Genomic DNA, 227222 nt, shown 5'->3' with positions numbered 1-227222 from the left:
GAGGAAGGTGATCCGGCCGTTGAGCGCGATCCGCGGACGGCCGCCGGCGTCGGGGACCAGGCCGATCGTTCGGAGGCCCGCGTAGCCGCCGACCTCGTCCAGGACCGCGCCGTGGCGGTCCAGCAGCCGGACTTCCAGGGTGTAGAGGTGTGGGTCGTCGGGCGTCCAGAGGTGTGGTTCGGGAACGTCCACGCGGACCGACGTCCCGGCTTCGCCCGAGCCGCGCGCCACCTCGCCGTCGGTGGTCGAAAGCACGACCACCACCGTGGAGCCACCTGTGACCTGCGGGAACACTGTGACGCCGGTGAGGTCCGGGGTCAGCTCCAGCCGTTCGACGCGGGCGGTGGGCACCGGCTCGAGCCAGACCGTCTGCCAGATGCCCGACGACGCCGTGTAGCAGATTCCGCCGGGGGCGTTGCGCTGCTTGCCGACCGGGAAGGGCTCGATGTCGGTGCGGTCCTCGGCGCGGACGGTCAGCTCTTGGGGACCCGTCGGCCGCAGGACGTCGGTGATGTCCGCGCTGAACGCCGTGTAGCCGCCCTCGTGCGTCGCGACGAGCTGGTTGTTGACCCAGACCTGGGCCTTCTGGTCGACCGCGCCGAAGTGCAGCAGGACGCGGTCGCCGCGCCAGCCGTCCGGGATCTCGACTAGGCGGCGGTACCAGAGGACCTCGTCGCGCCGTCCGATTCCGGACAACGCCGACTCCGGCGGGAACGGTACCAGGATCCGCTCGGCGTAGCCGGACGGTCTCGGCTCGTCCGTGGCCGCCGGCCAGCCCGCGTACTCCCAGACGCCGTTGAGGTTCAGCCAGCGAGGCCGCGTCAGCTGGGGCCGCGGGTACTCGGGCAGCGCGTTGTCCGGGCCGACTTCAGCGGACCAACGGGTCGGCAGGACGGGGTCGAGGCGGCGCCAGCCGGTGTCTTCGGGGGAAGTCATCCCGGCCGATGATGGCAGAGCCGCGGCCACGAGCCAGTGATCGACGTCACACGCGAAGGGGTCCGGTGGACCGCCGCCGGGCTCTTGCGACTCGCGAGTAACCTCTGCCCATGCGTGTGCTGATGCTGTCCTGGGAGTACCCGCCCGTGGCCATCGGCGGCCTGGCCAGGCACGTGCACGCGCTCGCCTGTCACCTGGCCGGACAGGGTCACGAGGTCGTCGTCCTGTGCCGGCACGCCGCCGGGACCGACGCCGGGACGCACCCGCGCAGCGACCGCGTCGTCGAGGGCGTGCGGATCATCCGGGTGGCCGAAGACCCGATGCACGTGACCTTCGAACGCGACCTCGTCGCCTGGACCCTCGCCATGGGGCACGCCATGGTCCGCGCCGCGCAGGACCTGCTGCGGAGCTGGCAGCCGGACGTCGTCCACGCGCACGACTGGCTGGTCGCGCACCCGGCCATCGCGATCGCCGAGGCCGCGCGGGTACCGCTGGTCGGCACGGTCCACGCCACCGAGGCCGGCCGGCACTCCGGCTGGCTGTCGCACCCGCTGAACCAGCAAGTTCACTCGGTCGAGTGGTGGCTGGCCAACCGCGCCGACGCTGTGATCACCTGCTCGCAGGCCATGCGCCGCGAGGTCGCGCACCTCTTCGAGATCGAGGCCGGCGACGTCACGGTGATCCACAACGGCATCGAGGAACGCGGCTGGCAGGTGCCGGCCGACGAGATCGCCCACGCCCGCGAGGTCTACAGCCCGGCCGGCGCGCCGCTGTTGCTCTACTTCGGCCGGCTCGAATGGGAGAAGGGCGTCCAGGATCTGCTGGCCGCGCTCCCCCGCATCCGGCGGCGCCACCCCGGCACGCGCGTGGTCGTCGCCGGGAAAGGACGACACTTCGACGAGCTCGTCGAACAGTCGCGGAAGCTGCGGGTGCGGCGCGCCGTTGACTTCGTCGGGCACCTGTCCGACCGGGATCTGCGCGCGGCGCTGGCCGCGGCCGACGCCGTGGTCCTGCCCAGCCGGTACGAGCCGTTCGGGATCGTCGCCCTGGAGGCCGCGGCCGCGAAGGCGCCGCTGGTGGCGTCGACCGCCGGCGGGCTCGGTGAGGTCGTCGTCCACGGCGAGACCGGGCTGGCGTTCAGTCCCGGCGACGTCGGCGCGCTGGCCGACGCCGTGACGGCGGTGCTGAACGACGCCGACGCGGCGGCGCGGCGGGCCCGGGCCGCGCAGGCCCGGTTGGCCGCCGACTTCGACTGGGGCCGGATCGCCGAGGCGACCGTCGCGGTCTACCGGCGGACGAAGGCAGGCGAGCCGGTGGAGCTGCCGCGGCCGAAGATCGCCACCGGCAACGCGTTCGAACCGGTCGCGGCCGGGATCCCGGAACTGTAGGTAGCGGCCGCGTCAGAAGTGGCGGATCTGGACGCGGTCCGTGTGGGCCGCGGGCACGGCCGTGGCCGCGGCGGCGACGGACGCGCAGGCGAAAAGGGCGACGAGCGCGACAAGGACAGCGCTCAACTTGCTGGTCATCGGGACTCCTCGGGGAGCAGTGGCGCGACAGGCACCACGCAGCGAGCATCCGCGCCCCCTCCCCGCGAAACAATAGGGAGAACACCACGGGCGGCTACGCATTCGCCTTCCGTGACCGGTTCGCCCGTCAGTGGACGCCGGTCAGGATCCGGACCCGGACGTGTTCGACCACCGGGCCGTGGGGCTCGACCGCGCGCCGGACGCGGTCGGCGAACCCGGGCCGGGACGCCGGGGGCGGGAGCTGCTCCGGGCTCATCGCCGAAAACACGCCACCGACGATCTCCTCGACGGTGAGCGTGGCCGAGTAGTCGACAACCCGCAGGTCGACGGCATATCCGGCGGCCGAGAGGGCCTCGCGGTAGCGCTCCTGGCTCGCCGTGTCCGTGCCGCACGTCCGGTGCAGCGGGACGCCGAGCTGGTCGGACAGGACCTGTCGCAGCGCCGCCGACCACGCGGCGTCCTGGAGCCACAGCGGCTCGCCGTTGGTCACCACCACGACACCGCCGCCGGCGCGCAGGAGCGGGCGCGCCGTCGCGAACAGCCGCTCGTGGTCCATCCAGTGCAACGCCTGCGCCACCGTCACCGCGCCCAGCCGGCCGGGGCCGAGGGCCGCCGTCAGGGCGCCGAGGTCGGTGTCCGCGCCGAGCAGCCAGCTGACGTTCGGCTCGGCCGTCGCCCGGCGGGCCTCGGCCAGCATGTCCGGTTCCGGGTCCATCCCCAGCACGGCGCCGGTGCGCGGCGCCAAGGCGCGGGTGAGCTGGCCGGTGCCGCAGCCGAGGTCGAGCACGACGTCGTCGCGCGTGAGACCACACGCGCTGACCAGGGCGTCCACGACTTCGGGCGGGTAGCCGCGGCGGAACCGCTGGTAGTACTCGCTCACTTCGCCGCCGAACGCCGGTGCCGTCATGACCCCGAGGATGCCGCCGGAAGCGGCCGGGCGGATGTGGTTCCGCTGCGGGCGGAAGCGGCTAGAAGACCGGCAGCAGAACGCCTTGCTCAGACTCCGGGCGCGGGCCGAAGATGCGGCGGTCGGTCTCGGCGATCGGGACGTCGTTGATGCTCGCCTCGCGGCGGCGCATCAGGCCTTCGTCGCTGAACTCCCACAGCTCGTTGCCGTAGCTGCGGAACCACTCGCCGGCCGCGGTGCGGGACTCGTACTGGAAGCGGACGCCGATGCGGTTGCCGCGAAAGCCCCACAGCTCCTTGCGCAGCGCGTAATCCAGTTCGCGCTCCCACTTCGCGGTCAGGAACTCGACGATCCGCGCGCGTCCGACGACGTGCTGGTCGCGATTGCGCCAGACCGAATCCTCGGTGTAGGCCAGCGAGACCCGCTCGGGGTCGCGGGTGTTCCAGGCGTCCTCGGCGGCCTGGACCTTCTGGCGGGCGGTGTCTTCATCGAACGGCGGGAACGGCGGGCGCGGGGTCATGGACGGCTCCTTCCGAAACCCGGAGAACGGCCGTTCTCCGAACTGCCGCTAGAGTAGAGAACGCTCATTCTCCGCACCAGAGGCAGGTGACATGGATCCCACGGAGGCGACCGGCCGGTTGCTGGAGGCCGCCGAGGAGCTCTTCTACGCCCACGGCGTGCAGGCGGTCGGGATGGACGCCGTCCGCGCGCGCTCCGGCGTCTCGCTCAAACGGCTCTACCAGTGCTTCCCGGCCAAGAACGACCTGGTCGAGGCCTATCTCCTGCGCCGCGACGAACGCTGGCGGCGGTCGTTGCGCGAATTCGTCGACGCCCGCGGCGACGACCCGCTCGCCGTGTTCGACTGGCTGCACGACTGGTTCCGCGAACCCGGCTTCCGCGGCTGCGCGTTCGTCAACTCCTTCGGCGAGTTCGGCGAACCGGCGCCCGGGATCGCCGCGGCGATCCGCAAGCACAAGGACGAGCTACGCGCCTATCTGCGTGGTCTCGTCGCCGACCACACCACCGCCGACCAGCTGTTCTCGCTCGTGGAGGGCGCGACCGTGCTCGCCGCGATCACCGGTGACCCGGGCGAGGCGAGCACGGCCCGTGCGGCCGCGAAGGTCCTCCTGGCCGCTCAGGGGTAGAGCGTCAGCCGGGCGGCGAGCTTCGGGCGACGACGTCCGACGACGACGGGAACACGCCGCGGCAGACCGGGCGTACGCGGTGATTTGACGTCGTGAACGGCACGACCGGGCCGTTCGCACCGCTCACTCGTGGCAGTAGCCGAGCTGCTCGTCCCAATCCGCGCCACGCCCGTGCGGGGTGAGGTCGAACAGGTTCCACACCGGCTCGATCGTCCCGACGTGGCGCGGGTCCTGGCCCGGTTCGGCCGGCTCGTACAGCAGCTCCGAACCCCAGAAGTGCCGGATCCCGTCGTCGTCGCGGCGGAAGACGTTGAGCATCGGGCGCGGGCTGCCATCGGCCGCTTCGCCGTGATAATCCCGGCTGAACGTGGTGCCCGCGCACGAGAACAACCGCAGCCGGCGCCAGCCGCGGTCGGCGGCGAACGTCCGCAGGTGCCCGATCGGCGCTCGCGCGACGACGGCGAAATCGGCGTGGGGCGCGAAATGCTCCACGGCGCCGTCGAGCTGGTCGAGCAACGCCGTGCAGGACGGGCACGGGCCCTGCTCCAGCGTCAGCTGCGCGCTCTCCCCCGACGCCGGACCGGGCCGGTCGTCGTCGGGGTCGCGCGGGAACATGTAGTGGTAGACGACCAGGGTGTCGTGGCCCGGCGAGAACAGGTCCGACAACCGCACTTCGCCGGTGTCGCCCTGGAGGACGTAGTCCTCGGGCACCAGGCCGCCGGGTGGCAGGTCGCGGCGTTGGCCAGCCACCGCCTCCAGTTCGCGACGCAGCGCGGCTTCCCGGTCGAGCAGGCGATCACGCGCGGCGCGGTACTCGGGCGACTCGCCCGGGAAGCTCAGGCTCATGTCCGGGAAACGTACGCGTGAAACTGGTCCGACGGCGGGGAGCCACCGCCGTCGGACCAGTTCCGGACCACACCATCCCGAGATGGGTGTGGTGCCGGCCGTCCCTCGTCAGGTAGGGACAGCCGGAGCTCGAAGCACTCTCGACCGCCGAGAGCGCATCAAGCACTGCCCTGCTACCGGGCGTCCGTGAGGTACCGCGCGTAGGCACCGGTGGTGAGGAAGCTCGGCAGTTTCTCGCCGAGCGCGGTCTCCGTGAAGATCTGGTACGCGTCGCCGAGGCGGTGGCCGTCGCCGAGTTCGGCGCGGATCGACGCCAGCTCGTCGTCCAGGAACTCGACCGCCAGCTCGCGGGTCAACGCGGTGCCGTCCTCGAGCTTCGTGCCGTTGCGGATCCACTGCCAGACCTGGCAACGCGCGATCTCCGCGGTGGCCGCGTCCTCCATCAGGTTGTGGATCGCCGCCGCGCCGGTGCCGCGCAGCCACGCGTCGACGTAGCGCAGCGCGACGTTGATGTTCGCGCGGACACCCGCCTCGGTGACCTCGCCGCCGGCGCTCGCGACGTCGAGCAGGTCTTCGGCGGTGACGTCGACGTCCTCGCGGAGCTTGCCGAGCTGGTTCGGCCAGCCGCCGAGCACACCGTCGAACACCTCGCGGCAGACCGGGACCAGGCCGGGGTGCGCGACCCAGGAGCCGTCGAAGCCGTCGCCGGCCTCGCGTTCCTTGTCGGCGCGGACCTTCTCCAGCGCGGTCGCGGTGATCTCGGGGTCCTTGCTCGGGATGAACGCGGCCATGCCGCCGATGGCGTGCGCGCCGCGCTTGTGGCAGGTCCGCACCAGCAGCTCGGTGTAGGCCCGCATGAACGGCACGGTCATGGTGACCTGCGCGCGGTCCGGCAGCACGAAGTCGGCGCCGTGCGCGGCGAAGTTCTTGATCATGCTGAAGATGTAGTCCCAGCGACCGGCGTTCAGGCCCGCCGCGTGCTCGCGCAGTTCGTAGAGGATCTCGTCCATCTCGAACGCGGCGGTGATCGTCTCGATCAGCACCGTGGCGCGGATCGTGCCACGTGGGATGCCGAGCTCGCGCTGCGCCAGCAGGAAGACGTCGTTCCACAGCCGCGCTTCGTGGTGGTTTTCGAGCTTCGGCAGGTAGAAGTACGGGCCGACACCGCGGGCCACCAGCTGGCGGGCGTTGTGGAAGAAGAACAGGCCGAAGTCGACCAGGCTCGCCGACACGGGACGGCCGTCGATGCGGATGTGCTTCTCCACCAGGTGCCAGCCGCGGGGCCGCGCCACGATCGTGGCCGGGTCGTCCCCGATCGTGTACTGCTTGCCGGCTTCGGTCGTGAAATCGATGTTGCGGCGGATAGCGTCGAAGAGGTTGAGCTGGCCGTCGATCACGTTGTGCCACGTCGGCGACGTCGCGTCCTCGAAGTCCGCCAGCCAGACCTTCGCGCCGGAGTTCAGCGCGTTGACCGTCATCTTGCGGTCGGTCGGGCCGGTGATCTCGACGCGGCGGTCTTCCAGGCCCGGCGCGGTCGGCGCGACGTTCCAGGACTCGTCGTCGCGGATCCGGCGGGTCTCGGGCAGGAAGCCGAGCGGCTTCTCCCCCGACTGCAGCTCCTCGCGGCGCACGCGGCGGGCGTCGAGCAGCTCGCGCCGTCGGCCGGCGAACGTGTTGTCGAGCTTGGCCAGGAAGTCGAGTGCCGCCGGGGTGAGGATCTCGGCGAACCGGCCCTCGACCGGACCGGTGACCTCGATGCGGTAGTTCAGTCGATCAACCATGGGGTGCCTCCGCGAGCAGAGCTGTGCAGGGAAGGGAAGTGGGGGTCGCGGGCCGGCGGCGCAGGGGTCGCCGCCGGCCCACGAAGAGCGTCAGAACTGGGCTTCCTCCGTGGAACCCTTCAGCGCCGTGGTGGAGCTGGTCGGGTTCAACGCGGTCGCGACCTGGTCGAAGAAACCGGTGCCGACCTCGCGCTGGTGCTTCGTGGCGGTGTAACCACGGGCCTCCGACGCGAACTCGCGCTCCTGCAGGTCGACGTAGGCGGTCATGCCCTCACGGGCGTAACCGTGCGCCAGGTCGAACATCGAGTAGTTCAGTGCGTGGAAGCCGGCCAGCGTGATGAACTGGAACTTGTAGCCCATGTGGCCGAGCTCGCGCTGGAACTTCGCGATCGTGGCGTCGTCCAGGTGCTTCTTCCAGTTGAACGACGGCGAGCAGTTGTAGGCCAGCATCTGGTCCGGGAACTTCGCCTTGATCGCCTCGGCGTACTTGCGCGCCACCTCGAGGTCCGGCTTCGAGGTCTCCATCCAGAGCAGGTCGGCGTACTGGGCGTAGGCCAGACCGCGCTCGATGCACGGGTCGATGCCGTTGGTGACCTCGTAGAAGCCCTCGGCGGTGCGGCCGCCGGTGAGGAACTGCTGGTCACGCTCGTCGACGTCGCTGGTCAGCAGCGTCGCGGCCTGCGCGTCGGTGCGGGCGACCACGAGGGTCGGCACGTCGAGGACGTCGGCCGCGAGGCGCGCGGCGTTCAGCGTGCGCTCGTGCTGCTTGGTCGGGATCAGCACCTTGCCGCCGAGGTGGCCGCACTTCTTCTCGGACGCGAGCTGGTCTTCCCAGTGCACGCCCGCGGCGCCGGCCGCGATCATGCCCTTCATCAGCTCGAACGCGTTGAGCGGGCCACCGAAGCCCGCTTCCGCGTCGGCGACGATCGGGGCGTACCAGTCGATGTCGGTGTTTCCCTCGGCCCAGTTGATCTGGTCGGCGCGGCCCAGCGCGTTGTTGATCCGGCGGACCACGGCCGGCACGGAGTTGGCCGGGTAGAGGCTCTGGTCGGGGTAGGTCTGGCCGGCCAGGTTGGCGTCGGCCGCGACCTGCCAGCCGGACAGGTAGATCGCCTGCAGGCCGGCGCGGACCTGCTGGACGGCCTGGTTGCCGGTGAGCGCGCCCAGCGCGTGGATGTAGTCCTCGGTGTGCAGGAGGTCCCACAGCTTCTCCGCACCGCGGCGGGCGAGGGTGTGCTCTTCGACGACGCTGCCGCGCAGCTTGACGACGTCCTCGGCCGAGTAGGAGCGCTGCACGCCCGCCCAGCGGGGGTCGTTCGCCCACTTCGCGGTCAGCTCCGCGGCCGCCTGCTTGGCCTGTTCGGTCATCGGACTCTCCCGGTGTTGCGAAGTTTGCGATTGCTCGCCTTGCTTGGCCTGACCCTCGCACGCCAGTAGAAATCCGATCCAGTCGTCCAATTTGCCAATTTGTGCGAAGGGTACGTACGCTCTTTGCAAAGGTTGCGAATCGCTGGTTCGCAACGGCCACGAAAATCCGCGTTCTTGACCGTTCACGTAACCGTTCAGGACCGGAAACCTTCCGGAAAGGCGGGCTCGGATGGAGAAGACTTTCGCCGGAGCGCGGCTGCGGCACCTCCGCGAAAGCCGGGCGATGAGCCAGGCCGACCTCGCCCGTGTGCTGGAGATCTCACCGAGCTACCTCAACCAGATCGAGCACAACTCGCGCCCGCTGACCGTGCCCGTCCTGATGCGGATCACGCAGGCGTTCGGCGTGGACACCGAGTTCTTCGCCAACAACGACACGTCCCGGCTGGTGGCCGACGTCAAGGAGGCGCTGCTCGACGAGTCCCTCGGCGTCGACGTCACGACGAGCGAGCTCAACGAGCTGGCGACGAACCTGCCGGCGATCGCGCAAGCCCTGGTCAAGCTGCACCGCAGCTACCGCAACGCCGTCGAGAACACCGCCGCGCTGACCACCGAAAACGGCCTGGGCCTGCACGGCAGCGCAGCGTCGGCGCTGCCGCACGAAGAGGTCCGCGACTTCTTCTACGAGCGCGAGAACTACGTCGCCGAGCTGGACGAACGCGCCGAGAAGATGGCGGCCGACATCCCGCTGCAGCGCGGCCAGGTGCTCAGCGCGTTGAAGGACTGCCTTTCCCAGCGCTACGGCGTCGAAGTGACCAGCGACGGCATCGACGAAGCCGCAGGTCAGCAGCACCGCTACGAGCCGCTGAGCCGGACGCTGCGGCTCGCGCCGAGCCTGCGCGTCGGGCAGCAGGCGTTCCGGATGGCTTCGCAGATCGCCCTGCTCGAATACGACGACCTGATCACCGAGCTGGCCGACTCGTGGGCGTTTTCCGGCCCCGCCGCGCGCTCCCTGGCCCGCGTCGGCCTGGCGAACTACTTCGCGGGGGCGCTGATCCTCCCCTACGGCCCGTTCCTGGCCGCGGCTGAGCGGTTCCGCTACGACATCGAGCGGCTGTGCGACCACTACGGCGTCGGCTTCGAGACCGTCTGCCACCGGCTGTCCACCCTGCAGCGGCCCAAGCACCGCGCGGTGCCGTTCTCCTTCGTGCGCGTCGACCGGGCCGGGAACATGTCGAAGCGGCAGTCCGCGGCCGGGTTCCACTTCTCCCGCGTCGGCGGCGCCTGTCCACTGTGGAACATCTACGAGGCGTTCACCCAGCCGGGCAAGATCCTCACCCAGATCGCGACGCTGCCCGACGGCAAGAGCTACTTCTGGATCGCGCGGACGATTTCGCGCAACATCGGCGGCTACGGCAGCCCCGGAAAGACGTTCACGGTCGGCCTGGGCTGCGAACTGCGGCACGCGGGACGGCTGATCTATTCGACGGGCCTGGACCTGGACGAACCGGCGGCCGCCACCCCGATCGGCATGGGCTGCAAAGTCTGCGAACGCCCGGCCTGCTCGCAACGCGCGTTCCCGACGATCGGCAAGCAGCTCACGGTCGACGAGAACACCAGTACGTTCGTCCCGTACCCGGCCGTGCCGAAGGGGTAGGGGCACCCGGTCGGGTTTCCCGCGCGAGTCGTACATTCAACCAGGTGCACGACATCGACACGGTGACCGCGGCGACCATCGAGAACGCCGCCGCGCGGCTGGCCGGGGTGGTGACCCGCACGCCGCTGGAGCCGAGCGCGCGGCTGTCGTCCCGGGTGGACGCCCAGGTCTGGGTGAAGCGCGAGGACCTGCAGACCGTCCGGTCGTACAAGATCCGCGGCGCCTACAACTTCATCGTCCAGCTGGACGACGTCACGCGCGCGCTCGGCGTCGTCTGCGCCAGCGCCGGCAACCACGCCCAAGGCGTCGCGTACGCGTGCCGCCGGCTCGGCGCGAACGGGCGCGTGTACGTCCCGGGGACCACGCCGCGGCAGAAGCGCGAACGCATCGCCACGCTCGGCGGCGCGCACATCGAGGTCATCGTCGTCGGCGAAACGTACGAAGACGCCTTCGCGGCCGCCACCGAGGACGCCGAGCGCACCGGCGCGACGCTGGTGCCGGCGTTCGACGACGTCCGGACCGTCGCCGGCCAGGGCACGGTGGCGCTGGAAGTGATCGAGCAGCTCGGCTTCGTCCCCGACGTCGTGGTCGTCCCGGTCGGCGGCGGCGGGCTGCTCGCCGGCGTCGGCAGCTTCCTGCGGGAACGGCACCCCGGCGTCCGGGTCGTCGGCGTCGAACCGGCGGGCGCGGCCTGCATGGCCGCGGCGCTCGACGCCGGGCACCCGGTGCGGCTGCCCGAGCTCGACACGTTCGTCGACGGCGCCGCGGTGCGCGTCGCCGGCAGCGTCACCTACCCGCTGATCCGCGAGAGCGGCGCCGAGCTGACGTCGGTCGCCGAGGGCGCGATCTGCACCGAGATGCTGGCGATGTACCAGTCGGACGGCATCATCGCGGAGCCGGCGGGCGCGCTCGCCGCGGCCTCGCTCGGTTCGGTCGTCGACGTCGAGCCCGGCCAGACGGTCGTGGTCGTGGTCTCCGGCGGCAACAACGACGTCAGCCGCTACAGCGAGATCCTCGAACGCTCGCTGATGCACGAACAGCTGAAGCACTACTTCCTGGTCGGGTTCCCGCAGGAGCCGGGCGCGCTGCGGCGGTTCCTGGAGCAGGTCCTCGGGCCCGAGGACGACATCACCCGCTTCGAGTACGTCAAGCGCACCAACCGCGAGCTGGGGCCGGCGCTGGTCGGCATCGAGATCCCCCGCTCGGCCGACCTGCCCGGACTGCTGGCCCGGATGGACGCGAGCCCGCTGCAGGTGGAGCGGATCGAGCCGGGGAGCCCCCTCTTCCACTTCCTGCTGTGAGCACTGTGGTCCACTAGACGGATGGTTGTGAAGGTCGACGGAGTCCGCAGTATCGAAGCGTTGCGCGAAAAGGTCCACGAGGGTGCGGAGCCCGAGTACCTGCTGTTCTACGGCCACGCGCCCTCCAAGACGGGGCGCGCGACGGCGAGCTGCCTGAGCCAGTGGTGGGTGGACCCGTTCGAGGCCGGCGGCGTGCGCTACCCGTCCGCCGAGCACTACATGATGGCGGGCAAGGCCGAGCTGTTCGGCGACCACGAGAAGGCCGAGCTGATCCGCCAGGCGCCCGACCCGAAGACGGCGAAGGTGCTCGGCCGCGAGGTCACCGGGTACGACAACGAGACGTGGGAGCGGCACCGCTACGACATCGTCGTCGACGGCAACCTGGCCAAGTTCGGCGCGCACCGCGACCTGCGCCGCTTCCTCCTCGGCACCGGTGAGGCCGTGCTCGTCGAGGCGTCGAAGAAGGACCTGGTCTGGGGCAGCGGGCTCGCCCGCGAAGAGAAGAACTCGGACAAGCCGGACTACTGGCGCGGGCTGAACCTGCTCGGCTTCGCGCTGATGGAGGTCCGCGAGCAGCTGCGCAACCGCTGACCTGCTCCTGGGGCGCCGGAGTTTCGCGGGTCGTGCTGCGGGGTGATCGGCCGATGATCACCGCCGAACGGCCAAGGGTTTCGAGGATGGGCTCGCGGGCTTCTGGCGTTGGTCGAAGACGGACCACGATCCGGCGGTCGAGGTGCGGGCGATTCACGACCACAGCTAAGTCTCGGCCGCGGCTGGTTCCGGCCGTCTAGCCCACACGCCCCTGGTCGATCCGCGACGACGGCGGCCTTCAGATGCGGTCGGTTTGCGTCCACGCCGGGCCGCTCGGCTGTCGTCGGATCCGGACCACGCTCGGGGCCGGGGTCGGTCCGGGCCGGTCCCGGTCGATCCGTGACCACCCACGCCCCGGAGCCGTGGTCGCGGGCTCGACCACGGGGTGAATCCGCAGGTCAGGCGAGGCCGACGAACATCGTCCGGTGCAGGTCTCCCACGTGGTCGCGGGTTATCCGGGTCGCCGCGTCCCTGTTGCCCGAGGACAGGGCCTTCACCAGCTTCGCGTGCTCGTGGTTCGACTCGCGCAGCTTCTGCAACGGGTACGGCAGGTAGAACCGGTACAACTCCGTGAGCACCGCCTCGTACTGGCGGACCGCTGCCGGAGGGCCCGGTGCGGCGACCGTCAGGTGGAACTCCGCGTCCAGTTCGTGGAACTCCGCCCAGCCCGTCGCCGTGTCCATCCGGGCGACCAACGCCCGGAGGCGCTCGATGTCCGGGCGGCGTCTGGCCACCAGCTGGACCAGACCGCTCTCCAGGACCAGGCGGTGGTCGATCAGCTCGCGGACCTCCGCGGCCGACTCGCGGTAGGCGCCGACCTCGCGGACCCGCTCCGCCGGTGGGTGCTCGGCGACCAGGGTGCCGCCGCCGCGGCCTCGGCGTCGCTCGATCAGGCCGTCTTCGGCCAGGCACTCCAGCGCCCGGCGCACGGTGATCTCGGCGACGCCCAGTGCCTGGGCGATGTCGCCGTTCGACGGCAGGCGCTCCCCTGGTTTCAGCAGGCCCAGCTCGATGGCGAGGGCGATCCGGGCGCGGACGGTGTCCAGCGCCGACAGCCGCCGGATGCCGGTCAGGGCGGGGGCGTCCAGGTCTGCCGTGGCCATGAACCCGACCGTACCGCACAAATTGCTCATCTTGAGCACTCTTGTTTAAGTGTTCAAGATGGACTATTTTCCGTCCATGCCGCGACCACTCCCGATCGCTCTGGTGCAAGCGCCGCCCCGGCCCGGCTCGGCCGGGTTCGCGGGCGAGGTCGAAGCCGTCCTGGGCCGGTTTCCGGACACGCGCCTGGCCGCCTTCCCCGAGCTGCACCTCTGCGGCGTCGAGGGCGAGGGCGACGAACGCACCGCGCAGCTGCGGGCCGCCGCCGAGCCGCTGCACGGGCCCCGGACGATGGAGCTGGCGGAACTGGCCGGTGACCTGGGGATCTGGCTCGCTCCGGGCACCGTTTGCGAAGAAGGCGACCACGGCGAGCTGTTCAACACCGCCCTGGTCTTCTCGCCGCAGGGCGAGCTGGCCGGCTGGTACCGGAAGGTCTTCCCGTGGCGGCCGCACGAGCCGTACGACCCCGGCACGGAGTTCGTCGTCGCCGATCTGGCCGACGCCGGGCGCGTGGGCTTCTCGATCTGCTACGACGCGTGGTTCCCCGAAGTGACCCGCCACCTCGCCTGGATGGGCGCCGAGGTGGTGCTCAACCCCGTCCAGACCACGACCCCCGACCGCGCGCAGGAACTGGTCCTGGCGCGGGCGAACGCGATCGTCAACCAGGTGTTCGTCGCCAGCGTGAACACGGCCGGGCCGTTCGGCATGGGCGACAGCCTGCTCGTCGGGCCGGAGGGTGACGTCCTCGGCGCGCTGCCCGGGCCCGGCGAGGGCGTCCTCGCGCACACGATCGACCTCGACGAGGTGGCACGTGTTCGCCGCGAGGGCACCGCGGGCACCAACCGGATGTGGGAGCAGTTCACCCCGGCCGACGCGCCGCTGCCCCTGCCGCTCTACCAGGGCCGGATCGACCCGGACCGCTGGCGTCCACGAGAAGGAGACGACCGATGACCTCCACGGCCGCGGCCCCGGCCGCCCTGCAGCGCCGGCTCGGCCTGCCCGGCGTCGTCCTGTTCGGGCTCGCCTACATGGCGCCGCTGATCGTGCTCGGCACGTTCGGCATCGTCGCGACGACGACCGAGGGCACCGTGCCCTCGGCGTACCTGCTCGCCCTGGTCGCGATGCTGTTCACCGCGGCCAGCTACGGGAAGATGGCCGCCACCCACCCCGTCGCCGGCTCGGCCTACACCTACGTCCGGAAAGCGGTCGACGCGCGCGCCGGGTTCCTCGTCGGCTGGGCGGTGCTGCTCGACTACTTCTTCCTGCCGATGGTGATCTGGCTGATCGGCGGCGCCTACCTCTCCGCCGAGTTCCCCAGCGTGCCCAATTGGATCTGGTTGATTACTTTTATCCTGCTGACGACGATCCTCAACGTGCTCGGCATCAAGATCGCCGAGAAGGCGAACTTCGTGCTGATGGCGTTCCAGATCCTGGTGATCGGCTTCTTCGTCGTGCTTTCGATCAAGCAGGTGCTGCACGTCGGGGACGCGCTGGCGAGCTCGCAGCCGTTCTTCCACTCCGGTGCCACGCTGGGCACGATCTCCGGTGGCGCCGCGCTCGCGACGTACTCGTTCCTGGGCTTCGACGCGGTGACGACGTTGACCGAGGAGACGATCGAGCCGCGCAAGACGATCCCCCGCGCCATCCTGCTCACCGCGCTGATCGGCGGCGGCATCTTCATCGTGCTCGCCTACTTCACCCAGCTCGCCCACCCGGGCAGCGCGTTCACCGACGAGTCGTCCGCCGCGTTCGAGATCGCGACGACGATCGGCGGCAACCTCTTCGCGTCGTTCTTCCTCGCCGGCCTGGTCGTCGCGCAGTTCGCGTCCGGGATCGCCGCGCAGGCGAGCGCGTCGCGGCTGATGTACGCGATGGGCCGCGACGGCGTGCTGCCGCGCGTGTTCGGCAAGCTCCAGCCGAAGTTCGCGACGCCGGTGTTCGGCATCGTCCTGACCGGGATCGTCGGGCTGGTCGCGCTGGCCCTGGACGTCAGCACGTCGACGTCGTTCATCAACTTCGGCGCGTTCACGGCGTTCACGTTCGTCAACGTCAGCGTGATCGCGACCTGGCTGCGCGACCGGTCCGGGAAACGGGTGCTGACCTGGGTGGTCTTCCCGGTGATCGGCGCCGTGGTCGATCTGTGGCTGCTGGTCAACCTGGACGGCATCGCGCTGATCTTCGGCGTGGTCTGGCTGGCGATCGGCATCGTGGTGCTGGCGGCGATCACCCGCGGCTTCCGCCGGCCGCCGCCGGAGATGACCTTCGAGGAGTAGTCAGCCGCCCGGGCATTCGGTGCCGCCGCCGCTGCGCTCGACGCAGTGGCGCAGCCCCACCGGCGCGGGCGGGGCGTGGCGAACGTGGCCGGCCCAGTTCATCCCGGCGACCGCGACGGCCACGAGAAGGCAGATCCCGAAGAACCACGTCCACCCTCGGCGCCGCGTGGCCGCCGCGACGACCACGCCCACCAGCGGCAGCCCGGCGCCGAGCCAGGCCGCCCAGGTCAGGTAGCCGTCGCCCTCGTGCGTGCTCGTGCCGAACACCGGGAAGCTCGCCAGGAACCCCTGCAGGACCAGGTATGGAACGACGAGCAGCAGGCCCACCGCGCACAGCGCCAGGACGACCGAGGCCCAGAGCGTACGGACTTCCCCCACCCGGTCAGTATGGCCGGATCGACGATGACGGGCCTGAGTGGTTCTACTGCTCGCCGAGGGTTTTCTGCAGGGCCTTGCTCGCCTTGCGGGCCATGTCCGCGACGGCTTCGCGGCGCGCGGTGTCGGCGGCGTAGTCGTCTTCGCGGTTGCGCACGACGCGGGCCGGCATGCCGACCGCGATCGAGTAGTCCGGGATGTCGCCGCGGACGACCGCGTGGGCGCCGAGCACGCAGCCGCGGCCGATGCGGGTGCCCTTCAGGACGCTGACCTTGGTGCCGAGCCAGGTGTCCGGGCCGATGCGGACCGGCGTCTTGACGATGCCCTGGTCCTTGATCGGGACATGGATGTCCGAAATGACGTGGTCGAAGTCACAGATGTACACCCAGTCGGCGACCAGGGTGGCCGCGCCGAGCTCGATGTCGAGGTAGCAGTTGATGACGTTCTGGCGGCCGAACACGGACTTGTCGCCGATCCGCAGCGAACCCTCGTGGCAGCGGATGGCGTTGCCGTCGCCGATGTGGACCCAGCGGCCGATCTCCAGCCTGCCGTAGCCGGGGCGGCAGTGGATCTCGACGTCCTTCCCGAGGAACAGCATCCCGCGCAGGATGATGTGCGGGTTGGCGAGCCGGAACTTGAGCAGCCGGTAGTACCGGACCAGGTACCAGGGTGTGTACGCGTGGTTGCGCAGGACCCAGCGCAGCGAGTCGGCGGTCAGGAACTTCGCCTGCCGCGGGTCGCGGCGCGCCTGCCGCCAGGCCCGCACCCGCGAAAGAGCGGGCGCACCCCACATCGACGTCATGCCGGTGACCGTAACCTGTGTGCGGGACGGGTTCACAGGCAAGGGGAGCTGGATGGGCACGAAGCTGATCATCGACACCGACCCGGGCGTCGACGACGCGCTGGCGATCGCGCTGGCCGCGGTCTCGCCGGACGTCGACCTCCTGGGCGTGACGACCGTGTTCGGCAACGTGCCCCTGGACAAGACCACGGCGAACGCGCGGCGGCTGCTGGAGCTGTTCGGCCGCACCGACGTGCCGGTCGCGGCCGGCGCCGCCCGCCCGCTGGTCTACTCGAAGCCGCGTGACGCGAAAGAGGTCCACGGCGGTGACGGCCTGTCCGGCCACGCGGACACCCTGCCCGAGGCGACCCGGCCGCTCGACGAGCGGGACGCCGTCAGCCTGATGCTCGCGCTGCTCGAGGCGGCCGACGAGCCGGTGACGATCGCGCCGATCGGGCCGTTGACGAACATCGCCGCGCTGCTGGCCGCCCACCCGGGCGCGCGGGAGAAGATCGCCCGGCTGGTGGTCATGGGCGGTGGGGTCACTTTCGGCAACAGCACCGCGGCGGCGGAGTTCAACATCTGGAGCGACCCCGAGGCGGCCCGGCGGGTGCTGGTCGAGGAGGACGTCCCGGTGGTGCTGGTGCCGCTGGACCTCACGCACCGGTGCGCCGTCGACGCCGAGTGGCTGGCGAAGCTCGCCGCGTCCGGGCCGATCGGCGCGACGCTCGAGGGGCTCACCTCGACCTACCGCCGGCACTACACGCGGATCTTCGGCGAGGACCGGATGGTCATGCACGACGCCGTCGCGGTCGCCGAGGCGATCTCGCCCGGGATCCTGCACACCGAGACCTACCGCGTCGACGTCGACTGCGGGCTGGGCCCGGCGCGCGGCCAGACCCTGGTCGACCGGCGCCGGCTCGGCGAAGAGGATCCGCAGTTCTCCCCCGGCCGGCTGATCGAGGTCGCGATGGACACCGACCTCGACGGCCTGCGCGGCTTCGTGCTGGACCGGCTGACCGGAGCCGCGCGGTGAGCGAAGAGCCCGTGGTCGTCCCGGAGAACACGCCGCCGCCGCGCCGACGCCGCGCCGGGATCGTGGTGGCCGCGGTCGTCGTGATCGCGGCCGCGCTCGTGGTCGCGATCCAGTTCGCGCCGAAGCAGGAGACGGCCGAGAACGCCGCCGCGACGGCCGCGCCGACGCCGTCGGTGGTCCCGACAGTGGTCCCGAAAGCGACCACGCCGCCGCCGACGCAGCCGAAGCTGCCGCAGGCGAGCGAGTTCGACGAGTGGGCGTCGAAGACCAGCCAGTGGCTCGACATCCCGCTGCGCGCGATGACCGGTTACGCGCAGGCCACGGTGACGCTGACCAAGGAGATCCCGGGCTGTCACCTGTCGTGGGTGACGCTGGCGGCGGTCGGGAAGGTCACCTCCGACCACGGCCGCGCGCAGGGCGGGCAGCTGGGTGCCGCCGGCGTGCTGAGCAAGCCGCTCGGCACGGTCGAGGTGCGCGACTTCTACAACAAGGTCGTCTCGACGGCGAACGCCGCCGGGCCGATGCAGCTGTCGCCGGCGATCTGGGGGAAGTACAAGACGAGCGCGTCGGGCGGCACCCCGGACGTGCAGAACATCGACGACGCGGCGCTGTCCACCGGCCGCGCGCTGTGCGCCGACGGCCACGACCTCTCCCAGGGGCAGACCTGGTGGGACTCGGTGAGCGCGCTGCAGTCGGCGCCGCTGTTCCTGCACCGGACGCTCGCGACGGTCAACGTCTACGGCACGGTCGGCCAGGGCTCGGCGGCGCCGAACGCGGCGGTGCTGAGCGCGGTCAACTTCGCCATCGACAAGATCGGCCTCCCCTACATCTGGGGCGGCAACGGCACCGGCGGCGGCGACCCGGGCTTCGACTGCTCGGGCCTGACGACGGCGGCGTACGCGAGCGCGGGCGTCAAGCTGATGCGCACGGCCGACACGCAGTACCGCAGCGTGGCGCACGTGACCGAGCCGCAGCTGGGCGACCTGATCTTCTACGGCGAGCCGACGACGAAGATCCACCACGTCGGTCTCTACATCGGCAACCAGCAGATGATCGACGCGCCGCAGACCGGGCAGGCCGTGCAGGTCCACACGTACCGCAAGGACGGCGACGACTACGCGGGAGCGGGCCGCCCGACCGCCTGAGCCGTGAGTGGGTAGTGCGCCCGACGCCCGGGTGCCGAACGAACCGGGCCGCGCGCCGCTGGATGCGGCACGCGGCGCGGCTCACGTAGTGCGGGAGCGGACGCCGACCGTCGTTCGCAGAACCGCGCCGGGCGCCGCCGGATGCGATGCGCGGGCCAGGCCACGCGGTCCCTGATCGACAACGAACCGGGCCCGCGCCGCCGGGTGCGGCACGCGGCGCGGCTCACGTAGTGCGGAAGCGGGCGCGATCGTCGAACCGCGCCGCCGCGCGCCCGTCGGATGCGGCGCGTGGGGCCGGAACGGGACGCCTCGACTACCTGAAGCCGCTCGAACCGCGCCGCGCGTCGATGGGTGTGACGCGCGGCGTGGCTCGCGCAGCTACCGGCGTCCCTGGCTCGCGACGTCGAGGAGCGTCTTCGCGGCTACCGTCGCCCCGTCGTCGCGGATTGTGCTCGCCACCGCTTGGGCCTGGGTCCGCATCTCGGGAGTCAGGGCCGTGGTGAACGCGGCTGACAGTGACTCGGCCGTCGGGGTCGGGCTCTCGTGCGCTACTCCGATGCCCAGTCCGGCCACCCGCTCCGCCCAGTACGGCTGGTCCGCGATCCGGGGCACCACCACCTGGGGCGCGCCCGCCCGGGCGGCTGTGGTCGTGGTGCCCGCGCCGCCGTGGTGGACGACCGCGGCCACCCTGCGGAACAGCGCCTGCTGGTTGACCTCCCCGATGACGAAGCAGTCCTCGGCGTCGTCGATCGCGGTCAGGCCGGCCCAGCCGCGGCCCAGGACCACCCGGCGGCCCTGGGCGCGGGCCGCTTCGGTGGCTTCGCGGGCGATGCCCTCCGGGGCGTACGCGGCCATGCTGCCGAAGCCCACGTAGACCGGCGGTTCGCCGGCGTCCAGGAACGCCTCCAGGTCCGCCGGCAGCGGCCGGTCATCGGGCAGGATCCACGCGCCGGACTGCACCAGGTCGAGGTTCGTCATGCCCTCGGACGGGCACAGCGCCGGGTCCGCCGCCAGCCACGGCCGGTCGGTGAACACGTGGTCGCGGACGTTGTCCACCGGCGGCAGGCCGATCGCCGCCCGCCGGCTGTTCAGCTCCGGGCCGTACAGCGCGTTCACCCGCTCGGCGTCCTGCGCCCACCGCACCTCGAGGTCGGTCTCCTCCTCGGGCGACGGCGTTCCCGGCCGCATCCCCGGCGCGAACTGCCGCGACGGCAGCCCGAAGATGTGGAAACACGCGTACACGTACGGAATTCCCCGCTTTTCGGCCACGTCCCGGGCGCCGGCCGGCAACAGGCCGGTCGCCAGCAGCACGTCACATTCCCCGGCCACCGCGCCGAGCGTTTCGAACCGCGCGGCGACCAGCGCGGGAGCGAGCTTGAACGCGTCCGCCCCGGTCGGTGGTTTCGGGTTGGCGACCACCGAATGCACCGTCGGGCCGAGCGGCACCAGCGGGACCCCGGCCCGCTCCAGCAGCGCCACGAAATCGTCGTCCGGCGGCGCCGCGACCAGCGCCTCCGCCCCCAGTTCCCGCAACGCCACCGCGAGTCCCACCAGCGGTTCGACGTCCCCGCGCGATCCCCACGTCGTCAGCAAAACACGCACTTAAGAATCCCCATTTCCCCTGTTCACGGCCTACGGCGGGCCATTCTGCGGCATCACCCCGGCCTTGCCGCAAGCCCCGGGGTCGGCTATAAATTGAAGGGGGCGAGGAAATACTTCTTTCGGGTGCGCGATTCCCGTTCAGCCGAGGTGGTCGTTCGCGCCACTCACCCAGCCGATGTAGCGCTCCGCAGACCGGCGCACCGCGCCCTTCGCGTCGCCGAGCACCGTCCCGCCCAGCAGGCCGTACAGCCGATCGAACTCGTACGGCTCGAGCCGGTCGACGATCCGCCGCACCAGCGCCGCGGAAAGCGGGATCTTGTTCGGGTAGCTGCGCATGAACGTCACCCAGCCCGCGTCCACGACGGGCACGATCGTGTCGCCGGTCAGCAGCACGCCGCCGGTGTCGGTGCCGACGTGGGCCACGGCGGCGCCGGGGAAGTGGCCGCCCGCCTCGACGAGCGTCACGCCGGGCAGGACCCGCTCGGTGCCGGACCACTCCCGCAGCACCGGGTCCTCGCGCCGCACCCACCGCCGGTCGGCGGCGTGCACCAGCACCGGGACGCGCCCGAGGCGGTGGCTCCAGCTGACCTGCGAGCCGTACATGTGCGGGTGGCTGGCCACGATCACCGCGGCCCCGCCCAGCTCCTCGATCTTCGCGACCAGGGCCGGGTCGAGGTGGTTCGGCGGGTCCCACAGCAGGTTGCCTCCGGACGTCCGCGCCAGGTGCGTCCACTGGCCGATGCCGAACGGCGGTTCGCGGTTGAACCGGTGCAGGCCCGGTACCAGTTCGTGGTGCACGATTTCGCGGCTGTCGGCCGCGAGTTTCTCCAGCGTGGTCCACACCTGCCCGGAGGCGGGCACCCATTGCCGTTCGTCCGCGCAGATCGCGCACGCGCCGGCCGGGGGTTGTTCGGTGTCGGGGTGCTCGACCCCGCAGGTTCCGCAGATCCAGATCGTCATGGCGCCAGTCTTGAAGCTCCAGCAAGGTCGAGGTCAAGGAAAGAAGTCAGCAACGGCACCAGGACGTCCGGGCGGTCCAGCGGAACGATGTGCCCGCAGTCCTCGACGAGGTGCGCCGTGAGGTCGTCGGCGATCGGCCGCAACTGGTTCGCGAGGGTGTCACCGACCGGGTGGGCGCCGATCGCCAGCGTCGGCATCGTGAGACGGCCGGCTTCCGCGATCTGCGCGGCACTCGCGGGCATGGCGCGGTAGTGCTCGAACGCGCACCGCAGTGACTCCCGCCCGGTGTACGCGGCGACGAAGTGCTCGCGGATCTCCGGTGGTACTCCACGGCCTCGCGTGCCGGCATCGAGGAACCAGCCGATGTAGTCCGCTTCGTGGCCGGCCAGGACCGTCTCGGCGAGGCCGGGCACGGCGTGGAAGCCGAACCACCACGGCGGGCCGCCGGCGAGGAAGGCTTCGGCGCCGGGCAGCCGGCCCAGCAGCGACTCCATCAGGACGAGCCGCCGGACGCGCTCGGGGCGTCGCAGCGCGAGCAGGAACGCGGGCGGGGTGCCCGCGTCGATGCCGACGACCGCCGCCGTCGGCTCGCCCAGCGCGTCGAGGAGGGCTTCGGCGTCCAGGGCGAGGTTTCCGGCGTCGTAGCCGCCGTCGGCGCGCGTGGTCGCGCCGAGACCACGCAGGTCCGGCGCGAGGACGCGGTGGTCGCGAGCCAGGTGCGGGATGACCTGTGACCAGAGCCGCCAGGTGTGCGGGAAGCCGTGCAGCAGCAGGACCGCGGGCCCTTCCCCGGCGTCGGCGACGTTGATCTCGATGCCGTTCGCTTCGACCCGGTACTCGCGCACGCTGTCTCCTCAGCAGTTACCATTGGTTACCACCAAACGGTAGGTAACAGCTTCCGAAGAGCCAAGAAGGCACTTTCACGACAGGTGGTGAGCTCCAGGTGACCCCCTCCGGCCGAGGCGACCTCTTCGACCCGAAGTGCCCGACGCGCCGGCTGCTGGACCGGATCGGCACGAAGTGGACGTCGATGGCGGTCAAGGTGCTGGCCGAGGCCGAGCCGGACGAAGTGCGGTTCGCCGAGCTGCAACGGCGGATGCCGGGCGTCTCGCAGAAGATGCTGTCGGTGACTCTGCAGAGCCTGACGCGCGACGGCCTGGTCGCGCGCCGGGTGGAGGCGACGGTGCCGCCGAAGGTGCACTACCGGCTGACGGACCTGGGCCGGTCGCTCGAAGTGCCGCTCGCCGCGCTGCGGGACTGGGCGGAGGAGAACATGGTGGCCGTCGACCGGGCGCGGGACCTCGATCCGGGATGACGCACGACATTCATCCTTGCCCCTGACATCGATGTCAGGTTTTACCGTAGCTCGCATGACCGACATCCACGGAACGCACGACGCCCGCTTCGACGACGTCCGCGCCGCGCTCGAGAAGAACGTCGACTCCGGTGACGAACTGGGCGCGTCCCTCGTCGTCGACCTCGACGGCGACGTCGTCGTCGACCTCTGGGGCGGCTTCCGCGACCAGGCGCGCACTCTGACCTGGGACGAGCACACCATCACCAACGTGTGGTCGACGACGAAGACCGTGACCAGCCTGGCCGCGCTGATGCTCGCCGACCGCGGCGACCTCGACGTCCACGCGCCGGTCGCGCGGTACTGGCCGGAGTTCGCGGCCAACGGCAAGGAGAACGTCGAGGTCCGGCACCTGCTGTCGCACACCTCCGGCGTCTCCGGCCTGGAGCAGCCCGCGACGGTCGAGGACCTCTACGACCTGGCGACGTCGACCGCCCGGATGGCCACGCAGGCGCCGTGGTGGACGCCCGGGACGGCTTCGGGCTACCACGCGGCGAACTTCGGGCACCTGGTCGGCGAGGTCGTCCGCCGGGTGAGCGGGAAGCCCCTGAAGGCGTTCGTCGCCGAGGAGATCGCCGGGCCGCTGGGGGCCGACTTCCAGATCGGGGCCGCCGAAGCGGACTGGGGCCGGATCGCGGACGTCGTCCCGCCGCCGCCCGCGGAGTTCGACCTCGTGGCGCTGGGCGCGGACAACGTGATCGTCAAGACGCTGACCGGGCCGGTCATCGACGCGAACGTCGCGAACACGCCGGCGTGGCGCCGCGCGGACCTGGGCGCGGTGAACGGGCACGGCAACGCGCGGTCGGTCGCGCGGATGCTGTCGGCGCTGGCCCGCGGCGGCACGGTCGACGGCGTCCGCCTGCTCGGCCCGGACACGATCGACGTGATCTTCGAGGAGCAGGCCAACGGCGTCGACCTCGGGCTCGGCGTCCCGTTGCGCTGGGGCATCGGCTACGGGCTGCCGCTGCGGGAGGCGGTGCCGTGGATCCCGGACGGCCGCATCTGCTTCTGGGGCGGCTGGGGCGGTTCGATGATCATCATGGACCTCGACCGGCGGCTGACGATCTCGTACATGATGAACCGGATGGGCCCGGGCATCATCGGTTCCGACCGCAGCGGCACGTACGTCCAGGCGGTTTACGACGTCCTGGGATGATCCCGGCATGGACTCGGGGACGACCACGCAGCTGATCACCGTGGGCGCGACGCTCGGCGGGGTGGTGCTGACCCTGCTGACCACGACGTTCGTGGAGGGTCGCAAGCTGAAGGCGACCCAGCGGACCGAAGCGCTGAAGCGCGCGGCGGACCGCGCCACCTGGCTGCGCGACGAGCGCGTCAAGGCGTACGCCGGCCTCTCGACGGCGAGCGAGGAAGCGTTCCAGCTGATCCGGGCGGAGTTCCCGGAGCTGCTGAAAAACCGGGACGTGATCGAGGACAGGTGGCGCGAACGCCGCGGCGAGCTTCGCAAGGCCTACAACCAGGTGGAACTCTTCGGCACCGACGAGCCACGCCGGCGCGGCAAGGAACTGTGGAAGGCCGCCCGCGGTGGCGTGAACGCCGTCCTCGCCGAACTGGATACCGAGGAACCGGTGGTGCGCAAGGAAAGCCTCGACCGGGTGCTGACCGGGATCAGCGAAGCGGGCGAACGGTTCCTGGAGGCGTGCCGCGCCGACGTCCAGGGCACGGCCGAGGAGCACTGAGCGCTCGTCAAGCCGGGCCGGCGAGGCCGATCAGGTTGCCTTCCGGGTCGGTGAAGTGGGCGACCACCAGGTCGCGGCCCGGCGCGCGGTCCGGGCCCATGCGGCGCGTGCCGCCCAGGCGTTCGGCCTGCTCCAGCGCCGCCGCGACGTCCGGGACACCCACGTAGAACACCGTCTGCCGCGCGAAGGACGCGCCGCCGCCGACGCCCCCGGGGATGCCGTCCGTTTCCACGAAGCCGTACTCGCCCGGCTCCGACACCTGGTCCGACACCGGGCCCGACGTGTCGAACTCCCAGCCGAACAGCTCGCCGTAGTACCCGCGCAGCCGGGCCGGGTCGGTGCCGATGATCTCGAAGTGCACGACCGGAGAGGCCATGACCGGTTCCTTCCGTTCGACGTCCAGAGCCTCACCGTAGGCCACGGTAGTTGTTAAAAACAACCTCAAGGTTGTAAATTAGCGTCATGCCGACCAGTCGCAGCTACGGAGACGCGTGCGCCACCGCCCGCGCGCTCGACGTCGTCGGAGAGCGGTGGGCGTTGCTCGTCGTGCGTGAGCTTCTCCTGGGGCCGCAACGGTTTTCCGACGTCCGCCGCGCGCTGCCGGGTGCCAGCTCCAACCTGGTCACCGACCGGCTTCGCGAGCTTGAAGGCCGGGGCGTCGTGACCCGCCGGACGCTGCCGCCGCCCGCCGGTTCGACCGTCTACGAGCTGACGGCGTGGGGCCGTGAGCTGGAGCCGATCGTGCTCGCGCTGGGCGCGTGGGCCGCGCAAGTCCCGCTCCCCCGGGATGCGACGCTCGGCGCGACGTCGGTGCTGCTGTTCCTCCGCGGCTCCGCGCGCCCGCGCGGGAAGGCCTGCTACCGCGTCGAACTGGACAGTCGCGTGTGGACGGTCCGCACCGAACCCGGGCGGCTGACCGTCGAGCCAGGCGAGCCGAACGGTCCAGACGCCGTCGTCCGGACCGACCCGCACACCCTCAACGCGCTGCTCGAAAAGCCCGGTGACCTCGACGCCGCGCTCGCCGACGGCCGCGTCACGATCGAGGGTGACCGGAAAGCCGTCCGCCGGCTGCTGCGCGAGCACGAAGCCTGAGCGGTCAGCCGAAATCGGCGGCGTGGTCCGCGGCCCATTCCGCGAAGCCACGCGCCGGGCGGCCGGTCACGTCCTGGACCGTCTCCGTCGTCGGCTGGGGCCGGTCCACCAGTGCCGCCAGCCGCCGGATCCGCGCTTCGACGACGTCCGCCGAACCGACCGCGCCCAGCCCCCGGGCCTCGAACGCCGTCGTCAGCTCACGGCGGTAGTCGTCGAGGTCCTGGACTTCGACGCGCACCGGACGGCCGGTGGCGAGACCGATCAGCTCGGCCTGGCGCCGCACCGTCAGCGACTCGGGTCCGGTCAGCGTGTGCTCGGCGCCGAGGTGCCCGGACGCCGTCAGCGCGCACGCGGCGACGGCGGCGATGTCCGCCTCGTGGATCAGCGCCGAGTGCGAGCCCGGGAACGGGTCGCGCACCACGCCGGCCGTCCGGATCGGCTCGGTCCACAGCAGCCGGTTGGCCGCGAACCCGCCCGGACGCAGGAACGTCCACGGGACTCCCGCGTCGCGCACCGCCTGCTCGGCTTCGCCGTGGGCGCGGGTGATGGCGTCGTCCGACGCCGGGTCGGCGCCCGCCGCGGACAGCAGGACCACCTGCGCCAGGCCACCCGCGTGGGAGAGGAACCCGCCGAGCCCGGCCGTCCCGGCGTAGAGGAACACCTTCGTGACGCCGTTCAGCGCCGCGTCCCAGCTCTCGGGCCGGGCCAGGTCGGCCGCAACCACCTCGACGCCGTCGGGCAGCCGGGCGCGGCTCGGATCGCGGCCGGCCGCGCGGACATCCTGCCCCGCGTCGAGCAGCTGTCCCACCAGCGCGCGGGCGACGTTCCCGCGGGCTCCGGTCACCAGAATCGTCATGCGTCCAGGCTCGTCCCGATCCGGGTGACCGGGGTAGGCCCGCCGGTACCACCCCGGGCCGGGGTGATGATGGCACGGTGGACAGCGTGGAACTGAGCGGTTTCCTGCGCAGCCGCCGCGCGCGGCTGCAGCCGGGCGACGTCGGGCTCGTGCCCGGCCCGCGACGCCAGACGCCCGGGTTGCGGCGCGCGGAAGTCGCGCTGCTGGCCGGGATCTCCGTCGACTACTACGTGCGGCTCGAGCAGGGCCGCGGGCCGCGGCCGTCGGAGCAGGTCCTCGCCGCGCTCGGGCGGGCGCTGCGGCTGACCGGCGACGAGCACGCCTACCTGCGGCGGCTGGCCCACCCGGTGCCGGTGACCCCGCCGCGCGCAGTGCCCGCCAACGTCCTGCGGCTGCTCGAGCGCCTCGACGACGTGCCCGCGATGGTGATCGACGCCGGTTTCGACATGGTCGCCTGGAACCGGATGCTCGTCGCGCTGATCGGCGACCCGGCCGGCTGGCCGGCGCGGCGTCGCAACCGGCTGCGCCGGCTGTTCGACACCGGCGACACGATCACCGGCAACCGGCTGGACCTGGCCCGGCTGTGCGTCGCGGACCTGCGCGCGGGCGGCCGGTACCCGGCCGATCCGGCGGTCCGGTCGCTCGTGGACGAACTGCGGGGAACGAGCCCGGAGTTCGCCCGGCTGTGGGCCGAGCGGGAGGTCGCGGTGCAGCGGACGCTGACCAAGCGGACCGTCCACCCGGTGGCCGGCGCGCTGGAGCTCGACTGCGAGATCCTCGCGGTGCCGGGCCACGAGCACCGGCTGCTCGTCTACACCGCGGCGCCCGGTACCCCGTCGGCCGAAGGGCTGCGGCGGCTGGCTTCCCGCAGTGACGGCGCCAGCGCGAAGATCCCGAGCGTCACCACGACCGCCGACGACAACGCCCAGTGCAACCCGACCCGCGTCGCCAGCGCGCCGACCAGCACCGGCTCGACCAGGAACCCCAGGTAACCGCAGGCGGCGACGGCGGCCACCGCCTGGCCCGGCTTGTCCGCCTGCTTGCGGCTCGCCACGCTCCACGCGATCGGCACGATCCCGGCCACGCCGAGCCCGACCACCGCGAATCCCAGGATCACCGCCACCGGCCACGGCGCGAGCAGGACCACGACGAACCCCAGCACCGCGACCACGGTCGCTGCACGCGCGAACCGCACCGCGCCCGTCCGGGCCACGACCCGGTCGGCGACGAGGCGGATCGCGATCATCGTCGTCGAGAAGGCGAAGTAGCCGAGCGACGCGAGTGCGGGCGTCGCGCCGGTGACGTCGGCCAGGTACACCGCGCTCCAGCTGTTGACCGCGCCCTCGGCGACGAACCCGCAGAACGCGATCACGCCGAGCGGCACCAGCGCGCGGCCCGGCCACGCGAACGCCGCCTCGCCCTGGCCGCGGTCGGCGCCGGTGAGGAAGCGCGTGCGGGCCGCCCACAGGGCGAGCGCGAGCAGCACCGCGCCGGCGATCGGGAAGTGCACCGACACCAGGACGTGGGTGGCCTCCATCAGCGCGTCGACGCCGGAGCCCGCGAGGCCGCCGATGTTCCAGAAGGCGTGGAAGCCGGCGAAGATCGGGCGGCCGTAACCGTCCTCGACGCAGGCCGCGTGCGCGTTCATCGCGACGTCGAGCAGGCTGTTGCCGACGCCGAGCACCACCAGCGCGGCGACGAACACGGGCGCGGACCAGGCGAACGAGACCAGCGGCAGACCGGCGCACAGCACGACGGCGCCGAGCACGACGGCCGCGCGGCTGCCGATCCGGGCGAGCAGCGCCCCGGCGCCGAGCAGCGCGAGCACCGACCCGGCGGCCAGCCCGAACAAGCCCGTCGCCAGCTGCCCGGTGCTCAGCCCCAGCTGCGCCTGCACCGCCGGCACCCGCGCCAGCCAGGTCGCGAACGCCGCGCCGCAGACCGCGAACACGACCGAAACCCCCAGCCGGGCGCGCTTCAGCTCCCCCGTCATGCGGCCACCCTAGCGATCCTCGCAATCTCGGAAACTTGGCTCAAAAACGGTTAAAGTGCGGTATTCGCTCCGCATTTGCGGCTTCTGGAGGTCGGATGCTGTTCCGTGTGCTCGCCCTGACGACCGTGCTGCTCGCCGGCACGACGACCGCCGCCGGGGCGTCGACCCGGACGCTCACCGTCGAAGGTGCGGTCACGACTCCGGCGTCCTACACCGCTTCGCAGCTGAAGGCCCTGGGCGAAACGACGTATCCGCGGGTCACCGGCGTCGACCTGACCAAGGTGGTCGCCGCCGCGACGCCGGTTCTGCCGCCGGGGAAGAACACCGCGCTGCGGGTGACGGTGACCGTCACCGGCGCCGCGCACCGCTCGGTCACCTTCGCGCTGGCCGAGCTGGACCCGGCGTTCGGCAACCACCCCGCCGTTCTCACCACCGGCCGCGAGACCGACCTGGTCGTGCCCGGCGACCGGGACCGCAGCCGCCGCGTCGACGACGTCCGGTCGGTGCGGATCGCCGTGTCGAACGCCGCGGCGGCCGAACGGGCAGTGCGGATCACGTCCGCGCACCGGTCCGTCACGCTGCCGCCGTCGCTGCTGAAGCTGCTGCCGTCCCGCACCGTGACGGCGACGTTCGCCTCGGGCGCCGGCCAGCAGACGCACACCGAGACCGGGCCGTCGCTGCGGCTGGTCCTGCTGGTCGCCGGCGTGCTGCCGCGGCCGGACACGGCCGTGATCGCGGTCGGCGACGACGGGTACGGCGCCGCGGTCACGCTCGCGGAAGAGTCCACGGGCGGCCGTCCGCTGCTGCTGTCCACTGCGGAGGACGGCGCCGCGCTCGCGCTGCCGCGGCTCGTCCCGCTCGGCGACGTCAAGGGCGGCCGCTACGTCTCCGGGGTGACGGCGCTCGACGTGCGCTGACGTCAGCCGCGGTGCACCGGCCTGCGCCGCCTTCATGCGTCCCTGGCACGCTGACTGGCTTGACCGCACCCGTATAGTCGGAACCGACTAATAGGGAGCGACTGAAGACCATGGCAGCTCGCAAGATCCGCAACACCCTGGCGCTCGCCCTGCTGGGCCTGCTGCTGGAACGCCCGATGCACCCGTACGAAATGGCGTCCACGCTGCGCGAACGGCACAAGGACTCCAGTTTCAAGATCAACCCCGGGTCGCTCTACGACACCGTGGAGTCCCTGGCCAAGCACCGCTGGATCGAGCCCGTCGAGACGGTCCGGGAGGGCAACCGGCCGGAGCGGACCGTCTACACGCACACCGAGCTCGGCCGGCAGGAGTTCGTCGCCTGGCTGGACGAGCTCGTGCGCGTGCCCGTCGACGAGTACCCGAAGTTCGTCGCGGCGGTCAGCTACCTCGGCGCGCTCGGGCCCGAGCGCGCCGCCGACGCGCTGGAAGAACGCGCCCGCCACCTCGCCGCCCGCGTCGAAGGCGCGGAGACGGCGTTGGCGGACACGGTCGGCCGGGGCGCGCCGCGGCTGTTCATGATCGAGGTCGAGTACGTCCGGCACGCGTGGCAGGCGGAGCTCGACTGGGCGCGCCGCACGGCCGCCGAAATCCGCAGTGGCTCCCTGCCCTGGCCCGAAACCTCCTGAGGGGAAGACCGTGCCCGATCTCGAAACCGACGTCCTCGTCGCCGGCGCCGGACCCGCCGGCCTGCTGCTCGCCGCGGAGCTCGCGCTGGCCGGCGTGCGCACCACCGTCGTCGAACGGCTGCCGGGAAAGCCGCCGTACTGCCGCGGCTTCAACCTGAACTCGCGGTCGCTGGACCTGCTGGCGCGGCGCGGGCTGGCCGAAGGCCTGGTCGCCGAGGGACACCAGGTGCCGCACGCGCCGGCGACCGGCATGCCCGAACCGCTCCTGCTCGACGGCGCCACCACCGACCACCCGTTCTCCCTCGGCATCCCGCAGACCCGCGTCGAGGAGGTCCTGGAAGCCCGCGCGCTCGACCTCGGCGCGGAACTGTTGCGCGGCCACGAACTGCGGAGCTTCACGCAGGACGCGGCCGGCGTCACCGCGGAGATCCACAATGGACTGACCGTCCGGGCGCGGTACCTCGCCGGCTGCGACGGCGGGCGCAGCACCGTGCGCAAGCGGGCCGGGATCGGCTTCCCCGGCGTCGACGCGCGGTGGTTCGCGCTGCTCGGCGACGTCGAATGCGAACTGCCGTACGGGGTTTCGGCCGGCCCGGACGGCCGGACGCTGTTCGTCATCCCGCGGCCGGGGTACGTCCGGATCATCGTCCGGGAGGACGACCCGCCCGCCGACAAGGACACGCCCGTCACGCTCGACCGGCTCCAGTCCCAAGTGGACGACGTGCTCGGCCGGCACGTCGAGCTGCGTGAACCACGCTGGCTGACGAGGTTCGGCGACGCGGCCCGGCTGGCCGAGCGCTACCGCGAAGGCCGGGTCCTGCTGGCCGGCGACGCCGCGCACATCCACCCGCCGGCCGGCGCGATCGGCGTCAACGTCGCGCTCGACGACGCGTTCAACCTCGGCTGGAAGCTCGCCGCGACGGTGCGCGGGACCGCGCCCGAGGGCCTGCTCGACACCTACCACGTCGAGCGGCACGCGGCGGGTGAACACATCCTGGCCAACACCCGCGCGCAGGTCGCGCTCTCGGAGGCCGCGGCGGCGGAACCCCTGGCCGACCTGATGCGCCGCGTCGCCACGCACCCCGCGGGCAAGCTCGCGCTGGCCGAGATCATCACCGGCCTCGACGCCCGCTACGAGCCGCCCGGGCACCCGTGGCTCGGCCGCCTCGCCCCGGACCTCCCCCTGCGGGGCGACGTGACCCACCTCGCCGCACTGCTGCACCCCGGCCGTCCGGTGCTCCTCGACCTGACTCCCGAGCGCGCCTTCGCCGCGTGGGCCCCGGGAATCGACGTGGCCGCCGCACGGTCCACTTCGGACGTCGGCGCGCTGCTGCTGCGCCCGGACGGCCACGTCGCCTGGCTGACGACCGGCTCGGACGACACCGGCCTGGCCGAAGCGATCCACCGCTGGGTGGGCGACATCCCGGTCCCGGCGACCGCGTAAGACGGGTCAGCGCGGGCGGTGCAGCACCGCCCGCTGCTGCCGTCGGCCGGCGACCAGGAACGTGCTGTGCGGCGCGAACCCGAGCTTCGCCACCACCCGGCCCGACGCCGCGTTCGCCGGTTCGTAGATCGCCAGCAGCCGGTCCGCGAAACCGGACACGAAGAGGTGGTCACGCACGGCCGTCGTCGCTTCGGTCGCGTAACCCCGGCCCCAGCAAGGCTGGGCGATCCACCAGCCCAGCTCCACCGCGGGGGGTGGCCGAGGCCCGACTCGATGTTGTCGCGGCACACCACCGACACCACGCCGTCGAACGAGCCCGGCGCCGCCGACACCGCGAACCAGCCGAAGCCGTGCTCGGCCCAGTGCTCGAGCGTCGCGCGGTGCTTGGCGAGGGTGTACTCGCGGGTCCACGGCTCGCCGGTACCGACGTACCGGACCGTCTCGGGCACCTGGGCCAGCGCGAACAGGTCGTCGCAGAAGGGTTCGGACCACGCGTGCAACGTGAGCCGTTCCGTGGTGAGCCGCACCACGACGAGTCTAGGACTCCTGCAGCAGCACGGCGATTCCGTCGAGCTGCACCCGCAGGCCGAACTCGAACGCCTCGTCGAGGTCGACGTCGGCCAGCCCGGTGATCGTGTCCGCGAGTGCCGGGAACCGGCCCGACTCGAGGTGCCCGGCCAGCGCCGCCATCTCGGCTTCCAGCCGCTGGGAGCCGGTGATGCCGGTGTCCTGCTCGGTTTCGACCTCGATGGCGTGGCTCACCGCGAGGCCGCCGACCCAGCCGTTGAGCGTCATGATCACCTGCAGCTTCGTCCGCCGGTGCAGCCCGGTGCCGGCCAGCGCCCGCAGCATCCAGTCGACCAGCCGCAGCCCGCTCGGCACCACCGGCGGCCGCACCAGCGAGTTCAGCATCACCGGCGCGAGCCACGGGTGCCGCCGGTAGGCCCGCCACTGCGTCCGCGCGGCCAGCTCCAGCCGCGGCCGCCACCGCGCCGGGCCCGGCTCGGGCAGCTCCTCGGCGCCGAGCGCGGTGTCGGCCATCAGCCGGACCAGCTCCTCCTTGTCCGGGACGTGCCGGTACAGCGCCATCGGGCCGACGCCGAGCTCGGCCGCGAGCCGGCGCATCGACAGCGCCCCGCGGCCCTCGGCGTCCGCCAGCGCGATGGCCGCCCGGACGAGCCGCGCCCGGCCCAGCGGCGGCTTCTGCGGGGTCCGGTCGCTCACCACCGTGCCGCTGCCCGGCACCGCGCGCACCCAGCCCTGCTCGCCCAGCACGGTCAGCGCCTTCGCCGCGGTCGCCATCGCCACGCCCCACTCGCGCACCAGCGACCGGGTCGACGGCACCCGCTCGCCGGGCCGCAGCTCACCGGCGGTGATCCGGCGCCGCAGGTCCGCCGCGATCCGCAGGTACGGCGCCTGCTCGGCCACGAACACCCCTCGATCCGTACTAGAACACTTCACCCTGGCGGCTAGAACACTTCCAGGGTACTCACCCATTCTCGGCAGCATGGATTGCCAGGTCTTCGCGCTGGTCCATACGGTGCCGATACAGCGTAAAAGACAGGGGGACGGCATGACCACGACAGAGAAACCGGCGAGCCCGAGCGGGACCCGGCGCGCCACGCCGTGGTGGCGCCGGCCGTGGGTGTTCCCGCTGGGCCTGATCGTCACGGTGTTCCTGGTGTACTCGCTGCCGCCCTACCTCGGGCTGGACCCGGCGGAGTCGCGGATCCCCGCCCCGGACGGCGTCGGCTGGTACTACCCCGTGCTGGTCACGCACATCGGCTTCGCGACCATCGCGATGGTGACCTGCTCGCTGCAGATCTGGCCGTGGCTGCGGCAGAAGCACCCGGCCGTGCACCGCCGCACCGGCCGCGTGTACGTCTTCGCGGGTGCCATCCCGGCGTCGATCGCCGGGCTCGCCATCGCGGTCGCCGCGCCGTTCGGGCCAGTCGGCGCGGTGTCGAACGTGCTGCTGGCGACGCTCTGGTTCGGCTGCACCGTGCAGGGCCACCGGATGGCGCGGGCCCGGCGCTTCGGCGACCACCGCCGCTGGATGATCCGCAGCTTCGTGCTGTGCATGTCGATCATCAGCAACCGGATCTGGGCGATCGTCTGGTCGGTTGTGCTCCCCGGGCAGCTGGACACGACGTTCGGCGGCAGCGAACTGGCGCTGGGCCAGGCGATCGCCGGGCTCACGACGTGGACCGGCTGGGTGATCCCGTTCCTGATCGCCCAGTGGTGGCTGGACCGGGGACGCCGGCGCGCGACGGCGTGAGAACGGGCGGAACCGGTCGTGGGGGCCGGTTCCGCTCGTCACCCGCCGTCATGCCCCCGAACGGCCTATGGTCCGGACCACATTAATGGTCTATACCAATTAGGTCCGGAATTCCCGCCGCCGCGCTGCTTGTCGTGGAGGTCTCCCCATGCGTCTCCCCCGTCTCCGTCCCCTCCTGGCCGCCTTGGGCGGTCTGGCCGTCCTGGCCACCGGGTTCGCGGCACCCGCCGGCGCCGCGGCCGGCTCGCCGATCCCGGTCGGCCCCTACGTCGACATGGGCGCGTGGCCGACGCCCAGCCTCTCGGCGATGTCGGCCGCGAGCGGCGTCAAGGGCTTCACGCTCGCCTTCGTCAACTCCTACGGCTGCAAGGCCAGCTGGTTCGGCGCGTACGACCCGCGCACGGCCTGGCAGAAGGACGAGATCACCAAGATCCGCAACGCCGGCGGCGACGTCAAGATCTCCTTCGGCGGCGCGTCCGGCATCGAGCTGGCCCAGGCGTGCACCACGTCCGCCCAGGTCGCGGCCGAGTACGACGCGGTCGTCAAGGCGTACGGCCTGAAGTACGTCGACATCGACGTCGAGGGCGCGGCCGTCGCCGACCCGGCGTCGATCACACGCCGCTCGCAGGCGCTGAAGACGTTGCAGACCAACAACCCGGGCCTGAAGATCTCGCTGACCCTGCCGGTGCTGCCCAGCGGCCTCGACGCGAACGGTCTCAACGTCGTCAAGGCCGCCAAGGACGCCGGGGTGAACCTGGACCTGGTCAACATCATGGCCATGGACTACTACCAGGGCGCGGGCGACCAGGGCGCGAAGGCGATCTCCGCGGCGAAGGCCACGCAGGCGCAGCTGAAGTCACTGTACGGCCTGAGCGACGCGGCGGCGTGGAAGAAGGTCGGCGTCACCCCGATGATCGGCGTCAACGACTCGCAGAACGAGATCTTCTACCAGAAGGACGCCAAGGCGCTGGTCGCCTTCGCCAAGACGGTCCACCTGGGCATGCTGTCGTTCTGGGAAGCCGGCCGCGACGCGAACGCGTGCACCGGCGCGCTGTACAAGTGCACGAACGTGCCGCAGGCGAAGTACGAGTTCGCGAAGATCTTCGCGGGCTACACGGGCTGAGTCACCACTGAGTCACCAGCTGAGTCACCACCGGGCGGCGTCCGCGAGCAGTGCGTCCCGCACCGCCGCGGGCCCCGCCCGGCAGCGTGAAGCTCATCAGCTCCATCCCTCCCGTCCGTATTCCGCCTTCCATTCCGGTTTCTCGGTCAGCCGTTCGACTTCCCGAAGTTCGCCCGCGGAGTGCATGCCGCCAGCCGGTTTCGTGGTCCTATACGTTCAAGATCCCCGACTGACGGAGAAGCCGTGCCCGAGCACACCGCGTCTCTGCCTGACGCGCTTCGCGCGGACGTGGAGACGCTCTGGGACTTCCACGACATGCACCACGAACGACACCCCACGGACGTCGGTATCGGACTCGGAAGCCACGACCTCGGCGTCGCCGACTGCGCGGCCGGGCTCTTCAAAGCCGAGTTGTTCCCCGTGATCGTCTTCACCGGCGCGAATGCCCCGACCACGATCGAAAATTTCCCCCGCGGTGAAGCCGTTCACTACCGGGAACGCGCCATCGAACTCGGAGTACCGGCGCAAGCCGTGCTCGTCGAGCCCAACGCGCGAAACACCGGAGAGAACATCACCTTCACGCGGCAGGTACTGGCGGACCACGGCACCGAAGTCAAGTCCGTCACCCTGATCTCCAGGCCCTATCAGCAACGACGCGCCTACGCGACTTGCCGGAAGCTCTGGCCGGAAGTCGCCGTCACCTGCGCATCCCTCGCCCTCCCGCTCGACGAATACATCGCCGGCATCGGAGATGTCGACCGCGTGATCGCCATGCTCGTCGGTGACACCCAGCGAATCACGGTTTACGCCGAAAAGGGATTCGCCATTCCTCAAGCAGTACCCAATCACGTGCGCGACGCCTACGCCCGGTTGGTCTCGGCAGGATTTACCCAACGGCTCGTTTGAAAGCGGCTACACCACTGAGTCACCACTGGGCGGCGTCCGCGAGCAGTGCGTCCCGCACCGCCGCGGGCCCCGCCCGGCACGGTTCGGTTCTGGTCACCACGAACAGCGTGTTGATCGGCGGTTCCGCCGGGTCCAGCAGGGCGACCAGCGCACCCGAGGCCAGCTCGGCCGCGCACAGGTACCGCGGCAGCACGCTGACGCCGAAGCCGGCGAGCACGCACGTCAGCACGCCGCGCAGGTCCGGGACCACCACCGCGGGCCCCGCCGGCGGCCGGACGCCCAGCACCGAGCGCCAGTAGCGGCGGATGATCGGGAGGTCCTCGGCGTACGCCACCAACGGCGCCGTCCGCGGGTCGCCGGTGAAGCCGCGTGGGCCGACCAGGACGAACTCCTCGTCCGTCAACGGTGTTGCCGCGAAACCGCGGCCGCGGGGGCGGATCGTCGAGACGACCAGGTCGAAACGGCGCTGCGCCAGCCCGGCCAGCAGGTCGTCGGCCAGGCCGAAGCTCACCCGCAGCTTGAGACCGTCGGAAACCAGGTCCGCGAGTGCGGGCAGGACGCGGGCCGTCGTCAGCTCGGCCGGTCCGGCCAGGTGTACCGGCACCGCGAAACGATCAACGGGGCCCAGGGCGACGTCGGTCAGCGCGTCGACGTGCGGGGCGATGCGGGCCGCGAGTTCGTCGGCCGCCGACGTCGGCGTGACGCCTCGCGCGCGGCGGACGAACAGCTGCCGGCCCAGCTCCGCCTCCAGGGCCCTGACCTGCGCGGTCACCGTCGGCTGGGACAAGCCCAGTGACGGTGCCGCGCCGGTCAGCGAGCCCGCGCGGTGGACCGCGAGGAACGTCCGCAGCAGGTCGAGGTCCAGGTCAGTCCTCGATCAGCTCGATCGAGTCCACGACGTTCGGGTAGAACGCGACGTGGTCCTTGATCGACGCGACCGCGTCGTACGGCTTCTCGTACGTCCAGATCGCGTTTTCCACCTTCACGTCACCAGCGTTCAGGCTGTAGTAGTTGCTGTCGCCCTTGTACGGGCAGTACGTCTCGTGGTCGGTCCGCTCCAGCAGGCTGAAGTCGACGTCCGCGCGCGGGATGTACTGCGCCGCCGGGTAGTTCGACTCCTGCAGTGTCAGCGCGTTGCGGCTGTCGGCCACCACGCGCCCGCCCGCCTTGACCACCACGCGGGCCTTGGTCGGCTCGACGGTGATCGGGTGGTCCGGTCCCGGGACCAGCACCTTCTTCTCCGGCATGTCAGCTCCTCGACGAAGTCGTGTACTGGGAGCAGCACCCGGGACCCGGCGGTTATTCCGGCTCAGGGCAGGTAGTACATCGGGTTCGGCAGCTTGATCGGCCGCAGGGCGTGGCCGCCTTCGAGGTCGCTGAACTGGTCACCGACGTTCAGCACGATCTTCGCGCCGGTCGCCTCGATGTGCGCCCGCGTGCCCGACTTGTACTGCACGGTGTTGCAGGTCAGGCCGCACGGCAGGTAGTCCGGCGCGGTCACCTTCGGCTTGAAGAACGCAGCCGTCGGCGCCGGGTAGCCCTCGTTGGCGAGGTTCTTGAGCGACTGCGGGCCCTGCAGCTCGTTGCGGCCGGTCAGGAAGAACACCTTCACGCCGTGCTGGGCGGCCCAGTTGGTCAGCTCCAGCACCGGCTTGTTCACCTCGAAGGTGCCGTTGTCGATGGCTTGCTGCTGCTTGACCGGGTCGAAGCCGAAGTCGTTGTCGGCCTCCCAGCCGTAGGTGACCTCGGAGGTGTCGTCGACGTCCAGCACGATCGCCGGGTTCTTCACCCGGCCCAGCTGCTGCTGCAGGTAGCGCTTCGCGTCGGAGACGACGTTCTTGGTGTCCTTCACGAACTTGCTCGTGTCGGAGTAGTGGTGCTTGCCCGCGGCGTCGAGGTAGTCGCCGTAGTACGCCTTGACGTCGTTCTTGACCTGGCCGATGTTGGCCGGTTCCTTGGCGCGGGCGGCGGTGGCGTCGTCCGAGCCGGCCAGCGCGGTGGCCCCCGAAGCGACGGTGGCACCGATCGCCGCGGCGGCGGCGAGCTTGACGAGACCTGACCATTTTCCGGACACGGCGACCCTCCAGTGAAGACTTGGCGACTCGGGGAACCTACGTCACGTTCACCCGGAGTTCCACCCTTCGTTGGTTCCTGTTCACCTAGACCCGCTCGGCGCGGCACACGAACGCCACCGGCGCGCGGCCGATCCGCGTCAAAACCACCGACGCTTCCGCCGAGCCGCGTGGTTTCAGCCTGCGGCGCAACGCGTCCGGGTCGACGTCGAGGCCGCGGATCAGGATCTCCAGCCGGCCGACGTCGTGTCGCTTGAGGACGGACTTCAGGGACTTTTCGCTGTACGGGCCCTGCTCCAGGACGCGGAACGCGCGCACGCCCGGCGGCGGTGTGTCACCGGTCAGGTACGCGATGCGTTCGTCCAGCTGCCACAGCCCGTGCCGCGCCGCGTAGTGCCGGACCAGCCCGGCCCGCACGACCGCGCCGTCCGGGTCGACGATCCACTCCCCCGGCTCGCGCGTGGGCAGCTCGTCCGGTTCGGCGTCGGTGACCGTCCACTGCGTCCCGTCCGAGCGCAGCACGCTCGCCCGCCGCGTGACGCCGGTGCCCAGGCCACGCCACAGGCAGGACTCGCGCACCTGGCCGTCGAGGGACACCAGCTCGACCTCGTCCGCCCACGGCGCGATCGCGAAGTCCAAGCCGGGCGCGCACTTCACCGACAGCGGACGCCCCGGGTACGCGTCGACCAGGCCGTCGAGCGGCGGCGTGAAGTCCGCGGGTTTCCAGGCCCGCCGCCCGGCCGCGTCACGTCGAGCCGGATCGGCGACGACCACGGTGTCCCGGCTGACCGGCTTCAGCGCGTCGGCTTGGACGAGCCCGAACGAGACGCCCGCGGTGACGCCGTTGTGCCGGGCCATGGCCAGCCGCACCGGGTCCACATCGGACCCGAGCGCGCGCCGCGCCACCCGGGCGATCTCGACCAGGTCCGCGCCGACCGAGCAGGTGACGTCGTGGACGTCGAGGCCCGCCAAGCGCCGGGCCCGGTGCCGCGCGACGAGGGACGCACTCGCCTGCTGGAGCGCGTCCGTGGTGAACAGCCAGTCCACTCCGGACAGTTTGCCGACGGCTTTCCGGCGCAACACGGCGGTTTCCAGCACGGCGGCGGCGTGCTCCTCGCCGACCAGGCGGCGCACGGCGGCGACGTCGGCGATGCGGTCGGTCAGCGGCCGTGCGGAAGTCTCGGCGAGCGCCGCCTCACCCGCGCCGGAGCGCAGGTAGGCGACGTCGTTGAGGCTGAACGCGTAGGGCACTTAGGACGGCCGCTTGGTCCCGGTGATCATCACGTTGTAGAACAGCTCGCGCGGCAGCACCTTCGACAGCAGCTTCTTGTCCACAGCGGACAGCCGCAGCCACAGCTTGTAGGCGAACAGCCGCCAGCGGACGGTCAGCTTCTCCTGCGGCACCGCGGCTTCGAACGTCCGGATCGGCCAGCCGGCGAGCGCCGCGGCGAACTCCTCGGTGACCGCGCGGACGTCCTGGGCGCCGGCGCCGCGGGCCCACGACTCCAGCTCCGACGGGTCGAAGGTGTGGATGTCGACCACGGCTTCCAGCGCGGCCGCGCGCGAGGACTCGTCGAGCTCCTCCTGCGGCCGGCGCCAGCCGCTCAGCGCGGGCAGCTTCGTCACGTTGGTCGTCAGGAACCAGGTGAGCTGGCCGAGCTTGCGGGCGTAGGTGTCGCCGATCTTGGTCGGCTCGCCGGCGAACACGAACCGCCCGCCCGGCTTGAGCACGCGCAGCACCTCGCGGAACGCCGCCTGGACGTCCGGGATGTGGTGCAGCACCGCGTGCCCGACCACCAGGTCGAACGTGTTGTCCTCGTACGGGATCCGCTCGGCGTCGGCGACCCGGCCGTCGACGTCGAGGCCGAGGCTCTCGGCGTTGCGCAGCGCGACCTGGACCATGCCGGGCGAAAGGTCGGTGACCGAGCCCTTCTTGGCGACGCCGCCCTGCATCAGGTTCAGCAGGAAGAAGCCGGTGCCGCTGCCCAGCTCCATCGCGTGCTGGTACGGCTGGCCGTCATCACCCGCGACGGCGTTGAACACGTCCGTCGCGTACGAGATGCAGCGCTCGTCGTAGGAGATGGACCACTTCTCGTCGTAGGTGCCGGCTTCCCAGTCGTGGTACAGCACGTTCGCGAGCTTGGGGTCGGCCCAGGCGGCCTGGACCTCTTCCGCGGTGGCGTGCGGGTGCGGTGCCGGGTCGTTCACGTCGGTCAAGGCGTCATTTCCCTTCGAAAGTGGCCTTGCCGGGGCCGTTCTCGATGAACGACTTCATGCCGTTCTGCTGGTCTTCGGTCGCCCAGAGCGCGGCGAACAGGTGCGACTCGAGCTTGAGCCCGTTCGCCAGGTCGGTGTCGAGCCCGCCGTCGATGGCCGCCTTCGCCGCGCGCAGCGCCACGGCCGGGCCGTTGGCGAACTGGGACGCCCACTTGTGCGCGGCCGCGTAGACGTCGTCCGGGGCGACGACCTCGTCGACGATCCCCAGCCGCAGCGCCTCTTCGGCCTTGACGAACCGTCCGGTGTAGACGATGTCCTTGGTCTTGCTCGGGCCGATCAGCCGGGCCAGGCGCTGGGTGCCGCCCGCGCCGGGGATGACGCCGAGCTGGATCTCCGGCTGGCCGACCTTGACGTTGTCGCCGGCGACGCGGCGGTCCGCGGTCAGCGCCAGTTCGAGGCCGCCGCCGAGGGCGTAGCCGGTGATGGCGGCGACGACCGGCTTCGGGATGTTCGCGATCGCGGCGAGCGTCCCGGTGAGGGTGGCGCCGAACTTCGCGATCTGCGGGTAGGTGCGGGTGGCCATCTCCTTGATGTCCGCGCCGCCGGCGAAGGTCTTCTCCCCGCCGTAGAGGATGACCGCGCGGACGTCGTCACGCTCGGACACCTCTTTGGCCAGCTCCGCGAGCTCGGCGGTGACCTGGGCGTTCAGGGCGTTGACCGGGGGCCGGTCGAGCCGGATCGTCCCGACGCCGTCCTTGACCTCCAGCGATACGAACTCTCCCACGCCCATCCTCCTCATTGACGAAGTGCCAGCAGGTTACTGCTCGGTAAGCACAGCCTAGCGACGGCGGGCGAAGAAGCGATCCCCGGAGCGTTCGAGCACCAGGTCCTGGTCGAACGTCTTCGAGAGGTTTTCGCTGGTGATGACGTCGTCGACGAGGCCGGACACGACCGCGTGACCGTCGCGGAGGAGCAACGCGTGGGTGAACCCCGGCGGGATCTCCTCCACGTGGTGGGTGACGAGCACCATCGCCGGCGCGTCCGGGTCGAGGGCCAGCGCGGACAGCCGCGCGACGAGGTCCTCGCGGCCGCCGAGGTCGAGGCCGGCGGCCGGCTCGTCGAGCAGCAGCATCTCCGGGTCGGTCATCAGGGACCGGGCGATCAGGGCCCGCTTGCGCTCGCCCTCCGACAGCGTGCCGAAGGTGCGGTCGGCCAGCTGCCCGATGCCCAGCGCGCCCAGCAGCTCGGTCGCGCGGGCGGTGTCGAGGGTGTCGTACTCCTCACGCCACCGGCCCACCACGGCGTACCCGGCGCTCACCACGACGTCCTTCACCAGCTCGTCGGCCGGGACGCGCTGGGCGATCGCGGCGGAGGTGAACCCGATGCGGGGGCGCAGCTCGAAGATGTTGACCTTGCCGATGCGCTCGCCGAGCAGGTCGAGCTCGCCGGTGCTCGGGTGCAGCTCGGCCGCGGCGAGGCGCAGCAGGGTGGTCTTGCCCGCGCCGTTCGGGCCGAGCACCACCCAGCGCTCGTCGAGTTCCACGGACCAGTCGAGGCCGGCGAGGAGGTCGTTTGTCCCGCGGCGGACGCCGACACCGGCCATCCGGACCACGAGGTCGTCAAGTTCGCTGGGCTGGATCGGCTCGCTCACGAAGCCCATTCTGTCTGCCGTCGCGCGCGCGTGCGCACCCGCCCGGGTGAGACGGCCGATCGGCAGGTCGGGGACGTCCACGAAGTGGAACTCCGCACTCCGGAAGTGCCCGGCGCGGCGCGGCTGTGGCAGGATCACGGACATGTCAGCCGACGCGCCCGTGACCCCGGTGACCCGGGGCTCGTTCTGGCGCCGTCGCACGATCGACCTGCTCCTCGTCGCCTCGGCCGGGTGTACCCCGGCACGGCTCCGCTGACCCCGCGCGTCCTTTTCCCGACGTGCGGCCGGCGCCGTGCACGCCCCCGCGTCCCGATCACCTTTCGCGTCCGAGGAGCCCCGCGTTGACCACTTCCATCACCCGTCCCGCCGTCGAGATCCACCCGCAGCTGACCGACCCGCTGCTGCCCGAGCTGCTGCACCCGTCGCGGCTGCTGTGGACCCCGCGTGAGCTGGCGGACCTGACCGCCACCGTGACCACCGAACTGACCGCGAACGTCAAGGACATCCTGCGGTTCGACGAGGACCGCCGCTGGTGGGCCCGGCTGGCGCTGACCGACGGCGTCGAGCTGTGGCTGCTGTCGTGGCTGCCCGGCCAGCACACGAAGCCGCACGACCACGGCGGCGCGTCCGGCTCGTTCACCGTGCTGCAGGGCGAGCTGAACGAGGAGTACCGCTACCCCGGCGGCCCGATCCGAAGCCGCACGCACACCGCGGGCGACGGCATCGGCTTCGGCGCCGGGCGCGCCCACCAGGTCACCGGCATCGGCGACCGGCCCGCGGCCAGCGTCCACGCGTACTCACCGCCGCTGGTGGCGACGCGCGAGTACACGACGCTCGCGGACGTTCCGGCCGAAATCCCGCCGCTGCCCGCTATCGTCCGCCGATGAGCGCCATCGACACCCTCCTGGCCGCCGCCCGGTCCGGCCTGGAGCGGGCGACCCCGGCCCGGGCCCACGAGCTGCAGGAGGCGGGCGCGCTGCTCGTCGACATCCGGCCGCTCGCCAACCGCGAGGCCGAGGGCGAGATCCCCGGCGCGGTGATCGTCGAGCGGATCCACCTGGAGTGGCGCCTCGCGCCCGACAGCGACTGGCGGCTGCCCTCGGTGACGCCGGACTCGACGGTGATCGTGCTGTGCAACGAGGGCTACTCGTCGAGCCTCGCGGCGGCCGACCTGCAACGGCTGGGCCTGCCGCGCGCGACGGACCTCGAAGGCGGCTTCCGGGCCTGGGCGTCCGCCGGCCTGCCCGTGCAGACCGGCGGAAGCCCGGCTGTTCCCTAGTCTTTCGTCAGCTCAGCGCGGGCGCGACCTGTGCGGCGAACAGGTCGATGCCGGCGCGGTCGTACGCGGCTTCCGGGAAGTTGAAGATCGCGTAGGACATGCCGAGCTCGCCCATCGCGGCGAGCTTTTCGGTGACCTGCTCGGGTGTGCCGGTGGTCGGGCTGTTCTCGAAGTTGGCGAACCACCGCTCGGCCGCGTCCGCCGGGGTGTACTTGTGCAGGTGGGACTTCAGCCACGCCAGCTTGTCCTGGACGTCCTTTTCGGTCTCCCCGATCACGACGTTGTGGTTGACCGAGCGGACGATCGCGTCGAAGTCGGTACCGACGTCCTTGCAGTGCTGCGCGAGGATCTCCGACTTCCGGGTGAACGTCTCGGCGTCGCCGCCGAAGTTCGTGTACTTCGCGTACTTCGCCGCGATCTTAAGCGTCTTCTTCTCACCGCCGCCGGCGATCCACAGCGGGATCCCGCCCTCCTGCGGCGGCAACGGACGCAGGATCGCGCCGTCCGTCTGGTAGTGCTTGCCGTCCAGAGTGGACGTCCCGGTGGTCCAGAGGTCCCGCATGATCTGCACGCCCTCGTCGAGCTGCCCGAGCCGCTCGCCGGCGCCCGGGAAGCCGTAGCCGTAGGCCCGCCACTCGTGCTCGTACCAGCCGGCCCCGATCCCCATCTCGACGCGCCCGCCGGCGATGGTGTCCGCGGTCGCGGCGACCTTCGCCAGGTAGGCGGGGTTGCGGTACCCCATGCAGGTGCACATCTGCCCGAGCCGGATGGTGTCGGTCGCGGCGGCGAACGCCGAGATCAGCGACCACGCCTCGTGCGTGGCCTCCTCCGTGGGTACCGGCACGGTGTGGAAGTGGTCGTAGACCCAGATCGATTCGAAGGGCCCGGCCTCCGCGTGCTTCGCGAGGCCGAGCATGGTCTTCCAGTGGTCCGCGGGCTCGATGCCGGCGAGGTCGATCCGCCAGCCCTGCGGGATGAAGAGTCCGAAGCGCATACCCCCAACTTAACGCGACCGACGCCGGGACGCGGTGTGGTTTTCGGCGCTGCCCGGCTGGAGTTACTCCAGGTCAGCGGCAGGCTTTCCCGGCGCGGGCGAGAAAGCCGTGAAGGACTCCTTACCGGCTCTTACGGCCGGGAAGGGGGCCTTCACGGCTTTACTCAGGCCAGGATGACGCGGGCCAGCTCCGCCGGTGTCGCCAGTAGGCCGTGCTTCGGCAGCACTCGGACCGTGTAGCCGATCGCTCCCGGCTGGGGGAGCTTCAGGCGGGCCGCGAAGGCGCCGATGCCGTCGCCCTCCATCGGGACCGTGACCGGGTCGCGCAGCTCGTCGTCGTCGGCCACCCGGCCGACCACCGCCTGGATGTCCACTTCGGACGGTTGCAGGCCGGCCAGGTCGATGCGCGCGCGGATCGTCACCTCGGTGCCCACCACCAGCGGCTCGGTCGCCTCGACCTGCAGCTCCGAGTCGAAGATCTTCACCCGCGGCCACGACACCTCGATCTTGGTGCGGTAGTCCGCCAGCGACAGCGCGCCGCGGTAGCCGTCGCCGGTGGCCGCCGCGACCGTACGGGACGCCGGGAGGTACCCGTGGTCGACGTACTCGCGGACCATCCGGGAGGCCTGCACCCGCGGGCCGAGCGTCTCCAGCGTGTGCCACACCATCGACAGCCAGCCGGTGGGCACGCCGTCGGCGGACCGGTCGTAGAACAGCGGCGAGATCTGCTGGCCGAGCAGGTCGTAGAGGGCCGCGGCCTCGAGGTCGTCGCGGCGCAGCGGGTCGGCGACGCCGTCCGCGGTCGGGATCGCCCAGCCGTTGCTGCCGTCGTAGCTCTCGTCCCACCAGCCGTCGCGGATGGACAGGTTGAGCCCGCCGTTGAGCGCCGACTTCATCCCCGACGTCCCGCACGCCTCCAGCGGCCGCACCGGGTTGTTCAGCCAGACGTCGCAGCCGCGGTAGAGGTAGCGCGCCATCGACATGCCGTAGTCCGGCAGGAAGACGATCCGGTGCCGGACGTCCGCGCCGTCGACGAACCGGACGATCTGCTGGATCAGCTGCTTGCCGTTCTCGTCGGCCGGGTGCGACTTCCCGGCGACGACGACCTGGATCGGCCGGCGCTCGTCGAGCAGCAGCGTGCGCAGCCGGTCCGGGTCGCGCAGCATCAGCGTGAGCCGCTTGTACGTCGGGACGCGGCGGGCGAAGCCGACCGTCAGCACGTCCGGGTCGAACACCGAGTCCACCCAGCCCAGCTCCAGCGGGGACGCGCCGCGCTGCAGCCACGCCGCGCGCACCCGGCGCCGCACCTCGAACACCAGCTTCTCGCGCAGCTCGCGCCGCAGCGCCCACAGCTGGGCGTCCGAGACGCCTTCGCGCAGCGGCTTGTCGCCGGAGTCGAGACCCCACTCGCGGCCGAGCAGCGTGCTCAGCTCGCGCGCCACCCACGTCGGGCCGTGGACGCCGTTGGTCACCGACGAGATCGGCACCTCGTCGTGGTCGAACCCGGGCCACAGCCGGGAGAACATCTTGCGGGTGACGCGGCCGTGCAGCTGCGAGACGCCGTTCGCGCGCTGCGCCAGCCGCAGGCCCATGTGCGCCATGTTGAAGAGGCCAGGGTTGTCCTCGGCGCCGAGCGCGAGCACACGCCGCGGGTCGATGTCGGGCACCAGCCGCCCGTCGGCGAAGTAGCGCTGCACCAGGTCCACCGGGAAGCGGTCGATGCCCGCGCTGACCGGGGTGTGCGTGGTGAACAGCGTCCCGGCGCGGACCGCGGGCATGGCCTCGTCGAACGCGAGGCCGTCGGCCTGCACGATCTCGCGGGCCCGCTCCAGCCCGAGGAACCCGGCGTGGCCTTCGTTGGTGTGGAACACCATCGGCTGCGGGTGGCCGGTGATCTCGCAGTACTTGCGGACGGCGCGGAAGCCGCCGATGCCGGCCAGGATCTCCTGCCGCAGCCGGTGGTCGGCGTCGCCGCCGTAGAGCCGGTCGGTGACGCCGCGCAGGTCGTCGTCGTTGGCCTCGGTGTCGGTGTCGAGCAGCAGCAGCGGCACCCGCCCGACGCGGGCCTGCCAGATCTGCGCGCACAGCTCGCGCCCGCCCGGCATCGCGACGCCGATCAGCACCGGCCGCCCACCCACCGTCAGCAGCTCGAGCGGGAACGCGTTGGGGTCGATGACCGGGTAGTGCTCGACCTGCCAGCCGTCGAGCGAGAGCGACTGCCGGAAGTAGCCGTTGCGGTAGAGCAGCCCGACGCCGACCATCGGCACGCCCAGGTCGGACGCGGCCTTGAGGTGGTCGCCGGCGAGCACGCCGAGGCCGCCGGAGTAGTTCGGCAGGGCCTCGGTGACGCCGAACTCCATCGAGAAGTAGGCGACGGCCGGCGGCAGGCCGGCGTCGTCACGCTGCTGGTACCAGCGCGGCTCGGACAGGTAGTTCTCCAGGTCCGCGGCGGCGACGCGGGCCCGGGAGAGGAAGTCTTCGTCGACGGCGAGCTCGTCGAGGCGGGCCGGCGGCAGCGCGGTGAGCATCCGGAGCGGGTCGCGGACGGCGTCGAACAGCTCGGCGTCCATCGACGCGAACAGGTCGCGCGTCGGCGGGTGCCACGTCCAGCGCAGGTTGGTGGCCAGCGCGCCGAGGCCGGAAAGGGACTCCGGGAGGCTGGCGCGAACGGTGAACCGGCGGACTGCACGCATGGACAGCGACGATATCGGGCCGCCCCGCGCGCTGCTCGGGGAGTACTTCGGGGATTACGCGCACACGCCCCGTAAGCCCTGGGTATGGTCCTGCCCGTCGGGTACGGGCAGGCTGGGAGTGGAGCGAGTGAAGATGACCTCAGGGGGAGGACGGCGCGCGCTGGTCGCGTTGCTCGCGATCGCGGCGGTCGCCGTGAGCGGGTGCAACAGCAAGAGCGGCTCCGGGAGCGGGCCGGTCAAGGACACCGGCGCGGGCTCGGTCGCCGGGCTGCCGGTGACGCACTTCGAGAGCGGCCTCAAGTCCGGCGCGCCGACCCCGAGCCTCGACGTCCGCAACGCCGACGGCGGCGAGGACGACAAGCTCGCCACCGCCGCGATCGACGACGTCCAGACGTACTGGGGCGAGATGCTCCCGTCGGACTTCGGCGTCCAGTTCGAGCCGGTGAAGTCGCTGCTGTCCTACGACGCGAACACCGACACCGAGGAAACCGGCTGCGGCAGCGTCAAGAAGCTCGTGAACGCGTTCTACTGCCCGACCGACGACTCGGTGGCGTGGGACCGTGGCGTGCTGCTGCCGATGCTGCGCAAGCGGTTCGGCCCGATGTCGGTCGTCGTCGTGCTCGCGCACGAGTTCGGCCACGCCGTCCAGTACCGGCTCGGCGACAAGGCCGGGATCACCAAGAGCACCCCGACCGTGGTGAAGGAGCAGCAGGCCGACTGCTTCGCCGGCGGCTACTTCCGCTGGGTCGCCGAGGACAAGAGCAAGTACTACCAGGTGTCGACGTCCGAAGGCCTGAACCAGGTGATGGCGTCGATGTTCCTGATCCGCGACCAGGCGGGCACCAGTGCCGCCGACCGCGGCGCGCACGGCACCGCGTTCGACCGCACGTTCGCGTTCCAGGCCGGGTTCGAGAAGGGCCCGAAGGAGTGCGCGGCGATGAACACCGACAACGTCAAGGCCCGGCTCACCGAGCGCCCGTTCGACAAGGGCGACACTGGCAAGGGCGACGCGAAGTTCAACGACCAGGCCGTCGAGCTGCTGAAGAAGAGCCTCGACGAGGCCTTCAAGGGCGCCGGCGTGGCCGCGCCGGAGATCAACGACGGCGGCAGCTGCAACACGACGGCCCCGGCGTCCTACTGCCCGGACGACAACTCCGTGAGCATCGACCTGGCGAAGCTGGCCGAGCTGGCCCAGCCGATCGACCGCGAGGCCGAGATGAAGGGCGAGGACCCGGGCGGCATGGGTGACTTCGCGGCGTTCTCCGAGGTCGCGTCCCGGTACGCGTTGGGCATCCAGAAGGGCGTGGGAGCGTCGATCGACAACCCGAACGCGGGCCTGCGCACATCGTGCCTGGTGGGAGCGTGGGCGGCGTTCACGAACCGCCCGGGCGACCTGCGGCTGTCGGCGGGTGACCTCGACGAGGCGATCGCGGACCTGCTGCAGCCGGAGAGCCTGGTCTCGGCGGACGTCAACGGCAAGCGCCCGGACAGCGGTTTCGACCGGGTCGAGTCGCTGCGTCGCGGGTATCTCGAAGGCTCTTCGGTCTGCTCGAAGCAGTACGGCTGAGGTTCCAAGCGGCAAAAGCCGTGAAGGCCTCCTTACCGGCTCTTATGGCCGGTAAGGAGGCCTTCACGGCTTTCCGGGCTCAGAAGAGGGCGCTCGCCAGGTCGCGGCGGGCCTTCATGACCCGGTCGTCGGCCGGGTCGAAGAGGTCGAACAGCGCCACCAGGTGCTCGCGCGCCTTGTTGCGGTCGTCGCCCGCGGTGCGGCGGACCACGTCGATCAGGCGCTTGAAGCTCGCCTCGACGTCGTTCTCCGCGATGTCCAGGTCGGCCGCCGCGAGCTGGGCGTCCAGGTCCGCCGGGTCGGCGTCGGCCTTCGTGCGGGCGTCCGGGTCCGCGGCCTCCGCTCGCGCCGTGAACTTGACCTGGGCCAGCGCGTTCTTCGCCAGCTCGTTGGCCGGTTCGACGTCGAGGATGCGCTCGTAGGCGGCCTGCGCGGCGGCGAAGTCGCCCCGCTCGAAGGCCTCCTCCGCCTCGGTGAAGCGCGGGTCCTCCGGCTCCTCGACCGGGCCGCCGCCGTTGGCCTCCGCCTCGCGGATCGCCGGCAGCTTGTCGCGCAGGGCGTCGAGCAGCGCGTTGATCCACTTGCGGATCTCGGGCTCGGGCAGCGCGCCGGAGAACGCGTCGACCGGCTGGCCGCCGCCGATGGCGACGATCGTCGGGATCGACTGCGCGCCGAACAGCTGCGCGATCCGCGGGTTGGCGTCGACGTCGACCTTCGCGACGATCCAGGCGCCGCCGGACTCGCCGGCCAGCCGCTCCAGCACCGGGGACAGCTGCTTGCACGGGCCGCACCACTCGGCCCACAGGTCGACGATCACCAGCTGGTGCAGGGACCGCTCCACGACCTCGGTCTGGAACGTCGCCTCGGTGACATCGATCACGGCCCCGGACGACGGGGCCGGCGGGGGTGCGTCACCCTCCGGGCCGGGGCCGCTCGCGGGCGGGGCCGGCGGCCGGCGCGCCGTTTCGGCACGGGCCTTGAGCGCGGACAGGTCGACCGCGCCGGACAGGGCGGCGGACAGGGCCGCTGACTTCGCTGCAGATCCGCGTGGTTGTGTCACGGTTCCATCCTGGCACGCGCGCCGGAGTGTTTCACCGGGTGCCCGGCACGTCCGCTTGGCAGGACGGCGTGGCTGGGGCAGGCTCGGCCGCGTGCACATCCGGCGGGACGTCAAAGTGGGGCTTTCGATCGCCGCCGCCGTCCTCTGGATCGGCGCGGTGACGCTGCTGATCGTGCACGAACCGGACCCGGGCGCGGCCACCCCCGCCGAGCTGCGCGACCGCCTGGCCACCGCACTCGCCGCCCACGATCCGGACGCCCTCGCCGGCCTGCTCGACTACCCCGGCTCCGGCGCGGACGACTTCGCCAAGGACTACGTCGAGGTGCTGGCCGGCAACGGCGTCCACAGCGTCACGGTCCGCCTGGCCCCCGACGAGCGGGCCCCGACCCGCGCCACGGTCGACGGCGTCCTCGCCGACGGCCGCCCGTTCAGCTACCCGCTGACGGTGACGACCGACGACGGCCGCTGGACGGTCGCCTTCACCCCGCCGCTCCCGTAAGCCCGTCGTGAGTGTTTAGGGCGGTTAGAACCGCCCTAAACACTCACGAGCTGTCGCGGAGGTGGGCTTCGATCCGGTCCACCTTGGCCTCGAGCTGGTCGGCGAAGCCGGGGCGGATGTCGGCCTTCAGGACGAGCCCGACGCGGGCCGAGCCCGCCCCCGCGGCCTCGACCGCGCGCTTGACGACGTCCATCACCTCGTCCCACTCGCCCTCGACGTTGGTGAACATGGCGTTGGTCGAGTTGGGCAGCCCGGACTCGCGGACCACCTTCACCGCGCGGGCGACGGCCTCGCTGACTCCGCCGTCCGGCTCCCCACCGGACGGGCTGACACTGAACGCGACGATCATGCTCGGAAGTCCCTTCTTCGGTGCTCTTTCCGCCGGTCGGGCGACACGCGCCGGTACCCGCTGGTAACTTCGCGTGTCATGAACCGTCCGCTGCCGTTCGACCCGATCGCCCGCGCGGCACAGCTTTGGGAGGCCCGGATCGGGCCCTCCGGCACCATGGCCGCGGTCACCGGCGTGATGCGGGTCCAGCAGATCATCCAGTCCGCGGTGGACGGCGCGCTCAAGCCGCACGGCCTGACCTTCGCCCGGTACGAAGCGCTGGTGCTGCTCACCTTCGCCCGCAGCGCCAGCCTGCCGATGCGGGTGATGGGCGAGCGGCTCCAGCTGCACCCCACCAGTGTCACCAACATAGTCGACCGGCTGGAGCGCGACGGGCTCGTGAAGCGCGTCGCGCACCCGACCGACCGCCGCACGACGCTGGTGGAGATCACCGCCGAGGGCCGCAAGCGCCGCGAGACCGCGACCGCGGCGGTCACCGAGATCGACTTCGGGCTCAACGGGCTGACCGAACGCCAGACCGAGCAGCTGACCGACCTGCTGACGAAGGTCCGCCGCGCCACCGGGGACTTCACCGAGTAGCCGCCCGCACACGAAGAAAGGCCCGCGTCCGAAGACGTGGGCCTTTCTCACGTACTGGGATCAAGCGGCGACGGGCTCGCGCACCTGGAACAGGCCGACACCGCCGTGGGTCAGCCGCTGCGGGCCGTCGAGCTTGCCGTTGCGCAGCGCCCACTTCTCGAACAGCCAGGTGAACAGCGGCGGGATGCTCGCGAGCAGCGCGAGGACCAGGGTTTTGGGGCGCCAGCCGAGCGGCTTCGCCACGGACAGGGAGACGACCACGTACAGGACGAAGATCACGCCGTGCACCATGCCGATGACGGGCACGCCGCCCTCGCCGGAGGAGTGCACGACGTACTTGAGGAACATCCCGACAAGCAGCGCGGCCCAGGAAAGGGCTTCGGCGACTGCGGCCACGCGGAACACTAGAGCGGCCTTGCTGGACACTGCTTCCTCCTGTGGGGTCTCACCACTTTGGTCCTGACACACGAAAAACGCCCGACACACCGTCCAAGGCGGACTGCCCCGGACGTCAACGGCGTTGTCGGACGTGCTGGTACCCAGTGTGAGGCGTGACGGCGCTCACCGGAACACCGGGGCCCGTGACCCTGCTCACGAACGTGGCCCGGACCCCTGTCCATTGTGGTCCGGACCACGTTCGCGAGCGGTGCTATCTAGTCAGAACACGGAGAAATCGGTGCTGAGGACGGCGAAGTCCCCCACGTCGCCTTCGCGGCGTCGGTGGTCAGGCCGAAGTCCAGCGTCGTGCCGCTCTTCAGCTGCTCGAGACCGACGTACACCTTGTCGGACCGCTTCGAGCCGACCTCGAGGCCCGAGACGTACTGCAGCTTCGAGCCGTCCGCGCCGGGTGCCTTGATCGTGACGTCGCGGCCACTCTGCAGGTGCAGCACGGACCGCTCGAACCGCGGCGCGTTGAGCACGAAGTTCCCAGTCCCTGGGACGGCGGGGTAGAGCCCGAGCGCGCTGAAGACGTACCAGGCCGACATGGTGCCGAGGTCGTCGTTGCCGGTGACGCCGTTGGGCGCGTTCGTGAACAGCGTGTGCGCGGCCCGCACGACCCCGGACGTCTTCGCCGGCTGCCCGGTGAGCGCGTACATCCACGGCGAGTGCAGGTCGGGCTCGTTGTTCGGGTTGTAGCGGAACTGGTCGTAGTAGTCGTACGGCCCGACGACCCAGTTCTCGCGCACGGCCGCCGCCGGGTCCTTCACCAGCTCGTCGTAGGCGAAGAAGTCGTCCAGCCGCTTCCCGGTCGCCGCCGGGCCGCCCATCCGCTGGACCAGGCCGGGGACGTCCTGCTGGACCAGCCACTGGTACTGCCAGGCCGTGCCCTCGTGGAAGCCGTCCTGGCTCTGCGGGCTGTACGGCCCGGTGGCGGGGGTGAACCAGTCGCCGCCCGCGACCTTCGGCCGGAAGAAGCCGGTGAAGCCGCGGTCGGTCTGCGACGCGTCCCAGAGCGTCCGGTAGGTCCGGGCCTGCTCCGACAGCGCCGCCGCGTCGGACTTCTTCCCGAGCGCCGCCGCCATGACCGACAGCGAGCAGTCGCCGAGCGCGTACTCGAGGGTGGCCGACGCGCCGTGGTTCGGGTCGGTGTCCTGCCCCTTCTTGGGGAAGTCCGGGTCGTACTGGACGAACCCGTCCTGCTGGTAGCTCGCGTTGCCCGAGCGGCCCTGGAACGGCGACGACGCGGGCGGGATCTGCGTCGAGTTCTGCAGCAACGCCTGGTAGGCGCGCATTTCGTTGCCCGACAGCGCGCCGAACCGCCAAAGGTCCACCAGGAACGGCGTGACCGGGTCACCGGTCATCGTGTTCGTCTCCTGGCTGGCGTACGCCCACCGCGGCAGCCAGCCGCCCTGGTCGTGGATGGCGAGGATGCTCTTGGCGATGTCCTTCGCGCGGTCCGGCCGCAGCAGCGCCAGTAGCTGGTTCTGCGTGCGGTAGGTGTCCCACAGCGAGAAGAAGTCGTAGTACGTCCAGCCGATCGCGCGGTGGACCTTCTTGTCGAAGCCGTAGTAGCGGCCGTCCGCGTCGTTGGCGGTCAGCGGCTGCAGGAGCGTGTGGTAGAGCGAGGTGTAGAACACCGTCCGGTCGTCGGGCGTGCCGCCCTTGATGTCCACACTGGACAGTTCCCGTCGCCAGGTGCGTTGCGCGTCGGCCTTCGCCGCGTCGAACGACGGGATGTGCTCGGCGGCCAGGTTGACCCGCGCGCCCTGCGCGTCCACCTGGGAGATCGCGGTCGTCGCGGTGACCTGGCCACCGCCGCCGAAGGTCAGCCACGCGCCGCGCAGGCCCGCGCCGCCACTCGACTCGCGCGAGCCGGGCGTGCCGCCGGTCGGCGACCACGTGCCGGACGCCTTGAACGGCTTGTCGAACTTCGTCGTGAAGTACGTCGTGTAGGACTTGCCGCCGCAGAACGCCTGCGACTCGACCGCGCCTTCGACGGTCCGGTCGTCCACGACCCGGACGCTGCTGCCGGTCACCGGCTCCTTGTCGTTGGCCTGCCCGACGTTGACGAAGACGTTGGCGTCACCCGGTTTCGTGAAGGTGTACCGCTCGACGCCGGCCCGGGTCGCCGCCGTCGTCTCGACGTCGACGCCGCCGTAGCCGGTCAGGTGGACCTTGTAGTAGCCGGGCTTGCCGACCTCGCCGTCGTGGGTGAACGGCGCCGCGTACTTCGTCTGGTCGAAGGTCGCGGCCTTCGTCGTGTCGAACGCCTTGCCCGGCCCGATCTCGCCGGTCGTGGGCAGCGTCGAGACGAGGCCGCCCTGCTCCCAGCAGCCCGCGCCGGACAGGAAGAAGTGGCCGAAGCCGCGGATCGCGGTGTCGGTGTAGCGGTAGCCGGCGTAGTGCGAGGTGATGGGGCTGACCTGCGTCATCCCGAACGGCGCCGACGCGCCGGGGAACGTGTTGCCCTCGTCCTGCGTGCCGATGAACGTGTTGACGGCGTCGAGGGCGTCCCCGCCGGAGGCCGAGGCGACCGCGGGACTCACCCCCGTCGCCACGACGGCGAGCGTCAACGCGCCCGCCAGGACCTTGCTCCTCATCGAGCTTCCTCCCTGAAACGACGAAAAGCCGTGAAGGCCTCCTTCCCGGCCATAAGAGCCGGTAAGGAGGCCTTCACGGACCACAACTGCTAACCGACGGCGATGGCGAAGACGTGCAGCACGCCGCCGCTGACGTTCGACGGCAGCGTCACGCTGGCCACCGTCTTGCCCGCGTCGAGGGTGATCGGGTTCGTGCCGAACACCATCGTGCGGATCTGCTGCGGGTCAGTGCCCGAAGCGTTGCGGTACGGCGTGGACAGCACGATCCGGTTGCCGAACGACGGCTGCGCGCCGCCACCGCCGAGCGTCCAGTCGGACGTCCCGATCGTGGCGGTCGACTTGCTGCCATCGGTGTAGGTGATGGTCAGCGTGCCCTGCGCGTTGCCGTTCGAGCCGGCGCCGAGCAGCGCGAGCCGGGTGCCCGTGCCGGTGACGTTGACCGTCTGACCGTTCGCGACCGCGTTGTCGGGGTCGCCGGCCGGGAACGACGGCCAGGTGAACTTGATGCCGTCACTGGTCACCGTGCCACCCGGGGTGGCGCCGGCCGCGGCCAGCGCGTCGGCCGAGTAGCTCCAGCCGCCGCCGTCGAAGTTGGCCGCCGACGAGTCGGAGTCCGGCGAGATGCCCGCGTTGTCGACCGTGGCCAGCCAGCTGTTCGGCTGCGCGACCAGCACCGTGAGCACCGCTTGCGTCGAAGCCACACCCGGCGCCGAGAACGTCACCGGGATGCGACGCGCACCGTCGGCCAGCCCCGCCGGCACCGAGACCGTCAGGTCGGCGTGCGCCTTGCCGCCCGCCGGGACGGCGATGCTGCCCGTCGCCGGCGTCAGCGTGATCCCGTCGACGCTGCCCGCGGTGTAGGTCCAGGTCCGGGCCGTGCCGGAGAGGTCCTGGACGCCGACCGACGCCTTCGACGTCGAGCCCGCCGGCGTCACCGCGCGCGACGGGTCCACAAAGGACAGGCTCGGCTTCTCCTGCTCGCGGAACGACGGCGGCGCGTCGGCCGCGGCGCTGCCCCACGAGGTGGCCGTGGCGGAGCGGGTGTAGTCGAGCGTGCCACCGCTGGAGATGAGCGCCTCCGGCAGCCACGCCTTCGACGACGCGCCGCCGTTGACCTTCAGGCTGCCCACGTAGTCGCCGGTGCCCGGCGCGTTGACGGTGATCTTCTTGCCCGCGCCGGTGGTGAGCACGGCGTGCTCGAAGCGCGGGGTGACGAGCAGCGTCTCGGCGCGGCCCGGGATCTCCGGGTAGATGCCGAGCGCGGACCAGACGTACCAGGCCGACATCTGGCCGAGGTCGTCGTTGCCGATCAGGCCCTCGGGACGCGGGTTGTACAGCTCGTCCATCGAGCGGTGCACGATCGCCTGGGTCTTGGCCGGGGCGCCGGTGTAGGAGTAGACGTACGGCGCGTTGGAGTTCGGCTCGTTGCCCATGAAGGCGTACGGCTCCTGCGTGCCCGCGTTCAGCTTCGTGAAGAAGGTGTCCAACCGGGACTGCGTCGCCGCCGGGCCGCCGAACGCCGTCACGACGCCGCCGAGGTCGTAGGGCACCATCCACTCGTACTGCGCGCCGTTGCCCTCGACCCAGCCCTGCGAGCTGGCGGGGTCGTAGGTGCCGGCGAACGAGCCGTCCGCGTTGCGCGGCTGCAGGTGACCGGTGCCCGGGTTGTAGAGGTTCTGCCAGTTCTGCGCGCGCTTCATGAACGTCGTGTACGTCGCGCTGTCCCCGAGCCGCTTCGCGAACTCGGCGATGGAGAAGTCGGCGCTGGTGTACTCGAGCGTGTCCGCGCCGGCGCCCGGCACGTAACCGAGCTTCTGGTAGTCGTCGAGGCCCGGCCGCTCGGTGTAACCCTGCGTCGGCTGGGTGGCGCCCTTGATCATGAGCAGCAACGCCTTCTGGGCGTCGAAGTCACGCGCGCCGAACGCGTACGCGCTGGACACGATGATGTGGTACGGGTCGCCGTTCATCACGCCGGTGTAGTCGTTGGCCACCGTCCAGCGGTCCCACGACCCGCCCTGCTCGGCGTAGGCCATCATCGACCGGACGATGTCCGAGGTCTCCTTCGGGTCGATCGTCGCCAGGAGGGGGGCCTCCGAGCGGTAGATGTCCCAGCCGGAGAAGTTCGTGTACATCGCGTGGCCCTTGTCGGCCTTGTGGATCCGCCCGTCGAAGCCCGGGTACTGGCCGTCCACGTCGGAGAAGACGTTCGGCTGGATCAGCGAGTGGTACAGCGAGGTGTAGAACGTCGTCAGGTCGGCGTCCGAGCCACCGGTGACGGCGATCTTGCCGAGCTGGTCGTTCCACGCCTTGCGCGCGGACGCGGCCACGGTGTCGAACGACTTCTTCGTGTTCTCGGCCTTGAGGTTGGCCTTCGCGCCGTCGACGGACACAAAGGACAGTCCGACCTGGACGTTCACCTGCGCGCCGTTGAGGTTGGCGAAGGTGACGTACCCGCCGCTGCCCGGGCCGGACACGGTGGTGTCCTGCTGCTTGGCCTTGGCCGGACGCGCGATCGAGGCGTCGACGCCGTTGGGCTGCGCGACCTTCGCCTTGGCGCCACCGGTTTCGGCGGACTTGCCCGGCGTCACGGCGCCGTTCTTCCAGGTGCCGATCGACTCGAACGGCGTGTCGAACTTGGCCGAGAAGTAGACGCGGTAGCTGTTCTGCGCACCGCAGAAGCGGCCGCTCGTCGCCCACCCGCTGATGGTGTCCTTGCCGAGGGTGATCGACGCGTCGTCGGTGCCGTTGACCGAGCCGGACGTGTTCACCAGCAGCGTCGAGGACGCGCCGGCCGGGTAGGTCAGCCGCGCCGAGCCGGTGCGCTGGGTCGCGCTCAGCTCGACCTTCGCGCCGCTGTCGAGGGTGACGTCGTAGGCGCCCGCCGTCGCGTGTTCGTTGGCGTGCGAGAACTTCGACGTGTAGTGCGCGGGGTCGGTCGCCGGGGACGTCGAGACCTCGCCGACGAACGGGATGAACGGGATGTCCTGGTAGGTCGAGCAGCCCGCGCCCGAAAGGTGCGTCAGGCTGAAGCCGTTCAGGGCGTTGTCGTCGTAGAAGTACCCGCCGGGCTGGGACTTCACCGTGTCCGGGCTCCACTGGACCATGCCGAACGGCGCGACCGCACCGGGGAACGTGTTGCCGGCACCGCCACCGGTGCCGTGGTCCTCGCCGCCGGGCCGGGTGCCGACGAACGGGTTGACCCACTTCGCGAAATCAGTCGCCTGAGCCGCGGCAACGGGCATCGCGGGGGCCACCGCGGCCACTACTGCCAAGCTCAGGAAGGTTAAACCGGCTCTCCAGCGCGCTCGCGCCATCGCCATCGCCTCTCCACCACATCAGCGCGACCAGAGGGTGAATGACAACCTTGTCGCGCGCTCGGTCGAACCGGGCCACCTTGGGCAGCGGCTCACGAGACAGTCAAGGGTGCTGTCAACACCTGTCCACTTCCGGACAAGCTGATCAGCCGTCTGACCTACAACTTCCGTAGTCGAATCGGCACAATCCGCGCCCAAGGCGTTGACAAGCACCGGGACCTTGGCGTTCAATCCCGTGCACTATGACAACGTTGTCTCCACCCGGCCGGGACCGGGACGGCAGCACGCGCACCGCGAGCCGCCGGGCCACGATGAGCGATGTGGCCAGGCTGGCGGGCGTGTCCATCAAGACCGTCTCGCGCGTGGTCAACGACGAACCGGCGGTGCACCCGGACACCGCCGAGCGGGTCATGGCGGCCATCGAGCAGCTGGGTTTCCGGCGCAACCTCGGCGCGCGCAACCTGCGCCGCGGGTCGACCACCGGGACCATCGGGCTGATCGTCGAGGACGTCGGCAACCCCTTCTACTCCGAGCTGAACCGCGCGGTGGAACGCATCGCGACGTCGTTCGGCCGGCAGGTGCTCACCGGCTCGTCCGAGGAGAACTCCGACCGCGAGCGCGAGCTCGTGCTGGAGTTCTGCGCGCGGCGGGTGGACGGCATCCTCGTCGTCCCGGCCGGCCTGCAGCACGGGTACCTGGTGCCGGAGATGCGCGCGGGCACGCCCGTGGTGTTCATCGACCGCCCGGCGGGCGACATCGTCGCCGACACCGTGCTCGTCGACAACCTCGGCGGCACCATCGAAGCCGTCACGCACCTGGCGAAGCACGGCCACCGGCGGATCGCGTTCCTCGGCGACAGCCCGGACATCTTCACCGCGGCCGAGCGCCTGCGCGGGTTCCGCGAAGGCTGCGTGCGCAACGGGATCTCCTACGACGAGTCGCTGGTCTCCATGCGCACGCCGACCCAGGAGGGCGTCGGCGACGCCGTCAAGCGGCTGCTGCACGGGCCCGACGCCGCCACCGCGGTGATCGCGGGCAACAACCGGGTCGCCGTCCACCTGCTGCGGGCCCTGGCCCACGCCGAGTACCGCCCGGCGATGGTCGGCTTCGACGACTTCGAGCTGGCGGACCTGCTCGACCCGCCCGTCACCGTGATCGCGCACGACGTCAGCGCACTGGGCCACGCCGCGGCCGAGCTGCTCTTCGCCCGTGTCCAAGGAGATCAGTCCCCGCCGAGAAAGGTCGTCCTGCCCGTGCATCTCGTCGCCCGTGGTTCCGGTGAGGTCGCCCCGTGACCCTCGAACCGATCCGGCTTCCGGCCAACCAGCCGCCGCAGTTCTACCGCGGGGGCGACGCCATCGCGGCGTTGCGCGGCGCCTCGCCCGACAAGAAGTTCGGCCCGGAGGACTGGGTCGCCTCGGTCAGCACCATGTTCGGCCAGGAGACCAACGGCCTGACCCGGCTCCCGAACGGCGCCTGGCTGCGCGACGCCGTCGAGGCCGACGCCCCGGCGTGGCTCGGCGCCAAGCACGTCGAGGTGCTCGGGACGTCGACCGGGCTGCTGGTCAAGCTGCTCGACGCGGGCCAGCGGCTGCCGGTGCACTTCCACCCGTCCGACGCGTTCGCGAAGCAGCACTTCGACTCGCACTTCGGCAAGACCGAGGCGTGGATCGTGGTCGGCACCTACGGCGACGACCCGCGCGTCTACCCCGGCTTCAAGGAGACGCTCACGAAGGACACCGTGTCCGAGTGGACGCGGGAGCAGGACGTGCCGTCGATGCTGGGGGCGCTGAACAGCGTCCCGGTGACCGCGGGCGACACCGTCTACATCCCCTCCGGCCTGCCGCACGCGATCGGCGAGGGCGTGTTCGTCGTCGAGCTGCAGCAGCCGACGGACTTCTCGCTGACCATCGAGTGGCGTGACTTCCTCGCTTCGCCGGAGAAGGGCCACCTCGGCCTCGGCTTCGACACCGCGATCCAGGCGCTGGACACGTCCGGCTGGGACGCCGAGCGCCTCGAGACCATCATCAAGCGGACCGCGGGCGACACCGCGGCCACCGTCGATCTGCTGGCCGCCGGATCGGAGCGGTTCTTCCAAGCGGAACAGCTTCGCACGACCGAAGTGACAACGTTGTCACTCGACCCGTCGTTCGCGGTGCTGGTCGTCCTCGACGGCGCGGGCACCCTGCGCACCGAGCACGGCGGCGAGCACGCGCTGGCGAAGGGCGACACCTACGTGGTCCCGTTCGACGCGGGCCAGACCGAGCTGGCCGGCACCGCGACGGTGATCCGCTGCCGCCCGCCGGCCCTCGAAGGGCGGACCGGATGAGCGAAATCCTGCTGGACGCGGTCGACCTGACCAAGCACTACGGGTCGGTCGAGGCGCTGCGCGGGGCGTCGTTCCAGGCCCGCGCGGGCGAGGTGACGGCGCTGATCGGCGACAACGGCGCCGGCAAGTCCACCCTGGTCAAGTGCCTCTCCGGCGCGGAGCAGCCGACGTCGGGGAAGATCCTCCTGGACGGCGCGGAGGCGCACTTCGACTCCCCCACGACGGCCCGGCGCCTCGGCATCGAGACCGTCTACCAGGACCTGGCCGTCGCTCCCGAGCTGGATCCGGCCGCGAACCTGTTCCTGGGCCGGGAAATCCACCGCAAGGGGATCCTCGGCAAGCTCGGCATGCTGGACAAGGCCGAGATGCGCCGCCGGGCGATCGAGGAGTTCCAGCGGCTCGGCGTGACGCTGCAGAGCACCGACGTCCCGATCGGCTCGCTGTCCGGCGGGCAGCGCCAGAGCGTCGCGGTGGCGCGGTCGGTCGTCTGGGCGTCGAAGGTCGTGTTCATGGACGAGCCGACGGCCGCGCTGGGTGTCGTGCAGCGCGAGCGCGTGCTCGACGTCATCAAGAAGGTGCGCGACAAGGGCATCGCCGTCGTGCTGATCAGCCACAACATGCCCGAGGTGCTGTCGGTCGCCGACCGCGTCGAGGTGCTCCGGCTCGGCAAGCGGGTGGCCCGGTTCACCGGGTCCGACACCAAGCTGGAAGACCTCGTCGCCGCGATGACCGGCGCCCTCGTGCAGGAGGAGGCGGCGTGAGCGCCCCGGCCCCGGAAATCCAGTCCACTGTGGAGGAAGGCTTCGGCAAGCGCCCCTTGGGGAAGCGCCTCGTCGGTGCCAACACCTTCTGGATCGCGCTGGTGCTGGTGGCGCTGATCATCGTGTTCAGCGTGCTCGCGCCGGACGCGTTCCCGACGGTGTACAACTTCCAGCTGCTGCTCATCGAGACGGCCGTGCTGCTGGTGCTCTCGGTCGGCATGACGTTCGTGATCATCACCTCGGGCATCGACCTGTCGGTGGGCTCGGTGCTCATCTTCGCGGGCATGGTCGGCGGCAAGACGATGGAAGCCATGTCCGGCGGTGACGCCGGCGGCGCGGGCTGGGGCGTGATCGTCGTCGGGCTGGTCGTCGCCATCCTGGCCGGGACGGTGTGGGGCCTGGTCAACGGCTTCCTCATCGCGGTCGCGGGCATCCCGCCGCTGATCGTCACCCTCGGCACGATGGGCGCGGCACTCGGCGCGTCCCTGCTCATCAACAACGGCAGCGACGTGCGCACGGTCCCGGTGGTGCTCAACAAGCAGCTCGGCTACGGCACGTCGTTCGGCGTCGTGCCGAACCTGGTGCTGATCGCCGTGGTGATCACGCTGATCGGCGCGTGGCTGCTGCACACCACGAAGTTCGGCCGCTACACCTTCGCCATCGGCTCCAACGCCGAAGGCGCGCGGCGCGCGGGCATCGGCGTCACCGCGCACCTGATGAAGGTCTACACGCTGACCGGCGTGCTGGCCGGGCTCGCCGGGTTCCTGTCGCTGGCCTACTACAACTCGACCACCATCACCGGGCACACCAGCGACAACCTCAACGCCATCGCGGCGACGGTGATGGGCGGGACGAGCCTCTTCGGCGGCGTCGGCTCGGTGCTCGGCACCGTGATCGGTGTGTTCATCCCGGCGGTCCTGAAGAAGGGCTTCAACATCACCGGCGTCCCGGACTTCTGGCAGATGATCGCGGTCGGCGCCGTGCTGATCGCGGCCGTCTGGTTCGACCAGCGGCGCCGCCGCCAGCGCAACTCCCGCTGACCCCGCTCCCGAGACTCCCGAGTTCCCCCGAGTACAAAGAGGTGCTTCCGATGAACTTGACCAAGACGCTCGTCGCGGCCGGGGCGCTGGCGTCCGCCGCCGCGCTGCTCACCGCGTGCGGTTCCGGCACGGTGGGCGACACCGGCGGGGGCAGCAGCCAGGCCAACTCGGCCAACGCCAAGAAGCTGGCGCTGATCCCGGGCGTGCAGGCCGAGCCGTTCTACATCTCGCTGCAGTGCGGCGCGCAGGCCGAAGCCAAGAAGCTCGGCTACGAGCTGACCACGCAGGCGCCCCAGAAGTTCGACGCGCCCCTGCAGACCCAGCTCGTCAACGCGCTCGGCGCCAACCCGCCGGCCGCGCTGCTCATCGCGCCGACCGACGACACGGCGATGCTCGCGCCGATCCAGCAGGTCAAGGCGCGCGGCACGAAGATCGTCGAGGTCGACACCTCGCTCAAGGACACCAGCGTGGCCGAGTCGTCCGTCTCATCGGACAACGCCGCGGGCGGCAAGCTCGCCGCGCAGACCATGGTCAAGCTGGCCGCCGGCAAGAGCGGTTCGGTGCTGGTGCTCGACACGATCGCCGGGACGTCGACGACGGCCGCCCGCGTCAAGGGCTTCGAAGAGGAGCTGAAGAACACGCCGGCCCTGAAGTCCATCGGCGTCCAGTTCACCCAGAACGAGCCCGACCAGGCCGCGTCCAAGGTGACGGCCGCGCTGGCCGCCAACCCGGACCTGATCGGCGTCTTCGCGACCAACCTCAACACCGGTGAAGGCGCGGCGACCGGCCTCCGCAACTCCGGCAAGGTCGGCGCGGTCAACCTGATCGGCTTCGACGCCAGCCCGTCCGAGGTCGAGGGCCTCAAGAGCGGCCAGTACCAGGCCCTGATCGCCCAGGACCCGGCGTCGATCGGCACGCAGGGGGTCGACCAGGCCGTCGCGGCGCTCGAGGGCAAGCCGGTGACGCGGAACCTGACCGCGCAGCTGCACTCGATCACCAAGGACGACATGGACGCCAACTCTCAGTACTTCTACAAGCAAAGCTGCTGATCCCTTCCGGTCCGTCAGAGGCCCCGTGAGAGGTGTGCGCACCACTCACAGGGCCTCTGAGCTGGGCTTTCCCTCCCTGCCGGTCACCGTGGTGGGGGAACCGTTCACCGCATGACCCATTCCCCCGGACGGCCGACTTCCGTCACACTGGCTGCACATGCATCAGCACATGCATGTGTCGCCGGGAGGGGTGCGATGAACTACGAACGGCCGGCTGTGCACCGGACGATCTTCGCGGTGGACGTGGAGGGGTACGGCGACCCGCGCCGGACCACGCCGCACCGCTTGGCCCTGCGCGAGGGCCTCTACCGGGCGCTGCGCCGGGCCTTCGACGACGCCGGTGTCCCGTGGGCGGGCTGCCGGACCGAGGACTGCGGCGACGGCGTCTTCGTTCTGGCCCCGCCGGAGATCCCCAAGGGGCCGTTCGTCGAGTACCTGCCCAACGCGCTCGCCGTGGCGCTGCACCGCCACAACCGGACCCACCACGCCGAGGCGCGGATCCGGCTCCGGATGGCGCTGCACGCAGGCGAGGTCGCCTACGACGACAACGGCGTCACGGCGCCGGCGATCAACCACTCGTTCCGGCTCCTGGAGGCGCCTCCGTTGAAGAAGGCCCTCCGGACGTCGCGGGGCGTGCTCGCGCTGATCACGTCGGCCTGGTTCTACGAGGAGGTCGTCCGGCACAGCGACGACCTCGACCCGACGACGTTCCGCCCGGTGCGGGTGGCGGTGAAGGAGACGCGCACGACGGGCTGGATCTCGCTGCCGGACCGGCCCTTCCCGAGCCGCCTGGCCGAGGTACCGGCCCCCGCGAGCGGCGAATACAGCACGTGGCGCCGCTTCCGGCGGCACGCCAAGGTGCTCGCCGACCAGGACGAGAGCCTCTAGCCGACGGACCGCACCGTAGGATCTACTGCCCTGGACACCGTCGCCGAGGGGAGCCCGATGACCGCGCTGCACCTGCGGGCGGCGTCCCGTGCCGATCCGCTGCCGGTGCTCGCCGCGGCCCGCCGGATCACCGACGACCTGCGCGACGGCCTCTCCGGCACCCGCGCCCGCCGCGCCGCGCACGGCCTGCGGCGGCTGTTCGGCTTCCCCGGCGTCGGCCTCACCGACCTGTCCGGCGTGCTGCTCTGGTCGGGCCGTCCCGGTCCGGACGACGTCGTCGCGACGGTGCTGGACGGCGTCCTGCACAGCGAGGAACCGGGCTCCGCCGACGACGTCCTCGTGCTGCCGCTGCACGCCCACGACGAGCTCGCCGGGGCGCTGCTGGTCGTCGGCGACGTCCGGGACTCCGTCGCCGGCCAGGCCGCGGACCTCGTCATCCGGGCGCTGGAACGCGGCCGGCTCGAAGCGTCCGCCGAACAGGCCGCGCAGGCCGAGCTGCGCGCACTGCGGGCCGAGATGTCGCCGCACTTCGTCTACAACGCGCTCACCGTCATCGCGTCGCTGGTGCGCTCGGATCCCGACCGCGCGCGCGATCTGATGCTCGACTTCGCCGACTACACGCGCTACAGCCTGGCCCGGCACGGCGAGTACACCGTGGTCGCCGAGGAGTTCCGCGCGATCGAGACGTACCTGGCGCTGCAGCGGGCGGTGCTGGGCGAGCGGCTGCGCGTCCAGGTGCGGGTCGCGCCGGAGATCCTCGCCGTCGCCGTCCCGTACCTCGTGCTGGAACCGTTGGTGGAGAACGCGATCCGGCACGGCATCGAGCCGCGCCCCGAGGCCGGGCTGGTCCAGGTGCACGGCCAGGCGGAAGGGAACGACTGCGTGATCTTCGTCGAGGACGACGGGGTCGGCATGGATCCGAAGCGGGCCGCGGACCTGCTCGCCGGGCGCGTCGGCGAGGACGACCCGGCCGGTCTTGGATTGGCCAATGTGGACAGACGGCTGCGGGACGTCTACGGCGCCTGGTACGGCCTCACCGTGGAAACCGAGGTCGGGGCGGGCACCCGGGTGATCGTCCGGGTGCCGCTGTTCCAGCCGGGGGTGCTGCCGTGACGAGCCTGCGCGTGCTCGCCGTCGACGACCTGCCGCCCGCGTTGGACGAACTCTGCCGGATGCTGCGCGAAGCGCCCGAAGTCGGCGAAGTCGTCGGCGCGAGTGACGCGCTGAAGGCGTTGAAGCTGCTTCAGGCCGACCGGTTCGACGCGGTGTTCCTCGACATCTCGATGCCCGGTCTCGACGGGCTCGAACTGGCGTCGCTGCTGGCGAAGCTGAGCGAGCCGCCGGTGATCGTGTTCGTCACGGCGCACGACGGCCACGCCGTCACCGCGTACGGCATCGGCGCGGTCGACTATCTGCTCAAGCCGGTCCGGGCCGAACGGCTGGCCGCCGCGCTGGCGAAGGTCGGCCGGATGGCGACGCCGTCTTCGCGCTCGACGCCGGACGCGATGGCCGCACTGCCGGTGGAGTCCGGCGGCCGCACCCGCTACGTCCGCCGCGACGACGTCCTGTTCGTGGAGGCGCACGGCGACTACGTCCGGCTGCACACGCGCGGCGGCGTGCACCTGGTGCGGATGCCGATCTCGCGGCTCGAGGAGTACTGGGAGGGCACCGGGTTCAGCCGGGTGCACCGCGGGTTCCTGCTCGCCGTCGGCGCGGTGCTGGAGCTGCGCAGCGACAGCGCGGGCGGGCTGCTCGCGCACACCGAGGCGGGCGACGTCCCGGTCAGCCGGCGGCACGCCCGCGACCTGCGGGACAGGCTGCTCGAAGCCGCCCAGCGCGGCCGGCTCGGGCCGGGCGCGCGATGAGCAGGATCCGGCGGGTGGCCGTGACCAGCCCGCAGACGCGCCTCGCCCACGCCCGCCGTCGCTCACGCGGCCGCTGGCGGGTCCCGCGCTTGCCACCGGCGGAGACCCAGCGCGCGACCGCGCTGTACCGCGCGCAACGCCGGCACGGCCTGCCCGCGCTGGTGCTGATGTTCGCGTTGCTGCTGGGCCTGCCGGGCGTGTTCGCGATCTTCCCCGGCCTGGATTCGGTGCGGCTGCTGGGGATCCCGCTGTCCTGGCTGATGATCGCGGTCCTGCCGTATCCGTCGATGGCGCTGCTGGCGCGCTGGCAGCTGCGTCGCGCCGAGCGCATCGAGGACGAGTAGTGGGCGTCGCGCTCGCCGTCGCACCGGTCGTGCTCATGACGCTGCTGATCGGCGTCCGCGGGGTCGCCGCGATGCGCACGACGTCGGACTTCCTGGTGGCGTCCCGGCGGATCTCACCGCTGGTCAACTCGGCCGCGGTGTCGGGTGAGTACCTGTCGGCGGCGTCGTTCCTCGGCGTCGCCGGGCTCGTCGTCAAGGACGGCATCGGCGCGCTCTGGTACCCGGTCGGCTTCACCGCCGGCTACATCGCGATGCTCGTGCTGGTCGCCGCGCCGATGCGGCGCTCGGGCGCGCTGACCGTGCCCGACTTCGCCGAGGCCCGGCTCAACTCCCCCGCCCTGCGCCGCCTCGCCGCGGTGGTGGTGCTGGTGATCGGCACGATCTACGTCGTCCCGCAGTTCCGCACCGCCGGTCTCGTGCTGACGGCGGTGGGCGGCACGCCGTACTGGGTCGGCGTCGTGCTGGCCGGCGCCGCGGTCAGCGTCACGCTCGCTTTGGGCGGGATGCGCGCGGCGACGTACGTCCAGGCGTTCCAGTTCGTGCTCAAGCTGCTGCTGTTCCTGATCCCGGCCATCTGGCTGGTGCTGCAGGCGGGCGCGGTGAACCGGGCCGACGCGCTGAACCCCGTCGAGTTCACCCACTTCACCCGCGAGACGCCGGTGAAGTTCGAGGTCGACGTCACCATGGTGATCCGCGAACCGACCGCCGCCGAGCGCAACGGCGTCGCGGAAACCTTGCCGCCGGGCGAGTTCACCGCGCACAGCCAGGACGTCGTCGTGTTCGGCGAAGGCACAGCGGTGCCCGCGGTCCGCGGCGGCGCGCCGCTGGGCGGCCCGGACTGGCGGCGCCCGCTGCTCGACCTCGGCGACCAGGGTTACCCGCTGCTGGGCACGTGGTCCGTGCTCATCGCGACCATGCTCGGCACGATGGGCCTGCCGCACGTGCTCATGCGCTTCCACACCAGCCCGGACGGCCGCGCCGCGCGCCGCACCGCCGCGATCACCGTGGCCCTGCTGGGGATCTTCTACCTCTTCCCCGGCATCTACGGCGTCCTCGGCCGCGTCCTGGTCCCCGGGCTGTACCTCTCCGGCGCGACCGACACCGTCGTCGTCGCCCTGCCGTACCAAGTGGACAGTGGCTGGGCCGGCGGGTTCTTCACGGCGTTGCTGACCGCGGGCGCGTTCGCCGCGTTCCTGGCGACGTCGCTCGGGCTGCTGCTGGTGATGTCCGGGGCGCTCGCCCACGACCTCGTGCCGGGCGGGCTGCGCCGGCTGCGGTTCGCCGTGTTCGGCGTCGCCGGCGTGATGGTGCTGCTGGCCCTGCGCTCGGCCGAGCTGGACGCCGGGGTGCTCGTCACGTGGGGCTTCACCGTCGCCGCGTCGACGTTCTGCCCGCTGCTCGTGCTCGGCATCTGGTGGCCGCGGCTGACCGCGGCGGGCGGCATCGCCGGCGTGCTGACCGGGCTGCTCGCGTCGTCCGGCTCGATCCTGTTCGCCCTCGCCGGCCCGCAGCTGCACGGCTGGGTGGCGATCCTGGTGCAGCAACCGGCACCCTGGTCGGTACCGCTGGCGTTCGGCGTAATGGCGTTGGTCTCCCTGCGCGGCCGGCCCCCGCTCTGGGCGACGTCCGCGATGCTCCGCCTGCACTTGGACGAACCCCGTTCGGCCAGGCCGCGCGACCGTTCGTCAACCGTTCGTCGTCTCGCGAGGCTGTTGAGCCGCTGATTCTTCACGCGGGCCTTACTCCTCCCTACGGTGACGCGGACCACATTTCGCAATGCCGCAAGGGAGCAGCATGAGCACGACGGAACCCGGCGGACCCCCGGAAACGGCCGACGCCATCTGGGAACGCGCGCACGAAAGCACCGAGTTCCGGGAGCTGCGCAGCCGCCTGCGCCGGTTCGTCTTCCCGATGGCGGCGTTGTTCCTGCTCTGGTACCTGCTCTACGTCCTGCTCGCCGACTACGCGCACGGCTTCATGAGCACGAAGGTCTTCGGCAACGTCAACATCGGCCTGATCTTCGGTCTCCTGCAGTTCGTCTCGACGTTCGTGATCACCGGGCTCTACGTCCGCTACGCGAACCGCCGTCTCGACCCGATCGCGGAGAAGATCCGCGAGGACATCGAAGCCGACAGCACGAAGGGGGAGCAGGCGTGATCACCACCATCGCCGCGGGAGTCGAAGGCAGCAACCCGCTCCTCAACATCAGCATCTTCGGTGTGTTCGTGATCATCACGCTGGTGATCGTGTTCCGGGCCAGCCGCAACAGCAAGACGGCGTCGGACTACTACGCCGCCGGGCGCGCGTTCACCGGCCCGCAGAACGGCATCGCGATCTCGGGCGACTACCTGTCCGCGGCGTCGTTCCTCGGCATCGCGGGCGCGATCGCCATCTACGGCTACGACGGCTTCCTCTACTCCATCGGCTTCCTCGTGGCCTGGCTGGTCGCGCTGCTGCTGGTGGCGGAACTGCTGCGCAACACCGGCAAGTTCACGATGGGCGACGTCCTGGCGTTCCGGATGAAGCAGCGGCCGGTCCGGGCGGCGGCCGCGACGTCGACGATGGTCGTGTCGTTCTTCTACCTGCTGGCCCAGATGGCCGGCGCGGGCGGCCTGGTCGCGCTGCTGCTGGGCATCGAGGGCAAGACCGGCCAGTCGCTGGTCATCGTCATCGTCGGCGTGATCATGATCGCCTACGTGCTCATCGGCGGCATGAAGGGCACCACCTGGGTCCAGATCATCAAGGCCGCGCTGCTGATCGTCGGCGCGCTCGTGATGACGCTGTGGGTGCTCGGGAAGTACGGCTTCAACTTCTCCTCGCTGCTGCAGGGTGCCGTCGACAAGGCGGGCAAGACGGGTGAAGCGCTGCTCGGCCCGGGCAAGCAGTACGGCGCCACCGGAACGTCCAAACTGGACTTCTTCTCCCTCGGCATCGCGCTGGTGCTGGGCACCGCGGGCCTGCCGCACGTGCTGATGCGCTTCTACACCGTGCCGACCGCCCGCGACGCGCGTCGCTCGGTGGTCTGGGCGATCGTGCTGATCGGCGTGTTCTACCTGTTCACGCTGGTGCTGGGCTACGGCGCGGGTGCGCTGGTCGGCCCGGACAAGATCAAGGCCGCCCCGGGCGGCGCGAACTCGGCCGCACCGCTGCTCGCGCTCGAACTGGGCGGGCCGGTCCTGCTGGGCCTGATCGCGGCGGTCGCGTTCGCCACGATCCTCGCCGTGGTGGCGGGCCTGACGATCACGGCGTCGGCGTCGTTCGCCCACGACGTCTACGCCAGCGTCATCAAGAAGGGCAAGGCCACGCCGGGTTCGGAGGTGAAGGTCGCCCGGATCACCGCGCTGGTGATCGGCGCGGTCGCGATCCTCGGCGGCATCCTGGCCAACGGGCAGAACGTGGCGTTCCTGGTCGCGCTGGCGTTCGCGGTGGCGGCGTCGGCGAACCTGCCGACGATCCTCTACTCGCTGTTCTGGAAGCGGTTCAACACCCAGGGCGCGCTGTGGTCGATCTACGGCGGCCTGGCCATCACGATCATCCTGATCGTGTTCTCCCCCGCCGTCTCCGGGAAGCCGATCGACGCCAAGACGGGCAAGAGCGCGTCGATGATCCAGGGCGTCGACTTCCACTGGTTCCCGCTCGACAACCCGGGTCTCGTCTCGATCCCGATCGCGTTCTTCCTCGGCTGGCTCGGCACGGTCCTGTCGAAGGAGCACAACGCGAAGAAGTACGCCGAGATGGAGGTCCGCTCCCTCACCGGCGCGGGCGCCGAGAAGGCCGTCTCCCACTGACGGCCCGCCCGACACCGAAGGCCGCCGCGAGGGTGTTCCCGATCCCCTCGCGGCGGCCTTCGGCCATTCCCGGTCAGTACGGCAGGGTGCCCTCGGCGACCTCGGCCAGCGTGTCGGCCAGGAACTTCCGGGTGCGGCCCCACAGGCCGCCGCCCAGCGAGATCCGCGCCACGCCCAGCTCGGCCAGGCCGGCGATGCCCGGGCTGCCCGGCCACGCGGGCGCGTTGACCGCGCCGCCGACGCCCTGCACGAACTCCGCGAGCACGTCCGGCGTCTGCAGGTGGATGGGGTAGACGCAGTCGGCGCCGGCCGCGAAGTAGGCCTTCGCCCGGGCGACGTTGCCGGCCAGCACGTCACGGGGGTCGCTCGCGCCGCGGAAGGCGTCGACGCGGGCGTTGATCACCAGGGCGTCACCGGCCGCTTCGCGCAGGGCGGCGATCCGGTCGGCCTGCACGGCCACCGGCCGGACCTGCCCGGTGGCGCTGTCGGTGTCCTCGAAGTTGAGGCCGACGGCGCCGATGTCCAGGAGCCGGCCGGCCAGTTCGGCGCCGGACAGGCCGTAGCCGGACTCGGCGTCCACCGTGACGGGCACGCCGACGGCCTTCACGATCCGCGCGGCGGCCGCGAACATCTCGTCGACCGGGGCCTGCTCTCCGTCCGGGAACCCGAGAGCGGCCGCGACGGCGACCGAGCTGGTCGCGATCACGGGGAACCCGGCGGCTTCGACGGCCTTTGCGGTGTCGGCGTCCCACGCGTTGGGCAGGACCAGCGGCGTGCCCGGGACGTGCAGGGCCTTGAGCGCGGCGGCGCTCACGCGTCACGCTTCGGCAGCGGCGTGTGGCTGGTGACGGCCACCCGGTTCCAGCTGTTGATCGCGATGACCTGCCACGCGACGGCGCGGTACTGGTCCTCGGTGAACACCCGCACGGCCTCGTCGTAGACGTCGTCGGGGACGCTCTGGGTCGCGGCCAGCTTGGTCATCGCCTCGGTGAGGGCGAGGGCGGCCTGCTCCTGCTCGGTGAACAGGGTCGTCTCGCGCCAGCCGTCGAGCACGAACAGCCGCCGCGGCGACTCACCCGTCTCGAGCGCGTCGCGGCTGTGCATGTCGAGGCAGAACGCGCAGCCGTTGAGCTGCGAGGCGCGCATCTTCACCAGGTCCATCAGCTTCTGCTCGACCCCCGCGTCGGCGGCGGCCTTGTCCACCTCGGCCTGCACGTTCGCCAGTGCCTTGTAGATCCCGGGCGCGTGCCCGAGTCCGATTCGCTTCGTCATGGTTTCACGCTAGCCCGAACTGGCCCACGAGTATGGTCCAGTCACATGGCAGATTCGTGGACCAGTTCCGGCCTCGACGTTCACCTCGACTGGCAGCCGGAAACCGGGCGCACCGGCCTGGCCGCGGCGATCCGGGCAGCGATCCGCGAAGGCCGCTGGCAGCCAGGCGCAACTGTGCCGTCGACCCGGGCCTTGGCCCAGGACCTGGGCATCGCCCGCGGCACGGTCACCCGCGTCTACGCCGACCTCGCCGCCGAGGGCTACCTGCACACGGCCCAGGGCGCCCCGACCCGCGTCGCGACGGCGGGCGCGCTCCCCCAGTCCGCGCCCCGGCCGGCACCCCGCGACCCGGCCCCGCGCTGGGACCTGCGGCCGGGCCGCCCGGACCTGACGGCGTTCCCCCGCCAGGCCTGGATCACCGCGACCCGCCGAGCCCTGCTGCGCACCCCGGCGGCGGCGTTCGGCTACGAGTCGGAACTGGGCGCCCCGGAGCTGCGCGACACGCTCGCCGCGTACCTGGCCCGCAGCCGCGGAGTGGTCGCGGACCCGGCCCGGATCGTCGTGTGCCACGGCTATTCCCACGCGATCGCCGTCCTGGCCCGGGCCCTCGCGGATCTCGGCATCACCGAGATGGCGTTCGAAAACCCGTCCCTGCGCATGTACCGGGACATCGCCGCAGCGCAAGGCCAGCGAATCGTCGGCATCGACGTCGACGAACACGGCATAGACGTGTCCGCAGTGGACAGTCCGGCGGTGGTCGTCACGGCGGCACACCAGTACCCCACCGGCGTGACATTGGCCCCCCACCGCCGCACCCAGCTGACCCGCTCGGGCGCCCTGATCCTGGAAGACGACTACGACGGCGAGTTCCGCTTCGACCACCAGCAGGTCGGCGCCCTGCAGGCCCTGGCACCGGAACGGGTCGTCTACGCAGGCACAGCAAGCAAAACCCTGGCCCCCGCACTCCGCCTGGCCTGGCTGGTCCTGCCACGTTCCCTGGTAGAGCCAGTCCGCGCGGCCCTATCGGACAGCGGCTCCCGCCCGGCCGTCCTGAACCAGCTGGCCCTAGCGGAGTTGATCGACTCGGGCGCCTACGACCAGCACATCCGCCGCAGCCGAGCGGAGTACCGAGCCCGCCGCACCCACCTCCTGGCGGCCCTACCGGACTCAGTACGCCCCCACGGCATAGCAGCGGGCCTCCACCTCCTGCTGATGCTCCCTTCCGACGGCCCCACAGAAACAGAAGCAATGGCAGCCTGCCGCCGCCGAGCAATCGGCATAGAAGGCCTGGGCACCTACTGGATGACCCCAAACCGCCCAGGGGGCCTGATAGTCGGCTACGCAGCACCCCCCAAACACGCCTTCAAAGGAGCAGTCCAGACGCTGACAGAGGCCCTATGGGAAATCAACACCTAACCCCACCCACCAGTCACGCCCCCGCGCCCCACCTCCCAGCCGCGGACCAACCCCTCCAGGCACGCGAACCGACCCTCTGGGCACGCGACCCGACTCCCCAAGCACGCGAGTCGACCCTCCAAACACACGTGATGCCTCTCCAATCACGCGTGATGCCCGTTCAATCACACGAGATGCCTTGCCGATCACGCGAATCCGCCGTCAATCACGCGAGTCCCGCCTCTGATCACACGAGTCCCGGCCCCAATCGCACGAGCCCCGGCCCAGCCATCCCCGGCTCCGGCCCGGCCACCCCGGTCCCGGCCTCAAAACACGAGTCCCGGCTGCAGCCACCCCCGACTCCGGCCCAGCCACCCCGGTCCCGGCCTCAGCAACACGAGTCCCGGCCCCAACCACGCCAGTCACGAGCCCAATCACACGAGTTTCGGGCCCAACCACGCCAACCCCACTCAGCCACCCGAGTTTCTGGCCCCCGCCAGCCGAAGCCCGACCCCAGTCGCGCCGGTTGCAGACCCGACCGCGCCAAACCGCCTCAGCCGCCCAAGTTCTGGCCCCAACCAAGTGAATCCGGCCCCAAATGACACCGGCGCGGGCCCGCCCACACTAGGTCCGCCTCAGCCTCGCGAGTTCCGGCCTCAACCACGCGAATCCGGCCCCAATCACGCCAGTGCGGGCCCGACCACGCCAGATCCGCCTAAGCCGCGCGAGTTCTGGCCCCAACTGCGCGAGTTCCGGCTTCAGTCACGCGAGTTCCGGGCCCAATCACGCGAGTTCCGGGCCCAACCACGCCAGACCCGAGTCAGCCACCCGGGTTTCTGGGCCCAGCCAACCGAAACCCGGCCCCAATCACGCCAGTCTGCTCCCAATCACATGAGTTCCGGCCCCAACCACACCAGACCGGCCCAACCAGAAGAGTTCCGGGCTCAACCGCGCCAGATCGCCCCAATCACAAGAGAGTTCCGAGCCCAACCCACGCCAGAACAACCCAACCGCGCCGAAACCGCCTCAACCACGCAAGCCCGCACCGAGCCCGCGGGCCACCCCCGTCGAGGTGGCCCGCGGTACCCGTCAGAACCAGCAGTCGGGCCGCACGCGCAGCAGTTCCGTCTTCAGCACCGGCGTCCCGTCGACCGGCGCCGGGTCGTCCGCGGTCGGCTGAATACCGCCGGCGGCGACCTTGTCCAGCGTCCGCAGCCCCGCGGCGCCGACCGTGCCGAACACCGTGTAGTCCGGCCGCAGCGCGGAATCGCCGTACACGACGAAGAACTGCGAGCCGTTCGTCGCCGGGCCCGCGTTGGCCATCGCCAGCAACCCACGCGCGTAAACCCGGCGCGCGCCGGTCGGGTCAGTCGGGGCCGGCGGCAGGTCCACCGGCAGCTCGTCCTTGTACTTGTAACCCGGCCCGCCCTCTCCGGTCGCGGTCGGGTCGCCGCACTGCAGGACCTTCAGCGTCGGGTACGACGTCAGCCGGTGGCACACCGTGCGGTCGTAGAACCGGTGCTGCGCCAGGTGCAGGAAGCTCTGCACCGTGCACGGCGCCTTCGCGCGGTCGAGCCGCAGCGGAAGCGCGCCCTGGCTGGTCGGAACTGCGACGTCGACCTTGCCGCGGTCCGGGGTGTGCCGCGGGTCGGGCGGCAGCGGCACCGGCCGGGAAGCCGGCTCGTCCGGCGTCTCGGTGTACTGGCAGGGGCCGTGCGTGGTCTTCGGCGGTGGCGCGGTGTCGTCCGCGGCGGCGACGCCGCTCCCGGCCGCGAACAACGCGCTGACCGCCAGCGCGGTGACCAGTGCTTTCTTCATCCTGCACGCCCTCCCAGTGATCGCCCGGTTCCGGAGCGTCCCGCAGTCTAGGGCCCGGCACCGACAAGAAGAACCGGCAAAAGTCGCCCATGTCATCCACTCGGGTGAACCGCGGCGCCGGACCCCGGAAATTGTCGGACCCCCGGAGCACGATCTCGATCACGCGGCAAAGCGCCGCCCGGCGAAGGGGGAAGTCATGACGGTCCATGTGGTCAACCGGCGAAGAACCACCGTGGCGGCAAGCCATCCCGGCGCGCTGATCGCGGACGTGACGTCGCGCGGGCCGGAGCCGTGGGTGCGGTTCAGCCCGTTCTACCCGCACGGCGGAATCCCGGTGCCGTACTCACCGGGCGTCGAGAGCGCGTCGGTCGAAGGGATCTGGCAGGCGCTGAAAGTCTTCCGCGGCACCGGAATCGACGTCGGGAAGCTGGGCGTGAAATCAATGAAGGGTCTGAAGCGCACGGTCCGCAAACACGGCGAGGTGGTGGGTCACCGCACCGGCGTCGAAGGCTCGGAGCTGCTGGCGTACGAACAGGCCCGGAGGCGGATCTACCTGCCGTCCTACCGCTGGGTCCTGGAGAACAAGCTGGCCGACCTGGTCGGCGAACTCCGCGAAGCGAGCGCGGAGCGGGACATCGTGCTGCTGGACTACACGACGAACGGCGAGGTCGAGAACCTGTCGAAACCGTTGTCCCACGCGGCACTGCTGAGAACGCACCTGACCGGGGAGTGGCCGTGGGCGCTCTGATCCTCCGGCTCATCAGCCGCGTCGTGCGCCGCTTGCGTCCGACCGCGAAACCCGCATTAGCTCCGCAGGTCCGCGATCAGCGCGTCCGCGGCGGCGAACGGATCCAGCTCCCGGGCGACGACCCGCTCGGCCACGCCGGCCAGCCGGCCGCCACCACGCAGGTCAGTCAGCTCGGCCCGCAACCGCCGGAGCGCGATGGCCTCCACCTCGTCGCGGGCCCGCGCCACCCGGCGGCGGCCCAGCTCGTCGTGGGCGACCAGCCAGTCGTGGTGCTCGGCCAGCGCGCGGACGACGTCGTCGACGCCCTCGCCCTTGGCCGCGACCGTCCGGACGATCGGCTGGCGCCAGCTCGGCCCGCGGATCTCCCGGCGCGCCAGCGAGATCATCTGTTTGAGGTCGTGCACCGTGGCTTCCGCGCCGTCGCGGTCGGCCTTGTTGACGACGAAGACGTCGGCGATCTCCAGCACCCCGGCCTTGGCGGCCTGGATCCCGTCGCCCATGCCCGGCGCGAGCAGCACCACGGTGGTGTCGGCGAGCTTCACGACGTCCACTTCGGACTGTCCGACCCCGACGGTCTCGATCAGCACCACGTCGAAGCCGGCGGCGTCGAGCACGCGCACGGCCTGCGGCGTGGCCCACGAGAGCCCGCCGAGGTGCCCGCGGGTGGCCATCGAGCGGATGAACACGCCGGGATCGGTGGCGTGCTCGGTCATCCGGATCCGGTCGCCGAGCAGCGCCCCGCCGGAAAACGGCGAAGACGGGTCGATCGCGAGCACCCCGACCCGCTTGCCCTCCGCGCGCAGCGCCGTCAGCAAGGCCGACGTCGAAGTCGACTTGCCGACGCCGGGCGGGCCGGTGAGCCCGACGATCCGGGCTCGCCCGGTGTGCGGCGTCAGCGCTCGCGCGATCTCCGCGACGCGCGGGTGGGCGTCCTCGACGAGCGAGAGCAGCCGCGCGACGGCACGGGGTTGCCCGTCCCGCGCGCGGCCAACCAGGTCGTCGAGGTCGAGTGCGCCGGCCACTTACGCGGACGGCACCCGCAGCAGCAGGGCGTCGCCCTGGCCACCGCCACCGCACAGCGCGGCGGCACCGAGGCCACCACCGCGGCGGCGCAGCTCGTGGATCAGGTGCACGGCCAGCCGCGCCCCGGACGCCCCGATCGGGTGGCCGAGCGCGATGGCACCACCGTTGACGTTGACCTTCTCCGGGTCGATGCCGAGCTTGTCGGTCGACACCAGGCCGACGGCGGCGAACGCCTCGTTGATCTCGATCAGGTCGAGCGCGTCGGCGGTGAGCTTCTCCTTCGCCAGCGCGGCGAGGATGGCGTTCGACGGCTGCTCGTGCAGGCTCGCGTCCGGACCGGCGACGACCCCGTGCGCACCGATTTCGGCGATCGCGGTGAGGCCCAGCTCCTCGGCCTTGGCCTTGCTGGCCACGACCACCGCGGCGGCACCGTCGGAGATCTGCGAGGCCGAGCCCGCGGTGATGGTTCCGTCGGCGGCGAAGGCGGGGCGCAGCTTCGCGAGACCTTCGGCGGTGGTGTCGGCGCGGACACCCTCGTCGGTGTCGAAGACGATCGGGTCACCCTTGCGCTGCGGGATGGAGACCGGCGCGATCTCGTCGGCGAAGTAGCCGTTCTTGATGGCTTCGGCGGCGCGCTGGTGGGAGCGCGCCGAGAACGCGTCCTGCTGCTCGCGGGTGACGCCGTAGCGGGAGTTGTACTTCTCCGTCGAGGCGCCCATGGCGACCTGGTCGAAGGCACAGAAGAGACCGTCGTAGGCCATGTGGTCGACGAGGGTGGTGTCGCCGTACTTGAAGCCGGAGCGGGACTTGGGCAGCAGGTGCGGTGCCTGGGTCATCGACTCCTGGCCACCGGCGACGACGATGTCGAACTCGCCGGCGCGGATCAGCTGGTCGGCGAGCGCGATGGCGTCGAGGCCGGAGAGGCAGACCTTGTTGATCGTCAGCGCGGGCACGCTCATCGGGATGCCCGCGGCGACCGCGGCCTGGCGGGCCGGGATCTGGCCGGCGCCGGCGGTCAGCACCTGGCCCATGATCGTGTACTGCACCGCGTCCGGGGCGACCCCGGCGCGTTCGAGGGCCGCTTTGATCGCGACCCCGCCCAGCTGCGCCCCCGTGAGGTCCTTGAGGGACCCCAGCAGGCGCCCGATCGGTGTACGGGCGGCACCCAGGATCACGGAACCGGACACGGCGTCCTCCAAGCTTCGGCGCATGGGCAGTTCGCTCGACCATACCCGGGGGGTGGGCTTCTTGATGGAGCCAGTGTGAGGCGGGGCACGCGACGATTCCGGCTCGACGCCGCGCCGCGGCCGCCTATCCTGCCTCCATGAATGACGCCCTGCGGCCGTTCGTGACGGCCATCGACCACGTCGGCATCGCGGTCCCGGACCTGGACGCGGCCATCGAGTTCCACCGCGCGCACTTCGGTCTCGAAGTGGCGCACGAGGAGGTGAACGAGGAGCAAGGAGTGCGTGAAGCGATGCTGCGCGCGCCCGGCACCGCGGGCACGGAGACACAGATCCAGCTGCTGGCCCCGCTACGCGACGACTCGGCGATCGGCAAGTTCCTGGCGAAGAGCGGGCCGGGGCTGCAGCAGCTGGCGTACCGCGTGTCCGATGTAGACGCAGCGGCGGCGGCACTGCGCGATCAGGGCCTGCGCATGCTGTACCAGGAGGCAAAGCGCGGCACGTCGAACAGCCGGGTGAACTTCGTCCACCCGAAGGACGCGGGCGGTGTCCTCGTGGAGCTGGTAGAGCCGGCCAAGGACGGCTCCGCACACTAGCGCGGACGCGGAACCCCGCCCGGCACAACAGTCCGGCGCGAAACCACGCACACGACACAACCGGGCGGGGCGGGGCGGGGCGGGGCGGGAAAAGCCTGACTCACATCGCCGGCCGTGCGCCACCCGGCAGCCAGCCGGTGCAGCACGCGGAGCCTGCGGTTCGATCGGCGCCGCAAGGCGCCAGCCGGCCGGCGCCCACAGGGCCCACGCGCGCCAAGCCCGCTGATTCCGGCGGCCCACTCCGCCCCGGTTATGTCGTGCGCTCGGTCTCGCGCCGGACTTGGTGTGCCGAGCGGCCCACTCCGGGCGCCCTGCTTGTCCGAGCGGTACGCCTCGAGTGCGTTCCGGGGGCGGCTCATGTCGGGCGGCTCAGGTCGGGCCTGCCCCGACTCCGCTAGGCGGTCGTGGCCTCGGCGGGCGCAGCCTCGGCGGATGTGACGCCACGCGATGCGGCCTTGGCGGCGAGCGACTCCGCGATGAAAGTGAGCTCGCCGTCGAACTCGGCGGGGAGGTCGTCGTCGGAGTGGCGGGCCGTCGCGTGCCGGTGGCTGACCGCGCGGGCAAGGAGGCCCGACGCGCGATCGACGTCGTCGTTCGTCAAGTGGCCGCCGGTGGCCGCCAGGATCACCGAACGGACCTGGCGCACCAGGACCTGGAAGCGCGCGTGGAGGGCGTCGCGGACGACGTGGTGGGTGTCGGCCTCGCGCCATAGCAGGTGCGAGAGCCCGAGTGACCGGCTGAAGCGGTGGTCCAGTTCACGGACGAGCCGGCGCAGGCTGCCCGCGAGGTCGCCGGGGACGACGACCGCGGCCGGTTCGATGCGCTCGTCGGGCAGCCGCTCGACAAGCGCGGTGAGCAGGTCGGCCTTGTGCCGGAAGTAGTAGTGCACCAGGCCCTTCGGCACCCCGGCCCGCTCCGCGATGCGGGAGGTCGGGGTGGCGTCGAAGCCGGACTCGGCGAAGAGCGCCTCGGCGGCGCAGAGGATGCGCTCTTTCGCCGAATCCTCGGTCATTCCGGTGCCTCCTGGTCGTTCGGTGCCGGTCGTTCGGGGCCGACCCCGCAAGTTGAGCGGTCTGCGCCGGGCGCCCTGTGCGGGACGGCCGGCGCAGACCGCTCAGTGTCGGCCACTCAGTGCGACCGCTCAACTGCCAGTCGGTCAGCGTCGGTCCCTCAGGCACCGGCCACTCACCTGCCGGCCGTTGAGGGCCGACGGCTCAAGCGCCGACTGCTCACCTGCCAGCCGCCGCCGGTACTGGCCGATCAGTGCCTACCACTCACGTGTCAGCACCCAAGCGCTAGCCACTCACCTGCTGGGTACCGACCAGTCAAGCACCGGCCGCTCAGGCACCGGTTACTCACGTGTCGACCGCTGAGTGCCGACCAATCACCTGCCGACCGCCGGGTGCCAGCCGCTCAAGCGCCAGTCAGTCAAGCGCCCGCCGCCCAAGCACCGGCCACTCACCCACCGGCCGCTGAGTACCGACGGCCACACGCCGACTGCTCACCTGTCGGCTGCCGGGTACCAGCCGCTCAAGTACTGGCCACGATCGCTGGGCGCCCCCCACCTATGCCAGCTGGTCAGTGTTGGCCCGCCGTGCGGTGCGCCGCGGTCGCTACCGGCATCGCCGCCGCGCCGGCGACGATCGTCAGCACTCCGGCGATCCAGGACGTCCAGGACGCGCCGTCGAATGACGTGTAGCCCAGCACCCACGGTGCGATGAAGAACAGCACGCCGAGGGCTATCTGGATGCCTTCGCCGTAGACCGCGCCCGGCACCGCCAGCGAGGCCAGGCCGTCCAGGGCGATCAGCGCTCCCAGGACGACCAGCGTCCACATCGCTGTCGTGTCCGTGCTCAGCCAAAGGGGTGAAAGAGCGGCTACGGCCCCGATGACGACCTCGGCCCAGTCGTGGGGCCGGGTCCATGCGTGCGTGGAGACTTCACTCATTCGTGCTCACCTCCGTCGGAGATCCTGCTGGTCGGGCGGGTGTTTCCTGCTTCGATCATGTGCTTTGACTGGCCAGCCGGTCAAGACTGCTCCGTCACAGTTCGAGGTGAATTCGTGCTGCTCGTCTCGTACAGTTGTGGACGCGAGTTACCGGCGAGTAATTTCTGCCGCCAACGCCGTTGACCCCGGAGGAATCAATGACGCAGCTCGGCGAGATCCAGCAGGCCATCCTGAACGGCGAGTCGGCCGCGGTCGGCTCGTTGCCCGTGCCGGAGAGCTATCGAGGGGTGACCGTCCACGCGGACGAGGTCGACATGTTCGACGGCCTCGAGAGCCGGGACAAGGATCCGCGCAAGTCGCTGCACGTCGATGACGTGCCCGTCCCGGAGCTCGGCCCCGGTGAGGCGCTGGTCGCGGTGATGGCGAGCGCGATCAACTACAACACCGTGTGGACGTCGATCTTCGAGCCGATCCCGACGTTCAAGTTCCTGAAGAAGTACGGGAAGCTCTCGCCGCTGGCGAAGCGGCATGACCTGCCGTATCACGTGGTCGGGTCGGACCTGTCCGGTGTCGTGCTGCGGACCGGGGTCGGGGTGCACACCTGGAAGCCGGGCGACGAGGTGGTCGCGCACTGCCTGAACGTCGAGCTGGAGAGCCCGGACGGGCACAACGACACGATGCTCGACACCGAGCAGCGGATCTGGGGTTTCGAGACGAACTTCGGCGGCCTGGCCGAGGTCGCGCTGGTCAAGGCGAACCAGCTGATGCCGAAGCCGGATCACCTCACCTGGGAGGAGGCCGCCTCCCCCGGGCTGGTCAACTCGACGGCCTATCGGCAGCTGGTCTCGCGCAACGGCGCGGACATGAAGCAGGGTGACGTCGTCCTGATCTGGGGTGCCTCGGGTGGGCTCGGCTCCTACGCGACGCAGTACGCGTTGAACGGCGGCGCCATCCCGGTTTGTGTGGTGTCGAGCCCGGAGAAGGCGGCGATCTGCCGGAAGCTGGGCGCGGAGCTGATCATCGACCGCAGTGCCGAGGCCTACAAGTTCTGGAAGAGCGACACCGAGCAGGACCCGAAGGAGTGGCAGCGTTTCGGGGCGAAGATCCGGGAGCTGACCGGTGGCGAGGACCCGGACATCGTGTTCGAGCACCCGGGCCGGGAGACGTTCGGCGCGTCGGTCTACGCCGCGCGCAAGGGCGGGACGATCGTGACCTGCGCGTCGACCTCGGGATACATGCACCAGTACGACAACCGGTACCTGTGGATGAACTTGAAGCGGATCGTCGGCTCCCACTTCGCGAACTACCGCGAGTCGTGGGAGGCGAACCGGCTGATCGCGAAGGGTCTGATCCACCCGACGTTGTCGAAGACGTATGCGTTGGAGGAGACCGGGCAGGCCGCGCTGGACGTGCACCGCAACGCGCACCAGGGCAAGGTCGGCGTGCTCGCGCTCGCGCCACAGGAAGGCCTCGGCGTCCGCAACGAGGAGAAGCGCGCGGAGCACCTCGAAGGGATCAACGCGTTTCGCGGCGCCTGAGCGGGAAAGGGGCCGGATCGCGGCGTCGGGATCCGCCTGGATCCGGCCCGATCCGGCAAGATCCTTTCGCCGCATCGGGCGGTACTTTCGGCGCAGGCCCCGGGTGCTCACCCTTCCGTGACCCGGCTGCGACTACGGTAGGCGCATGAGCCTTGGCGATGAACGGGAGCTTGTGCCGCTGGGAGCCGGCTTCGACGTGGCGAAGCGCGGGTACAGCCGAGCACAGGTCGACGAGCACCTCGAACGGCTGGACGCCGACCTGAAGATGCTCACCGCGGATCGGGACGCCGCCATCGCGCAGGCCGGCGACCTGGCCCGGCAGCTGGAGATCGCGCGCGGCGAGATCGCGGACCTGCGCGGCCAGGTCGACCGGCTGGCCCAGCCGCCCACCAGCGTCGAAGGCCTCTCGGAGCGGCTGCAGCGGATGCTGCGCCTGGCCCAGGACGAGTCCGCGGACACGCGGGCCCGCGCCGAAGCGGAGGCCGGCCACATCCGGGCCAAGGCCGAGACGGACGCGAGCGCCATGCGCGCCCGCTACGAGCAGCTGCTCACCGAGCTCGACCTGCGCCGCAAGGAGATGGAGGCGGAGCACCGCAAGGTGCTCGAGGACGCCCGCGCGCAGGCCGCGGAGATCACCGGCAAGGCCGAGGCCGAGCGCACGAAGCTCGACACCGAGTCGTCGGACCGGCGGACAAAGGTCGAAGAGGACTTCGAGATCGCGATGGCCGCGCGCCGCAGCGAGGCGATGCGGGTGCTGGCCGAGCAGGAAGCGGCGAGCAAGGCCGAGGCCGCGCGCCGCGTCCACGAGGCCACGCAGGACGCCGCCGACATCCGCACGAAGATCCTCGACGAGGAGAAGTCCGCGAAGGCCGAGATCGACCGCCGTCAGCGGGAGTCGGTCGCGGACGCGAACAAGCGCCGTCAGGACTCGCTCAACGAGGCCAACGCCCGCCTCGCCGAAGCCGCGGACGAGGCCCGGCGCCGCGTCTCGACGGCGACCGACGAGTCGAACCGGCGGATCACCCAGGCGAATGAACGCGTCGACTCGCTGCGCAAGGTCCGCGGCGGGCTGGCCGAGCAGGTGCGCGCGGCGCGGGCGGTGCTCGCCGAGGCGCACACCGTCCTCGGCGACGACGTCAAGGTGCCCGCGGAGGTCACGGCCGATCTGAAGGCGACGGACCTGAAACCGGACCAGCCGGCGGCGAAATCCGACACCGGGAAAACCAAGCCGGTGAACGACGTCGAGGAGACCATCCGGATCCGGGCCTCGGACGTTCCGAAGCCGAAGCCGGCAGCGAAGCCCACCCCCAAGCCCACGCCGAAGCCCAGTCCGCGGCCAAGCGGAGCGCAGAAAGCGACTGGCGAGTAACCTTCGACCCGACACGAGCTCGGACGAGCCCGCGCGGTCGACGCCGACCGTCATCGTCCCTGCTCACGCGGGATCACGTGGAGGTTTTGCGCATGGGTGCGGCATATCGGACCGTGGTGGTGGGCACGGACGGCTCGGAGTCGTCGTTCGCGGCGGTGGACCGCGCGGCGGCGGTGGCCGGCGACGCGGGGGCGACGCTCGTCATCACGTGCGCGTTCTACCCGGCCAGCAAGACCGACGTCGACAAGGCCCAGGACGTCCTGGGTGACGAGGCTTACCAGGTCGTCGGCTCGGCGCCGGCCGAGGACACCCTGCAGTCCGCGCGCGACCGGGCGGTCCGCGCCGGCGCGGAGAAGATCGACACGGTCGCGGTGAAGGGCGACCCGGTCGAATCGCTGCGCAAGGTCGTCCACGAGCGTGAGGCGGACCTGCTGGTCGTCGGCAACCGCGGGCTGAACACGATCGCGGGCCGGATCCTGGGCTCGGTGCCGTCGGAGGTGGCGCGCAAGTCCGGTGTGGACGTGCTGATCGTCCACACGACCTGACGTGACCGATTCGGGCGAAGGGCTTCAGCAGCGGCTCGAGCGGATCCTGCTCGGCGGCCGGCGGAAGTACACCCGGCTCGAAGTGGCCGAGAAGGCCGGCGTGCCCGACGATCGGTCGCGCCGGCTTTGGCGTGCGCTGGGGTTCGCGACCGTCCCCGACGACGAAGTGGTCTTCACCGACGCCGACGTCGAGGCCATGCGGACGGCGGATCAGCTGGTGCGGTCGGGCCTGATCGACCCGAGCATCGAGGTGGCGGTGACGCGCGCGCTCGGCCAGCACCTGTCGCGGCTGGCCGAGTGGCAGGTCGACATGCTGTTCGAGCTGATCAAGGAGCAGCCGGAGCTGGGGCGCAGCGAGCGCCAGGTGGCCCGGCTCGTCGACCGGCTGCTGCCGGAGCTCGAGCAGGTGCAGAACTTCGTCTGGCGCCGGCACCTGGCGGCGTACGCCGGCCGGGCGTTCGCCGCGCCGGACGAGAACCTCGAGACGCGCACCCAGGTGGTCGGGTTCGTCGACATGGTCGGCTACACACGCCTGACGCGCCAGATCGACGAGGACGAGCTGAGCCGCGTGCTCGACGTGTTCGAGCTGCTGGCGACGGAGACGATCGCCGAGCACCACGGCCGCGTGGTGAAGATGATCGGCGACGAGGTCCTGTTCGTCGCCGACTCGGCGGTGGCCGCGGCGGAGATCGCGCTGGCGTTGTCCGAGCGCACCTCGGCGGACGAGAGCATCCCGGCGGTCCGCGCGGGCATGGCGTCCGGCCGCGTCTTGAACCGCTTCGGCGACGTCTACGGCTCGGTGGTCAACCTGGCGGCCCGCCTGACGTCGGTGGCCCGCCCGGGCACGATCCTGATCGACCGCGAGCTGGCGACCGAGCTGGCGGAGGAACCGGCGTACGAGCTGCGCCAGCGCCGCCCGGTGACGGTCCGCGGCTACAACCGCCTCCGCCCCTCGGCACTGCGCCGCGCGCCCAAGGTCCCGACGGGCGCCTTCGCAAGCTCACAACAGCTGGCGGCGGAGATGCTGGGCCTCACGGAGCCGAAGACCGCGGAAGACGAGACCGCGCTTGTCGGCGAGGACACCGCCGAGACGCCCCGCTCACGCCGCCGTCGCCGCCGGCGCATGCTCTGACACACCTCACCACCAGCCGAAACTCCCCCACCGCTCCCAGGGGGGCGTCCCCAGGTCCAGTCTAGTGGCGACCACCGTCCGGACCCGCGGAAAAGGTGCTGGAGCCTCGGGTTGTCCACAACGCAGCACCCCTGTGGACAACCGCGAAGGTTCAGGCGTCGTAGTCCACCGTGACTGTCTCCGAGACCGGGTATGACTGGCATGTCAGGACGAAACCCGCCGCCACCTCGGCCTCCTCCAGGGCGAAGTTGCGGCGCAGGTCCACCTTGCCCTCCGTGACTCGCGCCCGGCAGGTGCCGCACACGCCGCCCTTGCAGGCGAACGGCAAGTCCGGGCGGTAGCGCTGGGCGCCGTCCAGGACCGAGGACGTCCTGGGCAGTGTCATCGTCGAAGCGCGGCTGTCCAGGACCACCCGGACTTCCGAGGATTCTCCGGCGACCTCGGGGTCTACGTGCGAGACCGGCTCCGGCGGCGTGTCCACGTAGAACAGTTCCTGGTGGATTCGTGCGCGCGGCACGTCAAGCGATGTCAGCAGCTCCTGCGCGCCCGTCACCATCTCGAACGGGCCGCACAGCCACCAGTGGTCCACTTCGGACACCGGGACCAACGAGGAGAACAGCTGCCGCAGCTTGGGGACGTCCAAGCGGCCGGTGAACAGCTCCGCCTCGCGGGGCTCGCGGGACAGGACGTGGATCAGCTCCAAACGGGACGGTGCGCGGTCCTTCAGGTCCGCCAGCTCGTCCGCGAACATCACCGTGTCCGTGCGGCGGTTGCCGTACAGCACCGTCACCGTCGCGTCCGGGGTGGCCAGCAGCGACGACACGATCGACAGCACCGGCGTGATGCCCGAGCCCGCCGCGATCAGGACGTGGTGGCCGCCCTGCGTCAGGTCCGGCGTGAACGAACCCGTGGGCGGGGCGACCTCGATCGTGTCGCCCGCGCGGACGTCGTTCAGCAGCCACGACGAGAACAAGCCGCCCGGGACCAGGCGGACGCCCACTCGCGGCGCGGTGCCCGCCGCCGCGCAGATCGAGTACGAACGGCGCTCGTCGCGGCCGTCCACCGAGCGGCGCAGCGTCAGCGACTGGCCCGGTTTGAAGTCGAAGTCCGAAGCCAGCGAAGGGGGCACGTCGAACGTCACGGCGACCGCGTCGTCGCACAGCCGCGCGATGCCCGCGACCTTCAAGGGGTGGAACGCCACTAGATCTCCTTGACGTGCTCGAAGGGCTCCTGGCACGACCGGCAGCGCCGCAGCGCCTTGCACGCCGTCGCGCCGAAGCGGGACTGCTCCTCCGTGTCCGCGGACCCGCACAGCGGGCACGGCACCGACGACACCGGCGCCGACAACGTCAGCGGGATCGGGCCCGACCGCCGCGGCGCCGCACCCGGCGGGGCGATCCCCGCCTCGGCCAGCTTGCGACGGCCTTCCGACGTGATCCAGTCCGACGTCCACGACGGCGCCAGCTGCGTCCGGATCTCGACGTCCGCGTAGCCCGCGCCGAGCAGCGCGTGCTCCAGGTCGTCGCGCATGGTGTCCATGGCCGGGCAGCCGGTGTACGTCGGCGTGATCGCGACGACGACCCGACCGTCCACTTCGGACACCGAGCGCAAGACGCCCAGGTCGGCCAGCGTCAGCATCGGCAGCTCGGGGTCGGTGACGGTCGATGCCACCGCGGTGGCGGTCACCATTTCGCGTCCGGCATCGCCCGGGCCACGCTCTGCAGCTCCGCCAGCAGGAGTCCCAGCTGCTCGGTGTGGACGCCGTCACGGCCCGTCCGGCCCGAGACGCCGGCGATGTCACCGGACGACGGCCGACTCAGTGTCGACGCCGAAAGCACCTGGTCCAGCACCGCATCGAACTCCGGGCGCAGCGAAGCCGCGTCCACCAGTTCCAGCGGGTGCGTCCGGAACAGCTCGCCGATGTACGGCCACACCGCGTCGAGCCCCTCCTGCATCCGCTCGTGCGACAGCGGCGTGCCGTCGCCGAGCCGGACCAGCCACTGCGCCGCGTAGTCGCGGTGGTAGGCGACTTCCTTGACGCCCTTGTCCGCGATGGCCGCGAGCACGGGGTCCACCGACGACACCAGGCGCTGCAGCAAAGCCAGCCGCCACGTCGAGAACACGAACAGCCGCGCGATCAGGTGGCCGAAGTGCCCGCCGCCCAGCTCCGCGAGCCGGACGTTGCGGAACTCGCGCTCGACGCGGTCGAACGCGAACGAGTCTTCCGAGCGCGAAGAACCATCCGCCTTGCCGGCGCGAGCCAGCAGCAGCCGTGCCTGGCCGAGCAGGTCGAGGCCGATGTTCGCGATCGCGACCTCGTCCTCCAGCTCGGGTGCGTTCGTGCACCACTCCTGCAGCCGGTGGGAGAAGATCAGCGCGTCGTCGCCCAGCATCAAGCAGTACGCCGCGAGCTGGGCACCGTCCACACCGGACGGCACCGAAGTGTCCACACCGGACAGCGGGTCCTCGAAGCCGGTGCCGAACGCCCAGCGGGCGTCGTTCTCCTCGGTCAGCGACTCGTAGACGTTGTCGAAGCTCATATGTGCGGCACCTCCTCGGGGATGTCGTAGAACGTCGGGTGCCGGTAGACCTTGTCGCCGCTCGGCGCGAAGAACGGGTCCTTCTCGTCCGGCGAGGACGCCGTGATGTCGGAGGCGCGCACGACCCAGATCGACACGCCTTCGTTGCGCCGCGTGTACAGGTCACGCGCGTGGTGCAGCGCCATCTCGTCGTCGGCCGCGTGCAGCGAGCCGACGTGCACGTGGTTCAGCCCGCGCTTGCCCCGGACGAACACCTCGTACAACGGCCAGTCGTGCTTGACCGGCCCGGGCGCGGCGGGAACGCCCTCAAGCGGGACGGCGCCGTGGCCGCCTTCGGCAGTCAGGTCGCTCACTTGCGCTCCTCTTTCTTCGCCGCGTGCGCCACGGCGGCTTCACGAACCCACGCGCCGTCGTCGTGCGCGCGTCGCCGGTGGGCGACCCGCGACGCGTTGCACGGGCCGTTGCCCTTCAGCACGTTCTTGAACTCGTCCCAGTCCACGGCGCCGAAGTCGTAGTGCTCGCGTTCCGGATTCCACTTCAACGCAGGGTCCGGGAACGTCACGCCCAGCGCCTCGGCCTGCGGCACCGACATGTCGACGAAGCGCTGCCGCAGCTCGTCGTTGGTGTGGCGCTTGACCTTCCACGCCATCGACTGCGCGGTGTTCGGCGAGTCGGCGTCCGGCGGCCCGAACATCATCAGCGACGGCCACCACCAGCGGTTCACGGCATCCTGGACCATGTCCCGCTGCTGCTGGGTGCCCTTCATCATCGTCATCAGCAGCTCGTACCCCTGCCGCTGGTGGAAGGACTCCTCCTTGCAGATGCGGATCATCGCCCGCGCGTACGGCCCGTACGAGCTGCGGCACAGCGGCACCTGGTTGCAGATCGCCGCGCCGTCGACCAGCCAGCCGATCACGCCGACGTCGGCGAAGGTCAGCGTCGGGTAGTTGAAGATCGACGAGTACTTCTGCTTGCCGGTGATCAGCTTGTCGGTCAGGTCCGCGCGGTCGGCGCCCAGCGTCGCCGCGGCCGAGTACAGGTAGAGCCCGTGGCCGGCCTCGTCCTGCACCTTGGCGAGCAGGATCGCCTTGCGCCGCAACGACGGCGCGCGCGTGATCCAGTTGCCTTCGGGCTGCATGCCGATGATCTCGGAGTGCGCGTGCTGCGCGATCTGCCGGATCATCGTCTTGCGGTAGCCCTCGGGCACCCAGTCGCGCGGCTCGATGCGCTGGTCGCGCTCGATGGTGTGCTCGAAAAGCTCTTCCAGGTTTTCGGCTACAGCGGTCACGGCTGCTCCTTCGACACGAGGGTCAGGACGTCGTACTTCGCGACCGAATCGCCGTCCTGGTTGGTCACGTCGGCGTCCCAGCGGACCTCGCCGTACTCCTGGTCGATGCGCGGCGTGATCTGCTTGGCGGTGAGCGTCACGGTCAGCGCGTCGTCCACCTTCACCGGCGTCAGGAACCGCAGGTTCTCCAGGCCGTAGTTGGCCAGGACCGGGCCCGGCTCGGGCGAGACGAACAACCCCGCCGCGAACGAGACGACCAGGTAGCCGTGCGCGACGATCCCGCCGAACAGCGGGTTCGCGGCCGCGGCCGCGGGATCGGTGTGCGCGTAGAACGTGTCGCCGGTGAACTCGGCGAAGTGGTCGACGTCGGACTGCAGGACCGTGCGCGGCCCGGCGACGACGGAGTCGCCGATGCGCAGCTCGGCCAGGGACTTGCGGAACGGGTGGACGTCGCTCTCGGTGCGCGGCGCGCCCGCGACCCAGCGGCCGGTCACCGCGGTGAGCACCGCCGGCGAGCCCTGCACGGCCGTGCGCTGCATGTGGTGCAGCACGCCGCGGATCCCGCCCATTTCCTCGCCGCCGCCCGCGCGGCCGGGGCCGCCGTGCACCAGCTGCGGCATCGGCGAGCCGTGGCCGGTCGACTCCTTGGCGTCGTCGGCGTCCAGGACCAGCAGGCGGCCGTGGTAGGCCGCCGCGCCGAGGACGACCTCGCGGACGAACTCCTTGTCGGCGCTGACGATCGAGCCCGCCAGGCTGCCGCCGCCGCGCGCCGCCAGCTCGATGACCTGCTCGGTCGAGGTGTAGGGCAGCAGCGTCGAGACCGGGCCAAATGCCTCGACCTCGTGCGGCTCGGAGCGCTCCGGGTCGGCCTTGAGCAGCACCGGCGAGAGGAACGCGCCGCGCTCGGCATCGGCGTCGACGACGTCGACCTTCTCCGGGTCGCCGAACACGATGCTGCCGGCGTCGAGCAGGGCCTTGAGCGAGCGCCGGACCTCTTCGCGCTGCTCCAGGCTGGCCAGCGCGCCCATCCGGACGCCCTCGGCGGTCGGGTTGCCGACCGTCACCTTCGCGAGCCGAGCGGACGCCGCCGCGGCGACGTCGTCGAGCAGCTCGGCCGGGACGAACGCGCGGCGGATGGCCGTGCACTTCTGGCCCGCCTTGACCGTCATCTCCGAGGTCAGCTGCTTGACGTAGAGGTCGAACTCCGTGGTCCCGGGGCGTGCGTCCGGGCCGAGGATCGAGCAGTTCAGCGAGTCGGCCTCGGCGTTGAAGCGGACGGCGTTGCGGATGATCGCCGGGTGCGCGCGCAGCTTCTGCGCGGTGGACGCCGAGCCGGTGAACGACACCAGGTCCTGCGCGGTCACGTGGTCGAGCAGGTCGCCGACGCTGCCGGCGACGAACTGCAGCGAGCCCTCCGGCAGGATCCCCGACTCGACGATCAGCTCGACCAGCCGGGCGGTCAGGTAGGCCGTCTGGCTCGCGGGCTTGACCAGGCTCGGGACGCCGGCGAGGAACGCCGGGGCGAACTTCTCCAGCGGACCCCAGACGGGGAAGTTGAACGCGTTGATCTGGACGGCGACGCCCCGCAGCGGGGTGGCGATGTGCTGGGCGACGAAGGTGCCGCCCTTGCTGAGCGGCTCAACGCTGCCCTCGACGTAGACGGTGGCGTTCGGCAGCTCACGCTTGCCCTTGGAGGCGTAGCTGAACAGGACGCCGATGCCGCCGTCGATGTCGAACTTGGAGTCACCCAGCGTGGAGCCGGTCTTCGCGGAGAGTGCGTACAGCTCCTCGCGGTGCTCGCGCAGGTGCGACGCCAGCGCCTTCAGCAGCGCGGCACGCTGGTGGAACGTCAGCTCGCGCAGCGCCGGGCCGCCGACCCGCCGGCCGTACTCGAGCGCGCCCGCGAAGTCGACGCCCGCCGAGGAGACCCGGGCGACCTCCTCGCCGGTCGTGGCGTCGTGCAGCGGAACACCGTCTTCCGCCGCCGTGTGCCACTCGCCCGAGACGTAGCTGCGCAGCAAACCCATCGAGTCCGACCTCTCCACCGAATTACCTACCGGACGTTCAGTAATTCCATCGTAGCCGCTGGCCGCCGAGATCGGAAGGCCCCGGCGCTTGACACCGGCCCGGACCTCTGCCTTTACTGAGGCGCACCACCGGATGACCGTCCATTCGGTCAGTCAACGGAGGGGTGCATTGACCAACGCCGCGCACACCATGTTCGCCGCCGACGAGGCGTCCCGCGCGCTGGGCATCGACCTCGTCGAAGCGGGTGACGGGCACGCGGTCGCGACCATGACGATCACCGCGTCGATGGTCAACGGCCACGACATCGCGCACGGCGGGTACGTCTTCCTGCTCGCCGACACCGCCTTCGCCTGCGCCTGCAACACCCACGGCCCGGTCACCGTCGCCGCGGGCGCGGAGATCTCCTTCGTCGCCGCCGGCCGGCTCGGCGACCACCTCGTCGCGACGGCCACCGAGCGCACCCGCTACGGCCGCAACGGCATCTACGACGTCACCGTGCACCGGGAGACCCCCGCGGGACCGGAAACCGTCGCCGAATTCCGCGGCCGCAGCCGCGTCATCTCCGGGAAACGGGAAGAAGCATGATCGAGGCGAACATCTCCGCCGACGAGCTGGCCGCGCTGCAGCTCGAGCGTCTGCAGTGGACACTCCGGCACGCCTACGCGAACGTGCCCGCGTACACGAAGAAGTTCGACGACGCGGGCGTGCACCCGGACGACTGCAAAGAGCTCGCCGACCTGGCGAAGTTCCCGTTCACCACCAAGCAGGACCTGCGCGAGAACTACCCGTTCGGGATGTTCGCCGTGCCGCAGGACCAGGTGCGCCGCATCCACGCCTCCAGCGGCACGACCGGCAAGGCGACCGTCGTCGGCTACACCGAGCAGGACATCGACACCTGGGCCACGGTGATGGCCCGGTCGATCCACGCGGCGGGCGGGCGGCCGGGCCACAAGCTGCACAACGCGTACGGCTACGGCCTGTTCACCGGCGGTCTCGGCGCGCACTACGGCGCGGAAAAGCTGGGCTGCACGGTGATCCCGGCGTCCGGCGGCATGACAGCGCGGCAGGTGCAGCTGATCACCGACTTCCGGCCCGAGATCATCATGGTGACGCCGTCGTACATGCTGACGCTGCTCGACGAGTTCGAGCGCCAGGGCGTCGACCCGCGGGAAAGTTCCCTGCAGGTCGGGATCTTCGGCGCCGAGCCGTGGACCGAGCAGATGCGCGCGGAGATCGAAGAGCGGTTCGCGATCGACGCCGTCGACATCTACGGGCTGTCCGAGGTGATGGGCCCCGGCGTCGCGCAGGAGTGCGTCGAGACGAAGGACGGCCTGCACATCTGGGAGGACCACTTCTTCCCCGAGGTGATCGACCCGTTCGACGAGCACGTGCTGGGCGGCGGCGAGACCGGCGAGCTGGTGTTCACGTCGCTGACCAAGCAGGCGCTGCCGATCATCCGCTACCGCACGCGCGACCTGACGGCGTTGAACCCGGGCACCGCGCGCCCGGCGTTCCGGCGGATGGACAAGGTCACCGGCCGCACCGACGACCTGATCATCCTGCGCGGCGTCAACGTCTTCCCGACGCAGATCGAGGAGATCGTGCTGCGCACGGCTTCCCTCAGCCCGCACTTCCAGCTCGTCCGGTCGACGCGCGGCCGGCTCGACCACCTGACCGTACTGGTCGAGGCCCGCCACGACGCCAGCGGCGAGGACCGGGTGAGCGCCGCCGCGTCGCTGGTCGCGGGCGTCAAGGACGGCGTCGGCGTGACGGTGTCGGTGGACGTCGTCGACCCGGACACCCTGGAACGCTCGATGGGCAAGATGCGGCGCATCGTGGACCAGCGGGAGAAGCCGTGACGGCGCCCCGGCGCGGACGTCCCGGCTACGACCTCGAATCGCTGCTGCAGGTGGCGGTGAAGCTGTTCAACGAGCGCGGTTACGACGGCACGAGCATGGAGGACCTCTCCCGCAAGCTCGGCATCACGAAGTCGGCCATTTACCACCACGTCCCCAGCAAGGAAGAGCTGCTGCGGCTGTCGGTCGACCGGGCCCTGGACGGGTTGTTCGCCGTCGCCGAGGAGACGGCCCGGCTCGACGGGCGGGCGGTCGACCGGCTGGAGCACCTGGTGCGCGGCAGCGTGCTGGTGCTGGCCGACCGGCTCCCGTTCGTCACGCTGCTGCTGCGCGTCCGCGGTAACACAAAGGTGGAACGCGCCGCGTTGGCTCGCCGGCGCGAATTCGACCTCCTGGTGACGGACCTGGTGAAGCAGGCCGAAGCCGAGGGCGACATCCGCCCGGACGTCGACCCGGCGGTCATCGCACGGCTGATCTTCGGCATGGTCAACTCGCTGATCGAGTGGTACCGGCCCCGCCGCGGCTCGGCGGCGGAAGTGGCCGACGCGGTGTGCAAGGTGGCGTTCGAAGGCCTGCGCACGCCCTCGTGAGTGGTAATGCGGGTTAGAACCCGCATTACCACTCACGAGGGCCGCGGCAGGTCATCGCCGGAGGCTTCCTGGGGCGGTCGCCCCGCTTGCCAGAGAAGGGCATCGCGCAGCTGCTCGATGAGTTCTTCGTCGTCCGATTCGGAAGGGTCGACGCCGAGCGGGATCCAGCGCTCGGCCACTTTCGACCCCTGGTCGAAACTGGTGATCACGATTCCGGAGTACGACAAGGACTCTTCGTCGGCGCAATCGCCGTCCGGGAGCGGTTCGTCCGGTTCGAAGGCGTCGTCGAAGCTGACGTGACGATGCTGCAGGCGGACGCTCACCCAGCGTCCCGCCGGCCGGATCGGCGCGTCGTCTTCGATCATCTGCTCCTCCCCCGGCACACGGACCCCCTGCCGTCTCGTCGTGTCCGGACGCCGGGAAGTTACCGGCGGGTTGTTCCGGTTCCGTAACGGCAGCGGCTGACGCGCGACTTCGGTTGCCCACCACCGGAGTCACTCTCTTGACGAGAAGTCAATTACTTGTTGACAGCGTGCCGCTCCCCGGCGAGGCTGAGCGGATGACCAGCGGAACGCGGCCCCGCCGGCGGCTCGAGCCGGCCGAGCGGCGCGCCGAGATCCTCGCGGCCGCGCGGCACCTGTTCGGCGCGGGCAGCTACGCGTCGGTGTCCACTTCGGACATCGCCGCCGCGGCCGGGGTGGCGCGCCCGCTGATCAATCACTACTTCGGCGGGAAGCGCGAGCTGTACCTGGAAGTGGTGCGGCAGCTGATGATCGTGCCCGCGCCGGTCACCGAGGCACTGCCGGACACCACGATGGAGCAGCGGCTGGCGATCGGCGTCGAGCGCTGGATCGACGTCGTGGACCGCAACCGGGACGCCTGGCTGACCGTGATCGGGCCGGAGTCGGCGGGCCGCGACCCGGAGATCGAGCGGATCATGCTGGAGGCGGACGAGATCGCCGCCGACCGCGTGCTCGAAGCCGCGCTGATGACGGACGTGACCGAAGGGCGCGAAGAGCTGCGCGCGATGATCCGGTCGTTCGGCGGGATGCTGCGGGCGGCGTCGCGGGAATGGCTCATCCGCGGCACCCTGGACCGGACGGCGCTGCGTACGTTCCTCACCGATTCGATCCTCAACCTGCTGAAAATCACCTACCCGGCGGTGCTTGCCGAGCAGCGCGGAAGCGACGGGCGAAAGCGGCGGGTGTCATCCCGGTCCAGCGCTTGAACGCGTAGATGAAGCTCGACGCCTCGGCGTACCCGAGCCGGTACGCGACGTCCTCGACGGACAGCACGCCGGTGTCGAGCAGCTCTTCGGCCAGCGCCTGGCGGACTTCGTCGACCAGCGCGCGGTAGTTGGTGCCGGCCTCAACCAGGCGCCGCCGCAGCGTGCGCGTGCTGAGCGTGAGCTGGCGGGCGATCTCGTCCATCCCGGCGTCGACGCCGCCGAGCCGCACCAGGCGTTCGCGCACCTGCTGGGAGATCCCGGACCGCTGCCGCCGGCGGGCGACGAGGGCCTCGCACTGCGCGGCGCAGAGCGCGACGGTCTGCTCGTTGGCCTGCGGCAACGGCAGCGTGAGGAACGCCGGGTCGAGGGTGGCGCGGCAGGCGTCGGCGCCGAACCGGGGCTCGACGCCGAACGCCGCCCGGTAGGCGTCCACTGTGGACGCTTCGTGGCGGAAGCTCAGGTCGTCCAGCGCGATCTCGGGCAGCAGGTCGCGCATCACGGCGAAGATCGCGGACAGGTCCCGCAGCACCAGGAACCGGGCGACGTCGGCGGGCACGCGGCTGTTGTCGAGCTCGATGGCGATGCGGTCGCCGTCGGCCACGACGTTCGGGATGCAGAACGCGAAGCTGAGGTCGAAGTAGCGCAGTGCCAGCAGCATCGCGTCCCGCAGCGTGGGGCTGCTGATGCAGGCGAACCCGAAGATGCCGAAGGTGGTGACGCGGTAGCGGCGCCCGAGGTCGAGGGCCGTCGCGTCCGAACCGTCCAACGCGGCCAGCGCGCGGACGACGGCCAGCTCCTGGCGCGCGTCGACCTGCGCCGCCGGGTCGGCGAGCAGGTCCGCGGACAACGAAGTCGCCGCGAGGAGCCGGCCGGCGGCCAGGCCGCGGTCGGCGGCGAAGCGGGTCATCAGCTCGATGCTCGCGGTGCCGCGCGGGAAGTCCCAGTCCCCGACGGCGGGGGCGGCGAACTCGGCCATGGCCGGAAGTATGGATCACGCCCGGCGAGGGAGCGAATCGAGGACCGGAACTGTCCGGGGTGATCGTTATGGTGGCGCTGTGACGACGTTGAGCCGACGGGCGCTGAACCGCGCGACGCTGGAGCGCCAGCTGCTGCTGCGCCGCGCGAAGCTGTCCGCCTTCGACGCGGTGGCGCACCTGGCCGGGCTGCAGGCGCAGGCGCCGTTCCCGCCGTACTACGCGTTGTGGGCGCGCCTGCACGGCTTCCAGCCGGCGGACCTCGCGGAGCTGCTGGAGAGCCGCCGGGTCGTCCGGATCGCGCTGATGCGCGGCACGGTCCACCTGGTGACCGCGGCGGACGCGCTGGCGTGGCGGCCGGCGGTGCAGGTGCTCTACGACCGCGACCTCAAGCAGAACACCCTGCACGCGCAGGCGCTGACCGGGCTGGACCACGACGTCGTCGCCGCGGCCGCGCGGGAGCTGCTGCTCGACGCGCCGCTGTCGAGCACCGCGCTGGGCGCCGAGCTGGCGCGGCGGTGGCCGGACGTCCCGACGGCGTCCCTCACCCACCTGGCCCGCGGCCGGCTGCCGCTGGTGCAGGTCCCGCCGCGGGCGATCTGGGGCAAGGCCGGCCAGACGACGTACGCCTGCCTGGACGAGTGGGTCGGCGCGCCGCTGCCCCCGCCGTCGCCCGCCGCGCTGATCGCGCGGTACCTGCGCGCGTTCGGCCCGGCGTCGGTGGCGGACGTCCAGACGTGGGCCGGCATCACCCGGCTGGGCGAGGTCGCGGCGGAGATGGACCTGCGCCGCTACCGCGACCCGGACGGCCGCGAGCTGCTGGACCTGCCGGAGCTGTCCGTGCCGGACGAGGACGTCCCGGCGCCGCCGCGGCTGCTGGGGCCGTTCGACCAGACGATCCTGTCGTACGCCGACCGCACCCGAGTGATCGGCGACGAGCACCGCAAACGCGTCATCACGCAGAACGGCCTGGTCAAGGGGACGCTCATGACGGGTGGGTACGTGCGCGGGTTCTGGGAACTCCGGAAGGACCGCAAGGCCGCGGCGGTGGAGCTGACGCCGTTCGAGAAGCTGCCGAAGCGGGACCTGGAGGCGCTGGAGAGCGCGGCGGCGCGGTTGCTGAGCTGGGCGGAGCCGGGCGCGGCGACCCACGACGTCCGGGTGCTGGCCTGAGCGGCGCCGTGGCCGGAAATCTCGATCGCGTGACCGCTCGTGTCCTGTTGTCACAGGCTCCGGGTGGGTAGCTTTCTTCAGCATGACTGGTTCGGCGAAGGGGCCGTCGGTGCTGATCGCAGGCACCGGGTTCGGCGGCATCGGCACGGCGATCGAGCTCAAGCGCGCCGGGTTCTCCGACTTCACGATCCTGGAGAGCGCGGCCGGGCCCGGAGGCGTCTGGCGGGACAACACCTACCCGGGCGCCGCCTGCGACATCCCGTCGCCGCTGTACTCCTACTCGTTCGAGCCGAACCCGCGCTGGCCGAAGCGGTTCTCGCACCAGCCGGACATCCTGGCCTACCTGCGCGGCGTCATCACGAAGTACGGCCTCGAGCCGCACATCCGGTACGGCGCCGAGGTCACCGAGGCCGTGTTCGGCGACGGCGTCTGGCGCGTCGCGACCAAGAGCGGCGAGACCTACACGGCCGACGTCTTCGTCCCGGCCGTCGGGCAGCTGTCGCGGCCGGTCCTGCCCACCATCCCCGGGCGGGACCGGTTCGCGGGAGCCGCCTTCCACTCGGCGCGCTGGGACCACGACGTCGACCTGCGCGGGAAGCGCGTCGCCGTCATCGGGACCGGGGCCAGCGCCGTCCAGTTCGTCCCCGAGGTGCGGAAGCACGCCGAGCGGGTGACGGTCTTCCAGCGGACGCCGCCGTACGTCATGGCGAAGTCCGACCCGACCTACCGCGGCTGGCAGCACTGGCTGTTCGAGCACCTGCCGCCGACGCAGCTGCTCGGCCGGCTGCGGATCTTCCTGCTCGCCGAGTACGCGACGTACGCGATGACGCGCCACCCCGTGCTGGCGAAGATGTTCGAGCTGCGGACCGCGCAGCTGCGCCGCCGGCACATCGAGGACCCGGAGCTGCGCGCGAAGCTGAAGCCGGGCTACCCGCTGGGCTGCAAGCGGATCCTCTTCACCAACGACTACCTGCCCGCGCTCGCGCAGCCGAACGTCGACGTCGAGACGGCGCGGATCAGCGAGATCACCGAGAAGGGCGTCCGGACCGAGGACGGCGTCGAGCACGAGGCGGACGTCATCGTCTACGGCACCGGCTTCGCCGCGACCGACTTCCTCGGCCGGATCGAGGTGCGTGGTCTCGGCGGCCGGACGCTCGAGGACGCGTGGTCCGGCGGCGCGCGGGCCTACCTCGGGATCTCCGTGCCCGGCTTCCCCAACCTGTTCTGCGTCTACGGGCCGAACACCAACCTCGGCGCCGGCTCCATCATCTACATGCTCGAACGCCAGGCGCGGTACATCCGTCAGGCTGTAGAACGGTTGGCCCGTCCCGAAGTGTCCACGCTGGACGTGCTGCCGGAGGTCGAACAGCGCTACGACGACGAGGTGCAGGCGCGGCTGGGCCGGAGCGTGTGGAGCGCGTGCACGAGCTGGTACCGCCAGGCCGACGGCCGGGTGACGACCAACTGGCCGGGCCTGGTCACCGAGTACGACCGCCGGACCAAGCGGTTCGACGTCGCCGACTACCGGGTGGCGTGATGGACTACGACGTCCTGGTGATCGGGTCGGGGTTCGGCGGCAGCGTCACGGCGTTGCGGCTGACCGAGAAGGGCTACCGCGTCGGCGTGCTGGAGACCGGCCGCCGGTTCGCCGACGACGAGTTCGCGAAGACGTCGTGGCGGCTGCGGAAGTACCTGTGGGCGCCGAAGCTCGGGTGTTTCGGCATCCAGCGGCTGACGCTGCTGAAGAACACCTTCGTGATGAGCGGCTCGGGCGTCGGCGGCGGTTCGCTGGTCTACGCGAACACGCTGTACGAGCCGCCGGACGAGTTCTACGCCGACCCGCAGTGGGCGCACATCACGGACTGGAAGGACGAGCTGGCGCCGTACTACGACCAGGCGAAGCGGATGCTCGGCGTGGTCGAGAACCCGGCGACGACGGCCGCGGACCGGGTGCTGCGCTCGGTGGCCGAGGACATGGGCATCGGCCACACCTACCGGCGCACACCCGTCGGCGTCTACTTCGGACAGTCCGGAGTGGACCCGTACTTCGGCGGCGCGGGCCCGGTCCGGCAGAAGTGCACGCTGTGCGGCGAGTGCATGACGGGCTGCCGCGTCGGCGCGAAGAACACGACCGTGAAGAACTACCTGTACCTGGCCGAAAAGGCGGGCGCGGTGGTGCATCCCCTGACCACAGCTGTTTCCGTCCGGCCGATCGAGGGCGGCTACGCGGTGGACACCGTGCGCACCGGGCGGTTGGCTCGCCGGACGTTCACGGCGTCGCAAGTGGTCTTCTCGGCGGCGTCCCTGGGTACGCAACGGCTGCTGCACCGCTTGCGGGACAACGGGACGCTGCCTCTTTTGTCACCGCGTCTCGGCTTGCTGGCGCGGACGAACTCGGAAGCGGTGCTGGCCGCGCGGTCGCTTCGGGACGACACGGACTACACGCGCGGCGTCGCGATCACGTCGTCGATCCACCCGGATGCGGTGACGCACGTGGAGCCGGTGCGGTACGGGCGCGGCAGCAACTTCATGGGCCTGATGACGACGGTGCTGGTGGACGCTCAGTCCGGGCGCCGGCGCTGGGTGCTGGGGGCGCGCGAGCTGTGGCGGCAGCGGCGGAACGTCGTCAAGCTGCACAACCCGCGGCGCTGGTCGGAGCGGATGATCGGGCTGCTGGTGATGCAAACGCTCGACAATTCCGTGACGACATACACGAAACGCGGCCTGTTCGGCCGCCGCATGACGACGAAGCAGGGCGCGGGCTCGCCTAGTCCCGAGTGGATCCCGGCGGGCCACGAGGTGACGCGCCGGGTGGCGGAGAAGATCGGCGGCCTCCCCCAGGGCGCGTGGACGGACCTGGCGAACATCCCGATCACGGGCCACTTCATCGGCGGCTGCGCGATCGGGGACTCGCCGGCCACCGGAGTGGTCGACCCGTACCAGCGGCTGTACGGCTACCCGGGCCTGCACGTAGTCGACGGCTCGGCGATCACGGCGAACCTGGGCGTGAACCCGTCTTTGACGATCACGGCCCAGGCGGAGCGGGCAATGGCCTTCTGGCCGAACGCCGACGAGGCTGACCCGCGCCCTTCGCTGGGCGCGGAGTATCGGAGGGTGACGGCGGTGGCGCCGCGGAAGCCGGTGGTGCCTGCGGAGGCACCCGGCGCACTGCGGCTGCCAGTGGTGCCGCGGTGAGCCGCGCGTTCGCCGTGTTGCGAGTGGAAGATTCCCCGCCCGGTAGAGGCGGTTCAGCAGCGCGCGTGGATGTGCGGCGACCCGGACCCACGCCCTTCACTGGGCGCGGAATATCGGAGGGCGGTGGCGCGGAAGCCTTTGGTATCCGCGAAAAAGCACCCGGCGCGCTGCGGCTGCCGATTGTGCCGCGATGAGCCGCGCGTTCGCCGGGTTGCGAGTGGCAGTTTCCCGCCCGGTGGGGACGGTTCAGCAGCGCGCCGAACGCCGGCGAGGCTGACCCACGCCCTTCGCTGGGCGCGGAGTACCAGCGGGTGACGGCCGTGGCGCCGCGGAAGCCGGTCGTACCTGCGGAAGCGCCCGGCGCGCTTCGGCTGCCACTGGTGCCCAAGTGAGCCGCGCGTTCGCAGTGCTGCGAGTGGCAGTTTCCCGCCCGGTGGGGGCGGTTCAGCAGCGCGCGTGGATGTGCGGCTCCCCGATGTCGCCAGTTTATCCGGGGTCACCGACAGTTTCGGCCGTCAGCTCGGTCGTCACCGCGACGTACGCGCGGATCGCTTCGTTCTCCTCCGCCGCTCGCCAGACCGGGACCGCGATCATCGGTGGGATGCCTGTCACCGGGACCACCTTCAGGCCCGGGAACGGGTAGCGCTCCAGTAGCGACAGCACCGTGATGTGCAGGCCGATGCCGCGCGCCACCAGGGAAAGCATGTCCTCGGCGCCGATGCGGGTGCGGCCGATCAGCTGGGGGACGTCGTCCTCCGTGCGGGGGATCGGGCGGCCCGACGGTGTTCGCGGCGGGGCCCATTGGTCTCGGGCCACCGGGTTCAGCGTTTTGCTCGGGTCCAGCAGGCGGTAGTCCGCGATGTCCTCCAGGGTCACCGAAGCCCGCGTCGCCAGCGGGTGGTCCTCGCGCATCAGGAGGCCTCGGGGCAGGGACAGCAGCGGCGGGCCCGTGCGCAGGTTCGGCAGGTCGAACGACCGCGTGTCGCCGCCCGGGGACCAGTGCAGGACCAGGTCCAGGTCGCCCTCGGCGAGCAGGTCGTGCTCGGTCCAGCGGGCGCCGATGCGGGTCGGGGTCAGGCTCACCCGGCACGCCGGGTGGCGGCGCTCGAACTCCTGCGTCAGCCTTGTCACCAGGTCGCCGCCGAGGCTCGCGACGTACCCGACGCGCAGCCGGCCGCTGATCCGCCGGCCGGACACCCGCGTCTCGGTGAAGATCGCCGCCAGCTCCGCCACGCCCGCGCGGGCGCCCGTGCGCAGCCGCTCCCCCAGCTCCGTCAGCCGGACGCCGGTGTCGTCGTGCACCACCAGCGGGCCGCCGATCTCGGCCTCCAGCTCGCCGATCTCCTTCTCCAGTGCGTCCGCCGTGCTGCGCACGCGCCAGGCCGCGGACTCGAAGTCGCCTTCGCGCGCCACGATCAGCAACGTCGCGACGGCGCGGATCGCGGCCAGCTCGATCAGCGACCCCGTCCGCACCTGCTCGCGCGCGGCCGGCGGCGGTTCCAGCCCCGGGTCGCCCGCCAGGATCCGCCGGTGCAGCCCGCGCAGCACCGGCCCCGGGTCGGCGCCCAGGTACTCGGCGAGGCGACGGCGGACGCCCTCGAAGTGCGCGAGTGCGTCGGCCTGCCGCCCGCTGCGGTAGTAGGCGAGGATCAGCTGCCCCGCGAGCCGCTCGTCGAACGGGTGCTCGGCGGCCAGCTGCGGCAGCGTCGCCAGCAGCGCCGCGTGCCGCCCGAGCCGCAGCGAGACGTCGTGGCGGTCCAGCCGGGCCGCGAACCGCTCCGCTTCCAGGCCTTCGCGGACGCCGGTCAGCCACGGCGAGTCCAGCCCGGCGAACGGCTCGCCGCGCCACAGCGCCAGCGCTTCGTCGAACAGCGTGGCTGCGGCGACGTCGTCGGACGCCGCTCGCGCGCGCGTCACCTTGTCCCGGAACCGGTGCAGGTCGACCGACGCCGGGTCGACGCGCAGCACATAACCGTGCGGGGTTCGCTCGATCGCGCACCCGGCGGCGCGCAGCCGCGAAAGGTAGCTCCGGAGCGTCGCCGTCGCGCGGTGCGGCGGGTTGCCGCTCCAGACGCGGGTGACGAGCTGGTCCGGCGTCACCGGCCGGTTCGGGTCCGCCAGCAGCGCCGCGAGCACGTAGCGCTGGCGCGTGTGCCCGACGTCGAGCGCGGCCCCCTCGGATTCGGCTTCGAGGGTGCCGAGGACGCCGAACCGCATCACCGAACTCCTCCCTGGACCTACTCAGACCCGCTCCGACCTGCGGATTCCACGTTTCCGCAACGATCACACACGGACCGTCCTGCAGTCTAGGTGGCGCGGGCGCGCGGCCGGGGGGTCTGCGCGCGCCGGCTGGGGGTGCCGTGAAGGGGCCCTTCCGGACGAGCGTCCGGAAGGGCCCCTTCATGACGTATGCGTCACGGCAGGCCGGCGAGCCCAGCGGACACGGTGTTCGCGAACGCGTACCCCGCGGTCGCGTCCCAGTTGATCGACCACGTCATCGCGCCGCGGATCGCCGGGTAGGTCGCCGACGGCTTGAACGAGCCGCACGACGTGCCCTTGGCCAGGCAGTTCAGCGCCGAAACCGTGTTCGCCGGCGCCTGGTAACCGCCCCCGGCCGCCTGCGACGACGCCGGCAGCCCGAGCCCGACCTGGTCGGCCCGCAGGCCGCCCTGCAGCTGGATGCAGGCCAGCGCGGTCAGGAAGTCGACCGTGCCCTGCGCGTAGACGCTGCCGTTGCAGCCGAGCATGGTGCCCGAGTTGTAGTACTGCATGTTGACGATCGTCAGGATGTCCTTGATGTTCAGCGCCAGCTGGAAGTAGCCGCCGCCGGTGGACTGCATGTCGATCGTCTGCGGCGCCATCGTGATGACCTTGCCGCCGCCGTTGTAGATGCTGCGCAGCGCCTGGCCCATGTAGGTGGCGTTGACGCCGTTCTCCAGGTCGATGTCGACGCCGTCGAAGCCGTACGACGAGATCAGCGACTTGATGCTGTTGGCGAAGTTGTTCGCCGACGACGAGTCGCCGACGCTGATCGTGCCGTTCTGGCCGCCGACGGAGATGATGACCTTCTGGCCGCGCGCCTGGACCGTCTTGATGTCGGCCTTGAACTGCGCGTCGGTGTAGCCGCCGAGCTGCGACGACAGGCCCGAGTCGAGCGTGAAGCTCACCGCGCCCGGCGTGCCGGTGGCGTCCGCGAAGGACACCGCGATGATGTTGTACTTCGTCGGGACGTCGGCCAGCTTCAGCGCCTTCGCGCCGTTGTAGAAGTTCTGCCAGTAGCCGGTGAGGACGTGCTTGGGCAGGTCACCCTGGGTCGGCGGCGGCGTGGTCGTCGTCGGCGGGGTGGTCGTGGTCGGCGGCGTCGTCGGGGTGGTGGGGGTCGTCGGCGTGGTCGGAGTGGTCGGCGTCGTCGGCGGCGGGGTGCCCGGGCCGTCGAGGCTGACGTCGTCGGCGAAGTAGGTCGGCTGGCCGTACCAGCCGTGCAGGTAGACCGTCAGCGAGGTGCTGGCGCCGGTCGTGAAGCTCAGCGAGAGCTGCGTGTAGCCGCTGGTGCCGGGCGTCCACGTGCTGGTGGTCGCGGATCCGGAAACACCCAGGTAGACGTAGCTGCCCTGCACCCAGGCGGACAGCTTGTAGGCGGTGTTCGCCGCGACGGTGAGCGTCTGCGAGCACTGCGCGGTGTCCGACGACGTCGGCGTCGCGCTCAGGGCGCGGCTGCCGCTGTGGACCGGGGTGCTCACCGCGGTCGGGGCGGCGGTGCAGGTCCACCCCGCGGTGCCGGATTCGAAGCCGGGGTTGGCGAGGATGTTGGCCGCCGAGGCGTTGCCGGCGAGCACGAACGTCACGCCGAGACACAGCGCGACCGCGGAAAGTAACGATAACAGGGCTAGACGGGCTTTGGGGACCACGGGGCGACCTCCACTGGTCGTGAGGCAGGTCACCACAAAATGGACTAGACCAATCTCGTTGTCAAGGAGCCCCATCCGAAAGTCGGGGTGGTCGGAACGGCAGAATGTACGGATCGGATCCACCCGAGGGCGAAGCAGGAGCGTGTTGCAGTGAGCGTGTCGGTCGAGCAGAGGATCGCCGAAGAACTGGGCGTGCGCGAAGGACAGGTCAAGGCCACCGTCGAGCTGCTCGACGGCGGTTCGACCGTCCCGTTCATCGCGCGGTACCGCAAGGAAGTCACCGGCATGCTCGACGACGCGCAGCTGCGCACGCTCGAAGAGCGGCTGCGCTACCTGCGGGAACTCGACGAGCGCCGGCTCGCCGTGCTCGATTCGATCCGCAGCCAGGGCAAGCTGGACGAGGCCCTCGAGGCCTCGATCCTCGCCGCGGACACGAAGTCGCGGCTCGAGGACATCTACCTCCCGTTCAAGCCGAAGCGCCGCACGAAGGCGATGATCGCGCGCGAGGCGGGCCTCGAGCCGCTGGCCGACGGCCTGCTGAACGACCCCACCACGGACCCGCACGCCGCGGCCGCGGTGTTCGTCGACGCGGACAAGGGCGTCGCGGACGCGCAGGCCGCCCTCGACGGCGCCCGCTCGATCCTCGTCGAGCGCTTCGCCGAGGACGCCGACCTCATCGGCGACCTGCGCGAGAAGATGTGGGGCCAGGGCCACCTCGTGGCCAAGGTCCGCGGCGGCAAGGAGGAGGACGGCGCCAAGTTCTCCGACTACTTCGACTTCTCCGAGCCCTACACCAAGCTCCCCTCGCACCGGATCCTCGCGATGCTGCGCGGCGAGAAGGAGGAGGTCCTCGACCTCACGATGCTGCCGGCCGAGCCGACCGACGAGCCGCAGGTCGGGCCGACCGACTACGAGACGCGCATCGCCGCGAAGTTCGGCGTCACCAACGAGGGCCGCCCCGGCGACAAGTGGCTGAACGACACCGTGCGCTGGGCGTGGCGCACCAAGATCCTGCTGCACCTGGGCATCGACCTGCGGATGCGGCTGCGCCAGGCGGCCGAGGACGACGCCGTGCGCGTGTTCGCGTCCAACCTGCGCGACCTGCTGCTCGCCGCCCCGGCCGGCACCCGCGCCACGATGGGCCTCGACCCGGGCTTCCGCACCGGCGTCAAGGTGGCCGTCGTGGACGCGACCGGCAAGGTCGTCGACACCCACGTCATCTACCCGCACCAGCCGGCCAACAAGTGGGACCAGTCGATCGCCGAGCTGGCCGCGCTGTGCGCGCGCCACCAGGTCGACCTGGTCTCGATCGGCAACGGCACGGCGTCGCGCGAGACGGACAAGCTCACCCAGGAGCTGATCAAGAAGCACCCGGAGCTGAAGCTGACCAAGGCGATCGTGTCCGAGGCGGGCGCGTCGGTGTACTCGGCGTCGGCGTTCGCCTCGGCCGAACTGCCGACCATGGACGTCTCGCTGCGCGGCGCGGTCTCGATCGCCCGGCGGCTGCAGGACCCGCTGGCCGAGCTGGTGAAGATCGACCCGAAGTCGATCGGCGTCGGCCAGTACCAGCACGACCTGTCCGAGGTCTCGCTGTCCCGCTCGCTCGACGCGGTGGTCGAGGACTGCGTGAACGCGGTCGGCGTCGACGTCAACACGGCGTCCGCGCCGCTGCTGACCCGCGTCTCGGGCATCACGACCGGGCTGGCGGAGAACATCGTCTCCCACCGCGACTCGAACGGCCCGTTCCGCTCCCGGACGGCGCTGAAGGAGGTCGCGCGGCTCGGCCCCAAGGCGTTCGAGCAGTGCGCGGGCTTCCTGCGCATCCCGGACGGCGACGACCCGCTCGACTCGTCGTCGGTGCACCCGGAGGCGTACCCGGTGGTCCGCCGGATCCTGACCACGACGGGCACGGACCTGCGCGCGCTGATCGGCAACACGCGCACGTTGTCGTCGCTCCGCCCGGCCGACTTCGTCGACGAGACGTTCGGCCTCCCGACGGTGACGGACATCCTGGCGGAGCTGGACAAGCCGGGCCGCGACCCCCGCCCGGCGTTCAAGACGGCGACCTTCGCGGAAGGCGTCGACAAGATCGGCGACCTGAAGCCGGGCATGCGCCTGGAGGGTGTCGTCACGAACGTGGCGGCGTTCGGCGCGTTCATCGACGTGGGCGTGCACCAGGACGGCTTGGCGCACGTTTCGGCGCTGTCGAAGAACTTCGTGAAGGACCCGCGCGAGGTCGTGAAGCCGGGCGACATCGTGAAGGTGAAGGTCCTCGAGGTCGACGTGCCGCGGAAGCGGATCTCACTGACGCTGCGGCTGGACGACGAGCCTGGCGCTCCGTCCGGCAACCGCGGCGGCGGTGGCGGCGGTGGTCGTGACCGGGGTCAGCAGGGCGGCGGTGGCGGCGGCGGTCAGCGCCGGGGCGGTTCCGGTGGCGGCGGCGGTCAGCGCGGCGGCAGTGGTGGCGGCAAGGGCGGCAACTCCGGCTCCTCGAGCAGCAGCGGCTCGATGGCGGACGCGCTTCGCCGGGCGGGGTTCGGCAAGTAGACACAAAGCCGTGAAGGCCTCCTTACCGGCTCTTATGGCCGGTAAGGAGGCCTTCACGGCTTTACGGGTCAGAAGGGGAAGCCGTGGGCCTGTTCTCGTAGGGTCACCCACTGCCACTGCGTGAACTCGTCCCAGCTGTGGCCCGAGCCGAAGCGGCTTCCGTTGCCCGATGCTCCCGTGCCGCCGAAGGGCGCGAACGCGTCGTTGTTCAGCGTCTGGTCGTTCACGTGGACGATGCCCGTGCGCAGGCGGTCCGCCACTGCTCGGCCGCGGTCCACCGAGCCCGTCTGGATCGCTGCCACCAAGCCGTATTCCGTGTCGTTCGCGACCGCTACCGCTTCGTCCTCGTCGCGGACCACGATCACCGGGGCCACCGGGCCGAAGATCTCCTCGCGGAACGCCGGCATCGACGTGGTCACGCCCGCCAGGACCGTCGGCTCGTAGAACAGGTCCGTGTACGAACCGCCGGCGCGGACCGTGGCGCCCGCGGCGACCGTTTCCGTGACAATACGGTCCACATTGGACAGTTGGCGAGCGTTGATCAGCGGGCCCAGCGCGACCTGGCCGGTGAACGGGTCGCCCACCGGGAGCTTCGCCGCCCTTGCCGCCAGGCGGTCCAGGTACTCGTCCGCCACCGACTCCATGACGATGTGGCGGCCCGCCGTCATGCAGACCTGGCCCTGGTGCAGGAACGCGCCCCACGCGCCCGCCGAGCTGGCGACGTCCAGGTCCGCGTCGTCCAGGATCACCAAGGCGTTGTTGCCGCCCAGTTCCAGGCTGACCCGCTTCAGCGTCCGCCCCGCCGCCTCGCCCACGCGCCGGCCCACCGCCGTCGAGCCGGTGAACGAGATCGCCGCGACGCCCGGGTGTTCCGTCAAGGCCGCGCCCGGTTCCGCGTCGCCGGCCAGGACGTGCAGCAGACCGGAAGGCAGGCCCGCCGCTTCGAAGAGACGTGCGATCAGCGTGCCGCCCGCGACCGCTGTGTTGACGTCCGGCTTCAGCACCACGGCGTTGCCCAGCGCCAGCGCCGGCGCGACCGCCCGCACCGACAGGATCTGCGGGAAGTTCCACGGGCTGATCACGCCGACGACGCCCAGCGGGATGCGACGCGCGATGCTCTCGCGGCCGGCCTCGCTGGTCGGCAGCAGGTGACCCCACGGCTGCGTCGGCAACGCGGCGGCCTCCCACAGCTCGGCCAGCACCAGGTCGACCTCGAACGCCGCCTTGGGCGGGATCGCGCCGCCCTCGCGGACCAGCCAGTGCTCGAACTCGGCGCGGTTGTCCTCCAGGACCCGCGCGGCCTTGCGCAGCAGCGCCGCGCGCTCCGGACCCGGCGTCGCCGCCCAGGCCGGTTGCGCCGCGGCCGCCCGCTTCACGGCGTTGTCGATGTCCTGCGCGTCGGCCAGCCCGACCTCGGTGAGCACCTCGCCGGTGGCCGGTTCGGTCACCGGGAGCGTCCCGCCGTGGGCCGGCACCCAGCCGCCCGAAAAGATCTTCCCGCGCCAGTCGACGTCGTCCAGCATGCGTTCCTCCCGCGTTCCGACAGAGCTTCCAGCCTGGTCGCGGGAGCGGCGAGCGCGTTGATTCTGCGGGTCACGGTGTTAGCCTGATCAGGTCAGCGACGACCCCGGGCGGCACCATGACCTTCCCCGTGTACCACCGCGGCGAGGCCTGGCGGGAGCGGCTCGGCGGCGCGTTCAGCGAGCTGTTCCCCGAGCGCCTCGACAGCTCCGAGCCCGCGGGTGACGTCGTTACGACCCCGCTCGGCGAGGTCCACGTCTACACCGTCGCGGGCACCCCGCAGATCGTCCGCCGCTCCCCCGGGACGATCCGGCAGAACCCTTCCGACCTGCTCAAGGTGTGCGTCCAGGTCCGCGGCCGCGCGACGGTCGTGCAGGGCGACCGCGAGATCGTCGTCGAACCCGGGCAGCTCGCGCTCTACGACACCGGCCGCCCGTACGCACTGCGGCTCGAAGGCGAGTGGATCTCCGCGGTGATGGCCTTCCCGCGCGACGTCCTGCACCTGCCCACCGCCCGCGCGATGGAGCACGCCTTCCCCGCCACGAACGGGCCTGGCGCGGTGTTCGCCGACTTCGTCTCGGCGTCGGTCGCCCAGGGCAGCCACCTCTACGCGGCCGCCGCCAGCCGCCTCGGCGACGCCGGGCTCAGCCTGCTGGCCGGCACGCTCACCGAGCACGTCAGCGTCGACGAGATCCCCGACGCGCTGCGCGCCCGCGTGCTCGACCACGTCCAGCGCCACCTCGACGACCCGCGGCTGTCCCGGGCGACGGTCGCCGCCGCGCACGGCATGTCGCCGCGGACGCTGAACCGCCTCTTCGAAGACGAGCCGCACACCGTCACCGACCACATCCGCCGGCTGCGCCTGGACGCCGTCCGCCGCGACCTGCGGGATCCGTTGCTGGCCAACAGAAGTGTCGCGGCGATCGCGTCGCGGTGGTGCTTCGTCGACGCCGCGCACTTCAGCCGGGTGTTCCGCGCCGAGTTCGGGGAGAGCCCGTCGGCGTTCCGGCTCACTTCAGCGCGACCAGGCCCACCACGAACAGCCCCGCCGGGACCACCGCCGCAGACAAGCTGATCAGCCACGTGCCGCCGCGCCAGCCGACCGGCGACGCGTCGAGCACCATGCCGCGCACGAGCGCCGCCTCGACGACCGCCGTCAGCAGGAAACCGAGGCCCACGCTGAAGATCGACGCCGCGCCGACGAAGAACAGGCCCGACGTCGACGCCGCGGCGAGCGGCGCCGCGACCTCCCAGCGCACCAGGCCCGCGCTCGCCGCGAGCAGGGCCAGCAGGAGCACGAACGCGACCAGGAACCCGACCCGCGCGCTGGTGTGGTGCTGGCCGCGGGTGAACAGCCAGAACCCCGCGTCGAGCGCCGCCACGACCACGGCGAGCACCACGAAACCGGCACGGAAAGTCAGCACGTGATCACTCTAGTGTCCGGACGCCGCTACCGGTCGTGAGTGGTAATGAGGGTTAGAACCCTCATTACCACTCACGACAACCGGCACCGACCGCTCAGAAGAAGTGGGCTTCGATGTGGCCCAGCGTGCCGAAGTCGGCCAGCACGTGGCCGCCCGCGTGGATCGGGCACGGCGGGGTCGCCGTGCCGGTCGTCACGACGTCGCCAGGGCGGAGGCGGTGGCCCGTGCGGGCCAGTTCCGTCGCGAGCCAGTGCAGCGCCAGGCGCGGGTCGCCCAGGACGAGGCCGCCGTGGCCGCGGGCGAACTCCGCGCCGTCGGCGTGCAGGACCACCGCCTGGCCCGGCAGGTCGAGGTCGCGCCAGCCCGGCACGGCCCGCCCTTCGACGAACCGGCCCGCGCACGCGACGTCCGCCAGCAGCTGCGGGCCGCCCGCGTGCCGGTGGTCGGTGTAGCGGCTGTCCGGCATCTCGAGCGCCAGGAACATCGTGTCGACCGCGTCGAGCACCCCGCCGAGCGACGGCGCCGGGCCCGGGTCGGCCTTCACGCGGAAGGCGAACTCCGGCTCGGCGACGCCCATCGTCATCGTGTCGGCCGGCACCGGCGGGCCTTCGAGCTGGTGGAAGCGCTCGAACAACGCGCCCGGCAGCGGCCCGGGGACACCGAGGTGCTGCTGGGCGTACGCCGTGGTCGCGGCGATCTTCCAGCCGCTCACCGGGCCGCCCAGCGCGGCCAGCGCGGTCTGGGCCGCCATGCCCTCGGCGGCGTCACGCGGGCGGACGTCGGCCGGGAGCCCGTCCAGCCGCTCGCCGGTGCGCCACGCGTCCCAGAGCAGCTCCGCCGCCCGCTCGTGCTTCACGCCCGTGATCTTGCCAACCGGAACACCGGGTGTCGATCGGCTTCCGCCGCGAACGCCTCGACGGGGCCGCTGCCCTTGGCGTCGAAGTACGACGCGGTGACCGGGATCTGCCGCACGTAGGCCCGCAGCACCGGCGCCGCGGTGGCGGCGTCGGCCTCCTCGACCTCCCACGTCTCGGTCTTGCGGCCACGGCTCAGCCGGGCGACGGCGTCGGCCCGCAGGTTGTGCACCCAGGCGACGGCGCCGTAGGGCGCGACGAGCCACCGGTCGCCACCGACCTCGACGACGTTCACCGGTGTCGTGCGCTCGAGCCCGCTCTTGCGGCCCTTCGTCGTCAGCAGCACGCCACCCTTGCCCGCGGCCGGGACGCCGCGCGCGAGCAGCGGCTTCACCAGCGCGTTGACGGTCTTCCGCAGCGTTCCCAGCCGGTACTCCCTGGCCATCATGGGTGCATAGCGTAGGCCCCGGAGAGGTCGCGGACGAGCGCCCAGACGGCGTCGAAGCGCTCGGCGTCGACCACCGGCTTGCGCAGCGCCGCCAGCGCGACGGCCTGCTGGGCCCCGGTCGAGCTCGGCTTCCCGTTCAGGTCCACCGCGGCGAGGCTGAAGTCCTGCACCAGCACCGCGAAGATCTGGTCGACGACCTGTTCGTCGAGCCCGGTGATGCCGGCCTGCTCCAGGATCAGCTGGCCGTAGACGACGAGGGTGAACAGCTCGGTGAGCGCGAGGCCGAAGTCGAGGTCGGCCTGCTGGGCCTCGTCCGGCGTCGCCTCGGTGAGCAGCTTCACCAGCGCGCCGGCCTGCTCGGTGAACAACGCGACGTTCGGGATGTGCGACGCCTGCGCGTACGCGGCCCGCCAGTCGTGGAAGCGGACCTTCGACAACCCGCGCGCCGGGCCCTGGCGGAAGAGGAACTCGTCGTCCGCGGCGTCGGTGCGGGTCGGCACCGGGGTGTACTCCTGCGGCGAGAACAGGTACGCGGGCATGAACTTCGCGATCAGCGCGAGGTTCACCGCGACCGTGCCTTCGAGCTTCGGCAGGCCGTCGATGTCGTTCTTGGCCATCGCGAGGTAGGTGCCGGCCTCGAAACCCTTGGCCGCCACGACGTCGGCGACCAGGCCGATGACCTTCTGCGCCTCGGTGGTCACCTTCATCTTGGTGATCGGGTTGTAGAGCAGGTAGCGGCGGTCGTCCGCGTGCGCGCTGCGGAAGTAGTCGACAGCGCGGTCGGAGAACAGCTTCATCGCCGTCAGCCGCGCGTAGGCCTCGACGAACTCGCGGCGCACGTGCGGGAAGTTCGTCACGGGCTTGCCGTAGAGGACGCGGTTGTGCGCGTGCGTGATGGCCTCGTACAGCGAGTGCGTCGCCATGCCGATGCCGCCGAAGCAGAGGTTGAACTTGCCGATGTTGACCGTGTTCAGCGCGGCGCTGAAGGCCTCGGCGCCGACGTGCAGGAGGTCCTCGGCGTGCACCGGGTAGTCCTCGAGCCGGAACTCGGCGACGTACATCTGCGACGGCACGACGTTCTTGACCACGTGGTAGTTCGGGTGCTCGGCGTCGGCGTAGAAGAAGACGTACTGGTCCGGGCCCTCGACGCCGTCGATCCGGCCGAAGACGGCGACCGTGCGGGCGACGTTGCCGTTGCCGATGTAGTACTTCGAGCCGGTGGCGCGGTAGCCGTCGCCGTCCTTCGTCAGCACCAGGTCGGAGGAGTAGATGTCGGCGCCGTGGTCCTTTTCGGACAGTCCGAACGCGCCGACGCCACCGGCGTCCAGTGCGTCCGCCGCGCGCTTGCGGGCGACGTCGTTGCCGCTCTGCCACACCGGTCCCAGGCCGAGGATCGTGACCTGCCAGGGATACCAGTAGTTCAGCCCGTAGAACCCCAGGATTTCCGACAGCGCGGCGACGCGGCTGGTGTCCCAGCGCTTGTCCGGGTTGCCGTCGGCGTTCGCGGCGGGCGTCAGGAAGGTCGAGAACAGGCCTTCCTTGCCGGCGAACTCGAGGAAGTCCGCGTAGAAGGTGCGCGCGTGGTAGTCCTCGGCCAGCTTCGCCTTGCCGCGCTGCTCGAACCAGTCGATGGTGGCCCGGAGCAGCCGGCGCGTTTCGGCGTCGAAGTGGGCCGGGTCGTACTCGTGCGGGTTCAGCAGCATGGGGTGAGCCTCCTTGATTACCGACCGGTAACTTAGCAAGGCGATCCTGGTGCGGGCAATCTCACTAGGAGTACGTCACTCGCGTTGGGTACACTGATCTTGCGGGCCGCTCAGTTCTGCCTCGGCCCGCTGCTGTTGTCGACTACCACGCGCCGCGGCCGTTGACCGGTCTGCGCCGGGCAGGACAACCCTTCTCAGGTTATGGAGACCAGGGCGCAGCCGCGCCCGCATGCACTTATGAGCACATTCGCTGAACTCGGCCTGCCCACCACGCTCGTGGACGCGCTGGCCGCTCAGGGCGTCACCGAGCCCTTCCCGATCCAGGCGGCGACCCTGCCGCACACCCTCGCCGGGCGTGACGTGCTCGGCCGCGGCCGGACCGGTTCCGGCAAGACCTACGGCTTCGTGCTGCCCGTGCTGGCCCGCCTCTCGGCGGGGCCGACGCGGCGCAAGCCCGGCCGTCCGCGCGCGCTGATCCTGGCGCCGACCCGTGAGCTCGCGACGCAGATCGAGGCGTCCATCCTGCCGCTGGCCAAGCCGCTGGGCCTGCGCACGACCACCATCTTCGGCGGCGTCTCGGCCAACCCGCAGATCACCAAGCTGCGCGACGGCGTCGACATCGTCGTCGCCTGCCCCGGCCGGCTCGCCGACCACATGCGCTCCGGGCACGTGAAGCTCGACGCCATCGAGATCACCGTGCTCGACGAGGCCGACCACATGGCCGACCTGGGCTTCCTGCCCGAGGTGCGGCGGATCATGGACGCGACGCCGTCCCGCGGCCAGCGGATGCTGTTCTCCGCGACCCTGGACAACGGCGTCGACGTGCTGGTCAAGCGCTTCATGAGCAACCCGATCACGCACAGCGTCGACTCGGCGCAGTCGCCGGTCTCGACGATGGAGCACCACGTCCTGCACCTCGAGGAGACCCACCGGCTGCCGGTGCTGGTCGACCTCACCGCGGCACCGGGCCGCACGCTCGTGTTCACCCGGACGAAGAGCCGCGCGAAGGCGCTGACCCGCAAGCTGGTGGCGTCGGGCGTCCCGGCCGTCGAGCTGCACGGCAACCTCGGCCAGAACGCGCGCACGCGCAACCTCGAGGCGTTCTCCTCGGGCGCGGCCAAGACCCTGGTCGCGACGGACATCGCGGCCCGCGGCATCCACGTCGACGACGTCCGGCTGGTCATCCACGCCGACCCGCCGGTCGAGCACAAGGCGTACCTGCACCGCTCGGGCCGCACCGCGCGCGCCGGCGCGTCCGGCACGGTCGTCACGCTGATGACCGACGAGCAGGTCCGCGACGTCCGCGACCTCACCCGCAAGGCCGGCATCAAGCCGACCACCACCCAGCTCGGCCCGGGCCACCCGCTGCTGGCGGAGCTGGCCCCGGGCGAGCGGTCGTTCACGGCGGCGCCGAAGCGGCCCCCGGTGGACAACCGCCCGAAGAAGGTCACGGCTTCGGGCGCGGCCCGCCCGGCCCGCGTGCGCGACGGCGACGAGCGCCCGGCCCGCGGCGGACGCCACGGTGGCGCGGGCGCGCCGAAGGAGAACCGCGGCGGCCAGCGGGCCCGGGCGAACTCCCAGTCCCGCCGCGACGACCAGCCGCGTTCGGACCGCCGCACCCAGTCTTCGGAGCCGGGCCGCGGTTCGGGTTCGGGCCGCAGGTCGGGCGCCCCGGCGGCGGCCGGCGCTTCGGGCTCAGCCGACCGCCGCGGTTCCGGCGGCGGCGGTCGCCGTGGCGGCGCTCCTGCTGCGGGCGCGGGCGCCGGCGCCGGCCGGTCTGGTGGCGCGGCGGCGTTCTCCTCGGGCACCCGCGCGGGCGCCCGCCGAGGCCGCTGACCTTCGCATCTAGCTGACATCGACCCCCGGGCTGCGGCCCGGGGGTCGATGTCATTTGCACGGGCCGGCGCCGGTGGGTGGCCGAGGCCGGGCATCTGACTCCGGATCAGAGTGACCCGCTCGTGGCGAGGCACCGGTCCGCGGCCGCGTTCGCCCCCTGGGCTCCGGCCCGGGTCGAGTCGTCTGCACGGGCCGGCGGACGGCCGACGCCGGGCATCTGACTACGGATCAGAAGGACCCCGCTCGTGGCGAGGCACCGGCCCACGGCCGCATTCGCCCCCTGGGCTCCGGCCTGAGGGTCGAGTCGTCTGCATGGTGACGGCGCCGGCGGATGGCCGACGCCGAGCATCTGACTACGACCAGAAGGGCCCCACTCGTGGGGAGGCACCGGCCCGCGGCCGCATTCGCCCCCGGGGATCCGGCCCGAGGGTCGAGTCGTCTGCATGGTGATGGAGCCCGGCACCGGGCATCTGACTACGGATCAGAAGGACCCCTCGCGCGCACTCCGCTCGCGTGAGGCACCGGCCCACGGCCGCACTCGACCACCGCGGGCAGCCCAGCCACCGCGCCAACGGCTGTTCAGGCCCACCCTCGCGATGGCAGCCCCCACCCGTCCCTGGGGGGCGGCCCCTGTCCAGTCTATCGGCTCTGACCTGCGAAAACCGTCGTCCGCGAAATCTGTGGACAACCGGACCCGATGTGGACAACTCCGCGGCGGGCCGGGTTGCGCGGCGATCACCGGGGTGCGGCCGCGGCCGTGGCATGCTCACGGCCATGGAGGACACGGAACTGGTGCAGACCGGGATCGGCCTGCTCGCGTCGGTCTACCGGCTTCGGCGGAACCTGCGCGACGGCAACGACGAGTCCGGCTCGAGCGGGTACCCCGAGCTGCTCGAAGGGGCGTTCGACTTCACCATGACCGCGGACATGAACGTCCCGGAGGAGCACGTCGCCGACGTTCAGCACATCGTCAACCAGGCCGTCGACCAGCTGGCGCACCGTCAGGAGGCCGTCATGCGCGGGCTGCTGATGGGGTTCGTCAAGGTCGTCGAGGCCTATGAGGAAGAGCAGCCCGAGCCAGACGTGCTGGAGGTCCTTCAGCAGCTTTCGCTCGAGGTGGCGACCGCCCCGCCGGAGGACTGATCGACCGGGTGGGTCAGGATCCGGCCCGTCCGGGGGCCGCCGACGCCGTCCAGGCCGTGCCACTCCTGGGCCACCAGGTACAGCGTGTCCTCGCTCAGCGCGCACGCGAAGCACCCGCGGTCCAGCTCCACCCGCTCCAGGACTTCGCCGCCTTCGCGCACCCGCGTGCACGACTTGCCCGGGACGTCCGCCACCCAGATCGCGCCCGACGCGTCCAGGGCGATGCCGTCCGGGACGCCGTCGCCGAGGTCCGCCCAGACCCGGCGCTCGCCCAATGCGCCGTCCGGTGACACGGTGAACGCCGTCAGCCGGTTCGCGTACGACTCCGCCACGACCAGCGTCGAGCCGTCCGGGGTCAGGGCCATGCCGTTGCCGAACGCGATGTCGTCCGCGACCTGGCGAGCCACGCCGGAAGGCGAGACGTGCCAGACGCCGCCGGGGCGGTACGGCTCCCCCGCCATCAGGTCGAAGCCGCCGCCGTTGACGTAGCAGCCGCCGTCCGAAGCCACGACGATCTCGTTGAAGCCGGTCGAGCCCAGGTCGGCGTGGGTGGACAAGGAGCCGTCCCGGGACAACCGCAGCAGCAGGCCCTGCGACGACGAGACGATCAGCGGGTCGCCGCCGAGGAAGCCGAAGCACATCGGCATCGTCGGGAAGTCCGCGCGGAACACCACCTCGCGCTCGCCCGCCGGCGTGACCGCGACGATCTCGTGGGCCAGCCAGTCGGCGAACCACAGCCGGCCGTCGTGCCAGCGCGGGGACTCGCCGAACGCGATCCCGTCGATCAGCACCCCGGTCATCGCCACACCCCCAGCACCAGCGCCACGACCACGATCTTCACGAGCCAGTCGCCCGCGTGCAAGGCGGCCAGCCGCACCGGCACGTTCTCGTGCAGCACCGACCCGGCCAGGATCAGCACCGGGAAGCCCACCCAGAGCACCAGCGCCAGGCCGAGCGCACCCGCGACGCCGCCGACGCCGACCGCGGTGCTCAGCCCGGCGAACACCGTGACCAGCGCCAGGGTCCGGACGAACTCCGCCGCCGGCTTCCACGGCGCGGGCCGCTCGGCGGCCGCCTCGCTCAGGCCGGCCCAGACCGTCCCGAACGCCGTGTACCAGGCGGAACTCACCACGAACCCCGCCACCGAGGCCACCAGCACAGCCACGACACCCATCGCCATCTCCTTCGCGCAGGACCTGCTTGCGAAGGGGACGTCGACGCCGTCGGCGGCGCTTCGACACGCCGCGCGGAAAAGTTTCTAGAGCGACGACGTGAGCCCGCGGGCCCGCAGCACCGAGCGTTCCAGCGGGCGGAACACGATCAGCTCGATCCCGACGCCGACCAGCAGGATCAGGAAGATCGCCGCGATCACCGTCTCGATGCTGTTGAGCGAGGAGCCCTGGTTCAGGTACGCGCCGAGGCCGACGCCCAGCTGCGGGGACAGCGCGATCAGCTCGGCCGCCATCAGCGAGCGCCACGAGAACGCCCAGCCCTGCTTGAGCCCGGCGAGGAAGCCCGGCAGCGCCGCGGGAAGCAGGATGTGCCGGGCCGACGACAGCCGGCCCGCGCCCATCACCTGGCCGACGCGCGGCAGGATCGGCGGGATCTGGTCGATACCCGAGACCAGGCCGTTCGCGATCGACGGCACCGAACCGAGCAGCACGACGAAGTAGATCGCGCCGTCGTTGATGCCGAACCACAGGATCGCGGCCGGCACCCACGCCACCGACGGCAGGCTCTGCAGCCCGGTCAGCAGCGGCCCGATCGCGGCCCGCACCACGCGGACCTTCGCGACGAGCAGCCCGAGCGGCGTGCCGAGGACGACCCCGGCGACGAAACCGAGCGCGGCGCGGTGCACCGACGTCCAGACGAACCCGAACACCTCACCGGTGACGACGTGGCTCCAGAACTCGTCCCAGACGGCGATCGGCGCGGGCAGCTGCGTCTCCGGCCAGAACGCCGCGGCCCACAGCAGCTGCCAGACGACGACCAGCACGACGAGCGCCAGCACCGGGGGCAGGAACCCCCAGGCGAACCGCTTCCAGAAGCTCGGCCGGCGGTCCCCGACCGGAGTGTCCAACGAGTCCAGTCCAGCACCTACAGCGTCGAGATCCTCGACATCTGCGGGCCGGTCAAGCTGCGGCATGGGTGCTGATCACCTCTCGCAGGTGCCCGGTGATCTCTTCGGTCAGCTCCTCGGCGTCGGCCAGCGGCACGTCCACCCACTCGCGCACGACCCGCCCGGGCCGCGACGACAGGAGCACCACGCGCTGCCCGAGCCGGACCGCCTCGCGCACGTCGTGGGTCACGAACAGCACCGACGTGCCGGTGCTGCGGTAGACGCGCAGCAGCTCACCCTGCAGGACGTCGCGGGTGATGGCGTCGAGCGCGGCGAACGGCTCGTCCATCAGCAGCAGCGCCTGCTCCGGGTCGCCGCCGACGCGCAGGGTCGCGGCCAGCGCGCGGGCCAGCGCGACGCGCTGGCGCATCCCGCCGGACAGCTCGTGCGGCCGCTTCGCCCCGGCGTCGGTCAGCCGGACCAGGTCCAGCAGCTCGGCGGCCTTCTCCCGGCGCTCGGCCCGGCCGAAGCCGGCCAGGCGCAGCGGCAGCTCGACGTTGCGCGCGGCGGTCAGCCACGGCATCAGCGCGGCCTCCTGGAACATCACCGCCGGCCGGGACGTCGTGAGCGTGATCTCCCCCGCCGACGGCGCGTCCAGGCCCGCGACCAGGTTCAGCAGCGTGCTCTTGCCGCAGCCGGACGCGCCGAGCAGGCAGACGAACTCGCCCGGCGCGACCGTCAGGTCGACGCCGTCCAGCGCGACCACCGCGCGCCCGCCCGTGCCGAACGTCTTGCGCACACCGTCCAGCCGGACCGCGGCCGTGCCGGTGTGCCCGGTCCGGCCACTCGGGAGGGTCGTGGTCATCGCAGGCTGCCTCTCCGGATCACTTGATGAGCTCGGGCGCGTTCACGGCGGGCTGGTTCTGGGTCTTGAGGACGTCGTTGAGCGGGCCGAAGTCGGCGAAGCCCTTCAGCGCGACGACGCTCTTCACGACGCCCGCGGTCACCGAGTCCTGCGCGAGCTGCGGGAACTCGGCGGGGATCGGGTCGGAAGTCAGCTCGATGTTCGAGAACGCGCGGTCGATGACCGCCGGGCTGAGGCTGCTGCCGGCCAGCTCCTTGAGCGCGCCGTTGACGACGGTCTTCGCGTCCGCCGGGTTGGCCTTCGCCCAGTCGATCGCGGCCAGCTGGCCCTTCAGCACGGCGCGGACGGTGTCCGGGTGCTCCTGCAGGAACTGGCTGCGCACGATGACGACGGTGGTCGGGAACCGGCCGCCGGGCCACAGGTCCTTCTCGTCGACCAGGACCTTCGCGCCGGCGTCGAGGACCAGCCGCGACGACCACGGCTCGGGCAGCCAGCCGCCGTCGACCTCGCCCTTCTTGAAGGCGTCGAGCGTCTTCGAGTTGTCCAGGTTGGTGATCTTGACCTGGCCGGTCAGGCTCTTGCCGGCGAGGAACTTCTTGAGCGCGACGTCCTGGGTGTTGGCCAGCTGCGGGGTGGCGATGTTCTTGCCCTTGAGCGCGTCGACGCTCGCGATGTCCGGCTTGACGACCAGCTGCGCGCCGCCCGAGACCGCGCCGGAGATCAGCTGGATGGTGCCCTTGGACTTGGTGAAGGCGTTGATCGCCGGGCCGGAGCCGATGTAGGCGATGTCGAGGGAGTTGCCCAGCAGCGCGTTGACCTCGTCGGGGCCCGCGTTGAACGTCTGGGTGGTGAGCTTGGTCGAGCCCAGTTCCTGCTTGAAGAAGTCCTTCTTGACGCCGATCAGCGCCGGGGCGTGCGTGACGTTCGGGAAGAACCCGAGCCGGACCTCGGTGGCGGCGCCCGCGTTGGCGGCGGGGGCGGTGTTCTCCGCGGCGCGGGAGCAGCCGGCGAGCACGCCCACGACGGTCAGGGCGGCGAACGCCGAGGCCAGGAAGCGGGTTCTGTGGTGGGAGCGCACGTCAGCGTCGCCTTTCACGGGGTCGATGTCGGGGGCGAGGTTCGCACGGTCACCCACTGGGGCGCATAGCCATCCGCATCCCGGGAAAACGAGTGAGATTCCTTGACATCGACGATTCAGGCGCCTAAGTGCAACCTCCTGGGCCGCTCGCGCGTGGTGCTCACGACGACTTCCGAGGGGGAGCTGTGGAACCTGACGCGCGAAACCGGCTGACGAGCCAGCTGGTGCTGCTGATGTGGGCGGCTCTCGGACTGGGGCCGATCGGCGCCGACTGGCTGGAGACGACGGGCCTGGGCGAATGGCCGGCCGTGGGGGCGGTCGCCGCGGCCCCGCTGCTGGGTCTGCTGGCCGGTCTGGCGGTCTGGGCGCTCTCCGGGAGGCCGCGCCCACGGGCCGCGTTCCTGCCGGACTGGGCGGCCGTGCCGTCCCTGGCCATCGGCCTGACGGGCCTGGTCACCGGCACGGCGTCGCGGGGTCACCTGTTCGTGTTGACCTTCCTGACGGGCCTGGCGTTGATCGTTCTGCTGGTCGTTGCCATCGAATTGCGGGTTGCGGGCAACCGGACGCGTCATCCGGACGTGGTACAGGTGACCACGGACTTGGGAGGGATGACATGACGAGCACCGCACACCGTGCCGGCCAGGGGGCCACCATCCGCGTGGCGCTGGTCGTTCTCTTCGTCGGGCTGGGCCAGGCGTCGTTCGAATGGCTCCGGTCGCTGGGGATGGACGCCGTGACGAGCATGGTCGTCTGGGCGATCCCGGTCGCCACCGCGGCGGCCGTTTCGCTCGTGCTGTGGCTGGCATCGGACCGCGCGTTCGCGCTGCGGACCTGGCTGCCGGTCAGCCTGTGCATTCCGGTTTACCTGGGCGGCCTCTTCGGCCTGGCGACCGGCACGGCGAGCCTGGTGGCCTCGATCGTCAGCGGCGTCGGACTGGGGATCACGGTCGTCGCCGTGGCCGGCCTGTACCGGGCCCGCCGCCAGGACGACGCCCGCGAACCGGCCCGCCAGTAGTCCGTGAATGCCACATTGAGGGACACTACGTCCCTCAATGTGGCATTCACGGCTTTTCAGCGACGCAGGAGCAGGGAGACGTCGCCGAACTCGTGCCAGAGGTAGCGGCGCTCCACCGCCGCGTCGTACGCGCGCTGGACCAGCTCCGGGCCGGCCACCGCCTCCAGGAGCAGCAGGTGGGACGCGTCCGGCGCGTGCAGGCCCGTGACGATGCCGTCCACCACCCGGGCCGGGCGGTCCGGGCCCAGGACCAGGTCCGTCCAGCCCTCGGCAGGACCGTCGAAGGCCGACTCCAGGGCGCGGGCCGCCGTCGTGCCCACCGCGATCACGCGGCCGCCGCGGGTGCGGACCCACGAAACCAGCGCGGCGGTCGTCACGGGGACCCGGAAGCGCTCGGCCTGGGGTGGCTCGCCGGTCTCCAGTGACGACACCCCCGTGTGCAGCAGCAGCGGCGCGACCAGCACGCCGTCGGTCACCAGGCGGGTGACCAGCGCGTCCGTGAACGGCCGGGCCGCCGACGGCATCTCGGCGCTGCCCGGCTCGCGGGCGAACACCGTCTGGTAGTCGCTCAGCGGCCACGCGCGCGGGACGTAGCCGTAGCGGATCGGACGTCCGCTCGCGGCCAGCAACCCGGGCACCGGGACCGACGCGGCCGCCCGCCACAGCCGTGCCTGACCCGGGACGTGCTCGGCGAGCAGCGTCAGCGACGCGCCCCCGGGCAGGTCCAGGCGCTCGCCCGGCCGGCCGTCGAGCAGCGGGCCGCCGGGGGCGCGCAGCTCGACCACCCACGCGCCGTCGGCCAGCTCGGTCGAGAAGTGGACGACGACCGGACGCCCGCCGCGACGGGCGTCGATCGCCGCGGGCAGTGTCCCGGACGTGTTGACGACCAGCAGGTCGCCCGGCCGCAGGTGATCGCCCAGCGCGCTGAACACCGTGTGGTGCACCGCGGACGGGCTCGCGACCAGCAGGCGGACCTCGTCGCGCGCCACCCCGCGGGCTTCCGGTGGCGCCGACGCCGACAGTTCGCCGGGCAGGTCGAACCGGACGCTCATGCGGGCACCAGCAGGTCGGCGGCGCGGTAACGGCCGCTGGCCGGACGCTCGTCGAGCAGCCGCAGGAACGCCGGGACCGCCGCCTCGGGCAGCGGCCGGTCGGAGATGTCCTCGCCGGGGAAGGCGAGCTGGTGCATCGCGGTGCGCAGGTCGCCGGGGTCGACCGCGTAGACGGCCAGGTCCGGGTGCTCCGCGCCGAGCACGGCGGTGAGCTGGTCGAGCGCGGCCTTCGCGGAGCCGTAGCCGCCCCAGCCTTCGTAGGCTTCGACGGCGGCGTCCGAGCTGACGTCGACGATCGTGCCGCCGGTCTTCGTCAGGGCGGGCAGCAGCAGCTGGGTCAGCGCGAGCGGCGCGAAGACGTTCACGCGGTAGACGTTTTCCAGCTCCGCCAAGGGATAACGGCCCAGCGGCGGCAGCGGGCTGACGCCGAGCGTACTGGCGTTGTTGACGAGCAGGTCGAGCCCGGAGCCGACGGTGGCGGCGAGTGCGGCGCGGTGGTCCGGGTCGGCGACGTCGCCGGGGACGGGCGTGAAGCCCGCCTCCCGGGCCGCGGCGGTCAGCGCGGCCGCGTCCCGGCCGTCGCCGACGACCGTCCACTTGCGACTCACCAGGGCCGCGGCGAGGGCCTTCCCCAGCCCCGCCGAGGCGCCGGTGATCAGTGCGACTGGCATGGTTCCTCCTTGCAGGGGTACCACACCATCGTTGAACCTCTACATTAGTCGAGGTCAACCGGACGGCGGCCGCGCAGCAGGAAATACGCTGCCAGCGAAACGACGAGCCCGACGTAGTAGGCGAGATCGGCGCCGTGCAGGGCCGCGGCGACCGGGCCGGTGTAGAGCGACGTGTTCATGAACGGCACCGCCGCGCCGAAACCCGCGACGAACGCCACGACGGCGGCCCAGGGACGCGTGGTCGTCGCGGCCCGGACGTCCACGGATCGGGCGCCGCGGGTGCGCCGCAGCCAGTCCGGGAGCACGACGCCGAGGAACGGCGGGATCCAGTAGCTGACGAACAGCAGCACGTTCTGGAACTTCGCCGCCAGCTCGCCGCTGTGCATCCAGAGGATCAGCGCGAACGCGAGCACCGTGACGAGAACCGCCGACACCGGGCGCCGCAGCCGGACGCCGACGGTCTGCAGCGCCAGGGATCCGCTGTAGTCGTTCATCGCGTTGGACGACACCGCCGCGAGCGCGATCACCGCGAGGGCCAGCGAACCGAGGAAACCGCCGCCGAGCAACGTCGCGACGCCGGTCGCCGTCTGGTCGCCCAGCGACGACCCGAGCGCGAGCCCGAGGCCTTCGCCGATCGCGTACGACGCCGTCAGACCGAGCAGGGTGAACCAGAAGACGCCGCGCGACGACGTGTCCGCGGGCAGGTAGCGGCTGAAGTCCGAGGCGTACGGCGCCCAGGAGATCGCCAGCGACAACGCGATCGTCGAGAACAGCACGACGGCGCCGGTGTGGTCGCCGCCGGTGGCCGTGTCGGCCGTCGCGATCGGGTGTCCGGAAAGGACCTTCACGGCGAGCGCGGCGAACGCGAGCACCAGCAGCACACTCATCACGGCCTGCACGCGGTGGATCAGCGCGTAGCCGAAGACGCCGAGCGCGCACTGCAGCACCAGCACGATCAGCACCGCGGCCCAGAACGGCAGCCCGGTCAGCTCGGCCAGCGCCTCACCGCCGAACAGGCCGACCAGGGCGTCCCAGGCGATGGAACCGAGCCACTGCACCAGGCCGGGCAGCACGACGCCGCCGCCGAACGGCAGCCGCGCGAGCGGGAGCTGGCCGGTGCCGGTGCGCGGGCCCCAGGTGGACAGGTAGGCCACCGGCAGCGACCCGAGGACCGTGCCGGCGAGCATCGCGACCAGGCCCGTCCAGAAGCCGAGGCCGAGCGACGCGGCGAGGGTGCCGGTGAAGACCGCCGTCATGGTCAGGTTCGGCGCGAACCACACGCTGAACAACCGCCACGGCCGCCCGAACCGGTTGCTCTCCGGCACCGGCGTGATGCCGTGGGTTTCGATCGCCAGGTCCGAGCCCCCGGCGGGCATCCGCCCGCCGAAGACCTCGGCGTCGAGACCGCGTCCGCTCATGTCCTGCCTCCACTCGGGTGATCGAGGCAACCCTAGGGGATGCGTGATCACCCACCGGCCCGGCGAGCCCGCGACGTGCTTCGACGGTCAGTGGTGGTTGGTGTGGAAGGCCCAGGCGTCGGCGACGATGTCGCGCAGGTCGGGCCGGCCGGGCTGCCACCCCAGGTCCTTCCGGGCCTTCTCGCTGCTCGCGACGGTGACGACCGCGTCGCCGTCGCGCCGAGGGGCGAGCACCACGGGGATGGGGTGCCCGGTGACCTCGCGAACCGCGGCCACGACCTGCATGTTGGTGTAGCCGTTGCCGTTGCCCAGGTTGTAGATCTCGTGCCGGCCGGGCTCGATCGCCTCCAGCGCGAGCACGTGCGCCGTGGCCAGGTCCGCGACGTGGATGTAGTCCCGCACGCACGTGCCGTCCGGGGTCGGGTAGTCGTCGCCGTACATCTGCAACCGCTCCCGCTTGCCCGCCGCGACCTGCACCACGATGGGGATGAGGTGGCTCTCCGGGTCGTGCCGCTCGCCGAGGTCGCCGACCGCGCCCGCCGCGTTGAAGTAGCGCAGGCTCGTCGCGCCGAGGCCGAACGCCGCGGCTTCCGCGGACAGCATCAGGTCGACCATGAGCTTGCTGGCCGCGTAGGGGTTGCGCGGTTCCACCCTGGCGGTCTCGTCGAGCTTCTCGTCGCCCTCGCCCCGGTACATCGAACCGGTCGACGAGAAGATCAGGCGCCGGACGCGCGCCGCGCGGGCCGCTTCCAGCAGCGCGAGGGAGCCGCGCACGTTGACGTCCCAGTAGCGGTCCGGCCGGGCAACGGACTCCGCGACCTCGATCCGCCCCGCGAAGTGGAGCACGCCGTCGAAGCCCGCTTCGGGCGTCAGCACCCGAGCCGCGTCGTGCACCGACAGCTGGTGGAAGGCCACGCTGTCCGGCACGCTCGCGCGGTGCCCGGTCGACAGGTCGTCGAGCACCTCGACCTCGTGCCCGGCCGCCAGTAGCGCTCGGGTCACCACACTCCCAATGTAGCCCGCACCGCCCGTGACCAGCAGTTTCACCGTGAGATCCTCTCTCGCCGAATGGTCAGGGGAGCTTAGCGACCCGGCCGGCCGCGAGTGCGCGGCGCCGCACCGTGCCCGGACGGCCGCGCGGTGTAACGCGGCGGGCCGAACGGGCGAATCACGGTTAGCCGTCCGGGAGGGGTTCGCGTGGTGCAGCACCCCCGGACCGTCGTGCTGACCGGGCTGCTGAGCCTCGGCTTCGGCCTCGGCGTCACCGCGCTGACGCTCAAGGCCGCCGACGGCAGCCACTCCGCGCTCGACACCGCGCTCAGCACCACCACCGGGTTCCTGTTCCTGCTCGCCGGCGCGGTCGCGCACGTGCAGCGGCCGGCCAACACGATCGGCGTGCTCATCGCGCTCGTCGGCGTCGCGTTGTTCCTCGAAGACCTGCAGTTCACCGCGAACCCGGTGCTGTACACGCTCGCCGTGCCGCTGCGGGCCGCGTCCAGCCCGGTGATCGCACACCTGGTGCTCGCCTTCCCGCACGGCGGGCTCCGGTCGCGGTGGGAACGGCTGCTCGTCGCCGCGTCGTACCTGGTCGTGCTCGGCCTGGGGGTGCTCGGGCTGCTGTTCAGCGACGACCCGCGCGACCTGCCGGCGATCTCCGCCGACCACGACGGGCACGGCCTCGCCGACCGCGTCCTGGGCCTGGCCGCCGCGGTGATCAGCGCCGGTGTCCTCGTGGTGCTGCTGTACCGGTGGCTGACCGGCCGGCTGCCCCAGCGGCGGCTGCTGTCGCCGGTGATCGCGATCGCCCTCGTCGGCGCCGCGACGTCGGCGGCGGGCACCGCGCTCGGAGACGCCAGCCCGCTGTCCGAGCCGCTGCTCGGGATCTACCGGATCGCGTTCTGCCTGTGGCCGCTGGCGTTCCTGGCCGGCGTGCTGCGCGCCCGCGTCGGCAACGCCGAGATGATCCGGCTGCTGCTGGAGCGCGACGGCACCGGGCTGGCGGCGCTGGTGCAGGACGACGAGGTGTGGAAGGACAGCCGTTCGATCGACGCGCTCAACGCGGCGGCCGGGCTGGTGCTGGACAACCAGCGGCTCACCGCCGAGCTCGAACAACGGCTGGCCGAGGTGCGCGCGTCGCGGGCCCGGCTCGTCGCGGCCGGTGACGAGGAGCGCCGCCGGCTGGAACGCGACCTCCACGACGGCGCGCAGCAGCGGCTGGTCAGCGTCGTCCTGCTGCTGCGGATGGCCAACCGCCGCGTGGAGCTGCCGCCGGCGGTCGGCGAGCTGCTGACGAGCACGGTCGACGAGCTGCAGACGGCGATCACCGAGCTGCGCGAGCTGGCCCGCGGCATCCGCCCGGCGATCCTCACCGAGGCGGGCCTGGTCGCGGCGGTGCGGTCGCTGGCGGACCGCGTCCCGATGGAGGTGGCGCTCTCGGTGGGCACGGTTCCCCGCCTCGACGCGGCGGTGGAGGCGACGGCCTACTACGTCACGTCGGAAGCGCTGACGAACACGTTGAAGCACGCGCGGACCGGCCACGCGGACGTCCGCATCGCGGTAGCCGGCGCGCAGCTGCGGGTCGAGGTGACGGACCGGGGCGTGGGCGGCGCGGACCCCGCCGGCGGCTCGGGACTGGCCGGGCTGAGCGACCGCGTCCAGGCCCTGGGCGGCGAGCTGTGCGTGGAGACCTCCGGGGAAGGCACGACGATCCGCGCGGTCATCCCCCTCGCAACGCGGCCCGAAACGCCGTGAAGGCCTCCTTACCGGCCGTAAGAGCCGGTAAGGAGGCTCGGAGTCATGGAGTCGTTGCAACACCGCCCAGCGAAGGGTGGAACTGCGATGACACGGGTACGAACCCATCGGTGGCTACCACGCTCGGCGCAGCTGCTGTTCTGGCAGCAGATCCGGGCAGGCCTGACCGCGAAACCGGCCGCGCAAGCGGCCGGTTTCGCCCCCGCCACAGGCGGGCGGCTGTTCCGCCAAGCTGGCGGGGTGATCAGCAACGCACCCCACCAGCCCGGGCCGGTCCGGCTGACCATCGCCGAGCGGGAAGAGATCGCCTGTCTGAAAGCCGCAGGTCACGGCCCACGCGCCATCGGCAGAACGATCGACCGGCCGGCCTCGACAGTGTCACGGGAGCTGGCCCGCAACACCGGCCTGACCGGCCACTACCGGGCCAGCAGTGCCCAGCACGCGGCCGAGGAACGCGCGAAACGACCCAAACCGGCGAAGCTGCGCGCCGATCCGGCGTTGCGGGCGGCGGTGCAGGACGGGCTGACCCGGAAGTGGTCGCCGCGGCAGATCTCCGAGAGACTGGTGCTGGACTTTCCCGACCGGCCGGAGATGCGGGTGTCGCACGAGACGATCTATCAGTCGCTGTATGTGCAGGGCCGGGGCGCGTTGCGCCGGGAACTGACCGCGGCACTGCGGACCGGGCGGGCGTTGCGGATGCCGCGGCGGCAGGCCCAAACCCGGCGGGAACGCCCGTCGGGCGGGATCCAAGACATGGTCAACATTTCCGAGCGGCCTGCCGAGGCCGCCGACCGGACGGTCCCGGGGCATTGGGAAGGCGACCTGATCCTGGGCAAGGACAATCGGTCCGCGATCGGGACGCTGGTGGAACGCTCGACCCGGTTCGTGATGCTGCTGCACCTGCCCCACGGGCGGGACGCAGCCACCGTCGCCGCGGCGATGACCGAGATGATCCAGACGTTGCCGCCGCTGCTGCTGGGCTCGCTGACCTGGGATCAGGGCAAAGAAATGGCCCATCACCGGAAGATCACCCTGGACACGGGGTTGCAGATCTACTTCTGCGATCCGCATTCGCCCTGGCAGCGCGGCAGCAACGAGAACACCAACGGTCTGCTCCGGCAGTACTTTCCCAAAGGCACCGACCTGTCCCAGCACAGCGCGGATGATCTGGTGCGGGTGGCGGAGGAGCTGAACGGGCGGCCTCGGGAGACCCTCGGCTGGCGGACACCAACCGAGGCCCTCACGAAGCTACTGTCAGATCAACAAACACCAGGTGTTGCAACCACTGCGTGAATCCGCCAGGCCTTCACGGACCTCGATGGAGCTGACTAGACGAGGAGCAGGAACAGCAGCCCGCTGGGCGAGCCGAGGCCGGTCACGTCGTCGTAGCCCTTGGTGGTGTGGATCGTCAGACCCTGGTAGTCGAACGTCCGCACCGAGCGGAGCAGACCGTCCGACGCGTCGACCGAGTTCGCGTAGTCGACCCGGGCCACCGCGGCGTCCACGTGCTGCACGTCGCTGATCGCCTTGGTGCGGGAGGTCAGCTTGTAGATCACGGGGTTGATGAAGCCGTGGTGGAAGTGGTCGAAGCTGTCGGCCACCGCCATGATGCCGGCGAACACCGGCGACGCGAGGCTCGTGCCGCCGATCCGGTACTGGTCGTAGTGCGCACCCTCCGGGAAGGTCTGCGTCTGGCCGACCAGGAAGCCGGTGTTCGGGTCACCGATCGCGGAGATGTCCGGAACCACGCGGCCCTTGTTGCCGGCCGTCTGGTTCTTCGTGGACAGCGAGTCCGGCACGACACCCTTCTGGTAGAAGGGCTGCGGGAACAGGCGGCTCGTGCCACCACCGGAACCGGAGGTGTAGGCGAACGGCCCGAAGGCGCCGTTGGTGATCGTGGACTTGCTGGTCTCCCAGCCGGTCTCGAACAGCCGCTGGCCGTTCTTGCCGACCGCCAGCGACGTGCCGCCGACCGCGGTGATCCACGGCTCGGAGGCGGAGAAGTCCGGCGACGGCGTGCCGAGGCGCGCCACCTCGTCACCGTTGTCGCCCGAGGAGAAGTAGACGCCGATGCCCTCGAGGACCGCCTGCAGCGAGATCTGGTTGAAGACCTTGACCTCGTCGGCCGGGATGTCCTCGCCGGTGTCGCCGTAGGAGTTCGACACGATGTCGGCCTTGTGGCCGGCGATCACGTAGTTCAGCGCCTCGTCGAGCGCGTTGTCCTCGCAGGACTCGCCGCCGACGTAGAGGATGTTCGCGCCCGGGGCGAGCCCGTGGGCGGCCTCGACGTCGAGGGTCTCCTCGCCGTACCAGCCCGCCGCGTCACACTGGTCCGGCGGCTCGAGAACCGGGTTCGCCGGGAAGACGTGCTGCGAGAACTGGCTCTGCTTCAGCGGGTGCTGCGGGTCGTTCTTCTTCGCGTACGTGCTCGCGTCGGCGTAGATCGTCGGCGAAGCGAAGGCGTCCACGATGGCGATCGTGGTGCCGTGGCCGTCCGCGCCGAACTTCGCGGCCTGGTCGACACCGTAGGCCGAGCGGAGCTGGGCCGGGGTGTAACCGCAGGGCGCGTAGGTCAGCTGCTTGCCGTTGTAGGCGGGGTCGGTGGTGTCGACCTTCTCGCCGTAGTAGGAGCTGCACGGCGGCGCGTTGCGGAAGCCGGGACCGGGGGCGACGTCCGACGGCTGGACCGACTTGGTCGCCTTGCCGGAGTCGATACCGTCGGTGTGGTCCGGCTTGAACAGGTTGGTCGCCTGGTCCACGCCGACGACGCCGAGCACGTCGCTCGCCAGGTTCGCGGGCACCGAAAGGTTCTTGTCGGCGGCGCGGAGGGTCTGGCCCTTGACGTTGTACTTGCCCAGCTTGACGCCGAACGCGTTCTGCGTCTGGCCGGCGGTGCCGGTGGCCTCGACGTAGGCGCGGTTCGACGGGATGTCGCCGATGCTGAAGCCGCTGCCGGTCAGCCACGCCTTGACGGCGTTGACCGTCGCGTCGCTGGCGGCGAAGCGGTCCCGCACCTGGTCGGTGCTCAGGAACTGGCGGTAGGTCTTGCTGTCCGGGTCGGACACGGCCTGGGCCAGCGCCTCGGCTCCGGCGTTGTCGCGCTGGTTCAGGTAGACGCGGAAGCTCAGCTTCGCGGCGGGCGCCGTGTCGGCGACCTTCGCCTGCGCGTTCGCCCACAACGGGTGCGACTGCGGAATGTCCTGACGCCCCTGTGCCGACGCCGCTGCCGGCATGGCCGCGGTGAGACCACCCACCACCGCGAGCGAAAGGAGCAGGGTGGAGCTTCTTCGCACAGAAATCTCCCTCTTCTGAATCGGCCCGGGTAACGGACCTAGAACACCGGACGAGACTAGATCGGGGTTCCGGCCCCGGGGAAGTACTTGCGGAACCGTTATCTGGTCGCGAATTCACCGGATCCGGAGCGCGGGACGGAAATCCGATTTGTCGTCCGAAATACGCGAGGATTGCTCCGCGATGCGCGGTAAGTCCGATTCGTGGCCGTATTACGGACCACGCGATCGGAGTACCCGCCACCTACGAAAGTCGGTTGCTCCGTCCACTCCGGACAGTCCCGCGATGACGGCACTTAAGCCGTCAGCCACCGGCTCGGCCGGGGATCCGGGACCGGCCGCGGCCCGACGTCAGACCTGCGCCGCCAGCCGGCGATCCACTTCCACCGGGGAAACACCATCTCCAGCGCGAGCCCAGGGCCACCGATCTCGACCCGCAATTCCGCCTCGCCCGCCAGCACGACACCTCGCGGACCCCGGCCACGAAATGCGGCTCGGCCAGGTCACCAAGACACCCGGGTTGACCACCGACACCGGCGCCGCAAACCCGCCGACCGCCCTATCGTCGCCACGCCGATCCGGGTCCGGCCGCGGCCCGGCGTCAGACCTGCGCCGCCAGCCGGCGATCCACTTCCACCGGGGAAAAGACCGACTCCACCACCATCGCCACCGCGCCGTCCACCGCGAGCCCGGTGCCGCCGATCTCCACCTGCAGGCTCTGCGTCGCCCGCGGTAACGCGCGCCGGTACAGCACCTCGCGGACACCCGCCACGAAATGCGGCTCGGCCAGGTCGCCCGCGATCACCAGGACGCCCGGGTTGACCACCGACACCAGCGTCGCGAGCACCTCGCCCACTTGGCGGCCCGCGAACTCGGCCAGCCGGACCGCCGCCGGTTCGCCGGCCAGGATGCGGTCGCGCACGCCCGAGCCCGACGTCGTCGGCAGGCCCTGCTCGGTCAGGCGCGCGGCCAGCGCGCCGCCGCTGGCGACCGCCGCTAGGCAGCCCTGGGAGCCGCACATGCAGCGGGCCTCCGGGAACGCCGGCAGCCGGATGTGCCCGATGTCGCCGGCGCCGCCGTCGACCCCGCGGTAGACGTCGCCGCCGATGACCAGGCCGGCGCCGATGCCGGTGGACACCTTGACGACCACCAGCGCGGGCGACTCCGGGTGGCGGGCGCGGTGCTCGCCCAGGGCCATCAGGTTCGCGTCGTTGTCGACCAGCACCGGGGCGCCGAACCGCTCCCCCAGGTACTCGTCGATCGGGTAGCGGTCCCAGCCCGGCATGATCGGCGGCTGCGTGACCCGCGCCTGCCCCGGCTCGACCGGCCCCGGCACGGAGATCCCCACCCCGCAGACTGGCAGGTCGACGTCGGCGAGCAGCTCCTCGAACCACTCCGCGATCCGGCCGAGCACGGGTTCCGGGCCGTCGGCGACGCGCACCGGGCCCTCGCGGCCCCCCAGCCGGCGTCCGGACAGGTCGGTCAGCGCGACCTCGGCGTGCATCGTGTCGACGCTCGCGGCGAGGACGACGGCGTGCCGGTCGTCGAACCGCAGCTGCCGCGCGGGGCGGCCACCGGTGGAGTCCTCCTGCCCGCCCTCGGCCAGCAGGCCCGCCGACTGGAGCAGGTCGAGCCGCGCGGTGAGCGTCGAGCGGGACAGCCCGCTGCGCGTGAGCAGGGCCTTGCGCGTGGTCGCCTGACCGGTCCGGACCAGTCTCAGCAGCTCACCGGCGCTGGTCGACGTGGTCATCCGGGCCCCCTTCGCTGTGGGTCACATCATCCCAGGGCCTACTTTTGTCCATTGACAAGACATAAGTAGGAGATAGATTGGACACATGGACGTAACATGGGGGTCCGCTGAGGCCGTGCTGGCCGAGAACTGGATCGGCGCGTCCACCGTGCCCTCGCGCGGGCTGTACCCGCACCAGTGGAGCTGGGACTCCGCCTTCATCGCCTTCGGCCTGCGCCACCTGGCCCCGGAGCGCGCCCGGCGCGAGCTGGTGACGCTGTTCTCCGCGCAGTGGCGCGACGGCCGCGTCCCGCACATCCTCTTCAACCCGGACACCCCGCCCGAGGCGTACTTCCCCGGCCCCGCGTTCTGGCGCGCCGGACGGACGTCCGGGCTGATCCAGCCGCCGGTGCACGCGCGCGCCGTGCTGGCCGTGCACCGCGCCGACCCGGCGGGTTCCGGCGCCGAGACGTTCCTCGCGACGCTCTACCCGAAGCTCAAGGCCTGGCACGGTTACCTGCGGACCTACCGCGACGCCGGCGGGCGCGGGCTCGCCTCGATCGTGCACCCTTGGGAGTCGGGGATGGACAACAGCCCGGCGTGGGACGGCCCGCTTTCGCGCGTCACGCCCGCCGACCCGGCCGGGTTCGTCCGCCGCGACCTGGAGCACGGCCACGCCGCCGACCGCCCGAGCGACGAGGACTACGGCCGCTACGTCCGGCTCGCGTCGGCCTACCGAGACAGCGGCTACCTCGACGCGCGCTGGGCCGACGTCGACGGCGGCTTCACCGTCGAGGACCCGGGCCTCAACGCGCTGCTGGCCGACGCCGAGCTCGCGCTGGCCGAGATCGCCGAGGTGCTCGGCCTGCCCGCGGCCGCCGCCACGCACCGCGACAGCGCGGCCCGCGTCGCCAAGGCGCTGCAGGAAACGTTGTGGGACAGCGCGTCCGGCTTCTTCTTCGCCCGCGACGTCCGCACCGGCGAGCGCACCCGCGAGTACACGTGCGCCGGGCTGCTGCCGCTCGTGCTGCCGGACCTCGCCGTCGCGCCCGCGCTGCTGGCCACCGCCACCGGCCCGCGCTTCCGGCTCGGCCAGGTGCACGGCGTCCCGAGCTACGACCTGACCGCGGCCGACTTCGACCCGGGCCGCTACTGGCGCGGCCCGTCGTGGTTCAACGTCGGCTGGCTGGTCCGCCAGGGGTTGCTGCACCACGGCGAGCACGCGCTGGCCTCGTGGCTGCGCGACGACCTCGTCGAAACGGCCACGCGCACGGGTTTCGCGGAGTACGCGGACCCGTTCACCGGCGCGGGCCACGGCGCCCGCTCGTTCGGCTGGACCGCGGCGCTCACCGTGGACCTGATGTCCACCACCGGCTGACGGCCGGCCCAGCCGCGTCGGGGGCGGGTGGGCCGGCCGCCGCTTCGCGTTGTGGTGTGCCGGACCGACGTGACCCACGACGACGCGTACCTGCTGTTCCTCGACGCCGCGGGGTATTCGAGCATCGTCGCGCGGGCCGAACTGTGAACCGGCGAGCTGCGGCCAGCCGTGGACAAGGGGCCGTGCGGTTGCCCGGCGACCGGTCCGCGTCGATCCATTCACCGCACGTCAACTTCGCGGAGCACCTGGAGGAAGTCGTCCCGCCGGACCGGCTGCACCGGACCCTGGACGAAGCCATCACCCAGGCCCGACGTGCTGCTGTGAACGGCAGAAAGCGTTTTCCCACGGCCGACCAGGGGACCCGCACCACCCCCAGCCGGGTGCGGGTCCCCCGTTGTGCGATGGTGCGGTGCTCCGGTTTTCGTGGCGGCGAACCGGTCCTGACACCGAAGACCTCTGCCGGCTTCGGCGTCCTATCAGGATTTTCGCAGTCTACCTTCGCGGAGCCCGCGGCGAACGTGCATTTTTCATGGTCCACACCGTGAATCCCGCATCAGCCGAAACCTACGCCGGACGACAGCAGGCCGAACGCCCGATCGGCGGCGGCGACCGCGTCCGGATGGCGCTGCTCAGCGGGAATTCCGTTCGCGACGGCGTCCATGTTGGCCGTCGACAGCAGCCGGCGGACCGCCGCGATCTGGGCCGCCGCCAGTTCGGCGTCCAGTGAAGGCACGTTCGCTTCCATCAACGCCAGTGCCAGTGCCGCCTCCCCCGCGGAGACGAACTCCGCCAGCCGCGCCACCAGTGCCGGGGTGCCGGTGACCAGCCGGAACACCGCGACGACCTCGAGGGCGTCGCACAGGCCGGTCACCGGCTCGCGCTCGGCGAGGCCGCGCAGGAACGCCTCCCGCAGCGCCGCCAGCGGTCCCTGGCCCGGGCGGCGGGCGCGGACGACGTCCGCCGCGTCCGTCTCGTGGTCGGCGAACCGGTGCAGCACCAGGTCCTCCTTGCTCGGGAAGTAGGCGAAGAGGGTCCGCTTGGACACCTCGGCCACCCGCGCCACCTCGGCGACCCCGACGGCGTCGAACCCGCGCTCCAGGAAGAGCGTGATCGCCGCCGTCGAGATCGCCGCCCGCGTGCGGAGCTTCTTGCGCTCCCGCAGGCCCAGTTCATCGGTCACGTCACTCAGCGTAGCGCCCGGGGGTCAGACCTTCTGCAGGCCAGGCGTCCCTGCTTGCACTACGTAGCTGGCGTCGTTCTTGATGACCACCTTCGCCGGGTCGTAGACGCTGGTGTCGGACGTCGTCATGAAGTCCGCCCGCGTCTGCGACGGCGTGGCCGTGACGCGGACGTAGCCGCGCTCGCCCTTGCAGTACTTGACGTGCGGGTTGTTCGCCAGCCAGGCCGCGCTCGGCGGGGTCGCGGTATCGCTGTTGCTCGTCACCGACGTCGTGACGAGCTCCGAGCCGATGAGCGGGTCGCTGTGGTCGAAGTAGTCCAGCCGCAGGTCGGCGGCCCAGTGCCGGTGGACGTCGCCGGTCAGCACGATCGGGTTGGCCACCTTCCGGTCGACCCAGCCCTTCGCGATCCGGTCGCGTGAGGCCTCGTAGCCCTGCCAGGAGTCGGGGCTCTCGCAGGTGGCCTTGTTGCCGTCGCCGTCCCGCGTGGCGAAGAAGACCTGCTGACCGAGGAAGTCCCACGTCGCCGGGTGCGACTCGAACTGCTTGAGCAGCCACGCCTCCTCCGTGGCCCCCAGGATGCTGCGCGAGGTGCTGCGCATGTCGGCGCAGGCCGGGCCGGCCGAGCCGGACGGGTCGGCGACCTGGGCGTTGCGGAACTGGCGGGTGTCGAGCATGTGGAACCGGGCGAGGTTGCCCCACATGAGCTGGCGGTACAGCTGGATCGACGAGCCGTTCGGCTTCGCGGTCGAGCGGATCGGGGTGTGCTCGTAGAACGCCTGGAACCCGGCGGCCTTGCGCGCGGCGGGCGCGGGCGAGGTGGTGCCGTTCCAGTTGTTCATCACCTCGTGGTCGTCGAAGACGACGATCCACGGCGCGATGGCGTGCGCGGCCTGCAGGTCGGCGTCGGTCTTGTGCTGCCCGTGGCGGGCGCGGTAGATCGCGAGCGTGGTCGCGTCGTCGGCGACGGCGAGGCTGCGCGGGTTGCGCTCCGCCGCGGCGCGGCCCGACTTCTTCTCGTAGATGTAGTCGCCGAGGAACAGCACCAGGTCCGGGTCGTCGGCCACGACGCCCTTGTACGCGTGGTAGTAGCCCTCCTCCCAGTGCTGGCAGGAGGTGAAGCAGTACTTGAGCTGGTTGACGGCGGCGCCCGCGGCGGGCGCGGTGCGCGTGCGGCCGACCGGCGAGATGTAGCCGGAAGTCTTGAAGCGGTAGAAGTATTCACGCGCGGGCTGCAACCCGACGGGTTCGATGTGGACACTGTGGGCGGACGCGCGGACCGCGCTCGCCGAGCCGCTCTGCACGATCGAGCTGAACGCCGCGTCGTTCGCGATCTCCCAGTCGACCGCGTACGTCGCGTCGGGCATGCCGCCGAAACCGTCCGCGTTCAGCGGCGCGGGCGCGAGTCTCGTCCACAGCACCACGCTGTCGGGAAGCGGATCGCCGGAGGCGACACCGAGCTGGAACGGATCGTGGATGGCGGGCGCGGCCGCCGTGGTACGGGCGTTCGCCCAGGACGGCAGGGCCGCCGAAGCCGCCGTGGCGGTGACCGCGGCGAGGCCGCCGAGCAGCACCTTGCGCCGGTTGACCTGACTCATGTCGGAAGTCCTTTCGGGGAGGGGGAAGACGCGGTCAGGCGGCGAAGTCGGTGATGCCGTCGCTGCAGGACTTCAGGTCCGGCTGGCCGGTGGTGTAGTTGGCGACGCAGACCTTGTAGAAGACCCAGCCGCCCTTCGCGACGGTCACGGCCTTGTCGACCTTCGTGCCCTCGCCGCCGGAGTTCCAGACGTAGAACGGGCCGGCGCCGCCCTTGAGCCAGTAGGTGACGACGGCGGAGTAGCCGTCGGCATCGGTGTCGTAGACCAGGAAGTGCGAGTCGGACGAGCGGTACTGGCCCTCGCCGACGCAGGCGTCGGCGCACTGGCCGCTGCCCGTGCCGACGCCGCAGTCGGGCGCGACCCGCGTGTCGGAGCCCGTGTTGACGTAGGTGTCGGAGACGTAGCCGCCGAGCGCGGGCACGTAGTCCCACAACGTGCTCGTGCCGAAGGTGCCGGTCACGGACGTGCCGGTGGTCTGGCAGTCGATGCTCACCGACGCGCCGTTCGCGACGGTCTTGACAGCCGTGGCGCTCGTGGTGGGCGCCCGGCGGACGTTCAGCGGGTCGCCCGCGGTCTTGATGGTGCCGGTCGCCGCGGCGGACGCCTCGAGCGCGCCGCCCACCGAGAGCGTGCCCACCGCCGTGAGAATGATCCCTAAGCCGGCGATACGCCGGAGGTTCAAACGCTTCATGGCGGGAGCGTGACGCACTCCGGTACACGTCCCATACAAAGCGCCGGACCCGCGCGCAGACACTCCGAATGGATCTATCGGGCCCGGTGGCCGGGAAATAGCATCCGGGCATGGGGGAACTCATCGGGCAGGTTGAGGCCACCTCGCTTACCATCCGCGTCCTCGGGCCGCTGGAGGTCACCGCCGCCGGGCGGGTGATCGCCCTCGGTGGCCCGAAGCCCCGGCTGCTGCTGGCCGCCCTGGCGCTGCAGCCGAACGTCGTCGTGTCCACCGAGGTGCTGGTGGAGGTGCTGTGGCCGGCTTCGGCGCCGCGCTCGGCCGCGGCGAACATCCGGACCTACGTCCATTCGCTGCGAAGGCGGTTCGCCGAGATCGACCCCGGCCTCGGCGAGCGGATCAGCAGCCGGGCCTCCGGCTACCTGCTGACCGCGTCGCCCGGCGAACTGGACCACCTCGCGTTCACCGCGGCGGCGGGCGACGCGCGGGAAGCGCTCGACCGCGGGGACGCCGAAAGCGCTCTCACGGTGCTCGACCGCGCCGAAGGCCTGTGGCGCGGCGAAGTTCTCGAAGGGCTCCCCCACGACCACAGCTGGGGCGCGACCGTCGCCCGGCTCGCCGAGCTGCGGCTTTCGGTGCAGGAACAGCGGCTGCGCGCGCGGATCGACTTGGGCCGCGGCGGCGAGGCCGTCGCCGAGCTGCGCGGCCTGGTCACCGAACACCCGCTGCGGGAAGAACTCTGGGCGCAGCTGATCGTCGCGCTGCGCGCCGCGGGCCGGACCACCGACGCGATCGATGCGTTCGACGCGGCCCGGCGGGTGCTGCGCGAGGAGCTCGGTGCCGAACCCGGCGCCCGGCTGCGGGAGCTGCGCGCGACGCTGGTGGTGTCCGAAAGCGTGCCTGCCACGCGCCCCGCCGACCTCACCCCGATCTGCCAGCTGCCGCTGGACCTGCCGGACTTCACCGGCCGCGACGACGTCATCCGCGAAGTCGTCGCGCTGATGAAGGAGCGCGCCGAGCGCAACGCGCCCGCGGTGATCGTGCTCTCGGGCGCGCCCGGCGTCGGCAAGTCCGCGGTCGCCGTCCGCGTCGCGCACGCCGTCCGCGATGACTTCCCCGACGGGCAGCTGCACGTCGACCTGGCCGGCACGTCGTCGTCACCGCGGGCGCCGATGGGCGTGCTCGCGGAACTGCTGCACGCGCTGGGCATCCCGGACGCCGGCCTGCCGCGCGAGCCGGCCGAACGGGCCGCGCTGCTGCGGTCCCGGCTGGCCGGGCGGCGGATGTGCGTCGTGCTCGACGACGCCGGCAGCGCCGCGCAGGTGCGGCCGCTGCTGCCCGGTGCCGGCGCGTGCGCGGTGCTGGTGACCAGCCGGCTGCGGCTGCCCGGGCTGGCCGGGGCGAAGCCGGTGGACGTCGACCTGCTGCCCGAGGCCGACGGCGCGCGGCTGCTGGAGGGCATCGTCGGCGCCGAGCGCGTGGCCGCGGAACCGGAGAGCGCCGCGGCGATCCTGCGCCAGTGCGGGCACCTGCCGCTGGCGATCCGGGTGGCCGGCGCGAAGCTCACCCACCGGCCGGGCTGGACGCTGCGGCTGCTGGCCGACCGGCTGCGCGACGAACGCCGGCGCCTCGACGAGCTGCGCGTCGGCGACCTCGCCGTCCGCGCGAGCGTGACGCTCTCCTACGACCTGCTGCCGCTGTCGGCGGCGACGGCGTTCCGCGGGCTCGGGCTGCTCGGGCCGGTGCAGTTCCCGGCGTGGGCGGTCGCCGCGGTGCTGGGCCGCCGCGAGGCCGACGACGTGCTCGACGTGCTCGTCGACGGCCACCTCGTCGAGCTGGTCGGCTCCGACGCCGCCGGGCAGCCGCGTTACCGGCTGCACGACCTGCTGCGTGTGTACGCCGTGGAGCTGGCCGAGCAGAGTGATCCCGCGAAGACGCGCGCGGGGCTGCGGCGCGTGCTGGAGGGCTACCTCGCGCTCGCGCTCGAAGCCGCGCGGCTCATGCCGATCCACTTCTTCGGCAGGTACCGCGACGACGAGCTGCCCCGGCCGCAGCTGCCCGCGGACGTGCTGCCGCCCGAGACCGCGGCGTGGTTCGCGGCCGAGCGGCCCACCAGCGTCGCGGCCGTCTCGCTGGCCGCCGGGCACGGGTTCGACGACCTGGCCTGGCAGCTCGCGTCCGCGTTGACGCCGTACTTCGACCTGCGCGGTCACCAGGACGACTGGCACAGCACGCACACCATCGCGCTCGCCTCGGCCCGGCTCACCGGCTCACTGCGCGCCGAGGCGATCGTGCAGCGCAACGTCGGCCAGTACCTGCTCTACCAGGACGAATACGCCCGGTCGCGGGTGGCGTTCGAGGAGTCGAAGGCGCTGTTCGAGCGGGTCGGCGACGCCCAGGGCGTCGGCATCGCGCTGACCGGGCTGGCCACCATCCTGCGCATCGAGGGCGAAGGCGACCGCGCGCTCGACCACTGCCACGAGGCCCTGAAGGTGTTCGCCGAGGCGGACGACCGGCACGGCGAGGCCGTCGCCCGGATCAGCGCGGGCGCGGTCTGGATGTCGCGCGGCTGCTACGCGGCGGCGAAGCGCTGGTTCACCGACGCGCTCGAGCTGTCGGCGGCGATCGGCGACCGGCACCGCGAGGCCCACGCGTTCAAGCGGCTCGGCCTGCTCCACCAGCACCAGGGCAACCTGGCCGCGGCCCGCGAGCACGTCGACCGGGCGATCGCGATCTTCACCGAGCTCGGCGACGACCACTGCGTCGGCTACGCGAACCAGAACCTCGGCGAGCTGTGCCTGCACAGCGGCGACTTCGCGCACGCCCAGCTGCTGCTGGTGAACTCGCTGTCGGTGCACCGCCGCAACGGCGACCGGCGCTCGGAGGCGGAGGTGTCGCAGCTGCTCGGCGAGCTGCACCAGGCCCTGGCGCAGCCGGACCGGTCCCGGGAGTACTCGGAGCGCGCGCTGGCGCTCTGGCACGAGCTGTCGACGCGGCCGCCGGACCCGGCGCCGCCCGCCGAACCCCCGCACACCGTCTCCGCCTGACCGCTCGCCACCTGCCGCTTGCCGTGAGGGGCACCTTCAGGGCGTTCAAAGCCATGAGGGGCACCCTCAGGGCATTCCAAGCCATGAGGGGCACCTTCAGGGCATTCCGCGCCGGCCGATTCGCCTGCGAGTGACTTTGTACGGATCATGTATGGGCCCCCGCCAGGCTTTGCCACGTTCGAGTGAACGAGGGCGAAGGGAGACCGGGGATGATCCGGATCAGGAAGACCGGCCGCGTGACCGCGGCGGTACTGGCCGCGGGAGCGGTGACGGCGCTGGCCGGAGCCCCCGCCCAGGCGGCGACCGCGGCGGCGAACGGCTGGACCGCCGACCTGTCCACTGTGGACGGCGACGACGTCAACGTCACCGGCGCGGGCGGAACGCTCACGCTGGCCGACCCGGCGTGGCACAGAACCGCGCGGGTCTTCGCGGGCAGCGAAGGCAGCCTGCTCCTGCCGGAGCACGCGCTGAGCGGGCCGGCCGACCGCGTCAGCGCGGCGGTCGGCGCCGACGTCCCGGCCGGCACGAGCGTCGAGGTCGACGTCCGCGGCCGCACCGGGCTGAACGACTGGACGGAGTGGACGCCCGCGGGCACGGCGCTGGGGGCGAGCGTCGGTTCCGTGCAGGTGCGGATCAGCCTGCACAGCACCACCGACGGCGTCGCCCCGGCCGTCCGGAGCGTCGCGCTCAGCGCGGACTCCGTCCCGCGGGTCGACGCGCTGGCCGCGACGACGCCGTTGACCTACAAGGTCTACGGCACCCGCGAAGGTCTGGTCGGCGGCACCACCGCCAACGGCCACAAGATCGTCAGCCACGACCACTTCGTCTCGTTCCCGTCGGTGAAGTCCGTGTCCCCCAAGGGCACCGGCAACTACACCGCGCGCGTCTGCCGCACCGACGGCAGCAAGTGCGAGTACGCGCCGGTGTGGGAGGTCGGCCCGTGGAACATCCACGACGACTACTGGAACCCGGCGTCGGTCCGCGCGGAGTTCAAGGACCTGCCGCAGGGCAAGCCCGAAGCGCAGGCCGCCTACCTCGACGGCTACAACGGCAAGAAGGACGACTCGGGCCGCACGGTCCTGAACCCGGCGGGCATCGACCTCGCCGACGGCGTGTTCTGGGACGGCCTCGGCATGTCCGACAACGGCTACGTGAACGTGACGTACCTGTGGACCGGCTCCGGCCCGACGGGCGTGGTCGGCACCGCGGGCGACCCGCTGAACGTCCGGGCGAGCGCCAGCACGTCGGCGGCGGTCAAGGGCCTCGCGGCGAACTACGCCAAGGTGACGATCGAGTGCTACACCACCGGCGACACGGTCACCGGCAAGTTCGGCACGAGCAACATCTGGGACCGCATCGGCGCCGGCCACTACGTGTCGGACACGTACCTGCAGACCGGCTCCGACAGCCCGGTCGCCCCGCACTGCTGAGCGGCCCGCGGCTCGAGTGAGCTTTGATCGTCGCGTGGTTGACTGCCCTCACCCCCGCGACAACAGCGAAGGCCCGGCATCCCCCGCCGGGCCTTCGCCCATTTCGCGCAGTGTGTATTCCGCTCTCCGGGACATCAATTCACAACCGTGAACGACTATCCGCCGGGTGTACAAGCACATGTCCGTTGTGTAAAACTTCCGGCACCTGGAGCATTTCCCCACACGGAATGGCGGGCACCTTGTGAGCGTTACCCGGAGAACCCTGCTGACCACCGCGGCCGGTGCCGCGGTGGCGGTGAGTGCCAGCACCTCCACCACGGCGTCGGCGAGTACCCCTGCTGCCGTCGACCAGGCAACCGTCACCCGGACGCTCCGCCAAGCGGCCGACTACGCGGTGGCCAAGCTCCGCGCCGTGGCCCCCGGGGTCACCGCGTTTCCGACCGGCACGAAGTTCGAGAAATGGGCATATTCGCAGAATGGCGACTGGGTCGGCGGATTCTGGCCCGGTCAGTTGTGGCTGGCGTACCTGCACAGCGGCGACGAACAATTCAAGACGCTCGCGCTGGCGTCCGCGGACAAACTCGCGCCGCGGCAGTTCGACACCGGAACGCACGATCTCGGCTTCCTCTTCTACCCGTCGTGGGTCACCGCGTGGCGGCTCACCGGCGACGAGAAGTGGCGGGCCGGCGCGGTGCAGGCCGCGGCGTCGCTGATCAAGCGCTTCAACCCGGCCGGGAAGTTCATCCGCGCTTGGGGCGCGCTGACCGACCCGAAGGACGCGGGCCGCGTCATCATGGACACGATGATGAACCTCGACCTGCTGGCTTTCGCGAGCAAGCAGACCGGGGACCCGCAGTACCTCGACGTCGCGATCGCGCACGCGAAGACGGCGCAGCGCAACTTCGTCCGCCCGGACGGCTCGACGCCGCACGTGTTCGACTTCGACCCCGTCACCGGGGCGCCGATCGGGCAGAACACCGTGCAGGGCTACAGCCCGACGTCGTGCTGGTCGCGCGGGCAGGCGTGGGGGATCTACGGGTTCACCACGATCTACCGGCGCACCGGCGACAAGGAGTTCCTGACGACGGCCCGGCGCCTGGCGGACTACGCACTGTCGCGGCTCACGCCCGACAACGTGCCAGTGTGGGACTACCTCGCCCCGCAGGCGCCGAACGACATCAAGGACGCCTCCGCCGGCGTGGTCATGGCGTGCGGGCTGCTCGACCTGGCCGAGCAGACGCACCGCCCGCAGTACCGGGACAGCGCGCTGCGGATCCTCGACGCGACGTCGAAGACGTGCCTGACGACGAAGTCGACGCGGGCCGAGGCGACGGTCGCGCGCTGCACCCGCAACCGCCCGGCCGAGGACGGCATCGAGATCTCGCTGCCGTACGCCGACTACTACCTGCTCGAAGGCATCCTGCGGGTGCTCGACCGCGCCAAGGTGGACCGCGCCGTCGACCTGTCGAGCCGGTAGGACCCGACCGGGGAGGCCGCCACCTCCCCGAGGCCGTCAGTGCTGGTGGTGGGCGTGCACCTTCGCGTGCCCGAGCCCGCGGCCGATCATCCACTTGTTCACCGGCACCGTCACCACGAACGCGATCGCGAGCGAGAGCACCAGCGAAAGCCAGAAGAGCACGCTGGCCAGGCCCGCGTCCATCGCCCCCGGGATCGCCACGACCACCGTGTTGTCGATGACCTCCATGACCGCGATCGACACCGTGTCCGCGGCCAGCGCGACCTTGAACGCCGCCGCCAGGTCCAGGCCCGACTTGAGCACGCCGCGCATCGTCAGGCCGTAGCCGAAGACGAAGGCCAGCACGATCGACAGGACCACCGTCGCCGCGTTGTGCAGGCCGAACGCCGTGCCCAGCACCATGCCGAGCACCTCACCGATGGCGCAGCCGGTCAGGCAGTGCACCGTCGCCTGAACCGCCGTCGCCCACGAAGCCCCGTGCTGTTCGCTCATGCCTGCGACTATACCCCCAAGGGGTATCGACGTGCTTGTCTCGCCGGCCACACCGCGGGCGAGCACGCACAGCGACGTCCGGCTCGCCGCCGTGCTACCCAGAGTGCTATCAAGTGTCGCTCAGCGTAGCGAACACCGCCGACCAGGCGTTCTCCCGCCGGAAAGCCGCCAGGTAGAACTCACTTTCGTAACCCTTTGCGCACATCCCGTTGACCACAGTTACCCGGGGCCCTACGTTCGCCGTGGGTCTCCACCGCGCGCAGACCGTCACCGAAGCAGTGAGGAATGGGTGGGGATGCGAGGGCCGACGAGGACGTCCCGGCTGATCGCGACGCTGCTGTTGAGCGTGGCGTTCGCGCTCGGCGGCTGCTCGGAACAGCTCGGCAGCACGCCGCCACCGGCACCGACGCGGATCGTGTTCGTGCCCAAGATCGCCAAGATCCCGTACTTCGAGGCGATGAACAGCGGCGGCATGGAGGCCGCGAAGCAGCTGGGTGCCGAGTGGACGATGACCGCCCCGGCGTCGGTCGACCCGGCCGCGCAGGTGACGATCCTGCGCACGCTGATCGCGCGGAAGGTCGACGTCATCGTCGTCGCGCCGAACGACCCCGCCGCGCTCGCGCCGGTGATCGCCGAGGCCCGGGCGAAGGGCATCCACGTGCTCACCTCGGACACCGACGCGCCGGGCACGCAGCGCGAGGTGTTCGTCAACCAGTCCAGCGCCGAGGGCATCGGCACCGCGGTCACCGACGCGCTGATGGCGAAGACCGGCGGCGCCGGCAAGTACGCGATCGTCTCGTGCGGCCCGGCCGCGGCGAACCTCAACAGCTGGATCTCGGTCCAGAAGGAGTACACGGCCGCGCACTACCCCAAGGCCCAGATCGTCGAGACCGTCTACGCCGGGGAGGACGAGGACGCCGCGACGGCGCTGGCCAAGCAGCTGATGGCCCGCTACCCCGACCTGACCGGCCTGGTCGGCGAGTGCACGACGTCCGCGCCGGGCGTCGCGAAGGCCGTGAAGGAACAGCAGAAGATCGGCCAGGTGTTCACCGTCGGCGTCGGCACGCCACAGTCGATCAAGCCGTACCTGCTCGACGGCTCGTGCTCGCAGTCGGTGCTGTGGAACGTCGAGTCGCTGGGCTGGCTGACCGCGTGGACGGCCAAGCAGGTCGCCGACGGCAAGCCGCTGAGCCCGGTCAACAGGGTGAGCCTGGAGTTGCCGGCGGTGAAGTACGACGCCCCGTCGAAGACCGTCCTGCTGGGCGATCCGCTGCTCATCACCGCCGACAACGTCGACCAGTTCAAGTACTGATCGCTACCGGACGTCGATGGTGACCGTCGCCGTGCTGGTGACCGCCGGGAGCCTGGTCGTGTCGACCGCGAGGTACTCGCCGTCGTCCTGACGGCCGTCCGGCAGCGTCTTCGGGTGCAGCGCGTACGGCGGGGCCGCGTTCGTCACGCCGTCGATGCCGAAGTCGTTGTCGTTGCTGATGACCAGCGTCCGGCCGCCGTCGGTGGTGGCGACACCCTCGACCTTGTCGTGCCCGAAGAAGCCGCCGGCCGGGTCGAGGCCGGTCACCAGCGCGCCGAGGTCGAGCGAGAGCTTCTTGCTCACCGGCGTGATCCCGGCCGCGGCGAGGTCCCTGATCGCGTCGGCGGTGGTGTCCTTGCCGACGTAGGCGTCGATGCTCTTGCCGCCGACCAGCACGCCACCCTTGACGGCGTCGTAGCCCGCCGCCCGCGGCCCGACGTCGGTGGCACCGGCCAGGTCGATCTCGAAGAGCTTCTTGTAGGCGCCCGGTTCGAGCTTGCCGTCCCGTTCGTCCACCAGGAAGCGGGTCGCCGACAGCGCGGTGATCTCGCTGACCGCGGTGCCCGTCGTGGCCGGGTCGTCGAGCAGGTAGAGGTACTCGTGCGTGGCGCGGGTGCGCAGGTCGACGGTGACGATCCGCAGCGTGGTGACGTTGCCCGGCTTCTTCGTCAGGTCCGGCTGCTGCAGCGCGGACTGCATGACGCCGACGAGCGCCCGGCCGTCGGGGGTCAGCGCGAGGCCTTCCATGCCCTTGTTCGGCACCCGGTACTTCAGCTCGGCCGGCAGCGAGCCGTCGAACGGCGAGAGCCGCTCGAGCGCCCGGCCGTCGCGGCCGAAGTGCGTGATGAACGGGCCGTACTCGTCGGACACCCAGAACGTGCCGTCGCGCTGGGCGACCAGGCCTTCGGAGTCGTAGCCGTCCGCCGACTTCGGCAGGACGTTGCCGTTCAGGTCGACGATCTTCTCGCCGGTGTCGGCCTGCGGGCTGACCTGGCCGTTGTACGGCGTGCCGTCCGCGGCGCGCAGCGGGATCGTCTTCTCCAGCACGGCTTTCCCGTCGTGGAGCCGGAACTTCCCGATGGCCGGGGTGAACGCGGGCAGCGGCTCGATCTTGCCGCCGTCGGGCGCGTCGACGTTCGGGCCGCGGTCGGTGAGGCCGTAGAACTCGTCGCGGTTCCCGGGGACGGGGGTCAGCGCGGAGCCGTACGCGCCGCCCTTGAGCTGGACGCCGCCGATCGTGGCCAGCGGCTTGAGCGCGGTCGGGTAGAGCTTCACCGCGTCGGAAACGGTGTAGGTGAAGGAATCACGGCCGTGGAAGCCAGGTGCCGGGGTGTAGTGGAACGCGCCGTCGGCACCGATCGTGACGCTGCCGTGCGCGGCCGCGGTGTGCCGGACGACGGCGGTGGCGCCGCGGTCGTTGCCGAGCACGTCGTCGTGCAGGGTCTGCCCCGCGCGGACGCGGTAATGGTCGTCCTTCGCCCGCGGCCCGTGCTCGTGCGCCGAGGCCGGCCCCGCGGCGGCCAGCGGCAGCGCCAGGACCGTGGCCACCAGGGCGATTCGTACCCGCTTCATCGGTTTTCTCCTCCTCCGGCGCGTGACTGCGCCGGAGGAGGAGTCTGAGTGGCCGAAGTGGACAACGCCCGTCTTCGAGGAGACCGTGGCGTTAACGGTGCCGGCGGGTGGTCTGTCGCAGCTCGTCGTGAGTGGTAATGAGGGTTCTAACCCGCATTACCACTCACGACCCCGGGCACAGCGCTAGCGGTGGCGGCGGGCCGCGGCGACCGCTCCGGCGCCCAGCACCAGGATCAGCGTCGTGAGGCCCCAGCGGCGCTTCTCCTTCGTCCGCACGGCGGTGTCCTGCGCCACGGGTTCGGCCTTCTTCGTCGGGACGGCGTGCGGTTTCTTCGTCGGCGGCGCCGGGATCGGCGGCGCCGTCGTGGGCTCTTCCCGCGGTGACGCGGTCGGTGGCGGCGGCGGCGCGACCGGTTCCTCCACCGGTGGCGGCTGCGACGGCGGAGGCTGCTCCGGCGGTGGCTTCGGCTTCGGTTTCGGCGTGGGGGTCGGCGTCGGCGGGTTCGGCGGCGGCGAGTTGGGCGGCGGGCTGTTGGGCGGGGGCGAGTTCGGCGGGGGCGTGTTCGGGGGCGGGGTGTTGGGCGGCGGCTCGGTGGGCGGCGGCGTGTTCGGCGGCGGCTCGGTCGGCGGCGGCGGCGGGGGCACCGCCGCCTCGGCGTAGCAGCCGGCCGCGTCGCCGCTGGCCAGCACCGGGCCGGTCGAGATCTCGACCGCCGGGCCCGAGCCGTCGCGGGGCAGGCGGTACGTCACGCTCCGGCGGCCCTCGTGGTTGGCCGTCGCGTAGATCGCGCCCGGGCCGAGGACGACCGAGCCGTACGCGCCGCCGCTGGGCAGCTGCAGGCCGGGCACCACCGCGACCTTGCCGGACGACGGGTCGACCGTCACCACCGAACTGTCGCCGCGCGACGACGTCGAGACGCCGTACAGCAGCCCGTCCGCCGGGTCGTAGGCGAAGTCGTCGACGCCGTCGGCCAGCGACACCGGCCGCAGCGACGTCCGGTGCACGACGCGCACGTAGTCGGCGCTCGCCGGGTCGACGTCCACTGTGTACAGATCGCTGTTCTGCCGGACGTACCAGCGGTTTCCGGCCACGACGCCGGCGGTGGCTCCGGTGACCTGGCTCCACACCGGGTGCGGCGTGCCCGCCTTGCCGACCACGCCGAGGTCGGTGACCGCGCCGGTCCGGCTGATGCGCACGGCGTGCGCGCCGTCGTGGTAGCGGCCGGCGCGGGTGCCGTCGGCGACGCCGTACACCACGTCCTGCGCGGGCGCGTAGCCCATCGCGTTGATCCAGTACCCGACCTCGGTCAGGCGTTTCGTGAGGCCGTCGGGCAGCGACAGCAGTCGCAACGTCGTCGGCGCGCCGCTGCGTTCGTTCTCGGCCTGCAGGATCGTGCAGCCGTTCGGGGCCGGGGCCGCCGGGCGCTTCGGCGACGAAGGAGCGAGCCACCCCGTCGCCGCCAGCAGTGCCGAAACCACCGCGGCGACGCCGAGCATCGCCGCCCAGCGGGCCCTCCCGCCGGTCAAGCCAGCCTTTCCAGCGCCGACTTGAACGCGTCCGGCGGGATGCTCGCGCCGCCGCTGAACGGGTTCTGCAGCTGGTAGATCGCGAACAACAGCAACGTGATCGTGCCGGCCAGCGTGGATACGATGATGATGTGCGCGGCGAGCCGGGTGCCGCCGAAGAGGTTGGGCAGCAGGATCGCCGTGATGATGCTGCCGAGGACGAGCGCGAACCAGACGACCGCGCCCACCCCGCCGCCACCGGCGTTGTTCAGCCGCTGCGTGCGGGACTGGTACACCGACCAGAGCTGGTTGCTCGCCTCGGTCTTGCGGTCGATCTGCCAGTCGCCGTCGACGTTCGCGGCCGCGACGGCCTGGCGCATCTGGTCCAGCTGCGTCCAGCCGGTGGCCGGGATCGCGCCGCCGTCGGCCAGGCGCGGCCACTCCTGCTGCTCGACCGTCTGCGAGTAGGCGGTGGCGAGCTGGCGCACGCGGTCCGCGGTGTCGGGCGGGAGCGCGTCGGCGGCCCAGGTGGCCGCCACGAGGCTGTCGGCCTCGGTCTGCGCGTCCTGGGTCGCGCCGCCCACCGAGTCGTAGAGCGAGATCAGCACGAACGCCATCAGCACCGCGTGCAGCCCGCCGACGATGGTGAACACCTGGCCGGCCGCGTCGTTGTTGTCGGCCCGCCCCTCGTCCCAGCCGAACCGCCGGACCAGGTACCCGATCACGGCGCCGACGAGCGCCGCGCCGACCACCCACAGAGTGCCGGCCAGGAAGATGTTCATCCGAGTCCTTTCACCCGCCGAACGCGGGACGCGCCGCCCGGTGAATTCCGCAACCGGACCCGCTCAAGTTAGTCAGCCATTTCCGGGCGGACAACTTGGTATTGTGGGAATCATCCGAGTGGCCGCACCCGCGCTCCGATTATCGCCGGTTCGGCCCAGTCGACCGGCACCGGGGTCCGTCTCGCCACCGCGTGGCGCTACTCCGAATTCCCCTTACGAGCAGGGAACTTTCCCGACCGAGTGACGCGCGGGCACCCGTCGTGACCAACTGTGGCCGACACCCCGCCGGCAGGTGTCCGGAATGGGCGGACCGGGGCCCGCTGAATATCCCGGTGACCCGATCGTGTCATTGTGCGGCTCCGCCCGGTTGATATGTTGATTTCGCGGCGCCGTCAACCGCGCATTATCGAAAATCGCAGGTCACAACTCCGCGCGCCGCAGGGCGGGCGCGCACCGACTCCGAACGAATGGGTGGTTCTCGCTGTGACTGTCACCGACCCGGTGGACTCCGCGACCGCGGAACAGGCACCTCTGAGCCTCGGCCGGGCCGCGGCCCGGACCCTGGCGACGACGACGAAGTCCGTCCCGCAGATGCAGGGCATCTCGTCGCGGTGGCTGCTGAAGCTGCTGCCGTGGGTCGAGGTCTCCGGCGGCGCCTACCGCGTCAACCGCCGGCTGAGCTACTCCGTGGGCGACGGGCGGGTCACGTTCACCACGACCGGCGCCGAGGTGCGCGTGATCCCGCCGGAGCTCGGCGAGCTCGCGCCGCTGCGCGGGTACGACGACGAAGAGGTCCTCAACGAGCTGGCGAGCCGCTTCGGCCAGCACGAGTACGAGCCGGGTGACGCGCTCGTCGAGTTCGGCAGCCAGGCCGACCACGTCTTCCTCATCGCGCACGGCAAGATCACCAAGGTCGGCACCGGCGCCTACGGCGACCAGACGGTGCTCGGCACGATGGCCGACGGCGACTACTTCGGCGAAGGCTCGCTGATCAGCAGCGACGGGATCTGGGAGTTCACGGCGAAGGCCGTCACCCGGTGCACCGTGCTGAGCCTGCCGCGCCAGGTGTTCCAGGAGGTGCGGGACCGGTCGGAGACCCTGCAGGCCCACCTGGACGCCTTCGTCGCCGGTGGCGCGTCGGCCCGCAACGACCACGGTGAAGCGGAGATCACGCTCTCCGCCGGCCACGACGGCGAACCGGCGCTGCCGGGCACGTTCGTCGACTACGACAGCTCGCCGCGCGAGTACGAGCTGAGCGTCGCCCAGACCGTGCTGCGGGTGCACTCCCGCGTCGCGGACCTCTACAACCAGCCGATGAACCAGATCGAGCAGCAGCTGCGGCTGACCGTGGAGGCGTTGCGGGAGCGCCAGGAACACGAGCTGATCAACAACACCGACTTCGGGCTGCTGCACAACGCCGACTTCGCCCAGCGCGTCCCGACCCGCACCGGGCCGCCGACGCCGGACGACCTCGACGACCTGCTTTCGCTGGTGTGGAAGGACCCCGGGTTCTTCCTGGCCCACCCGAAGACGATCGCCGCGTTCGGCCGCGAGTGCAGCAAGGCCGGGATCTACCCGGACGCCGTCGACATGGGCGGGCACCAGGTGCCGGCGTGGCGCGGGATCCCGATCCTGCCGTGCAACAAGATCCCCGTCACCGAGACCCGCACCAGCTCGATCCTGCTGATGCGCACCGGCGAGCAGTCCCAGGGCGTCGTCGGGCTGCACCAGACCGGGCTGCCCGACGAGTACCAGCCGGGCCTGAACGTCCGCTTCATGGGCGTCTCGGAGCAGGCGATCATCTCCTACCTGGTCAGCGCCTACTACTCCGCCGCGGTGCTCGTGCCGGACGCGCTCGCCGTCCTGGAGAGCGCCGAGATCGGCCGGGAGGGCTGATGCCCGAACCCGCCACGCCACCCCGGAAGCCGGACGCGGAGCCCCCGCGTCCGGGCTCCGGCCTCCCCCCGTCGGCCTTCGGGCCGACGGGCCTGGGCACGGCCGCCGCCCGGATCGTGCCGAAGCCCGCGGGCGCCCGTCCTCCTGAAGCCCCAGAACCCGATCGGCGCGTGAAACCTTGACAGTCACCGAAGAACCGGCGCCGCCGCAGCTGTCGCTCGGCACCCAGGCGGCCCGCACGCTCAGCACCACCACCAAGTCGCTCCCGCAGATGCGCGGCATCACCCCGCGGTGGCTGCTCTCGCAGCTGCCCTGGGTCGAGGTCCCGGCGGGCAGCTACCGGGTCAACCGGCGGCTGACCTACACCATCGGCGACGGCAAGCTCAGCTTCTTCAACACCGGCGCCCGCGTCCAGGTGGTGCCCGCCGAGCTGACCGAGCTCGAGCTGCTGCACGGGTTCGGCGACGAGCAGGCCCTCTCGGCGCTGGCCGACGCCTTCGAGCAGCGCGAGTACGAACCGGGCGCGACGATCACGACCGCCGGCGACCCGCTCGACACGCTGGTGCTGATCGCGCACGGCAAGGTGACCCAGCACGGCCGCGGCGAGTACGGCGACGAGACGCTGCTGGGCACCGCCACCGACGGCGACCACTTCGGCGCCGACCTGCTCGCCCGCGACGACGCGACGTGGAAGTTCACCGCCCGCGCCAAGACCCGGGTGATCGCGCTGATCCTCCCGGTGGCCGCGTACGCCCGGCTCAACGGCCGCTCCGAGTCGCTGCGCGCGCACGTCGCCGAGATGGCCGGTCGGGAGCGCAAACCCCAGAACGCCCGGGGCGAGGCGAGCATCGACCTGTCCGCCGGCCACGACGGCGAGCCGATCCTCGCCGGCACCTACGTCGACTACGACCCGTCGCCGCGGGAGTACGACCTCGCCGTCGCGCAGACGATCCTGCGCGTCAGCAACCGCGTCACCGACCTCTACAACCAGCCGATGAACCAGCTGGAGCAGCAGCTGCGGCTCACCGTGGAGGCGTTGCGGGAACGGCAGGAGCACGAGCTGGTCAACAGCACCGAGTTCGGGCTGCTGCACAGCGCGGACCTCAAGCAGCGGATCACCACCCGCAGCGGCCCGCCCACGCCGGACGACATGGACGAACTGCTCACCCGCCGCCGCAAGACCCGGTTCTTCCTGGCGCACCCGCGCGCGATCGCGGCACTCGGGCGCGAGTGCACCGCACGCGGGCTCTACCCGGCGACGACGGTCCTCGACGGCCGGCGCGTGAGCGCGTGGCGCGGCGTGCCGATCCTGCCGAGCGACAAGATCCCGGTCACCGACGCGGGCACGACGTCGATCATCGCGATGCGTACGGGCGAGGACGACGCCGGCGTGATCGGGCTGCGGCCGGCGTCGCTGCCGGACGAGTACCAGCCGGGCCTCAACGTGCGGTTCCTGGGCATCAACGAGCGCGCGGTGACGTCGTACCTGGTCAGCGCCTACCACTCGGCGGCCGTGCTGGTGCCGGACGCGCTCGGCGTGCTCGGCGACGTCGAGGTCGGGCGCTGATGACGACCTTGGACACGCGCACCGCGGCCCGGCCGCTCTCCGACGTCCTGACCTGGAGCAAGAGCCTGGTCGACGCGGCGACGCGGACGGCGGCCGAGCGGCTGCCGGAGTCGATGCGGCGGATCGCGGGTTACCACTTCGGCTGGTGGGACGCGAACGGCGAGCCGACGCGGGGTGACGGCGGCAAGGCCCTGCGCCCGGCGCTGGTGCTGCTGTGCGCGGAGGCGGTGGGCGGGGACGCGGCGGACGCCGTCCCCGCCGCCGTCGCGGTCGAGCTCGTGCACAACTTCTCGCTGCTGCACGACGACGTCATGGACGGCGACACGACCCGGCGGCACCGGGCCACGGCGTGGACGGTGTTCGGCACCGGGCCGGCGGTGCTCGCCGGGGACGCGTTGCTGTCGCTGGCGTTCGAGCTGCTCGCGCCGAGCGGCGTCGCGAGCACCCGGCTGCTGTCGGCCGGGGTGCTCGACCTGCTCGACGGCCAGGCCGCGGACCTCGGCTTCGAGCAACGCGACGACGTCACCCCGGGCGAGTGCGTCCGGATGGCGGAGGGCAAGACGGCGGCGCTGCTGGGCGCGGCGTGCACGCTCGGTGCGTTGGCGGGGCAGGGAAAGCCCGAGGACGCCGAGCGGCTGGGCGCGTTCGGCCGGTCGATCGGGCTGGCGTTCCAGCACATCGACGACCTGCTCGGCATCTGGGGCGACCCCGACGTCACCGGCAAGCCGGTGTACTCGGACCTGCAGAACCGCAAGAAGTCGCTGCCGGTCGTGACGGCGCTGTGCTCCGGCACGGCGGCGGGCGCCGAGCTGGCCGAGCTCTACGCGCAAGCGGATCCGCTCGACGACGCTTCGCTGGCTCGCGCGGCCACGCTCGTCGACGAGGCCGGCGGCCGCCAGTGGAGCCAGGCCCAGGCCGAGGCGTTGCTGGCCAAGGGCCTCCGCGACCTGGCCGCGGTGAACCCGAACCCCCGCGCCGGCGCCGAACTAGCCACCCTGGCCCGCCTGATCACCACCCGCACCCACTGAAACCCGTCACTCGCGTGACCAGACCCGTGATTCGCGTGATTGAAGCCGGAACTCGCGAGTTCCGGCTTCAATCACGCCAGTTCCGTCTCCGATCACGTGAGTGACGGGTTACTTGCCGGGGCGGGTGAGGCCGTCTTTGTCGGCTCCCAGCGACAGGATGTTCTTGTCCGTGTCGGACAGGGCCTTCGTGACCTGCGTTGACGCCGGGGATGTCGACAAGTCGAGAAGGCGGATGGGGGTGTCCAGCTTGATGAGGGTCGGGACGTACTCGGCCTTGTCGACCTTCCAGCGGTCGCCGTCGCGGACGAAGCGGAACCGGGCCGCCGCGCCCTCCTCGGTGTCGCCGCGCGGGTCGGAGTGGCGGGCGACGCTGTTGCCGAGGCCGTAGGCCACCCACTTGTCCCCCACCTTCTCGAACGGCTGCACCACGTGCGCGTGGTGGCCGACGATCAGGTCGATGTCGGCCGATCCCAGCAGCTTCTTGGCCTGGCTGCGCTGCTCGGCCGTCGGGTCGTGCTGGTACTCGACGCCCCAGTGCAGGCTCGCGATCACGACCTGCGCGCCCGCCTCGCGCGCCTTCTTCGCCGCCGCCAGGACGTCGTCGACGTCGATCTGGTTGGCCAGCCACGGCTTCCCGGCCGGCACCTTGATCCCGTTGAAGCCGAAGGCGTAGGACACCTGCGCGACCTTGACGCCGTGGACGTCCAGGATCAGCGGCGTCGCCGCTTCCTTCGCCGAGCGGGCCGAGCCGGTGTGCTTGAGGCCGTTCGCGTCGAGCGCGTCCAGGGTCCGCTCGACGCCGCCGGCGCCCTGGTCGATCGTGTGGTTGGACGCCGTCGAGCAGGTGTCGTACCCGGTGTCCTTGATCGCGGCCGCGATCTCCGGCGGCGCGCTGAACGACGGGTACCCGCTGTAGGGCCCACCTTCGGGCGCCAGCGGCGTCTCGAGGTGGCAGATGCCGAGGTCGGCGCCGGAGATCAGCGGCTTGATCCCGGCCAGCAGCGGCCGGTAGTCGAACTTGCCGTGCCCGTCGGCCTCGGCCTGGTCCGACAGCGCCGGGTGGATCAGGACGTCGCCGGTCGCGACGACGCTGAAGGACCCGTCGGGCGGCGGAGCCGAAGAAGCCTCCTCCGACGACGACTCCGGGAACGGCGTCGGCGCCGGGCCCTGCTGCGGCGGGCTGCTGCAGGCGACCAGCAGGACGGCGGTCCCGGCGAGCACGGCGACGCGGTAGCTCGGCATCGATCCCCCTTGTGACGTGGTCCGGCCATCCTCCCAGTCGGGCGAATCCGACATCTCGGGGGCGACGTCCTCCGTCAACCAGCGCAACAGTCGACAACACCGATCACAACACTCACACCGGACAGCTACCGGACAACGCGCAGGTCGAGCGGTAATTAATACGATTAATGGCCGGGCCCGAGCGACACGGCGATCACGCAGAGTAGATCTCGCTCCGCTAACTGCCAGGCCGGAGCGTCTTGACGTCACCCGAACGAGTGTCTTGTAATACGAGTCACACGGCGTTCACGCGCCCGCAACACTCACCCCCGGCCCCCATGGGAGCACTCGATGTCCACATACCCGCACAGGTCACGGACCTGGGGCGTTGTTGGTTGTTGTTTGATTGCCGGTGCCATGTTGGCCGCCTGCTCCTCCGGCAAGACGGAAGCACCGGCGTCGCAGCAGGCGCCCGCCAACGGCAAGATCACGCTGTACTACCTGCAGAAACAGGGCGACCAGCAGTACTTCGTCGAGCAGGCGCAGGGGGCGCAGGAGAAGGCGAAGGAGCTCGGCGTCGAGCTCAAGGTCGTCAACCTCGGCCAGGACGCCAACAAGGCGATCACCGAACTGGACGCCGCGGTCGCGCAGGGCGCCAACGGCGTCGCCATCGTCGTCCCCGACCAGGCCATCGGCCCGCAGGTGATCGACAAGGCGAAGAGCGCGGGCATCCCGATCATCGCCTCGGACGACGTCATCAAGGACGGCTCCGGCGCGAAGGCCCCGTTCGTCGGCTTCAACGGCAGCCAGATGGGCGACTCGGTCGGCACCGAGGCCGGGAAGCTGTTCAAGGCCGCAGGCTGGACCGCCGCCGACACCAAGATCATCAGCGCCTACAAGCAGGACCTCAGCGTCTGCACCGACCGCGTCAACGCCGCCAAGTCCGCGTTCGCGAAGGCCGGCGACCCGAGCATCCCGGTGATCGACGTCGGCACGGACAACTCGCCGGTCGACGCGCAGAACCGCTCCGGCGCGGTGATCGGCTCGAACCCGGGCGTCAAGCACTGGGTCGTCTGGGGCTGCAACGACGAGAACGAGACCGGTGTCGTGACGGCGCTGGCCAACTCGGGCGTGCAGGCGAACAACATCATCGGCGTCGGCCTCGGCGCGTACCTCACCTGCAAGGACTGGGCGGCCGGCAAGGATACCGGCAACAAGTCCGCGCTCTACATCTCCGGCGCCGAGGTCGGCCGCTCGGCGATCCAGGTGCTGGTGGACAAGGTGAAGAACGGCAAGGAGCTGCCCGCCGAGACGATCGCGAAGACCACGATCGTCAACAAGGACAACTACAAGCAGGCCGGCGTCAACTGCACCTGACCGAACTCCCGTGCCCGTCACTTTCACGTGAAAGTGACGGGCACGGGTTCCACCGCTCGAAGGGCGATCATGTCCAGCTCTGCTCCCGCGCTCGCCGTCGAGGGCATCGGCAAGCGTTTCTCCGGGGTCACCGCCCTCGACGACGTCTCGCTGGAGTTCCGCTCCGGCGAGGTGCTCGCGCTGATGGGCGAGAACGGCGCTGGCAAGTCGACGCTCCTGCGTGTGCTCTCCGGCGACCAGGGCCCCGACGACGGCCGGCTGCTGCTCGACGGCACCGAGGTCACCTTCGACACCCCGCGCGCCGCGATGGCCGCCGGGGTGCGCGTGATCTACCAGGAACCCGAGATCATCCCGCACGTTTCGGTGGCGGAGAACGTCTTCGTCGGCGAACTCCCCGCCAAGGCGCGGGTCTTCAACCGCCGCACGCTGCTGAAGGCGACGCAGGACGCGCTCGCCGAGTACGGCTTCGAAGGCGTGCTCAACCCGGCGACGCTCGGCGTCGCGCTCTCGGCCGCCCAGCGGCAGATCGTCGAGATCCTGCGCGTGCTCACCGCGGACACCCCGCCGAAGGTGATCGCCTTCGACGAGCCGACGTCGTCGCTGTCCGAACACGAGGTGGACGCGCTGTTCCGGCTGATCGGGCGGCTGCGCGACAACGGCGTCGCCGTCGTCTACGTCTCGCACCGGCTGAAGGAGATCTTCCGGCTCGCCGACCGCGTCGCGGTGCTGCGCGACGGGAAGCTCGTCGGCGTCCAGCAGGCCGCGGAGACCGACGAAGCCAGCCTGGTCCGGATGATGATCGGCCGCGACCTGTCCGCGCTCGAACGCCGTGTCACGCAGGACACCGGCGAAGTCGTGCTGAAGCTCGACGACGTGACCACCGACGACGTCACCGGCATCTCGCTGCAGGTCCGCGCGGGCGAGGTCGTCTGCCTGGCCGGGCTGGTCGGCGCGGGCCGCTCCGAGCTGGCCCGCGCGATCGTCGCCGACCTGCCGATCCGCTCGGGGACCATCGAGCTCGCCGGGAAACGGCTGCGCGCCCGCAACCCCGGCGACGCCGTCAAAGCGGGCATCGGCTTCGCGCCCGAAGAACGCAAGACGGACGCGCTACTGATGCAGCGGTCCGTGCGCGACAACATCTCCATCTCCGTGCTCGACCGCCTTCGCCGCTTCCGCGTGGTGAAGCGCGCGAAGGAACGCGCGCTCGTCGAGGAGTACATCCGCGAGCTGCGTGTGCGGACGCCGTCGATGGAGCAGGAAGTCCGGAAACTGTCCGGCGGCAACCAGCAGAAGGCCGTCCTGGCGCGGTGGCTCGCGCGGCGGCCGAAGCTGCTGATCCTCGACGAGCCGACCCGCGGCGTCGACGTCGGCGCCAAGGCCGAGATCTACCGGATCATCGACGGCCTCGCCGCGGAGGGCATCGCGCTGCTGGTCATCTCGTCCGACCTGCCCGAGGTCCTGACGCTGGCCGACCGCATCCTCGTGATGCGCGCCGGGCGGCTGGCCGGCGAGATCGCCAGTGCCGACGCGACCGAGGAAGCCGTGCTGACCCTCGCCATCCCCGAAACCGAACCCGCAGTAGAAGAGCAGCAGGAGATCGGCGCATGAGTACCCCGACGCAGGAGAAAGCCATGCCCTCGGAGCCGGCCGCGCCGCAGCAGCCCTCGGTGGTCCGCCGGGTGCTGACCGGCATCGGCGTGCAGAACTCGAGCCTGATCATCACGCTCGTCGCGCTGATCGTGCTGCTGAGCATCCTGAACGACAACTTCCTGCGCACCAACAACCTGCTGCTGATCGGCAGCGCGATCACCATCATGGGGCTGCTCGCCCTGGTGCAGACGCTGGTGATCATCCTGGGCGCGCTGGACATCTCGGTCGGCTCGATGGCGGGGCTCGCCTCGGTCGTCTCGGCGATGGTGTTCACCTCGTCCGGCAACGCCGAGGTCGGCATCCTCGCCGCGGTCGGCGTCGGCATCGTCTGCGGCCTGGTCAACGGCATGATCATCATCTTCGGCCGGGTCAACCCGGTGGTCGCGACGCTGGCCATGCTGGCCACCTACAAGGGCATCGCGCAGGTCATCTCCGACGGCAAGTCGCAGGGCTACACCGGCGGCGACGACCTGTTCATCTTCCTGGCCAAGGGCGCCATCCTCGGCCTGCCGTCGCTGGTGTGGGTGTTCCTGATCGTCGCGGCGGCGCTGCACTTCCTGCTGAAGTACACCGACATCGGCCGCAACGTCTACGCGATCGGCGGCAACGACACCGCCGCGCGGCTGGCCGGCATCAACATCAACCGGTACATCATCGGCGTCTACGCGCTGGCCGGCGTGGTCGCGGCGGTCGCGGGCGTCCTGATCACCGCGCGCACCGGCTCGGGCCAGCCGGTGTCCGGGTCCGAGGGCCTGGAGCTGCAGGCCGTCACCGGAGCCGCGCTCGGCGGCACGATGCTCAAGGGCGGGCGCGGGTCGATCATCTCCACCGTGCTCGCGGTGATCATCCTGGGTGTGCTCGACAACGGCATGTCCGGGCTCGGCATCAACCCGTTCTGGCAGAACGTCGCGCACGGCGCCCTGCTGGTGATCGCCGTCGTGCTGCAGCAGCTGCGCAGCGGAGAGCGCCGCGTCGGCCTGCCCGAGTAGCGGTGAACCTCCACGCTCGGATAGTGGACGAGCTGGGCAGGCTCATCGTCGAAGGCGTCCTCGGGGACGGGCAGCCGCTCGTCCCCGAGGAACTCGGACGCCGCTTCTCCGCATCCCGGACGGTGGTCCGCGAAGCGCTGCGCGTACTGGAGTCGAAGGGCATGGTGACCGCGCGGCCGCGCGTCGGCACGTGGACGCTGCCGCCGGAGTCGTGGGACGCAATCGATCCGGACGTCATCGCCTGGCGCGTCAACGGGCCCGACGGCCGCAAGCACCTGCACGAGCTGCTGGAGCTGCGGCTGACCATCGAGCCACAGGCGGCCCGGCTGGCCGCGCACCACCGGCGCCCGGGCGAGCTCTCGGCGATGGCCGCGGCCTACGAACTGATGGCGGACGCGGTGGAACGCCAGGACACGGCGGCCTTCCACGACGCCGACTCGGAGTTCCACGCAGCCTTGATCCGCGCTTCCGGCAACGCGCTCATCGCGCAGCTACAGGTGCCCGTCGTCGCGGCTCTGCGGGCGCACGGCGAGCCGCTGGAGCTCGTCGCGCACTCCCGCGTGCTCACGCTGGTGCTGGCGAAGAACGCCGACGGGGCCGAATCCGCGTCGCGCCGGCTGCTGGAAACCGTTGCGCCGTACCGCTCACCGGCACCTTGACACGTCCAGCGGGAAGCCTGAACACTCGCTGGCGAACGGCCGCCGGGTGGGTGGTCGCCGCCGCCACGACCTGCTCGAACATCAGGGGCTTCGCCCCTGGCCGGGGGCTCCGCCACCCGGACCCCCGAACCGATCTTTGAGGAGGACGCTCCCATGCGTTTCCCGGGAATTCGCGGCTTCGGCGTGCTCGCGGCCGTGACGCTGACCGGCGGGCTGCTGTCCGCGCCGGTGGCCACCGCGGCCGCCGCGGACTGCGCCGTCGCGGACCAGATGGTCGCCGCCGGCGACTACTGGGTGGCCGACGGCACGAACCTCGACGCGATCGACTGGCAGAACGCGACGTTCCACGTCGGCAACCTGGCGCTGGTCCGGACCACCGGCCAGTCCAACCACAAGACGCTCCCCTGGGCCGAGGCCGCGAACTACCAGCTGCCGCAGGACCCGAAGCGGCCGTTCTTCCCGGACGACCAAGCGGCCGGCGAGGCCTACCTGGACCTCTACACCTACTTCCACCCGGAGATCTCGCTCGACTCGATCCGCACCCGGATCAAGGACGAGGTCGCTTCGGTGCAGGCGGGCCACAAGGACTACTGGAACTACGTCGACGCGCTGAACATGGCGATGCCGTCGTTCGCGCGGATGAGCGTCATCGACCATGATCAGTCCTATGTGGACGCGATGGACAAGCTGTTCAAGTCGTCGGAACACAAGCTGTTCAACGAGCTGACCGGCCTGTGGTACCGCGACGCGCGGTTCACCGGCTCGGGTGTGTTCTGGTCGCGCGGCAACGGCTGGGCCCTGGCGGCGCTGGCGAAGGTGCTGCAGGCCCTGCCCGCCACCGACCCGCACCGCGCGGAATACTTGCGGGTGTACAAGAAGATGGCGTTTTCGCTGTCCCTGCTGCAGCGGCGTGACGGCTTCTGGAACTCGGACCTGCTGAACCCGTTCGACCACGGCGGCCCGGAGAGCAGCGGCACGGCGTTCTTCGCGTACGGCATCGGCTGGGGCGTCAACGCGGGCATCCTCCCCGCCGCGAAGTACCGCCCGGTCGTCGACAAGGCGTGGACGGCGCTGTCGACGAAGGCGTTGCAGCCCAACGGCCTGGTGGGCTACGTCCAGGGCGTCGGCGACCGCCCGGCCACCGCGAAGGCCACGGACACCGCGGCTTACGGCGTCGGCGCGTTCCTGCTGGCCGGCCAAGAGGTCGCCAAACTGCAAGGCTGCTCCGCCGAGTAGCCGAAGTCCGTGAATGCCACATTGAGGGACACTATGTCCCTCAATGTGGCATTCACGGACTTTCACCGCAGGCAGTCGCCGGGTTCGCCGCGGCGTAGGGCCGGGTCGTCCTGGAGGAACGTTTTCGCGCGGCCGGGGCCGCTTGTGCGGTGCTCGAAGCGGACCGTGACGCGGCCGTGGCCTGCCCCCTGGACCCAGCCCGTGCCGTGCTCTTCGTGGACCACGTCGTCGCCTTGGCGCCAGGTCGACGGCGGTGGCGCGGGAGTAGCCGGGGCGGCGGGGGTGACCACCGTCGAAGACGGAGTTTCCGGGACGGCCAGGGTGAACAGCGCGTCCTGGTGCGGCACCGAAAGACCGCTGTACGCGACGCCCGCCAGCCGGATGCCGCCGAACTCCGCGGGGTCCAGCAGGAGCCGTTCCGCCGTCGCGGCCAGCTCCGCCAGGTCGTCCGTCGGCGCGGAGATCGTCTCGGAGCGGGTCACCGTGTGCATGTCGGTGTGCCGCAGCTTGATCACCACCGTGCGGGCCACGCGCTCGGCCTTGACCAGCCGCTGGTGCGCGCCCACCGCGATCCGCCGCACCTGCTCGCGCAGCGTCGCCAGGTCCTTGATGTCGATGTCGAACGTCGTCTCGGCGCTGACCTGCTTGGTCTCGCCGCGGTCGGCGACCGGGCGGTCGTCGAAGCCGGTGGCCAGCAGACGCAGGTCGCGCCCGACCACGCCACCCAGCGTGCCGACGGCGTCCTTTTCGGACAGTGCCGCCAGCTGCCCCAGCGTCTGGACGCCGATGAACCGCAGCTTGCCCTCGGCGACCGGGCCGATCCCCCACAGCGCGCGCACCGGCAGCGGCGCCAGGAACTCGCGTTCGGTGCCCTGCGGCACGACCAGCAGCCCGTCCGGCTTGGCCTCGTCGGAGGCGATCTTCGCGATCTGCTTCCCGTTGCCCGCGCCGATCGACGCCACCAGGCCCGTCTCGGACTGGATCCGCGCCCGCAGCGACGCGCAGAACGACGTCACCGCTTCGAGCGAAGCACCCACGAGCGAAGGCGGCTCGGCGAACGCCTCGTCGAGGGAGATCTTCTCCAGCACCGGCGCCACCGACGTGACGACGGTGAAGACCTCCTGGCTGAGCCGCTCGTACACGCGGAACCGCGGCGGCACGATCACGCCGTTGGCCGGCAGCAGCCGCCGGGCCTGCGCCATCGGCATGGCCGAGTGGATGCCGAACGCGCGGGACTCGTAGCTCGCGCCCGCGACGACGCCGCGGGGCCCGGCGCCGCCGACGAGGACGGGACGCCCGGCCAGCGTCGGCCGGGTGAGCTGCTCGGCCGAGGCGTAGAAGGCGTCCAGGTCGAGGTGGATCACCCAGCGGGCCACGTCAGTCCCCGCCGGTCGCGTCCAGCAGCTGGTGCAGGGCCTTCGTGTAGCTCTCGAACGCGGCCCGCCCGGCGGCGGTCAGCCGGACCAGCGTGACGGGCGTGCGGTGTTCGTAGGCCTTCGTGATCTCGACGTACTCGGCGTCCTCGAGCTTGCGCAGGTGCGTCGAGAGGTTGCCGGCCGTCATGTCGAGCAGCTGCTGCAGCCGCGGGAAGGTGATCTGGTCACTCGAGTGCAGCCCGGCCAGCGCGACCGTGACCCGCAGCCGCGCCTGGGCGTGGATGACGGGGTCGAGCTGCGGCAGCGGATCGCTCATCGGCGACCGGACTTCTCACGCACGAAGTACACGATCGCGCCGAGCAGGAACCCACCGCCGCCGCAGACGGTGAGCACGAGGAAGTTCGCCGGGTAGCCGACGAGGACGCTCAACGCGGCCGAGACGAGCATCCACGCGCCGAGGCCGTACATCATCCGGTCCTGCCAGATCGTGCCGCCCGCCATGTACATGACGCCCGTCAGCAACAGCCACGTCCCGGTCCACATCAGGGAGATCTGGTCGGGGGTCAGCGTGCCGAAGCTCGTGATCCGGATGTCGACGACCGTCAGCCCGATCGACCCGAGGCACCAGCTCCAGCCGTACATCGCCCCGGTGATGCGGGACGGTCCCCGCAGCCCGCGCCCGGCGCGCGCGGTGACGTAGATCGTGTAGCCGACGGCGCCGAAGAACAGGACCGGGACGACGATGCCGCCGATCCAGACGGGCACGGCGTCACCGGATTGGGTGGCGTAGTAGGTGAAGCCCCAGCCGATCAGCCAGGCGAGGGCCCACGCCGCCAGGATGCGCGCCGGGCCCCCGCCCAGTTCCCGGCGCATCCGCCGGTTCTGCTGGGCGATCAGGTTCAGCGACTCTTCCGCCGACAACGGTTCGTCGTCCACCATGATCACCCTCCCGTGCAGACCCCGCGATACTGCACGGAAGTTAACACGCATTCACAGCCGCGCCGTGTCCAGCCGGAACCGGCGCACCACCACGAGGGCCGGGACGATCAGCCAGCCCGCCAGCACCAGCGCCGCCAGGCCCATCCCGCCCGCGTGGGCGAGCGGTTCCAGCCCGACCCGGCCGAGCCAGAACGTCGGGAAGAAGTGGGCGAGCGTGGCCATCCAGTCCGGGAGGACGTAGAGCGGGATCCACAGGCCGCCGAGCATGCCCAGCGGCATCATCAGCGCGCCGGTGACCGCGCCGACCGTGTCACCCTTGCCGAACAGGCCGATGGCCAGGCCGAGCACGGCGAACGGGAGCGTGCCGAGCCACAGCGACACCAGGACCAGGCCCCACTGCGCGGCGCTCATCTGCACCCCCATCGCCAGGCCCGCGGCGAACACCACCACGAGCACCGGCAGCGCGACGGCCATGGCCGAGATGACCTTGACGACCAGGTAGCCGGGGCCGCGCATCGGCGTCAGGCGCAGTTGCCGCTGCCAGCCGTCGGTGCGTTCCTGCGCCACTCTCGTGCCGGTGAACAGGGCGCCGCCGCTCGCGCCGTACGCGGCGAGGTTGATCATGGTCTGGACGTCCGCCGGGAGGCCGTTCGGCGCGACGAGCTTGCCGAAGATCGAGCCGAACAGCAGGAACATGGCCACCGGCATGCCGATGGTGAAGATGGTGAACTGCGGGCTGCGGACGATCCGCTTGATCTCCAGGCTCAGGTACGTCGTGTTCACGCGACGGCTCCTTCGGTCTCGTCGGCGGTGAGGGCGAGGAACGCCTCTTCCAGGCCGAGCGCGGTGATTTCGATGTCGGCGGCGAGCGGGTGCGCGGCGAGCAGGCCGCGGATCGCGGCGTCGGAGTCGGCGCAGGCCAGCTCGGCGCGGCCGGCGCGGATCTGCACGCTCGTGACGCCCGGGAGCGCGGCGAGGTCGCTCTCGCCGGCGCCGGGCACGACGGCCTTCAGCACGCGCCCGGACACCGCGGCCCGGACCTCGGCGACCGGGCCGTCGGCGACGACCTTGCCGTGGCGCATCAGCACGACGCGGTCGGCGTAGTCCTCGGCCTCGGCCAGGTAGTGCGTCGCGAACACCACGGTGCGGCCGGCGTCGGCGAAGGCGCGGATGGACGCCCAGAAGGACCGCCGCCCGTCGACGTCCATCGCGGCGGTGGGCTCGTCGAGCACGAGCAGCCGCGGGTCGCCCGCCAGGGCGAGCGCGAACCGCACACGCTGCCGCTCGCCGCCGGAAAGCTTGCCGCAACGGCGTTTCACGAGGTTCTGGAGGCCGGCCCGGGCGATCACCTCGGCCGCGGGCAGTGGCTTGGCGTGCGTCGAGACGACCAGCGCGACGATCTCGCCGACGGTGACGTCCGGCAGCAGCGCGCCGTTCTGCATCATCGCGCCGACCAGCCCCCGGTCGACCGCCTCGCGCGGGCTCCCGCCCCCGACGACGACCTCCCCCGCGTCCGGCTTGGTCAGCCCCAGCAGCATGTCGACGGTGGTCGACTTGCCCGCGCCGTTCGGCCCGAGCAGCGCGACGACCTCCCCGCGCGCCACCTCGACCGACACATCGGCGACGGCCGTGACCGCCCCGAACCGCTTGGTCAGGCCGTGGAGCGCGAACGCCGGTCCGGTGTCCATGGGTCCCCCTTCGTGAACTTTGAATCGCAAAGTCGCTGCGGACTTTGTAACACAAAGTCCGCTCAACTTCAAAGCCCCCGGTGCGGGAGAGCGCACAAAAGCGGGGTGCCGGGCCCTGGGCCCGACACCCCGCTTTCAGCGGTTACCGCAGGTCAGCCGGTGAACCGGCCCGAAACCAGGCCCTGCGTGTCGGCCTTGGCCGAAGCAGCCGGAGCCGGCGCCGGGGGCGTCGGCTGGGGCAGCGGGGCGCACTCGACGTCGGCCGTGCGGCCCGGCTTGCGGGCCGGGAGCGCGCCCGTCGCCAGGTAGTCGGCGATCTTGTTGTCGACGCACGCGTTGCCGCGCGGGGTGATCGCGTGGCTCGTGCCACCCGGCTCGGCGATCAGCGACGCGCCCGGGAAGCGGCTGCGGACCTCGAGGCTGCCCGGGAACGGCGTCGCCGCGTCCAGCGTCTCGTCGATCATCAGCACGCTCTGCACGCCGTGGCCGTCGACCTTCGTCGGCGTGCCCGGCTTCACCGGCCAGTTCAGGCACGGCGCGTTGTACCAGGCGTTCTGCCAGGTGAAGTACGGCGCCTTGGCGAACGTCTTCCAGTTGTCGGCCTTCCACTGGTTCCAGCTGGTCGGCCACTGGACGTCCGAGCACTGGACGGCGAGGTAGACCGCGTAGCCGTTGTCGTCGCCGAGGCCGCCGAACGCCTCGAACAGCGACTTCATCGTCGCCACGTCACCGTTGTTGACGAACTTCGACAGCGCGTCGCCGAGCAGCGTCCAGCGCAGCTGGTAGTAGGACGCCTGCTGGATGACGTCGATCAGCTCGTCCGAGCCGATGACCCCGCCCGCGGGGTGCAGCGCCAGCTTCAGCAGCTGCTCGTTCACGACGCGCTGCACGGCCGGCTGCGTCTTGCCCAGGTGGTAGACGTCGTCGTGCTGGGCGAGCCAGCCGAACCAGATCCGGATGTTGACGTCGAACGCGACGTCCTGGTTCAGGTTGTCGCCGTACCAGACGCCACGCGGGTCGACGGTCGAGTCGAGGATCATCCGGCGCACGTTCTGCGGGAACAGCGTGCCGTAGACCTGGCCGAGGTAGGTGCCGTAGGAGTAGCCGTAGAAGTTCAGCTGCTTCTGGCCCAGCGCCTTGCGGATGGAGTCCATGTCCTTGACCGTGTCGGTCGTCTTCATGTTCTGCAGCAGCGCGCGCGAGTTGTTCTTGGCGCACGCGTCGGCGTAACCCTTGGCCTTGGCCAGCCAGGTCCGCTCGAGCTGCGGCGTCACCGGCACGTACTCCGGCCGGTCGTAGGTCATGTAGTTCGGATCGCACGACAGCGCGGGCTTGCTCGCGCCGACCCCGCGCGGGTCGAAGCCGATCCAGTCGTAGGCGTCGCCCGCGTGGTTCGGCACCTTCGGGCCGCGGGTGGCCAGCAGCAGGCCGGAGCCGCCGGGGCCGCCCGGGTTGGTCAGCATGACGCCCTGGTACTGGGCGTCCGCGACCTTGTGCTTGACGCGGCTGACGGCGAGCTGGACCTGCTCGCCGTTCGGCTTCGAGTAGTCGAGCGGGACCGCCAGGTACCCGCATTCGGCGCCGGCGGTGACCAGCGTCGGGTCGGTACACGGCCCCCAGGCGATCGACGCGGCGGCCGGCGCGGGCGCGGCGACCGCGGCCGGCGCGGCCACGAGCGCGGACGCCAGCGCGGCGGCGGCCACCGCGGCGATTACAGCACGTCTCACTGTTTTCTCCCTTTTCGGCTCCGACGAAAGCGGGTGAACCCTAGACCCGCCTCCGGGCCGCAGGTACCGCAAACGGTTGCCCGTCGGCGAATGCCCTACGAAAGGAGGAAATCGGGTGGCGCGCCGAATCGGACATCCCGTACGGTGCCGGTCATGATCTACTTCATCCGCCTCCGCCGCGTCTGAGACGGCGTGACCGCAGGACCGCCCGCGTACCGGGCCGGTCCCCCTTCACCTGCGCGCCGTCTGCCCTTCTTCCTCTTGAAGGAGACTCATGCTGCGCAAGCACATCGTCATGGTCGGCTGCACCGCGCCGAGCCACGTCTACCCGTCGCTCGGCGTCATCACCGAGCTGGTCCGCCGCGGGCACCGCGTGTCCTACGTCGTCGGCGCGCCGCTGGCCGGGCTGGTGTCGCCGACCGGCGCGTCCGTGGTCGAGCACCCGACGATCTTCCCGCTCGGCGAGGCCGCCGTCTGGCCGGACGACCCGGCCGACGCGATGCGCGTCTTCCTCGACGAGGCGATCGCGATCCACCCGCGGTTGACGTCGGTGTTCGACGAAGACCGGCCCGACCTGCTGCTGTACGACATCGGCGGCCTGGGCGCGCCGGTCCTCGGCGAGCGGTACGGCGTCCCGGCCGTGCAGCTGTCGCCGACGCTGGTGGCCTGGGACGGCTACGACGAGGACATGGCCGAGGTGCTGGCCCCGATCAAGGCGTCACCGTCCGGTGTGGACTACGCCGCGACGTACACCGCGTGGCTGCGGGCGAACGGGATCGTCGCGGACGCCTGGGACTGGATCGGACACCCGCCGCAGGTCCTGTCGCTCATCCCGCGGGCGATGCAGCCGCACGCGGATCGCGTCGGGGACCACGTCCGGTTCGTGGGGCCGTGCCTGGACCCGTCCCGGCTGGCGGACCGGTCGTGGAAACCACCGGCTTCGGGACGTCGTGTGCTGCTGGTGTCGTTCGGCACGGCGTTCAACGACCAGCTCGACGTCTACCGGGCGTGCGTCGAGGCGTTCGCATCGGATTGGCACGTCGTGATGTCGATCGGCAAGCACGTCTCGCCGGACGCCTTGGGACCATTGCCATCCTCGGTGGAGCTGTTCGAGAGCGTGCCGCAGCTGGCCGTGCTGGAGGCGGCGTCGGCGTTCATCACGCACGCCGGCATGGGCGGCGCGACGGAGTCGCTGTGGTTCGGCGTCCCGACGGTCGCGATCCCGCAGGCCGCGGACCAGTTCGGCAACGCGGCCCAGCTGGAGGCCCTGGGTGTCGGGCGGCACCTGCCGGCTTCCTCGGTGACCGCGGAGTCGTTGCGGAAGGCGGTCGACGAGGTGTCGTCGTCACCTTCGGTCGGTTCCCGGCTCGCGAAGCTGAAGGCGGAGATCCGCGGCCACGGCGGAGTAGCCGCGGCGGCGGACGCGGTGGAGTCCTACTTGGACTGACGGCGGAGGAGATTGGCGACGCCGATCACGAGGAAGACCACGAAGATCATGGCGAGCAGGAGGATCAGCGCACCGCCGACACCGCCGAAGCCGAGCGCCGTGATCAAGACGAGGACGAGACAGGCGGTGCCCAGGTAGAACCGCGCGTCGCGGGCCGGGCCGCGACGACCGGGGATGGCGGGATCCGGCGGGATCGTGCCTCCGGCGGACGGTCCCGCCGGTTTCGACCGAGATGCTCGCGGTACCGGGGTCGTCGCCGGCGGCTTCGAAGCCGGAGTTGTCCGTGCCGGAGTCGCCCTTGCCGGAGTTGTCGTCGTCGGCGGTTTCGGAGCCGGAGTCGCCCTTGCCGGAGTTGTCGTCGTCGGCGGCTTCGGAACCGGAGTTGCCCTTGCCGGAGTCGTCCTTACCGGAGTTGCCGACTTCGGCGCCGATGGTGTCGTCTGCGGCACCACCGGTGCCGGCTTCGGGGCCGGTGGTGCGATCCCGGGCGCGGCTCCGGCTTCCAGCTCCGCTTCGGGCACTTCGGCAGCCGACGGCTGCTGAAGTGCCGAGGTCGCCGCGACCTGGGCCACCTCGTCGACCGAGCCGACCGGAACACCCGGCGAAACCGCCGCCTCGACCGGTGGCGGCGGCGTGCCCTCCGTGACCCGCGTCGCCTCCTCCGCCGCTCGCGCCCACGTCCGGGCCGTCGCCGAGACCATCCGGCTGTCGTCGTCCACCAGGCGGCGGATCTCCTTCTCCGTGCGGGCCTTCACCACGCTGTTGCCCACCCGGTTGAGCCGCACCAGACCCTCCAGCGCCGTCAGCCGGTCCGCCGCGATCGGGCTCGCCAGGCCGTGCCTCAGGTACTCCGGCAACGCCCAGTGCGGGTTGCGCGCCAGCACGATGCGACCCTCCACATCGGACTGGTGCTTCGGCCGCTGCCGGGGCATCTCCGCCACCACGTGCTCGTGGACGTAGCTGTACAGCTCGTCGACCGTGACGTCGCCGTCGCCGTCGAGGTCCGCGCTGCCGTCGCGCAAGCCCGCCACCAGGTGCCGGGTGAACACCGAACGGGCCGCCGAGCCGACCACTTCATCACCCTCGAACGAGTACTGCGTCGCGTCGGACGCCGTCAGCACCGCGCGACCGCGGCCCTGGAACCGCTCCAGCGTGTGCACGTCCGTGCCCGCCTTCGCGAGCTTCCCGGACGGGAACGCGCCGCTGTAACAACAGTCCAGCACCAGCACCTTCTGCCGCGACGCGCAGCCCGCCATCGCGCGGTCCACCTGCTCCGCCGCCAGCGCGGTGAACATCAGGCTGTCGCGGCGGGTGTTGGCCATCGCCAGGTAGAGACTGCCGTCGTCGTCCTTCACGCCGTGGCCGGTGAAGTACAGCAACGTCAGCTCGTCGCGGCGGCGGCCGCGGTAGAACTCGCCGATCGCCTCGCCGACGACGTGGTGCGGCTGGTCGACCAGCGTCGTGACCTCGAAGCCGGCGATCTCCGGGTCGCTGAGCACCTCCGCCAGCGCGCGGGCGTCGCCGCCGGGCGCGGTCAGCCGCCGCAGCGCCGGGTCGGTGTACGTCTCGGTCGCGATCAGCAGCGCGTGCCGGGCGGCCACGGCCCTAGCCGTGCCGTCGGACGAAGGCGTCGATCAGCTGCTGCCGCTCGGCCGCGGTGGCGCGTTCCAGCTCGACGGTGTCGCCGTCGACGGTCACCGTGATCCGGTGCTTGCCCGCCTGCCGCCCGAGCCACTCGCGCAGCGTCTCGACCAGCCCGGGGAACACCCCGCCGGCCGCGCTGAAGGCCACCACGAGCGAGCCGATCGTCACCGGGTCGGCGGCCTTCGCCCCGGGCGGCGGCTCCCCGGCCGGGACGGCGGCGAGCACGTCGAGGTCCAGCTCGGCCAGCTCGGCGCGCAACCGCCGGGCCAGCCGGTCCAGCTCCTCGGCGTCGGCCTCGTCGTCCGCCTCCAGCCGCAGCAGCGCCCGCCGCGTGTCCGGTTCGGTCATCGCCACATCGTCCGCCCCGCCGGGGGCGCGGACAAGGTCCGATCGGGCAGCCTCAGGCGCGGATTTCGTTGAGGTAGTTGTAGATCGTGTAGCGCGTCACGTCCAACCGCCCGGCGAGGTGGTCGACCGCGTCCTTGATCAAGAAGTACCCCGCCTCGTCGAGTTCGCGCACCACACCGGCTTTGTGGCGCTTCTTCATCAGGTCCACCGGGATCCCGGCCTTGCCGATCGCCCGGTCGACCAGGAACCGTTGCAGGCTGTCGACATCCGGTGGGAAAGTCTCCGGCTCGCCGTTGCCGCCCGCCGAAGCGGCCGCGTCGACGCTGTTGACGCACAGGCAGCCGACCGCGACACCGTCGGCGTCACGCAGGAAGAGCGTCGACGACCGGATCGCGCGGCCGTCCGGGCCGTGGGTGCGGTAGTTCGTCAGGTCCTGCGTCGTGCCGCGGCGGACCAGGCCGAGCAGCAGGTCGGTCATCGGGCCGCCCACGTTGCGGCCGGTCAGGTCACCCGCGATCGCGACGATGGAGTCCGGCAGCCGGCTCAGGTCGTGCAGCAGCACCTCGTTGCCCGGGCCCAGCATCGCCGCCAGCCCGGGGATCGCCGGCACCAGCGCGGTCAGCACCTCGTGCGTCGTCGCGCCGGCGGCCGGGATGGCCAAGGGCTCCCGGGGCTTGGTCAGCGTCTCCAACGCCTCGCGGAGCAGGTCCGCCGCGGCCGCCGGCGTGGACGCGTGCGGCGACAACCGGACGTGCTCGGGCCGGACAGTTGCGGCGATCCCGGCGGTGGCCAGCGCCGCGCCGACCTGCTCAGCCGGGTGGCCGGGCAGCGTGAACGCCAGGATCCCGGCCCGCCGTCCGGTCGCCGAGACGACTTCGGCGCCGCAGGAGGCCAGCACCTCCTCGAAGGACCCGATCCGCTCGGCGATGCGGGCGGCGATGGCGCCGACGCCGGCGTCTTCGACCAGCTCCAGGGCCTCGGCGAACGCGCCGGACGTGATCGGGCTGAGGTTGGAGATCGACCAGGCCTGGGCGGAGACGTCCGGCGGGTGGATCTCGTCGTCGAACAGGCCGGGGTCACGCGCGCCGGTCCAGCCCGACAGCACCGGGTCCATCCGGTCCAGCGCCCGGTCCGACAGCACCGCAAAGCCGGTGCCCCAGCCCGCTCGCAGCCACTTCTGGCCGCCGACGACCAGGACGTCCGCGACCTCCCACGGCGCCTCGATGACGCCGAAGCCCTGGATGCCGTCGACGACCAGCAGCCGGTCGCCGACGACGTCGCGCAGCGCGGCGAGGTCGGCGCGGAAGCCGGTGCGGAAGTCGACGGCGCTGACGCTGACGGTGGTGATCTCCGGCGTCAACGCCTCCGCGACGCGCTCGGGCGTCACGTATCCGCCGGTCAGGCGGCGCAGCTTGAGCCGTCCGGCCTGTTCGGCGCGGGCCCACGGGTAGGTGTTGGCCGGGAACTCCGCGGCCGACACCAGGACCTCGCCACTGCTGTGGAACGCGGCCTGGAACAGCCCGAGGCTCGTGTTCGGCAGCAGGACCGTGTGGTCGGTGTCCGAGCCGGACAGCCGCGCGGCGGCGGCCTTGGCCCGGATCTCCTGCCGCATCAGCTCGTCCACAGTGGACGGACCGGCGGTGGTGGCCTGGTCGAGCAGCGCGGCCGTCGTGTCGAGCACCGCGTGGGACGGCGGGCCGAACCGGGCGAAGTCGAGGTAGCCGGCGGGCTCGTCGAACTGGAGCAGGTACCGGGGCGAAATCCGCGTCACGCGAGGATCCTCGCCAGGAACTGCCGGGTGCGTTCGTGCTTCGGCGCGCTCAGTACCTCACTCGGCGGCCCGGTCTCGACGACGGCGCCGTCGGCCAGGAACACCACCTCGTCGGCGGCCTCCGCGGCGAAGCTCATCTCGTGCGTCACGACGACCATCGTCATCCCCTCCCCCGCCAACGTACTCATCACTTCGAGCACCTCGCCGACCAGCTCCGGGTCCAGCGCCGACGTCGGCTCGTCGAACAGCATCAGCTTCGGTTTCATCGCCAGCGACCGCGCGATCGCGACGCGCTGCTGCTGCCCGCCGGACAGCTGCGCCGGGTAGGCGTCGCCGCGGTGGGCGAGGCCGACGCGGTCGAGCAGCTCGAGGCCCTGCTTGCGCGCCTCGTCCGATTTGCGGCCCAGTACCCGGATCGGCCCCTCGACGACGTTCTCCAGCGCCGTCCGGTGCGCGAACAGGTTGAACCGCTGGAACACCATGCCGATGTCGCGGCGCTGGCGGGCGACGTCGCGTTCGCGCAGCTCGTACAGCTTGCCGCCGCGTTGCCGGTAGCCGATCGGCTCGCCGTCGACCCAGATCTGGCCGGCGTCGATCGTCTCCAGGTGGTTGATGCAGCGCAGGAAGGTGCTCTTCCCGGCGCCGGACGGCCCGAGCAGGCAGACGACCTGTCCCTTGTGGACCTCCAGGTCGATGCCGCCGAGGACTTCGGTGTGGCCGTAGGACTTCTTGACGCCGACGGCGCGAAGCAGTTGCTCAGACACGGGCACTCCTCACCAGCGGCACGCCGCGCAACGCCTTGCCGGCGCGGGAAAGCGGCCCGCGGTCGGCTTGGCCGAACGCGCGTTCCAGGTAGTGCTGGCCGACCCCGGCGACGGTCACCACGACCATGTACCAGACGGCCGCGGCCAGCAGCGTCTCCATGACCAGCAGGTTGTTCGACGAGATGTTGTTGGCCGCGTGGATCAGCTCGGTCACGCCGATCACCGACGCCATCGACGTCCCCTTGAGCATGTTGATGAAGTCGTTGCCGGTCGGTGGGATGATCACGCGCATCGCCTGCGGCAGCACGACCCGGCGCAGCGTCGCGGCCGGCGTCATGCCGATCGACTTCGCGGCTTCGGTCTGTCCGCTGTCGACGCTGTTCAGCCCGGCCCGCACGATCTCGGCCATGTAGGCGCTCTCGTTGAGCGCCAAGCCGAGGAACGCCGCGGTGAACGCGCTGATCAGCACGTTCGTCTGCGCGTCGACCAGGAACGGGATGTGGATGACCGGGAAGACGAGCGCCAGGTTGTACCAGAGCAGGATCTGCAGCAGCACCGGCAGGCCGCGGAAGATCCAGATGTAGCCGGCGGCGAACCACCGGGCGACCGGGTTGGCGCTGCGGCGCAGCAGGGCGATGACGATGCCGAGCACGATCGCGACGGCCTGCGACAGCACGGCGAGGACGACGGTGTTGAGCAGCCCGGTCGCCATCACCTTGAAGAAGACGAAGTCCGGGACCTGGCTCCACTCGATCTGCGCGTTGCCGAGGGCGACGCCCAGCAGCACGAGCAGCGCGAGGATCACGACGGCGGCGACCCACCGGCCCCAGTGCCGGAGCCGGACGATCGGCAGTGGTTCGATCCCGGCCGGTTCAGGAGCCGCCATTGATCGCGACCTCCTTGATCGCCCCCTGGTCGACCCCCCAGGCCTGCAGGATCTTGCCGTAGGTGCCGTCGGCGACGAGCGCCTGCAGCGCCTTCTGCACGGAGTCGGTCAGCGGCTTGTTCTGCTTGTTGACGCCGATGCCGTAGGGCCCGCCTTCGATCGGCTCACCCGGGACGACCTCGAAGAACTTGCCGTCCCCCGCCGTCTTCGAGATGTAGACGGCGCTGGGCAGGTCGTTGAGGATCGCCGCGACACGGCCGGTGCGCAGCTGGTTCTGGTTCTGGTTGTCGCTGTCGGTCGCCGTGACGTTGACGGCGGGCTTCCCGGCCTGAGTGCACTTCGTGCTCTGCGTCGCGGCGAACTTCTGGTGACTGGTCCCCTGCACGACGGCGACGTTCTTGCCGCACAAGGCGTCCGGCCCGGTGATGCCGTCCGGGTTGCCCTTGCGGGTCATGATCGTGATGCCGGAGGTGAAGTAGTCGACGAAGTCGATCTGGGCCTGGCGGGCCTTGGTGTCGTTCATCCCGGCCATGGTGAGGTCGATGCGGCCGGACTGGAGGCTGGTGATGAGCGAGCCGAAGGCCATGTCCTGGTGCGTCACGGTCACGCCGAGCTTGGCGGCGATCGCCTTGGCGAGATCAACCTCGTACCCGATCGGCGTCTTGCCGTCGGCGGCGTAGAAGTTGTTGGGCGCGGACTGCAGGTTCGAGGCCAGATGCAGCACCCCAGCCTGCTTGACGTTCGCCGGGAGAGCAGCGTTGAGCTGGGCATCCTTCTGCACACCTTGGACGATCGCGGCGGTATCGGGAATGCCGCCGGACGCGGGCGCCCCGGGAGCCTGCGACGTCCCGCCGGCACCGTCGGGGCCCCCACCACAGGCGGTCACCAGGACGGCCAGGCTCGCGAGCAACACCACCTGGACTGCACGGGAACGGGACATAGCGGACCTCCACTGTTCGGCTGGCGGGAACGGTACAACTCGTTGTTGAAGAGGTCAACTGTCTGTTGAAATCTGGCTTGGTCGGCCACTGGCTGTCACGAAGGGCGGTTCGCGGCCGGCGAGGTGAGCGAACGGCCCGCTGGTGACGGCCGGGGGCGAACGGCCCGTTGGCGACGGCCGGCAGGGCCCGAACGGCCCGATCGCGACCACCGCCGAGGCGCCCACGAGCCGTTCGCGCACTTGAACCGGCGAGCGGCAGCCAGCACCAATGGCCCGTTCGCGACCGAAACAGCACGAACGGGCCGTTCGCACAGCCGATAGGCGAGCGCGCGACCGGGCGACCAGGCGACCGATCGAGCCCAAACCCGCCGGTGCTAGCTTCGCGCCCATGAGTCTGCGGATCGGCATCCTGGGTGCGGCCCGGATCGCACCCACCGCCCTGATCAAGCCCGCCGCCCACCACTCCGATGTCGAGGTCGTGGCCGTCGCCGTCGCCGCGCGGTCGGCCGATCGAGCGCAGGCGTTTGCGGCCAAGCACGGCATCGGCCGGGTGCATTCGTCCTACGAAGCGTTGGTCGCCGACCCGGACGTCGATGCCGTCTACAACCCGCTGCCGAACGGGCTCCACGGCCGGTGGACGAAGTCGGCGATAGCAGCCGGCAAGCATGTTCTCTGCGAGAAGCCCTTCACCGCCAACGCCGCCGAAGCCCGCGAGATCGCCGACCTGGCCGCGGCGTCCGACCGTGTTGTGATGGAGGCCTTCCACTACCGCTACCACCCCCTCGCCCTGCGGGTGGAGGAGATCGTGGCGTCCGGCGAGCTGGGTGAACTCCAGCGCGTCGAGACCGCGTTGTGCTTCCCGCTGCCCAAGTTCTCCGACATCCGCTACGACTACGGTCTCGCGGGCGGCGCGACGATGGACGCGGGCTGCTACGCCGTCCACATGGCCCGCATCTTCGGCGGTGAAACCCCGGAAGTCGTTTCGGCGCAGGCGAAACTGCGCGACCCGCGGATCGATCGCGCGATGACGGCCGAGCTGCGTTACCCGTCGGGTCACACCGGGCGCGTCACCTGCTCGATGTGGTCGTCTTCGGTCCTCAAGATCAGCGCGAAGGTGACCGGCTCGCAGGGGTCGCTGAGCGTACTCAACCCCGCGTCCCCGCAGGTGTACCACCGTCTGACGGTCCGGGTCGGCGGCGCCCGCCGCGTGGAGCGGTTCCCGCGGCGGGCGTCGTACGCCTACCAGCTGGACGCCTTCGCGGCGGCGGTGCTGGAGGGCGCGCCGGTGAAGACGTCGGCGGAAGACGCGGTGCGGACGATGACCGTGATCGACGCGATCTACCGCGCGGCCGGGCTCCCCGTGCGCGAACCGAGCTGAGCCCGGACGTCGGCGAGGGCGAAGCCGAGCAGGTTCAGCCCCCGCCAGCCGCGCGGGTTCCCGGTCCGCGGGTCGTCGGCGGCCAAGTAGAGATCGGGATGCTGAGTGAACTTCGCGACGTTGCCGTCGACGACGATCTCGCGGCGGGCACCGACCCACGTCGCCTCGTCGAAACGCCGCACGCGACGGCCGAGGTCCTTCGCCCGCTTGGGGGGCACCGCGGCCACGACCTGGGCGGCCACCTCGTCGTCGCCGAAGAGTTTCGCCTTGCGCCACATCATGTAGTGCTCGGCGGTGGCGAACCGGACGTCGTCGACGACGAACGGCGACGGCCACCACTGGCTGAGGCACCCGGAACCGGCCGCAACCGGCCGTCCCGCACCCGAAATACCGGTGCGGGACGGCCGGTGCGACTAAGCGGCCACGTAGTTGCCGGTCAGGATGAGCAGCACCTGGACCGTGATGCCCGTTCCGTAGTAGTCCGTCGAGTCCGGGGCGAACGCCGCGATCGACGTCCACAGCTTGTCCAGCCACGCCTGGCTGCCCGGGTCCGTCATCGCCGCCACCGCGAACGGCGCCGTGAAGCACGGGTGCTGGCCGCTCTCGGTCTTCGTGCCCGACAGCGAGTAGCCGCTCTGGATCTTCGACGGGTCGCCGCCCGTCGCGGACTTGATCCACGTGTTCATCTTGCGGACCTGCGCGGCCGCCGCGCTGCCGGACGCCGAGATCGCGTCCGCGCCGAGGCGCCACGGGTCGCGGCAGGCGTTCCAGCTGTACTTGCCGTCGTACTCGCCCTCGAGGAAGTCCGCCGGCGCCGGCTTCGGCGTCGAGTTCGTGTTCACCACGAAGTCCGGCAGCAGCCCGGTGTTCGGCGCGTACTGCGACTGCAGCTGGCTCACCGCGGTCTCCGACCGGGTGCGCACGGAGTCCCAGAAGCTGTCCCCGGTGGCCTTCGCGAACGCCCGCAGGTGCCCGGGCATCCAGTCCGACGAGCGCGAGCTGTTCTTGTACTCCGCGTCGTTGCCCCAGTCACCCAGCAGCGTGAACTTGGTGCTGTTGTTGACCTCGCTCTTCTTGATCGCGTTGATGATCCGGACGGCTTCGGCCTTGTAGTTGACCGACCCCGTGCTGCCCCACTTCGTGTCCGCGATCAGCAGGCCGTACGCGATTTCGAGGTCGCCGTCGGTGGCCGAGTCGCTGCCGTTGACGCTCTTGCAGTTCGCGTCCTGCTCGGCCGCGTGCAGGTCCTTGTTGTTGACCGACGGGTGGGCCTTGACGAACTTCACGATCCCGTCGACGATCGCGCGGGCCTGCGGGTCCTTGTCGGCCATCATCGCCGAGATCGTGACGCCGTAACCCTCGCCCTCGGCCACGAACGAGTGGTCGGCGTCCTTCGACAGCACGGCGTAGGTGCCGCTGCCGCACTTGGTCGTCAAGAAGTTCTTCTTCCAGAAGTCGTAGTACTTCTGGAGCACCTGGTCCTGCGTGGCCTGCGAGACCGAGGGCCGCAGGGTTCCCGGCACGTACGGGGTGCCGGCCGCGGACGCGGTCGTCGGCACGCTCAGCAGCCCGGCGGCCAGCGCGGCCGTGGCCACCACCGCCCGGACGATCTTCTTCATCGCTCCTCCGTAAAGGACATCGTTTCGGCTGCGGCGACAGCGGTTCCGAGCGTGACAGAAAGTTCAAGAGCTGGTCAAGACTGTTAGGAAACTTTCCTTACAATTACCGTGAGTGGTTTCACGGCCCCCCGCTCGCCCGGACGGACTAGCGTGGGGACATGGAGATCGACCGCGGCGCGGACTTCCGCGCCTTCTGGACCGAACGACGCCTGGCGTCCCTGACGACCGTCCGCCCGGACGGCACCCCGCACGTCGTCGCGGTCGGCGTGACCGTCGACTTCGAAGCCGGCCTCGCCCGCGTGATCACGTTCGACACGTCCGTCAAGGCACGGCTGATCCGGGCCGCGGGCGCCGACGGGATCCCCGTCGCCGTCTGCCAGCTCGACGGCCCGAAGTGGTCCACTTTGGAGGGACGAGCGGTGCTGCGCGACGACCCGGAATCGGTGCGGGACGCGGAAAACCGCTACGCCGCACGCTACCGGCAGCCGAAGCCGAACCCGCAGCGGGTGGTCCTCGAAATCGCCGTGAACCGGATCCTCGGCAACGCCTGACCCCGGCTTGTCGTGAGTGGTTAGGGCGGTTCTAACCGCCCTGACCACTCACGAGCCGCGGGAGTGCACCAGCCGCGTGTACTCGGCCAGCAGCGCCGCCAGCTCGCTGTGCTCCCCCGCCGACGCGAGCTGCTGGTGGCCCACCAGCATCGCCATGCCCAGCGACGTCAGCGTCCGGGCCAGCTCGCGGTCGCCGACGATGCCCGTGACCGCCTTGCCGACCGTCCGGACGCGGGCCTCGTCGACGCGTTTCTGCACCGCGCGCACGCTCTCGTCGTTCATCCCCCACGCCCGGATGGCCGCCTCGGCCTCGTGGTGCAGGCCGAGCGTCAGGTCCATCAGCGCGGCGAAGTCCGCCGACGGGCCCCCGGTGCCGAAGTCCCGTTCGCGCAGGATCAGCACCTGCCGGTTCTCCCAGTGGTCCAGGAGCTGCTCCACGAACCCCGGCCAGCCGCCGAAGTGGTGGTAGAACGATCCGCTCGTGACGCCGAGGTCGCGGCAGAGCCGGCCGACGTTCAGCTCGGTGAACCCGTGCTCCGCCAGCGCTTTCAGCGCGGCCTCGAAGTAGGCCCGCCGCGTGACCGGCGGCATCAGACGTTCCGGCTCCGGTCCCGCCAGTACGGCTCGCGCAGCGAGCGCTTCAGGATCTTGCCGGTCGCGTTGCGCGGCAACGCTTCCACGACGTCGACGCTGCGCGGGCACTTGTAGTGGGCCAGGTGCTCGCGGCAGAACTCCATGAGCTTGCCGGCGTCGAGCTGGTCGCCGGCGACGATGGCCTTGACCTGCTCGCCCCACCGATCGTCCGGGACGCCGATCACGGCCACCTCGGCGACGCCGGGGAACTCCGCGACCACGCGCTCGACCTCCGGCGAGTAGACGTTCTCGCCGCCGGTGATGATCATGTCCTTGACGCGGTCTTCGAGGAACAGGAACCCGCCGTCGTCGAGGCGGCCGACGTCGCCGGTGCGCACCCAGCCGTCCACAATGGTCTCCGCGGTCGCCTCGGGATTGCCGAGGTAGCCCGCCATCCGCTGGTCGGTGCGGATCCAGACCTCACCGGCGGCGGCGTCTTCGAGCGTGACGGGGTCGACGATCCGGATGTCCACTCCGGACAGTGCGGTGCCCGCGGAGGCCAGCCGGTCCGGGCGGGAGTCGTCGCGGTGTGCCTCGGGGTCGAGCGCGGTGACCGCGCCGGACAGCTCGGTCATGCCGTAGACCTGCGCGAACCTGACGTCCGGCCAGGCGGCCAACGCCTTGCGCAGCAACGGGAGCGGCATCGGCGACGCGCCGTAGCAGAGGTAGCGCAGCTTCGAGAACGCCTGCATCGCCTGGTCGCCGGCCTGCGCGATGCCGGCGACGACGGCGGGCACCAGGAAAGCGTGCGTGATCCCGGCCGCCAGCGCGGCGAACAGCGAGGCCGCGTCCGGCTCGCGCGTCAGGTAGGACGGTTCGCCGTACAGGAAGCCGGAAACCGCGTAGCAGCTGCCCCCGACGTGGAACAGCGGCATCGCGACGAGGTTGACGTCGCCCGGCCCGATCGGGAACGCGGTGCCCGCGGCGAGGCCGTGCGAGAGGATGCTGCGGTGGGTCAGCACGGCGCCCTTGGGGAAGCCGGTGGTGCCGCTGGTGTACATGACCAGGACGCCGTCGTGCTCGTCGAGTTCGTGCGGCGCAGCGGGTTCCGCCGACAGGAGCGGCTCGTACTGGTCGTCTTCCCCGCCGACGACGACCACCCGCTCGACGGCGGGCAACCGGTCCCGGACCGCTTCGACGGCGGGCAGCAGCTCGGCGCCGACGAAGACCACCTTAGCGCCGGCGTCGGCCAGGACGTAGGCGAGTTCGTCGCCGGAGAGCCGCCAGTTGACCACGGCGTTCGCGGCGCCGATCCCGGCCGCCGCGAAGGTCGTCTCCAGGCAGGCGGGGTGGTTCTTGTCGACGAACGCGACGCGATCACCGTGCCCGATCCCGGCCGCCGTCAGCGCACCCGACAGCCGCCGGACGCGGTCGTCGAGCTCCGCCCAGGTCCACGCGCGGTCGCCGTAGACGAGCGCGGTGTCCGTGGCGCGTTCCCGCGCCCAGTGCGCGAGAAGCTCGCCGAGCAGCCGGACCCGGGGGCGGTGGTCATCGGGCATGGCGGGTTCCCTTCGGGCCGGCGCTGGACCGTAGACCGCTCTATGGTGCGTCGCGCCCGGACACGCGTCAAGGCCGGACAGGGATCGCCGGGTCAGGTGAGCGGTCGGTGTTTTCCTTGCCGCGTCAGCCGAACAGGGCCAGCAGCCCCTCGGTCGACCGGACCACGACGTGCGCCGCGGTGCGTTCCGCGTGGGGGCGGTCCGGGCGCTCGGCCTCGTGGCGCCAGCGGCGCAGCGCGTCCAGGCTCGAGTCGTAGATCTCGCCGGGGTCCGCGTCCGCTTCCAGGCCGAGGCGGTCGGCCGGGGCGGTGCCCTGGGCTCCCAGCAACCGCACCGCTTCCTCGGCCGGCTCGCCCGACAACGCCGTGCGGCCGCCGCGGATGTCGGCGATCAGGCGCAGCTCGCGGAAGTCGTGGGCGGCCGCCGCGAAGCGCTCCACTCGCGACACCAGGCGGTCGCCGCCCGCGCGGGGTTGCGCCGCCAGCAACGCTTCCAGGCGGATCACCGCCGTGCGCGCCTTCAACGCTTCGGCCCGTGCGACGAAACAGCCGGCCAGGGTGTCGCGCAGTTCGCCGAGACCGCTGCGGCGGACCAGTTCCGCCGAGAGCTTGACGCGGTCGTCGCAGCCGGTGCGGATCAGCGTCAACGCCAGCCGGACGCCGAACATGCCGAACCGCACGATCAGCGACCGGCGCGTCTCCACCGGGATCGGGCCGGGGAACGCCGGGTCGGTGAACGAGTCCACCGAGAGCACGTGCCGTTCCAGTTCCTCGCGCGGCACCGCGGCGAACGCGGCCAGGAGGTCGAACTCGTCGTCACGCAGGGAACGTCCGCCGTAGGCCAGCTGCCCGGCGACGGCGATCACGCCCAGGAACCCGGTGCACAGCGGGTCTTCGCGCCACGCCCGCCGCGCGAGCTGCTTCGCCGTGAGCAGCGCGTCGATGCGGCCCGCGCCGACCTCGTCGGCCCGCGAGAGCACCAGCACCGAGTTGACCGCGCTCTGCCGCGCGAACGCCGAGCCGCCCGGCGGGTGCGCGGCGGCGAGCTCGTCCGGCTCGAGGTGGCGCACCAGGCGGACCGTCGCGTCGGGGAAGTCGTCGGCCGGGCCCGGGTCGTCGAGCAGCACGAGGTCGCGCAGCGCCCGCGTCGGCCACTCCCCCAGCGCGGCGGACAGGGTCGTCTTCCCGGACGACGGCGCCCCGGCGAACGCGACGCGCAGCGGTTGCTCCAGCCGGTGCTGGCAGTCGAGCAGCAACGCCGACGCGCGCGGGTCGTCGCGGTAGAGCCCGGCCGCGGCGGCCAGCAGGTCGCGGACGTCCTGGGTCACGCCGAAAGCTCCCGCCGCGTCGTCCGGCCGGCGATCGTGCCGAGCTCCCCCGCCCGCTGGTGCAGGCCGGCGAGCCGGTCGATCTCGCGGCGGATGTGCACCGTCCGCCGCTCGCGCTCGGCCGTGCCGGCCAGGATCGTCTCGCGCTCGTGCGTCAGCTCGTCCGCGAGCTCTTCGGCCAGGCCGGTGAAGTGGTCGCGCAGGCGTCGCTGCACGACGCGGATCGCGTCGCGGCATTCCTTGCCGAAGCGCAGGAAGACGTCGTCGACGTGCCGTTGCGCGGCCTGCTTGGCGACGGCCTGGCGGCGCTGCAGCCGCATCCCGCCCTCGTCCTTGATCGTCTTCGCGGCGAACGCCGCGCCGGCGCCGAGCGAGACCGGGTTGATCAGCGGCAGCCCGGCGAGGCTGGTCACCAGGCCGAACATCAGCACGCCGCCGTACGACCCGCGCAGGCCGGTGAAGGCCTGCTGGCCGACCTTGAACTTGTCGATCTTCGGGCGGCGGACGTCGTCGAGGGCGTCGATGCCCGGGCCGTCGAGCCGCAGGTCGGGCAGCGCGCCCTCGTACTGGGCGCCGAAGCAGGCCGCGGTCGCCTGCGCGATCCACTCGGCCCGGTCGGCGAGCCACGTGTAGTTGGTGTCGACGGCTTCGGCGAGCGCGCCGTCCAGCCACGGCGCGAACTCGTCCCACACCTTCGCCGGGTCGCCGTCGTCGAAGGTCTGGTCGATGGTGTTCACGATCTTGCGGGTCCGCTCGCGCAGGTCGTACTCGGCGTCGGACAGCAGGTCGGTGATCTCGTCGGACAGCAGGTTCTGCCAGCGGGTGTTCTGCCGGCGCAGGTCGTCGGCCCGGCGTTGCGCCCGCTGCAGCAGCGCCGCCTGGCCCAGCCCGGCGTCCTGCCCCGCGGCGTCCGCGCGGTCGCGCAGGGATTCGACGAGTTCCGCGGCGGCGGCGCGCACGCCCACGGCGGCGAGCAGCGCGCGGGACTGCTCCGGCGGCCGCGCGGCCTGCTCGGCGATCCAGGAGAGCAGCTCGGGGAAACCCGAGCGGGCGTTGAGGTCGGCGTCGCCCGCCTTCGCCGCGGCCTGGCGCACGACGGCGGACACCGGCAGCACCGGCGCGTCGATCCCCGCCTCGGCGAGCATCGCGCGGTCGCGTTCGGCGACGGCGCGCCAGCCCGGGGAGGCGTCGATCTTGGTCAGCGCCAGCACGACGTGCGGGCACCACGTGCGCACGTGCCGGGCCAGCGCGAGCTCGGCGGGGCTCAGCGGCGCGGTCGCGTCGGAGACGAGGATCACCGCGTCCGCTTCGGCGAGCAGGTCGAGCGCGGCGGCGGTGCGCGGCGAGCGCGGGTCACCGACCGGCGGGGTGTCGACCAGGACGAGCCCGGCCGAGAGGAGTTCGCGGGGCACACCGACTTCGACGCGGCTGAGCGTGCCGGCGGGCCGGGCGCCGAGCTCGCCGGTGAGCCGTTCGACCGCGACGGGGATGCGTTCGAGGGACCGGCCGACCAGGGTGGCGGCGGGCTCGTCGGCGTACCCGATCTCGGTCGGCACGGCGGGGGTGGCGGCGTCGCCGACCGCGCACACCGGCGCGTTCAGGACGGCGTTGAGCAGGTAGCCCTTGCCCTGTTTGGGAAAGCCGAGCACGCCCAGCCGGATCTGCTCGGCGGGGGCGTCACGGCGTCTGCGCAGGAGCTCGGCGAGATCGGCGCGGCCGTGGGTGCGGCACGCGTCCAAGGTCTCGTTGAGCACTTCGAGCCAAGCTGGGGCGGTCACGACGAAGGAGTCTCCCCCGTACGAGTGATGGGCGCGAGCCGGGTGCCCGTTCCGCGGTCGCACCCTGACCGCGGAACGGGCACCGGAGGGGATCAGTGACCCAGGTGGATGTCGTTGTGACCGAGGTCGCCGACGTGGATGTTGCCCAGCGCGTTGTGGCTGAGGTTGTCGGTGACGCCCGACACCACGTCGTGCACCGCGTCGACACCGTTGTTGCTCGCGATGTCGCCGACCGCGTTGTGGTCGACGCCGCCGACGGCACCGGTCACCGTGGTGACGGTGTTGTGGGTGATGTCGCCGAGGCTGTTCTGCACCGCGCTGGTCAGGTCGCCGCCGACGTGCTTGACGTCGAGGTCGCCCACGTTCTTCAGCGTGCCGGTGAAGTCGCCGATGTGGTTGGTGACCTCGCCGACGGGGCTCACGGCGCCGGTGACGGCGCCGGCCAGGTCGCCGCCGTGGACCGGGGCCGCGACGGTGCCCGTGACGCCGGTGACGACCTGCTCGACCTGGCCGACGCCGTTGTGGCCGTCGACGGCGCCGGTGACGGCACTGCCCAGGCCGAGCGAACCGGCGTCGATGCCGTGGGCGAGGTCGCCGCCCAGGCCGAGGGAGTTGGTGACACTGCCCGCGAGGGCCGTCACGTTCGCGGCGTTGGTGACGTCGGTCACGCTCGACAGCTGCTGGCCGCCGAAGACCGCGCTGGCCGGCAGGCCGAGGTCGCCGACGACGGGCAGCTCGCCGACGCCGCCGACACCGAGGTCGCCGACACCCGGCAGCACCGAGGTGGCCGGCAGGCCGAGGCCCGCGGTCAGGGCGGTGAGCTGGTCGATCGCGCCCTGGATGCCCGTGGTGTCGGTGCCCAGCGAGGTCAGGTCGCCGACCACCGGGAGACCGCCGACGGCGGGGAGGCTGTCGACCGGGACGTAGTCGAGCACCAGCGGGATGACCTCGTGCACGTCGGCGGCACTGACGTCGCCGAGGCCGGCGAGGGCGAGCGCCTGCTGCGGGTCCGTCCCGAAGGCCGCGAGGGCGGTCGGGTCGTTGAGCAGGTTGAGGGCGAAATCGTGCAACGTCTGCACGGAGTCCATGGAGGTTCTCCTGATCCGGTGGTTCGGGGGACGGCATCGGCCGCTGGGACCGGTGTCCATCGCCAAGTTAGGGAGCCGGTCCCCCACGCACATCGGGGATCACTCCGAGTCGCATCCGGCTCAGCCGATAGGGGATCGATATGTCATCGTTAGGGAGTTAGGGGCTCATCCGAGATGCTCGCAGTTGGGTTAAATCCCCCCAGACCCTTGCCTGACTAACCCGTTTGGGTGAGGATGCCCCGAGCCCTAGGGGGCTTTGCCGCCCCCGATCGGCCCCGCGAGGTGAGGAGGAAGCGCCGTTGCCCTACGTCCTCGGGATCGATGTGGCCCAGGGGCGGACCCACGCCGCGATCAGCCACCGCCACGGCCCCGGCTGGGGTGCCCCCGAACCCCTGTGGCTGGGTGAACGGTCCCCGGCCGCGGCGTCCGCGCTGTTCCTGGACGACGAGGGGTACCTGCTCACCGGCGACGCGGCGGCGCAGGCGGGCACCCGGGTCCCGTCCCGGCTGCTCACCGGCTTCCACCGGCGCATCGGCGACGACGTGCCGATGGTCGTCGAAGGCGAGTCCTTCCCGCCGGAGACGCTGACCACCGTGCTCGTCGAAGGCATCGCCGAGCACGCCGAGAACCAGTTCGGCGGGCCCCCGCAGCACCTGGTGATGACGCACCCCGGTGACTGGGGCGGCTACCGCCGTGACGTGCTGCGGCGAGCACTGGCCGACGCCGGGTTCACCGCGGTCACGCTGGTCCCCGGCTCGATCGCGGCGCTCGGCGCGCACCTGCCCGTGCCCGGCCCGGGGGTGACCGGCGCCGGGGTCTGCGAGTTCGGCGCCGACGGCGTGAGCGTCACGCTGGCCACCCCGAGCGGCGCGAACGGCTGGCAGATCGGGGCGAGCGCCGAGGGCGTGTCCCCGGCGGCCGCGTTGAGCACGCTGTTCGCGCTCGCCGGCTCCGCGTCGACGTCCCCGCGGGGCCTCGCCGGCGTGGTCTTCTGCGGTGACGTCCCGCCGCACGCGCTGCCCGCCCGGCCGCCGTGCCCGATGTTCGCGGGACCGGTTCCGCCGGCCACCACCGCGCTCGGCGCGGCCGCCCTCGCCGGGCTGCGCGCCGAGGGCCGGGGCACCGCCCAGGAACCCCCCGCCGTCGAGACCACCCTGCTCCCCAAGATGGACACGCTCGGTGAACTCGGCGAACGGCCACCCCGCCCGCCGGTCGAGATCACGCCGTTCGAGCTCCCCGAACGCACCGGCCCGATGGACCTGTTCCGGCGACGGCGTCCCCTCGCCGCCGCGGTCCTCGTGCTCGCCGCGGCCGTCTCGGCCGTCCTGATCACCATCACCGCCCGCGAAGCCACCGCCGGCCCCGACCAGCCCCCGGCTCCGAGCCAGTCCACCCCGAGCCACTGCGCCGCTCCCGGCGCCCCCTCCGGTGAAGGTCACTGTTGAACACTCTGCTCACGCAGGCCGCCTCGCTCCACCCCGTCCCCGTGCACCCGGCGGCCCGGCAGCTGCTCCGCCAGGTCGCCGCCGACCCGGCCGCGCCGCTGCGGATCGCCGTCGTCGCCCCCGGCGGCTACGGCAAGAGCGTGCTGCTCGCCGCGCTCGCCCGCGCCTACCGGGACGCCGGCGCCGACGCGCTGCTCGTCGACGACGCCGACCGGATCGACGCCGACCAGCTCGAAGAGCTGCTGGCGGGCGCCGACGGCCCGATCGTCGTCGCGCACCGCCCGGCCGCGGTCGCGGCCGGCTGGACGTTGCTGCAGCTCGCCCCGCTCGGCGTCAACGATGTCGCGCGGCTGGTCGAGGCGCTGACGGGCACCCCGGCCGAGCCGGCCGCGGCCGCCGAGCTGCACCGGGTGAGCGGTGGCGTGCCCCGGCTGGCCGAGCGCGCGCTGCTCGGGCGGCTGGAAGAGTTCCGGCCCGAGCTCGACGAGCTCGACGACGACGTCCTGCGGTACCTGATCGCGGCGGAAGCCGGCGCGGGGCGCAACCTCGACCTGCTGTGCGTGCTGCTGGACCGCACGCCCGACCAGCTGCCGGGCATCGTCGACGGCGCCCGCGCGACGGGCCTGCTCGCCCCGGACGACACGCTGCTGCCGCTGGCCTCGGCCGCCGTCCGCGACTTCGGCCCGCCGGCGCGCCGGCTGACCACGGTGCAGCGGCTGGTCGAGCTGCAGCTGGCGAACGGCCTCCCGGTGCTCGACCTGGCGCGTTCGCTGCTGGGCACGGGCAGCACGGGCACGTCGGCGGCGGCCGCCTTCGCCGCGGCGGCCGCCGAAGCCCTGCCGACGGACGCCCGCCTGGCAACCAGGCTCTTCGAAGCCGCGGCCGAAGCGGGCGACCGTTCGGCGTCGGTCACCGCGGGCTGGGCCCGCGCGGCGGCGCTGTCGGGCGACCTGGACACGGCATTGCGCCTCGGCGACGGCATGCTCGGCGCCCCGGACGCCGAAACCCGCGCGGCGGGCGCGGAGATCGCGGCCACGGTGCTGGCCCACCGAGGCGAACTGGCCCGCGGCGCGGAGCTGTACCAGTGGGCCGCCCTGGGCGGGCAGACCCCGGGCCAGCACGCGGCCGACCCGTACTCGACGAGCCACAGCACCGGCTCCCCGGCGGGGTGGACCGACCCACGGCACTCGACGGGCCGCGGCACCGGCCCCGGCTCCCCAGCGGGGCGGGGTGGCACCGATGCCTTCGCGGTGATGGCCCTGGTCGGCACCGGTGACCTCGATGGTGCCCGCCGGCTGCTCGACTCCCCCGCTCCCGGCGTTGCGCCGACCTTGTTCGCCGGTGCGGCCACCCGGATGGCCCGCGGTATCGCCGACTCGGTGTCCGGCTGTGCGACCGAGACCTTGTCCACCCTGCTCGGCGCGGCGGCGATGCTGGAACCGGCGCTGGGCGGCACCTTGCTGCCCGACAGCCCCGCGGCGCTGGCCGCGCTCGCCGCGTTGCACACCGGCGAGCTGGCCCTGGCGGAGTCCGTGCTGACTCGCGCCCTGGACGGCCGGATCGGCGGTGACCTCCTCGCGGTGCGCCACCGCCTGCTGCTGGGCTGGGTGGCGATGACCGCGGGCGACCTCGCGACGGCGGCCGGACACCGCGACGCCGTCGCCGGCCGGCCGCTGGAAGCCCGCGACGAGATGTTCTTCACGACATTGGAGCTCGGGCTGGCCCGGCGCTCCAGCGACCTGGTCGGCCTGCAGCGGTCGTGGGACCGCGCGTACCAGGCGTCGATGCGCCAGCAGACGGACCTGTTCACGCTGCTGCCGCTGGGCGAGCTGGTGATCGCGGCGGCCCGCACCGGCGCCCACGCGAAGCTCGCCGGCCAGCTCGAACGCGCCCACACCCTGCTGGCCCGCCTCGGCGAGCCTCCACTGTGGACGGTTTCGCTGGTCTGGCACGAACTCCACGCGGCGATCACGCTGGAAGACGCGGAAGCGGCGAAGGCGCACCTGGCGACGTTGACGTCCCACGCCCACTGCGGCCGCCACCCGAGCGCACTGGCCACCGCGGCCCGCGGCTGGCTCGCGGTCCTGAGCGGCACGTTCGCCCCGGACGAGATCTCGGCGGCCGCGGCGGAGCTGCACGATCTCGGGCTGCGCTGGGACGCGTCGCGCCTGGCCGGCCAGGCGGCGATCCGCACGTCCGACCGCAAGGCGATGGTCCAGCTGCTGGAGGCGGCCCGCCAGTTCCAGGGCACCGGCGTCCGCCGCGAGGCGGGTGCGGCGGAACCGGCGTCCTCGGGCACCGGGCTCGCGGCGTTGAGCGAGCGCGAACTCGAAGTCGCGCGGCTGGTGGTCGAAGGCCTGACGTACAAGCAGGCGGGCAGCAAGCTGTTCATCTCGAGCAAGACGGTGGAGCACCACATGGCCCGGATCCGCGGGAAGCTGGGTGCGTCGGACCGCCGGGAGCTGCTGGCGACGTTGCGCGAGCTGCTGTCCCGCCCCGACGCCCCCTAGGCGGTGTCCTGCAAGTCTGCTCGATGGGCTTCGTGATCCAGGTGGTTCCTGACGGTGCGGGCGGGTCACCCTCGTACTGGGCCGTACTCGGGTGATCCCGCCCGTGCCGTCAGGGGCCGCCTGGGCGCGAAGACCGCGAGCTTGACTCGCAGAACACCGCCTAGGCCCGGCGTCCGCGCGGGGCGGTCAGTCGCGGCTGGGGCCGAAGCGTTCGGTACGGATGCGGTGGGGGTCGTGGCCCAGCGCGACCAGGATGTCCGCGACCGTCTCGACGAAGCCCGTGGGGCCGCAGACGAAGGACGTCGCGCCGAACTCGGCGGGCCAGCCCGCGGTGTTGAGCGTCGCGACGTCGATGCGGCGCGGGATCCCCTCGCGGCCGTCGGGCAGCTCGCGCGTGTAGACATACGTGACATCGAGGCCCGCGACCGGCTTGCGCAGTTCGTCGGCGTAGTACAGCTCAGCCGGGGTGCGCAGCGAGTAGATCAGTTTGAACGGCGTGCGGACGCCTGCCGCGCGCTGGGCGCGGACCATGGCCATCAGCGGCACGATGCCGGAGCCGCCGGCGACCAGCAGGACCGGTTCGGGGTCGGCGGACCGCCAGACGAACCAGCCGCCCACCGGGCCGCGGATCTCGACCGGGTCGCCGATCGCGTACGGGCCGGTGAGGTGTTCGGACACCTCCCCGTCGGGGACGCGCTGCACCGTCAGTTCGATCCGGTCACCGTCGGCGGGGGCGGCGAGCGAGTAGCTGCGCTGCGCGCGATAGCCGTCGGCGGCGGTCAACCGGACGTCGACGTGCTGTCCCGCGAGGTGCCCCGGCCAGCCCGGCAGGTCGAAGACGAGCGTGCGGGCTGTGGGGGTTTCGTCGCGGAACCCGGCCAGGCGGGCGACCCGCCAGGCTAGTCGCCCTGATACCGCTGTTCGCGCCATGGATCCCCGTAGTCGTGGTAGCCGACGTTCTCCCAGAAGCCCGGCTCGTCGCGGGTCTTGAGCTCCAGCCCGCGCACCCACTTCGCGGACTTCCAGAAGTAAAGGTGCGGCACGAGCAGCCGCGCCGGGCCGCCGTGCTCGGGAGTCAGGGGCTTGCCGCCGTACTCGTAAACGATCCAGGCCTGGCCGTCGAGCAGGTCGGCCAGCGGCAGGTTCGTGGTGTAGCCGCCGTAGGAGTGCACCAGCACGTAGTCGGCCGCGGTGTCGAGCCCGCCGACCAGCGTGTCCACCGGGACGCCCCGCCACCGGGTGTCCAGTTTGGACCACTGGGTGACGCAGTGGATGTCCACAGTGAACTTCTCGCTGGGCAGAGCCGTCAGCTCGGCCCAGTTCCAGGCGTGTTTCTCACCGGTCTCGGTGGTGACCGTGAACTCCCACGCCTCGGTGCGCACGCGCGGGGTCGGGCCCGCCGACAGCACCGGGAAGTCCTCGGCCAGGTACTGCCCGGGCGGCAGGCGCGGGTCGCCGCTGCGGGCACGGCCCCGGAACCCCGGTGTCACGACGCCCATCCGGCTCTCCCTCCTGCTGCCGATGAGTCTAAGCCCGCACCTGAAGCCCGAGCGACGTGACGAGCACCGCAGCCTGTTCGGGTGAAACGATCGCCGCGTGTAGCTCGGCGTTCAGCGGGTCGAGCGCCGAGAGGTCGCTGCCCCGCAGGTCGGCGCGCGGCAGCTTGACGGCGTGCAGCGTCGCCCCGGACAGGTCGACGTTGGCGAACACCGCGTCGCCGCAGTTCGCCCCGGTGAGGTCGGCCTCCCGCATCCGCACGCCGTGGAAGGCGACCGACCGCAGGTCGGCGCCCACCAGCCCGGCGAACGACCAGTCGCCGCCGGTCACCCGCAGCGGCCGCAGCTCGCACTCGGTGAACGTCGTCCCGACGAGCTTGCAGCCGGTGAACTCGGCGTCGAAGAAGTTGCACCTCTTGAAGGCGCACCCGGTGAAGGCCGAGTCGGTGTGCCGCGACGAGTTGAAGCGCACGTTGCCGAACACGCAATCGGTGAACGTCGAGTTCCGGACGACCGCCTCGGAGAGGTCGACCTCGTGGAACTCGCACCGCGCGTAATGCCGCCCGACGAGCTCTTCGCCGTACCAGTCGTCACGGGAGAAGCGCTGGTCCTCGACGGGTGGATCTTGCGTGGCATCGGACACTCGGCCAGGCTAGCGGCCACCGACGACGAGGAGGTGCCGAAGCATGCTGGACGCGGACGACGTCCGAGCGGCCGTGCCGATGCGAGCGGCGGTCGACGCGGTGCGGGAGGCGTTCCTCGACCTCGCCGCGGGCCACTTCGAGGTGCCGCAACGCCTGTCCTTCGACGGCGGAACGACGCTCGTCATGAGTGCCTGCCACACCCCCACCGGCCGGACGGCGGTGAAGACGCTCAGCCTCGTCGCCGGCCGCGACCCGATGATCCTCGGGACCCTGGTGTGGAACACCACCGAGGGACAGCTGGTCGCCGACGCGATCGCGGTGACGACGTTGCGCACCGGCGCGGTGTCCGGCGTCGCCACCGACCTGCTGGCCCCGCCCGAGGCGAGCCGCCTGGCCGTGATCGGCACCGGCGCCCAGGCCGCGGATCAGGTCCGCGCAGTGGCGGCGGTCCGCCCCATCCGGCAGGTGACGGTCTTCGGACGTTCGCCGGCACGGGCCGCGGAGTTCGCCGACCGGTTGCGAGGCGAGTTCCCCGGCGTGCGCGTGGCACCGAGCGTCGAGGACGCGGTGTCCGACGCGGAGATCGTTTGCTGTGCTACTTCGTCCGCCACTCCTCTCTTCGACGTCGACGCCTTGCCGGAGCGCGTCCACGTCAACGCGATCGGGTCGTACCTGCCGTCGATGCGGGAACTGCCCGCCGAGCTGCTCGCGACGGCTGATTGTGTTGTGGTGGACCAGGTCGACGCCGTCCTGGAGGAGGCAGGCGAGGTGATCCACGCGGTGGACAGCGGGCTGGTTTCGCGGGATTCGCTGGTGGAGCTGGGGAACGCGCTTCGGGAACCTCCGGTGGTCGATGGGCGGACCGTGTTCAAGTCCGTGGGGGTCGCGGTGCAGGACTGGGCCATCGCGCGGTTGCTCGGTGAAGCGGGTCGTTGAGCGCCGCCACGCGGATGGATCTGTCGGGCAGGAGTAGGCGGTCACGCGGGCGTGAATGAGGACGGCGCGCGGGTGGGGCCTTTCGGGGGTTGGGTAGGCGGCCACGCGGGCGTGAGCGACGACTGCCTCGTTGACCGGCGTTCAAGTCGCCAGAACCAGGCGGACCGGTCGTGCTCCATTCTTCGAGGGCGATGTCAGGACTAGACCACTCCACGGCCGCTCGGCGAAGGGGTTCGTCGAGCGCGCGAAGGTGACGAGCCGCGTGAGCGAGGATGGGGCCTTTCGGGGTATCGGGGGGCGGTCGCGAGGAACTGGCGGTGGATGGGCGTCTTGAGTCGCCGGTGAGGGTCGCCGGCCCGTGGCGGAGGGCGTGCCTTGGCGGATTGAGGGTGCTAAAGGCGGATTCTGGCTCACTGAGCGTGCCAGTGGCCCAGCAGAGAGCAATAACAGCGGCCAAACGGCGCAATCTGGGGCTTGAAGCGTTTGACAGGTCACCCAATCCGGGAATTTCGGCGGCATGTCTCCTTGGCGAACCACCACTCGACGGAACACGGCCGTGCGGGTCATCACGGCGATCGGCGCGATCTTCGCGGGGATCGAAGTTCTTTACATGATCATGGTGCTCGCCGGCGCGAATGCCGGTAACTCCTTCTTCGTCTTCATCAAGTCGTTGGCCGTTCCTCTCGCGTTGTTCTGGCCGGGCCTGTTCCCGGTGAGCAACCCGAGCCTGGCCGTGATCCTCGACTTCGGTCTGGCCGCCGTGTTCTGGCTGGTCGTCACGGGCATCATCGCCCGCTTCGCCGGTCGGTGACGGGCGCTCGCAGCCCGCGCCTTCCACTGGACTGCCGCCTGCCGTCGCCGACCCCTCCGGTGACGGCAGGTGGCTCACCACACTGACAGCGCTCACCACACTGACAGCGAAACGCGCACGACTGCCTGGCGCATGTGACGAAGCAGGCGCCAGGCACCGGGCGAAACCGTCCGGGCTGGTCACGAAGGCCCTTGTCGACCCGCAACCGACGGCAGCCACACTCTCACCCCTTCGGGCGGCCACCCGCCATCCCCGCCGACAGCGTTCTTCGGCGACACTGGACGGATGACTGACGGCAGATGGTTCGACGGCTGGGCACCTTGGCCTGAGCTGGCCGGGCTGGCCGCGGTCGGGCGTTCACTGCTTCCGAACGTCCCGGTCACGCCGGCCGCCGTCGTGCGGACCGTCACCGAGCAGCTCGTCGGGCGCCGGTTGACCACCAAGGTCGACGGCCGCGAAGTCGGCCTCACCCTCACCGAACTCCACTACCCGGCCGACAGCCTGCGCCTGGCCACCGGACGCGTCGGCGACGTGCGCATCGTCGCCGAGGACGTCGACTGGCCCGAGCCCGCGGACGAGACCGGCAAGCAGCGCAGCATCCTCCTCAAACGGGTCATCGTGCTCGCCGAGGACGTCCGCCTCCGCTCGCTGCCCACGCCGGCCGCCATTCCCGCGCGGGTCGAGCTGCGGATCGCCGTGGCCGCGGACGTGCTGCGCGAACGGGTGGCGGCAGTCCGCCCCGGGATCGTCGCCGCGCCCGCCGAAAGCGGGCTGCTCCAGATCCACTGGGCCAAGCGGCCGCAGTGGGGCCACCTGACCCTGGAGGCCCAGGTGGCGGACGACGCCGTGGTGCTCGTGCCGCGGACCCTCCACATCGGACGCCGGCAGCTGAAACCACCGGCGCGCTTCCGCCCCATCGTGCTTCCCCTGCCGGAACTCCCGCCCGGGATAAAGCTGACGAAGGTGGAGCCCCGGCAGGACGAACTCGTGCTCCACACCGTGGCGGAGGAATGGCCGGAACGGCTTTCCCGCATTCCGCTGACCGACCTGCTGAGCTGGCTGACCACCGCGGCCATGACCCTGACTCTGCCGAAACTCGGTACGCGTTCATAACTCTCCTTCATCGACGTGGGCCCTACGCCAATGAAGCTACTCGAACGCCCGTTCGAACACATCACTCACACGGGTACAACCGGGAAACCCTTGCACAGCAAGGAATCAGGCGTCCCGGTCGCGCAGATAGCGCGTGTGATCCGCCTGCCGGTCGACGTCCGCCGCGTAGAACCGCTCGGCGATCCGACGCGCCTCCGCTTCGAGCAAATCGAGCTGTGCCACCAGTTCCGCAGCCGCACCTGCCCGCCGGGACGCGAACCAGCGCGGCAGGTTCAGGAAGGATTCCACCGAAAGCGGCAGATCCGTCCGCACCAGCCGGACCACGGAGTGCCGCAGATCCGGATCAGCCGACAGCCGCCCCGGTTGCGCGAGCAGGTCGGCCAGCACTTCGGCGATCCGCCGCACGGTATCCACAGTGGACTCGGGCATCCGCGACGCCTGGGAGGACACCGAAGAAAGCAGCGTCTCCAAAGACACGCGCAGCTCCCCCGAAGCGTCGGGCAGCAGCCGGACCTTCTCCGGCGGCGCGAGCAGCGCGCCTGCCGCGTACAGCGCGACCACGACCACCGGCCACAGCCAGCCGATCACCCCGGTCAGGTACAGGCCCAGGCCGGCGAGCCCGCCGACGCAGCCGGCGAGGTTCTTGGTCGAGCCCAGGTAGCGCAGCATCATTGGTACCCGCGAATCTCCTGGAAGACGCCCGCAAGCTGGACCTTCCGCGCGTCGAACACCTTGCCGCCGGTCATCGTCGCGACCTGCGTCAGCTCGTCGCTCGACCCCTCGCCGAACAGCACCGTGAACACCGGCACCCCCTTCATCGCGGCCGGCAGCGAGCCGAACGACGCCTGGAAATCGGACAGGGACGAGCCGTTCGCGTTCTCCCCGTCGGTCATCAGGACGATCGAGGTGAACCGATCGGGATCGCGCGCCGCCAAGGGTTCCAGCACCCGGTAAGCCTCGGAGAGACTGTCGTAGATCGCCGTCCCGCCGCGAGCGGAGAGCCCTTCGGCGAACGCCTTGATCCGCGCCAGCTCGGCCGCCGGATCCTGCTCCGGCACGACGAACGTCGAAGCCGGTGAAGGCCCCGAGTTGAACGGCAGCATCGTCACCTCCTCCCGGCTCCGGAACCGCCGGTACCGGCCGGTGAGCGAGTTGTCGGCGCCCGTCAGCCCGGCCAGCGCGGTGCGCAGCGAGTCGATCCGGTCGCCCTCCATCGAGCCGGACGTGTCGAGCACGTACAGCGTCCGCGACGGCCTGCGGATCTTGTCGAAGTACGCCTGGAGCAGGGCGTCCACCGCCTGCTGCGTCGCCGGGAACGGCAGCTCGACGAGGTCCCGCTGCGCGAACTGCGACCCCAGCGCGACCCCGGGCACGACCGGACGTCGCTGGGTCGTGTCCATGATCCGCTTCTGGACGTCCGGCGTGCGCAGGTAGTCGGAAAGCCGCTGGTGCGACGAGCGCGCGTCGGAACCGGCGTCCGCCAGCAGGGTCAAGGGATAGTCCGCGGTGACGACGCCGTCGCTCGGGTAGATCAGCTTCAGCGGTTCCGGCAGCTTCCCGGACACGTTCGCCGAGAGCAGCACGGACTCGTAGTTGATCAGCCCGTCGACCTTCTGCCCGGGGTCCTGGCCGGTCGCGCGCCGCGTGTACGCGTCCGACAACCAGCCCGACGACCCGGCCGAAAGCGCCTGTGCGCTGAAGAACTGCGTCAGCTGCGGGGTCACCGCGGCGATCTGCCGGGCGTCGATCGCGGTGCCCGCGCCCGCGAGCGCCGACGCGACGCCGACCAGCGCCGAGAACCCGGAGTTCGACGCCGACGGGTCGGTCATCCCGTACGTGAACGCCTTCTTCCCGGCCTGCGCGGCGATCTCGCCCCAGCCGACCGGCTTGCCCGTCCAGCCGAGCCGGTTCGCGGACGACGCCGACAGCCCCAGCACCACCGGCGAGCTCATGATCTTGACCTGGTTGCCGAGCCGCTTCGCCGCGTCGGGAATCCCGGCCGGGTAACGGTTCGACGAGAACCACACGGCGTCGTACTTGCCGTCGGCACTGCCGTTCGCGAGCGACTCGGCGCCTTCCAGGGTGCCGGCGAAGGTGAACTTGACCTTGACGCCGGTGGCCTTCGCGGCCTCGTCGAGCACCGGCTGCATGTCCGCCAGCTCGCTGCCCGCGAGGATCCTGAGCGTCCCCGGCTCAGGGCCGTCCGACGCCGCGGAGGAGCAGCCGGCCAGCAACACCGCGCTCAGCGCCAGCAAAACGAGCTTCCTCATACTTCCCCCTCGTGCGAACGCCGCAGGTGGTCCTCGGCGCGGCGCAGCTCGCCGGTCAGGGACTCGACCGTGGTCGCCATGGTGCGGACGGCGTCCGCGCGGAAGCCGTCGATCGCGTCGATCGAGGCGTAGATCCGGTCGAACGACGCGCGGATGGTCTCGGTCGCGACGGCCGGGTCGCTGCTAGCCTTGCGGATCTCCGCGGACTGCGTTTCCAGCAGCTCGGAGTTGGCGCGGATCAGCCCGTCGGTGGTCGACTGCAGCGCCGCCACCTCGTCCAGGACGTCCCGCTGGCCCGCCAAGGCAGCCGAGACGAGCAGCGCGACGCGCAGGGCGGACACGGTCGTCGAGACCGCCCGCTCGACGCCGCGGATCAGCTCGTCGTTGGTGCGCCGCACCAGGTCCAGCGCGAGGTACCCCTGCGCGCTCACCGCGAGCTGGGTGAGCAGGTCCTGGTGCCGCTGCCGGATCGGGTACAGGATGTCGCCGCGCAACGCCTGGGCCCGCGACGGGTCGGCGAACTCGAACACCGACGCCTGACGCTCGATGGCCGCGTCGACGGCTTCGGCGAACACCGACGCTTCGGCGAGCTTCCCCAGCACCTTCCACAGCCGTTCGCGCTCGCCCTTGATCGCGGCGTTGTCCCGCCGCAACCGGTCCTGTCGCGTCCGCAGGTCGACGACCAGCGCGTTCACCGGCTCGTTCGCCGCGTGGTAGCGATCCAGGGCCCGCTTCGCGGCACCAGCCATCGGGAACATCCCGAGCAGCTTCCGCCCGGTGATCGGCAGTTTCGCCGGGTCCAGCTCGGCAACGGTCCGGCGCAGCCCGGCGAGGCTCGTCGTGACGCCGTCCTGTGGGGAAGCGGAACCACGCAACGAGCGGTCCAGCATCGCGCCCGCGACGCCGGCCGCGGCCCGCATGTCGGCCTCGCCGACGGCCAGCAGCTCGTCGAGGACGTCGGTGAACTCCGGCGACTGGACGTCCAAAGCCTCCAGGCGCGTCGCGAAGACGTCGGCGCGCGCGGTGATCTCGGCGCGGGTGTCGGCCCCGAGCGTGACGAGCCCGGCGGCGCGCTCGGGGGAAACCGCGGTGACGGGGGTGAGTTCGTCCATGTCAGTACTGCTTGCCGACGGCGTCGAGCAGGCGCTCGAGGGTCTCGAACGACGGCGGCTCGACGGCGTCCACCAGGTCGGCGGGCGCGTGCGCCGGCGCGGCGACGTCCGCGAAGAGCTTCGGATCGGTGGTGCGGAAGCCGAACGTCGCGGCCAGCTTGCCCAGCTCGGGGTCGGTCGCGAGCAGCTGACCGACCTTGTCGCCGTCGGCGGACAGCGGCACCAGCGTGTGCTTCGAGTACACCGTCGGTGCCGTGTAGATCATGCGCATGTCCGGGCGGATCGAGCCGTCGCCGCGGACGACGCGGTCCACGAACTGCGACTCGTAGATCAACGCCAGCGGCGTCTTGCCCATGCCCGCGGACAGGTAGTCCTCGAACGGTCCTTCGGTGCTGTTCTGCGTGTATCCCTGGTCCAGGAACAGTTTCGACACCGACGGCAGCACCTTCGCCTCCTGCTCGGGCGAGCTGACGACGGTGTTGCCGTTGGCCACGAAGGAAACGATCGAGAGGTACATCGCCGCGGAGTTCGACTCGCGCGGGTCGGTGGTCGTGACCAGGACGTTCTTGCGGGCCGGGTACGCGGTGTTGCCGGGCAGCTGGTCCCAGCGCGTGCCGGCCTTCGCGACGTCCAGGTACTTCGCGACGTCGAGGACGTCGTAGTCGCCGGCGCCCTTGCGCACCACGCCGTTCGCCTTCAGCAGCGCGACGATCGGCTCGAAGGTGGCGATCGCCATCGGCGACTGGAACGGCGTGTAGACGGTCGTGACCTTGCGGTCGCGCTGGATCTTCTGCGCCGCGGGCGAGGACGACGGGAACGCGAACGCGTACTTCCCGAGGTCGACGGTCGTCGCGAGCTGCCGCGACCCCGCCGTGTCGACCTCGACCTTCAGCCCGTGGTGCGCGAAGGCGTCGACGACGCGCTGGTCGGTGAAGAAGGCCTGCTTCTCCGACCCGATGACCCCGCGCACCGTCGCAAGACCCGGCCCGGAGTCCCCGCGCCCCCAGACGATCACCGCCACGACCGCGAGCAGCAGCACCACGGCCAGTCCGATCGATACCCGGCGTTTCACGAGCCACTCCCCTCGACGACCCGATGATTCAGGGCCTTCGACTCGTTTGACGCGCGAACGAGCCGGTTCGAAGTGAATAGCGGGTGAAGGAACGGTGTCAGGTCACCGGGAACCAGGTTCCGGACGCCCATTCCGTGTCGCCCCAGGCTTTTCGCTCTTCGGCGCGTGGGTCGAGCACCAGATCCGTGTCTTCCCGGAAAACCAGCACCGGCCGCAGCTCCGGGCCGTACGGTGGCCATTCGGGGCCGTCCGCGTCCGCCACACCGTCGTGCACGAACCGCACCCAGCAGCGGTGGATCAGGAACGCCGCGCGCTCGCGGGCCGGGTTCACTTCGGTCGCCTCCGCGAACAACGGCAGCGGCGTCTTCCACGCCATCGTCGTCTCGGTGCCGTGTCCGCCGTCGAGCTGCTCGGGCACGCCGGGGGCCGCGATGTCGATGCGGTAGCGGTAGACGGGCGCGTGCGCGGACTGCGCGTCGGCGAGGCGCTGGGTCGGGACGCCGTAGCGTTCGTCGCCCATTGCGGCGATCTTCGCGGCGTTGAGGTCGGGGACGCGACGGAGGTACGTCTCGAGGAGCTGCGAAGCGCCTTCGTCGCCGAGGATCGTGGAGAGGACGTCGTCCGCCGGCGCTGTCGCGGCGTCGTCACCCAGCATCATCGCGTACGTGCTGCCTTCGTTGCTGTTGCAGCCGACGAGCAGCGGGACGCCGGCCGCGCTGCCGCGGCGGATCGGCTCGATCGGGACCTCGGGCAGCACACGGGGGTGCAGCGTCGGGCGCCACAGCCACAACGCCTGGAAGCCGCTGAGGATCCGTTCCTGCGCCTCGACGAACTCCTTGGCCGGCAACGCCCGCAGGGCTTCGACGTCGTGGCAGCCGACCTCGTCGAGCAGCCGCCGGGCCAGCGCGGTGCCGGTTTCCGGCGTCGCCACGTGGTCCGCGCCGCCGCTGCTGCTGATCGCCTGCGCGAACAACCCCGCGCCGAGCGGGCTGCCCATCAGGTTCCCGACGCTCTTCGCGCCCGCCGAGACGCCGTAGACGGTGATCCGCGACGGGTCCCCGCCGAACGCGGAGATGTTGCGGCGCACCCACTTCAGGGCGGCGATCTGGTCGAGCAGGCCACCCACCCCGGCGTCCGCCTCGGCCTCGCCGAAGACGCCGGCGAGGTGCAGGAACCCGAGCGAGCCGAGCCGGTAGTTGATCGTGACGACGACGATCCCGGCGCGCGCGAATTCCTCGCCGTCGCCGAGCTGTTCGCCGTGGCCGACGCGGTAACCGCCGCCGTGCAGCCAGAACAGCACCGGGTACCCGCCCTCGGGCGCGGGCTCCTCCGGCGTGCAGACGTTGAGGTACAGGCAGTCCTCGTCGCAGACCGCCCGCGGGTTCATCGGGTCGGGCGACTGCATCGCGTGCGGCCCGTACTCCGCCGCGACGTGCACGCCACCTGAGAGCGAGGGCGGCTGCGGCGCCTTCCACCGCAGCTCGCCCACCGGCGGCCGGGCGTACGGGATCCCGCGCCACCGGCGGACGCCGTCACCCGCCAGCCCCACCAGCGCCCCGAGCTCGGTCGTGACCGTCGGGACCGAGGCCATCAGAGGGAGGCCTGCTCTTCGGTCGGGAGGCACACCTCGAACCGGGTGCTCCCTGGCTCGGACTCGACGCGCAGGTCGCCCTGGTGCCGCTCGACGACGATCTTCCACGAGATGTCCAGGCCCAGCCCGGTGCCCTCGCCGACCGCCTTGGTCGTGAAGAACGGCTCGAAGATCCGGCCCTTGATGTCTTCCGGGATGCCCGGACCGGTGTCGCCGATCTCCACGCGGACCTGGTCGTTGACGCCCCAGGTGCGCAGCGTGAGCGTGCCTTCGCCGCCCATCGCACCCAGCGCGTTGTCGATGATGTTCGTCCACACCTGGTTGAGCTCGCCCGCGTACGCCGGGATCTTCGGCAGGTCGCGGTCGTACTCCTTGACGACGCGGACGCCGTCGCCGATCTTGCCGGCGAGCATCACGAGCGTGGAGTCGAGGCCGTCGTGGACGTCGACCCACTGGTGCGGCGACCGGTCCATCTGCGAGTACTGCTTGGCCTTGCCGACCAGCGCGGAGATCCGGGTGGTCGAGTCCTCGATCTCGCCCATCAGCATCTCGGTCTCGAGCGCGTAGGCGAGCCAGCGGACGGCGCCGTCCATGAAGGTGTCGCCGACCTGCTCCAGGACGTTGTCGAGGTCGGTCGTGGTGAGCCCGGCCCGGACGTAGATGTCGGCGAGGTCCCAGCCGCCGTCGATGTCGTGGTCCTCGAACCAGTCGCTGATCTGGTCCTCGCGGTCGGACTGCTGCATCGCGCTCAGCTTCGGGGCCTGCGCGACCTGCTTGACGAGCTTTTCCTGGACGTCGATCAGCTGGTAGAGCAGCTCGGGATCGATGGTCTTCTTCGCCAGGAACGCCAGCTTGTGCCGCATCCCGGCGACGCGCTCGCGCAGCGCGGACGTCGCCCGGACGGCGGCCGCGGCCGGGTTGTTCAGCTCGTGCGTCAGGCCGGCCGACAGCTCGCCCAGCGCCAGCAGACGGCGGCGCGAGCCGATCACGGTGTCGCTGTTGCGCCAGCCGAGGTACATGCCTTCGAGCAGGTGCGTCGCCATCGGGAACCACCGGCGGAACTCGACGGAGAACTCCCGCGAGGGCAGCGCCAGGAACGTGACGTCGGACAGCGCGCGCACCGAGGCGCCGTAGCGGTGGTCGGTGTCCTGGTGCACGAAGAACTGCGTCGCGCCGAAGTAGACGCCACGCTGGTCGGACCGGTTGGTCTCGACCTCGGTGCCGCTGACGAGCCGCGTCATCCGGATCGCGCCGCTCAGCAGGACGTAGAAGCAGGTCGCTTCGTCGCCTTCGCGGATGACGACGGTGTCGCCCTCGTACTCCTCGAGCACGGCGTTGCCGGCGATCCAGTCGAGCTGGTCTTCGGAAAGGTGTTCGAACAGGAAGAGGCCGCGAAGCTCTTCCCGCGGCAATGCGCTCATTCCTTCACCCCTGTTTTGTCGGTGGCCGGGGCTACGTTTCCCGCATGTCCCGCTTTCGCTTGACGCCCACAGCCGAACAGGAGGCTCGGCTGCTGGTCCATTGCGCCCACGCGCGGTTCGTCTGGAACCTCGCCGTGGAGCAGCACTCTCATTGGCGGCCCGGGCGGCCGCTCCCTCCAGGCTACGTCGAGCAGGCCCGGCAGCTGACCGAGATCCGGGACGAACACGCGTGGTTGCGCGAGGGCTCGGTCACCGTCCAGCAGCAGGCGCTGCGCGACTTCGCCCAGGCTCTGCGCAGCTTCTTCGGAGGCACCCACGGCAAGCCGACTTGGCGCCGAGCGGCGGTCCACCAGGGATTCCGGCAGGTCGCCGTCCGGCCTGAGCACGTACAAAGGCTCAACCGGCGGCGCGCCGCCGTGTGGGTGCCCAAGGTGGGCTGGGTCCGGTTCCGCTGGTCGCGGCGCCCGTCCGGCGAACTCAAGTCCTACCGGATCACCCGCGACCGCGCCGGGCGGTGGCACCTCGCGTTCGCCGCTGTCCCCGCGCCCGTTCCGGCGCCGGGCGACGGCAGCGCGGTCGGGATCGATCGAGGCGTCGCCGTGTCGGCGGCACTGTCGACCGGAGAGCTCCTGCACTGCCCCGGGCTGTCCCGCGCCGAGCGGGCCAGAGCGTTGCGGCTGCGACGGCGGCTCGCCCGGGCCGCCCGCGGATCGAACCGGCGCGCCCGGCTGCTCCGGGCGATCGCGCGGCTGACCGCCAAGGAGTCCGCACGCCGGAAGGACTGGGCGGAAAAGCTGACGACGCGTGTCGCCCGCGAGTTCGACGTGATCCGGGTCGAAGACCTGCGCATCACGCACATGACCCGATCGGCGAAGGGCACCGCCGCGGCGCCGGGACGGCGAGTGCGGCAGAAGTCGGGCCTGAACCGGGCGATCCTCGCCCAGGGGTGGGGTCTGGTGGTCTCGCGCCTGGAGAACAAAGCTCCGGGCCGGGTCGAAAAGGTCCCCGCCGCCTTCACGTCGCAACGTTGTTCCGCCTGCGGGCACGTGGCGTCCGAATCCCGCGAGAGCCAAGCGGTGTTCCGGTGCGTCGCCTGTGGGTGCAGCGGCAACGCGGACGTGAACGCGGCCAGGAACATCGCCGCCGGACGGGCGGTGACCGCGCGGGGAGGCGGGACAGTGGTCCGGCCGGTGAACCGTGAACCTCGGCGACCCGACCCGGCCGTGCCGGGCTCGCGCCGCCGGAATCCCCTGGTCGGATGACTGCGGGGAGGACGTCAATGTTCCTCCAGGTACCGGTGTACCAGCGTCACGGCCATCGCGCCTTCGCCGACCGCGGAGGCCACCCGCTTGACCGACTGGGACCGCACGTCGCCCGCTACGAAGACGCCCGGGATCGACGACTCGAGGTAATGCGGGTCACGGTCCAGGGTCCAGCCCCGGGGGCGCTGGCCGGCGGCCAGCAGGTCCGGGCCGGTGCGGACGAAGCCGTGGTCGTCGCGGTGGAGGTCGTCGCCCAGCCACTCCGTGCGGGGGGCCGCGCCGATGAAGATGAACAGGTGGCCGGTGTCGACCTCCTCGGTGACGCCGTTTTCGCAGAGCGTGAGCCGCTCCAGGTGGTCGTCGCCGTGGGCCTGCTTGACCGTGGTGCGGGTGCGGACGTGGATGTTCTCGATGCCGGCGATCTGCTCGATCAGGTAGTGCGACATCGACGACTCGAGCGACTCCCCGCGCACCAGGATGCTGACGTCGCTGGCGTGCTTGGAGAAGAACACCGCGGCCTGGCCGGCGGAGTTCGCGCCGCCGACGATGTAGACGTGCTCGCCCTTGCACTCGGGCGCCTCGGTGGGCGCCGAGCCGTAGTAGACGCCGCGGCCGCTCAGCTCCTCGATGCCCTCGGCGTCGAGCGCCCGGTAGGTGACGCCGCTGGCGAGGATCACCGAGTGCGCGGCGATCTCGCTGCCGTCGCCGAAGGTGATGACCCGGGACGAGCCGCGGGCCTCCAGGCCGACGACGTCGCGGGCGGTGAGCACCTCGGCGCCGAACTTCTGAGCCTGGCGCCGCGCCCGGTCGGTCAGCTGCGCGCCGGAGACGCCGTCGGGGAAGCCGAGGTAGTTCTCGATGCGCGAGCTGGTGCCGGCCTGGCCGCCGGTGGCCTTCTTCTCGACGAGCACCGTGCGCAGGCCCTCGGACGCGCCGTACACCGCGGCGCCGAGCCCGGCCGGGCCGCCGCCGATGACGACGAGGTCGTAGAACTCCTGCGCGGGACGGGTCGACAAGCCGACCGCGTCCGCGATCTCGCCGCTGGAGGGGTGCTTGAGCACGGTGCCGTCGGGGGTGACGATCACCGGGATGTCGGCTTCGACGGCGTCGGCGGCCTTGAGCAAGCGCTTGCCCTCGTCGTCCTCGACCGAGTACCAGCGGTAGGGCACGGCGTTGCGCGCGAGGAAGTCGCGCATGTGGAACGACGGCGACGAGTACCGGTGGCCGAGGAGCTTGACCTCGTCGACCGGCTTGTCGCCGACGGCCTTCCAGGTCTCGACGAGCGCGTCGATCACCGGGTAGAGCTTCTCCTCCGGCGGGTCCCACGGCTTGAGCAGGTAGTGGTCGACGTCGACGACGTTGATCGCCTGGATCGCGGCGTCGGTGTCGGCGTAGGCGGTCAGCAGGGCCCGGCGGGCGTGCGGGAACAGGTCCATCGCCTTCTCGAGGAAGGCGATGCCGTCCATCTGCGGCATCCGGTAGTCGGCGAGGATCGCCGCGACGGCGTCGCCGCGCAGCTTGATCTCGCGCAGCGCGTCGAGGGCGTCGGCGCCCGAGTCGGCGCGGATGATGCGGTAGTCCTTGCCGTAGCGCCGGCGCAGGTCACGGGCGACCGAGCGGGACACGGCGGGATCGTCGTCGACGGTCATCAGGATCGGCTGGCTCACGCTTGCAGCCTACGGCGCGAGGGGCTCCGCTGGGGAGGACCGGCGTTTCGGCACCTGGACCCGCTCCAGGTCCGTGGCCACCACGATCTCGCCGTCGAACTCGGCCCGGGCTTCGTCGAAGAACCGCTGAGGCTCGGTGTAGCGCTGCGAAAAGTGGGTCAGCACGAGCAGCCGGACGCCGGACTCGGCGGCGACGCGGGCGGCCTGCTGGGCGGTCAGGTGGCCGAAGTCACGGGCCAGGGCGGTGTCCTCGGCGAGGAAGGTCGACTCGATCACGAGCATGTCCGCGTCCTCGGCGAGGGCGTAGACGCCGTCGCAGAGGCGGGTGTCCATGACGAACGCGAACCGCTGGCCGCGCCGGGGCACGCTGACGTCGTCGAGGCTCACCGTCCCCAGCCGGCCGTCGCGCTGGAGCTTGCCGACGTCCGGGCCCTGGATGCCGAACGAGCGCAGCCGCTCGGGGAGCATCGTCCGGCCGTCCGGCTCGACCAGCCGGTAGCCGAACGCCTCGACCGGGTGACTCAGCAGCCGGGTCTCCAGGACGCCGAACTTGCCCGACGCGATCTGGCCGCTCGAAGAGATGGGCTGTTCCCGCAGGTCGGCGGTCTCGTAGAACGACGTCGCGTGCCGCAGCCGCTCGAAGTAGTGCGCGCCGGACGCCGGGAAGTGCGCGTGCACCGGGTGCCGCACCTTGTCGAGCGACAGCCGCTGGATGACGCCGGACAGCCCGAGGCTGTGGTCGCCGTGGAAGTGCGTGACGCAGATCCGGGTGACGTCCGTGACCGCGACGCCGGCGTGCACCATCTGCCGCTGGGTGCCCTCGCCGGGGTCGAAGAGGAGGCCTTCGCCGTCCCAGCGCAGGAGGTAGCCGTTCTGGTTGCGGTGGCGCGTGGGCACCTGGCTCGCGGTGCCCAGCACCACCAGTTCGCGGGTCACATCCCCGCACGGTACTCAGACCGCGGCGGGCGTGTTCGCGATCTTCCGCAGCCGGAACGCCAGCACGAGCAGCACGATCCCGTAGACCAGCGCGTAGATCCCGGCCAGCAGCGCGACGCCGTACGCGCCCGCGATCGGGTTGATCACGATGAGGATGCCGGCGAGCACGGAGATCGCGCCGGCCAGGATGAGGAACGCCTCGCCCTGGATCTGCTTGCGCAGGCGGATCGCCGCGGTGATCTCGGCGATGCCGGTGACGATCGCCCACAGCCCGACCAGCAGCGCCAGCAGCAGCACCGTGATGCCCGGCCACACCAGCACCACGATCCCGGCGACGATGCCGAGCACGCCCAGCACGCCGTACGCGGCGCGGTGGGCGCCGTCACCCGGGCGGAACGCCTGCATCAGCCCGCCGATGCCGTCCACGATCGCGTAGACGCCGTAGAGGATCGCGAGCACCAGCACGGTCTCGCCCGGCCAGACGAGCGCGAAGATCCCGAACAGCACGGCGAACACCCCGCGCGCGGCGGTGAGGGGCCAGGCTTGCCGGGGTTCGACGACGATTCCGAAGGCGGTCATGTCCCGCTCCTTTGCACTCCGGGAGCCCCAGTATCGCGACACCCGGGGCCCTCGGCGCGGTTCACCACCCGTTCGGGCGTGGATCCCGGAGCAGGAGCTCGACGTTGCGGTCGGCGGCGGTCCCGGCGCCCCGCTCGGGGCCGTCGCGGTGCTGCCAGTAGTTCGCCGACAGCTCGCGGGACAGCCCCGCCAACCCGATCGGGTCTTCACCGCCGCCCGTCACCGGTCCACTGTGGTCGACGATGGTGACCACAATGGACAGCGTGCCGTCGGCGTTGTCGCGGACCTCGACGAGCCGGGCCTGCTGCGGCCAGTCGATGTGCGACGCCGTCGTCACCTCCCAGAACGTCGCCTGCGGGGTCACCTTGTTCTCGTGGGTGTGGCCGTTCACCCACAAGACGACGTTCGGTGACGCGTGCAGCAGCGCGGCCAGCTCGTCGGCCAGCACCCGCCGGTCCGGGCCGTGGTCGTTGACCAGCGTGTCGAGGGGGTGGTGGCTGAACAGCACGACGAGCCGGTCCGCCGACGCCGCCAGCTCCGCGCGCAGCCACTCGAACTGGGGAACGTCGAGCGAGCCCTGCCAGAAGCCGTGCGGGTTGACCGTGTCGAGCACCAGGCAGCGCAAGACGCCGTGGTCGAACGCGTAGTAGGCGGTGTCGGACTCGGCGTTCGCCCGGACGTACCCGTGGCCGTGGCAGTCGACGTGCGCGCCGATCCACTCGGCGCGCGAGACGTGCCGCCGCTCGGCGTCGGGCGTCACGGGCACCGTGGCGCCGTCCAGCAGCCGCGCGACGACGTCCCGCTCGGCCTGGTCGAAGCCGTGCAGCAGCTCGACGACGTCACCCTCGGGCAGCGCCGTCAGCTTGGCCCCGCCGACCGTGATCTCGCCCAGTTCCGGCCACGGCGGGACGACGCCCTGCAGCATGTTGTCGTGGTTGCCGTAGACGGCGTACCACGGCACGTGCAGCCCGGTCGCCTCGAACGGGCGCGCGGCCGCGTCGAGGGCGCCCGGCGCTTCCGGGAAGCCGTAGCGGGCCCGCGCGTGGTCGTCTTCGCAGCCCTCCGGCGTGCCGTCGGGGTGCCAGTAGCGGACGTCGTAGGTCGCCGGGTCGCTCGCGTGGACACCCTCCCAGTGCCCGCGCTCGCCGGAATCCGGGTCGACCGGGCCGCCGTCGAGCGTGCCCAGGTAGGCGCGCAGTTCGTTGGCCTGGCAGGCGTCGGTCGCGTCGCCGGTGGACACCGCGAAGTCGACGTCGAACTCGTTGACCGCGCGGACCATCGCCTCGACGACGTGCGTCGTGAACACGTCCTGCGGCCGGTAGGTGCCGATCAACGGGAGGTATGGCCGCAGCGGCGAGTCCGGGTCGGCGTGTCGTTCCAGGTACTCGACCCGGCTCGGCGACTGCGCGTCCATCACGTGCAGGTCCGACAGGTGCGCGAACCGCGCCAGCGGCGTCCCGGGCCGGGAGGCCGACGCCGGCGCGAGGTCCTCCCGGACGGCGTGCGGCTCGCCCGGCGCCTCGGCGAGCCGCCGGTAACCCAGCTCGCCCGCCTCGGCCCGGACGATCCGCCGGCGCGTCGTGTCCACTACGCGTCCGCCGCCAGCAGGACCGGGCGGCTGCCGAAGCCGACGGCCGCCGTGCTGCCCGGGAGCAGCTCCGCGGCCGTCACGCTCGGCAGGTCCACGAGCACCGTCGTGCCGTCCGGCAGCACCGCCGTGAGGCGGGTGACCGCGCCGCGGAAGCTGTGGTCGGTGACGCGGGCCGGGCCGCCGGGTTCGAGCGTCACCGACTCGGGGCGGACCAGCACGCGCACGGCCGCGCCGTCCGCCCGCTCCCCCGGCTCGGCCAGCTTCAGCCGCTGCCCGGCGACGTCGACCTCGGTGCCGCCGCCGGTGACCGTGCCCGCGAGGTGGTTCATCGTGCCGACGAACTCCGCCACGAACGCCGTCGCCGGGCGCGCGTACAACGCGGCCGGGGTGTCGCACTGCTCGAGCCGGCCGTCCTTCATCACGCCGACGCGGTCGGCGATCGACAGCGCCTCCTCCTGGTCGTGCGTGACGAACAGCGTGGTGATGCCGACCCGCAGCTGCAGCCGGCGGATCTCGTCCCGCAGCTGCGTGCGCACCTGGGCGTCCAAAGCGGACAGTGGCTCGTCGAGCAGCAGCACGCGCGGCTCGATGGCCAGCGCCCTGGCGAGCGCGACGCGCTGCTGCTGGCCGCCGGAGAGCTGGTGCGGGTAGCGCTTGGCGTGGCTGTCCAGCCCGACCAGCTCCAGCAGCTCCTGCGCCCGCTGGTGCCGGGGCGCCGTGCCCTGGCCGCGCAGCCGCAGCCCGAACGCGACGTTGTCCCGCACGGTCAAGTTCGGGAACAGGCTGTAGGCCTGGAAGACCATGCCCATGTCGCGCTTGTTGGCCGGCACGCCGACGACGTCGGAGCCGTCGACGAGCACCTCGCCCGAGTCGACCTGCTCGAGGCCGGCCAGCACGCGCAACGCCGTCGTCTTGCCGCAGCCGGACGGCCCGAGCAGCGCGACCAGCTCGCCGGGCTCGATCAGCAGGTTCAGCCCGTCGAGGGCCTTGACGTCGCCGAATTCGCGGTGCAGCCCGCGGAACTCCACGGAGGCGCCCGTCTTGGTTTCGATCACGGTCATCAGGCGGTTCCTTGCGGTGCGGGGGCGATGGGCGCGGCCGGGTTGTGCTCACGACGGCGGCGGCCCGCGACGAGGGACAGGACGAACAGCAGCAGGAAGGCGACGAACAGGCTGAACAGCGACACCGCGACCGACACGCCGGCCTCGGACTGTCCGGTTTGGACGGTCCACACCGGGAAGGTGTCCATCAGCAGGATGCTGGCCAGGGTGTATTCGCCGAGCACCAGCGCCAGGTTGAGGAACGCGGCGCCGAACACCGCGCTGCGGATGTTGGGCACGATCACCCGCAGCAGCACGGTGCCCCAGCCGGCGCCGAGGCTGCGCGCGGCCTCGACCAGCGTCGGCAGCGCGATCGCCTGCAGGCCCGCGTCGAGCGTGCGGTAGGTGAACGGCAGCGCGAGGACGACGTACTCCAGCACGAGGATCACGGGCGTCCCGTTGATCACCTCCGGCGCGTCCGCGAACACCACGAGCACGCCGTTGACCAGCACGATCGGCGGGATGACCAGCGGCAGCAGGCTGATCCCCTCCATCACCCGGCGCAGCTTCGGCTTGCGCAGGTGCACCCAGCTGACCGTCGGGACCATGATCAGCAGGGTCAGCACGACCGTGCCCGCGGCGACCCACAGTGACGTCCCCAGCGTCTCGAACAGGCCCGGCTCGTCGAGCAGCTTGCTCCACGAGACGAAGCTGTGCGTGTCGTTGACGTCGCGCAGGCTGAACTCGACCGACGCCGCCATCGGCACCAGGAAGTACAGGCCGAACAGGGTGAGAATGGTCCAGCGACCCCATTTGTTGGTCATCCGAGCCACCTCGACGCGCGCCGCTGCATCCACGAGTAGAACGCCATCACGATGGCGACCACGACGATCATGCCGAGGCCGAGCGCCTTCCCGAGGTTCTGCTGGTCCGCCACGACGTTGCCGGAGACCAGCGAGCCGATCTGGATCGGCACCAGCGGGATGATGCCGGTGGTCAGCGCGTACGCGGTGGCGTAGGCGCTGAACGCGTTGGCGAACAACAGGAGCGTCGAAGCCAGGAACGGCGGCAGCAGCACCGGGACGGCGATGAGCCGGAAGTACTGCGTGCGCGTCGCGCCCAGGTTCTCCGCCGCCTCGCGCCACTGCGCGCGCATGCCCTCCAGCGCCGGGGTGAACACGATGACCATCAGCGGGATCTGGAAGTAGATGTAGACGATCGCGATGCCGGAGAAGCTGAACAGGCTGAACCCGGACGCGTAGAGGTCGAGGCCGAGGCCGGTCAGCGCCTTGGTGACGATGCCGATGCTGCCGAGCGTGGCGATGAACGCGAACGCCAGCGGCACGCCGCCGAAGTTGGCCAGCACGCCGGCCGCGCTGGAGACGACCTTGCGCAGCAGGCCGTCCGGCTTGGACCCGAGGACGGCGTGGGCGAGCAGCGCGCCGAGCACGGCGCCGACCACGGCGGTCAGCGCGGACAGCTCGATGGACGTCACGAACGACCGGCCGAACTGGTCCTTGAAGGCCGCGCCGAGGTTGTCGGTGGTGAACGCGCCGTCGTTGTCCTGGAAGGCACCGACCGCGACCATCACCACCGGCGCGCCGAGGAAGACGCCGGTGTAGGCGAGGAAGGGCAGCAGGCCGAGGTGGCCGGTCACCCACTTGAGCAAGCGCCGCGCGAACCCGGGGCGCACGGGCACGGCGGCAGGCGATGTCGCGCCTGCCGCCGTGGTGAGGGTCTCGGCCGTCACGTCAGCCGACGGCCTTCGCCCACTCGTCCGCGACGACCTTCTTGGCCGCGTCGATCTGGTCGTTGGTCGGGAACTTCGTCTCGCCGGGGATCTGCGGCAGGGCCGCGAGCGAGGTCTTGTCCGCGGTGCCCGCCGTCTCCATCTTCGGCAGCCGCGCCGGGCGCGAAAGGCCCTTCAGGAAGAGGTTCTGGCCCTCGTCGGAGAACAGGAACTCCTGCCACAGCCGCGCGGCGGCCGGGTGCGGGGCGGTCTTGCTGACCGCCTGGCAGTAGAAGTTCGAGTAGACGCCGTCGGCCGGGACCGCGACCTTCCAGTCGACCTTGCCCTCGAGCTTCTTGGCGTAGCCGGCCTGCAGGTAGTCCCAGTCGAGCGTGATCGGCGTCTGGCCGCTCTCCACGGTCGCCGCGCTCGACTGCACCGGGATGAAGTTGCCGGACTTCTTGAGGTCACCGAAGTAGCTGATGCCGGGCTTGATGTCGGCGAACGAACCGCCGTTGGCCAGCGCCGCGGCGTACACGCCGGCGAAGGCCGCGCCCGCCTTCGTCGGGTCGCCGTTGAGCGCGATCTTGCCCGCGTACTCCGGCTTCTTCAGGTCGGCGAAGGACGTCGGCGGGTTCGGCACCTTCTTGGCGTCGTAGCCGATGGAGATGTAGCCGCCGTAGTCGTTGACCCACTGGCCGTCGGCGTCCTTCTGGTTGTCCGGGACGTCGGCGAAGGTCGCGACCTTGTAGGGCGCGAGCAGGCCGTCCTTGGCCGCCGTCAGCGCGAAGGCGCCGCCGAGGTCGAGCACGTCGGGCGCGCGGTCCTGGCCCTTGAGCTGCTTGACGGCGTTGACCTCGTCCTGGCTCGAGCCCTCGGGGTTGGCCTCGGTGACCTTGAGGCCGTACTTCTTCTTGAAGGCGTCGAGGACCTCGCCGTAGTTCGCCCAGTCGTGCGGGAGGGCGATGACGTTGAGGGTGCCTTCCTTCTTCGCCGCCTCGACGAGCTTGTCGAGCCCGCCGAGGTCGGCGGCCGACTTGGCGGTGCCGGCGGCACCGGAGTCCTTGTTGTCGCTGGAAGATCCGCCACAGGCGGTGAGTACCAGGGCACCTGCGGCGACCGCCGCGGTGAGCGCCGCGAAACGTCTGTTCACTTGCTACGTCCTCCGATACCCGGGGTGGCTGTGCGAGCGAACGCTCCCCGAGCAAGGTGAACAATCCATAACTTCCCGGTAAATATGTACTACCGTACGCATGCACGCTCTGTAATCACACTTTTCGCCCGTTCGGCGGTTGCCCAATAACCCGGCCGACGGGTTTCACGTGAGGACGTCCATTACGGAGAATGAGGACCGGCGTGCGCCGCGGCCGCCACCACGGCGCACGCCGGTTGATCAGGGGTAACTCACCAGGTTGACGGGCTTGGTCCCCGTCGGCGTCGTGTCACCGGTGGTGTTGATGACGTGCGTGATCGTCCCCTGGTAGTTCAGCGAGACGGTCACCATGTCGTGGAACTTGACACCCGGGGTGTTCGGCGCCTCGAAGGCGTGCGCGCTGGCGACCGAGGGGTTGGTGCTGAAGAAGCAGTAGCTGCCCAGCCCCCACGCCTCGTGACTCGTCACGTTCGGGCCCACCTTGTACGCGGAGTAGCCCTTCGTGGAGCCGTTCATCCAGCCCGCCTGGTTCGGCACGTCGTACGGCATCTCGTTCTGGAAGAAGTACGTCCGGCCGCCGTTGCCGTTCCAGACGACCTGCGTCTTCTGGTAGTGCTCGACGAACAGGCCGTACATCGTCACGTTGTTGCCGTTGACCGTGAGCCCGTTGTCGGCGGTGTTGGTGGTCCAGCCGACGTTGTTGCCGTTGTCGGCGTGATCGGCGCGCCAGATCCACATGTGGTCGCCGATCACGTTGTTGCTGTTCACCACCAGGCTGTTGGTCGCCTTGCCGACGGCCGGGCCGCCGATCCGGAAGAACACGTCGTGCAGCGACGTCGGGTCGGCCGAGTGGTCGGCGGTCGAACCGGCCGCACCGACCTGCATCAGCGTGTTCGAGTTGGTCGTGCCGGCGTCGATCAGCAGGCCGGCCACCTTCACGCCGTTGACGTCGTCGACGTTCATCGCGGTGACGCCGCCGTCCGGCACCAGGGTCGCGATGCCGAGGCCGAGCACGACGGTGTCGGGCCGGGTCACGTGCAGCGCCTGGTTGAGGTGGTAGACACCGGGCGTCACCAGCAGGTTCTTCCCGGCGGCCAGCGCGGCGTTCATGTCCGCGGCGGTCGCGCCGGGCTTGGCGATGTAGAACTGGTCGATCGGCAGCGAGGTGCCCGGCGCGGTGCCGTTCGCCCAGCTCGTGCCGGAGGCATTGGTCTTCACGCCGGGGACGAACACCTGGTAGTTACCGGCGTTGTCGATGTAGAGGAACGGCTTCTCGCGCACGACCGGCGTCGAGGCGACGGTCGTGTAAGGCGGGCTCGGGAAGGTGTTCGAGGGAGCGCCCTGGACGCCGGCGAAGACCATGTTCCAGTTCGAGCCGTTCCAGCTGCCGAACTGCGAGTTGCGCGAGATCCACTGCTGCTGCGAACCGGAGCGGACCTGGCCGTCGATCTTCGAGTCGGAGATCCAGCCGCCGCTGGCCCAGCCGCCGTCGTCGAGCTGCAGGTCACCGCGGACGTGCATGCGGCGGTACGGCGCGGCCTGGCTGACCGCCCAGCGGTCGGCGCCGCCGGTCGGGTTGACGGACAGGTTCTCGGCGCCGCGCCAGAAGTTCTGCGTCGCGTTCTGCGGCGGGAACCAGTCGGCTTCGACGTGCACGGCGCCGTTGATCGTCACGGCGTCCGGGCTCAGCCCGAGGCCCAGCACCTGCGTGTAGAAGCCGACGTTCACGTCGTTGGAGTACGTGCCCGGCTTGAACATCACGGCGTAGCGCTGGCTGCCGAACTGGTTGCGTTCCTGCTGGCTGAAGATGCTGTTGAGCCGGCTCTGGATGCTGGAGCTCGACATCGACGGGTCGAAGATCACCACGTTCGGGCCGAGGTCCGGCTGGCCGGAGGTCGGAGGAGTAGTGCCACCCACGGGGGTAAGTGTGAACGACTGCGCACTGGTGTTGTTACAGGAGTACTGCTGAAGCTGGACGGAGTCGGCGGTGGAGGCGCTCGGCACGTCGAGGCACTTCCCGCTGTTCCGGTTCACGAAGTGGTACCGCCCGCTGCCCTCGTCGACGGCCTGCCACTGCTGGTTGAGGCCGTTCGAGTAGCTCCACAGCTGCACGAGCCCGCCATCGGCGGTCGAGACGCCGGTGACATCCCAGGCCGCGGCGGCGTTGTTGCGCGTGTTGACGCGGAAGTAGCCGTCCCCGGTCGACTGGAACTGCCACTCCTGGGAAGCGCTTTGATTGCAGCTGTACTGCTGCACGACGGTGCCGTTGGCACTGGCGGCAGCCCGAGCATCGACACACTTACCACTGTTCACGGCGGCGACCGTGTACCACCCGTCAGGGGTGATCGCGGCCTGAGCCGCCGGCGCCGCCGCGACGACGGTGATCAAGCCCGCGACCAGGGTGGACGCTGCCGAGAGCACCGTCATCACCCGCCGTCGCACCGGACTCTTCATCGAAACCTCCTCTGCCGCACAGGCGGCGTTCTTCGAGCAGGAAACGGCAGAGGCATGCCCGGTGAAGACGCGGCGTAACGGGCGGGGACCTCGGCGTCACAACCGCCGAAAATGTAACGGCGGACACACCGGGAGTCAATACACGCCTAAAAATAAGTCCTAAAACTGCAGGTCACAAGGTTGTGCCCGAGTTGGTGACCATGCAGGCACCCCCGCGTCGAGGGCCTCGGGACGGCGTGTAGGGTATGGCCATACGAGATGCGGAGTACACCTTCGCCTCGGGGCTATGGCGCAGCTGGTAGCGCACCTCACTGGCAGTGAGGGGGTCAGGGGTTCGAGTCCCCTTAGCTCCACGTAACGAGCCTTATCACAAACTTGACCCTTCGAGGTCAATGCGGATGAGGTTGCCTCACCGGGAGCGTCACGCTGGTTCGCCAGGGTGGCGCTCTTCTTGGTTTTGCGCTCGATCAGGTAGGCATCTTGGATGGACTGGAACGGCTCCTTGAGCACTTGGTCCGTGACCTTCTCGGCGTCGAGGTAGAGCCGGGCGAAGAACACCCGGTTGAGCATGCCGCGTACTACTTCGTCACCAGCCTTGTACACCTGGTACGGCTCAGCCAGCAACTCGAACGCCTGGTGGAAGATCGTCCGACTGGTGTCAAGGTTCGTAGTTGACCGTTCCAGCGTCGCCGTGATCTCGGCTTGCTCGGCCCGGATGCCGTCGAACCTGCTGCGCAGCTTGGCTTTGGGCCACTCCTCCTCGGCGGCCAGGTCGAGGAAGTAGCTCTCTTTCTTGTCGAGCTTGACAAGTTGGGCAGCGTAGCGTTCGCGCAGCTCGTCAGTCAGCTGACGGTCAGCGCTCACTGCCTCGTCAATGCCCGCCCGAGCCGTCGCCAGCCATTCGGCCGGCATGGTGACCGTGGCGGCGTAGTGAGCTTCCACGGCGGCCTCAGCGACTTCTACGGGGATACCAGGCAGGTCGCACACACCGTCTTGGCGACCCCGGCAATAGAAGTAGTAGTAATCGCCACCCCGACGGCCTTGGGCGTAGGTGATCACCAACCGGTGTTTGCAACGCTCGCAAAACAAAAGGCCCTTGAGGAAGTGGTGATGAGTCCGATGACGGACGTGGGCATCGGTGTGCTTAGCGAGCAGCCGCTGCACCTGCTCGAACAGTTCCGGCTTCACCAAAGCCGTATGTCGCCCCCGATACTCCACGCCGTCATGTTCGACATACCCGACGTAGTAGCGATCTCGCAGTACGAGCCCGAGCTTCTTGGCGCCGATCGGTCCGCCTGGAGAGTTAACTCGGGCGGGCATCCGCAGCCCGGCCTGCGCCAGCTTGACGGCCAGCGTCCGGAAGTTCTCCTCACCGGTCGCGTACAGCTCGAAGGCCATCCGCACCAACGGCGCCCGTTCCGGGTCGAGCACCACGCCGTTGACCGGGCGACCGTCGACCGTGATGCGTTGGTTCAGGTAGCCCACCGGAGCGCGGTGCACCGTTCCGCCATTCCGGGCGCTGTTCGCCATCTTGGCCTTGATGTCTTCACCGCTCAAGCGGACTTGCAGCCAGTTGAAGACATCGGTCATGGCCTTCATGCCTTCGGCCATGACGCCGTCGCCGAAGTCCTCGCGGGCGGAGACCAGTTCGACGCCGAGTTGCTTTAGCGCCAGCTCGGTCGTTCCAGCCTCGATGTAGTTCTGGAAGGCCCGCGACCGCTGGTAGATGATCACGGCATCGACGTCACGGTCTTGCTGGATGCGCGTGATCATCTCGCGGAACGTTGGGCGCTTCTCGATGGTCTGCGCCGAGTAGCCGGGTTCGACGTACTCGCCGACGACTACCGCACCAAGAGTCTTGGCCTTCTGTCGCCCATACTTCCGCTGCGTGTCGATGCTGTTGCCGTCGCGGTCGAAGTCGGCGCCGGTGTCCATCTGACGCTTGCTGGACACCCGCAGGTACAGAACAACGCGCAGGGCGGGCTTGGTTGCTTCACCGCGTACGTGCCGGTTGAGGGTGGTACTGGACACCCGTTCATCACCTCCTAAATGTTAAGGAACAAGGCCAATTACGCTACGCACAAGCTGACAAGTTGGCGACGAAAGTACATCTTCGGCGCGGGTGCGGGTACGCCGATCAACCCCAACCGAGAAAGTCGCGTACTCATAGCCTCTGGTGACACATTGAACATGCCGGCCGCAAGCTCGATATTTTGTGTTCGCAGCCAAACGCGCTTTACGAGGTTGGCGGGCATGAGCGCACACGCGGCAAACTCATTGCAGATCAGCTCAATTTGCCGGGCTCGCCGGTTCAGGTCACCACTGCCAAGGCTCTCGTGCAACGTGTCTACAAAATCAAAATCAAGTACGTGCTTAAATTCATGAAGCAATGAGAATCTTTGGCGCACGGGCGGCTCGTTAGCATTGATGAATACCTTTATCTGTGCGTCCCCGGCGTTCGTGGTGATCCCGCTCGTCCCGTTCATTTGTACTCTGGCGCGAACGACACGGGAACCGTCTGCTGTTCAATGAGCCAAATCAGATTGAAGTCAGGTTCTGACGCCTCAAGCTGTTTTCGAAGTTCTGCCGCCTGTAACCGTGCAGCGTGCAGCGATTCGCCGTAGCTGAGCGGACGGCGGGGCAGCAGTGCGCGCAGATCGTCAATCAGCCTTGTTATGTCCTTTGTTGTTTTCGTCATGTTCTCCCTCCTTTCGTTGTTGATAATCCTCGATAAGCTGAGCGAGTACGTCCGCACCCTCTTCGCTGACCCCGTACGCCCGTCTGAAATACGTCCGCACCGGGGGCAGTGGTTGTGGTGTCACGCCGATAAAGCTCAGCAGTTCGCTCGGATCGAGCTTCAGAACGTTCGCAATGCGTTCAAGTACCTCGGGTGCCGCCTTGTGGCGTTCTCCAGATTCAAGCCGAGATATGAAGCTCTTGTGCACGCCCGCAAGCCGGGAAAGCTCCCCGAGCGTTATGCCTGCCTGTGTTCTTTTTGTCTTTGTATATTCTCCAATAGTCTGCGCATCTTTCATGCCTGCCTCCTCTTCATACAGGCATTATCCCGCATCAGTTGCCAACTGGCAACTGTAGTAATTACAACGAGTGACACTAGGTGTCTAGCGTACTCAAGACAAACGCCATTGCATCAGCTTCTGCACTGACTGAAAACACCCCTTGCACGTCTCGTGAAAAACGTTCAATGACATCCTGTACAACGCTCCGACGCGCTTCATCGGGACATGTGATGAGCACGCGTGGCATAACCCCATTTGGGGCGAGTTGTCCACGCCGCATAAAGCTTATATACGTCTCAAATTTGCGCCTAAGCGCAGGTCGATGTTCCGTAGCTTTATCTACCTCAACGGCCCAACTGTCCACGTTGTCACCCTTAGCAACAATCATAAACGCGTCGGGTTTTAGCAGTCCGCCGTTCCCGTCCGGCATCCACGCACGAGACTCAGCTTCGAACTGCACCAATTCCAAAGCTCCACATTGATGCGATTCGATCGCCTGAACATATAGCTCCGAAGTAGCAACAGCATGACTTATGAATCGTTCACCGGGGATAGTCGGCCGGCGAAGGTGACCTCCTTGTCCAATATGATTCTCAAAGATATCTGACAACATGATGCCGCAAGAATCGAGCGTAAACACTGTTTCCGTCGAGCCGTGAGCCGTACCACCAATTCGTCTGGAAAACGGCTTTAACACGCGCCAGTCAACGAGCCGATGCAATGCGCGTGCCCGAGAAACAATTCTACTGCGACCAGATAACCTCCTGGGGAGGGTAAGAGTGTCCCCGGCGTTAATGCGGCCGGCATGGCTCTGACCAGTGTGAACACTGGCACGCTGTTCAAGTGGCTATCAACGCCGATGACAACACCGAAGACAACGCGGCTCATGCTGAGCCTTCTCGTTTTTGACGGCCAACTGGCGCTATGTTGCGCTGGTCTTGCGTAATGCGTCGGGTCATCGCTTCCTCAACGATATGCCGCGCGACACCGAACTGTTCACGGCTGAGCGACGCGATAGCAGCAGCGTCCGAGATTGGTGGTTCAGGCGGCAAGCTGACGCCCGTCACGGACGGGAGGGTCTGACCATGGACGCAAGGCCGCATAGCGAGTTCGTATGGCGCTAGTCCGGTGAGGTCGTCCGCCGTTAAGGGACCGAAACGACGTTCGAGCAGCTTGGCATCATCATGTTCGACGGCAAAGGCGATCCGTGTAGGCACCGTGCCGAGGACAGCCGCGCGAACGACTTCCGGCAGTTGCGAGAGGTACTGATTGGCGAGCGTGATGCCCAGGCCAAAGCCGCGTGCTTGCGCCAACATGTCCGCGATCGGCAGCGGTAGCCGTACGATATCCTGTGCTTCGTCGATATATGCGAAGCATGGCTTGCGTCGCTCTGGAGCAATCTTCACACGGTTCAATGTTGCTCGCCACAACTCGGAGATAAGCAGAGCCCCCAGAAGATTTCCTGTCTCCGTGCCGATGTCACCTTTTGCCAAGTTGACGAGCACTACGGAACCACGACGAAAAATATCTTCAAAGTCAATGCCGGCCGATTGTCCCAGCATAAGGCGAATCGGTATGCGTTGCGTGAAAGCTTCGACCTTATTGAGCACACTGCCGATCTGTTGCAAGACGTCGTTCTCGGATAACTGATCGAAGCGTTCCCAGTAGGCGCGGTAGTGCTCAGGCAGGCGCGGATGACTGGTGACATATCGACGAAACGACGGATTGGTGAGGAGTGGCACGACTTCGCAAATTGTCATGGCGGAACCGTCACGAGCAGGCACATGGATGAGCGCATTGAGTGCAGCTCGCAAGATCTGGTCAGTACGCGGGCCCCAGTACGAAGCCCAAATCTCGCGGAAGATGTGCAAAATATTGTCAACAGCAAGCTCCCGAGCTTGCTCGGTGTGCGCATTGCCAAGGATGTTCAGCCCGATTGGCTGCTCACGCTTACTCGCGTCCAACACGATGATGCGCTTTGCGGTTTGACTGTCGATTCTTTCAAGTACGCTTCCGATGAGGTCGCCCTTTGGGTCGCAGGCAAAAACACCGTAGCCAGCCCGGATGTCGTTCAGGATCATACGACTGAGGAGCACTGACTTACCCGTACCGGTCTGCCCAACGAGGTAGGTATGCTGTGTCCTATCTTTGGCCGTCAAGGCAAGCGGCCGTGTTAGCGAAGTGGGATAGTTCGACATCGCGATAACTTGGCCATGAGTGGGCATGCTGTAGGCCGCCGGTAGCTGCCTCGCGGTACCGAAGGCCATCCCCGGCAGCGACAGGCCGCCGATGGGAAAGCCGAGCAGGCCGACACCTTCGGTGGCATTAAAGGTGACTGGCCAGGAGGCAATAGGGTACTTCCGCTGTGTGAGGCGCGCAGCAACATCCGCCGATGCGATGAACCGCCGCCGCAAGCGCACTCCTGGAGCGTTCAAGCCGTGAAGGGTGCTCCAGACACGTCCGAACAGCGCCTGAGCTCGAGCTTTTGTTGGGGCGGCCACGCCGACACGGGCGACTCCAAGCAAGATCGGTTCGCGGTGTTTGATGCGAGCGGCCTGGACCGCCTCCGCATCACCAATGCCACTCTGCTCGACGATGGCTAACGCCCCTTGGCCGTTGGCATCAAATGATGAGCGTACCGGCTCCGGTGTGCCTCCACTGACAAATATCCACTGAAGCCGTATCTCCGTATTAGGTCCGGCGATCGGCTGAAGTGACGCTAAGAGGGCGGCACTGGCCGGTTCGACGCGGGTAACCGCTAGGGGGCGATGGTCAGCTGTCGTTGTCGCTTCGGCGGCAACACGAAACGTGGGCGCGTCTGTGAGGTAGTCCGGTGCGGCGGTGATGCGCGCGCCAGCGAGCGAGCCGCGAAGGCTGGCGAGCAAGTTGGCCTCAGCGGACTTACTGGTCATGACGTAGAAGAAGATGCCTCGCACGTTGCTCACAACTTCCCAGCAGACGGGCCGCAGTGGATACAGGCTGAGCTTACTTGGATGCGTACGAGCCTGAATGTTACTTAACCAAGCTTGCCCATCCGTGGCCGATAAGTTGGCCGGCATCTGCATTTCGTACGCAACAAGCTCGTTACGCCATTTTACCGCGATAGCGTTGCGCAGCCACAGGACAAACCCCAATGGTGCAGCTGCAATACAAAGTAGTCCGACGAGCATTATGAGCATTTGGCGTCTCCTTCGCTCGACGCAGCAGGCGTACGCTGGTTAGCCTCGTCTTCTGCCAGTTGACGCGCCAGTGCTACGGCGATCTGCGCAAGCAGATCTATGTCTACGTTTTTGCGTCGCTTCTCGATGACGCGGATATACCACTCTCCCATCCATTCCCTCCGTTATTACTTGACCAGGCGTTCCAGAAGGCAACAAGCCCTACGCATTGTTATGCGTTGCCAAGTGGCAACTGTCAAGTCGTAGAATTCACAACGGGCACTCGTCGGGGGTACCCACGGGTACCCCCGACATCTTGTGTCCCTAAGCGATGTCTCGTAACTGATCTTGTGTTTGGTGGTGCTGGTGTTGCGGATCAGTCCGTGAGGAGGATGTTGTGCAGGTGTGCGATTCCGGACACCGTGTCGTTCAGGGTGCGGGCGGCGCGGCGATAGTCGCGCAGGATCTTCCAGCACTTCATCCGAGCGAGCGCGTGTTCGACGCGGGCGCGGATCTTGCGGTGGCCGGCGTTGAGGTCTTCTTTCCAGTCCGGCAGATCGCTACCGTCACGAGGTTTGCGGTAGGGCATGATCACCTCGGGATTGCCTTGGTAGCCGCCATCAGCCATCACCGGGCGCCCTGCCAGTTCGCGTTCGATTCCGGAGTCGCGGTAGACGGTGCAGTCGTTGCGGTTGCCCGGGTGGGCGTCGCCGGTGGCGATCACCAGGCGGGTGTCGGCGTCGATCGCGACCTGCACGTTCGCCGAGTACCGGTAGTTCTTCGACGGTGCCGCCAACCGGTGGTCCCGTGTCGGCACCAAGGTGCCGTCGACGATCGCGATCGCGTCGATCCGGCGTTTGCGGACTGGTGCGAGCGCCAGCAGCGGTCCGATGGTGTCGATCACTCGATGCGCCGCGGAGTGCGACACTCCGAACAGCGGCCCGATCTGGCGCATTGTCAGGTTTGTCCGCCAGTACGTCGCGACCAGCAGCACACGATCGGCCAGGTCGAGGCGCCACTGGCGGCCAGGTCGGCCATCGGCGATCTCGTCTCCGCCACGTCTCGCCACGATCCGCACCAGCTTCCGGAACTGACCTGGTTCCAGCCCCGTGAACGGGGTAATCCACTCCGGTCGCGATGCCGAGATCACCTGCACCACACCATGATCGACTACATGCACGACCAGACCCACGCCGGGTTACGAGACATCCCTTAGGAGGGCGACGGCGGCCAGCTCGTGTTCGGAGTCGTCGAACGGGAAACCGACGACAGCGGCAGGCTCCGGCTGGTGGGCGGCATTCGCCGCTCCACCACCTGCCGGAGCCGTTCCGTCTGACGCTCCAGCTCCTCAACCACGCGGGCCTGCTCGTCGACGGTGACGGCCTGGAGGCTCTCCACGGCTTCCAGTCGTTCGACGGTCGAGGCCAGCAGCTTGGAGAGCCGCCTGACCTGCACGGCGAGGTCACCGGCCTGCGGGGTAGGTATCGTGTTACTCATTTCCGAAGTCCCTTCTTCTTGGTGGCGCCCATCAGACGACGGGCGATGCGAAACCATGCGTGACTTCGGCCGATGGCGTAGCCGGCCAGGCCAGCGGCGGCCATGAGCAGAAAAGTGCTCACCGCTTGGACGACTCCGCGGCCTTCACGATCGCTCGTCCCGCCCAGACGGCCAGCAGGACCACGACGAGCCAGAACAGGAACGGCGGCAGCACGGCATACAAGATCATCCCGAAGACCCAGCAAACGAACGGCAGACACAGCAGTGCCAAGGCAACTTTTGTCATTGCATAACTCCAGACAGGAAGAAGAACTGAGAAAACAGAGAAACGGCCTACCGACGACGGCCGACGAACACCCAAACCAAGCCACCGAGGATGACAGCGGCCGCAATGGGGATGAGCGCGGGGCCTACCAGCGACAACAGCAGGTCAAAGCCGCCGGACACTGCTTGCCACAGGCTCGGCGGCAAGACCGGCTGTAGCAGTGCGGCCAAGAGCTTCAGGAACAGCCCAGCAGCGACCAACCCCGCCACGATGGCCACCAGGCGGCCGACGACTGAACCAGAGCCGTGCTTCACGAAGGGTGCACCTCCTCCCGCTATGTCGCGGTGTCACAGCGGGTCATCGCTGCTGGCATCGACTGTGGCGCAGCGGGCAGCCCGTTCGGAAGCTACGCGAACGACAAAGACGAGGTCAGAGTGGTAGCGAATGACAGCGAACGGCAAAGCGAACGAAACAGAACGGCAGCAACTCTTGCGTGTGCCGGTCACTGGCTGTTGACTTGTGCGGTACGCGAGGAGGACATACCTGTGAACGAACTGCCGGCCGCCGCTGCCGCGATCGACCCATCCACGGCAACGACGCTCGCGGAGTACGGCGTCTTGGTCGGTCGACTCATCGCCGCATGCGGGCTTACGCGCAATGACGTGGCGCGGCGCGCAGATCACATGTCGTCCAGCACACTGCACAATCTCATCAACGGCAAGGCAGTTTCACGCTCGGGAACTGTTCCTAAAGTGCTGAAGGCTTGCCATCTTCCCGCACTACTGGAGGCGCGATGGCAAAATAAGTGGCTTGACCTGACAACGCAAAAAAGTCAGGCCGGCAGTCAGATTGTCCAAGAACAGCTAGACAAGACAGAACGTGAACTTGCTGACGCCACGGGGCAGATTACCGCACTGCGAGACGAGGAGGTTCGTTTACGGGAAAAACTGGCGGCCGAGCAGCAACAGACGAGCGCACTCGCAAGCGAACGCGCTGAACGTGACCACTACATTGCGGAGCTGACCATTCAGCTCAAGTACGCCCAAGAAGAAATTATCCGTACGGAAAACCAGGTTCGACTACTCCAAGAGGAACGGGAAGCCTTGGAGGCGGCTAATGAGGCACTGCAAGCGCAGCTAGAAATAATCAAGTACGAACAGGATCTACGGCGAGTTGCTGAGGTGCAGATGGCTCACGCGGTCGAGCAACGTGATGAGGTTGGACGTGCGCTCAGCCGCATGCAAGCCGAGCAGGTCGCAGAGCCGAGTACAACGACATCGGGCGCGGTAGCGGAGCAGGGAGGACGTAAAGAGCCGCCACTCGAAACGACTATCACAGTCAGCGAGCGTGAGTTCGGCTTGCCTTACTACCTAGCCGTCAATTTTACCTGGTACTGCATCACTTGCGAGACTGGCGGCACTAAGCCGACGGTTCTATGTCCACATTGCAGGTGCTCAATCGAAGAGAATTATACAAAAACAATACCACTTAAGGAGCTGACTCGGCCGAAGGATGAGCCGAAGCTTTGGTTGCGCGGCAAAGGTAACCACGATGACCCACAAATGATCCGTGGTGACGTACTCATACATGTCACACGACGGCGACGATCGCAATGGGTACGATAGTTTCTTTAGGATTGCCTGCGCGATGTATACACCGTTGGTCCAATCGGTATCGATTGACTTGCCTGAAGATAGAGGCTCTCGACTGCTTCAGCACCTAACGGTACCTCGCTTAGGTATGGCAAGACTTGGACTTCACCGGGTTCTCGCCAAGTGCTCAAGTCGAAGCTAAGAGTCTCTTGCGCGATAGGCGTGCCCTCCCTCTCCTTGGTTCCCAATGACAACCAGAGTAGTCCCATCCGGCGCGCGCATGTTGCGATAGCAGTGGTCTGCGCTCGGAGCATACGGCATCATAGGTGAGGCAAGCGCTGTACTGACGGCCCACTGCCACAGGCGCAGCCCGTTTGGCAGACCTCTCCGCTTCACGGCGCTGTTCCTGAGCTTCGGCGAGCGCTACTTGCAGTTCTGCAATGCGCGCCCCAGAAGGGAGGGCTTCTTCGTGATTTTGACCGGAATACTGCTCTGACATGTGAATTGACCATATTTAGTTATGTATCTACTTATAACACGAACAGCGTGATAAGTCAATCGCGCGACCTCGTATTAAAGAGTTGTGCAATGCCGACTAATGCGCACACGAGGCTTGCAACATAGAACAACAAGCCAACAATCCCGGCGCCCAGCGGGGCAATGACCTCGCCCTTATTGCTCGCCTCCCGGAAAGGTCTTGTTACAACGTCAGGCATATAGAAACATCCGACTGCTAAGCCAAACCAGAACAGACACCAAAAGCCCTGCGTCAGAGCATGCTTTGTCAGCGATGGCGGCTTACTGTCCGATAAGTTATCGGTATAAGTCGGCTCGTCGTAGACGTCTTCATCTTCAAACACCTCGGAATACTGCTCTTCAGTAGATCCATGGCGTCGTTCCTCATGGTGAGACTCTGATGGACTCTCTCTGTATGTGCTTGGTGGCGCGGTTGGCCATTCCGTCCGCGATGACGTGCGGCGCGACTCGTCACTCGACAGATCGTCAGAGTCGTTGTCAAATAAGGCTCGTCTGCCTGCATCTCGCAGCACATAGTAGGCCTCTTTTATGCAGACAAATTCTGCGCGCACATGCTTGGATGGACTTAGATCGGGCCGATTGACTTTAACCCACTGCCGGTAAGCGCTCCTGATTTCACTAAACGTCGCATCCTGCGCAACCCCCAGCACCTCATAGTGATTTTGCTTCACTGGCCTAACTCCTCGTGTTCGCAAACTGTCACATTGTAAAGCGAACACAGAATCAGTGTCGCTAGTTCACTCTTTCGATACCGCGCAGCAAAACGCCAGATCACTACGACGTAGGTGACCTGGCGTTTCGCCTTCACATCGGCTACGCCACAGCCGGAATGCTTCGCGACGTGTCATGTAGCCGTCGGAAGTACGGCGAACGGGATGGGCTGCTGGTTGAGGGCGTGACTAGCTCAGCTGAGTCGACCGATTGCCCTCTCGGCGTGCTCGTCACGTTCTCGTATGGCGAGCCCTAATACTTCCTCGTTCCACATTTCGTCTCGGACACAAGTGGTGCATCAGGTAGCGGGTGGAGCATGAAGCCGCCGGGCTCAAGGCTGCTTCGGATCGCCTGCCATCCGACCTGAGTCACGCTGACGGCGTAGATGCAGTTCTTGTCTCCAACCTTGTCCTTGCTGAGATCGACGGTGTACTTGGCGAACTGTCCGGGTTGCGTGGGAAGCAGGTACTTCGGGTACCACTCCTGGTGCTTGTTGGTGCCAACGTCTTCGGCCTCGACCACGTAGGCATACTCGCGGCCAGCTTCCGGAGGGCACTTGATCGTGAAGACGGCGTACGCCGCCGGGCCGAGGTCGTCGCCGCCGAAAACCAGATCGACAGGGTTCCCGTTGCATATCGTGATGTCTGGGCCGCTCGGAGGCGACGTGACCGGCCCCGTTGGCGATGGCGCACTATTGGACGGCTTGCTCCCCGAGCTGGTGATAATCGCGACGGTAATGGCAGTCGCCGCCGCAATGAGGGCCGCGCCGATGGCGGCCGGCATCTTCCACTTCCAGCGACGCGGCGGAGGGGCATCCGATTCTGCGGGCGCAGCTTTTGGATCTTCTGGTTCGTCCGCCATCTTCGCTCCAGTCTGTGCGCCTGTCGATGCCGGTAGATCGGTGGCGCTTTCCAGGCCGTTACGAGGTGCCCTCGCACGTGCAAACGCCAGGCCATCCGCACCGGATGGCCTGGCGTTTGGTGAAAGATCAGCTACGCGGCCGGAATCCCGCGCGCCGTGCTGTACAGCCACTGCCGGAAGTCCGGCGAGCTGGTGTAGATGGTCGGGCCTTCACCGGGGTACTGCTTGGCTCCCCGGCTACCGGTGCCGACGAGCTGCGGCACGCCGTTGACCACCTTGACGGCCGGGCTGCCGGAGTCACCCGGGCCGGGGCCGTCCGTGCCGTGCGGGTTGCTGGTGCAGATCTCGCCGCTGCTCTGGCCGGCATCGGCACACTTGGCGGCCGGGAGCACCCGCGTGCTGAGCTGCTGGAGCTGCGTCGGGAGGTCCGACGAACAGTCCGGCTGGTCCACGCCCCAGCCATAGAGCATGGTCCGGTCGCCGGGCTGAGCAGTGCGGCCCGCGAGCTGGATGGGCTGCTGGTTGACCGGGTGGTCCAGCTTGAGCATGGCGATGTCGTCGGTCGGCGAGGTCATGCCCCAGTGCCATCCCGGGTGGACGACGATGCCCACCACGTCGGCCAGCTCACCGCCGGTCGTCCGGTCCTTGGAGCCGACGCGCACCCGGAACTGCTTGGCCTTCGTGGGAATGGGCTGGCCACCCTCGCCCGTGTTGGCGGAGAAGTTCCGAGCGTTCGCGAGTTCCTGCGGCATGTCGGTCACGCAGTGGGCGTTGGTGACCACCCAGGAGCGGAACAGGAGTGCGCCGCCGCAGGTGTGGTAGTTGGTGCGTCCGTAGTCCGGCGTGTCGGGCACCAGAGGGGATTAGGGAGCACGGATTACAGTTCTCGCCCATGCTCGGTGCGGTACGCCACCAGCTCGGCATCGCCGGGCGGGTCGTTGCCGTCGTTGTAGCAAAGCGTCAGGTGGTGCGCCTCGGGCGTGCCGTCCGGCTCGTCTTCTATCTGCACTTCGACCGCTACGGCGTGGATATTCACGCTGCGCTGGGCGGACTGGCGGAGCCAAAGCGCTGCTTGCAGGAAGCAGTCAGCAATCTGTTCGTTGGAAAACATAATCACGTAGGCCACGGGTTTTGTCCGTTCGGTGGGGACTATTAGAGGCGTTTCAACCCGTCAAGGATGCGGCGCATGAGTTCGTCTTCGGGAGGTGGCGCTGGCATGCGCGGGTAGGGCGTGGGCTTGCGGCCGTAGCCTCGCACTCGTTTCGGAAGCGGCAGATAGCCGGAAATGTGCCCGTCTTGCAAGGGATCGGGCGCCAGCGGTTCGCGCGGAATCTTGGGCATGACCTGCGTGTCCTCGGTGGCAAGCTCCTGCTCAACCCGCGAGCGGATACCGGCCACAGACCGTTGCTTGTAGCGCTGGAGGAACTTGCGTCGTTGCCGACTACTGCGCTGTTCGCCGTAGACCCAGACGGCGACCGCCACCAAAGGCACAGCAACGACCACCAACGAGAAGATCCCCCAGCCGATCACTAGGGCGGCGGTTCTTTGAGGGCATGCCGGCCGCTTGATTCCGAACCGGGCGTCTTGTCGGCGTGGAGGTTGAGAGCGTCAGCGAGCGCCGTCAACATGCCGCTGCACTCCTTGAGTTCGTCGGCCGACACCACACCAACCTTGAAGCGCGCGGCCACGATCTTCAGGTTGGCGCTGGTGTGCCCTATAAGGTCGGAGAGGCTCGTTCGGGATTCAGGCATCGCGAACCTCAGCGGTATCGTCACCGGCGTGCGTTTCAAGAAGCGCCGCCAGTTTGCGGAGCATTCCGGCATACTCACGTTGCTTCTCCGGCGTCATTGTGTCGAGCATCAGAGCGTTGGCGACCGGCTCGGCATGCCGACTAACCGCTTGGAGCGATTCAATGAGTGCTTTGGTTTCGTCGTTCATGTGTGCGGCGTCTCTCTAGGCAGTGATCGGTGGCGGGTCGTGGGGCGGTTCTGGCTCCGGCGGGCGGCTATGTGCTTCGACGAAGCGTTCGCTGAAACGGTGCACCAGCGTGCCCAGTTCACCAAGTAAGTCGCCAAACAGGGCGAAATCAGGAGATGATGTCGCCGGGGCGGTCGGCCGATGCTCTGACAGGTCAAGAACCCGCGCACTCGGGTTTTGTTGTTCGTCGTACATCCAAGCACTCACTTCGAGGATGCCGGCCAGCTCCCGCAAGAAATCGGCATACCGCTTTTCGCCTTCTACTGACCGGCGGTTCGCCCGGATATCACCAGCCAGCGCAGACGTGCCCCGGCTGGCAGCTTCGAGGGCGTCAACGACAATGTGCGTTTCAGGGGACAAGCTCATGCGGCGCACCGTTTCGGAGTCGTCAATATGCGGTAGCGAGGACAAGGCCAGAGATAGCCGCATAGTTCACACAGCCGGCCGGTTTCCTCCGGCTCGTGCAGCCACCACGACAGGTGCGCCAGGGGCGCCCACAGGTTCGGCGTACTGACCAGGTGCCGGGCGACCGGGGCCGACGGTTCGTCACTCAATGGCTGTCCGTTCCCGCATGGCGAACACTTCGGCCCCGACGTCAATCCGTAACTGTTCGAGCATGGCGCTTTGCAAGAGTTCGTTCTGTGCCAGGTGTCGCAGACTCGGTACGACGACATAGCGTGTGCGGGTACGCAGCAGTTCGGCAACCAGCTCGTCAAAGCCTTCCCGCGAGCCACAATGGAACTCAAAGAAGAAGGTCGCAAATGGAAGCCCTGGCGCACGGCGTAGCGGCGGACAGCGGCCTCCAGGTCACGCACCTTGTAATCGGGCACGTTCTCCGGCACGCGCATGTAGCCGTAGGCCGTGGCCTGCGGTATCGCTGGTGCTGGCGTTGCCGTCTCGAGTGCTGCCGTCATCTGGTACCCCTGGTCGCGGGAAGTCAGTTGTAGGGGTGTCCGGGGCGACCAGCGGGCTAGGGTTTGCTGACACGGCCGGGGGGCTAGCCGTGCTGCCTACGCTGCGAGGTTTCAACGAGGGGCAGTTGCCCCGAACACCGCTGTTGACCTTGGTCGTGGGCTACCGCTTACACCAGGTAGTCAATCGGGCACTCACCGGAAGAGCACCGGCACTTGCTAGGCTTGACCTGCGGTAATGACCAGGGAGCGGTTCGCACGGAAGGGTGAGCACGTGGCAGGTACGCGGCACCGTCTCATCCGGGCACGGAAGGCGGCCGGGTACACCCAAGAATCGCTCGCCGAAGCCCTACACACCGACCCTCGGACAGTGCGCAACTGGGAGAGTGGCAAGTCTGAACCCATCCCGTACAAGCGGCCGAAGCTCGCGAAACTCCTCGACGTCACCCGCGCGCAGCTCGACGAGCTGCTGACGGACGAACGCCCTGCCGCCGAGCTCCTACCCGCTGCATCGGCGCTCCGTCCGGCTGATGCCACCGCCGAGGACGACGAGGCCGCCGCCTGGGATCTTGCACGCCGGATTACCGCCAGCGATGTCGGTAACGAGACGCTCTCCCAGCTTGAGCACATCGTGGACGACGTGGCGATTGCCTACGCCACGACCGCGCCGGCCGATCTCGCAGTGCAGCTCCGGGGGTACTTGCAGTACGTCGGCCAGCTCCTTGAAGGGCGGATGACGCTCGCCGAACACCGCCGTCTCCTGGTGGTCGGCGGCTGGCTGTCTCTGCTGGCGGGCACGGTGCACATCGACCTCAAGCAACCAGCTGCCGCCCGGGCGCGACTGCGTACCGCGGATAGCCTCGCCAAGCACGCCGAACACGACGAGATCCGGGCTTGGGGCTTGGAAACCGAAGCCTGGTGGCTCCTGACAGACGGCGACTACCACGGGGCGCTGGAACTCTCCCGCCGTTCGCAGAGCTTCGCTCCGGCCGGCAGTTCCATCGCTATCCAGTCCACCGCGCAGGAGGGCCGAGCACTGGCGCGGCTGGGCGAGACAACCGACATGTATCGCGCCATTGAGCGCGTCAACCACTTGGTCTCGCCGCTCAAGGTGCCCGACCGCCCCGAACACCACTACCACTATGACCCCAACAAGTCGGTCGCTTACATGGCGACGACGTTGGCATGGGCGGGAGACCCGGCGGCCGAAAGCTTTGCCCGCGAAATCCTCGACCGCCTGAACCGGCAGGAGCACAACGGCAAGTGGCCGCGTCGGGTGGCGTCCGCCAACCTTGACCTCGCACTCACGCTGATAGTCGGTGACCGGCTGGACGAGGCAGTGGGGGCCACACAGATAGCGCTGGCGTCTGGCCGGGTGGTGCCGTCGAATCACTGGCGGGCAGCAGAAGTGGTGCGAGCTGTTGAGGCGCGGAAGATGCCCGAGGCACTGGAGTTGCGCGAGGCTTATGAGGAGATGCGACGGGGGTAGTCGTGCATGTCGGCTAACTTCTTGACCACTGGGCTTGCTAGCCTGAGGCATGGAACTGCTGGCCGTCGAGATCGACAACTGGAAGAGCTTTGACCACACTGGTCGGGTCAACCTTGATCGGATAAACCTTTTGGTTGGTCGAATAACAGCGGCAAGTCAGCATTTATTCGTGCTGTGCACCAGCTCCAAGATGGGCTACTGTCAACGTTGAGTGATCTACGTCTTCGGGCTAGTAGCGCAGTGGTGGGGTGCCATGTTGGCAGTAACAATCTCCGGTCGGATATTGCGAAATATTTTCTAAGCACGTACGAGATTGCTAGCAATCATACGCAGATAGTCTTTCGGTTTACGCCGGCCGACAATGGCTTGACTCCGGAGACGCCCGCAATGAAGATTAGCGGGAACCAGTACGCCCTTAGCGGTAAGATACCCGCAGGTGAGCCCAACAATTTCTTGTACACTTATTTTTCTAAGCGAAAAGTGACACGGTTTTCGCATGTCGTCGACAGTAACCGTGCTCGACGGGTCAGCGGCGACTTGAGCAACCTCGTTGCGAAGGTCGATCGCCTGGCGAACCCGGGATATACCCGATCCCAAACCTACTTTGACTTGTGTGATGCGGTGCTGGGGTTTCGCGTCACGGCATATCAGTCCGAGGAGGGTAAACAAGCGGGTTTGCAAATTGGTGACTATGACACCATTTCCCTTGACGCCATGGGGGAAGGCGTCAGCAGTCTGCTCGGATTGATCGTCAATCTCTGTATGGCCGAGGGCAAAGTCTTCCTCATTGAAGAGCCCGAGAATGACATCCACCCGGAGGGCCTCAAGAAGCTGCTCAAGGTCATCGTTGAGAAGTCCGAGACGAATCAGTTCATCATCTCCACACACTCTAATGTCGTGGTCAAGCACTTGGGCGCAGCGCCGAACAGTCAATCCTGTCAGTTCGACTTAACGATTACAAGCAGGACGCGATACCTACCTCGACGATCACGCCGATCGAGAACACGCCGGAGGCGCGCATTGCCGTGCTTCGCGAGTTGGGCTACGAGCTGTTTGACTTTGATCTAGCCGACGGCTGGCTG

213 protein-coding genes, 1 tRNA gene and 3 pseudogenes (2 of these 217 running past the window's edge) are annotated in these 227222 nt (G+C 70.4%); 89 read left to right on the top strand and 128 right to left on the bottom strand.

Annotated elements, in window-relative coordinates; genetic code table 11:
- Window positions 1-936, bottom strand: partial view of a glycoside hydrolase family 2 protein gene (locus OG439_RS47305; protein WP_326946848.1) — the 5' portion only. 828 nt of this gene lie to the left of the window's left edge; the window shows 936 of its 1764 coding nt (coding positions 1-936); the start codon lies at window positions 934-936; its stop codon lies off the left edge, out of view.
- Between the two features lie 110 nt (window positions 937-1046).
- On the opposite strand from OG439_RS47305, the gene OG439_RS47300 reads away from it, so the two are divergent.
- Window positions 1047-2324, top strand: a complete 1278-nt coding sequence (locus OG439_RS47300) for a glycosyltransferase family 4 protein (protein ID WP_326946847.1) — start codon at window positions 1047-1049, stop codon at window positions 2322-2324.
- 12 nt (window positions 2325-2336) lie between these two features.
- Here the strand turns inward: OG439_RS47300 and OG439_RS47295 are convergent, their stop codons facing one another.
- The 3 genes from OG439_RS47295 to OG439_RS47285 all read right to left on the bottom strand — a co-directional run bounded on the left by OG439_RS47295 (window position 2337) and on the right by OG439_RS47285 (window position 3889).
- Entirely contained in the window at window positions 2337-2462 is a 126-nt protein-coding gene (locus OG439_RS47295; protein ID WP_326946846.1) for a hypothetical protein, read from the bottom strand.
- 127 nt (window positions 2463-2589) lie between these two features.
- Window positions 2590-3369, bottom strand: coding sequence for a class I SAM-dependent methyltransferase (locus OG439_RS47290; RefSeq protein ID WP_326946845.1), 780 nt, complete (start codon window positions 3367-3369; stop codon window positions 2590-2592).
- Between the two features lie 61 nt (window positions 3370-3430).
- Window positions 3431-3889, bottom strand: coding sequence for a nuclear transport factor 2 family protein (locus OG439_RS47285; RefSeq protein WP_326946844.1), 459 nt, complete (start codon window positions 3887-3889; stop codon window positions 3431-3433).
- 91 nt (window positions 3890-3980) lie between these two features.
- Between OG439_RS47285 and OG439_RS47280 the strand changes: the two genes are divergently transcribed.
- On the top strand, window positions 3981-4514 hold the full coding sequence (locus OG439_RS47280) for a TetR/AcrR family transcriptional regulator (protein WP_326946843.1): 534 nt from the start codon (window positions 3981-3983) through the stop codon (window positions 4512-4514).
- A 123-nt stretch (window positions 4515-4637) separates the two neighbouring features.
- On the opposite strand, the gene OG439_RS47275 is transcribed toward OG439_RS47280, so the two are convergent.
- The 3 genes from OG439_RS47275 to aceA form a co-directional block, all read right to left on the bottom strand.
- A complete protein-coding gene (locus tag OG439_RS47275; protein WP_326946842.1) occupies window positions 4638-5360 on the bottom strand; it encodes a DUF899 family protein in 723 nt (240 codons plus the stop codon).
- A gap of 173 nt (window positions 5361-5533) precedes the next feature.
- On the bottom strand, window positions 5534-7141 hold the full coding sequence (gene aceB / locus OG439_RS47270) for a malate synthase A (protein WP_326946841.1): 1608 nt from the start codon (window positions 7139-7141) through the stop codon (window positions 5534-5536).
- A gap of 90 nt (window positions 7142-7231) precedes the next feature.
- A complete protein-coding gene (aceA, locus tag OG439_RS47265) occupies window positions 7232-8509 on the bottom strand; it encodes an isocitrate lyase (protein ID WP_247061830.1) in 1278 nt (425 codons plus the stop codon).
- A gap of 229 nt (window positions 8510-8738) precedes the next feature.
- Here aceA and OG439_RS47260 point away from each other — a divergent pair, with 229 nt between their 5' ends.
- Genes OG439_RS47260 through OG439_RS47250 form a run of 3 tightly spaced genes read left to right on the top strand, consistent with a single transcriptional unit; the run spans window position 8739 to window position 12055 of the window.
- The gene (locus tag OG439_RS47260) at window positions 8739-10163 is read left to right on the top strand and encodes a short-chain fatty acyl-CoA regulator family protein (protein ID WP_247061829.1); all 1425 of its coding nucleotides are present in this window, start codon (window positions 8739-8741) and stop codon (window positions 10161-10163) included.
- Between the two features lie 44 nt (window positions 10164-10207).
- Window positions 10208-11464: a threonine ammonia-lyase IlvA gene (gene ilvA / locus OG439_RS47255; RefSeq protein WP_247061828.1), complete on the top strand. Its 1257-nt coding sequence runs from the start codon at window positions 10208-10210 to the stop codon at window positions 11462-11464.
- A 21-nt stretch (window positions 11465-11485) separates the two neighbouring features.
- Window positions 11486-12055, top strand: a complete 570-nt coding sequence (locus OG439_RS47250) for an NADAR family protein (protein ID WP_326946840.1) — start codon at window positions 11486-11488, stop codon at window positions 12053-12055.
- A 398-nt stretch (window positions 12056-12453) separates the two neighbouring features.
- Here OG439_RS47250 and OG439_RS47245 read toward each other — a convergent pair whose 3' ends face one another.
- Window positions 12454-13158, bottom strand: coding sequence for a FadR/GntR family transcriptional regulator (locus tag OG439_RS47245; RefSeq protein WP_326946839.1), 705 nt, complete (start codon window positions 13156-13158; stop codon window positions 12454-12456).
- Window positions 13159-13234: 76 nt separating this feature from the next.
- On the opposite strand from OG439_RS47245, the gene OG439_RS47240 reads away from it, so the two are divergent.
- Window positions 13235-14107 (top strand): carbon-nitrogen hydrolase family protein, encoded by an 873-nt coding sequence (locus OG439_RS47240; RefSeq protein ID WP_326946838.1) that lies wholly within the window; start codon window positions 13235-13237, stop codon window positions 14105-14107.
- On the top strand, window positions 14104-15429 hold the full coding sequence (locus OG439_RS47235; RefSeq protein WP_326946837.1) for an APC family permease: 1326 nt from the start codon (window positions 14104-14106) through the stop codon (window positions 15427-15429). The genes OG439_RS47240 and OG439_RS47235 overlap by 4 nt, the downstream gene beginning before the upstream one ends.
- Here OG439_RS47235 and OG439_RS47230 read toward each other — a convergent pair whose 3' ends face one another.
- The gene (locus OG439_RS47230; protein WP_326946836.1) at window positions 15430-15807 is read right to left on the bottom strand and encodes a hypothetical protein; all 378 of its coding nucleotides are present in this window, start codon (window positions 15805-15807) and stop codon (window positions 15430-15432) included.
- 43 nt (window positions 15808-15850) lie between these two features.
- Window positions 15851-16606, bottom strand: a complete 756-nt coding sequence (locus OG439_RS47225) for an acyltransferase (protein WP_326946835.1) — start codon at window positions 16604-16606, stop codon at window positions 15851-15853.
- 52 nt (window positions 16607-16658) lie between these two features.
- On the opposite strand from OG439_RS47225, the gene OG439_RS47220 reads away from it, so the two are divergent.
- Both OG439_RS47220 and OG439_RS47215 read left to right on the top strand, forming a co-directional pair.
- On the top strand, window positions 16659-17621 hold the full coding sequence (locus OG439_RS47220; RefSeq protein ID WP_326946834.1) for a nucleoside hydrolase: 963 nt from the start codon (window positions 16659-16661) through the stop codon (window positions 17619-17621).
- Between the two features lie 11 nt (window positions 17622-17632).
- The gene (locus tag OG439_RS47215) at window positions 17633-18766 is read left to right on the top strand and encodes a C40 family peptidase (RefSeq protein WP_326951803.1); all 1134 of its coding nucleotides are present in this window, start codon (window positions 17633-17635) and stop codon (window positions 18764-18766) included.
- A 378-nt stretch (window positions 18767-19144) separates the two neighbouring features.
- On the opposite strand, the gene OG439_RS47210 is transcribed toward OG439_RS47215, so the two are convergent.
- The 3 genes from OG439_RS47210 to OG439_RS47200 form a co-directional block, all read right to left on the bottom strand.
- Window positions 19145-20368: a glycosyltransferase gene (locus OG439_RS47210; RefSeq protein ID WP_326946833.1), complete on the bottom strand. Its 1224-nt coding sequence runs from the start codon at window positions 20366-20368 to the stop codon at window positions 19145-19147.
- A 138-nt stretch (window positions 20369-20506) separates the two neighbouring features.
- Window positions 20507-21328, bottom strand: a complete 822-nt coding sequence (locus tag OG439_RS47205) for a hydrolase (protein WP_326946832.1) — start codon at window positions 21326-21328, stop codon at window positions 20507-20509.
- A complete protein-coding gene (locus tag OG439_RS47200; protein WP_326946831.1) occupies window positions 21325-22173 on the bottom strand; it encodes an alpha/beta fold hydrolase in 849 nt (282 codons plus the stop codon). The genes OG439_RS47205 and OG439_RS47200 overlap by 4 nt, the downstream gene beginning before the upstream one ends.
- Before the next feature lie 98 nt (window positions 22174-22271).
- Here OG439_RS47200 and OG439_RS47195 point away from each other — a divergent pair, with 98 nt between their 5' ends.
- Genes OG439_RS47195 through OG439_RS47185 form a run of 3 tightly spaced genes read left to right on the top strand, consistent with a single transcriptional unit; the run spans window position 22272 to window position 24382 of the window.
- Entirely contained in the window at window positions 22272-22643 is a 372-nt protein-coding gene (locus OG439_RS47195; protein WP_326946830.1) for a winged helix-turn-helix transcriptional regulator, read from the top strand.
- A gap of 55 nt (window positions 22644-22698) precedes the next feature.
- Window positions 22699-23838 carry a serine hydrolase domain-containing protein gene (locus tag OG439_RS47190; RefSeq protein WP_326946829.1) on the top strand — a complete coding sequence of 380 codons (1140 nt, stop codon included), beginning with the start codon at window positions 22699-22701 and terminating at the stop codon, window positions 23836-23838.
- A 7-nt stretch (window positions 23839-23845) separates the two neighbouring features.
- Entirely contained in the window at window positions 23846-24382 is a 537-nt protein-coding gene (locus OG439_RS47185; RefSeq protein ID WP_326946828.1) for a hypothetical protein, read from the top strand.
- 7 nt (window positions 24383-24389) lie between these two features.
- On the opposite strand, the gene OG439_RS47180 is transcribed toward OG439_RS47185, so the two are convergent.
- Window positions 24390-24758: a VOC family protein gene (locus tag OG439_RS47180; RefSeq protein ID WP_326946827.1), complete on the bottom strand. Its 369-nt coding sequence runs from the start codon at window positions 24756-24758 to the stop codon at window positions 24390-24392.
- Window positions 24759-24844: 86 nt separating this feature from the next.
- On the opposite strand from OG439_RS47180, the gene OG439_RS47175 reads away from it, so the two are divergent.
- Window positions 24845-25474, top strand: a complete 630-nt coding sequence (locus tag OG439_RS47175; protein ID WP_326946826.1) for a winged helix-turn-helix transcriptional regulator — start codon at window positions 24845-24847, stop codon at window positions 25472-25474.
- A 4-nt stretch (window positions 25475-25478) separates the two neighbouring features.
- Here the strand turns inward: OG439_RS47175 and OG439_RS47170 are convergent, their stop codons facing one another.
- Window positions 25479-26330, bottom strand: a complete 852-nt coding sequence (locus OG439_RS47170; protein ID WP_326946825.1) for an SDR family oxidoreductase — start codon at window positions 26328-26330, stop codon at window positions 25479-25481.
- A gap of 77 nt (window positions 26331-26407) precedes the next feature.
- On the opposite strand from OG439_RS47170, the pseudogene OG439_RS47165 reads away from it, so the two are divergent.
- A pseudogene (locus tag OG439_RS47165) lies at window positions 26408-27130 on the top strand (helix-turn-helix transcriptional regulator); the annotation flags it as partial.
- Between the two features lie 11 nt (window positions 27131-27141).
- Here OG439_RS47165 and OG439_RS47160 read toward each other — a convergent pair.
- A complete protein-coding gene (locus OG439_RS47160) occupies window positions 27142-28323 on the bottom strand; it encodes an MFS transporter (RefSeq protein WP_326946824.1) in 1182 nt (393 codons plus the stop codon).
- A 95-nt stretch (window positions 28324-28418) separates the two neighbouring features.
- Here OG439_RS47160 and OG439_RS47155 point away from each other — a divergent pair, with 95 nt between their 5' ends.
- The 3 genes from OG439_RS47155 to OG439_RS47145 all read left to right on the top strand — a co-directional run bounded on the left by OG439_RS47155 (window position 28419) and on the right by OG439_RS47145 (window position 31370).
- Complete coding sequence (locus OG439_RS47155; protein WP_326946822.1) at window positions 28419-29240, top strand: hypothetical protein; 822 nt, start codon at window positions 28419-28421, stop codon at window positions 29238-29240.
- Between the two features lie 110 nt (window positions 29241-29350).
- Window positions 29351-29926 (top strand): PadR family transcriptional regulator, encoded by a 576-nt coding sequence (locus tag OG439_RS47150; protein WP_326946821.1) that lies wholly within the window; start codon window positions 29351-29353, stop codon window positions 29924-29926.
- Window positions 29927-29936: 10 nt separating this feature from the next.
- Window positions 29937-31370: an FAD-dependent monooxygenase gene (locus OG439_RS47145; RefSeq protein WP_326946820.1), complete on the top strand. Its 1434-nt coding sequence runs from the start codon at window positions 29937-29939 to the stop codon at window positions 31368-31370.
- Window positions 31371-31376: 6 nt separating this feature from the next.
- Here OG439_RS47145 and OG439_RS47140 read toward each other — a convergent pair whose 3' ends face one another.
- Both OG439_RS47140 and OG439_RS47135 read right to left on the bottom strand, forming a co-directional pair.
- A complete protein-coding gene (locus tag OG439_RS47140; protein ID WP_326946819.1) occupies window positions 31377-31616 on the bottom strand; it encodes a GNAT family N-acetyltransferase in 240 nt (79 codons plus the stop codon).
- Window positions 31617-31907: 291 nt separating this feature from the next.
- Entirely contained in the window at window positions 31908-32804 is an 897-nt protein-coding gene (locus tag OG439_RS47135) for a TetR/AcrR family transcriptional regulator C-terminal domain-containing protein (protein ID WP_326946818.1), read from the bottom strand.
- 139 nt (window positions 32805-32943) lie between these two features.
- On the opposite strand from OG439_RS47135, the gene OG439_RS47130 reads away from it, so the two are divergent.
- From OG439_RS47130 to OG439_RS47120, 3 genes are all read left to right on the top strand, one after another.
- Window positions 32944-33648: a DUF2306 domain-containing protein gene (locus OG439_RS47130; RefSeq protein ID WP_326946817.1), complete on the top strand. Its 705-nt coding sequence runs from the start codon at window positions 32944-32946 to the stop codon at window positions 33646-33648.
- A gap of 148 nt (window positions 33649-33796) precedes the next feature.
- Window positions 33797-34771 carry a chitinase gene (locus OG439_RS47125; RefSeq protein ID WP_326946816.1) on the top strand — a complete coding sequence of 325 codons (975 nt, stop codon included), beginning with the start codon at window positions 33797-33799 and terminating at the stop codon, window positions 34769-34771.
- Between the two features lie 315 nt (window positions 34772-35086).
- Complete coding sequence (locus OG439_RS47120) at window positions 35087-35677, top strand: YdcF family protein (RefSeq protein ID WP_442792364.1); 591 nt, start codon at window positions 35087-35089, stop codon at window positions 35675-35677.
- A 19-nt stretch (window positions 35678-35696) separates the two neighbouring features.
- On the opposite strand, the gene OG439_RS47115 is transcribed toward OG439_RS47120, so the two are convergent.
- From OG439_RS47115 to OG439_RS47085, 7 genes are all read right to left on the bottom strand, one after another.
- Window positions 35697-36527, bottom strand: coding sequence for a LysR family transcriptional regulator (locus OG439_RS47115; RefSeq protein ID WP_326951802.1), 831 nt, complete (start codon window positions 36525-36527; stop codon window positions 35697-35699).
- A gap of 16 nt (window positions 36528-36543) precedes the next feature.
- Entirely contained in the window at window positions 36544-36924 is a 381-nt protein-coding gene (locus tag OG439_RS47110; protein WP_326946814.1) for a DUF427 domain-containing protein, read from the bottom strand.
- Between the two features lie 62 nt (window positions 36925-36986).
- Entirely contained in the window at window positions 36987-37751 is a 765-nt protein-coding gene (locus tag OG439_RS47105; RefSeq protein ID WP_326946813.1) for an HAD family acid phosphatase, read from the bottom strand.
- 85 nt (window positions 37752-37836) lie between these two features.
- Window positions 37837-39000, bottom strand: coding sequence for a class I SAM-dependent methyltransferase (locus OG439_RS47100; RefSeq protein ID WP_326946812.1), 1164 nt, complete (start codon window positions 38998-39000; stop codon window positions 37837-37839).
- Window positions 39001-39966: a class I SAM-dependent methyltransferase gene (locus OG439_RS47095; protein WP_247061787.1), complete on the bottom strand. Its 966-nt coding sequence runs from the start codon at window positions 39964-39966 to the stop codon at window positions 39001-39003.
- Between the two features lie 4 nt (window positions 39967-39970).
- Window positions 39971-40750 (bottom strand): enoyl-CoA hydratase/isomerase family protein, encoded by a 780-nt coding sequence (locus tag OG439_RS47090; RefSeq protein WP_247061786.1) that lies wholly within the window; start codon window positions 40748-40750, stop codon window positions 39971-39973.
- Between the two features lie 54 nt (window positions 40751-40804).
- Entirely contained in the window at window positions 40805-41626 is an 822-nt protein-coding gene (locus OG439_RS47085) for an ABC transporter ATP-binding protein (protein ID WP_326951801.1), read from the bottom strand.
- Between the two features lie 332 nt (window positions 41627-41958).
- Here OG439_RS47085 and OG439_RS47080 point away from each other — a divergent pair, with 332 nt between their 5' ends.
- Window positions 41959-42504 carry a cysteine dioxygenase gene (locus OG439_RS47080; protein ID WP_326946811.1) on the top strand — a complete coding sequence of 182 codons (546 nt, stop codon included), beginning with the start codon at window positions 41959-41961 and terminating at the stop codon, window positions 42502-42504.
- Complete coding sequence (locus tag OG439_RS47075; protein ID WP_326946810.1) at window positions 42501-42896, top strand: rhodanese-like domain-containing protein; 396 nt, start codon at window positions 42501-42503, stop codon at window positions 42894-42896. Before OG439_RS47080 ends, OG439_RS47075 begins: the two co-directional genes overlap by 4 nt.
- 7 nt (window positions 42897-42903) lie before the next feature.
- Here OG439_RS47075 and OG439_RS47070 read toward each other — a convergent pair whose 3' ends face one another.
- The gene (locus OG439_RS47070) at window positions 42904-43890 is read right to left on the bottom strand and encodes an LLM class F420-dependent oxidoreductase (RefSeq protein ID WP_326946809.1); all 987 of its coding nucleotides are present in this window, start codon (window positions 43888-43890) and stop codon (window positions 42904-42906) included.
- 164 nt (window positions 43891-44054) lie between these two features.
- Window positions 44055-46583, bottom strand: a complete 2529-nt coding sequence (gene glgP, locus OG439_RS47065) for an alpha-glucan family phosphorylase (protein ID WP_326946808.1) — start codon at window positions 46581-46583, stop codon at window positions 44055-44057.
- A 133-nt stretch (window positions 46584-46716) separates the two neighbouring features.
- On the opposite strand from glgP, the gene OG439_RS47060 reads away from it, so the two are divergent.
- The gene (locus tag OG439_RS47060; RefSeq protein WP_326946807.1) at window positions 46717-48150 is read left to right on the top strand and encodes a neutral zinc metallopeptidase; all 1434 of its coding nucleotides are present in this window, start codon (window positions 46717-46719) and stop codon (window positions 48148-48150) included.
- Between the two features lie 79 nt (window positions 48151-48229).
- On the opposite strand, the gene OG439_RS47055 is transcribed toward OG439_RS47060, so the two are convergent.
- Window positions 48230-49210, bottom strand: coding sequence for a tetratricopeptide repeat protein (locus OG439_RS47055; RefSeq protein WP_326946806.1), 981 nt, complete (start codon window positions 49208-49210; stop codon window positions 48230-48232).
- 91 nt (window positions 49211-49301) lie between these two features.
- On the opposite strand from OG439_RS47055, the gene OG439_RS47050 reads away from it, so the two are divergent.
- Entirely contained in the window at window positions 49302-49709 is a 408-nt protein-coding gene (locus tag OG439_RS47050) for a hypothetical protein (RefSeq protein WP_326946805.1), read from the top strand.
- 43 nt (window positions 49710-49752) lie between these two features.
- Here OG439_RS47050 and OG439_RS47045 read toward each other — a convergent pair whose 3' ends face one another.
- Window positions 49753-50058, bottom strand: coding sequence for a thiamine-binding protein (locus OG439_RS47045; RefSeq protein ID WP_326946804.1), 306 nt, complete (start codon window positions 50056-50058; stop codon window positions 49753-49755).
- 78 nt (window positions 50059-50136) lie between these two features.
- On the opposite strand from OG439_RS47045, the gene OG439_RS47040 reads away from it, so the two are divergent.
- On the top strand, window positions 50137-50637 hold the full coding sequence (locus tag OG439_RS47040; protein WP_247061729.1) for a MarR family winged helix-turn-helix transcriptional regulator: 501 nt from the start codon (window positions 50137-50139) through the stop codon (window positions 50635-50637).
- A gap of 60 nt (window positions 50638-50697) precedes the next feature.
- Here OG439_RS47040 and OG439_RS47035 read toward each other — a convergent pair whose 3' ends face one another.
- From OG439_RS47035 to OG439_RS47025, 3 genes are all read right to left on the bottom strand, one after another.
- Entirely contained in the window at window positions 50698-51063 is a 366-nt protein-coding gene (locus OG439_RS47035) for a DUF3817 domain-containing protein (protein WP_247061728.1), read from the bottom strand.
- A gap of 227 nt (window positions 51064-51290) precedes the next feature.
- Window positions 51291-53678, bottom strand: a complete 2388-nt coding sequence (locus OG439_RS47030) for a GH92 family glycosyl hydrolase (RefSeq protein WP_326946803.1) — start codon at window positions 53676-53678, stop codon at window positions 51291-51293.
- A gap of 89 nt (window positions 53679-53767) precedes the next feature.
- Window positions 53768-56998 carry a GH92 family glycosyl hydrolase gene (locus OG439_RS47025; RefSeq protein ID WP_326946802.1) on the bottom strand — a complete coding sequence of 1077 codons (3231 nt, stop codon included), beginning with the start codon at window positions 56996-56998 and terminating at the stop codon, window positions 53768-53770.
- Window positions 56999-57303: 305 nt separating this feature from the next.
- Here OG439_RS47025 and OG439_RS47020 point away from each other — a divergent pair, with 305 nt between their 5' ends.
- The 12 genes from OG439_RS47020 to OG439_RS46965 all read left to right on the top strand — a co-directional run bounded on the left by OG439_RS47020 (window position 57304) and on the right by OG439_RS46965 (window position 69056).
- Complete coding sequence (locus OG439_RS47020) at window positions 57304-58287, top strand: LacI family DNA-binding transcriptional regulator (protein WP_247064021.1); 984 nt, start codon at window positions 57304-57306, stop codon at window positions 58285-58287.
- Window positions 58284-59321, top strand: coding sequence for a class I mannose-6-phosphate isomerase (locus OG439_RS47015; protein ID WP_326946800.1), 1038 nt, complete (start codon window positions 58284-58286; stop codon window positions 59319-59321). The genes OG439_RS47020 and OG439_RS47015 overlap by 4 nt, the downstream gene beginning before the upstream one ends.
- Complete coding sequence (locus tag OG439_RS47010) at window positions 59318-60082, top strand: ATP-binding cassette domain-containing protein (protein ID WP_326946799.1); 765 nt, start codon at window positions 59318-59320, stop codon at window positions 60080-60082. The genes OG439_RS47015 and OG439_RS47010 overlap by 4 nt, the downstream gene beginning before the upstream one ends.
- Window positions 60079-61122 (top strand): ABC transporter permease, encoded by a 1044-nt coding sequence (locus OG439_RS47005; RefSeq protein WP_247061721.1) that lies wholly within the window; start codon window positions 60079-60081, stop codon window positions 61120-61122. Before OG439_RS47010 ends, OG439_RS47005 begins: the two co-directional genes overlap by 4 nt.
- Before the next feature lie 50 nt (window positions 61123-61172).
- Window positions 61173-62171, top strand: coding sequence for an ABC transporter substrate-binding protein (locus OG439_RS47000; RefSeq protein WP_326946798.1), 999 nt, complete (start codon window positions 61173-61175; stop codon window positions 62169-62171).
- A 195-nt stretch (window positions 62172-62366) separates the two neighbouring features.
- A complete protein-coding gene (locus OG439_RS46995; protein ID WP_326946797.1) occupies window positions 62367-63059 on the top strand; it encodes a hypothetical protein in 693 nt (230 codons plus the stop codon).
- Between the two features lie 57 nt (window positions 63060-63116).
- Window positions 63117-64172 (top strand): sensor histidine kinase, encoded by a 1056-nt coding sequence (locus OG439_RS46990; protein ID WP_326946796.1) that lies wholly within the window; start codon window positions 63117-63119, stop codon window positions 64170-64172.
- Complete coding sequence (locus OG439_RS46985) at window positions 64169-64924, top strand: LytR/AlgR family response regulator transcription factor (RefSeq protein ID WP_326946795.1); 756 nt, start codon at window positions 64169-64171, stop codon at window positions 64922-64924. The genes OG439_RS46990 and OG439_RS46985 overlap by 4 nt, the downstream gene beginning before the upstream one ends.
- Window positions 64921-65268 (top strand): hypothetical protein, encoded by a 348-nt coding sequence (locus tag OG439_RS46980; RefSeq protein ID WP_247061711.1) that lies wholly within the window; start codon window positions 64921-64923, stop codon window positions 65266-65268. Before OG439_RS46985 ends, OG439_RS46980 begins: the two co-directional genes overlap by 4 nt.
- The gene (locus OG439_RS46975; RefSeq protein ID WP_326946794.1) at window positions 65268-66992 is read left to right on the top strand and encodes a sodium/solute symporter; all 1725 of its coding nucleotides are present in this window, start codon (window positions 65268-65270) and stop codon (window positions 66990-66992) included. Before OG439_RS46980 ends, OG439_RS46975 begins: the two co-directional genes overlap by 1 nt.
- A gap of 70 nt (window positions 66993-67062) precedes the next feature.
- Complete coding sequence (locus tag OG439_RS46970) at window positions 67063-67425, top strand: DUF485 domain-containing protein (RefSeq protein ID WP_326946793.1); 363 nt, start codon at window positions 67063-67065, stop codon at window positions 67423-67425.
- The gene (locus tag OG439_RS46965; RefSeq protein WP_326951800.1) at window positions 67425-69056 is read left to right on the top strand and encodes a solute symporter family protein; all 1632 of its coding nucleotides are present in this window, start codon (window positions 67425-67427) and stop codon (window positions 69054-69056) included. Before OG439_RS46970 ends, OG439_RS46965 begins: the two co-directional genes overlap by 1 nt.
- Window positions 69057-69129: 73 nt before the next feature.
- On the opposite strand, the gene OG439_RS46960 is transcribed toward OG439_RS46965, so the two are convergent.
- Together OG439_RS46960 and OG439_RS46955 are read right to left on the bottom strand one after the other, a co-directional pair.
- The gene (locus OG439_RS46960) at window positions 69130-69870 is read right to left on the bottom strand and encodes an isocitrate lyase/PEP mutase family protein (protein WP_326946792.1); all 741 of its coding nucleotides are present in this window, start codon (window positions 69868-69870) and stop codon (window positions 69130-69132) included.
- The gene (locus OG439_RS46955) at window positions 69867-70328 is read right to left on the bottom strand and encodes a carboxymuconolactone decarboxylase family protein (protein ID WP_326946791.1); all 462 of its coding nucleotides are present in this window, start codon (window positions 70326-70328) and stop codon (window positions 69867-69869) included. Before OG439_RS46955 ends, OG439_RS46960 begins: the two co-directional genes overlap by 4 nt.
- 45 nt (window positions 70329-70373) lie before the next feature.
- Between OG439_RS46955 and pdxR the strand changes: the two genes are divergently transcribed.
- Window positions 70374-71744: a MocR-like pyridoxine biosynthesis transcription factor PdxR gene (gene pdxR / locus OG439_RS46950; protein ID WP_326946790.1), complete on the top strand. Its 1371-nt coding sequence runs from the start codon at window positions 70374-70376 to the stop codon at window positions 71742-71744.
- Window positions 71745-72812: 1068 nt separating this feature from the next.
- Here pdxR and OG439_RS46945 read toward each other — a convergent pair.
- Window positions 72813-73541 carry a peptidylprolyl isomerase gene (locus tag OG439_RS46945; RefSeq protein ID WP_326946789.1) on the bottom strand — a complete coding sequence of 243 codons (729 nt, stop codon included), beginning with the start codon at window positions 73539-73541 and terminating at the stop codon, window positions 72813-72815.
- A 196-nt stretch (window positions 73542-73737) separates the two neighbouring features.
- On the opposite strand from OG439_RS46945, the gene OG439_RS46940 reads away from it, so the two are divergent.
- Entirely contained in the window at window positions 73738-74289 is a 552-nt protein-coding gene (locus OG439_RS46940; RefSeq protein WP_326946788.1) for a DUF6939 family protein, read from the top strand.
- 56 nt (window positions 74290-74345) lie between these two features.
- On the opposite strand, the gene meaB is transcribed toward OG439_RS46940, so the two are convergent.
- Together meaB and OG439_RS46930 are read right to left on the bottom strand one after the other, a co-directional pair.
- On the bottom strand, window positions 74346-75311 hold the full coding sequence (meaB, locus tag OG439_RS46935) for a methylmalonyl Co-A mutase-associated GTPase MeaB (RefSeq protein WP_326946787.1): 966 nt from the start codon (window positions 75309-75311) through the stop codon (window positions 74346-74348).
- Complete coding sequence (locus OG439_RS46930) at window positions 75312-76499, bottom strand: acetyl-CoA C-acetyltransferase (protein WP_326951799.1); 1188 nt, start codon at window positions 76497-76499, stop codon at window positions 75312-75314.
- Between the two features lie 137 nt (window positions 76500-76636).
- On the opposite strand from OG439_RS46930, the gene mce reads away from it, so the two are divergent.
- Complete coding sequence (mce, locus tag OG439_RS46925) at window positions 76637-77092, top strand: methylmalonyl-CoA epimerase (protein WP_326946786.1); 456 nt, start codon at window positions 76637-76639, stop codon at window positions 77090-77092.
- 394 nt (window positions 77093-77486) lie between these two features.
- Here mce and OG439_RS46920 read toward each other — a convergent pair whose 3' ends face one another.
- Both OG439_RS46920 and OG439_RS46915 read right to left on the bottom strand, forming a co-directional pair.
- Window positions 77487-78104 (bottom strand): TetR/AcrR family transcriptional regulator, encoded by a 618-nt coding sequence (locus OG439_RS46920; protein ID WP_326946785.1) that lies wholly within the window; start codon window positions 78102-78104, stop codon window positions 77487-77489.
- A 566-nt stretch (window positions 78105-78670) separates the two neighbouring features.
- Window positions 78671-79039 (bottom strand): SPW repeat protein, encoded by a 369-nt coding sequence (locus OG439_RS46915; RefSeq protein WP_326946784.1) that lies wholly within the window; start codon window positions 79037-79039, stop codon window positions 78671-78673.
- Window positions 79040-79236: 197 nt separating this feature from the next.
- On the opposite strand from OG439_RS46915, the gene ccrA reads away from it, so the two are divergent.
- From ccrA to OG439_RS46895, 4 genes are all read left to right on the top strand, one after another.
- A complete protein-coding gene (gene ccrA / locus OG439_RS46910; protein ID WP_326946783.1) occupies window positions 79237-80577 on the top strand; it encodes a crotonyl-CoA carboxylase/reductase in 1341 nt (446 codons plus the stop codon).
- 172 nt (window positions 80578-80749) lie between these two features.
- The gene (locus OG439_RS46905) at window positions 80750-81946 is read left to right on the top strand and encodes a chromosome segregation protein (RefSeq protein ID WP_442792363.1); all 1197 of its coding nucleotides are present in this window, start codon (window positions 80750-80752) and stop codon (window positions 81944-81946) included.
- Window positions 81947-82038: 92 nt separating this feature from the next.
- Window positions 82039-82491 (top strand): universal stress protein, encoded by a 453-nt coding sequence (locus OG439_RS46900; protein ID WP_247061691.1) that lies wholly within the window; start codon window positions 82039-82041, stop codon window positions 82489-82491.
- Window position 82492: 1 nt separating this feature from the next.
- Window positions 82493-83623, top strand: a complete 1131-nt coding sequence (locus OG439_RS46895; protein ID WP_326946781.1) for an adenylate/guanylate cyclase domain-containing protein — start codon at window positions 82493-82495, stop codon at window positions 83621-83623.
- 151 nt (window positions 83624-83774) lie between these two features.
- Here the strand turns inward: OG439_RS46895 and paaE are convergent, their stop codons facing one another.
- From paaE to paaZ, 6 genes are all read right to left on the bottom strand, one after another.
- Window positions 83775-84824 (bottom strand): 1,2-phenylacetyl-CoA epoxidase subunit PaaE, encoded by a 1050-nt coding sequence (gene paaE / locus OG439_RS46890; RefSeq protein WP_326946780.1) that lies wholly within the window; start codon window positions 84822-84824, stop codon window positions 83775-83777.
- The gene (paaD, locus tag OG439_RS46885) at window positions 84824-85312 is read right to left on the bottom strand and encodes a 1,2-phenylacetyl-CoA epoxidase subunit PaaD (RefSeq protein ID WP_326946779.1); all 489 of its coding nucleotides are present in this window, start codon (window positions 85310-85312) and stop codon (window positions 84824-84826) included. The genes paaE and paaD overlap by 1 nt, the downstream gene beginning before the upstream one ends.
- The gene (gene paaC / locus OG439_RS46880) at window positions 85306-86163 is read right to left on the bottom strand and encodes a 1,2-phenylacetyl-CoA epoxidase subunit PaaC (protein ID WP_326946778.1); all 858 of its coding nucleotides are present in this window, start codon (window positions 86161-86163) and stop codon (window positions 85306-85308) included. The genes paaD and paaC overlap by 7 nt, the downstream gene beginning before the upstream one ends.
- A complete protein-coding gene (gene paaB / locus OG439_RS46875; protein ID WP_247064017.1) occupies window positions 86160-86426 on the bottom strand; it encodes a 1,2-phenylacetyl-CoA epoxidase subunit PaaB in 267 nt (88 codons plus the stop codon). The genes paaC and paaB overlap by 4 nt, the downstream gene beginning before the upstream one ends.
- An 86-nt stretch (window positions 86427-86512) precedes the next feature.
- A complete protein-coding gene (gene paaA / locus OG439_RS46870; protein WP_326946777.1) occupies window positions 86513-87451 on the bottom strand; it encodes a 1,2-phenylacetyl-CoA epoxidase subunit PaaA in 939 nt (312 codons plus the stop codon).
- On the bottom strand, window positions 87448-89478 hold the full coding sequence (gene paaZ, locus OG439_RS46865; protein WP_326946775.1) for a phenylacetic acid degradation bifunctional protein PaaZ: 2031 nt from the start codon (window positions 89476-89478) through the stop codon (window positions 87448-87450). Before paaZ ends, paaA begins: the two co-directional genes overlap by 4 nt.
- Window positions 89479-89668: 190 nt before the next feature.
- On the opposite strand from paaZ, the gene paaI reads away from it, so the two are divergent.
- From paaI to OG439_RS46850, 3 genes are read left to right on the top strand one after another with little or no spacing between them, the layout of a single operon-like run.
- Complete coding sequence (gene paaI, locus OG439_RS46860; RefSeq protein ID WP_326951798.1) at window positions 89669-90064, top strand: hydroxyphenylacetyl-CoA thioesterase PaaI; 396 nt, start codon at window positions 89669-89671, stop codon at window positions 90062-90064.
- Complete coding sequence (paaK, locus tag OG439_RS46855; RefSeq protein WP_326946774.1) at window positions 90061-91338, top strand: phenylacetate--CoA ligase PaaK; 1278 nt, start codon at window positions 90061-90063, stop codon at window positions 91336-91338. Before paaI ends, paaK begins: the two co-directional genes overlap by 4 nt.
- The gene (locus OG439_RS46850) at window positions 91335-91925 is read left to right on the top strand and encodes a TetR/AcrR family transcriptional regulator (protein WP_247061674.1); all 591 of its coding nucleotides are present in this window, start codon (window positions 91335-91337) and stop codon (window positions 91923-91925) included. Before paaK ends, OG439_RS46850 begins: the two co-directional genes overlap by 4 nt.
- A gap of 32 nt (window positions 91926-91957) precedes the next feature.
- Here OG439_RS46850 and OG439_RS46845 read toward each other — a convergent pair whose 3' ends face one another.
- Complete coding sequence (locus tag OG439_RS46845; RefSeq protein ID WP_326946773.1) at window positions 91958-92290, bottom strand: hypothetical protein; 333 nt, start codon at window positions 92288-92290, stop codon at window positions 91958-91960.
- Window positions 92291-92484: 194 nt separating this feature from the next.
- On the opposite strand from OG439_RS46845, the gene OG439_RS46840 reads away from it, so the two are divergent.
- The gene (locus OG439_RS46840) at window positions 92485-93153 is read left to right on the top strand and encodes a TetR/AcrR family transcriptional regulator (protein ID WP_326946772.1); all 669 of its coding nucleotides are present in this window, start codon (window positions 92485-92487) and stop codon (window positions 93151-93153) included.
- Here OG439_RS46840 and OG439_RS46835 read toward each other — a convergent pair.
- Complete coding sequence (locus tag OG439_RS46835) at window positions 93074-94129, bottom strand: AraC family transcriptional regulator (RefSeq protein ID WP_326946771.1); 1056 nt, start codon at window positions 94127-94129, stop codon at window positions 93074-93076. The genes OG439_RS46840 and OG439_RS46835 overlap by 80 nt on opposite strands.
- A gap of 79 nt (window positions 94130-94208) precedes the next feature.
- On the opposite strand from OG439_RS46835, the gene OG439_RS46830 reads away from it, so the two are divergent.
- The 3 genes from OG439_RS46830 to OG439_RS46820 all read left to right on the top strand — a co-directional run bounded on the left by OG439_RS46830 (window position 94209) and on the right by OG439_RS46820 (window position 98495).
- Window positions 94209-95300, top strand: coding sequence for a winged helix DNA-binding domain-containing protein (locus OG439_RS46830; protein WP_326946770.1), 1092 nt, complete (start codon window positions 94209-94211; stop codon window positions 95298-95300).
- An 82-nt stretch (window positions 95301-95382) separates the two neighbouring features.
- Window positions 95383-96837, top strand: a complete 1455-nt coding sequence (locus OG439_RS46825; RefSeq protein ID WP_326946769.1) for a flavin-containing monooxygenase — start codon at window positions 95383-95385, stop codon at window positions 96835-96837.
- Complete coding sequence (locus OG439_RS46820) at window positions 96837-98495, top strand: GMC family oxidoreductase (RefSeq protein ID WP_326946768.1); 1659 nt, start codon at window positions 96837-96839, stop codon at window positions 98493-98495. The genes OG439_RS46825 and OG439_RS46820 overlap by 1 nt, the downstream gene beginning before the upstream one ends.
- Window positions 98496-98981: 486 nt before the next feature.
- On the opposite strand, the gene OG439_RS46815 is transcribed toward OG439_RS46820, so the two are convergent.
- Both OG439_RS46815 and OG439_RS46810 read right to left on the bottom strand, forming a co-directional pair.
- Window positions 98982-100712, bottom strand: a complete 1731-nt coding sequence (locus tag OG439_RS46815; RefSeq protein WP_326946767.1) for a BTAD domain-containing putative transcriptional regulator — start codon at window positions 100710-100712, stop codon at window positions 98982-98984.
- A gap of 197 nt (window positions 100713-100909) precedes the next feature.
- Window positions 100910-102403 carry a chitinase gene (locus OG439_RS46810; RefSeq protein ID WP_326946766.1) on the bottom strand — a complete coding sequence of 498 codons (1494 nt, stop codon included), beginning with the start codon at window positions 102401-102403 and terminating at the stop codon, window positions 100910-100912.
- 150 nt (window positions 102404-102553) lie between these two features.
- Between OG439_RS46810 and OG439_RS46805 the strand changes: the two genes are divergently transcribed.
- Complete coding sequence (locus tag OG439_RS46805) at window positions 102554-104950, top strand: Tex family protein (protein ID WP_326946764.1); 2397 nt, start codon at window positions 102554-102556, stop codon at window positions 104948-104950.
- 68 nt (window positions 104951-105018) lie between these two features.
- Here the strand turns inward: OG439_RS46805 and OG439_RS46800 are convergent, their stop codons facing one another.
- A complete protein-coding gene (locus tag OG439_RS46800) occupies window positions 105019-106473 on the bottom strand; it encodes a benzaldehyde dehydrogenase (RefSeq protein ID WP_326946763.1) in 1455 nt (484 codons plus the stop codon).
- 116 nt (window positions 106474-106589) lie between these two features.
- On the opposite strand from OG439_RS46800, the gene OG439_RS46795 reads away from it, so the two are divergent.
- A complete protein-coding gene (locus OG439_RS46795; RefSeq protein WP_326946762.1) occupies window positions 106590-107546 on the top strand; it encodes a helix-turn-helix domain-containing protein in 957 nt (318 codons plus the stop codon).
- Here the strand turns inward: OG439_RS46795 and OG439_RS46790 are convergent.
- The 4 genes from OG439_RS46790 to OG439_RS46775 form a co-directional block, all read right to left on the bottom strand.
- Window positions 107482-107895 carry a hypothetical protein gene (locus OG439_RS46790; protein ID WP_326946761.1) on the bottom strand — a complete coding sequence of 138 codons (414 nt, stop codon included), beginning with the start codon at window positions 107893-107895 and terminating at the stop codon, window positions 107482-107484. The genes OG439_RS46795 and OG439_RS46790 overlap by 65 nt on opposite strands.
- A 94-nt stretch (window positions 107896-107989) precedes the next feature.
- Window positions 107990-108751, bottom strand: coding sequence for a 2-keto-4-pentenoate hydratase (locus OG439_RS46785; RefSeq protein ID WP_326946760.1), 762 nt, complete (start codon window positions 108749-108751; stop codon window positions 107990-107992).
- Window positions 108748-109197, bottom strand: coding sequence for a nitroreductase family deazaflavin-dependent oxidoreductase (locus tag OG439_RS46780; RefSeq protein ID WP_326946759.1), 450 nt, complete (start codon window positions 109195-109197; stop codon window positions 108748-108750). The genes OG439_RS46785 and OG439_RS46780 overlap by 4 nt, the downstream gene beginning before the upstream one ends.
- The gene (locus tag OG439_RS46775; protein WP_326946758.1) at window positions 109194-110900 is read right to left on the bottom strand and encodes an acyl-CoA dehydrogenase; all 1707 of its coding nucleotides are present in this window, start codon (window positions 110898-110900) and stop codon (window positions 109194-109196) included. The genes OG439_RS46780 and OG439_RS46775 overlap by 4 nt, the downstream gene beginning before the upstream one ends.
- 237 nt (window positions 110901-111137) lie before the next feature.
- On the opposite strand from OG439_RS46775, the gene OG439_RS46770 reads away from it, so the two are divergent.
- Complete coding sequence (locus OG439_RS46770) at window positions 111138-112736, top strand: DEAD/DEAH box helicase (protein ID WP_326946757.1); 1599 nt, start codon at window positions 111138-111140, stop codon at window positions 112734-112736.
- Between the two features lie 774 nt (window positions 112737-113510).
- Window positions 113511-113879 carry a hypothetical protein gene (locus OG439_RS46765; RefSeq protein ID WP_326946756.1) on the top strand — a complete coding sequence of 123 codons (369 nt, stop codon included), beginning with the start codon at window positions 113511-113513 and terminating at the stop codon, window positions 113877-113879.
- Here OG439_RS46765 and OG439_RS46760 read toward each other — a convergent pair.
- From OG439_RS46760 to OG439_RS46740, 5 genes are all read right to left on the bottom strand, one after another.
- The gene (locus tag OG439_RS46760; RefSeq protein ID WP_326946755.1) at window positions 113834-114679 is read right to left on the bottom strand and encodes an SMP-30/gluconolactonase/LRE family protein; all 846 of its coding nucleotides are present in this window, start codon (window positions 114677-114679) and stop codon (window positions 113834-113836) included. The genes OG439_RS46765 and OG439_RS46760 overlap by 46 nt on opposite strands.
- A complete protein-coding gene (locus tag OG439_RS46755) occupies window positions 114676-115053 on the bottom strand; it encodes a DUF1761 domain-containing protein (protein WP_326946754.1) in 378 nt (125 codons plus the stop codon). Before OG439_RS46755 ends, OG439_RS46760 begins: the two co-directional genes overlap by 4 nt.
- An 84-nt stretch (window positions 115054-115137) precedes the next feature.
- Window positions 115138-116025 carry an ABC transporter permease gene (locus OG439_RS46750; protein WP_326946753.1) on the bottom strand — a complete coding sequence of 296 codons (888 nt, stop codon included), beginning with the start codon at window positions 116023-116025 and terminating at the stop codon, window positions 115138-115140.
- On the bottom strand, window positions 116012-116803 hold the full coding sequence (locus OG439_RS46745; RefSeq protein WP_247061646.1) for an ABC transporter ATP-binding protein: 792 nt from the start codon (window positions 116801-116803) through the stop codon (window positions 116012-116014). Before OG439_RS46745 ends, OG439_RS46750 begins: the two co-directional genes overlap by 14 nt.
- Window positions 116804-116822: 19 nt before the next feature.
- A complete protein-coding gene (locus OG439_RS46740) occupies window positions 116823-117881 on the bottom strand; it encodes an ABC transporter substrate-binding protein (RefSeq protein ID WP_326951797.1) in 1059 nt (352 codons plus the stop codon).
- Between the two features lie 185 nt (window positions 117882-118066).
- Here OG439_RS46740 and OG439_RS46735 point away from each other — a divergent pair, with 185 nt between their 5' ends.
- On the top strand, window positions 118067-118498 hold the full coding sequence (locus tag OG439_RS46735; RefSeq protein ID WP_326946752.1) for a hypothetical protein: 432 nt from the start codon (window positions 118067-118069) through the stop codon (window positions 118496-118498).
- On the top strand, window positions 118495-118896 hold the full coding sequence (locus OG439_RS46730; protein ID WP_247061644.1) for a hypothetical protein: 402 nt from the start codon (window positions 118495-118497) through the stop codon (window positions 118894-118896). The genes OG439_RS46735 and OG439_RS46730 overlap by 4 nt, the downstream gene beginning before the upstream one ends.
- A 56-nt stretch (window positions 118897-118952) precedes the next feature.
- Here the strand turns inward: OG439_RS46730 and OG439_RS46725 are convergent, their stop codons facing one another.
- The 4 genes from OG439_RS46725 to galE all read right to left on the bottom strand — a co-directional run bounded on the left by OG439_RS46725 (window position 118953) and on the right by galE (window position 123084).
- Window positions 118953-119948, bottom strand: coding sequence for an S-adenosylmethionine:tRNA ribosyltransferase-isomerase (locus OG439_RS46725; RefSeq protein WP_326946751.1), 996 nt, complete (start codon window positions 119946-119948; stop codon window positions 118953-118955).
- Window positions 119945-120619, bottom strand: coding sequence for an SDR family NAD(P)-dependent oxidoreductase (locus OG439_RS46720; protein ID WP_326946750.1), 675 nt, complete (start codon window positions 120617-120619; stop codon window positions 119945-119947). The genes OG439_RS46725 and OG439_RS46720 overlap by 4 nt, the downstream gene beginning before the upstream one ends.
- A 44-nt stretch (window positions 120620-120663) precedes the next feature.
- Window positions 120664-122037 carry a purine-cytosine permease family protein gene (locus OG439_RS46715; protein WP_326946749.1) on the bottom strand — a complete coding sequence of 458 codons (1374 nt, stop codon included), beginning with the start codon at window positions 122035-122037 and terminating at the stop codon, window positions 120664-120666.
- 87 nt (window positions 122038-122124) lie between these two features.
- On the bottom strand, window positions 122125-123084 hold the full coding sequence (galE, locus tag OG439_RS46710; RefSeq protein ID WP_326946748.1) for a UDP-glucose 4-epimerase GalE: 960 nt from the start codon (window positions 123082-123084) through the stop codon (window positions 122125-122127).
- A gap of 153 nt (window positions 123085-123237) precedes the next feature.
- Between galE and OG439_RS46705 the strand changes: the two genes are divergently transcribed.
- A complete protein-coding gene (locus tag OG439_RS46705) occupies window positions 123238-124788 on the top strand; it encodes a sensor histidine kinase (protein WP_326951796.1) in 1551 nt (516 codons plus the stop codon).
- 87 nt (window positions 124789-124875) lie between these two features.
- Complete coding sequence (locus tag OG439_RS46700; RefSeq protein WP_326943343.1) at window positions 124876-126081, top strand: IS30 family transposase; 1206 nt, start codon at window positions 124876-124878, stop codon at window positions 126079-126081.
- Window positions 126082-126116: 35 nt separating this feature from the next.
- Here the strand turns inward: OG439_RS46700 and OG439_RS46695 are convergent, their stop codons facing one another.
- Window positions 126117-128081 carry a S53 family peptidase gene (locus tag OG439_RS46695; protein ID WP_326946747.1) on the bottom strand — a complete coding sequence of 655 codons (1965 nt, stop codon included), beginning with the start codon at window positions 128079-128081 and terminating at the stop codon, window positions 126117-126119.
- Window positions 128082-128679: 598 nt separating this feature from the next.
- Complete coding sequence (locus tag OG439_RS46690) at window positions 128680-129828, bottom strand: ROK family transcriptional regulator (protein WP_326946746.1); 1149 nt, start codon at window positions 129826-129828, stop codon at window positions 128680-128682.
- An 85-nt stretch (window positions 129829-129913) separates the two neighbouring features.
- Between OG439_RS46690 and OG439_RS46685 the strand changes: the two genes are divergently transcribed.
- On the top strand, window positions 129914-131185 hold the full coding sequence (locus OG439_RS46685) for an MGH1-like glycoside hydrolase domain-containing protein (protein WP_326946744.1): 1272 nt from the start codon (window positions 129914-129916) through the stop codon (window positions 131183-131185).
- 553 nt (window positions 131186-131738) lie between these two features.
- On the opposite strand, the gene OG439_RS46680 is transcribed toward OG439_RS46685, so the two are convergent.
- From OG439_RS46680 to OG439_RS46670, 3 genes are read right to left on the bottom strand one after another with little or no spacing between them, the layout of a single operon-like run.
- Complete coding sequence (locus tag OG439_RS46680; protein WP_326946743.1) at window positions 131739-132365, bottom strand: TetR family transcriptional regulator; 627 nt, start codon at window positions 132363-132365, stop codon at window positions 131739-131741.
- A 24-nt stretch (window positions 132366-132389) separates the two neighbouring features.
- Window positions 132390-133961 (bottom strand): alkaline phosphatase D family protein, encoded by a 1572-nt coding sequence (locus tag OG439_RS46675; RefSeq protein ID WP_326946742.1) that lies wholly within the window; start codon window positions 133959-133961, stop codon window positions 132390-132392.
- Between the two features lie 34 nt (window positions 133962-133995).
- Window positions 133996-134652, bottom strand: a complete 657-nt coding sequence (locus tag OG439_RS46670) for a hypothetical protein (RefSeq protein ID WP_326946741.1) — start codon at window positions 134650-134652, stop codon at window positions 133996-133998.
- 110 nt (window positions 134653-134762) lie between these two features.
- On the opposite strand from OG439_RS46670, the gene OG439_RS46665 reads away from it, so the two are divergent.
- From OG439_RS46665 to OG439_RS46655, 3 genes are all read left to right on the top strand, one after another.
- Entirely contained in the window at window positions 134763-137696 is a 2934-nt protein-coding gene (locus OG439_RS46665; RefSeq protein WP_326946740.1) for an AfsR/SARP family transcriptional regulator, read from the top strand.
- A gap of 209 nt (window positions 137697-137905) precedes the next feature.
- On the top strand, window positions 137906-139126 hold the full coding sequence (locus tag OG439_RS46660) for a hypothetical protein (RefSeq protein WP_326946739.1): 1221 nt from the start codon (window positions 137906-137908) through the stop codon (window positions 139124-139126).
- A 241-nt stretch (window positions 139127-139367) separates the two neighbouring features.
- Window positions 139368-140603: a glucuronyl hydrolase gene (locus OG439_RS46655; RefSeq protein WP_326946738.1), complete on the top strand. Its 1236-nt coding sequence runs from the start codon at window positions 139368-139370 to the stop codon at window positions 140601-140603.
- 36 nt (window positions 140604-140639) lie between these two features.
- Here OG439_RS46655 and OG439_RS46650 read toward each other — a convergent pair whose 3' ends face one another.
- Window positions 140640-141095 (bottom strand): DUF4396 domain-containing protein, encoded by a 456-nt coding sequence (locus tag OG439_RS46650; RefSeq protein ID WP_323332394.1) that lies wholly within the window; start codon window positions 141093-141095, stop codon window positions 140640-140642.
- Between the two features lie 295 nt (window positions 141096-141390).
- Here OG439_RS46650 and OG439_RS46645 point away from each other — a divergent pair, with 295 nt between their 5' ends.
- Window positions 141391-142407: an autoinducer 2 ABC transporter substrate-binding protein gene (locus OG439_RS46645; RefSeq protein WP_326946737.1), complete on the top strand. Its 1017-nt coding sequence runs from the start codon at window positions 141391-141393 to the stop codon at window positions 142405-142407.
- Between the two features lie 3 nt (window positions 142408-142410).
- On the opposite strand, the gene OG439_RS46640 is transcribed toward OG439_RS46645, so the two are convergent.
- The 3 genes from OG439_RS46640 to OG439_RS46630 form a co-directional block, all read right to left on the bottom strand.
- Window positions 142411-143979 (bottom strand): esterase-like activity of phytase family protein, encoded by a 1569-nt coding sequence (locus tag OG439_RS46640; protein ID WP_326946736.1) that lies wholly within the window; start codon window positions 143977-143979, stop codon window positions 142411-142413.
- A gap of 183 nt (window positions 143980-144162) precedes the next feature.
- A complete protein-coding gene (locus OG439_RS46635) occupies window positions 144163-145506 on the bottom strand; it encodes a DUF6923 family protein (protein ID WP_326946735.1) in 1344 nt (447 codons plus the stop codon).
- On the bottom strand, window positions 145503-146267 hold the full coding sequence (locus tag OG439_RS46630; protein ID WP_326946734.1) for a bestrophin-like domain: 765 nt from the start codon (window positions 146265-146267) through the stop codon (window positions 145503-145505). The genes OG439_RS46635 and OG439_RS46630 overlap by 4 nt, the downstream gene beginning before the upstream one ends.
- A 483-nt stretch (window positions 146268-146750) precedes the next feature.
- Between OG439_RS46630 and OG439_RS46625 the strand changes: the two genes are divergently transcribed.
- From OG439_RS46625 to OG439_RS46615, 3 genes are all read left to right on the top strand, one after another.
- Entirely contained in the window at window positions 146751-148163 is a 1413-nt protein-coding gene (locus OG439_RS46625; RefSeq protein WP_326946733.1) for a family 2B encapsulin nanocompartment shell protein, read from the top strand.
- A 178-nt stretch (window positions 148164-148341) separates the two neighbouring features.
- Complete coding sequence (locus tag OG439_RS46620) at window positions 148342-149730, top strand: family 2B encapsulin nanocompartment shell protein (protein WP_326946732.1); 1389 nt, start codon at window positions 148342-148344, stop codon at window positions 149728-149730.
- Window positions 149730-150758 carry a family 2 encapsulin nanocompartment cargo protein polyprenyl transferase gene (locus tag OG439_RS46615; RefSeq protein WP_326946731.1) on the top strand — a complete coding sequence of 343 codons (1029 nt, stop codon included), beginning with the start codon at window positions 149730-149732 and terminating at the stop codon, window positions 150756-150758. The genes OG439_RS46620 and OG439_RS46615 overlap by 1 nt, the downstream gene beginning before the upstream one ends.
- 108 nt (window positions 150759-150866) lie before the next feature.
- Here OG439_RS46615 and OG439_RS46610 read toward each other — a convergent pair whose 3' ends face one another.
- Window positions 150867-152000, bottom strand: a complete 1134-nt coding sequence (locus OG439_RS46610; protein ID WP_326946730.1) for a CapA family protein — start codon at window positions 151998-152000, stop codon at window positions 150867-150869.
- A 381-nt stretch (window positions 152001-152381) separates the two neighbouring features.
- Here OG439_RS46610 and OG439_RS46605 point away from each other — a divergent pair, with 381 nt between their 5' ends.
- The 6 genes and pseudogenes from OG439_RS46605 to OG439_RS46585 all read left to right on the top strand — a co-directional run bounded on the left by OG439_RS46605 (window position 152382) and on the right by OG439_RS46585 (window position 157890).
- Window positions 152382-153356, top strand: a complete 975-nt coding sequence (locus OG439_RS46605) for a substrate-binding domain-containing protein (RefSeq protein ID WP_326946729.1) — start codon at window positions 152382-152384, stop codon at window positions 153354-153356.
- A 114-nt stretch (window positions 153357-153470) separates the two neighbouring features.
- Window positions 153471-153941, top strand: a pseudogene (locus tag OG439_RS50530) (ATP-binding cassette domain-containing protein); the annotation flags it as partial.
- 207 nt (window positions 153942-154148) lie between these two features.
- Entirely contained in the window at window positions 154149-154964 is an 816-nt protein-coding gene (locus OG439_RS50525) for an ATP-binding cassette domain-containing protein (protein ID WP_442792362.1), read from the top strand.
- Complete coding sequence (locus OG439_RS46595) at window positions 154961-155995, top strand: ABC transporter permease (protein WP_326946728.1); 1035 nt, start codon at window positions 154961-154963, stop codon at window positions 155993-155995. Before OG439_RS50525 ends, OG439_RS46595 begins: the two co-directional genes overlap by 4 nt.
- Before the next feature lie 2 nt (window positions 155996-155997).
- On the top strand, window positions 155998-156654 hold the full coding sequence (locus OG439_RS46590; protein WP_326946727.1) for a FadR/GntR family transcriptional regulator: 657 nt from the start codon (window positions 155998-156000) through the stop codon (window positions 156652-156654).
- 153 nt (window positions 156655-156807) lie between these two features.
- Window positions 156808-157890 carry a glycoside hydrolase family 88 protein gene (locus OG439_RS46585; protein WP_326946726.1) on the top strand — a complete coding sequence of 361 codons (1083 nt, stop codon included), beginning with the start codon at window positions 156808-156810 and terminating at the stop codon, window positions 157888-157890.
- Between the two features lie 62 nt (window positions 157891-157952).
- On the opposite strand, the gene OG439_RS46580 is transcribed toward OG439_RS46585, so the two are convergent.
- From OG439_RS46580 to OG439_RS46555, 6 genes are all read right to left on the bottom strand, one after another.
- Entirely contained in the window at window positions 157953-159266 is a 1314-nt protein-coding gene (locus OG439_RS46580; protein ID WP_326946725.1) for a DNA polymerase IV, read from the bottom strand.
- 1 nt (window position 159267) lies between these two features.
- A complete protein-coding gene (locus OG439_RS46575; protein WP_326946724.1) occupies window positions 159268-159582 on the bottom strand; it encodes a winged helix-turn-helix domain-containing protein in 315 nt (104 codons plus the stop codon).
- A complete protein-coding gene (locus OG439_RS46570) occupies window positions 159579-160205 on the bottom strand; it encodes a hypothetical protein (RefSeq protein ID WP_247061607.1) in 627 nt (208 codons plus the stop codon). Before OG439_RS46570 ends, OG439_RS46575 begins: the two co-directional genes overlap by 4 nt.
- A 51-nt stretch (window positions 160206-160256) precedes the next feature.
- Window positions 160257-160988 (bottom strand): ABC transporter permease, encoded by a 732-nt coding sequence (locus OG439_RS46565; RefSeq protein WP_326946723.1) that lies wholly within the window; start codon window positions 160986-160988, stop codon window positions 160257-160259.
- A complete protein-coding gene (locus OG439_RS46560) occupies window positions 160985-161893 on the bottom strand; it encodes an ABC transporter ATP-binding protein (RefSeq protein ID WP_326946722.1) in 909 nt (302 codons plus the stop codon). Before OG439_RS46560 ends, OG439_RS46565 begins: the two co-directional genes overlap by 4 nt.
- A gap of 152 nt (window positions 161894-162045) precedes the next feature.
- Entirely contained in the window at window positions 162046-163620 is a 1575-nt protein-coding gene (locus OG439_RS46555) for an alpha/beta hydrolase (RefSeq protein ID WP_326946721.1), read from the bottom strand.
- A gap of 274 nt (window positions 163621-163894) precedes the next feature.
- Here OG439_RS46555 and OG439_RS46550 point away from each other — a divergent pair, with 274 nt between their 5' ends.
- Window positions 163895-165067 (top strand): macrolide family glycosyltransferase, encoded by a 1173-nt coding sequence (locus OG439_RS46550; protein WP_326946720.1) that lies wholly within the window; start codon window positions 163895-163897, stop codon window positions 165065-165067.
- Here the strand turns inward: OG439_RS46550 and OG439_RS46545 are convergent.
- Genes OG439_RS46545 through OG439_RS46520 form a run of 6 tightly spaced genes read right to left on the bottom strand, consistent with a single transcriptional unit; the run spans window position 165055 to window position 171420 of the window.
- Window positions 165055-166668, bottom strand: coding sequence for a caspase, EACC1-associated type (locus OG439_RS46545; protein WP_326946719.1), 1614 nt, complete (start codon window positions 166666-166668; stop codon window positions 165055-165057). The genes OG439_RS46550 and OG439_RS46545 overlap by 13 nt on opposite strands.
- A 4-nt stretch (window positions 166669-166672) precedes the next feature.
- Entirely contained in the window at window positions 166673-167059 is a 387-nt protein-coding gene (locus OG439_RS46540; RefSeq protein ID WP_326946718.1) for an effector-associated constant component EACC1, read from the bottom strand.
- Between the two features lie 52 nt (window positions 167060-167111).
- Window positions 167112-168830 (bottom strand): aminotransferase class V-fold PLP-dependent enzyme, encoded by a 1719-nt coding sequence (locus tag OG439_RS46535; protein ID WP_326946716.1) that lies wholly within the window; start codon window positions 168828-168830, stop codon window positions 167112-167114.
- The gene (locus OG439_RS46530) at window positions 168827-169594 is read right to left on the bottom strand and encodes an amino acid ABC transporter ATP-binding protein (protein WP_326946715.1); all 768 of its coding nucleotides are present in this window, start codon (window positions 169592-169594) and stop codon (window positions 168827-168829) included. Before OG439_RS46530 ends, OG439_RS46535 begins: the two co-directional genes overlap by 4 nt.
- Complete coding sequence (locus OG439_RS46525) at window positions 169587-170480, bottom strand: amino acid ABC transporter permease (protein WP_326946714.1); 894 nt, start codon at window positions 170478-170480, stop codon at window positions 169587-169589. The genes OG439_RS46530 and OG439_RS46525 overlap by 8 nt, the downstream gene beginning before the upstream one ends.
- Window positions 170467-171420 (bottom strand): ABC transporter substrate-binding protein, encoded by a 954-nt coding sequence (locus tag OG439_RS46520; RefSeq protein ID WP_326946713.1) that lies wholly within the window; start codon window positions 171418-171420, stop codon window positions 170467-170469. Before OG439_RS46520 ends, OG439_RS46525 begins: the two co-directional genes overlap by 14 nt.
- Window positions 171421-171808: 388 nt before the next feature.
- Between OG439_RS46520 and OG439_RS46515 the strand changes: the two genes are divergently transcribed.
- Window positions 171809-172798 carry a Gfo/Idh/MocA family protein gene (locus OG439_RS46515; RefSeq protein WP_326946712.1) on the top strand — a complete coding sequence of 330 codons (990 nt, stop codon included), beginning with the start codon at window positions 171809-171811 and terminating at the stop codon, window positions 172796-172798.
- On the opposite strand, the gene OG439_RS46510 is transcribed toward OG439_RS46515, so the two are convergent.
- Together OG439_RS46510 and OG439_RS46505 are read right to left on the bottom strand one after the other, a co-directional pair.
- The gene (locus OG439_RS46510; RefSeq protein WP_326951795.1) at window positions 172759-173187 is read right to left on the bottom strand and encodes an NADAR family protein; all 429 of its coding nucleotides are present in this window, start codon (window positions 173185-173187) and stop codon (window positions 172759-172761) included. The two genes, OG439_RS46515 and OG439_RS46510, sit on opposite strands and share 40 nt — an antisense overlap.
- A 24-nt stretch (window positions 173188-173211) precedes the next feature.
- Window positions 173212-174417, bottom strand: coding sequence for a glycosyl hydrolase family 8 (locus OG439_RS46505; protein WP_326946711.1), 1206 nt, complete (start codon window positions 174415-174417; stop codon window positions 173212-173214).
- Window positions 174418-174575: 158 nt separating this feature from the next.
- On the opposite strand from OG439_RS46505, the gene OG439_RS46500 reads away from it, so the two are divergent.
- Window positions 174576-174968, top strand: coding sequence for a TIGR03618 family F420-dependent PPOX class oxidoreductase (locus OG439_RS46500; RefSeq protein WP_326946710.1), 393 nt, complete (start codon window positions 174576-174578; stop codon window positions 174966-174968).
- Between the two features lie 48 nt (window positions 174969-175016).
- Here the strand turns inward: OG439_RS46500 and OG439_RS46495 are convergent, their stop codons facing one another.
- The 5 genes from OG439_RS46495 to OG439_RS46475 all read right to left on the bottom strand — a co-directional run bounded on the left by OG439_RS46495 (window position 175017) and on the right by OG439_RS46475 (window position 181293).
- Window positions 175017-175559: a TetR/AcrR family transcriptional regulator gene (locus OG439_RS46495; RefSeq protein ID WP_326946709.1), complete on the bottom strand. Its 543-nt coding sequence runs from the start codon at window positions 175557-175559 to the stop codon at window positions 175017-175019.
- Window positions 175559-177100 carry an acyl-CoA synthetase gene (locus OG439_RS46490; protein ID WP_326946708.1) on the bottom strand — a complete coding sequence of 514 codons (1542 nt, stop codon included), beginning with the start codon at window positions 177098-177100 and terminating at the stop codon, window positions 175559-175561. The genes OG439_RS46495 and OG439_RS46490 overlap by 1 nt, the downstream gene beginning before the upstream one ends.
- Window positions 177101-177224: 124 nt before the next feature.
- Window positions 177225-178427 (bottom strand): GTPase, encoded by a 1203-nt coding sequence (locus tag OG439_RS46485; protein ID WP_326946707.1) that lies wholly within the window; start codon window positions 178425-178427, stop codon window positions 177225-177227.
- On the bottom strand, window positions 178424-180205 hold the full coding sequence (locus OG439_RS46480) for an isoniazid inducible protein IniA (RefSeq protein WP_326946706.1): 1782 nt from the start codon (window positions 180203-180205) through the stop codon (window positions 178424-178426). The genes OG439_RS46485 and OG439_RS46480 overlap by 4 nt, the downstream gene beginning before the upstream one ends.
- A 92-nt stretch (window positions 180206-180297) precedes the next feature.
- A complete protein-coding gene (locus OG439_RS46475; protein WP_326946705.1) occupies window positions 180298-181293 on the bottom strand; it encodes an IniB N-terminal domain-containing protein in 996 nt (331 codons plus the stop codon).
- A 299-nt stretch (window positions 181294-181592) separates the two neighbouring features.
- On the opposite strand from OG439_RS46475, the gene OG439_RS46470 reads away from it, so the two are divergent.
- Both OG439_RS46470 and OG439_RS46465 read left to right on the top strand, forming a co-directional pair.
- Window positions 181593-182738 (top strand): molecular chaperone DnaK, encoded by a 1146-nt coding sequence (locus OG439_RS46470; protein WP_326946704.1) that lies wholly within the window; start codon window positions 181593-181595, stop codon window positions 182736-182738.
- A complete protein-coding gene (locus OG439_RS46465) occupies window positions 182735-185248 on the top strand; it encodes a helix-turn-helix transcriptional regulator (protein WP_326946703.1) in 2514 nt (837 codons plus the stop codon). Before OG439_RS46470 ends, OG439_RS46465 begins: the two co-directional genes overlap by 4 nt.
- Before the next feature lie 186 nt (window positions 185249-185434).
- On the opposite strand, the gene OG439_RS46460 is transcribed toward OG439_RS46465, so the two are convergent.
- From OG439_RS46460 to OG439_RS46450, 3 genes are read right to left on the bottom strand one after another with little or no spacing between them, the layout of a single operon-like run.
- Window positions 185435-186178, bottom strand: coding sequence for a ferredoxin reductase (locus OG439_RS46460; RefSeq protein WP_326946702.1), 744 nt, complete (start codon window positions 186176-186178; stop codon window positions 185435-185437).
- Window positions 186148-186747 carry a sulfite oxidase-like oxidoreductase gene (locus tag OG439_RS46455; RefSeq protein ID WP_326946701.1) on the bottom strand — a complete coding sequence of 200 codons (600 nt, stop codon included), beginning with the start codon at window positions 186745-186747 and terminating at the stop codon, window positions 186148-186150. Before OG439_RS46455 ends, OG439_RS46460 begins: the two co-directional genes overlap by 31 nt.
- A 28-nt stretch (window positions 186748-186775) precedes the next feature.
- On the bottom strand, window positions 186776-187387 hold the full coding sequence (locus OG439_RS46450; protein WP_326946700.1) for a pentapeptide repeat-containing protein: 612 nt from the start codon (window positions 187385-187387) through the stop codon (window positions 186776-186778).
- Window positions 187388-187430: 43 nt separating this feature from the next.
- Here OG439_RS46450 and OG439_RS46445 point away from each other — a divergent pair, with 43 nt between their 5' ends.
- The 3 genes from OG439_RS46445 (at window position 187431) to OG439_RS46435 (ending at window position 190248) form a co-directional block, all read left to right on the top strand.
- The gene (locus tag OG439_RS46445; protein ID WP_326946699.1) at window positions 187431-188324 is read left to right on the top strand and encodes an ornithine cyclodeaminase family protein; all 894 of its coding nucleotides are present in this window, start codon (window positions 187431-187433) and stop codon (window positions 188322-188324) included.
- 556 nt (window positions 188325-188880) lie between these two features.
- Complete coding sequence (locus tag OG439_RS46440; protein WP_247061574.1) at window positions 188881-189135, top strand: hypothetical protein; 255 nt, start codon at window positions 188881-188883, stop codon at window positions 189133-189135.
- 285 nt (window positions 189136-189420) lie between these two features.
- Window positions 189421-190248, top strand: a complete 828-nt coding sequence (locus OG439_RS46435) for a hypothetical protein (RefSeq protein ID WP_326946698.1) — start codon at window positions 189421-189423, stop codon at window positions 190246-190248.
- A 105-nt stretch (window positions 190249-190353) separates the two neighbouring features.
- Here OG439_RS46435 and OG439_RS46430 read toward each other — a convergent pair whose 3' ends face one another.
- The 6 genes from OG439_RS46430 to OG439_RS46405 all read right to left on the bottom strand — a co-directional run bounded on the left by OG439_RS46430 (window position 190354) and on the right by OG439_RS46405 (window position 197714).
- Window positions 190354-190920, bottom strand: a complete 567-nt coding sequence (locus tag OG439_RS46430; protein ID WP_326946697.1) for a hypothetical protein — start codon at window positions 190918-190920, stop codon at window positions 190354-190356.
- On the bottom strand, window positions 190917-192518 hold the full coding sequence (locus tag OG439_RS46425) for a substrate-binding domain-containing protein (protein ID WP_326946696.1): 1602 nt from the start codon (window positions 192516-192518) through the stop codon (window positions 190917-190919). Before OG439_RS46425 ends, OG439_RS46430 begins: the two co-directional genes overlap by 4 nt.
- Window positions 192515-193630, bottom strand: a complete 1116-nt coding sequence (locus tag OG439_RS46420; protein ID WP_326946695.1) for a toxic anion resistance protein — start codon at window positions 193628-193630, stop codon at window positions 192515-192517. Before OG439_RS46420 ends, OG439_RS46425 begins: the two co-directional genes overlap by 4 nt.
- Before the next feature lies 1 nt (window position 193631).
- Window positions 193632-194702: a hypothetical protein gene (locus tag OG439_RS46415; RefSeq protein ID WP_326946694.1), complete on the bottom strand. Its 1071-nt coding sequence runs from the start codon at window positions 194700-194702 to the stop codon at window positions 193632-193634.
- A 97-nt stretch (window positions 194703-194799) separates the two neighbouring features.
- On the bottom strand, window positions 194800-196293 hold the full coding sequence (locus OG439_RS46410; RefSeq protein WP_326946693.1) for a carboxylesterase/lipase family protein: 1494 nt from the start codon (window positions 196291-196293) through the stop codon (window positions 194800-194802).
- Window positions 196293-197714 (bottom strand): ATP-binding protein, encoded by a 1422-nt coding sequence (locus tag OG439_RS46405; RefSeq protein ID WP_326946692.1) that lies wholly within the window; start codon window positions 197712-197714, stop codon window positions 196293-196295. The genes OG439_RS46410 and OG439_RS46405 overlap by 1 nt, the downstream gene beginning before the upstream one ends.
- A gap of 44 nt (window positions 197715-197758) precedes the next feature.
- Here OG439_RS46405 and OG439_RS46400 point away from each other — a divergent pair, with 44 nt between their 5' ends.
- Window positions 197759-198976, top strand: coding sequence for an RNA-guided endonuclease InsQ/TnpB family protein (locus tag OG439_RS46400; RefSeq protein WP_326946691.1), 1218 nt, complete (start codon window positions 197759-197761; stop codon window positions 198974-198976).
- 14 nt (window positions 198977-198990) lie between these two features.
- Here OG439_RS46400 and OG439_RS46395 read toward each other — a convergent pair whose 3' ends face one another.
- The 9 genes from OG439_RS46395 to OG439_RS46355 form a co-directional block, all read right to left on the bottom strand.
- Entirely contained in the window at window positions 198991-200643 is a 1653-nt protein-coding gene (locus OG439_RS46395; RefSeq protein WP_326946690.1) for an FAD-dependent oxidoreductase, read from the bottom strand.
- A 9-nt stretch (window positions 200644-200652) separates the two neighbouring features.
- Window positions 200653-201579: a ribonuclease Z gene (locus tag OG439_RS46390; protein WP_326946689.1), complete on the bottom strand. Its 927-nt coding sequence runs from the start codon at window positions 201577-201579 to the stop codon at window positions 200653-200655.
- 15 nt (window positions 201580-201594) lie between these two features.
- Entirely contained in the window at window positions 201595-202158 is a 564-nt protein-coding gene (locus OG439_RS46385) for an HdeD family acid-resistance protein (RefSeq protein ID WP_326946688.1), read from the bottom strand.
- A 61-nt stretch (window positions 202159-202219) separates the two neighbouring features.
- On the bottom strand, window positions 202220-203746 hold the full coding sequence (locus OG439_RS46380) for a TIGR03767 family metallophosphoesterase (RefSeq protein WP_326946687.1): 1527 nt from the start codon (window positions 203744-203746) through the stop codon (window positions 202220-202222).
- Window positions 203746-204810 carry an ABC transporter ATP-binding protein gene (locus OG439_RS46375; RefSeq protein WP_326946686.1) on the bottom strand — a complete coding sequence of 355 codons (1065 nt, stop codon included), beginning with the start codon at window positions 204808-204810 and terminating at the stop codon, window positions 203746-203748. Before OG439_RS46375 ends, OG439_RS46380 begins: the two co-directional genes overlap by 1 nt.
- Complete coding sequence (locus OG439_RS46370; RefSeq protein ID WP_247061559.1) at window positions 204810-205613, bottom strand: ABC transporter permease; 804 nt, start codon at window positions 205611-205613, stop codon at window positions 204810-204812. The genes OG439_RS46375 and OG439_RS46370 overlap by 1 nt, the downstream gene beginning before the upstream one ends.
- Window positions 205610-206488, bottom strand: a complete 879-nt coding sequence (locus tag OG439_RS46365; protein ID WP_247061558.1) for an ABC transporter permease — start codon at window positions 206486-206488, stop codon at window positions 205610-205612. Before OG439_RS46365 ends, OG439_RS46370 begins: the two co-directional genes overlap by 4 nt.
- Before the next feature lie 52 nt (window positions 206489-206540).
- Window positions 206541-207671: an ABC transporter substrate-binding protein gene (locus tag OG439_RS46360; RefSeq protein WP_326946684.1), complete on the bottom strand. Its 1131-nt coding sequence runs from the start codon at window positions 207669-207671 to the stop codon at window positions 206541-206543.
- A gap of 240 nt (window positions 207672-207911) precedes the next feature.
- The gene (locus OG439_RS46355; protein WP_326946683.1) at window positions 207912-210125 is read right to left on the bottom strand and encodes an RICIN domain-containing protein; all 2214 of its coding nucleotides are present in this window, start codon (window positions 210123-210125) and stop codon (window positions 207912-207914) included.
- A 280-nt stretch (window positions 210126-210405) separates the two neighbouring features.
- On the opposite strand from OG439_RS46355, the gene OG439_RS46350 reads away from it, so the two are divergent.
- Both OG439_RS46350 and OG439_RS46345 read left to right on the top strand, forming a co-directional pair.
- Window positions 210406-210478: transfer RNA gene (locus OG439_RS46350), tRNA-Ala, on the top strand.
- A gap of 127 nt (window positions 210479-210605) precedes the next feature.
- Window positions 210606-210800, top strand: a complete 195-nt coding sequence (locus OG439_RS46345) for a hypothetical protein (RefSeq protein ID WP_326946682.1) — start codon at window positions 210606-210608, stop codon at window positions 210798-210800.
- Between the two features lie 312 nt (window positions 210801-211112).
- On the opposite strand, the pseudogene OG439_RS50520 reads toward OG439_RS46345, so the two are convergent.
- The 10 genes and pseudogenes from OG439_RS50520 to OG439_RS46295 form a co-directional block, all read right to left on the bottom strand.
- A pseudogene (locus OG439_RS50520) lies at window positions 211113-212060 on the bottom strand (recombinase family protein); the annotation flags it as partial.
- Window positions 212061-212194: 134 nt separating this feature from the next.
- Entirely contained in the window at window positions 212195-212611 is a 417-nt protein-coding gene (locus OG439_RS46330) for an ImmA/IrrE family metallo-endopeptidase (RefSeq protein ID WP_326946678.1), read from the bottom strand.
- Complete coding sequence (locus OG439_RS46325) at window positions 212608-212823, bottom strand: hypothetical protein (RefSeq protein ID WP_326946677.1); 216 nt, start codon at window positions 212821-212823, stop codon at window positions 212608-212610. Before OG439_RS46325 ends, OG439_RS46330 begins: the two co-directional genes overlap by 4 nt.
- Window positions 212786-213160, bottom strand: coding sequence for a helix-turn-helix domain-containing protein (locus tag OG439_RS46320; RefSeq protein WP_326946676.1), 375 nt, complete (start codon window positions 213158-213160; stop codon window positions 212786-212788). The genes OG439_RS46325 and OG439_RS46320 overlap by 38 nt, the downstream gene beginning before the upstream one ends.
- Window positions 213161-213236: 76 nt before the next feature.
- Window positions 213237-213863, bottom strand: a complete 627-nt coding sequence (locus tag OG439_RS50515) for a replication-relaxation family protein (RefSeq protein ID WP_442792268.1) — start codon at window positions 213861-213863, stop codon at window positions 213237-213239.
- Window positions 213864-214026: 163 nt separating this feature from the next.
- Window positions 214027-216321, bottom strand: a complete 2295-nt coding sequence (locus OG439_RS46315; RefSeq protein ID WP_326946675.1) for a type IV secretory system conjugative DNA transfer family protein — start codon at window positions 216319-216321, stop codon at window positions 214027-214029.
- A 355-nt stretch (window positions 216322-216676) separates the two neighbouring features.
- On the bottom strand, window positions 216677-217456 hold the full coding sequence (locus OG439_RS46310) for a transposase family protein (RefSeq protein WP_326951577.1): 780 nt from the start codon (window positions 217454-217456) through the stop codon (window positions 216677-216679).
- A 56-nt stretch (window positions 217457-217512) separates the two neighbouring features.
- Window positions 217513-217797 carry a hypothetical protein gene (locus tag OG439_RS46305; RefSeq protein WP_326946674.1) on the bottom strand — a complete coding sequence of 95 codons (285 nt, stop codon included), beginning with the start codon at window positions 217795-217797 and terminating at the stop codon, window positions 217513-217515.
- A complete protein-coding gene (locus OG439_RS46300) occupies window positions 217794-217919 on the bottom strand; it encodes a hypothetical protein (protein WP_326946673.1) in 126 nt (41 codons plus the stop codon). The genes OG439_RS46305 and OG439_RS46300 overlap by 4 nt, the downstream gene beginning before the upstream one ends.
- Before the next feature lie 211 nt (window positions 217920-218130).
- Window positions 218131-218376 carry a hypothetical protein gene (locus OG439_RS46295; RefSeq protein WP_326946672.1) on the bottom strand — a complete coding sequence of 82 codons (246 nt, stop codon included), beginning with the start codon at window positions 218374-218376 and terminating at the stop codon, window positions 218131-218133.
- Window positions 218377-218607: 231 nt separating this feature from the next.
- Here OG439_RS46295 and OG439_RS46290 point away from each other — a divergent pair, with 231 nt between their 5' ends.
- Complete coding sequence (locus OG439_RS46290; RefSeq protein ID WP_326946671.1) at window positions 218608-219687, top strand: hypothetical protein; 1080 nt, start codon at window positions 218608-218610, stop codon at window positions 219685-219687.
- A gap of 521 nt (window positions 219688-220208) precedes the next feature.
- Here OG439_RS46290 and OG439_RS46285 read toward each other — a convergent pair.
- The 8 genes from OG439_RS46285 to OG439_RS46250 form a co-directional block, all read right to left on the bottom strand.
- Window positions 220209-220862, bottom strand: coding sequence for a J domain-containing protein (locus OG439_RS46285; RefSeq protein ID WP_326946670.1), 654 nt, complete (start codon window positions 220860-220862; stop codon window positions 220209-220211).
- Between the two features lie 292 nt (window positions 220863-221154).
- Window positions 221155-221763 carry a hypothetical protein gene (locus OG439_RS46280; RefSeq protein WP_326946669.1) on the bottom strand — a complete coding sequence of 203 codons (609 nt, stop codon included), beginning with the start codon at window positions 221761-221763 and terminating at the stop codon, window positions 221155-221157.
- Window positions 221764-221894: 131 nt separating this feature from the next.
- Complete coding sequence (locus OG439_RS46275; protein ID WP_326946668.1) at window positions 221895-222617, bottom strand: S1 family peptidase; 723 nt, start codon at window positions 222615-222617, stop codon at window positions 221895-221897.
- Between the two features lie 23 nt (window positions 222618-222640).
- On the bottom strand, window positions 222641-222889 hold the full coding sequence (locus OG439_RS46270; protein WP_326946667.1) for a hypothetical protein: 249 nt from the start codon (window positions 222887-222889) through the stop codon (window positions 222641-222643).
- Window positions 222890-222915: 26 nt separating this feature from the next.
- Complete coding sequence (locus OG439_RS46265; protein ID WP_326946665.1) at window positions 222916-223293, bottom strand: hypothetical protein; 378 nt, start codon at window positions 223291-223293, stop codon at window positions 222916-222918.
- On the bottom strand, window positions 223293-223514 hold the full coding sequence (locus OG439_RS46260; RefSeq protein ID WP_326946664.1) for a hypothetical protein: 222 nt from the start codon (window positions 223512-223514) through the stop codon (window positions 223293-223295). The genes OG439_RS46265 and OG439_RS46260 overlap by 1 nt, the downstream gene beginning before the upstream one ends.
- The gene (locus OG439_RS46255; RefSeq protein ID WP_326946663.1) at window positions 223507-223701 is read right to left on the bottom strand and encodes a hypothetical protein; all 195 of its coding nucleotides are present in this window, start codon (window positions 223699-223701) and stop codon (window positions 223507-223509) included. The genes OG439_RS46260 and OG439_RS46255 overlap by 8 nt, the downstream gene beginning before the upstream one ends.
- A 15-nt stretch (window positions 223702-223716) precedes the next feature.
- Window positions 223717-224106, bottom strand: coding sequence for a hypothetical protein (locus OG439_RS46250; protein ID WP_326946662.1), 390 nt, complete (start codon window positions 224104-224106; stop codon window positions 223717-223719).
- 783 nt (window positions 224107-224889) lie between these two features.
- Between OG439_RS46250 and OG439_RS46245 the strand changes: the two genes are divergently transcribed.
- The 4 genes from OG439_RS46245 to OG439_RS46230 form a co-directional block, all read left to right on the top strand.
- On the top strand, window positions 224890-226140 hold the full coding sequence (locus tag OG439_RS46245; protein WP_326946661.1) for a helix-turn-helix transcriptional regulator: 1251 nt from the start codon (window positions 224890-224892) through the stop codon (window positions 226138-226140).
- A 49-nt stretch (window positions 226141-226189) separates the two neighbouring features.
- The gene (locus OG439_RS46240) at window positions 226190-226351 is read left to right on the top strand and encodes a hypothetical protein (RefSeq protein ID WP_326946660.1); all 162 of its coding nucleotides are present in this window, start codon (window positions 226190-226192) and stop codon (window positions 226349-226351) included.
- A 176-nt stretch (window positions 226352-226527) separates the two neighbouring features.
- Entirely contained in the window at window positions 226528-227208 is a 681-nt protein-coding gene (locus tag OG439_RS50510; protein ID WP_442792267.1) for an AAA family ATPase, read from the top strand.
- Window positions 227178-227222 carry the 5' portion of a hypothetical protein gene (locus tag OG439_RS46230; RefSeq protein ID WP_326946658.1) on the top strand. Its footprint extends 504 nt past the window's final position, so only the first 45 of its 549 coding nucleotides appear in the window; the start codon lies at window positions 227178-227180; the stop codon falls past the right edge of the window. Before OG439_RS50510 ends, OG439_RS46230 begins: the two co-directional genes overlap by 31 nt.

The organism is Amycolatopsis sp. NBC_01307 (assembly GCF_035975215.1).
In the GTDB taxonomy this organism is placed as follows: domain Bacteria; phylum Actinomycetota; class Actinomycetes; order Mycobacteriales; family Pseudonocardiaceae; genus Amycolatopsis.
This window is presented reverse-complemented; position numbering and strand designations above follow the sequence as displayed.

What these genes read in the sequence shown, in the direction of transcription:
- OG439_RS47240 (WP_326946838.1), top strand. Translation starts at nt 13,235, where the DNA reads ATGCCGCGACCACTCCCGATCGCTCTGGTGCAAGCGCCGCCCCGGCCC.
- OG439_RS50525 (WP_442792362.1), top strand. Translation starts at nt 154,149, where the DNA reads ATGATGATCGGCCGCGACCTGTCCGCGCTCGAACGCCGTGTCACGCAG.
- OG439_RS46780 (WP_326946759.1), bottom strand. Translation starts at nt 109,197, where the DNA reads ATGATGGCCAGGGAGTACCGGCTGGGAACGCTGCGGAAGACCGTCAAC.
- OG439_RS46400 (WP_326946691.1), top strand. Translation starts at nt 197,759, where the DNA reads ATGTCCCGCTTTCGCTTGACGCCCACAGCCGAACAGGAGGCTCGGCTG.
- OG439_RS46820 (WP_326946768.1), top strand. Translation starts at nt 96,837, where the DNA reads ATGGACTACGACGTCCTGGTGATCGGGTCGGGGTTCGGCGGCAGCGTC.
- OG439_RS46460 (WP_326946702.1), bottom strand. Translation starts at nt 186,178, where the DNA reads ATGGCGCGAACAGCGGTATCAGGGCGACTAGCCTGGCGGGTCGCCCGC.
- OG439_RS46550 (WP_326946720.1), top strand. Translation starts at nt 163,895, where the DNA reads ATGCTGCGCAAGCACATCGTCATGGTCGGCTGCACCGCGCCGAGCCAC.
- OG439_RS47125 (WP_326946816.1), top strand. Translation starts at nt 33,797, where the DNA reads ATGCGTCTCCCCCGTCTCCGTCCCCTCCTGGCCGCCTTGGGCGGTCTG.
- OG439_RS47290 (WP_326946845.1), bottom strand. Translation starts at nt 3,369, where the DNA reads ATGACGGCACCGGCGTTCGGCGGCGAAGTGAGCGAGTACTACCAGCGG.
- OG439_RS47160 (WP_326946824.1), bottom strand. Translation starts at nt 28,323, where the DNA reads ATGACGGGGGAGCTGAAGCGCGCCCGGCTGGGGGTTTCGGTCGTGTTC.
- OG439_RS47130 (WP_326946817.1), top strand. Translation starts at nt 32,944, where the DNA reads ATGACCACGACAGAGAAACCGGCGAGCCCGAGCGGGACCCGGCGCGCC.
- OG439_RS47300 (WP_326946847.1), top strand. Translation starts at nt 1,047, where the DNA reads ATGCGTGTGCTGATGCTGTCCTGGGAGTACCCGCCCGTGGCCATCGGC.
- OG439_RS46795 (WP_326946762.1), top strand. Translation starts at nt 106,590, where the DNA reads ATGACCTTCCCCGTGTACCACCGCGGCGAGGCCTGGCGGGAGCGGCTC.
- OG439_RS46675 (WP_326946742.1), bottom strand. Translation starts at nt 133,961, where the DNA reads ATGAGTCAGGTCAACCGGCGCAAGGTGCTGCTCGGCGGCCTCGCCGCG.
- OG439_RS46825 (WP_326946769.1), top strand. Translation starts at nt 95,383, where the DNA reads ATGACTGGTTCGGCGAAGGGGCCGTCGGTGCTGATCGCAGGCACCGGG.
- OG439_RS46955 (WP_326946791.1), bottom strand. Translation starts at nt 70,328, where the DNA reads ATGACGAAGCGAATCGGACTCGGGCACGCGCCCGGGATCTACAAGGCA.
- OG439_RS46410 (WP_326946693.1), bottom strand. Translation starts at nt 196,293, where the DNA reads ATGGCCTCGGTCCCGACGGTCACGACCGAGCTCGGGGCGCTGGTGGGG.
- OG439_RS46765 (WP_326946756.1), top strand. Translation starts at nt 113,511, where the DNA reads ATGGAGGACACGGAACTGGTGCAGACCGGGATCGGCCTGCTCGCGTCG.
- OG439_RS46720 (WP_326946750.1), bottom strand. Translation starts at nt 120,619, where the DNA reads ATGCCAGTCGCACTGATCACCGGCGCCTCGGCGGGGCTGGGGAAGGCC.
- OG439_RS46800 (WP_326946763.1), bottom strand. Translation starts at nt 106,473, where the DNA reads ATGCTGGACGACGTCGACTGGCGCGGGAAGATCTTTTCGGGCGGCTGG.
- OG439_RS47040 (WP_247061729.1), top strand. Translation starts at nt 50,137, where the DNA reads ATGAACCGTCCGCTGCCGTTCGACCCGATCGCCCGCGCGGCACAGCTT.
- OG439_RS47275 (WP_326946842.1), bottom strand. Translation starts at nt 5,360, where the DNA reads ATGAGCCTGAGCTTCCCGGGCGAGTCGCCCGAGTACCGCGCCGCGCGT.
- OG439_RS47020 (WP_247064021.1), top strand. Translation starts at nt 57,304, where the DNA reads ATGAGCGATGTGGCCAGGCTGGCGGGCGTGTCCATCAAGACCGTCTCG.
- OG439_RS46995 (WP_326946797.1), top strand. Translation starts at nt 62,367, where the DNA reads ATGAACTACGAACGGCCGGCTGTGCACCGGACGATCTTCGCGGTGGAC.
- OG439_RS46305 (WP_326946674.1), bottom strand. Translation starts at nt 217,797, where the DNA reads ATGAGTAACACGATACCTACCCCGCAGGCCGGTGACCTCGCCGTGCAG.
- OG439_RS46640 (WP_326946736.1), bottom strand. Translation starts at nt 143,979, where the DNA reads ATGAAGCGGGTACGAATCGCCCTGGTGGCCACGGTCCTGGCGCTGCCG.
- OG439_RS46420 (WP_326946695.1), bottom strand. Translation starts at nt 193,630, where the DNA reads ATGGACGAACTCACCCCCGTCACCGCGGTTTCCCCCGAGCGCGCCGCC.
- OG439_RS47010 (WP_326946799.1), top strand. Translation starts at nt 59,318, where the DNA reads ATGAGCGAAATCCTGCTGGACGCGGTCGACCTGACCAAGCACTACGGG.
- OG439_RS47025 (WP_326946802.1), bottom strand. Translation starts at nt 56,998, where the DNA reads ATGGCGATGGCGCGAGCGCGCTGGAGAGCCGGTTTAACCTTCCTGAGC.
- OG439_RS46670 (WP_326946741.1), bottom strand. Translation starts at nt 134,652, where the DNA reads ATGAAGCGTTTGAACCTCCGGCGTATCGCCGGCTTAGGGATCATTCTC.
- OG439_RS46445 (WP_326946699.1), top strand. Translation starts at nt 187,431, where the DNA reads ATGCTGGACGCGGACGACGTCCGAGCGGCCGTGCCGATGCGAGCGGCG.
- OG439_RS46940 (WP_326946788.1), top strand. Translation starts at nt 73,738, where the DNA reads ATGACGGTCCATGTGGTCAACCGGCGAAGAACCACCGTGGCGGCAAGC.
- OG439_RS46990 (WP_326946796.1), top strand. Translation starts at nt 63,117, where the DNA reads ATGACCGCGCTGCACCTGCGGGCGGCGTCCCGTGCCGATCCGCTGCCG.
- pdxR (WP_326946790.1), top strand. Translation starts at nt 70,374, where the DNA reads ATGGCAGATTCGTGGACCAGTTCCGGCCTCGACGTTCACCTCGACTGG.
- OG439_RS47030 (WP_326946803.1), bottom strand. Translation starts at nt 53,678, where the DNA reads ATGAGGAGCAAGGTCCTGGCGGGCGCGTTGACGCTCGCCGTCGTGGCG.
- OG439_RS46260 (WP_326946664.1), bottom strand. Translation starts at nt 223,514, where the DNA reads ATGCCTGAATCCCGAACGAGCCTCTCCGACCTTATAGGGCACACCAGC.
- OG439_RS47205 (WP_326946832.1), bottom strand. Translation starts at nt 21,328, where the DNA reads ATGACGATCTGGATCTGCGGAACCTGCGGGGTCGAGCACCCCGACACC.
- OG439_RS46595 (WP_326946728.1), top strand. Translation starts at nt 154,961, where the DNA reads ATGAGTACCCCGACGCAGGAGAAAGCCATGCCCTCGGAGCCGGCCGCG.
- OG439_RS46405 (WP_326946692.1), bottom strand. Translation starts at nt 197,714, where the DNA reads ATGAGCGCATTGCCGCGGGAAGAGCTTCGCGGCCTCTTCCTGTTCGAA.
- OG439_RS46570 (WP_247061607.1), bottom strand. Translation starts at nt 160,205, where the DNA reads ATGGTGGACGACGAACCGTTGTCGGCGGAAGAGTCGCTGAACCTGATC.
- OG439_RS47045 (WP_326946804.1), bottom strand. Translation starts at nt 50,058, where the DNA reads ATGATCGTCGCGTTCAGTGTCAGCCCGTCCGGTGGGGAGCCGGACGGC.
- OG439_RS46690 (WP_326946746.1), bottom strand. Translation starts at nt 129,828, where the DNA reads ATGACCACGTCGACCAGCGCCGGTGAGCTGCTGAGACTGGTCCGGACC.
- ccrA (WP_326946783.1), top strand. Translation starts at nt 79,237, where the DNA reads ATGACGCAGCTCGGCGAGATCCAGCAGGCCATCCTGAACGGCGAGTCG.
- OG439_RS46915 (WP_326946784.1), bottom strand. Translation starts at nt 79,039, where the DNA reads ATGAGTGAAGTCTCCACGCACGCATGGACCCGGCCCCACGACTGGGCC.
- OG439_RS47280 (WP_326946843.1), top strand. Translation starts at nt 3,981, where the DNA reads ATGGATCCCACGGAGGCGACCGGCCGGTTGCTGGAGGCCGCCGAGGAG.
- OG439_RS46610 (WP_326946730.1), bottom strand. Translation starts at nt 152,000, where the DNA reads ATGCCGAGCTACCGCGTCGCCGTGCTCGCCGGGACCGCCGTCCTGCTG.
- OG439_RS47085 (WP_326951801.1), bottom strand. Translation starts at nt 41,626, where the DNA reads ATGGGCTTCGTGAGCGAGCCGATCCAGCCCAGCGAACTTGACGACCTC.
- OG439_RS46970 (WP_326946793.1), top strand. Translation starts at nt 67,063, where the DNA reads ATGAGCACGACGGAACCCGGCGGACCCCCGGAAACGGCCGACGCCATC.
- OG439_RS46840 (WP_326946772.1), top strand. Translation starts at nt 92,485, where the DNA reads ATGACCAGCGGAACGCGGCCCCGCCGGCGGCTCGAGCCGGCCGAGCGG.
- paaZ (WP_326946775.1), bottom strand. Translation starts at nt 89,478, where the DNA reads ATGGGTTTGCTGCGCAGCTACGTCTCGGGCGAGTGGCACACGGCGGCG.
- OG439_RS46980 (WP_247061711.1), top strand. Translation starts at nt 64,921, where the DNA reads ATGAGCAGGATCCGGCGGGTGGCCGTGACCAGCCCGCAGACGCGCCTC.
- OG439_RS46650 (WP_323332394.1), bottom strand. Translation starts at nt 141,095, where the DNA reads ATGAGCGAACAGCACGGGGCTTCGTGGGCGACGGCGGTTCAGGCGACG.
- OG439_RS46245 (WP_326946661.1), top strand. Translation starts at nt 224,890, where the DNA reads ATGACCAGGGAGCGGTTCGCACGGAAGGGTGAGCACGTGGCAGGTACG.
- OG439_RS47060 (WP_326946807.1), top strand. Translation starts at nt 46,717, where the DNA reads ATGACCTCAGGGGGAGGACGGCGCGCGCTGGTCGCGTTGCTCGCGATC.
- OG439_RS46355 (WP_326946683.1), bottom strand. Translation starts at nt 210,125, where the DNA reads ATGAAGAGTCCGGTGCGACGGCGGGTGATGACGGTGCTCTCGGCAGCG.
- OG439_RS46685 (WP_326946744.1), top strand. Translation starts at nt 129,914, where the DNA reads ATGGACGTAACATGGGGGTCCGCTGAGGCCGTGCTGGCCGAGAACTGG.
- OG439_RS46770 (WP_326946757.1), top strand. Translation starts at nt 111,138, where the DNA reads ATGAGCACATTCGCTGAACTCGGCCTGCCCACCACGCTCGTGGACGCG.
- OG439_RS46775 (WP_326946758.1), bottom strand. Translation starts at nt 110,900, where the DNA reads ATGCTGCTGAACCCGCACGAGTACGACCCGGCCCACTTCGACGCCGAA.
- OG439_RS46370 (WP_247061559.1), bottom strand. Translation starts at nt 205,613, where the DNA reads ATGACCAACAAATGGGGTCGCTGGACCATTCTCACCCTGTTCGGCCTG.
- paaK (WP_326946774.1), top strand. Translation starts at nt 90,061, where the DNA reads ATGATCGAGGCGAACATCTCCGCCGACGAGCTGGCCGCGCTGCAGCTC.
- OG439_RS47190 (WP_326946829.1), top strand. Translation starts at nt 22,699, where the DNA reads ATGACCGACATCCACGGAACGCACGACGCCCGCTTCGACGACGTCCGC.
- OG439_RS46920 (WP_326946785.1), bottom strand. Translation starts at nt 78,104, where the DNA reads ATGACCGAGGATTCGGCGAAAGAGCGCATCCTCTGCGCCGCCGAGGCG.
- mce (WP_326946786.1), top strand. Translation starts at nt 76,637, where the DNA reads ATGAATGACGCCCTGCGGCCGTTCGTGACGGCCATCGACCACGTCGGC.
- OG439_RS46835 (WP_326946771.1), bottom strand. Translation starts at nt 94,129, where the DNA reads ATGGCCGAGTTCGCCGCCCCCGCCGTCGGGGACTGGGACTTCCCGCGC.
- OG439_RS47155 (WP_326946822.1), top strand. Translation starts at nt 28,419, where the DNA reads ATGCTGTTCCGTGTGCTCGCCCTGACGACCGTGCTGCTCGCCGGCACG.
- OG439_RS47235 (WP_326946837.1), top strand. Translation starts at nt 14,104, where the DNA reads ATGACCTCCACGGCCGCGGCCCCGGCCGCCCTGCAGCGCCGGCTCGGC.
- OG439_RS46330 (WP_326946678.1), bottom strand. Translation starts at nt 212,611, where the DNA reads ATGAACGGGACGAGCGGGATCACCACGAACGCCGGGGACGCACAGATA.
- aceB (WP_326946841.1), bottom strand. Translation starts at nt 7,141, where the DNA reads ATGGTTGATCGACTGAACTACCGCATCGAGGTCACCGGTCCGGTCGAG.
- OG439_RS46645 (WP_326946737.1), top strand. Translation starts at nt 141,391, where the DNA reads ATGCGAGGGCCGACGAGGACGTCCCGGCTGATCGCGACGCTGCTGTTG.
- OG439_RS47120 (WP_442792364.1), top strand. Translation starts at nt 35,087, where the DNA reads ATGCACCACGAACGACACCCCACGGACGTCGGTATCGGACTCGGAAGC.
- OG439_RS46585 (WP_326946726.1), top strand. Translation starts at nt 156,808, where the DNA reads ATGCGTTTCCCGGGAATTCGCGGCTTCGGCGTGCTCGCGGCCGTGACG.
- OG439_RS46945 (WP_326946789.1), bottom strand. Translation starts at nt 73,541, where the DNA reads ATGAAGAAAGCACTGGTCACCGCGCTGGCGGTCAGCGCGTTGTTCGCG.
- OG439_RS46500 (WP_326946710.1), top strand. Translation starts at nt 174,576, where the DNA reads ATGGAGATCGACCGCGGCGCGGACTTCCGCGCCTTCTGGACCGAACGA.
- OG439_RS47250 (WP_326946840.1), top strand. Translation starts at nt 11,486, where the DNA reads ATGGTTGTGAAGGTCGACGGAGTCCGCAGTATCGAAGCGTTGCGCGAA.
- OG439_RS47075 (WP_326946810.1), top strand. Translation starts at nt 42,501, where the DNA reads ATGAGCGCCATCGACACCCTCCTGGCCGCCGCCCGGTCCGGCCTGGAG.
- OG439_RS46455 (WP_326946701.1), bottom strand. Translation starts at nt 186,747, where the DNA reads ATGGGCGTCGTGACACCGGGGTTCCGGGGCCGTGCCCGCAGCGGCGAC.
- OG439_RS46745 (WP_247061646.1), bottom strand. Translation starts at nt 116,803, where the DNA reads ATGACCACGACCCTCCCGAGTGGCCGGACCGGGCACACCGGCACGGCC.
- OG439_RS47185 (WP_326946828.1), top strand. Translation starts at nt 23,846, where the DNA reads ATGGACTCGGGGACGACCACGCAGCTGATCACCGTGGGCGCGACGCTC.
- OG439_RS46495 (WP_326946709.1), bottom strand. Translation starts at nt 175,559, where the DNA reads ATGCCGCCGGTCACGCGGCGGGCCTACTTCGAGGCCGCGCTGAAAGCG.
- OG439_RS46250 (WP_326946662.1), bottom strand. Translation starts at nt 224,106, where the DNA reads ATGAGCTTGTCCCCTGAAACGCACATTGTCGTTGACGCCCTCGAAGCT.
- OG439_RS47245 (WP_326946839.1), bottom strand. Translation starts at nt 13,158, where the DNA reads ATGGCCACGGCAGACCTGGACGCCCCCGCCCTGACCGGCATCCGGCGG.
- paaI (WP_326951798.1), top strand. Translation starts at nt 89,669, where the DNA reads ATGTTCGCCGCCGACGAGGCGTCCCGCGCGCTGGGCATCGACCTCGTC.
- OG439_RS46325 (WP_326946677.1), bottom strand. Translation starts at nt 212,823, where the DNA reads ATGACGAAAACAACAAAGGACATAACAAGGCTGATTGACGATCTGCGC.
- OG439_RS47175 (WP_326946826.1), top strand. Translation starts at nt 24,845, where the DNA reads ATGCCGACCAGTCGCAGCTACGGAGACGCGTGCGCCACCGCCCGCGCG.
- OG439_RS46320 (WP_326946676.1), bottom strand. Translation starts at nt 213,160, where the DNA reads ATGAAAGATGCGCAGACTATTGGAGAATATACAAAGACAAAAAGAACA.
- OG439_RS46435 (WP_326946698.1), top strand. Translation starts at nt 189,421, where the DNA reads ATGACTGACGGCAGATGGTTCGACGGCTGGGCACCTTGGCCTGAGCTG.
- OG439_RS47220 (WP_326946834.1), top strand. Translation starts at nt 16,659, where the DNA reads ATGGGCACGAAGCTGATCATCGACACCGACCCGGGCGTCGACGACGCG.
- OG439_RS46505 (WP_326946711.1), bottom strand. Translation starts at nt 174,417, where the DNA reads ATGAAGAAGATCGTCCGGGCGGTGGTGGCCACGGCCGCGCTGGCCGCC.
- OG439_RS46520 (WP_326946713.1), bottom strand. Translation starts at nt 171,420, where the DNA reads ATGTCCCGTTCCCGTGCAGTCCAGGTGGTGTTGCTCGCGAGCCTGGCC.
- glgP (WP_326946808.1), bottom strand. Translation starts at nt 46,583, where the DNA reads ATGCGTGCAGTCCGCCGGTTCACCGTTCGCGCCAGCCTCCCGGAGTCC.
- OG439_RS46280 (WP_326946669.1), bottom strand. Translation starts at nt 221,763, where the DNA reads ATGGCGGACGAACCAGAAGATCCAAAAGCTGCGCCCGCAGAATCGGAT.
- aceA (WP_247061830.1), bottom strand. Translation starts at nt 8,509, where the DNA reads ATGACCGAACAGGCCAAGCAGGCGGCCGCGGAGCTGACCGCGAAGTGG.
- OG439_RS46575 (WP_326946724.1), bottom strand. Translation starts at nt 159,582, where the DNA reads ATGAGCGATCCGCTGCCGCAGCTCGACCCCGTCATCCACGCCCAGGCG.
- OG439_RS47110 (WP_326946814.1), bottom strand. Translation starts at nt 36,924, where the DNA reads ATGCCGGAGAAGAAGGTGCTGGTCCCGGGACCGGACCACCCGATCACC.
- OG439_RS46715 (WP_326946749.1), bottom strand. Translation starts at nt 122,037, where the DNA reads ATGAGCGGACGCGGTCTCGACGCCGAGGTCTTCGGCGGGCGGATGCCC.
- OG439_RS46760 (WP_326946755.1), bottom strand. Translation starts at nt 114,679, where the DNA reads ATGACCGGGGTGCTGATCGACGGGATCGCGTTCGGCGAGTCCCCGCGC.
- OG439_RS47070 (WP_326946809.1), bottom strand. Translation starts at nt 43,890, where the DNA reads ATGCGCTTCGGACTCTTCATCCCGCAGGGCTGGCGGATCGACCTCGCC.
- OG439_RS46430 (WP_326946697.1), bottom strand. Translation starts at nt 190,920, where the DNA reads ATGATGCTGCGCTACCTGGGCTCGACCAAGAACCTCGCCGGCTGCGTC.
- OG439_RS46240 (WP_326946660.1), top strand. Translation starts at nt 226,190, where the DNA reads ATGGAACTGCTGGCCGTCGAGATCGACAACTGGAAGAGCTTTGACCAC.
- OG439_RS47260 (WP_247061829.1), top strand. Translation starts at nt 8,739, where the DNA reads ATGGAGAAGACTTTCGCCGGAGCGCGGCTGCGGCACCTCCGCGAAAGC.
- OG439_RS46540 (WP_326946718.1), bottom strand. Translation starts at nt 167,059, where the DNA reads ATGACCGAACCGGACACGCGGCGGGCGCTGCTGCGGCTGGAGGCGGAC.
- OG439_RS46845 (WP_326946773.1), bottom strand. Translation starts at nt 92,290, where the DNA reads ATGATCGAAGACGACGCGCCGATCCGGCCGGCGGGACGCTGGGTGAGC.
- OG439_RS47225 (WP_326946835.1), bottom strand. Translation starts at nt 16,606, where the DNA reads ATGACGTCGATGTGGGGTGCGCCCGCTCTTTCGCGGGTGCGGGCCTGG.
- OG439_RS46490 (WP_326946708.1), bottom strand. Translation starts at nt 177,100, where the DNA reads ATGCCCGATGACCACCGCCCCCGGGTCCGGCTGCTCGGCGAGCTTCTC.
- OG439_RS47295 (WP_326946846.1), bottom strand. Translation starts at nt 2,462, where the DNA reads ATGACCAGCAAGTTGAGCGCTGTCCTTGTCGCGCTCGTCGCCCTTTTC.
- OG439_RS46385 (WP_326946688.1), bottom strand. Translation starts at nt 202,158, where the DNA reads ATGACCGCCTTCGGAATCGTCGTCGAACCCCGGCAAGCCTGGCCCCTC.
- OG439_RS46615 (WP_326946731.1), top strand. Translation starts at nt 149,730, where the DNA reads ATGACGACCTTGGACACGCGCACCGCGGCCCGGCCGCTCTCCGACGTC.
- OG439_RS47285 (WP_326946844.1), bottom strand. Translation starts at nt 3,889, where the DNA reads ATGACCCCGCGCCCGCCGTTCCCGCCGTTCGATGAAGACACCGCCCGC.
- OG439_RS46750 (WP_326946753.1), bottom strand. Translation starts at nt 116,025, where the DNA reads ATGCCGCAGCTTGACCGGCCCGCAGATGTCGAGGATCTCGACGCTGTA.
- OG439_RS46665 (WP_326946740.1), top strand. Translation starts at nt 134,763, where the DNA reads ATGGGGGAACTCATCGGGCAGGTTGAGGCCACCTCGCTTACCATCCGC.
- OG439_RS46255 (WP_326946663.1), bottom strand. Translation starts at nt 223,701, where the DNA reads ATGAACGACGAAACCAAAGCACTCATTGAATCGCTCCAAGCGGTTAGT.
- OG439_RS50510 (WP_442792267.1), top strand. Translation starts at nt 226,528, where the DNA reads ATGAAGATTAGCGGGAACCAGTACGCCCTTAGCGGTAAGATACCCGCA.
- paaD (WP_326946779.1), bottom strand. Translation starts at nt 85,312, where the DNA reads ATGGTGACCGCCACCGCGGTGGCATCGACCGTCACCGACCCCGAGCTG.
- paaC (WP_326946778.1), bottom strand. Translation starts at nt 86,163, where the DNA reads ATGAGCTTCGACAACGTCTACGAGTCGCTGACCGAGGAGAACGACGCC.
- OG439_RS46375 (WP_326946686.1), bottom strand. Translation starts at nt 204,810, where the DNA reads ATGACCGTGATCGAAACCAAGACGGGCGCCTCCGTGGAGTTCCGCGGG.
- OG439_RS46755 (WP_326946754.1), bottom strand. Translation starts at nt 115,053, where the DNA reads ATGGGTGTCGTGGCTGTGCTGGTGGCCTCGGTGGCGGGGTTCGTGGTG.
- OG439_RS46815 (WP_326946767.1), bottom strand. Translation starts at nt 100,712, where the DNA reads ATGCGGTTCGGCGTCCTCGGCACCCTCGAAGCCGAATCCGAGGGGGCC.
- OG439_RS46900 (WP_247061691.1), top strand. Translation starts at nt 82,039, where the DNA reads ATGGGTGCGGCATATCGGACCGTGGTGGTGGGCACGGACGGCTCGGAG.
- OG439_RS47180 (WP_326946827.1), bottom strand. Translation starts at nt 24,758, where the DNA reads ATGGCCTCTCCGGTCGTGCACTTCGAGATCATCGGCACCGACCCGGCC.
- OG439_RS46730 (WP_247061644.1), top strand. Translation starts at nt 118,495, where the DNA reads ATGACGAGCACCGCACACCGTGCCGGCCAGGGGGCCACCATCCGCGTG.
- OG439_RS46630 (WP_326946734.1), bottom strand. Translation starts at nt 146,267, where the DNA reads ATGAACATCTTCCTGGCCGGCACTCTGTGGGTGGTCGGCGCGGCGCTC.
- OG439_RS46725 (WP_326946751.1), bottom strand. Translation starts at nt 119,948, where the DNA reads ATGAGCGTCCGGTTCGACCTGCCCGGCGAACTGTCGGCGTCGGCGCCA.
- OG439_RS47000 (WP_326946798.1), top strand. Translation starts at nt 61,173, where the DNA reads ATGAACTTGACCAAGACGCTCGTCGCGGCCGGGGCGCTGGCGTCCGCC.
- OG439_RS46315 (WP_326946675.1), bottom strand. Translation starts at nt 216,321, where the DNA reads ATGCTCATAATGCTCGTCGGACTACTTTGTATTGCAGCTGCACCATTG.
- OG439_RS46660 (WP_326946739.1), top strand. Translation starts at nt 137,906, where the DNA reads ATGATCCGGATCAGGAAGACCGGCCGCGTGACCGCGGCGGTACTGGCC.
- OG439_RS47150 (WP_326946821.1), top strand. Translation starts at nt 29,351, where the DNA reads ATGGCAGCTCGCAAGATCCGCAACACCCTGGCGCTCGCCCTGCTGGGC.
- OG439_RS46475 (WP_326946705.1), bottom strand. Translation starts at nt 181,293, where the DNA reads ATGGACTCCGTGCAGACGTTGCACGATTTCGCCCTCAACCTGCTCAAC.
- OG439_RS47170 (WP_326946825.1), bottom strand. Translation starts at nt 26,330, where the DNA reads ATGACGATTCTGGTGACCGGAGCCCGCGGGAACGTCGCCCGCGCGCTG.
- OG439_RS46525 (WP_326946714.1), bottom strand. Translation starts at nt 170,480, where the DNA reads ATGGCGGCTCCTGAACCGGCCGGGATCGAACCACTGCCGATCGTCCGG.
- OG439_RS46700 (WP_326943343.1), top strand. Translation starts at nt 124,876, where the DNA reads ATGACACGGGTACGAACCCATCGGTGGCTACCACGCTCGGCGCAGCTG.
- OG439_RS46425 (WP_326946696.1), bottom strand. Translation starts at nt 192,518, where the DNA reads ATGAGGAAGCTCGTTTTGCTGGCGCTGAGCGCGGTGTTGCTGGCCGGC.
- OG439_RS46515 (WP_326946712.1), top strand. Translation starts at nt 171,809, where the DNA reads ATGAGTCTGCGGATCGGCATCCTGGGTGCGGCCCGGATCGCACCCACC.
- OG439_RS46560 (WP_326946722.1), bottom strand. Translation starts at nt 161,893, where the DNA reads ATGGACACCGGACCGGCGTTCGCGCTCCACGGCCTGACCAAGCGGTTC.